At 75.3% G+C, this 230,686-nt stretch carries 221 protein-coding genes, 5 tRNA genes and 1 pseudogene (2 of these 227 running past the window's edge); 164 read left to right on the plus strand and 63 right to left on the minus strand.

Annotated features, from left to right (window positions below; all coding sequences use genetic code 11):
• On the minus strand, window positions 1-282 hold the 5' portion of the coding sequence (locus tag BM158_RS17570) for a DUF6584 family protein (protein WP_109504865.1). The gene continues 237 nt to the left of window position 1, outside the view; the window shows 282 of its 519 coding nt (coding positions 1-282); the start codon lies at window positions 280-282; its stop codon lies beyond the left edge, outside the window.
• Window positions 283-350: 68 nt separating this feature from the next.
• Between BM158_RS17570 and BM158_RS17580 the strand changes: the two genes are divergently transcribed.
• Window positions 351-830 carry a polyadenylate-specific 3'-exoribonuclease AS gene (locus BM158_RS17580; protein WP_091563302.1) on the plus strand — a complete coding sequence of 160 codons (480 nt, stop codon included), beginning with the start codon at window positions 351-353 and terminating at the stop codon, window positions 828-830.
• Window positions 831-833: 3 nt separating this feature from the next.
• Here BM158_RS17580 and BM158_RS17585 read toward each other — a convergent pair whose 3' ends face one another.
• Window positions 834-2,939: a methyl-accepting chemotaxis protein gene (locus BM158_RS17585; protein WP_091562407.1), complete on the minus strand. Its 2,106-nt coding sequence runs from the start codon at window positions 2,937-2,939 to the stop codon at window positions 834-836.
• Between the two features lie 76 nt (window positions 2,940-3,015).
• Window positions 3,016-3,927: an NmrA family NAD(P)-binding protein gene (locus BM158_RS17590; RefSeq protein WP_091562417.1), complete on the minus strand. Its 912-nt coding sequence runs from the start codon at window positions 3,925-3,927 to the stop codon at window positions 3,016-3,018.
• A gap of 56 nt (window positions 3,928-3,983) precedes the next feature.
• Between BM158_RS17590 and BM158_RS17595 the strand changes: the two genes are divergently transcribed.
• Window positions 3,984-5,321 carry a class II 3-deoxy-7-phosphoheptulonate synthase gene (locus BM158_RS17595; RefSeq protein WP_091562422.1) on the plus strand — a complete coding sequence of 446 codons (1,338 nt, stop codon included), beginning with the start codon at window positions 3,984-3,986 and terminating at the stop codon, window positions 5,319-5,321.
• Window positions 5,318-6,313 (plus strand): threonine aldolase family protein, encoded by a 996-nt coding sequence (locus BM158_RS17600; RefSeq protein ID WP_091562426.1) that lies wholly within the window; start codon window positions 5,318-5,320, stop codon window positions 6,311-6,313. The genes BM158_RS17595 and BM158_RS17600 overlap by 4 nt, the downstream gene beginning before the upstream one ends.
• Before the next feature lie 104 nt (window positions 6,314-6,417).
• On the opposite strand, the gene BM158_RS17605 is transcribed toward BM158_RS17600, so the two are convergent.
• The 4 genes from BM158_RS17605 to BM158_RS17620 form a co-directional block, all read right to left on the minus strand.
• A complete protein-coding gene (locus tag BM158_RS17605; protein WP_207506722.1) occupies window positions 6,418-7,593 on the minus strand; it encodes a S8 family peptidase in 1,176 nt (391 codons plus the stop codon).
• A gap of 200 nt (window positions 7,594-7,793) precedes the next feature.
• A complete protein-coding gene (locus tag BM158_RS17610) occupies window positions 7,794-8,678 on the minus strand; it encodes a deoxyribonuclease IV (protein ID WP_229827804.1) in 885 nt (294 codons plus the stop codon).
• Window positions 8,675-10,648, minus strand: a complete 1,974-nt coding sequence (gene pknB, locus BM158_RS17615; RefSeq protein WP_091562431.1) for a Stk1 family PASTA domain-containing Ser/Thr kinase — start codon at window positions 10,646-10,648, stop codon at window positions 8,675-8,677. Before pknB ends, BM158_RS17610 begins: the two co-directional genes overlap by 4 nt.
• Before the next feature lie 64 nt (window positions 10,649-10,712).
• Window positions 10,713-11,855 (minus strand): alpha-hydroxy acid oxidase, encoded by a 1,143-nt coding sequence (locus BM158_RS17620; protein WP_091562435.1) that lies wholly within the window; start codon window positions 11,853-11,855, stop codon window positions 10,713-10,715.
• A gap of 22 nt (window positions 11,856-11,877) precedes the next feature.
• Here BM158_RS17620 and BM158_RS17625 point away from each other — a divergent pair, with 22 nt between their 5' ends.
• The 3 genes and pseudogenes from BM158_RS17625 to BM158_RS22520 all read left to right on the plus strand — a co-directional run.
• Window positions 11,878-12,201, plus strand: coding sequence for an Rv2175c family DNA-binding protein (locus BM158_RS17625; protein WP_091064192.1), 324 nt, complete (start codon window positions 11,878-11,880; stop codon window positions 12,199-12,201).
• On the plus strand, window positions 12,198-12,560 hold the full coding sequence (locus BM158_RS17630; RefSeq protein WP_091562439.1) for a lycopene cyclase domain-containing protein: 363 nt from the start codon (window positions 12,198-12,200) through the stop codon (window positions 12,558-12,560). Before BM158_RS17625 ends, BM158_RS17630 begins: the two co-directional genes overlap by 4 nt.
• Window positions 12,557-12,766, plus strand: a pseudogene (locus tag BM158_RS22520) (lycopene cyclase domain-containing protein); the annotation flags it as partial. The gene BM158_RS17630 and the pseudogene BM158_RS22520, both read left to right, overlap by 4 nt.
• Here BM158_RS22520 and BM158_RS17640 read toward each other — a convergent pair.
• Genes BM158_RS17640 through BM158_RS17650 form a run of 3 tightly spaced genes read right to left on the minus strand, consistent with a single transcriptional unit; the run spans window position 12,763 to window position 16,216 of the window.
• The gene (locus BM158_RS17640) at window positions 12,763-13,692 is read right to left on the minus strand and encodes a phytoene/squalene synthase family protein (protein ID WP_207506723.1); all 930 of its coding nucleotides are present in this window, start codon (window positions 13,690-13,692) and stop codon (window positions 12,763-12,765) included. The pseudogene BM158_RS22520 and the gene BM158_RS17640 overlap by 4 nt on opposite strands.
• On the minus strand, window positions 13,689-15,155 hold the full coding sequence (crtI, locus tag BM158_RS17645; protein WP_091562446.1) for a phytoene desaturase family protein: 1,467 nt from the start codon (window positions 15,153-15,155) through the stop codon (window positions 13,689-13,691). The genes BM158_RS17640 and crtI overlap by 4 nt, the downstream gene beginning before the upstream one ends.
• Entirely contained in the window at window positions 15,152-16,216 is a 1,065-nt protein-coding gene (locus BM158_RS17650; protein ID WP_229827802.1) for a polyprenyl synthetase family protein, read from the minus strand. The genes crtI and BM158_RS17650 overlap by 4 nt, the downstream gene beginning before the upstream one ends.
• Before the next feature lie 172 nt (window positions 16,217-16,388).
• On the opposite strand from BM158_RS17650, the gene metF reads away from it, so the two are divergent.
• The gene (gene metF, locus BM158_RS17655; protein WP_229827801.1) at window positions 16,389-17,288 is read left to right on the plus strand and encodes a methylenetetrahydrofolate reductase [NAD(P)H]; all 900 of its coding nucleotides are present in this window, start codon (window positions 16,389-16,391) and stop codon (window positions 17,286-17,288) included.
• On the opposite strand, the gene BM158_RS17660 is transcribed toward metF, so the two are convergent.
• Entirely contained in the window at window positions 17,246-17,881 is a 636-nt protein-coding gene (locus BM158_RS17660) for a hypothetical protein (protein WP_091562457.1), read from the minus strand. The two genes, metF and BM158_RS17660, sit on opposite strands and share 43 nt — an antisense overlap.
• 52 nt (window positions 17,882-17,933) lie before the next feature.
• Here BM158_RS17660 and BM158_RS17665 point away from each other — a divergent pair, with 52 nt between their 5' ends.
• From BM158_RS17665 to asnB, 6 genes are all read left to right on the plus strand, one after another.
• Window positions 17,934-18,410, plus strand: coding sequence for a heme-degrading domain-containing protein (locus tag BM158_RS17665; protein ID WP_207506724.1), 477 nt, complete (start codon window positions 17,934-17,936; stop codon window positions 18,408-18,410).
• Window positions 18,411-18,460: 50 nt separating this feature from the next.
• Entirely contained in the window at window positions 18,461-19,561 is a 1,101-nt protein-coding gene (locus BM158_RS17670; RefSeq protein ID WP_229827800.1) for a transcriptional regulator, read from the plus strand.
• Entirely contained in the window at window positions 19,558-20,475 is a 918-nt protein-coding gene (locus BM158_RS17675; RefSeq protein WP_091562464.1) for an ABC transporter ATP-binding protein, read from the plus strand. The genes BM158_RS17670 and BM158_RS17675 overlap by 4 nt, the downstream gene beginning before the upstream one ends.
• Window positions 20,472-21,284 (plus strand): ABC transporter permease, encoded by an 813-nt coding sequence (locus tag BM158_RS17680; protein ID WP_091562469.1) that lies wholly within the window; start codon window positions 20,472-20,474, stop codon window positions 21,282-21,284. Before BM158_RS17675 ends, BM158_RS17680 begins: the two co-directional genes overlap by 4 nt.
• 11 nt (window positions 21,285-21,295) lie before the next feature.
• A complete protein-coding gene (locus BM158_RS22525; protein ID WP_091562472.1) occupies window positions 21,296-22,078 on the plus strand; it encodes a hypothetical protein in 783 nt (260 codons plus the stop codon).
• Window positions 22,079-22,188: 110 nt separating this feature from the next.
• Window positions 22,189-24,045, plus strand: a complete 1,857-nt coding sequence (gene asnB / locus BM158_RS17690) for an asparagine synthase (glutamine-hydrolyzing) (protein ID WP_091562475.1) — start codon at window positions 22,189-22,191, stop codon at window positions 24,043-24,045.
• Here the strand turns inward: asnB and BM158_RS17695 are convergent.
• Window positions 24,042-24,848, minus strand: coding sequence for a lipase family alpha/beta hydrolase (locus tag BM158_RS17695; RefSeq protein WP_091562479.1), 807 nt, complete (start codon window positions 24,846-24,848; stop codon window positions 24,042-24,044). The genes asnB and BM158_RS17695 overlap by 4 nt on opposite strands.
• 29 nt (window positions 24,849-24,877) lie before the next feature.
• On the opposite strand from BM158_RS17695, the gene BM158_RS17700 reads away from it, so the two are divergent.
• Entirely contained in the window at window positions 24,878-25,540 is a 663-nt protein-coding gene (locus BM158_RS17700; RefSeq protein ID WP_229827799.1) for a CDP-alcohol phosphatidyltransferase family protein, read from the plus strand.
• Window positions 25,541-25,640: 100 nt separating this feature from the next.
• Window positions 25,641-26,621, plus strand: a complete 981-nt coding sequence (locus BM158_RS17705) for a carbohydrate kinase family protein (RefSeq protein WP_229827798.1) — start codon at window positions 25,641-25,643, stop codon at window positions 26,619-26,621.
• On the opposite strand, the gene BM158_RS17710 is transcribed toward BM158_RS17705, so the two are convergent.
• The 6 genes from BM158_RS17710 to BM158_RS17735 all read right to left on the minus strand — a co-directional run bounded on the left by BM158_RS17710 (window position 26,600) and on the right by BM158_RS17735 (window position 31,884).
• Complete coding sequence (locus BM158_RS17710; RefSeq protein WP_229827797.1) at window positions 26,600-27,247, minus strand: flavin reductase family protein; 648 nt, start codon at window positions 27,245-27,247, stop codon at window positions 26,600-26,602. The genes BM158_RS17705 and BM158_RS17710 overlap by 22 nt on opposite strands.
• Complete coding sequence (locus tag BM158_RS17715; RefSeq protein WP_229827796.1) at window positions 27,244-28,308, minus strand: glycosyltransferase family 2 protein; 1,065 nt, start codon at window positions 28,306-28,308, stop codon at window positions 27,244-27,246. Before BM158_RS17715 ends, BM158_RS17710 begins: the two co-directional genes overlap by 4 nt.
• Window positions 28,309-28,381: 73 nt before the next feature.
• Entirely contained in the window at window positions 28,382-29,185 is an 804-nt protein-coding gene (locus tag BM158_RS17720; RefSeq protein ID WP_091562491.1) for a carotenoid biosynthesis protein, read from the minus strand.
• On the minus strand, window positions 29,182-30,783 hold the full coding sequence (locus BM158_RS17725) for a phytoene desaturase family protein (protein ID WP_091562497.1): 1,602 nt from the start codon (window positions 30,781-30,783) through the stop codon (window positions 29,182-29,184). The genes BM158_RS17720 and BM158_RS17725 overlap by 4 nt, the downstream gene beginning before the upstream one ends.
• Window positions 30,783-31,346: a GNAT family N-acetyltransferase gene (locus BM158_RS17730; protein ID WP_091562501.1), complete on the minus strand. Its 564-nt coding sequence runs from the start codon at window positions 31,344-31,346 to the stop codon at window positions 30,783-30,785. Before BM158_RS17730 ends, BM158_RS17725 begins: the two co-directional genes overlap by 1 nt.
• A 55-nt stretch (window positions 31,347-31,401) precedes the next feature.
• Complete coding sequence (locus tag BM158_RS17735) at window positions 31,402-31,884, minus strand: YbaK/EbsC family protein (RefSeq protein WP_207506725.1); 483 nt, start codon at window positions 31,882-31,884, stop codon at window positions 31,402-31,404.
• 80 nt (window positions 31,885-31,964) lie between these two features.
• Here BM158_RS17735 and BM158_RS22755 point away from each other — a divergent pair, with 80 nt between their 5' ends.
• Window positions 31,965-33,158 (plus strand): Fic family protein, encoded by a 1,194-nt coding sequence (locus BM158_RS22755; RefSeq protein WP_091562505.1) that lies wholly within the window; start codon window positions 31,965-31,967, stop codon window positions 33,156-33,158.
• 132 nt (window positions 33,159-33,290) lie between these two features.
• Here the strand turns inward: BM158_RS22755 and BM158_RS17745 are convergent, their stop codons facing one another.
• Window positions 33,291-34,754, minus strand: a complete 1,464-nt coding sequence (locus BM158_RS17745) for a peptide MFS transporter (RefSeq protein WP_091562508.1) — start codon at window positions 34,752-34,754, stop codon at window positions 33,291-33,293.
• A 163-nt stretch (window positions 34,755-34,917) separates the two neighbouring features.
• Between BM158_RS17745 and BM158_RS17750 the strand changes: the two genes are divergently transcribed.
• From BM158_RS17750 to BM158_RS17775, 6 genes are all read left to right on the plus strand, one after another.
• Window positions 34,918-35,247, plus strand: coding sequence for a hypothetical protein (locus tag BM158_RS17750; protein WP_229827795.1), 330 nt, complete (start codon window positions 34,918-34,920; stop codon window positions 35,245-35,247).
• The gene (locus BM158_RS17755; protein ID WP_165629003.1) at window positions 35,247-35,732 is read left to right on the plus strand and encodes an SAV_6107 family HEPN domain-containing protein; all 486 of its coding nucleotides are present in this window, start codon (window positions 35,247-35,249) and stop codon (window positions 35,730-35,732) included. Before BM158_RS17750 ends, BM158_RS17755 begins: the two co-directional genes overlap by 1 nt.
• 79 nt (window positions 35,733-35,811) lie before the next feature.
• A complete protein-coding gene (locus BM158_RS17760) occupies window positions 35,812-36,594 on the plus strand; it encodes a class I SAM-dependent methyltransferase (protein ID WP_091562514.1) in 783 nt (260 codons plus the stop codon).
• Window positions 36,595-36,604: 10 nt separating this feature from the next.
• Window positions 36,605-37,366, plus strand: coding sequence for a methyltransferase domain-containing protein (locus BM158_RS17765; RefSeq protein ID WP_091562517.1), 762 nt, complete (start codon window positions 36,605-36,607; stop codon window positions 37,364-37,366).
• Window positions 37,363-38,511, plus strand: coding sequence for an alkaline phosphatase family protein (locus tag BM158_RS17770; protein WP_091562524.1), 1,149 nt, complete (start codon window positions 37,363-37,365; stop codon window positions 38,509-38,511). The genes BM158_RS17765 and BM158_RS17770 overlap by 4 nt, the downstream gene beginning before the upstream one ends.
• Complete coding sequence (locus BM158_RS17775; protein ID WP_091562530.1) at window positions 38,508-38,867, plus strand: hypothetical protein; 360 nt, start codon at window positions 38,508-38,510, stop codon at window positions 38,865-38,867. Before BM158_RS17770 ends, BM158_RS17775 begins: the two co-directional genes overlap by 4 nt.
• Here BM158_RS17775 and BM158_RS17780 read toward each other — a convergent pair.
• The 3 genes from BM158_RS17780 to BM158_RS17790 all read right to left on the minus strand — a co-directional run bounded on the left by BM158_RS17780 (window position 38,864) and on the right by BM158_RS17790 (window position 41,494).
• On the minus strand, window positions 38,864-39,847 hold the full coding sequence (locus BM158_RS17780; RefSeq protein ID WP_091562534.1) for a sucrase ferredoxin: 984 nt from the start codon (window positions 39,845-39,847) through the stop codon (window positions 38,864-38,866). The two genes, BM158_RS17775 and BM158_RS17780, sit on opposite strands and share 4 nt — an antisense overlap.
• On the minus strand, window positions 39,844-41,112 hold the full coding sequence (locus tag BM158_RS17785; RefSeq protein WP_229827794.1) for a cupin domain-containing protein: 1,269 nt from the start codon (window positions 41,110-41,112) through the stop codon (window positions 39,844-39,846). Before BM158_RS17785 ends, BM158_RS17780 begins: the two co-directional genes overlap by 4 nt.
• A 151-nt stretch (window positions 41,113-41,263) precedes the next feature.
• Window positions 41,264-41,494 (minus strand): hypothetical protein, encoded by a 231-nt coding sequence (locus BM158_RS17790; RefSeq protein ID WP_091065142.1) that lies wholly within the window; start codon window positions 41,492-41,494, stop codon window positions 41,264-41,266.
• Between the two features lie 176 nt (window positions 41,495-41,670).
• Here BM158_RS17790 and BM158_RS17795 point away from each other — a divergent pair, with 176 nt between their 5' ends.
• From BM158_RS17795 to BM158_RS17820, 6 genes are all read left to right on the plus strand, one after another.
• The gene (locus tag BM158_RS17795) at window positions 41,671-42,636 is read left to right on the plus strand and encodes an acyl-CoA dehydrogenase family protein (protein WP_191328721.1); all 966 of its coding nucleotides are present in this window, start codon (window positions 41,671-41,673) and stop codon (window positions 42,634-42,636) included.
• Complete coding sequence (locus BM158_RS17800) at window positions 42,633-43,367, plus strand: PIG-L deacetylase family protein (RefSeq protein WP_091562542.1); 735 nt, start codon at window positions 42,633-42,635, stop codon at window positions 43,365-43,367. The genes BM158_RS17795 and BM158_RS17800 overlap by 4 nt, the downstream gene beginning before the upstream one ends.
• Window positions 43,364-43,963: an SAM-dependent methyltransferase gene (locus BM158_RS17805; RefSeq protein ID WP_091562547.1), complete on the plus strand. Its 600-nt coding sequence runs from the start codon at window positions 43,364-43,366 to the stop codon at window positions 43,961-43,963. The genes BM158_RS17800 and BM158_RS17805 overlap by 4 nt, the downstream gene beginning before the upstream one ends.
• Window positions 43,960-44,679: a glycosyltransferase family 2 protein gene (locus tag BM158_RS17810; RefSeq protein WP_131802072.1), complete on the plus strand. Its 720-nt coding sequence runs from the start codon at window positions 43,960-43,962 to the stop codon at window positions 44,677-44,679. The genes BM158_RS17805 and BM158_RS17810 overlap by 4 nt, the downstream gene beginning before the upstream one ends.
• A 20-nt stretch (window positions 44,680-44,699) precedes the next feature.
• The gene (dinB, locus tag BM158_RS17815; protein WP_229827793.1) at window positions 44,700-45,974 is read left to right on the plus strand and encodes a DNA polymerase IV; all 1,275 of its coding nucleotides are present in this window, start codon (window positions 44,700-44,702) and stop codon (window positions 45,972-45,974) included.
• Window positions 45,975-46,172: 198 nt separating this feature from the next.
• Complete coding sequence (locus BM158_RS17820; RefSeq protein ID WP_091562552.1) at window positions 46,173-46,565, plus strand: DUF3040 domain-containing protein; 393 nt, start codon at window positions 46,173-46,175, stop codon at window positions 46,563-46,565.
• A gap of 64 nt (window positions 46,566-46,629) precedes the next feature.
• Here BM158_RS17820 and BM158_RS17825 read toward each other — a convergent pair whose 3' ends face one another.
• From BM158_RS17825 to BM158_RS17835, 3 genes are read right to left on the minus strand one after another with little or no spacing between them, the layout of a single operon-like run.
• On the minus strand, window positions 46,630-48,912 hold the full coding sequence (locus BM158_RS17825; RefSeq protein ID WP_229827792.1) for a transglutaminase TgpA family protein: 2,283 nt from the start codon (window positions 48,910-48,912) through the stop codon (window positions 46,630-46,632).
• Window positions 48,909-50,273 carry a DUF58 domain-containing protein gene (locus BM158_RS22760; protein ID WP_091562556.1) on the minus strand — a complete coding sequence of 455 codons (1,365 nt, stop codon included), beginning with the start codon at window positions 50,271-50,273 and terminating at the stop codon, window positions 48,909-48,911. The genes BM158_RS17825 and BM158_RS22760 overlap by 4 nt, the downstream gene beginning before the upstream one ends.
• Before the next feature lie 2 nt (window positions 50,274-50,275).
• Entirely contained in the window at window positions 50,276-51,274 is a 999-nt protein-coding gene (locus BM158_RS17835; protein WP_229827791.1) for an AAA family ATPase, read from the minus strand.
• A 233-nt stretch (window positions 51,275-51,507) separates the two neighbouring features.
• Between BM158_RS17835 and mraZ the strand changes: the two genes are divergently transcribed.
• The 20 genes from mraZ (at window position 51,508) to BM158_RS17935 (ending at window position 72,902) form a co-directional block, all read left to right on the plus strand.
• Entirely contained in the window at window positions 51,508-51,942 is a 435-nt protein-coding gene (gene mraZ, locus BM158_RS17840) for a division/cell wall cluster transcriptional repressor MraZ (RefSeq protein WP_091562560.1), read from the plus strand.
• A 444-nt stretch (window positions 51,943-52,386) separates the two neighbouring features.
• Window positions 52,387-53,358 carry a 16S rRNA (cytosine(1402)-N(4))-methyltransferase RsmH gene (rsmH, locus tag BM158_RS17845; RefSeq protein WP_091562564.1) on the plus strand — a complete coding sequence of 324 codons (972 nt, stop codon included), beginning with the start codon at window positions 52,387-52,389 and terminating at the stop codon, window positions 53,356-53,358.
• Window positions 53,355-53,999 (plus strand): cell division protein FtsL, encoded by a 645-nt coding sequence (gene ftsL / locus BM158_RS17850; RefSeq protein ID WP_091562568.1) that lies wholly within the window; start codon window positions 53,355-53,357, stop codon window positions 53,997-53,999. The genes rsmH and ftsL overlap by 4 nt, the downstream gene beginning before the upstream one ends.
• Before the next feature lie 2 nt (window positions 54,000-54,001).
• Window positions 54,002-55,864, plus strand: coding sequence for a peptidoglycan D,D-transpeptidase FtsI family protein (locus BM158_RS17855; RefSeq protein WP_229827790.1), 1,863 nt, complete (start codon window positions 54,002-54,004; stop codon window positions 55,862-55,864).
• Between the two features lie 56 nt (window positions 55,865-55,920).
• Window positions 55,921-57,411, plus strand: coding sequence for a UDP-N-acetylmuramoyl-L-alanyl-D-glutamate--2,6-diaminopimelate ligase (locus tag BM158_RS17860; protein ID WP_165629005.1), 1,491 nt, complete (start codon window positions 55,921-55,923; stop codon window positions 57,409-57,411).
• Entirely contained in the window at window positions 57,408-58,760 is a 1,353-nt protein-coding gene (locus BM158_RS17865) for a UDP-N-acetylmuramoyl-tripeptide--D-alanyl-D-alanine ligase (protein ID WP_091562572.1), read from the plus strand. Before BM158_RS17860 ends, BM158_RS17865 begins: the two co-directional genes overlap by 4 nt.
• Window positions 58,757-59,833, plus strand: coding sequence for a phospho-N-acetylmuramoyl-pentapeptide-transferase (mraY, locus tag BM158_RS17870; RefSeq protein WP_091562575.1), 1,077 nt, complete (start codon window positions 58,757-58,759; stop codon window positions 59,831-59,833). Before BM158_RS17865 ends, mraY begins: the two co-directional genes overlap by 4 nt.
• Window positions 59,830-61,251, plus strand: coding sequence for a UDP-N-acetylmuramoyl-L-alanine--D-glutamate ligase (gene murD, locus BM158_RS17875; protein ID WP_191328719.1), 1,422 nt, complete (start codon window positions 59,830-59,832; stop codon window positions 61,249-61,251). The genes mraY and murD overlap by 4 nt, the downstream gene beginning before the upstream one ends.
• Window positions 61,252-61,262: 11 nt before the next feature.
• Window positions 61,263-62,846 carry a putative lipid II flippase FtsW gene (gene ftsW, locus BM158_RS17880; RefSeq protein WP_229827789.1) on the plus strand — a complete coding sequence of 528 codons (1,584 nt, stop codon included), beginning with the start codon at window positions 61,263-61,265 and terminating at the stop codon, window positions 62,844-62,846.
• Window positions 62,847-62,871: 25 nt separating this feature from the next.
• Window positions 62,872-64,002: an undecaprenyldiphospho-muramoylpentapeptide beta-N-acetylglucosaminyltransferase gene (gene murG / locus BM158_RS17885; protein WP_091562579.1), complete on the plus strand. Its 1,131-nt coding sequence runs from the start codon at window positions 62,872-62,874 to the stop codon at window positions 64,000-64,002.
• Complete coding sequence (murC, locus tag BM158_RS17890) at window positions 63,999-65,441, plus strand: UDP-N-acetylmuramate--L-alanine ligase (protein ID WP_091562583.1); 1,443 nt, start codon at window positions 63,999-64,001, stop codon at window positions 65,439-65,441. Before murG ends, murC begins: the two co-directional genes overlap by 4 nt.
• Before the next feature lie 3 nt (window positions 65,442-65,444).
• Window positions 65,445-66,248, plus strand: a complete 804-nt coding sequence (locus tag BM158_RS17895) for a cell division protein FtsQ/DivIB (protein ID WP_091562586.1) — start codon at window positions 65,445-65,447, stop codon at window positions 66,246-66,248.
• 19 nt (window positions 66,249-66,267) lie between these two features.
• Complete coding sequence (locus tag BM158_RS17900) at window positions 66,268-66,873, plus strand: peroxidase-related enzyme (protein ID WP_091562589.1); 606 nt, start codon at window positions 66,268-66,270, stop codon at window positions 66,871-66,873.
• Between the two features lie 287 nt (window positions 66,874-67,160).
• Window positions 67,161-68,426: a cell division protein FtsZ gene (ftsZ, locus tag BM158_RS17905; protein WP_091562591.1), complete on the plus strand. Its 1,266-nt coding sequence runs from the start codon at window positions 67,161-67,163 to the stop codon at window positions 68,424-68,426.
• Between the two features lie 60 nt (window positions 68,427-68,486).
• Entirely contained in the window at window positions 68,487-69,176 is a 690-nt protein-coding gene (pgeF, locus tag BM158_RS17910) for a peptidoglycan editing factor PgeF (RefSeq protein WP_229827788.1), read from the plus strand.
• Window positions 69,173-69,880: a YggS family pyridoxal phosphate-dependent enzyme gene (locus BM158_RS17915; protein ID WP_091562595.1), complete on the plus strand. Its 708-nt coding sequence runs from the start codon at window positions 69,173-69,175 to the stop codon at window positions 69,878-69,880. The genes pgeF and BM158_RS17915 overlap by 4 nt, the downstream gene beginning before the upstream one ends.
• 55 nt (window positions 69,881-69,935) lie before the next feature.
• The gene (locus tag BM158_RS22765; protein ID WP_091562597.1) at window positions 69,936-70,691 is read left to right on the plus strand and encodes a cell division protein SepF; all 756 of its coding nucleotides are present in this window, start codon (window positions 69,936-69,938) and stop codon (window positions 70,689-70,691) included.
• A 54-nt stretch (window positions 70,692-70,745) separates the two neighbouring features.
• Window positions 70,746-71,042, plus strand: a complete 297-nt coding sequence (locus BM158_RS17925) for a YggT family protein (protein WP_091562599.1) — start codon at window positions 70,746-70,748, stop codon at window positions 71,040-71,042.
• A 97-nt stretch (window positions 71,043-71,139) separates the two neighbouring features.
• Window positions 71,140-71,850 carry a DivIVA domain-containing protein gene (locus BM158_RS17930; RefSeq protein WP_091562602.1) on the plus strand — a complete coding sequence of 237 codons (711 nt, stop codon included), beginning with the start codon at window positions 71,140-71,142 and terminating at the stop codon, window positions 71,848-71,850.
• 77 nt (window positions 71,851-71,927) lie between these two features.
• Window positions 71,928-72,902, plus strand: coding sequence for a hypothetical protein (locus BM158_RS17935; RefSeq protein WP_091562605.1), 975 nt, complete (start codon window positions 71,928-71,930; stop codon window positions 72,900-72,902).
• 141 nt (window positions 72,903-73,043) lie between these two features.
• Here the strand turns inward: BM158_RS17935 and ileS are convergent, their stop codons facing one another.
• Complete coding sequence (gene ileS / locus BM158_RS17940) at window positions 73,044-76,211, minus strand: isoleucine--tRNA ligase (protein WP_091562608.1); 3,168 nt, start codon at window positions 76,209-76,211, stop codon at window positions 73,044-73,046.
• 75 nt (window positions 76,212-76,286) lie between these two features.
• Between ileS and BM158_RS17945 the strand changes: the two genes are divergently transcribed.
• Window positions 76,287-77,798 carry a potassium/proton antiporter gene (locus BM158_RS17945; RefSeq protein WP_091562614.1) on the plus strand — a complete coding sequence of 504 codons (1,512 nt, stop codon included), beginning with the start codon at window positions 76,287-76,289 and terminating at the stop codon, window positions 77,796-77,798.
• Here the strand turns inward: BM158_RS17945 and BM158_RS17950 are convergent.
• On the minus strand, window positions 77,795-78,361 hold the full coding sequence (locus BM158_RS17950) for a TetR/AcrR family transcriptional regulator (protein ID WP_091562617.1): 567 nt from the start codon (window positions 78,359-78,361) through the stop codon (window positions 77,795-77,797). The two genes, BM158_RS17945 and BM158_RS17950, sit on opposite strands and share 4 nt — an antisense overlap.
• Window positions 78,362-78,384: 23 nt before the next feature.
• Between BM158_RS17950 and BM158_RS17955 the strand changes: the two genes are divergently transcribed.
• Entirely contained in the window at window positions 78,385-79,512 is a 1,128-nt protein-coding gene (locus BM158_RS17955; protein ID WP_091562620.1) for an MFS transporter, read from the plus strand.
• Here BM158_RS17955 and BM158_RS17960 read toward each other — a convergent pair.
• Complete coding sequence (locus BM158_RS17960) at window positions 79,478-81,028, minus strand: malate:quinone oxidoreductase (RefSeq protein WP_091562623.1); 1,551 nt, start codon at window positions 81,026-81,028, stop codon at window positions 79,478-79,480. The two genes, BM158_RS17955 and BM158_RS17960, sit on opposite strands and share 35 nt — an antisense overlap.
• A 199-nt stretch (window positions 81,029-81,227) precedes the next feature.
• Here BM158_RS17960 and lspA point away from each other — a divergent pair, with 199 nt between their 5' ends.
• The 6 genes from lspA to BM158_RS17990 all read left to right on the plus strand — a co-directional run bounded on the left by lspA (window position 81,228) and on the right by BM158_RS17990 (window position 89,639).
• Window positions 81,228-81,830 (plus strand): signal peptidase II, encoded by a 603-nt coding sequence (lspA, locus tag BM158_RS17965; RefSeq protein WP_091562626.1) that lies wholly within the window; start codon window positions 81,228-81,230, stop codon window positions 81,828-81,830.
• Window positions 81,831-81,850: 20 nt separating this feature from the next.
• Window positions 81,851-82,783 carry an RluA family pseudouridine synthase gene (locus BM158_RS17970; RefSeq protein ID WP_191328717.1) on the plus strand — a complete coding sequence of 311 codons (933 nt, stop codon included), beginning with the start codon at window positions 81,851-81,853 and terminating at the stop codon, window positions 82,781-82,783.
• A gap of 15 nt (window positions 82,784-82,798) precedes the next feature.
• Window positions 82,799-83,626, plus strand: a complete 828-nt coding sequence (locus tag BM158_RS17975) for a CPBP family intramembrane glutamic endopeptidase (RefSeq protein WP_091562629.1) — start codon at window positions 82,799-82,801, stop codon at window positions 83,624-83,626.
• A gap of 107 nt (window positions 83,627-83,733) precedes the next feature.
• Window positions 83,734-87,270: a DNA polymerase III subunit alpha gene (dnaE, locus tag BM158_RS17980; protein WP_194624585.1), complete on the plus strand. Its 3,537-nt coding sequence runs from the start codon at window positions 83,734-83,736 to the stop codon at window positions 87,268-87,270.
• 36 nt (window positions 87,271-87,306) lie between these two features.
• Window positions 87,307-88,008: a DUF2567 domain-containing protein gene (locus BM158_RS17985; protein ID WP_165629007.1), complete on the plus strand. Its 702-nt coding sequence runs from the start codon at window positions 87,307-87,309 to the stop codon at window positions 88,006-88,008.
• 122 nt (window positions 88,009-88,130) lie between these two features.
• Window positions 88,131-89,639 carry an LCP family protein gene (locus BM158_RS17990; protein WP_091562636.1) on the plus strand — a complete coding sequence of 503 codons (1,509 nt, stop codon included), beginning with the start codon at window positions 88,131-88,133 and terminating at the stop codon, window positions 89,637-89,639.
• 11 nt (window positions 89,640-89,650) lie between these two features.
• Here the strand turns inward: BM158_RS17990 and BM158_RS17995 are convergent, their stop codons facing one another.
• Window positions 89,651-90,538 (minus strand): LON peptidase substrate-binding domain-containing protein, encoded by an 888-nt coding sequence (locus tag BM158_RS17995; protein ID WP_091562639.1) that lies wholly within the window; start codon window positions 90,536-90,538, stop codon window positions 89,651-89,653.
• Window positions 90,539-90,649: 111 nt separating this feature from the next.
• On the opposite strand from BM158_RS17995, the gene hisD reads away from it, so the two are divergent.
• The 4 genes from hisD to BM158_RS21885 are packed head-to-tail and all read left to right on the plus strand — an operon-like array spanning window position 90,650 to window position 93,821.
• Window positions 90,650-91,951 carry a histidinol dehydrogenase gene (hisD, locus tag BM158_RS18000; protein ID WP_091562643.1) on the plus strand — a complete coding sequence of 434 codons (1,302 nt, stop codon included), beginning with the start codon at window positions 90,650-90,652 and terminating at the stop codon, window positions 91,949-91,951.
• The gene (locus BM158_RS18005) at window positions 91,948-93,051 is read left to right on the plus strand and encodes a histidinol-phosphate transaminase (RefSeq protein ID WP_091562647.1); all 1,104 of its coding nucleotides are present in this window, start codon (window positions 91,948-91,950) and stop codon (window positions 93,049-93,051) included. The genes hisD and BM158_RS18005 overlap by 4 nt, the downstream gene beginning before the upstream one ends.
• Window positions 93,048-93,644: an imidazoleglycerol-phosphate dehydratase HisB gene (gene hisB / locus BM158_RS18010; RefSeq protein ID WP_091563340.1), complete on the plus strand. Its 597-nt coding sequence runs from the start codon at window positions 93,048-93,050 to the stop codon at window positions 93,642-93,644. Before BM158_RS18005 ends, hisB begins: the two co-directional genes overlap by 4 nt.
• Before the next feature lie 3 nt (window positions 93,645-93,647).
• Entirely contained in the window at window positions 93,648-93,821 is a 174-nt protein-coding gene (locus BM158_RS21885) for a hypothetical protein (RefSeq protein ID WP_165629009.1), read from the plus strand.
• Here BM158_RS21885 and BM158_RS18015 read toward each other — a convergent pair.
• Both BM158_RS18015 and BM158_RS18020 read right to left on the minus strand, forming a co-directional pair.
• On the minus strand, window positions 93,811-94,158 hold the full coding sequence (locus tag BM158_RS18015; protein WP_091562648.1) for a MerR family transcriptional regulator: 348 nt from the start codon (window positions 94,156-94,158) through the stop codon (window positions 93,811-93,813). The genes BM158_RS21885 and BM158_RS18015 overlap by 11 nt on opposite strands.
• A gap of 5 nt (window positions 94,159-94,163) precedes the next feature.
• Window positions 94,164-95,639, minus strand: a complete 1,476-nt coding sequence (locus BM158_RS18020; RefSeq protein WP_091562651.1) for a SulP family inorganic anion transporter — start codon at window positions 95,637-95,639, stop codon at window positions 94,164-94,166.
• A gap of 132 nt (window positions 95,640-95,771) precedes the next feature.
• Here BM158_RS18020 and hisH point away from each other — a divergent pair, with 132 nt between their 5' ends.
• Window positions 95,772-96,407 carry an imidazole glycerol phosphate synthase subunit HisH gene (gene hisH / locus BM158_RS18025; RefSeq protein WP_091562653.1) on the plus strand — a complete coding sequence of 212 codons (636 nt, stop codon included), beginning with the start codon at window positions 95,772-95,774 and terminating at the stop codon, window positions 96,405-96,407.
• A gap of 3 nt (window positions 96,408-96,410) precedes the next feature.
• Here the strand turns inward: hisH and BM158_RS18030 are convergent, their stop codons facing one another.
• On the minus strand, window positions 96,411-97,457 hold the full coding sequence (locus BM158_RS18030) for a molybdopterin-dependent oxidoreductase (RefSeq protein WP_091562657.1): 1,047 nt from the start codon (window positions 97,455-97,457) through the stop codon (window positions 96,411-96,413).
• Window positions 97,458-97,461: 4 nt separating this feature from the next.
• The gene (locus BM158_RS18035) at window positions 97,462-98,079 is read right to left on the minus strand and encodes a nitroreductase family protein (RefSeq protein ID WP_091562660.1); all 618 of its coding nucleotides are present in this window, start codon (window positions 98,077-98,079) and stop codon (window positions 97,462-97,464) included.
• 160 nt (window positions 98,080-98,239) lie between these two features.
• On the opposite strand from BM158_RS18035, the gene priA reads away from it, so the two are divergent.
• From priA to hisF, 3 genes are read left to right on the plus strand one after another with little or no spacing between them, the layout of a single operon-like run.
• Entirely contained in the window at window positions 98,240-98,977 is a 738-nt protein-coding gene (gene priA / locus BM158_RS18040; protein WP_091562663.1) for a bifunctional 1-(5-phosphoribosyl)-5-((5-phosphoribosylamino)methylideneamino)imidazole-4-carboxamide isomerase/phosphoribosylanthranilate isomerase PriA, read from the plus strand.
• A complete protein-coding gene (locus BM158_RS18045; protein WP_091562666.1) occupies window positions 98,974-99,363 on the plus strand; it encodes a RidA family protein in 390 nt (129 codons plus the stop codon). Before priA ends, BM158_RS18045 begins: the two co-directional genes overlap by 4 nt.
• Window positions 99,360-100,157, plus strand: coding sequence for an imidazole glycerol phosphate synthase subunit HisF (gene hisF / locus BM158_RS18050; protein WP_091562669.1), 798 nt, complete (start codon window positions 99,360-99,362; stop codon window positions 100,155-100,157). The genes BM158_RS18045 and hisF overlap by 4 nt, the downstream gene beginning before the upstream one ends.
• Before the next feature lie 7 nt (window positions 100,158-100,164).
• Here hisF and BM158_RS18055 read toward each other — a convergent pair whose 3' ends face one another.
• Window positions 100,165-100,761: a TIGR03085 family metal-binding protein gene (locus tag BM158_RS18055; RefSeq protein WP_091562672.1), complete on the minus strand. Its 597-nt coding sequence runs from the start codon at window positions 100,759-100,761 to the stop codon at window positions 100,165-100,167.
• Window positions 100,762-100,859: 98 nt separating this feature from the next.
• Between BM158_RS18055 and BM158_RS18060 the strand changes: the two genes are divergently transcribed.
• From BM158_RS18060 to BM158_RS18070, 3 genes are read left to right on the plus strand one after another with little or no spacing between them, the layout of a single operon-like run.
• Window positions 100,860-102,713, plus strand: coding sequence for an ABC transporter ATP-binding protein (locus BM158_RS18060; protein ID WP_229827787.1), 1,854 nt, complete (start codon window positions 100,860-100,862; stop codon window positions 102,711-102,713).
• Window positions 102,710-104,503, plus strand: coding sequence for an ABC transporter ATP-binding protein (locus BM158_RS18065; RefSeq protein WP_229827786.1), 1,794 nt, complete (start codon window positions 102,710-102,712; stop codon window positions 104,501-104,503). The genes BM158_RS18060 and BM158_RS18065 overlap by 4 nt, the downstream gene beginning before the upstream one ends.
• A 24-nt stretch (window positions 104,504-104,527) precedes the next feature.
• Window positions 104,528-104,941, plus strand: a complete 414-nt coding sequence (locus tag BM158_RS18070) for a hypothetical protein (protein ID WP_091562675.1) — start codon at window positions 104,528-104,530, stop codon at window positions 104,939-104,941.
• A 25-nt stretch (window positions 104,942-104,966) separates the two neighbouring features.
• Here the strand turns inward: BM158_RS18070 and BM158_RS18075 are convergent, their stop codons facing one another.
• Window positions 104,967-105,371: a cupin domain-containing protein gene (locus tag BM158_RS18075; RefSeq protein ID WP_207506727.1), complete on the minus strand. Its 405-nt coding sequence runs from the start codon at window positions 105,369-105,371 to the stop codon at window positions 104,967-104,969.
• Between the two features lie 55 nt (window positions 105,372-105,426).
• Between BM158_RS18075 and BM158_RS18080 the strand changes: the two genes are divergently transcribed.
• The 13 genes from BM158_RS18080 (at window position 105,427) to BM158_RS18140 (ending at window position 123,258) form a co-directional block, all read left to right on the plus strand.
• Window positions 105,427-105,897, plus strand: a complete 471-nt coding sequence (locus BM158_RS18080) for a hypothetical protein (RefSeq protein ID WP_091562678.1) — start codon at window positions 105,427-105,429, stop codon at window positions 105,895-105,897.
• Between the two features lie 10 nt (window positions 105,898-105,907).
• Entirely contained in the window at window positions 105,908-107,566 is a 1,659-nt protein-coding gene (locus tag BM158_RS18085) for an FAD-binding dehydrogenase (RefSeq protein ID WP_091562679.1), read from the plus strand.
• Between the two features lie 343 nt (window positions 107,567-107,909).
• Window positions 107,910-108,263, plus strand: coding sequence for a phosphoribosyl-AMP cyclohydrolase (hisI, locus tag BM158_RS18090; protein WP_229827785.1), 354 nt, complete (start codon window positions 107,910-107,912; stop codon window positions 108,261-108,263).
• Window positions 108,250-109,749: an anthranilate synthase component I gene (locus BM158_RS18095; protein ID WP_091562682.1), complete on the plus strand. Its 1,500-nt coding sequence runs from the start codon at window positions 108,250-108,252 to the stop codon at window positions 109,747-109,749. Before hisI ends, BM158_RS18095 begins: the two co-directional genes overlap by 14 nt.
• Window positions 109,746-110,369 carry a Trp biosynthesis-associated membrane protein gene (locus tag BM158_RS18100; protein WP_091562684.1) on the plus strand — a complete coding sequence of 208 codons (624 nt, stop codon included), beginning with the start codon at window positions 109,746-109,748 and terminating at the stop codon, window positions 110,367-110,369. Before BM158_RS18095 ends, BM158_RS18100 begins: the two co-directional genes overlap by 4 nt.
• A gap of 107 nt (window positions 110,370-110,476) precedes the next feature.
• Entirely contained in the window at window positions 110,477-111,286 is an 810-nt protein-coding gene (gene trpC, locus BM158_RS18105) for an indole-3-glycerol phosphate synthase TrpC (protein WP_207506728.1), read from the plus strand.
• Between the two features lie 24 nt (window positions 111,287-111,310).
• Window positions 111,311-112,669 carry a tryptophan synthase subunit beta gene (trpB, locus tag BM158_RS18110; protein ID WP_242657489.1) on the plus strand — a complete coding sequence of 453 codons (1,359 nt, stop codon included), beginning with the start codon at window positions 111,311-111,313 and terminating at the stop codon, window positions 112,667-112,669.
• On the plus strand, window positions 112,666-113,478 hold the full coding sequence (gene trpA, locus BM158_RS18115; protein ID WP_091562688.1) for a tryptophan synthase subunit alpha: 813 nt from the start codon (window positions 112,666-112,668) through the stop codon (window positions 113,476-113,478). Before trpB ends, trpA begins: the two co-directional genes overlap by 4 nt.
• Complete coding sequence (lgt, locus tag BM158_RS18120; protein WP_091562690.1) at window positions 113,475-114,416, plus strand: prolipoprotein diacylglyceryl transferase; 942 nt, start codon at window positions 113,475-113,477, stop codon at window positions 114,414-114,416. The genes trpA and lgt overlap by 4 nt, the downstream gene beginning before the upstream one ends.
• 322 nt (window positions 114,417-114,738) lie before the next feature.
• Entirely contained in the window at window positions 114,739-119,403 is a 4,665-nt protein-coding gene (gltB, locus tag BM158_RS18125; protein WP_268247940.1) for a glutamate synthase large subunit, read from the plus strand.
• The gene (locus BM158_RS18130) at window positions 119,396-120,880 is read left to right on the plus strand and encodes a glutamate synthase subunit beta (RefSeq protein WP_091562693.1); all 1,485 of its coding nucleotides are present in this window, start codon (window positions 119,396-119,398) and stop codon (window positions 120,878-120,880) included. The genes gltB and BM158_RS18130 overlap by 8 nt, the downstream gene beginning before the upstream one ends.
• A gap of 96 nt (window positions 120,881-120,976) precedes the next feature.
• Window positions 120,977-122,392 carry a pyruvate kinase gene (gene pyk / locus BM158_RS18135; RefSeq protein ID WP_091562697.1) on the plus strand — a complete coding sequence of 472 codons (1,416 nt, stop codon included), beginning with the start codon at window positions 120,977-120,979 and terminating at the stop codon, window positions 122,390-122,392.
• The gene (locus tag BM158_RS18140) at window positions 122,389-123,258 is read left to right on the plus strand and encodes an acyl-CoA thioesterase (RefSeq protein ID WP_091562700.1); all 870 of its coding nucleotides are present in this window, start codon (window positions 122,389-122,391) and stop codon (window positions 123,256-123,258) included. The genes pyk and BM158_RS18140 overlap by 4 nt, the downstream gene beginning before the upstream one ends.
• On the opposite strand, the gene BM158_RS18145 is transcribed toward BM158_RS18140, so the two are convergent.
• Both BM158_RS18145 and BM158_RS18150 read right to left on the minus strand, forming a co-directional pair.
• Window positions 123,244-124,881: a pyridoxal phosphate-dependent decarboxylase family protein gene (locus BM158_RS18145; RefSeq protein WP_229827783.1), complete on the minus strand. Its 1,638-nt coding sequence runs from the start codon at window positions 124,879-124,881 to the stop codon at window positions 123,244-123,246. The genes BM158_RS18140 and BM158_RS18145 overlap by 15 nt on opposite strands.
• Before the next feature lie 39 nt (window positions 124,882-124,920).
• Window positions 124,921-124,994: transfer RNA gene (locus tag BM158_RS18150), tRNA-Leu, on the minus strand.
• A 53-nt stretch (window positions 124,995-125,047) separates the two neighbouring features.
• Here BM158_RS18150 and BM158_RS18155 point away from each other — a divergent pair.
• Entirely contained in the window at window positions 125,048-125,650 is a 603-nt protein-coding gene (locus tag BM158_RS18155) for an ANTAR domain-containing response regulator (RefSeq protein ID WP_091562705.1), read from the plus strand.
• A gap of 223 nt (window positions 125,651-125,873) precedes the next feature.
• On the plus strand, window positions 125,874-127,208 hold the full coding sequence (locus BM158_RS18160) for an ABC transporter substrate-binding protein (RefSeq protein ID WP_091562706.1): 1,335 nt from the start codon (window positions 125,874-125,876) through the stop codon (window positions 127,206-127,208).
• A 107-nt stretch (window positions 127,209-127,315) separates the two neighbouring features.
• On the opposite strand, the gene BM158_RS18165 is transcribed toward BM158_RS18160, so the two are convergent.
• From BM158_RS18165 to BM158_RS18195, 7 genes are all read right to left on the minus strand, one after another.
• Window positions 127,316-127,741, minus strand: a complete 426-nt coding sequence (locus BM158_RS18165) for a DUF1772 domain-containing protein (protein ID WP_091562710.1) — start codon at window positions 127,739-127,741, stop codon at window positions 127,316-127,318.
• The gene (locus tag BM158_RS18170) at window positions 127,738-128,055 is read right to left on the minus strand and encodes a hypothetical protein (protein ID WP_091562713.1); all 318 of its coding nucleotides are present in this window, start codon (window positions 128,053-128,055) and stop codon (window positions 127,738-127,740) included. The genes BM158_RS18165 and BM158_RS18170 overlap by 4 nt, the downstream gene beginning before the upstream one ends.
• 150 nt (window positions 128,056-128,205) lie before the next feature.
• A complete protein-coding gene (locus tag BM158_RS18175; protein ID WP_207506729.1) occupies window positions 128,206-129,057 on the minus strand; it encodes an ABC transporter ATP-binding protein in 852 nt (283 codons plus the stop codon).
• Window positions 129,054-130,055, minus strand: a complete 1,002-nt coding sequence (locus BM158_RS18180) for an ABC transporter ATP-binding protein (protein WP_091562717.1) — start codon at window positions 130,053-130,055, stop codon at window positions 129,054-129,056. The genes BM158_RS18175 and BM158_RS18180 overlap by 4 nt, the downstream gene beginning before the upstream one ends.
• Window positions 130,045-131,043: a branched-chain amino acid ABC transporter permease gene (locus tag BM158_RS18185; RefSeq protein ID WP_091562720.1), complete on the minus strand. Its 999-nt coding sequence runs from the start codon at window positions 131,041-131,043 to the stop codon at window positions 130,045-130,047. Before BM158_RS18185 ends, BM158_RS18180 begins: the two co-directional genes overlap by 11 nt.
• Window positions 131,044-131,047: 4 nt before the next feature.
• Window positions 131,048-132,295 (minus strand): branched-chain amino acid ABC transporter permease, encoded by a 1,248-nt coding sequence (locus tag BM158_RS18190; RefSeq protein ID WP_091562724.1) that lies wholly within the window; start codon window positions 132,293-132,295, stop codon window positions 131,048-131,050.
• Window positions 132,296-132,644: 349 nt separating this feature from the next.
• Entirely contained in the window at window positions 132,645-133,046 is a 402-nt protein-coding gene (locus BM158_RS18195; protein WP_091562727.1) for a PaaI family thioesterase, read from the minus strand.
• Window positions 133,047-133,105: 59 nt separating this feature from the next.
• On the opposite strand from BM158_RS18195, the gene polA reads away from it, so the two are divergent.
• Together polA and BM158_RS18205 are read left to right on the plus strand one after the other, a co-directional pair.
• Window positions 133,106-135,847, plus strand: a complete 2,742-nt coding sequence (gene polA / locus BM158_RS18200; RefSeq protein WP_091562731.1) for a DNA polymerase I — start codon at window positions 133,106-133,108, stop codon at window positions 135,845-135,847.
• Between the two features lie 240 nt (window positions 135,848-136,087).
• Window positions 136,088-137,758 (plus strand): CocE/NonD family hydrolase, encoded by a 1,671-nt coding sequence (locus BM158_RS18205; RefSeq protein WP_091562735.1) that lies wholly within the window; start codon window positions 136,088-136,090, stop codon window positions 137,756-137,758.
• Here the strand turns inward: BM158_RS18205 and BM158_RS18210 are convergent.
• Window positions 137,715-138,560, minus strand: a complete 846-nt coding sequence (locus BM158_RS18210) for a class I SAM-dependent methyltransferase (protein ID WP_091562736.1) — start codon at window positions 138,558-138,560, stop codon at window positions 137,715-137,717. The two genes, BM158_RS18205 and BM158_RS18210, sit on opposite strands and share 44 nt — an antisense overlap.
• A 207-nt stretch (window positions 138,561-138,767) precedes the next feature.
• Here BM158_RS18210 and rpsA point away from each other — a divergent pair, with 207 nt between their 5' ends.
• The gene (gene rpsA / locus BM158_RS18215; protein WP_091562739.1) at window positions 138,768-140,249 is read left to right on the plus strand and encodes a 30S ribosomal protein S1; all 1,482 of its coding nucleotides are present in this window, start codon (window positions 138,768-138,770) and stop codon (window positions 140,247-140,249) included.
• Window positions 140,250-140,402: 153 nt separating this feature from the next.
• On the opposite strand, the gene BM158_RS18220 is transcribed toward rpsA, so the two are convergent.
• The gene (locus tag BM158_RS18220; protein WP_091562741.1) at window positions 140,403-140,672 is read right to left on the minus strand and encodes a hypothetical protein; all 270 of its coding nucleotides are present in this window, start codon (window positions 140,670-140,672) and stop codon (window positions 140,403-140,405) included.
• A gap of 173 nt (window positions 140,673-140,845) precedes the next feature.
• Between BM158_RS18220 and coaE the strand changes: the two genes are divergently transcribed.
• A complete protein-coding gene (gene coaE, locus BM158_RS18225; protein WP_091563358.1) occupies window positions 140,846-141,436 on the plus strand; it encodes a dephospho-CoA kinase in 591 nt (196 codons plus the stop codon).
• A 42-nt stretch (window positions 141,437-141,478) separates the two neighbouring features.
• Here coaE and BM158_RS18230 read toward each other — a convergent pair.
• The 4 genes from BM158_RS18230 to BM158_RS18245 form a co-directional block, all read right to left on the minus strand.
• Window positions 141,479-141,553: transfer RNA gene (locus tag BM158_RS18230), tRNA-Val, on the minus strand.
• Window positions 141,554-141,593: 40 nt separating this feature from the next.
• Window positions 141,594-141,664: transfer RNA gene (locus tag BM158_RS18235), tRNA-Cys, on the minus strand.
• Window positions 141,665-141,703: 39 nt separating this feature from the next.
• Window positions 141,704-141,775: transfer RNA gene (locus BM158_RS18240), tRNA-Gly, on the minus strand.
• Window positions 141,776-141,867: 92 nt separating this feature from the next.
• Complete coding sequence (locus BM158_RS18245) at window positions 141,868-142,386, minus strand: SsgA family sporulation/cell division regulator (RefSeq protein WP_091562744.1); 519 nt, start codon at window positions 142,384-142,386, stop codon at window positions 141,868-141,870.
• A gap of 87 nt (window positions 142,387-142,473) precedes the next feature.
• Here BM158_RS18245 and BM158_RS18250 point away from each other — a divergent pair, with 87 nt between their 5' ends.
• The 4 genes from BM158_RS18250 to BM158_RS18265 all read left to right on the plus strand — a co-directional run bounded on the left by BM158_RS18250 (window position 142,474) and on the right by BM158_RS18265 (window position 144,510).
• Window positions 142,474-143,097: a sigma-70 family RNA polymerase sigma factor gene (locus BM158_RS18250; RefSeq protein WP_229827781.1), complete on the plus strand. Its 624-nt coding sequence runs from the start codon at window positions 142,474-142,476 to the stop codon at window positions 143,095-143,097.
• Window positions 143,094-143,909 carry an anti-sigma factor gene (locus tag BM158_RS18255; protein WP_091562749.1) on the plus strand — a complete coding sequence of 272 codons (816 nt, stop codon included), beginning with the start codon at window positions 143,094-143,096 and terminating at the stop codon, window positions 143,907-143,909. The genes BM158_RS18250 and BM158_RS18255 overlap by 4 nt, the downstream gene beginning before the upstream one ends.
• Window positions 143,910-144,010: 101 nt before the next feature.
• Window positions 144,011-144,406: a TIGR02611 family protein gene (locus tag BM158_RS18260; RefSeq protein ID WP_229827780.1), complete on the plus strand. Its 396-nt coding sequence runs from the start codon at window positions 144,011-144,013 to the stop codon at window positions 144,404-144,406.
• Window positions 144,407-144,438: 32 nt separating this feature from the next.
• Window positions 144,439-144,510, plus strand: a tRNA-Val gene (locus tag BM158_RS18265).
• A 45-nt stretch (window positions 144,511-144,555) separates the two neighbouring features.
• On the opposite strand, the gene BM158_RS18270 is transcribed toward BM158_RS18265, so the two are convergent.
• The gene (locus tag BM158_RS18270) at window positions 144,556-145,092 is read right to left on the minus strand and encodes a dihydrofolate reductase family protein (RefSeq protein ID WP_091562754.1); all 537 of its coding nucleotides are present in this window, start codon (window positions 145,090-145,092) and stop codon (window positions 144,556-144,558) included.
• A gap of 92 nt (window positions 145,093-145,184) precedes the next feature.
• Here BM158_RS18270 and BM158_RS18275 point away from each other — a divergent pair, with 92 nt between their 5' ends.
• From BM158_RS18275 to BM158_RS18355, 18 genes are all read left to right on the plus strand, one after another.
• The gene (locus BM158_RS18275) at window positions 145,185-145,556 is read left to right on the plus strand and encodes an HNH endonuclease (RefSeq protein WP_229827779.1); all 372 of its coding nucleotides are present in this window, start codon (window positions 145,185-145,187) and stop codon (window positions 145,554-145,556) included.
• Window positions 145,557-145,675: 119 nt separating this feature from the next.
• Window positions 145,676-147,697, plus strand: a complete 2,022-nt coding sequence (gene thrS / locus BM158_RS18280) for a threonine--tRNA ligase (RefSeq protein WP_229827778.1) — start codon at window positions 145,676-145,678, stop codon at window positions 147,695-147,697.
• Window positions 147,694-148,233 carry an HIT family protein gene (locus tag BM158_RS18285; RefSeq protein WP_229827777.1) on the plus strand — a complete coding sequence of 180 codons (540 nt, stop codon included), beginning with the start codon at window positions 147,694-147,696 and terminating at the stop codon, window positions 148,231-148,233. The genes thrS and BM158_RS18285 overlap by 4 nt, the downstream gene beginning before the upstream one ends.
• Window positions 148,233-148,847, plus strand: coding sequence for a phosphatidylinositol phosphate synthase (gene pgsA, locus BM158_RS18290; RefSeq protein WP_091562762.1), 615 nt, complete (start codon window positions 148,233-148,235; stop codon window positions 148,845-148,847). The genes BM158_RS18285 and pgsA overlap by 1 nt, the downstream gene beginning before the upstream one ends.
• Complete coding sequence (locus BM158_RS18295) at window positions 148,844-149,773, plus strand: phosphatidylinositol mannoside acyltransferase (RefSeq protein ID WP_207506730.1); 930 nt, start codon at window positions 148,844-148,846, stop codon at window positions 149,771-149,773. Before pgsA ends, BM158_RS18295 begins: the two co-directional genes overlap by 4 nt.
• A complete protein-coding gene (locus BM158_RS18300) occupies window positions 149,770-150,981 on the plus strand; it encodes a glycosyltransferase family 4 protein (protein ID WP_091562766.1) in 1,212 nt (403 codons plus the stop codon). Before BM158_RS18295 ends, BM158_RS18300 begins: the two co-directional genes overlap by 4 nt.
• A gap of 24 nt (window positions 150,982-151,005) precedes the next feature.
• Window positions 151,006-151,530 (plus strand): hypothetical protein, encoded by a 525-nt coding sequence (locus tag BM158_RS18305; protein ID WP_091562770.1) that lies wholly within the window; start codon window positions 151,006-151,008, stop codon window positions 151,528-151,530.
• 41 nt (window positions 151,531-151,571) lie between these two features.
• Window positions 151,572-152,486, plus strand: a complete 915-nt coding sequence (gene pdxS, locus BM158_RS18310; protein ID WP_308430567.1) for a pyridoxal 5'-phosphate synthase lyase subunit PdxS — start codon at window positions 151,572-151,574, stop codon at window positions 152,484-152,486.
• On the plus strand, window positions 152,480-153,121 hold the full coding sequence (gene pdxT / locus BM158_RS18315; protein WP_091562773.1) for a pyridoxal 5'-phosphate synthase glutaminase subunit PdxT: 642 nt from the start codon (window positions 152,480-152,482) through the stop codon (window positions 153,119-153,121). Before pdxS ends, pdxT begins: the two co-directional genes overlap by 7 nt.
• The gene (locus tag BM158_RS18320; RefSeq protein ID WP_091562778.1) at window positions 153,118-153,870 is read left to right on the plus strand and encodes a YebC/PmpR family DNA-binding transcriptional regulator; all 753 of its coding nucleotides are present in this window, start codon (window positions 153,118-153,120) and stop codon (window positions 153,868-153,870) included. The genes pdxT and BM158_RS18320 overlap by 4 nt, the downstream gene beginning before the upstream one ends.
• Before the next feature lie 43 nt (window positions 153,871-153,913).
• Window positions 153,914-154,507: a crossover junction endodeoxyribonuclease RuvC gene (ruvC, locus tag BM158_RS18325; RefSeq protein ID WP_278247588.1), complete on the plus strand. Its 594-nt coding sequence runs from the start codon at window positions 153,914-153,916 to the stop codon at window positions 154,505-154,507.
• Window positions 154,504-155,154 carry a Holliday junction branch migration protein RuvA gene (ruvA, locus tag BM158_RS18330; protein ID WP_091562786.1) on the plus strand — a complete coding sequence of 217 codons (651 nt, stop codon included), beginning with the start codon at window positions 154,504-154,506 and terminating at the stop codon, window positions 155,152-155,154. Before ruvC ends, ruvA begins: the two co-directional genes overlap by 4 nt.
• Window positions 155,155-155,164: 10 nt before the next feature.
• The gene (gene ruvB / locus BM158_RS18335) at window positions 155,165-156,238 is read left to right on the plus strand and encodes a Holliday junction branch migration DNA helicase RuvB (protein ID WP_091562788.1); all 1,074 of its coding nucleotides are present in this window, start codon (window positions 155,165-155,167) and stop codon (window positions 156,236-156,238) included.
• 153 nt (window positions 156,239-156,391) lie between these two features.
• A complete protein-coding gene (gene yajC, locus BM158_RS18340) occupies window positions 156,392-156,754 on the plus strand; it encodes a preprotein translocase subunit YajC (RefSeq protein ID WP_091562791.1) in 363 nt (120 codons plus the stop codon).
• Between the two features lies 1 nt (window position 156,755).
• Window positions 156,756-158,561 carry a protein translocase subunit SecD gene (gene secD, locus BM158_RS18345; RefSeq protein ID WP_091562794.1) on the plus strand — a complete coding sequence of 602 codons (1,806 nt, stop codon included), beginning with the start codon at window positions 156,756-156,758 and terminating at the stop codon, window positions 158,559-158,561.
• Window positions 158,558-159,886, plus strand: a complete 1,329-nt coding sequence (gene secF / locus BM158_RS18350; RefSeq protein WP_207506731.1) for a protein translocase subunit SecF — start codon at window positions 158,558-158,560, stop codon at window positions 159,884-159,886. Before secD ends, secF begins: the two co-directional genes overlap by 4 nt.
• Entirely contained in the window at window positions 159,883-160,455 is a 573-nt protein-coding gene (locus BM158_RS22125; protein ID WP_229827775.1) for an adenine phosphoribosyltransferase, read from the plus strand. Before secF ends, BM158_RS22125 begins: the two co-directional genes overlap by 4 nt.
• An 87-nt stretch (window positions 160,456-160,542) precedes the next feature.
• Window positions 160,543-162,981, plus strand: coding sequence for a RelA/SpoT family protein (locus BM158_RS18355; RefSeq protein ID WP_191328715.1), 2,439 nt, complete (start codon window positions 160,543-160,545; stop codon window positions 162,979-162,981).
• Between the two features lie 83 nt (window positions 162,982-163,064).
• On the opposite strand, the gene BM158_RS18360 is transcribed toward BM158_RS18355, so the two are convergent.
• Window positions 163,065-163,898: a peptidylprolyl isomerase gene (locus BM158_RS18360; protein ID WP_091562797.1), complete on the minus strand. Its 834-nt coding sequence runs from the start codon at window positions 163,896-163,898 to the stop codon at window positions 163,065-163,067.
• Between the two features lie 79 nt (window positions 163,899-163,977).
• Here BM158_RS18360 and BM158_RS18365 point away from each other — a divergent pair, with 79 nt between their 5' ends.
• The 5 genes from BM158_RS18365 to BM158_RS18385 are packed head-to-tail and all read left to right on the plus strand — an operon-like array spanning window position 163,978 to window position 169,802.
• Window positions 163,978-164,673 (plus strand): MBL fold metallo-hydrolase, encoded by a 696-nt coding sequence (locus BM158_RS18365; protein WP_091562800.1) that lies wholly within the window; start codon window positions 163,978-163,980, stop codon window positions 164,671-164,673.
• On the plus strand, window positions 164,670-165,929 hold the full coding sequence (gene hisS, locus BM158_RS18370) for a histidine--tRNA ligase (protein ID WP_091562802.1): 1,260 nt from the start codon (window positions 164,670-164,672) through the stop codon (window positions 165,927-165,929). The genes BM158_RS18365 and hisS overlap by 4 nt, the downstream gene beginning before the upstream one ends.
• A 2-nt stretch (window positions 165,930-165,931) precedes the next feature.
• On the plus strand, window positions 165,932-166,915 hold the full coding sequence (locus BM158_RS18375; RefSeq protein ID WP_091562805.1) for an aldo/keto reductase: 984 nt from the start codon (window positions 165,932-165,934) through the stop codon (window positions 166,913-166,915).
• Window positions 166,916-166,943: 28 nt separating this feature from the next.
• Window positions 166,944-168,674: an aspartate--tRNA ligase gene (aspS, locus tag BM158_RS18380; protein WP_229827774.1), complete on the plus strand. Its 1,731-nt coding sequence runs from the start codon at window positions 166,944-166,946 to the stop codon at window positions 168,672-168,674.
• 42 nt (window positions 168,675-168,716) lie between these two features.
• Window positions 168,717-169,802, plus strand: coding sequence for a pyridoxal-phosphate-dependent aminotransferase family protein (locus BM158_RS18385; RefSeq protein WP_091562812.1), 1,086 nt, complete (start codon window positions 168,717-168,719; stop codon window positions 169,800-169,802).
• An 82-nt stretch (window positions 169,803-169,884) separates the two neighbouring features.
• On the opposite strand, the gene BM158_RS18390 is transcribed toward BM158_RS18385, so the two are convergent.
• Window positions 169,885-170,760 (minus strand): DUF559 domain-containing protein, encoded by an 876-nt coding sequence (locus tag BM158_RS18390; protein WP_229827773.1) that lies wholly within the window; start codon window positions 170,758-170,760, stop codon window positions 169,885-169,887.
• Between the two features lie 231 nt (window positions 170,761-170,991).
• Complete coding sequence (locus BM158_RS18395; protein ID WP_165629011.1) at window positions 170,992-171,864, minus strand: aldo/keto reductase; 873 nt, start codon at window positions 171,862-171,864, stop codon at window positions 170,992-170,994.
• Window positions 171,865-171,931: 67 nt separating this feature from the next.
• On the opposite strand from BM158_RS18395, the gene BM158_RS18400 reads away from it, so the two are divergent.
• The 15 genes from BM158_RS18400 to nusB all read left to right on the plus strand — a co-directional run bounded on the left by BM158_RS18400 (window position 171,932) and on the right by nusB (window position 185,767).
• On the plus strand, window positions 171,932-173,263 hold the full coding sequence (locus BM158_RS18400; RefSeq protein ID WP_229827772.1) for a replication-associated recombination protein A: 1,332 nt from the start codon (window positions 171,932-171,934) through the stop codon (window positions 173,261-173,263).
• A gap of 100 nt (window positions 173,264-173,363) precedes the next feature.
• Window positions 173,364-173,789 (plus strand): DUF948 domain-containing protein, encoded by a 426-nt coding sequence (locus tag BM158_RS18405; protein ID WP_091064577.1) that lies wholly within the window; start codon window positions 173,364-173,366, stop codon window positions 173,787-173,789.
• Window positions 173,789-174,094, plus strand: coding sequence for a hypothetical protein (locus tag BM158_RS18410; RefSeq protein WP_091562820.1), 306 nt, complete (start codon window positions 173,789-173,791; stop codon window positions 174,092-174,094). The genes BM158_RS18405 and BM158_RS18410 overlap by 1 nt, the downstream gene beginning before the upstream one ends.
• Window positions 174,095-174,148: 54 nt before the next feature.
• The gene (gene alaS / locus BM158_RS18415) at window positions 174,149-176,809 is read left to right on the plus strand and encodes an alanine--tRNA ligase (protein WP_091562824.1); all 2,661 of its coding nucleotides are present in this window, start codon (window positions 174,149-174,151) and stop codon (window positions 176,807-176,809) included.
• Window positions 176,806-177,261, plus strand: a complete 456-nt coding sequence (gene ruvX / locus BM158_RS18420) for a Holliday junction resolvase RuvX (RefSeq protein WP_091562829.1) — start codon at window positions 176,806-176,808, stop codon at window positions 177,259-177,261. The genes alaS and ruvX overlap by 4 nt, the downstream gene beginning before the upstream one ends.
• 4 nt (window positions 177,262-177,265) lie before the next feature.
• Window positions 177,266-178,996, plus strand: coding sequence for an endolytic transglycosylase MltG (gene mltG, locus BM158_RS18425; RefSeq protein ID WP_229827771.1), 1,731 nt, complete (start codon window positions 177,266-177,268; stop codon window positions 178,994-178,996).
• Entirely contained in the window at window positions 178,989-179,798 is an 810-nt protein-coding gene (locus tag BM158_RS18430; RefSeq protein ID WP_091562831.1) for a shikimate dehydrogenase, read from the plus strand. Before mltG ends, BM158_RS18430 begins: the two co-directional genes overlap by 8 nt.
• Before the next feature lie 3 nt (window positions 179,799-179,801).
• Complete coding sequence (locus BM158_RS18435; RefSeq protein WP_091562833.1) at window positions 179,802-180,443, plus strand: prepilin peptidase; 642 nt, start codon at window positions 179,802-179,804, stop codon at window positions 180,441-180,443.
• 36 nt (window positions 180,444-180,479) lie between these two features.
• Window positions 180,480-181,661 carry a chorismate synthase gene (gene aroC, locus BM158_RS18440; protein ID WP_091562836.1) on the plus strand — a complete coding sequence of 394 codons (1,182 nt, stop codon included), beginning with the start codon at window positions 180,480-180,482 and terminating at the stop codon, window positions 181,659-181,661.
• Window positions 181,658-182,200 (plus strand): shikimate kinase, encoded by a 543-nt coding sequence (locus BM158_RS18445; protein ID WP_091562840.1) that lies wholly within the window; start codon window positions 181,658-181,660, stop codon window positions 182,198-182,200. The genes aroC and BM158_RS18445 overlap by 4 nt, the downstream gene beginning before the upstream one ends.
• The gene (aroB, locus tag BM158_RS18450; protein ID WP_229827770.1) at window positions 182,197-183,273 is read left to right on the plus strand and encodes a 3-dehydroquinate synthase; all 1,077 of its coding nucleotides are present in this window, start codon (window positions 182,197-182,199) and stop codon (window positions 183,271-183,273) included. The genes BM158_RS18445 and aroB overlap by 4 nt, the downstream gene beginning before the upstream one ends.
• The gene (gene aroQ / locus BM158_RS18455; protein ID WP_091562843.1) at window positions 183,270-183,704 is read left to right on the plus strand and encodes a type II 3-dehydroquinate dehydratase; all 435 of its coding nucleotides are present in this window, start codon (window positions 183,270-183,272) and stop codon (window positions 183,702-183,704) included. Before aroB ends, aroQ begins: the two co-directional genes overlap by 4 nt.
• Window positions 183,701-184,795: a M24 family metallopeptidase gene (locus BM158_RS18460; protein ID WP_091562849.1), complete on the plus strand. Its 1,095-nt coding sequence runs from the start codon at window positions 183,701-183,703 to the stop codon at window positions 184,793-184,795. Before aroQ ends, BM158_RS18460 begins: the two co-directional genes overlap by 4 nt.
• On the plus strand, window positions 184,796-185,356 hold the full coding sequence (gene efp, locus BM158_RS18465; protein ID WP_091064610.1) for an elongation factor P: 561 nt from the start codon (window positions 184,796-184,798) through the stop codon (window positions 185,354-185,356).
• 3 nt (window positions 185,357-185,359) lie between these two features.
• Window positions 185,360-185,767 (plus strand): transcription antitermination factor NusB, encoded by a 408-nt coding sequence (gene nusB / locus BM158_RS18470; protein ID WP_091562852.1) that lies wholly within the window; start codon window positions 185,360-185,362, stop codon window positions 185,765-185,767.
• Between the two features lie 63 nt (window positions 185,768-185,830).
• Here nusB and bldD read toward each other — a convergent pair whose 3' ends face one another.
• Window positions 185,831-186,367: a transcriptional regulator BldD gene (bldD, locus tag BM158_RS18475; protein ID WP_091064617.1), complete on the minus strand. Its 537-nt coding sequence runs from the start codon at window positions 186,365-186,367 to the stop codon at window positions 185,831-185,833.
• A gap of 203 nt (window positions 186,368-186,570) precedes the next feature.
• Here bldD and pyrR point away from each other — a divergent pair, with 203 nt between their 5' ends.
• From pyrR to BM158_RS18545, 14 genes are all read left to right on the plus strand, one after another.
• The gene (gene pyrR, locus BM158_RS18480) at window positions 186,571-187,152 is read left to right on the plus strand and encodes a bifunctional pyr operon transcriptional regulator/uracil phosphoribosyltransferase PyrR (RefSeq protein ID WP_091562856.1); all 582 of its coding nucleotides are present in this window, start codon (window positions 186,571-186,573) and stop codon (window positions 187,150-187,152) included.
• The gene (locus BM158_RS18485) at window positions 187,145-188,077 is read left to right on the plus strand and encodes an aspartate carbamoyltransferase catalytic subunit (RefSeq protein WP_091562860.1); all 933 of its coding nucleotides are present in this window, start codon (window positions 187,145-187,147) and stop codon (window positions 188,075-188,077) included. Before pyrR ends, BM158_RS18485 begins: the two co-directional genes overlap by 8 nt.
• Window positions 188,074-189,357: a dihydroorotase gene (locus BM158_RS18490; RefSeq protein WP_091562863.1), complete on the plus strand. Its 1,284-nt coding sequence runs from the start codon at window positions 188,074-188,076 to the stop codon at window positions 189,355-189,357. Before BM158_RS18485 ends, BM158_RS18490 begins: the two co-directional genes overlap by 4 nt.
• On the plus strand, window positions 189,354-190,466 hold the full coding sequence (carA, locus tag BM158_RS18495; protein WP_091562867.1) for a glutamine-hydrolyzing carbamoyl-phosphate synthase small subunit: 1,113 nt from the start codon (window positions 189,354-189,356) through the stop codon (window positions 190,464-190,466). The genes BM158_RS18490 and carA overlap by 4 nt, the downstream gene beginning before the upstream one ends.
• On the plus strand, window positions 190,453-193,758 hold the full coding sequence (gene carB, locus BM158_RS18500; protein ID WP_091562870.1) for a carbamoyl-phosphate synthase large subunit: 3,306 nt from the start codon (window positions 190,453-190,455) through the stop codon (window positions 193,756-193,758). Before carA ends, carB begins: the two co-directional genes overlap by 14 nt.
• Window positions 193,755-194,741, plus strand: a complete 987-nt coding sequence (locus tag BM158_RS18505; protein ID WP_229827769.1) for a dihydroorotate dehydrogenase electron transfer subunit — start codon at window positions 193,755-193,757, stop codon at window positions 194,739-194,741. The genes carB and BM158_RS18505 overlap by 4 nt, the downstream gene beginning before the upstream one ends.
• The gene (locus tag BM158_RS18510; RefSeq protein ID WP_229827768.1) at window positions 194,738-195,718 is read left to right on the plus strand and encodes a dihydroorotate dehydrogenase; all 981 of its coding nucleotides are present in this window, start codon (window positions 194,738-194,740) and stop codon (window positions 195,716-195,718) included. The genes BM158_RS18505 and BM158_RS18510 overlap by 4 nt, the downstream gene beginning before the upstream one ends.
• A complete protein-coding gene (gene pyrF, locus BM158_RS18515) occupies window positions 195,715-196,569 on the plus strand; it encodes an orotidine-5'-phosphate decarboxylase (protein WP_091562872.1) in 855 nt (284 codons plus the stop codon). Before BM158_RS18510 ends, pyrF begins: the two co-directional genes overlap by 4 nt.
• 236 nt (window positions 196,570-196,805) lie before the next feature.
• Window positions 196,806-197,132 carry an integration host factor, actinobacterial type gene (gene mihF, locus BM158_RS18520; protein WP_165629012.1) on the plus strand — a complete coding sequence of 109 codons (327 nt, stop codon included), beginning with the start codon at window positions 196,806-196,808 and terminating at the stop codon, window positions 197,130-197,132.
• A gap of 35 nt (window positions 197,133-197,167) precedes the next feature.
• A complete protein-coding gene (gene gmk, locus BM158_RS18525) occupies window positions 197,168-197,737 on the plus strand; it encodes a guanylate kinase (RefSeq protein WP_165629013.1) in 570 nt (189 codons plus the stop codon).
• 47 nt (window positions 197,738-197,784) lie between these two features.
• Entirely contained in the window at window positions 197,785-198,048 is a 264-nt protein-coding gene (gene rpoZ / locus BM158_RS18530) for a DNA-directed RNA polymerase subunit omega (protein ID WP_014741310.1), read from the plus strand.
• A gap of 66 nt (window positions 198,049-198,114) precedes the next feature.
• Window positions 198,115-199,329: a bifunctional phosphopantothenoylcysteine decarboxylase/phosphopantothenate--cysteine ligase CoaBC gene (gene coaBC / locus BM158_RS18535; RefSeq protein WP_091562875.1), complete on the plus strand. Its 1,215-nt coding sequence runs from the start codon at window positions 198,115-198,117 to the stop codon at window positions 199,327-199,329.
• A gap of 86 nt (window positions 199,330-199,415) precedes the next feature.
• Window positions 199,416-200,621, plus strand: a complete 1,206-nt coding sequence (gene metK, locus BM158_RS18540) for a methionine adenosyltransferase (protein WP_091562877.1) — start codon at window positions 199,416-199,418, stop codon at window positions 200,619-200,621.
• A gap of 31 nt (window positions 200,622-200,652) precedes the next feature.
• Window positions 200,653-202,605 (plus strand): primosomal protein N', encoded by a 1,953-nt coding sequence (locus BM158_RS18545; RefSeq protein WP_091562881.1) that lies wholly within the window; start codon window positions 200,653-200,655, stop codon window positions 202,603-202,605.
• Here BM158_RS18545 and BM158_RS18550 read toward each other — a convergent pair.
• Complete coding sequence (locus BM158_RS18550; protein ID WP_091562884.1) at window positions 202,602-203,105, minus strand: hypothetical protein; 504 nt, start codon at window positions 203,103-203,105, stop codon at window positions 202,602-202,604. The two genes, BM158_RS18545 and BM158_RS18550, sit on opposite strands and share 4 nt — an antisense overlap.
• Before the next feature lie 33 nt (window positions 203,106-203,138).
• Here BM158_RS18550 and BM158_RS18555 point away from each other — a divergent pair, with 33 nt between their 5' ends.
• Genes BM158_RS18555 through acs form a run of 5 tightly spaced genes read left to right on the plus strand, consistent with a single transcriptional unit; the run spans window position 203,139 to window position 208,698 of the window.
• Window positions 203,139-203,828, plus strand: a complete 690-nt coding sequence (locus BM158_RS18555; RefSeq protein ID WP_091562888.1) for an aspartate/glutamate racemase family protein — start codon at window positions 203,139-203,141, stop codon at window positions 203,826-203,828.
• 25 nt (window positions 203,829-203,853) lie between these two features.
• Entirely contained in the window at window positions 203,854-204,411 is a 558-nt protein-coding gene (gene def / locus BM158_RS18560) for a peptide deformylase (RefSeq protein ID WP_091562892.1), read from the plus strand.
• Entirely contained in the window at window positions 204,354-205,337 is a 984-nt protein-coding gene (gene fmt, locus BM158_RS18565; RefSeq protein ID WP_229827767.1) for a methionyl-tRNA formyltransferase, read from the plus strand. Before def ends, fmt begins: the two co-directional genes overlap by 58 nt.
• On the plus strand, window positions 205,334-206,764 hold the full coding sequence (locus BM158_RS18570) for an RsmB/NOP family class I SAM-dependent RNA methyltransferase (protein ID WP_091562896.1): 1,431 nt from the start codon (window positions 205,334-205,336) through the stop codon (window positions 206,762-206,764). The genes fmt and BM158_RS18570 overlap by 4 nt, the downstream gene beginning before the upstream one ends.
• The gene (gene acs, locus BM158_RS18575; protein ID WP_091562899.1) at window positions 206,761-208,698 is read left to right on the plus strand and encodes an acetate--CoA ligase; all 1,938 of its coding nucleotides are present in this window, start codon (window positions 206,761-206,763) and stop codon (window positions 208,696-208,698) included. Before BM158_RS18570 ends, acs begins: the two co-directional genes overlap by 4 nt.
• Window positions 208,699-208,737: 39 nt before the next feature.
• Here the strand turns inward: acs and BM158_RS18580 are convergent, their stop codons facing one another.
• The gene (locus BM158_RS18580) at window positions 208,738-209,337 is read right to left on the minus strand and encodes a hypothetical protein (protein WP_091562903.1); all 600 of its coding nucleotides are present in this window, start codon (window positions 209,335-209,337) and stop codon (window positions 208,738-208,740) included.
• Between the two features lie 180 nt (window positions 209,338-209,517).
• On the opposite strand from BM158_RS18580, the gene BM158_RS18585 reads away from it, so the two are divergent.
• The 8 genes from BM158_RS18585 to hisG are packed head-to-tail and all read left to right on the plus strand — an operon-like array spanning window position 209,518 to window position 215,330.
• Complete coding sequence (locus tag BM158_RS18585) at window positions 209,518-209,970, plus strand: hypothetical protein (protein WP_091562906.1); 453 nt, start codon at window positions 209,518-209,520, stop codon at window positions 209,968-209,970.
• Between the two features lie 40 nt (window positions 209,971-210,010).
• Window positions 210,011-210,688, plus strand: a complete 678-nt coding sequence (gene rpe, locus BM158_RS18590) for a ribulose-phosphate 3-epimerase (RefSeq protein WP_229827766.1) — start codon at window positions 210,011-210,013, stop codon at window positions 210,686-210,688.
• Window positions 210,685-211,746, plus strand: coding sequence for a bifunctional diaminohydroxyphosphoribosylaminopyrimidine deaminase/5-amino-6-(5-phosphoribosylamino)uracil reductase RibD (ribD, locus tag BM158_RS18595; RefSeq protein WP_229827765.1), 1,062 nt, complete (start codon window positions 210,685-210,687; stop codon window positions 211,744-211,746). Before rpe ends, ribD begins: the two co-directional genes overlap by 4 nt.
• Entirely contained in the window at window positions 211,746-212,354 is a 609-nt protein-coding gene (locus tag BM158_RS18600) for a riboflavin synthase (protein ID WP_091562913.1), read from the plus strand. The genes ribD and BM158_RS18600 overlap by 1 nt, the downstream gene beginning before the upstream one ends.
• The gene (locus BM158_RS18605; protein ID WP_229827764.1) at window positions 212,351-213,640 is read left to right on the plus strand and encodes a bifunctional 3,4-dihydroxy-2-butanone-4-phosphate synthase/GTP cyclohydrolase II; all 1,290 of its coding nucleotides are present in this window, start codon (window positions 212,351-212,353) and stop codon (window positions 213,638-213,640) included. The genes BM158_RS18600 and BM158_RS18605 overlap by 4 nt, the downstream gene beginning before the upstream one ends.
• A 25-nt stretch (window positions 213,641-213,665) precedes the next feature.
• Window positions 213,666-214,175, plus strand: coding sequence for a 6,7-dimethyl-8-ribityllumazine synthase (gene ribH / locus BM158_RS18610; protein WP_091562917.1), 510 nt, complete (start codon window positions 213,666-213,668; stop codon window positions 214,173-214,175).
• Window positions 214,172-214,438, plus strand: coding sequence for a phosphoribosyl-ATP diphosphatase (locus BM158_RS18615; protein WP_091064681.1), 267 nt, complete (start codon window positions 214,172-214,174; stop codon window positions 214,436-214,438). Before ribH ends, BM158_RS18615 begins: the two co-directional genes overlap by 4 nt.
• Before the next feature lie 10 nt (window positions 214,439-214,448).
• The gene (gene hisG, locus BM158_RS18620; RefSeq protein WP_165629014.1) at window positions 214,449-215,330 is read left to right on the plus strand and encodes an ATP phosphoribosyltransferase; all 882 of its coding nucleotides are present in this window, start codon (window positions 214,449-214,451) and stop codon (window positions 215,328-215,330) included.
• A gap of 90 nt (window positions 215,331-215,420) precedes the next feature.
• On the opposite strand, the gene BM158_RS18625 is transcribed toward hisG, so the two are convergent.
• Entirely contained in the window at window positions 215,421-216,641 is a 1,221-nt protein-coding gene (locus BM158_RS18625; protein ID WP_229827763.1) for an MFS transporter, read from the minus strand.
• Between the two features lie 123 nt (window positions 216,642-216,764).
• Window positions 216,765-217,685 (minus strand): LysR family transcriptional regulator, encoded by a 921-nt coding sequence (locus BM158_RS18630; protein ID WP_091562923.1) that lies wholly within the window; start codon window positions 217,683-217,685, stop codon window positions 216,765-216,767.
• A 105-nt stretch (window positions 217,686-217,790) separates the two neighbouring features.
• Between BM158_RS18630 and BM158_RS18635 the strand changes: the two genes are divergently transcribed.
• Genes BM158_RS18635 through BM158_RS18660 form a run of 6 tightly spaced genes read left to right on the plus strand, consistent with a single transcriptional unit; the run spans window position 217,791 to window position 223,742 of the window.
• A complete protein-coding gene (locus BM158_RS18635; RefSeq protein ID WP_229827762.1) occupies window positions 217,791-218,768 on the plus strand; it encodes a cyclase family protein in 978 nt (325 codons plus the stop codon).
• A gap of 10 nt (window positions 218,769-218,778) precedes the next feature.
• Window positions 218,779-219,909 (plus strand): FAD-dependent monooxygenase, encoded by a 1,131-nt coding sequence (locus BM158_RS18640; protein WP_091562930.1) that lies wholly within the window; start codon window positions 218,779-218,781, stop codon window positions 219,907-219,909.
• Window positions 219,910-219,921: 12 nt separating this feature from the next.
• Window positions 219,922-220,860 carry a VOC family protein gene (locus BM158_RS18645; protein WP_091562933.1) on the plus strand — a complete coding sequence of 313 codons (939 nt, stop codon included), beginning with the start codon at window positions 219,922-219,924 and terminating at the stop codon, window positions 220,858-220,860.
• Window positions 220,860-221,813 (plus strand): fumarylacetoacetate hydrolase family protein, encoded by a 954-nt coding sequence (locus BM158_RS18650; protein WP_091562936.1) that lies wholly within the window; start codon window positions 220,860-220,862, stop codon window positions 221,811-221,813. The genes BM158_RS18645 and BM158_RS18650 overlap by 1 nt, the downstream gene beginning before the upstream one ends.
• Window positions 221,810-222,556 carry an SDR family NAD(P)-dependent oxidoreductase gene (locus tag BM158_RS18655; RefSeq protein ID WP_091562939.1) on the plus strand — a complete coding sequence of 249 codons (747 nt, stop codon included), beginning with the start codon at window positions 221,810-221,812 and terminating at the stop codon, window positions 222,554-222,556. The genes BM158_RS18650 and BM158_RS18655 overlap by 4 nt, the downstream gene beginning before the upstream one ends.
• A 16-nt stretch (window positions 222,557-222,572) precedes the next feature.
• Window positions 222,573-223,742: an alpha/beta hydrolase family protein gene (locus BM158_RS18660; RefSeq protein WP_091562943.1), complete on the plus strand. Its 1,170-nt coding sequence runs from the start codon at window positions 222,573-222,575 to the stop codon at window positions 223,740-223,742.
• A 25-nt stretch (window positions 223,743-223,767) separates the two neighbouring features.
• Here BM158_RS18660 and BM158_RS18665 read toward each other — a convergent pair whose 3' ends face one another.
• Window positions 223,768-224,736, minus strand: a complete 969-nt coding sequence (locus BM158_RS18665) for an oxamate carbamoyltransferase subunit AllH family protein (protein ID WP_091562946.1) — start codon at window positions 224,734-224,736, stop codon at window positions 223,768-223,770.
• A gap of 341 nt (window positions 224,737-225,077) precedes the next feature.
• On the opposite strand from BM158_RS18665, the gene BM158_RS22770 reads away from it, so the two are divergent.
• A complete protein-coding gene (locus BM158_RS22770) occupies window positions 225,078-226,925 on the plus strand; it encodes a helix-turn-helix domain-containing protein (RefSeq protein ID WP_268247934.1) in 1,848 nt (615 codons plus the stop codon).
• Window positions 226,926-226,982: 57 nt separating this feature from the next.
• Here BM158_RS22770 and BM158_RS18675 read toward each other — a convergent pair whose 3' ends face one another.
• From BM158_RS18675 to BM158_RS18685, 3 genes are all read right to left on the minus strand, one after another.
• Window positions 226,983-227,732: a CbtA family protein gene (locus tag BM158_RS18675; RefSeq protein ID WP_091562950.1), complete on the minus strand. Its 750-nt coding sequence runs from the start codon at window positions 227,730-227,732 to the stop codon at window positions 226,983-226,985.
• Window positions 227,732-227,932 (minus strand): CbtB-domain containing protein, encoded by a 201-nt coding sequence (locus BM158_RS18680; RefSeq protein WP_091562953.1) that lies wholly within the window; start codon window positions 227,930-227,932, stop codon window positions 227,732-227,734. The genes BM158_RS18675 and BM158_RS18680 overlap by 1 nt, the downstream gene beginning before the upstream one ends.
• Window positions 227,933-228,123: 191 nt before the next feature.
• Window positions 228,124-228,804, minus strand: a complete 681-nt coding sequence (locus BM158_RS18685; protein ID WP_131802073.1) for a hypothetical protein — start codon at window positions 228,802-228,804, stop codon at window positions 228,124-228,126.
• A 50-nt stretch (window positions 228,805-228,854) separates the two neighbouring features.
• On the opposite strand from BM158_RS18685, the gene BM158_RS18690 reads away from it, so the two are divergent.
• Together BM158_RS18690 and BM158_RS18695 are read left to right on the plus strand one after the other, a co-directional pair.
• Complete coding sequence (locus BM158_RS18690; protein WP_229827761.1) at window positions 228,855-230,060, plus strand: amidohydrolase family protein; 1,206 nt, start codon at window positions 228,855-228,857, stop codon at window positions 230,058-230,060.
• A gap of 498 nt (window positions 230,061-230,558) precedes the next feature.
• Window positions 230,559-230,686: the 5' end (the start) of an AAA family ATPase gene (locus BM158_RS18695; protein ID WP_165629015.1), read on the plus strand. 1,960 nt of this gene lie beyond the right edge of the window; the window shows 128 of its 2,088 coding nt (coding positions 1-128); the start codon lies at window positions 230,559-230,561; its stop codon lies off the right edge, out of view.

The following is a 230,686-nucleotide window of genomic DNA, read 5'->3' on the forward strand; positions in this document are numbered from 1 at the left end:
CTCCGGGCCGGACCACCGCAGGGCGCGTACGCGCTCGCCCGCGGTCGGCCACGCCTCGTGGAACGCGGCCCGCTCGACGGGGTCCGGTTCGGCGTCGAGGTAGGACCACCGGCCCGCCTGGGCCAGGTCACCGGCGGTGCGGTACGCCAGCGCCAACGCCGAGCGGACGTCCAGGCGGGCGGGGTAGGTCCCCACCAGGCTGCGCAGCCGCTGGCGGGCGGTCGCGACGTCGCCGGCGGCGAGCTCGGCGCGGGCTCGGGCGAGGGTCTGGTCGGCGGGCACCGGGGGAGCGTGCCGGAGCGGTGGCCCCGCGACCAGCCATTTCCCGGGACCCGCCTACCGTGGCCGGCGTGCGGCGCTACTTCTACGACACCGAGTTCATCGAGGACGGCACCACCATCGACCTGGTGTCGATCGGCGTCGTCGACGAGACCGGCCGGGAGTTCTACGCCGTCTCCACCGAGTTCGACCCCGACCGGGCCATCCCGTGGGTCCGCCGCAACGTGCTGGACAAGCTGCCCCCGCCCTCGGACCGGGCGTGGCGCACCCGCGCGCAGATCCGCGCCTCGCTGCTGGACTTCCTCACCGGACCCGGTGAGGACGTGCAGCTGTGGGCCTGGATCGCCGCCTACGACCACGTCGCGCTGTGCCAGCTGTGGGGCGCGATGCCGGCGCTGCCGCGCCAGGTGCCGCGGTTCACCCGTGAGCTCAAGCAGCTCTGGGAGGACGCCGGGTCCCTGCCGATCCCGCGCAAGCCGGAGGGCGCCCACGACGCCCTGGTCGACGCCCGGCACGGCCTCGCCATCTGGCGCGCGGTCACCGGGGGCTGACCCTCAGACGGTGAAGACGGCGAGCAGCCGGGTCAGCTCGCCGGACAGCTGGGCCAGCTCCGCGGCCGCACCCCGGGCGGTGTCCACGTCCTCGGCGGTGCGCTCGGCGTCGCTGCTCACCTCCTGCATGGTCGTGGAGACCGCGCCGGCACCCGCCGCGACCGCCGAGACGCTGCGGCTGAGCTCGCCCGTGGTGGCCGTCTGCTCCTCGACGGCCGCGGCGATGGTGGCCTGGTGCGCCTCGATCACCCGGATGACCTCGGTGATCCGGGTGATGGACCCGACGGCCGCCTCGGTGTCGGCCTGGATCGCGCTGACCCGGCGGGTGATCTCGTCGCTGGCCCGGGACGCCTCCTGCGCCAGGTCCTTGACCTCGGTGGCCACCACGGCGAACCCGCGGCCGGCCTCGCCCGCGCGGGCGGCCTCGATCGTGGCGTTGAGGGCCAGCAGGTTGGTCTGCGCGGCCACCGCGGAGATCACCGAGACCACCTCGTTCACCTCGGCCGACGAGGTGCCCAGCGCCGACACGGTGGCCTCGGTGGCCGCGGCGAGCGCGACGGCCTCGCTGCCCACCCGCGCGGCCTCGGCCGCCGACCGCGACACCTCGGCGATGGAGGCGCCCATCTGGTCGGTGCCGGCCGCGGCGGCCGAGACGCCCTGGGTGATGCCGGCGCTGGCGCGGCTGGCCTCGCCGGCCTGGTCCCGGCTGCGACCGGCCTGCTCGGCCAGCCCGTCGGCCACCTCGGACACCCCGGCCGCGGACCGGGCCAGCGCCGTGGCGCAGCTGCCGATGTCCCGGACCGTCCCGGCCACCTTGTCCACGAACCGGTTGAAGGCCCGCGCGAGCTCCCCGACCTCGCCGCCGGTGGACACCGTCACCCGCTGGGTGAGGTCGCCCTCGCCGTCGGCGATCTCCTCCATCCGGCGCTGCAGGCGGGCCAGGGGTGTGGTCAGCCGCCGGCCGAGCAGCCAGGCCACCACCCCGCCCAGCACCGTGACCGCCGCGGCGGCGAGCACCAGCGCGAGCAGCATGGTGTCCCGCCCCTGCTCCAGGCGGGTGACCGGGCCGGCGGCGTCGGAGTCCTGCGCGTCCACGACGACCACCCAGTCCCACGGCGCGTAGTAGGCGACCTGCACGGTGTGCGTGCCGGTGGCGGCGTCGCGGTAGCGGACGGTCGCCTGCTCCCCGTCGCCGAGCGCGACCGCGGCGTCGACCGCCCGGGCCACCCACGCGGCGCCGTCGGCGTCGGTGCGCTCGAGCGCGGACTCGCCCTCACCCGTGCCGTCCTGGGTCATGAGCACCGTGCCCCGCCGCGCTCCGGTGCCGCCGAGCACGGTCACCGACCCGTGCTCGCCGACCCTGGTCGCCTGGACGGCCTGGCGGAGGGTGGGCAGCGACTCCTGCTGCTCGCCGACGTAGAGCATGCCGATCACCGCGCCGGAGGCGTCGGTCAGCGGGCTGTACGCGGTGACGTACCAGGAGTCCACGACGAAGGCCGTGCCCCGGTAGGTCTGCCCGGCGGTGACGGCGGCGACCACCGGGTTCGGGGTGCCGTCGGCGGCCACGGCCGGGATGTAGGTGCCGATCGCCCGCGCGCCGCTGGTCCCGACGACGTTCGTGGCCACCCGCAGCATGTCGCCGGTGGGCATCAGCTGGAAGACCGTCGCCGTCCCGCCCACCAGGTCGCGGACCTGGTCGACGACCGGGGTGGCCACCGACGGGTCGGCGTTCTGCCCCAGCCAGCTGCCCCCCACCAGCAGCTGGGGGAGGGTCAGCTCGGTGGCCTCTCCGCTGACCTGGTCCTTCGCCGTCCAGGCGACCTGACGGGTGCCCACCGAGACCCCGCCGGCCGACGCCAGGACGTACTGCGCCACGGCGAGGTCGTCGTCCACCTTCGCCGCCGTCGAGGCGCCCTGGGTGGAGACGACGTCGTAGACACCGGTCGTGGTGCGCACCAGACCGGCGTCGGTGAGCGCCTGCACGTCGGTGCGGGCCTCGCCGGCGAAGCGGTCGCTGCGCCACGCGCTCACCCCGGCCATCGCGGCGCCGGTCACGACGGTGCTGGTCAGCGCGAGCGCGACCACCTTGCTGCGGATGCTGGACAGCACCTGGTCCTCCGGGGTCCCGGCCGGAGCAGTTCCCCGACCGTCCTCCCATCGGCGGTTCCGGGCCCGATGTGGACCGTTAGGTCGGCGAACCGGTGCGGAGAGGCGCCCAGTCCTCGGGGTGGCGCTGCAGGTGCTCGCGCACGGTCAGCGCCGGGTGCCCGGTGAAGGACCGCACCACCTCGCTGACCACCGACATCTCCCCGGCCGCGATGGCGGTGTAGCTGGTCACCCAGCCCTCCACCTCCCAGTCCGGCGCACCGCTGGGCCGGCGCGTCTGCCAGGCCTGCTCGACCGTCTGCGCCTCGTAGCGGACCGGCCGGCCGGTCACCTCGGTGAGCACGGCGGCGGCCTCGGCGAGGGTGAGCGCCTCGGGGCCGGTCACGTCCAGCACCCGGCCGTCGGTGCTGGGGTGGTCGCGCAGCAGCACCGCGGCGGCCACCTCGGCGGCGTCGTCGCGGGAGACGAAGGACGCCGCACCCTCGCCGGCCGGGGCCGCGATCACCGCGCCGCCGTCGTCGGTCGGGGTGGCGAAGAACGGCACGAAGTCGGCGTACATCGAGTTGCGCAGCACCGTCGTCCGCAGGCCGGTGTCCCCGAGCGCCTCCTCGGTGGCCGCGTGCGTCGCGGTGAGGGTGAAGATGGCGCCGGGCTCGGAGCCCAGGAACGAGGTGTAGACGATCCGCTCGACCCCGGCGGCGACGGCGGCCCGGACCGCGGCCAGGTGCTGCTCGGTGCGGTCGACGGCCTCGGCGGCGCTGACCAGGAGGAGGGTGTGCGTGCCGGTGAGCGCCTCGGCCAGGCCCGCCTCGTCGGCGTAGCCCCCGGGCTGGGCCACCACGGCGGCACCGGGCAGGCGCGGCGCGCGCCCGGCGTCGCGGACCACGAGCCGCAGGGTGGCGTCGTGGTCGGCGGCCTCCGCGGCCACCAGTCGGGCGACGCGGCCCCCCAGGGCCCCGGTCGCGCCGGTGACGGTGATCAGGCGGGTCATGGTGTCCTCTCGACGGTGTGCGCGGCCGGTGCGCCGGCCCGCCGTACCCTTCCCACGTGAGTCTGACCGAACCCGCCGAGCTTGCCCCGGGCCTGGACAGGTGGCGTGAGCTCCCCGCCGCGCAGCAGCCCGCGTGGCCCGACCGGGCCGCGCTGGACGCCGTCCTGGCGACCCTGTCCTCCGTCCCGCCGATCGTGGCGCCCTCGGAGGTCGACACCCTCCGGGCCCAGCTGGCCGACGTGGCCCAGGGCAAGGCGTTCCTGCTGCAGGGCGGCGACTGCGCGGAGACCTTCGACCTCAACACCGAGCCGCACCTGCAGGCCACCACCCGCACCCTGCTGCAGATGGCCGTCGTCCTGACCTACGGCGCCAGCGTGCCGGTGGTCAAGGTGGGCCGGGTGGCCGGCCAGTACGCCAAGCCGCGCAGCTCCGACACCGACGCGCTCGGCCTGCCCAGCTACCGGGGCGACATGGTCAACTCCTTCGCCCCCGACCCGGTGCAGCGCATCCCCGACCCCAACCGGCTGGTGCGCGCCTACGCCAACTCCGCCGCGGCGATGAACATGATCCGGGCCTACGCGCGGGGCGGGCTGGCCGACCTGCACGCGGTGCACAACTGGAACCAGGACTTCGTCGCCTCCTCGCCGGCCGGGGTCCGCTACGAGGTCATCGCCCGCGAGATCGACCGGGCGCTGGGCTTCATGCGGGCCTGCGGCGTCGACGACTCGGCGCTGCGCAGCGTGGAGCTCTACAACAGCCACGAGGCGCTGATCCTGGACTACGAGCGGGCGCTGCTGCGGCTGCACGAGGGCCGGCCGTACGCGCTCTCCGCCCACTTCGTGTGGGTGGGGGAGCGCACCCGGCAGATGGACGGCGCGCACATCGAGTTCGCCTCCCGGCTCGCCAACCCGGTCGGGGTCAAGATCGGCCCGACGACGACGCCCGAGCAGGCCGTCGAGCTCGTCGAGCGGCTGGACCCCGACGGCCTGCCCGGCAAGCTCACCCTGATCAGCCGGATGGGCAACGGGAAGATCCGCGACGTCCTGCCGGCGATCGTGGAGAAGGTCACCGCCAGCGGCCACCAGGTGGTCTGGCAGTGCGACCCGATGCACGGCAACACCCACGAGTCGACGTCGGGCTACAAGACCCGGCACTTCGACCGGGTGGTCGACGAGGTGCTCGGGTTCTTCGACGTCCACCGGTCGCTGGGCACCTGGCCCGGCGGCATCCACGTCGAGCTCACCGGCGAGGACGTCACCGAGTGCCTGGGCGGCGCCATGGAGATCAGCGACGAGGACCTCGCCAGCCGGTACGAGACCGCCTGCGACCCGCGGCTGAACACCGGCCAGTCCCTGGAGCTCGCCTTCCTCGTCGCGGAGATGCTGCGCGGATGATCGACCTCCGCTCCGACACGGTCACCAGGCCGACCGCCGCGATGCGGCGGGCGATGGCCGAGGCCGAGGTCGGCGACGACGTCTACGGCGAGGACCCGCTGGTCAACGCGCTCGAGGAGCGGGTGGCGGCGATGTTCGGCCACGAGGCCGCGCTGTTCGTGCCCTCGGGGACGATGGGCAACCAGATCGGCATGCGGTTGGTCTGCCAGCCCGGCCAGGAGGTGCTCGGGGACGCCGAGGCCCACGTGGTCACCTACGAGATGGGTGCCGCGGCCGCGGTGTTCGGCCTCTCCACCCGCACCGTGGTCAGCGAGGGCGGGGTGCTCTCGGCCGACCAGCTGATCAGCCAGGTCCGGCCCTTCGGCAACTGGCACCTGACCCCGACCGCCGCGGTCGCCGTGGAGAACACGCACAACCGGGCCGGCGGGCTGGTGCAGCCGCTCGAGGAGCTGGAGAAGCTCTTCGCCTGGTCCCGCGACGCCGGTGTCTCGGTGCACCTGGACGGCGCCCGCATCTGGAACGCCGCGGTCGCCTCCGGGGTGCCGCTGGACACCTACGGCCGGCTGGCCGACACCGCGTCGGTGTGCCTGTCCAAGGGCCTGGGCGCCCCGGTCGGGTCGGTGCTGGTGGCCTCGGCCGACCGCATCGCCGAGGGCCGGCTGTGGCGCAAGCGGCTGGGCGGCGGGATGCGGCAGGTCGGCGTCCTGGCCGCCGCGGGCCTGCACGCCCTGGACCACCACGTCGAGCGGCTGGCCGACGACCACGCCCGGGCCCGCCGGCTGGCCGAGCGGCTCGGGGTCGACCCGGCCACCGTGCACACCAACATGGTGGTCCTCGACGGCGTCGCCGCCCCGATGCTGGCCGCGGCCGCCAAGGGCGAGGGCGTGCTGGTCAGCGAGGTCTCGGCCACCCGGGTGCGGCTGCTGACCCACCTGGACGTGGACGACGCCGCCGTCGACCGCGCCGTCGAGGTCCTGGCCCCGCTGCTGTAGCGCCGTCCCCCCGGCACAGGAGTCCGTCCCCCTGCACCAGATCTGGTGCAGGGGGACGGAGTTCGATCAACCTCCCTGGTCATCGCTGCGGGAGGGAGGGTGGGTCAGTAGTCGCTGAACAGCAGGTCGCCGCCGGCGGTGCTGCTGGCGACCGCGCCCTGGGTGGCGTTCGAGGTCAGCTCGGCCGCCACGGCCGCGGGGCTGGCACCCGGGTTGGTCTGCAGGTACAGCGCCGCGACACCGGCCACGTGCGGGGTGGCCATCGAGGTGCCGCTGATCGTGTTGGTCGCGGTGGAGGACCCGATCCAGTCGCTGGTGATGTCCACCCCCGGGCCGAAGAGGTCGACGCACGAGCCGGTGTTGCTGAAGGACGCGGGGCGGTCCTGCCGGTCGGAGGCGCCGACGGTGATCGCCGCCGGCACCCGGGCCGGGGACTGGGTGCAGGCGTCGACCGGGATGCCCAGGGCGTTGCCGTTGCCGGCGGCGATCGCGTAGGTCACCCCGTCGGCGATGGAGCGCTGCACGGCCTGGTCCAGCGCGGTGGAGGTGCCGCCGCCCAGGCTCATGTTGGCCACCGCGGCCTCGCCGGCCTGGTGGTCGGCGGTCACCCAGTCCACGCCGGCGATGACGCCGGAGGTGCTGCCCGAGCCGCTGCAGTCCAGCACCCGGACGGCGACCAGGCTGGTCTGCTTGGCGATGCCGTAGGTGGACCCGCCGACGGTGCCGGCGACGTGCGTGCCGTGGCCCTGGCAGTCGTCCGCCGCCCCGCCGTCGACCGCGTCGTAGCCGGTGACGGCGCGGCCGCCGAAGTCGCGGTGCCCCAGGTTGATGCCGGTGTCGATGACGTAGCTGGTCACGCCCGCGCCGGTGGCGCCGTAGCCGTAGGTCCCCGACAGGGGCAGGGCGCGCTGGTCGGTGCGGTCCAGGCCCCAGGTGGCGCCGGACTGGGTGGCCGACAGCTGGACGACCTGGTCGGGCTCCACGGCGACGACACCGGGCAGGGCGGACAGCTGGCCGGCCAGCGCGGTGGGCAGGGTGACCGCGAAGCCGTTGAGCGCGTGCTCGTACACGTGGGTGATGTCACCGCCGAGCGCGTCGGCGAGGCCGACGGCCTGGGTGCTGATGGTGTCCGGGTCGAGCGTGACGATGTAGCTGCCGAGGGCCGACGAGGAGGCGGTGTCGTCGGCGGCGGCGGTGCCGGCCGAGGCGGCGAAGCCGGCGGTGGCCAGCGCGGCGATCGCGGCGATCGCGACCGGGCGGGCCGAGGGGCGTGCGTGCACGGGCGTCACTCCAGTGTGAGGCGGGTGCTCCGGCCAGTCGCACAGCCGGAGCTCGAGGTGCGCACAACTGAACACGGCTAGTGACCCGTGCGAAAGATCCGCGGGCCATGAGATCGATCCCGCAACATCCCGTTCACGCTGGTCAGAAGCGTGCCGGAACCGTCCGGTCGGGACGGGTCGGGCGGGATCGGGTGCCGGCGTCAGCCGGTGACAGCACGGCGGTCGTGCAGGGAGCGCAGCGCGGAGATGTCCCGTGCGTGCCCCTCCCACGGCCCGGCGGCGGTCGCGGAGGGCGTCTCGACGACCACGGGGACGCCGGTCAGGGCCGGGTGGGCGAGCAGCTCGGCGAAGGCGTCCAGCCCGATCGTGCCCTCCCCGATCGAGGTGTGCCGGTCCCGCCGGGAACCACGGGCGTCGAGGGAGTCGTTGGCGTGCACGAGCCCGAGTCGGCCCGGTCCCACCGCCTCCTCCAGCGCCTCCAGGGTGGCCGCCGCGCCGCCGGCCGTGACCAGGTCGTGACCTGCCGCCCAGGCGTGGCAGGTGTCCAGGCAGACCCCGACGCGCGGGTGGTGCTCCAGGGCGGCCAGGTAGGGCGCGAGGTCCTCCACCCGCGCCGCCAGGGCCCGGCCCCCGCCGGCGGTGGGCTCGACCAGCAACCGGGGGCCGTCGTCGGGGAGCGCGTCCAGCAGGGGCAGCAGCCGCTCGTGCAGCTGCCGCAGCGCCGCGTCGTACCGGTCGGGGCCCACGGCGGACCCGGCGTGCACCACCACGCCCGCGCAGCCCAGCTGCACGCCGCGGGCCAGGTCGGCGGCCAGGGTGGCCACCGAGGCGTCGACGGTGGCCGGGTCCGGCGAGCCCAGGTTGACCAGGTAGGGGGCGTGGATGAACGACGGGGCACCGCGCTCGGCGCAGCCGGCGGTGAAGGCGGCGTCCTGCGCCGGGTCGCCGGGCGAGCGGCGCCAACCGCGCGGGTTGCCCACGAAGACCTGGACCGCCTCCGCGCCCACCGCGTCGGCGTACGCGAGCCCACCGGTGGCCAGCCCCCGGCCCACCGGCACGTGCGCCCCGACGGGGCCCGGGATCACCCGAAGGTCACCAGGATGGTCACCGAGGTGCCCGGGTCGACGACCTCGCCGGCGGCGGGGGTCTGGCGCAGCACGGTGTCGCCGAAGAACTGGGTCACCGAGACCTCCAGGCCGGCGGCCTCCAGCGCGGCGACGGCGGCGTCCTTGGTCTGCCCGACCACGTTCGGCACGGTCACCTGCACCGGCCCGACGGACACCGTCAGCGTGATGGTCGAGCCGTAGGCCTGGTTGCCGCCGGGGGAGGCGGAGACGACCTCGCCGGTGGAGACGGCGTCGCTGCGGCCCTCGTCGCGGGTGACCTCGAAGCCCAGGCCCTCCAGCGTCGCCTGGGCGTCGTCGGGGTCGCTGCCGGCCAGGTCGGGGACGTCGGCGGTGGCCGGGCCCTCGGCGACCTGGAGGGTCACGGTGTCGCCGCGGCGCAGCTCGGTGCCCGCGGCGGGGTCGATGGCCATCACCGAGCCCGCGGCGACGTCGTCGCTGCGCCCGGTGGTGCGGGCCACCTGCAGGTCGCCGCCCAGGGCCTCGATCGCGGCCTGCGCGTCGTCGGCGGGCTGGCCCACCAGGGCGCCGTCCACGGTGAACCGCTCGGGGCCCTTGGACACGGTGAGCGTGACGTCGCTGCCGATGATGATCCGGGCCCCGTCGGCGGGGTCGGCGGAGACGACCGTGCCGGCCGGGACGTCCTCGCTGAACACCTCGGTGACCACCGGGTCCAGCCCGGCCTCCTGCAGGAACCCGATGGCCTGCTGCTGGCCCTGCCCGGACACCTCGGGGACGTCGGTCCACCTGCCCGACCCCAGCCACCAGCCGACCGCGCCGATGGTCACCGCCATGAGCAGCACGACGGCGACGGCCAGCCGCACCCGGCGGCGCCGGATGTGGTCGGGCACGCCGACCCGCGGCAGCGGCCGGGGTGCGGTGGGGTGCGGGGGACGGCGACCGCCGACCGCCCCGGTGGGCGGCAGCGGCACCATCGCGGTGCGCCCCCCGGGCCGGTGCGGCGAGATGACCTCGGTGCGCGGGTCGTCGCCGCCGCGCGCGGCCGAGGGTCGGTTGACCGGGCGGATCGTGGTGGTGTGCGTGCTGGCCCGGCCGGTGGGCACCGGGGTGCGGCCCAGCCCGAGGTCGCGGGAGATGTCCTCGATCTCGGCGAGGAAGGCGCCGGCGTCCAGCGGGCGGGCGCCGGGGTCGCGGCGAGTGGTGCGGGCGACCAGCTCGTCGACCTGCCACGGCACCGACGGGGTCTCCTCCGACGGCGGCGGGACGTCGTGGTGCACGTGCTGGTAGGCCACCGCCAGCGGGGTGTCGCCGGCGTAGGGCGGGTGCCCGGTGAGCAGCTCGTAGAGGACCACACCCGCGGCGTAGACGTCGGAGCGGGCGTCGGACTTGCCGCGCTCGAGCTGCTCGGGGGACAGGTAGGCGACCGTGCCGATGAGCACGCCGCCGGTGTGGCTGGTGTGCCCGGTGCCGGCGACGGCGCGGGCCAGCCCGAAGTCGGCGACCTTGACCTGGCCGGTGGAGGAGATGAGCACGTTCTCGGGCTTGATGTCGCGGTGCACGATGCCGGCCCGGTGCGCGGCGGTCAGCCCGGACAGCACCGGCTCCATGACCGCGAACGCCTCGCCGACGGTCAGCCGGCCGCGGGCCTGCAGCAGGTCGCGCAGGGTGCGGCCCCGGACGAGCTCCATGACCAGGTAGACCAGGCCCTGGTCGCTGCCCTGGTCGCTGACGCCGACCACGTTGGGGTGGCTGAGCATGGCCGCGGCGCGGGCCTCGCGGATGAACCGGTCGACGAAGGCCGGGTCGTGGGCGAGGTGCTCGACCATGACCTTGACCGCGACCTGGCGGTGCAGGCGGAGGTCGGTGGCGGCGTAGACGGTGGACATGCCGCCGCGCGCCACGCGCTCCTCGAGGCGGTAGCGCCCCTCCAGGACCAGCCCCAGCACGGGGTCGGTCACGGCGGTGTCCACGGCGGCGAGTCTACGAGCGCGGGCCAGCACCCGAGGTCAGCGACGCGGGGGTCGCTCGTCCCGGTCAGCGGCTGGTCCAGCCGTACCGGGTCACCAGGTCGGGGGTGACCTCGGCCGGGGAGGCGACGCCGCACAGCGTCATGGTGTGCGCCAGCTCCCCGGTGAGCCCGGTGAGGACGCCGGCCACCCCGTCGGCCCCGCCGCAGGTCAGCCCCCAGGCGGTGGGCCGGCCGAGGAAGACCGCGCGGGCACCGAGGGCCAGCGCGACGAGGGCGTCGGAGCCGGTGCGCACCCCGCCGTCGGCGTAGACCTCGACGTCGGAGCCGTCGGGCGCGGTCTCGCCGCGGACGGCGTCGACCACCTCCGGCAGGGCGTGCGCGCTGGGCACCACCAGGTCGACCTGCCGCCCGCCGTGCGCCGACACCCACACCGCCGAGGCGCCCGCCTGCACGCAGGCCACCGCGTCGTCGCCGCGCAGCACGCCCTTGACCACCACCGGCAGCCCGCTGACCTCGGCGAACCGGCCGACGTCGGCGAGCACCCAGCCGGGGCTCTCGTTCGCCGCCAGCGGCGGCCGGTCGTCGGGGGCGGGGTGGTTGGCCATCCGCAGCCCGGCCGGCAGCGCGAAGTCGTTGCGCAGGTCGCGGTGCCGGCGGCCGAGCACCGGCAGGTCGACGGTGAGCACCAGCGCCCGGTACCCGGCGTCCCCGGCCCGGCGGGCGAGGTCGTCGGTGTGCGCGGGGGAGTGCTGGGCGTAGAGCTGGAACCACGCCGGCGACCCGGTGGCGGCGGCGACCTCCTCGACGGTGTGCGTGGCGCTGGTGGACACGCACAGCAGCGCGCCGGCGGCCGCGGCGCCCCGGGCGGTGGCCAGCTCGCCGTCGGGGTGGGCCATCGACTGGTAGGCCCACGGCGCGACGCCGACCGGGGTGGCCACCTCGGTGCCCAGCAGGGTGGTCGCCGTCGTCGCCGTGACCCCGCGCAGCACCCGGGGCCGCAGCCGCCAGGTGCGCCAGGCCACCGGAGCCTCGGCCAGCGAGGTCTCGGTGCCGGCGCCGCCGGCGTAGTAGTCGAAGACCGCGGGGTCCAGCAGGCCCCGCGCGCGCTCCTCGAGGTCGTCGAGGTCCAGGAAGGGCGGCGGCGCGGTGGGGTCGGCCGGGCGGGGCACCTCACCCGGGGCGCGGCGGCGCTGGGTCTGACCGGTCATGCACCAGACCTAAACTGATCGCGTGGAGTTCTACACCCCCCAGGACGTCGCGAAGCTGATCGGCGTGTCGCCCAACCGCGTGCGCCAGCTGGTCAACGACGGCAAGCTCCTCGCCCTCCCGGGCAGCGGCCGCAGCAAGATCCCCGTCGACGTCATCCAGGACGGCGAGGTGCTGCGCCACCTGCCCGGCCTGCTCACCCTGCTGCACGACGGCGGGTTCTCCGAGCAGGAGGCCTTCGACTGGCTCTTCCGCGAGGACGAGTCGCTGCCGGGCACCCCGATCCAGGCGCTGCGCGACGACCGGCACACCGAGGTCACCCGACGCGCCCAGGCGCTGGCGTTCTGAGCCAGTTCACGTACCTCGGCCTGCTGGCCGGGGTGCTGGTCGTGACCGCTCCGCTGGAGCTGGTGCTGCACGTGCGGGTCTACCCGCGGTGGCGCCGGCTGCTGGTGGCGATCGCCCCGGAGTTCGTGGTCTTCGTGACCTGGGTGCTCTACGCCATCCACCAGGGCCACTGGGACTACAGCGCGGTCTACACGACCGGCGTCCGGCTGCCCGGCGGCATCCCGGTCGAGGAGGTCCTGTTCTTCCTCGTCGTCCCGCTGGCGTCGGTGCTGGCGCTGGAGGCGGTGCGGAAGGTGACCGGCTGGGACGCCGGCTACCCCGCCGAGGAAGCCGCGCCGGCGAACGGGGCCGGTCGATGAGCTACAGCGCGCTGGCGGTGACCGCGGTCGTCGTCGTCCTGCTGCTCGACCTCGTCGTCTACCGGACCCGGATGGTGACCCGGAAGGCGTACTGGACCGCCTACGCGATCATCGTGTCCTTCCAGCTGCTGATGAACGGCGTGCTCACCGGCCTGGGCGTGGTCACCTACGACCCGGGCACCATCTGGGGCCCGCGGATCGCCTACGCGCCGGTGGAGGACCTGCTCTTCGGCTGGGCGATGGTGACCCTGACCCTGGCCAGCTGGGCGGCGGTCAACCGGCGGGCGAACACCGCCAGGCGGCGCGGCCTGGACACCGACACCCGGCCGTCGAGCACCCGGTAGTCCACCTTCTCGATCTCGCGCAGGATGCCGCCGTACAGGTCGGTGGCCGCCCGCACGCAGTCCCGCGACTCCGGGGCGAGCATCGCCGTGCCGGGGGCGGCGTCGTCGTAGCGGCGGCGGACGACGTCGACCATCTCCCGCATCAGCGCGGTGAACCCCGGCGTGTGCCGGCGTTGCGCCAGCTGCTCGCGGGTGACGCCGTGCGCGGCCATCATGTCCGCGGGCAGGTAGACCCGGCCGCGGTCGACGTCCTCGGCGACGTCGCGCAGGAAGTTGGTCAGCTGGAAGGCCTCGCCCAGCGCGATGGCGTGCGGGGCGGCCTCCTCGCGGGCGACGCCCGCAGCCGTCCCGAGCACCGGGAGGACCTGCAGCCCGATGACCGAGGCCGAGCCCCACATGTACCGGTCGAGCGCGTCGAGGTCGGCGTAGCCGGTGACGTCGAGGTCGCTGGTCATCGCGGCGAGGAAGTCGACCAGGTGCTCGCGCGGGATGTCGTAGCGGCGCACGGTGTCGGCCAGCGCCAGCCGCACCGGGTCGTCGGAGTGCCCGCTCTCCACGGCGGCCAGCGCGTCCCCGGACCAGGCCAGCAGCTCGGCCTCGGGGTCGCGACCGGGCTCGTCGGCGCCGACGTCGACGATGTCGTCGGCCACCCGGGCGGCGGCGTAGAGGGCGTGGATGGCCTGTCGCCGGTCGGGGGTGAGCAGCCGGGTGGCCAGGAAGTAGGACTTGCCGTGCTCGGCCGCGATCGCCCGGCACCGGGCGTAGGCGGCCTCCAGCTGCGCGCTCACCCGGTGATCCGCTGCGCCGCGAGCCGGCCGCTGACCAGCACCATGGGGACGCCGACGCCGGGCTGCACGCTCGACCCGGCCAGCACCACGTTCTCCGGTCCGCCGCGGGGGTAGGTCGAGGGCCGGAACGGGCCGGTCTGGCCGAAGGTGTGCGCGAGGGCGAACGGGGTGCCCGCGGCCATGCCCTGGGCGGCCCAGTCGGCCGGGGTGATCAGCTCCTCGACCTCGATCGCGCCGGTCAGGCCGGTCCAGCCGCGCCGCTCCATCGTCTGCAGCACCTCGTCGCGGTACCGCGGGGCCAGCGTGGGCCAGTCGATGCCGGGCGCGAGGTCGAGGTTCGGGGTGGGCGCCACGATGCTGAGCACCTGCCCGCCCTCGGGGGCCAGGGTGCGGTCGGTGCGGCTGGGCATGGAGACCAGCAGGCTGGGGTCGCTCATCGGCCGGCCCGTGACGGTCAGCTCCTCGAACACCTGCTCCCAGGCCGCGCCGAAGGTGATGGTGTGGTGCGCCTGGCCGGCCATCTCGTCGCGCACGCCGACGTGGATGGCCACGCAGCTGGGCGAGTAGGTGGGCTTCCGGCGCCGGCGCAGCGGCACCAGCAGGTCGGCCTGGTCGGCGGTCACGACGACGGCGTCGGCGGGCAGCAGCTCGCCGTCGGCCAGCCGGACGCCGTGCGCCCGCCCGCCGCGCAGGTCCAGCGAGGCGACCGCGGTGTCGTAGCGGAACACGACGCCGGCGTCGGCCGCGGCGGCGGCGAGCGCGGCCGGGACGGCGTGGATGCCGCCGACCGGGTGCCAGACGCCCTTGCCGATGTCGAGCTCGGCGATGACGGCGTAGGCGGCGATGGCCCGGAACGGGGAGACCCCGGCGTAGAGGGCCTGGAAGCTGAACAGCCGGCGCAGCCGCTCGTCGGTGAAGAACCGGTCGACGTGCGGGGCGAGCTTGCCGAACCCGCCCTTGCGCACCAGCTCGAGCAGCGGCCGGCCGAGCAGGTCGAGCGGGGTGTCGAGGTTGCGGTCGATGAAGACGTCCCACTGCAGGGCGTCCAGCTCGCGCAGGTGGGCCAGGTAGCGGGTGACCTCCGCGCCGGCGCCGGGGCCGCAGACGGCCTCGGCCTCGGCGGCGAAGGCGGCCGGGTCGGCGTGCACGTCGATGGTGGAGCCGTCGGCGTACTGCGCCCGGTAGGTGGTCTCCAGCGGCAGCAGCTCGAGCCGGTCCTCGAGGGTCTCGCCGACGCAGGCCAGTGCGTCGCGGACCAGGCCGGGGGCGGTGAGCACCGACGGGCCGGTGTCCAGCGCGTAGCCCTGGCGCTCGACCCGGCCGGCGCGACCGCCCGGGTCGGGTCCGCGCTCGACGACGGTGACCTCGCGGCCGGCACCGCGCAGCCGCAGCGCCGCCGAGAGCCCGGCCAGCCCGGCGCCGACCACCACGACCCGGTCGGTGGGTCCTGGGACGGTCCTCACGTGGTGCGGGTGGTGGCGGCGACGGCGAGGGCGTCGAGGGCGGTGCGGGCCTCGTCGGTGACCGGTGCCTCGGCGATGGCCTCGCGGGCGGCGGTGGTCTGGGTGCTGATCCGGTCCTCGACCTGCTGCAGCGCGCCGGTGGCGCGCATGAGGTCGCGGACGGCGTCCAGCTCCTCGGTGGTGGACCCGGGGTGCCCCAGCACGTCGGCCAGCAGTGCGCGGCCGGGGTCGTCGGCGGCCTCCTCGGTGAGCGCCACGAGCAGGGTCTGCTTGCCCTCGCGGAGGTCCTCGTCGGCGGACTTGCCGGTGACGGCCGGGTCGCCGAAGACGCCGAGGACGTCGTCGCGCAGCTGGAAGGCCTCGCCGAGGGGGAGGGCGATGCCGGTGTAGGCCTCGACCACCTCGGGGCCGGCGTCGGCGATGGCCGCGCCCAGGTGCAGCGGGCGCTGCACGGTGTACCCGGCGCTCTTGTACCGCGCGACCTTGAGGGCGCCCTCGGGGCCGGGCAGGCCGCCGGCGGCGCGGAGCAGGTCCAGGTACTGCCCGGCGGTGACCTCGGTGCGCATGGTGTCCCAGACCGGGCGGGCCCGGCCCAGGGCCTCGGCGGAGATGCCCGAGCGGCGCAGGAGCTCGTCGGACCAGACCAGGGCCAGGTCGCCGACCAAGATGGCCGCGCCGGTGCCGAAGAGGGCGGCGTCGCCGGTCAGGCCGCGGTCGCCGTGCCGGCCGGCGAAGCCGACGTGGGTGGCGGGACGGCCGCGGCGGGTGGTGGCGGCGTCCATGACGTCGTCGTGGACCAGGGCGGACCCGTGCACGAACTCCAGGGCGGCCACGGCACGGAGCACGGCGGCCTCGTCCTCGGGGTGCGCGGTGGCGATCGCCCGCCAGCCCCAGTACGCGAAGGCGGGGCGCAGCCGCTTGCCGCCCTCGGCCACCGCGGCCACCTCGTCGACGACCGGGACCAGCTCGTCGTCCATGCCCGAGAGCACGCCGCGCTTCTCGGCGAGGAAGGCGTCCAGGGCCTCGCTGACCGCCTCGCGGAGCCGGCCGAGGTGGGCCACATCGGCGGAAACCGCCTGGTCAGCGCCGTTTGCGCTGGTGGGGTCGGCTGATCGGGTCCCTGCGGTCACGGACCGAGTATGCCCGCCCCCCATGACGCGGGCACGCCATGATCGGGACGGGGTGCCGCAGGTCGCACCCGGAGGGCGGTGCGGTTCCGTACCGTGTGCGGTCGTGACCGGCACCGTGCGCGAGCTGCTCGAGAAGGGGCAGCCCACCTGGTCCTTCGAGTTCTTCCCGCCCAGGAGCCCGGCCGGCGAGGCCCAGTTGTGGACGGCGCTGCGCGAGCTGGAGCGGCTGGCGCCGTCGTTCGTGTCGGTGACCTACGGTGCCGGCGGCTCGACGCGCGAGGGCACCCTGGCGGTCACCGAGCGGATCGCGACCGACACCACGATGCTGCCGCTGGCCCACCTCACCGCGGTCGACCACTCCGTCGACGAGCTGCGCAACGTGGTCGCCCGGCTGGCCGCCGCGGGGGTCACCAACATCATGGCGCTGCGCGGCGACCCGCCCGGCGCCGACCCGCAGGCCGACTGGACGGCGCACCCGCAGGGGCTGTCCTACGCCGCGGAGCTGGTCGAGCTGGTGCGGGGGATGGGCGAGTTCTGCGTGGGCGTGGCCGCCTTCCCCGAGACCCACCCCCGCTCGCCCGACGCCGAGACCGACGCCGACATGTTCGTGGCCAAGTGCCGCGCGGGTGCCGACTTCGCGATCACCCAGATGTTCTTCCGGGTCGAGGACTACCTCCGGCTGCGCGACCGGGTGGCCGCCCGGGGGTGCGACGTCCCCCTGCTGGCCGGGGTGATGCCGGTGACCAGCGCGAAGCAGATCGCCCGCATCGTGCAGCTGTCGGGCCAGGCGTTCCCGGCGGAGCTGGCGGAGCGCTTCGCGGCCGCCGCCGACGCCCCCGCCGACGAGCAGCGGGCGCTGGGCGTCGACGTGGCCACGCAGCTGTGCGAGCAGCTGCTGGCCGAGGGCGTGCCCGGCATCCACTTCATCACCATGAACAGGTCGACGGCGACCCGCGAGGTCTACGAGCGGCTGTCCCCGGTCAGCGCGGCGTCGGCCTCCTGAGCCGCGCGGCGCAGGGCCACCCGCTCGGCCCGGTAGCCGCCCAGCACACCCACCACCGGCAGGTTCGACAGCGCCCGAGCGCCCAGGTTGCCCTTGGGCCGGGCGTCGAGGGCGTCGTCGATGCGCGAGAGCGTGCGGGTCACCCGCCACAGCGTGCGGGCCGCGCCCGCGGCGCCGCGCCGCCGGTCCTGGGCGCCCAGCACCTCCTCGGCGTAGGCACCCTTCTGCCGCTGCAGCAGCGGGGTGACCTGCTCGGCGGTCAGCGGGCGGTCCAGCAGCACCCGGGCCAGCAGCGCCACCCGGCGGGCCGGGTCGTCGACGTCGTGCTCGGCGGCGATGCCCAGCACCACCAGGGACTGGATGCCCGCGCCGATGCCGTTCTGCAGCGGCAGCAGGTCGGCGAGCTTGCCGGCGAACCGCGGCGCGGCCGAGCCCACGGCGACCACCCGGGCGACCGTCTCGGCCCACCACTCCGCCCGCTGCGCCGCCGGCATGGCCGGTGGGCGGTCCAGCCGGGCGACCACGGGGGCCCACAGCCGGTCGACCCGGCGGAGGACGTCGACCACGACGGCGTCGGAGACGGGGGGCGCCATGCCGAGGGACGCTAGCGCCGCCGCTGTGCGCCCGCTCTGCGACGATCCGGGCGTGAGCGACGACGTGCAGGCCCTGATCGCCCGGGTGCAGGAGCAGGAGCGCCGGCTGGTGCTGCCCCGGTTCACCCACGACGACGCCTGGGCGCTGGGCACGCTGCTGGTCGGGACGGCCCGGGAGCGCAGGCTGCCGGTCACCGTGGACATCACCCGCGGCCAGCAGCAGCTCTTCCACGCCGCGCTCGAGGGCACCGCCGCGCACAACGACGTGTGGATCGCGCGCAAGGTCGCCACCGTGCGGGAGCTCGGGTGCTCGTCGTTCCTCGCCGGCCTGCAGGCCCGGGCGCGCGGGGAGGTCTTCGAGGACGCGCCGTGGATCGACGCCGCGCGGATGGCCGGGCACGGCGGCGCGTTCCCGCTCACCGTGGCCGGGGTGGGCGTCGTCGGGACGCTCACCGTCTCGGGTCTGCCGCAGGCCGAGGACCACGCGCTGGCCGTCGAGGCGCTGGAGGCGTTCCTCGCCCAGCTGTGAGGACTCCATGAAAACTGCAGCACCGGTGCGCACGCACGTACGGTGGGCCGGTGCTCCGACGACGCTGGCGCTGGGCCGTGGTGGCCCTCGGCCTCGCCGTCCTGGTCGCCCTCCCCGCGCTGGTCGAGGCGCTGCCGGCCCGCGACGGCGGCGCCTCCGCCGCCGACCTGCGGGACCGGGTGCTGGCCAGTGAGGACGTCGCGTTCTCCGGCTACGCCATCTCCACGGGGGGCCTGACCCTGCCGGTGTCCGACGCGCTCACCGGGGTGGCCGACCTGCTGTCGGACCAGACCTCGCTGCGCGCCTGGTACCGCGGCGCCGACGACTGGCGGGTCGACGTCGTCACCGCGACCGGGGAGACCGGCACGCACCGCGACGCCACCGGCACCTGGACGTGGGACTACGCGGACCAGGCGGCCAGCCGCGGCACGCTGCCCCCGCTGGCCCTCCCCACCGCCCCCGACCTGCTGCCCAGCGCGCTGGGCCGGCGGTTGCTGAGCGAGGCCGCCGACGACGAGCTGTCCCGGACCGCACCGGCCCGGGTGGCCGGCGTCGACGCCCTCGGGCTGCGGTACACCCCGGCCGACGCCGCCGCGTCGGTGTCCGAGGTCGACGTGTGGGTGGACCCGGGCACCGGGCTGCCGCTGCGGGTCGTCGTCCGCGGCGGGGACACCGCGACGCCGGCGCTGGACACCCGCTTCCTCGACCTCTCCCTGACCACCCCGGACGCCTCGACCACCGACTTCGTCCCGCCGCCCGGTGCCGACGTCCGCTCCGACCAGGAGCTCACCGACGTCGACCTGGGCCGGCAGGAGCGCGCCGACCTGCCCGGCACGCTGGCCGACCTGGGCCGGCGCACGTTCGACGGCGTCCCCGAGCAGGTCGGCGTCTACGGCTCGGGCATCACGGTGCTCGCGGTCAGCGCGCTGCCCGGCCGGGCCGCAGCCGGGCTGCGCGACCAGCTCGCGGCCACCCCGGGCGCGGTCGTCGACGACCTCGGCGTCCGGATCGCGGCCGGCCCGCTGGCCCTCATGGTGGCCGGCACCAGCACCCGGGACGGCGGCAGCGGCACCTACCTGCTGGCCGGCACGGTCACCCTCGACGCGCTGGCCACCGCCGCGCGCCAGATCCAGGAGGCACCAGCCCGATGAGCGACACCGTCATCGCCACCCACGGGTTGCGCAAGGCGTACGGGGCGGTGACGGCCGTCGACGGCATCGACCTCGACGTCCGGGCCGGCGACGTCTACGGCTTCCTCGGCGCCAACGGGTCGGGCAAGACCACCACCGTGCGGATGCTGCTGGGCCTGGTGCTCCCGACCGCCGGCACCGTCGAGGTGCTCGGCCGGCCCATCCCCAGGGCCGGCCGCGAGGTGCTGCCCCGGGTGGGCGCGCTGATCGAGGGCCCCGCGGCCTACCCGCACCTGTCCGCCTCGGCCAACCTGTCGCTGATGGACGCCGCCGGGCCGGGCGGTGCCCGCCGCGGTCGGGGGCAGCGGATCGCCGAGGTGCTGGACCAGGTCGGTCTCGGCGGGGTCGGCAAGCGGCAGGTCCGCGGGTTCTCCCTGGGCATGCGGCAGCGGCTGGGCCTGGCCGGGGCGCTGCTGCGCCGGCCCGACCTGCTGGTCCTGGACGAGCCGACCAACGGCCTGGACCCGCAGGGCATCCACGAGATCCGCACCCTGCTGCTGGACCTCAACCGCACCGGGACGACGGTCTTCCTCTCCAGCCACCTGCTCGCCGAGATCGAGCAGCTGGCCACCCGGGTCGGCGTGCTGGACCGCGGCCGGGTGGTGCTGCAGGACGACCTGGCCACCCTCACCGCACCCACCGGTGCCACCGTGGTGCGCACCCCCGACCCGGCCCGCGCCGTCCGCGAGCTCGGCGACCGGGTGCTGTCGGCCGAGGGGGACCGGCTGGTGGTGCGCGGCAGCGAGCCTGCCGAGGTCAACGCCGTCCTGGTGGGGGCGGGGGTGCCCGTCTCCGGGTTGGCGCTGGACCGGCCCACGCTGGAGGACGTCGTGCTGGCCGCGGCCGCCGGTTCCGGGGACCGGGTGGCCGCGTGATCGGCGTCGAGCTCCGCAAGCTGTTCCGCCGTCCCCGTACCTGGATCACCATCGCGCTGCTCAACGCGCTGCCGGTGCTGGTCGCGGTGCTGCTGAAGGTCACCGACCTGGCGCCGCGGCCGGGGGAGGGGCCGGCGTTCCTGTCCGCCGTCCTCACCAACGGCACGCTGTTCCCGCTGGCCGCGCTGGCGATCGTGCTGCCGCTGTTCCTGCCGATCGCGGTCGCCGTCGTCGCCGGGGACGCCGTCGCCGGCGAGGCGCAGGGCGGGACGCTGCGCTACCTGCTGGCCCGCCCGGCCGGCCGCACCCGGCTGCTGGTGGCCAAGCTGGTCGCGGTCATCGCGTTCGTGCTGGTCACCGTGGTGGTCGTGGCCGCGGTCGGCTACGTCGTGGGGACGACGCTGTTCGAGGTGCAGTCCCTGGGGGCGACCACCGGCATCTCGGGGACGTCGCTGACGCCGCAGCAGGTGGCCGGCCGCACGCTGCTGTCGATCGGCTACATCACGGTCTCGATGCTGGGCGTGGCGGCGTTCGCGCTGTTCTTCTCCACGCTCACCGACTCCCCGCAGCTGGCCACCCTCGGCGCGCTGGCGGTGCTCATCGGCTCCTCGCTGCTGTTCACCCTGGACGCGGCCTCGGACATCGCGCCCTACCTGCCCACCCGGTACTGGCTCAGCTTCGTCGACTTCTTCCGCGACCCGATCCTGTGGCGCAACACCGCCCGGGGGCTGGGCCTGCAGGCGGTGTACGTCGTCGTCCTGCTGGGCGCGGCGTGGGCGAACTTCACCACCAAGGACGTCACCTCCTAACCTCACCGCTCGTGAGGATCAGCCCGGCGGAGCTCGACGCGGTGGTCGCCGGCACGGTGGACCTGGCCTTCCGGCGGTGGGACCGGCCCCGGGTGCTGCCCGGCACCCGCATGCGCACCCGGGTCGGCCTGGTGGAGGTGACCTCGGTCGACGTCGTGGACGCCGCCGACCTGACCGAGGACGACGCCCGCCGCGCCGGTGCCCGGGACCTGGCCGCCCTGCAGCGGGGGCTGGCCGCGCACGCCGACCGGCCGGTGCACCGGGTGGGCATCCGGTTCGCCGGCGAGGACCCCCGCGCGGTGCTGCGCCGCACCGTGCCCACCGACGACGAGGTCGCCGCGCTGCAGGCCCGCCTCGACCGGCTGGACCGGGCCTCCTCGATCGGCCCCTGGACGGCGGCCACGCTGGCGGTCGTGGACGCGCACCCCGAGCGGCGGGCGCCGGAGCTGGCCGAGGAGCTGGGCCGGCCGACGCCGGAGTTCAAGCGGGACGTCCGCAAGCTCAAGGAGCTCGGGCTGACCGAGTCCCTCGACATCGGCTACCGGCTGTCCCCGCGCGGCGAGGCGGTGGTCAACGCCGCCCGCCGGGCCGCGGGGGAACCGGTCCCCGAGCGCACCCCGCCGCCGGCCGGGACGCCGCTGCCGAGCCTGGGCGCCCCGGCGACCCGGGCGCTGCGGGCCGCCGGGCTCACCACCCTGGAGGCGGTCGCCGCCGTCGGTGAGGAGGAGCTGCTGGCGCTGCACGGCGTCGGGCCGATCGCCGTCGCGAGGATCCGGACGGCCCTCGGCCGCTGACCCCTCGGGCGTGGGATCGATTGCCTGTGAACCCGGGTTGCAGGCACCTCGCCCCGGGTGTGCAATCGGTTGGTAAGACCAACTGATTGCACACCACTGGAGGTAGCGACATGTGCGGCATCGCGGGCTGGGTCTCCTTCGACGACGACCTCCGCCGGCACCGGTCCACCGCCGCGGCGATGACCGCGACCATGGCCTGCCGGGGCCCGGACGACGAGGGCCTGTACGTGCGCGAGCACGTGGCGCTGGGGCACCGCCGCCTGGCCGTCGTCGACGTCGTGCACGGCCGCCAGCCGATGGCGCTGTCCACCGGCGGCGCGCTGGGCACGGGCCCCGACGCCGACCGGGTCACCGACGACGCGCTGGCGATCGTCTACTCCGGCGAGGTCTACGACTCCCGCGAGCACCGGGCCGCCCTCGGCGGGGAGTTCGCCACCGGCAGCGACACCGAGGTCGTGCTGCGCGCGCACCGCGCCGCGGGCGACCGCGACCCCCGCGAGGTGGTCGCCGGGCTCAACGGCATGTTCGCCTACGCCCTCTGGGACGCCCGCCGCGAGGAGCTGCTCCTGGTCCGCGACCGGCTGGGCGTCAAGCCGCTGTACTACTACCCGACCCGCGACGGCGTGCTGTTCGGCTCCGAGCCCAAGGCCGTGCTGGCCCACCCCGACGTCCCCCGGGTGATCGACGCCGCCGGGCTGCGCCGGGTGCTCGGCATGGTCGCCGACCCCGCCGGCACGCCCTTCGCCGGGCTGCGCGAGGTGCCGCCCGGCCACGTCGTCCGGATCAGCCGCGCCGGGGTCCAGGAGCTGCGCTACTGGCAGCTGGAGTCGACCCCGCACACCGACGACGTCGACGCCACGGTCGCCCGGGTGCGGGAGATCCTCGACGACACCGCCCGCCGGCAGCTGGTCGCCGACGTCCCGCTGTGCACCCTGCTCTCGGGCGGGCTGGACTCCTCGGCGCTCACCGCCCTGGCCGCCCGCCGGCTCGGCGAGGCCGGGCAGGGCCCGGTGCGCTCCTTCGCCGTGGACTTCGCCGGCAACGACACCGACTTCGTGCCCGACGAGGTCCGCGGCACCCCCGACGCCCCCTACGTCGCGGACGTCGCCGCGCACGTGCGCAGCGACCACACCGACGTCGTCCTCGACGACGCCCGGCTGCTGGACGACGCGGCCCGGGACGCCGTCCTGCGGGCCCGGGACACCCCCGGCATGGGCGAGATCGACACCTCGCTGTACCTGCTGTTCGCCGCCGTCCGGCAGAGCTCCACGGTCGCGCTGTCCGGCGAGAGCGCCGACGAGGTCTTCGGCGGCTACGTCGACTTCCACGACCCGGCCGCGGTGGGCGCGGACACCTTCCCCTGGCTGGCCGGACGGATGATCGCCAGCATGGCCGGCGGCGGCCCCGGGGACCTGCTGCACGAGCGGGTGGCCAAGGAGCTCGACCTGGCCGGCCACGTCGAGGACGCCTACCGGCAGACCATGGCGGAGGTGCCCCGGCTGGACGGCGAGACCGGCCACGACGCCCGCATGCGCGAGGTCTCCTACGCCTACCTGACCCGCTTCCTCCCGGTGCTGCTGGACCGCAAGGACCGGATGAGCATGGCCGTGGGCCTGGAGGTGCGGGTGCCCTTCTGCGACCACCGGCTGGTCGAGTACGTCTTCAACACTCCCTGGCACCTGAAGACCTTCGACGGCCGGGAGAAGAGCCTGCTGCGGGCGGCCACCGCCGACCTGCTGCCGCGCTCGGTCGTCGAGCGGGTGAAGAGCCCCTACCCCTCCACCCAGGACCCGCGCTACGGCGCGGGCATCGCCTCCCGCTACGCCACGCTGGCCGACGACCCCGGCTCGCCGCTGGCCGACCTGGTCGACCTCGACGCCGGCCGCCAGGCCTCGCGGACGGTGCAGGACCGGCTGCTGTTCGTCGACCGCTGGCTGCGCGAGTACGAGGTCGACGTGACGGTCTAGCTGGACAGCCGGGCGCAGTCGGCCGGGCCCAGGTCGACCGGCTGCCCCGACGCCAGCTCGGCGACGACCATGCCCTGCACCAGGGGGTCGGTGGGCAGCTGCCCGTGGCCCACGGTGCTGTCGGCGCACACCGACTGCACGGTCAGGTTCAGCGCGCCGTCCAGGCGGGCGGAGTCCGGCGGGGTGACGGTGGTGTCGTCCTGCGTCCAGATCGACACCCAGGTCGGCCCGGTCGGGGTCTCGTCACCGGCGTTGAGCCGGCGCAGCAGCCCGCTGCCGGTCTGCAGCTGCTGGCACGCGACCGGGCACTGGTCGGGGGCCAGCGACCCGGCCAGGTCGGCGACCGTCGTGCCGTGGTGCGGCGAGCCCAGGGTGAGGACCCGCCGGGCCTGGGCGGCCCCGCCGTCGGCGGCCCACAACCGCGCCACGACCCCGCCCGCGGAGTACCCGACCACGTCGACCGTCGCTGCCCCGGTGCGGGCGAGGGCGGCGTCCACGGCCTGGCCGAGGACCTCGGCCGACGCCTCCAGGTCGCCGGTGCCGTCCCCGGGCACCGGGACCACCGTGGCGTCGCGGCCGGCCGTGCCGAGCACGTCGGCGAGGACCTGCAGCCCGGTCGTCGAGCCGCCGTAGCCGGGCACCAGCAGCACCGGGCCGGGGTCGGCCTGGCTGACCGGGGTGGGGGAGTCGGCCGTCAGCCGCGGCACCAGCACGGCCGCGGCCACGGCCACCGCGCCCACGACCAGGGCGGCGAGCAGGCCCAGCACCAGACGGCGGCGGGCGGGGGAGAGGCCGGCGAGCACGCCTCCACTGTCCCTGGTGGACTGGGGTCGTGTCGCGCTACCTGACCCGGGAGGAGTACTTCGACGCCTGGGCCCGCTGGCACGGAGGCACCGACCCCCGCGCCTCGGCCGTCGTCCGCGGCTGGCTGACCATCGCGCACACCCTGGCCCGCCCGCTCGCCGGGCTGTCGCCGACCGTCGTCACCGCCGTCGGCCTGCTGGTGGCCCTCTCCGCCGTCGGCCCGGCCGCGGCCGGCGGCTGGTGGCTGGTCCCGGCCGGGCTGCTGGTGGGCCTGTCCGGCCTGCTGGACTCCCTGGACGGCGCGCTGGCCATCGCCGGCGGGCGCGCCAGCCGGCGCGGCTACGTGCTGGACTCCGCCGTCGACCGGCTCACCGAGGTCGGCTACGCGCTGGCCCTCTGGCTGGCCGGCGCCCCCGTCTGGCTGGCGGTGGCCTTCGGCGCGCTGTGCTGGTTCCCCGACTACCTGCGCGCCCGTGCCGGGCAGGCCGGCGTCGACGAGACCGGCGCCATCTCGGTGTGGGAGCGCCCGACCCGGGTGGCGATGACCGGGATGACCCTCGGCGGGGCCGGCGTGGTGTCCGCCCTCGGCCTCGACGTGGTCGTCGTGGTGGCGGGGACGGCGGTCGGCGCCGTCCTCGGGCTGGTCGGCACCGCGCAGCTGGGCCGCCAGCTCCGCCGGGCACTGGGCTGAGGGCCGCCGTTACGCTCGGGTGAACCCCGGGTGGCGTGCGCGCCGAACACACCGGGTCCAGCCTGTCGAAATCCCCTGGAGCGCCACCGTGTCCGTCGCCGTGACCGGTTCGATCGCCACCGACCACCTGATGACCTTCCCCGGGTCGTTCAGCGAGCAGTTCGTCGAGGGCCAGATGGAGAACGTCTCGCTGTCGTTCCTGGTCGACGACCTGGTGCAGCACCGCGGCGGGGCCGGGGCGAACATGGCCTACGGCATGGGCCTGCTGGGCCTGGCGCCGGTGCTGGTCGGCTCGGTGGGCAGCGACTTCGACGACTACGACGCCTGGCTGCAGCGGCACGGCGTGGACACCGAGAGCGTCCGCTGGTCCGACGTCAAGCACACCGCCCGGTTCACCTGCACCACCGACGTGGCCGGCAACCAGATCGCGTCCTTCTACTCCGGCGCCATGGCCGAGGCCTCGATGATCGAGCTGGCGCCGGTGGCCGCCCGCGTCGGCAGCCTGGACCTGGTGATCATCGGCCCCAACGACCCCACCGCGATGGTGCGGCACACCGAGGAGTGCCGGGAGCGCGGCTACCGGTTCATGGCCGACCCGTCCCAGCAGCTGGCGTGGGCCGACGGCGAGATGATCCGCAGCCTGGTCGACGGCGCGGACCTGCTGTTCACCAACGAGTACGAGGCCGCCCTGCTCAAGCAGAAGACCGGCTGGTCGCACGAGGAGGTCCTCGACCGGGTGGGCACCTGGGTCACCACCCGGGCCGCCAACGGCGTGCGGGTCGAGCAGGCCGGCGCCGACACCATCGAGGTCATCGCCGTCCCCGAGACCAAGCCGGTCGAGCCCACCGGCGGCGGCGACGCGCTGCGCGCCGGGTTCGTCGCCGCCCGCCAGTGGGGCCTGGGCCTGGAGCGGGCCACCCAGGTCGGCTCGGCGGTCGCCACCGCCGCCGTCGAGGTCGTCGGCACCCAGGAGTACGACCTGCCCCGGGAGTCGTTCCTGGAGCGGTTCGCGCAGGCCTTCGGTGCCGACGCCGCCGACGAGGTGGCCCCGCACCTGCCTCAGTCGCCGCGCAGCGCCTGACCGATCGACGGGTCGGCCTGCCAGTCGCTGTAGGGGATCCGGCGGATCTCCTTCAGCTCGCCGATCGTCGACCACTCGTTGCCGCCCAGGCGGGCCAGCGGGCGCAGCCCCTCGATGCGGGGCCGGCCGTCGCGCACCGCGTCGGCGTGCGCGCTGACGTGCACCACCCGGCCGAACACGACCGTGCTGTCGCCGAAGGACGTCGTGGCGTGCAGCCGGCACTCCAGGGTGACCGGGCTGGCCGCGACCCGCTTGACCGAGACCACGTCGCTGTCCTCCAGCACGACGCCGGTGTGCTCGGCCTCGTCCTGGTCCGGCGGGAAGTCGGTGCCGGTGGCGTTGACCTGCTCGAACAGCTCCTCCGGGGTCAGGCTGACGGTGAACTCACCGGTCGCCTCGACGTTGGTCAGGCTGTCCTTGCGGCCGACGCTGGTGAACTGCACGACCGGCGGGTCGACGCAGGCCACGGTGTAGAAGGAGTGCGGGGCCAGGTTGTGCACGCCGTCGGCCGAGCGGGTGCAGACCCAGGCGATCGGCCGCGGGACGACGACGGAGTTCATCACCCGGTAGAAGGCCTTGGGGTCCATCTGCGCGGGGTCGAAGGTGGTGCGCTCGTGTGCGGTCACCCGGTCAGTGTGCGGCCCCGCCAGCGCAGCGTCCCGCGGGAGTGGCCGAGCACGGAGCGGACCAGCAGCAGGTCCAGCACCGCCACCCCGAGGGGGTGGGCGAGGGCGTCGGGCCACACCCGGCCGCCGGTGCGCGCCGCGGTGACCGCCCGCCCGGCCACCCCGGCGGCGTAGCCGACCAGCCCGGCACGTCCGCCGGCCAGCGGCGGCACCACCCACACCGCGGCCAGCGCGGCACCGGCGGCCAGGCTGCCCACCGGTGAGCCGCCGAGGGCCGACCACAGCGACTTCTCGTACCCGGCCGCCAGCTCGGCCCAGCCGGCGTACATCCGGGTCGTGGCCAGCCGCGACCCGTCGGCGACGACACCGCGCCCGCCGGACCGCTTGACCGCCCGCAGCAGCGCGATGTCCTCCAGCACCTCGCCGCGCACCGCGCCGTGCCCGCCGGCCCGCTCGTACCCGGCCCGCCGCAGCGCGAGGAACTGCCCGTTGGCGGCGGCCATGGAGGGCCGGCCGGGCCGCTCGGCCAGCCGCAGCGGCAGGGTGGTGGCCCACAGCCACTGCTGCAGCGGCTGCACCAGGCGCTCGGCGGGGGTGAGGGCCAGCTGGCGCGGCCAGGGCGAGACCAGGTCGAGGTCGTGCCGCTGCAGCAGGGCGACGGCGGCCGCGACCGCGTGCGGGGCGAGCCGGACGTCGGCGTCGACGAAGACGAGCACGTCGACGTCCCCGGCGTCGGCGGCACCCTGCGCGCAGGCGTTCGGCTTGCCCAGCCAGCCCGGGGGCGGCGGGGCGGCGGCGAGCACCCGGGCGCCGTGCGCGGCGGCGACGCCGGCGGTGCCGTCGGTCGACCCGTCGTCGACCACCACGACCTCCAGCCGTGGGACGCCGGTCTGCGCGGCCAGCGCGTCCAGGCACCCGCCGAGCTGGTGCGCCTCGTCCCGGGCGGGGACGACGACCCGCACCCGCGCGGTGGTGGCCGGCGGGTCCGCCGGCGGCGTGCGCAGCAGGACCGCGTTGAGGACGGCGTGCGCGGCGAGGGCGACCGAGGTCCCGGCGAGCACCCGCACCACCCCCCGCCCGCGCCCCCGCCCGCGCCCCCGCCCGCGCCCCCGCCCGCGTCGCGTCATGTGACGGTCAGGACCCGGAACGCGGCCCGGACGGGTCCTGGGCGTCGGATGACGGCGCCGGGACGGCAGGGGTGCGGGCGCGGCGGCGGGCGAGGGCGACGAGCACCGGCAGGCTGAGCACCACGCCCCACACGGCGGAACCGGGCAGGCCGAGCCAGCCGGCGTGGGCCAGCGCGCCGCCCAGCACCATCCAGGCCAGCGCGACCAGCGGGGCGGAGTCGGGCAGCGCGGCCGGCCGGTCGGCGACCAGCAGGTCCAGCAGGGCCATCAGCACCAGCCCGGCCAGCAGCCAGCCACCCAGGTTGGTCAGCGGCACGGTGTCGATCCCGGGCAGCCCCGGGGTGGGGTGCGCCCAGGTCCAGTAGCCGGCCTGCACCAGCTGCGGGTCCAGCACGACGTCCCACGCGGCGAAGACGTACGCGGCCACCACGATCCGTCCGCCCCGGTGCGCGGGCACCAGCCGGCGGGCCAGCAGCCAGCTGGGCCAGACCATCATCAGCCAGGCCAGCGGCACCAGGAACGGCACGCCCAGCAGCGTGGGGCCCAGGGCGTCGGAGTAGGTGTAGCTGCCGTACGGGAACCCGGTGGCCAGCCCGACGGACTCGAACAGCACCGACGCGGCCACGGTCACCGCGGCCACGGCCAGCCCCGTGCGCCACCCGCGGGACAGCCCGGCGTGCACGACGGTCAGCGCGGACCCCAGCAGCACGATGGTCCAGCTGACCGCGTCGCGGACGCCGCCGGCGGTGAGCGGGTAGGCGATCGCGGTGGCCAGCAGCGCCGCGGTGAGCACCCAGGGCGCGCGGGTCACCGGCGCAGCAGGCGGCGCAGGGCGGCGGTCCGGCCACCGCGGTCGGCCAGCACCACGCGGGCCGCCGTCCGGCCGCTGTTGCCGCTGACCCCGCCGCCGGGGTGGGTGGAGGCCCCGGTCAGGTAGAGGCCGGGCAGGCCCGGCACCCGGTGGCCCGACAGCGCGGGGGTGGGCCGGAAGGCGAACATCGAGGCCAGCGACATCTCCACGTGCATGACGTTGCCGCGCGGCAGCCGCAGCTCCTGCTCGAGCTTGAGCGGCGTCTGGATGTACAGCGACTGCACCGAGTCGGCGAAGCCGGGGGCGAACCGGTCGACGGCGTCGACCAGCCGGGCGGCCTCGGCCTCGGCGATGGCGTCCCAGTCGCGGCCGTCGCCGAGCCGGTAGGGGTACCACTGGCCCCAGATGGTGACCACGTGCCGCCCGGGCGGGGCCAGGGTGTCGTCGCTGGCCGAGAAGCTCATCGCCAGCGGCACCGGCTCGCGGGGCAGGTCGCCGGCCTGCCAGTCACCGTGCGCCCGGGCGAGCACCGCGCGGTCGGTGCACAGCAGTTGCAGTCCCTGCAACGAGTCGGCCGGGTCGACGCCCGGGTAGGCCGGCAGCGCGTCGGTCAGGCAGCGGACGACGAGGCCGAACCCGTTGCCCAGCGGCGGGTCGGCGTCGCGCAGCGCGGGCGGGGCGTGCTCGCCGGCGATCGCACGGGTGGCCCCGACGTGGCAGGCGGCGACGACGGTGGAGGCCTCGATCCGCCGGCCGGACTCCAGCACGACGCCGGCCGTGCGGCCGTCCTCGACCAGCAGCGAGGCGGCGCCGTCGCCGAGGGTGACCCGGCCGCCGTGGGCCTCGAGCTTGCGGCGCAGCGCCGCGGTCAGCCCGCCCGAGCCGCCGACCGGGTGGCCGGGCGGGGTGGTGTGCAGCAGCGCCGCCCAGCCGACCATCGCCGCGGTGCCCGGCTCGGACATCGGGGGGCCGGACTGCGCGCCGAACCAGGCCAGGGCCGCCTTGAGCCGCTCGCTGGTGAACCAGCGGTCCAGCAGGGCGTCGCCGGAGCCCAGGAAGTCGGTGGCCAGGTCGCCGCCGGACACCCGGGGGCGGCCCTTGGCCGGGGCGCCCAGCGGCCAGAGGTGGCGGGCCAGTCGGCCGGGGCTCGGCCGGTCGCCGAAGGCCTGCACCACCCGCGCGCTGCGGGGGCCCCACACCTCGACGAAGCGGCGGTAGGCCGCGGCGTCCTCGGCCCCGCAGGCGGCCTCGATCGAGGCGCAGGTGGCGTCGAGGTCGACGGAGAAGACCAGCGGCCGGCCGTCGGGGCCCTCGCTGCCCGGGGCGGGGGCGGGGGCGAAGCCCCAGGGGTCGCAGTCGACGTAGCGCAGGCCGTGCGCGGCGAGGTCGAGCTCCTCGACGACGCCCGAGTGCCGGACGATGACGTGCGCGCTGGACCCGCGGTCGACCCGCACGCCGGGCCAGCGCTCCACGGTGGAGACGGCGCCGCCCAGCACGTCGTCGGCCTCCACGACCTCGACGTCCAGGCCCGCGACCGCCAGGTGGCAGGCGGCGACCAGGCCGTTGTGCCCGGACCCGACGACGACGACGTCGGCCACTAGGCGGGTGTCCCGAGCGGGAGGCGCGCGCCGAGGATGGCGAAGGGCCGGGCGTCGCCGGGGAAGTGGTGGTTGCGGGCCAGGTCGACGAAGCCGTCGGCCCGGTAGAGCCGGAAGGCCTTGGTGTCGGAGTCCGGGGTCGACAGCAGCGCCGCGGGGTAGGGCAGGTCGCGCACCAGCGCGTGCAGCAGCTGGCGGCCCAGGCCCTGGCTCTGGTGGTCGGGGTCGACGTGCAGCTCGCAGACCTCGAAGCCGCCGGGCAGCCAGCGCTTGGCGGTGCGCCGGTCGAGGGCGTGCCGGACCTGGTCGTGCCACCACTGGCCGGGGGCGACCAGGTAGCCGTAGCCGAAGCCGACCAGGTGCTCGCCGTCCGGGCCGGCCGCGAAGGCGCCGACCGCCCGGAAGCCCTGCCGCTCGGTGTGCTGCACCGCGTAGCCGTACCGGCCGGCGACGACGGAGTCGCCGTAGCCCATAGCGCGGCCGTAGATGGCCAGCGCCTCGTGCAGGTGCTCGCGCATCCAAGCGGTGGGCAGCTCGGTCACCCGGGTCGTGGGTGCGGTCATGCTGCGGGCTCCGGCATGCAGCGATCCTCCCACTGGTGGCGCCCCGGCGGGTCGCTCAGCCGGCGTCGACCTCGGCGGCGGTGCCCGCGGTGATGCGCAGCAGCTCGTCGTAGGTGGTGGGGAAGACCGCGTGCGGGTGCCCGGCGGCGGCCCAGACCTGCGGGAAGCGGGCCAGCGTGATGTCCACCAGGGTGCCGATGAGCTCGGGGTGGCCGACCGGGGCGACCCCGCCGATCGCCTGGCCGGTGTGCTCGCGGACGAAGGCGGCGGTGGCCTTGCGCAGCTCGGGGACGCCGAGCAGCCCCGCCACCTTGGCGGTGTCCACCCGGTGCGCGCCGCTGGTCAGCACCAGCACCGGGTTGCCCTCGACCTCGAAGACCAGGCTGCTGGCGATCGCGCCGACCTCGACGCCGAGCACGGCGGCGGCCTCCTGCGCGGTGCGGGCGCTGTCGGCCAGGTGCACCACCTCGCCGGTGGCCCCGGCGTCCCGGAGCACCTGCTGCACGTGGGCCACCATCGGGTGCTCGGTCGAGGTCACGCCGCCGATCGTCGCACCCGGGTGCGAACCCGGCCGGCTGTTGTTCGCACGTACGGCACAAGTGCGAATAAGATCGCCGTGTGTTCGCAGATGGTGAGGGCTGGCCGGCCATCGGCAGCCGCGAGCTGCCGTGGCGTCCGGGGCTGCCCGACGACGTCGTACCCCGCGCGGTCCGGCTGCGGCACGCCGGCCCCTACCGGGCCGCGGTCGTGCCGACCATCGCCGACCGGGTCCCGGTGGTCGGGGCCGGCGTGCTCCGGGCCGCGGAGGACGCGGCCGCGGAGGTCGCCCGCTTCGACACCCGGATGGGGGCGGAGGTCGCCCCGTTCGCCGCGGTCCTGCTCCGCACGGAGTCGGCGTCCTCCTCGCGCATCGAGCAGCTGACCTCCGGGGCGCGGGCGATCGCCGTCGCCGAGATCGGGTCGCCGTCCACGCGCAACGCCGAAGCCGTGGTGGGCAACGTCGCCGCGATGCAGGCGGCCCTCGACCTCTCCGACGAGCCGACGCCCGGCGCGGTGCTCGCGATGCACCAGGCCCTGCTGGGGGACACCGAGCCGGCCATCGCCGGGCGCTGGCGGGACGAGCAGGTGTGGGTGGGGGGCACGTCCTACGGTCCCCACGAGGCCGAGTACGTGGCGCCGGTCGCGGACGACGTGCCGGGGCTGGTGGCCGACCTCGTCCGCTTCGCGGTCCGCACGGACGTGGCGCCCCTGGTGCTGGCGGCGGTCGCGCACGCGCAGTTCGAGACGATCCACCCCTTCCCGGACGGCAACGGCCGCACCGGCCGGGCCCTGGTGCACTCGCTGCTGCGCCACCACGGGGTCACCCGGGCGGTCACCGTGCCCGTGTCGGCCGGGCTGCTGGTGGACGTCGAGGGGTACTTCGACGCGCTGACCGCCTACCGCCACGGTGAGCTCGAGCCCGTCGTCGAGGCGTTCACCGGCGGCACGCTGGCCGCGATCACCAACGCCACGCAGCTGGTGGAGCAGCTCCGGTCGGTGCGGGCCGGGTGGACGGGGACCGTCCGCGCCCGGTCCGACGCCGCGGCCTGGCGGCTGGCGGACCTGCTCGTCCGCCAGCCCGTGGTGGACGCCGGCGTCGTCGCCCGCGAGCTGGGCATCCCGGCGCAGAACGTGCCCCGAGCCCTGGCGCCGCTGGAGACCGCCGGGGTGGTCACCGAGTTCACCGGCCGGCGTCGCAACCGCATGTGGCAGGCCCGGGAGGTCCTCGACGCGCTCGACGCCTTCGCCGCCCGGGCGGGCCGACGCCGGTGACCCCGGTGGACGTGCCGCGCCGCGCCCGGGCAGGGGGCGCCGCGTGCGGTCGCAGGCCTCCGGCGCGGGGCGCGGCCGCACCTCGAGCCCGACCCCGGCCTGCCCGAGGGCAGCTGGTCCCGGGGCCGGGGCTCAGCGCACCCCGGACATGAGCCGCCGGATCGCCGGGGTGGCCAGGGCGAGGACCACCCCGAGGACGACGGCGACGCCGCCGAGGGTGCCGAAGTAGGCGGTCTGCGTGGCCGGGTCGTACGTCCCCGCGAAGACGCCGGCCAGCGAGGTGCCGATGGCCGTGGAGAGGAACCACAGCGCGACCATCTGGGTGCGGTAGGCCGCCGGCGCCAGCTTGGTCGACAGGGACAGCCCCACCGGGGACAGCAGCAGCTCGGCCACGGTGAACACCAGCAGGATGCCGACCAGGCCCAGCAGCGGGGCCCCGCCCGGGCCGTCGCCGGCCATCGGCAGGAACAGCAGGAACGCGACGCCCATGATCGCGGTGCCGGCGGCGAACTTCACCGGCGTCGAGGGCTGGCGGGGGCCCAGCCGGGTCCAGAGCGCGGCGAACGCACCGGACAGCAGGATGATGAAGACCGGGTTGATCGACTGCACCCACGACGCCGGGACGGTCCAGCCGAACAGGTCGCGGTCGAGCTGGGAGTCCGCGTACAGCGCCACCACGGTGGACTGCTGCTGGTACAGCGACCAGAACGCCACGCTGGCCACGAACATGGGGATGAAGGCCAGCACCCGGCGCCGCTCGGTGCCGTCGACCCGCGCGCTGCGCAGCAGCTGGACGAAGTAGCCGACCGAGACCACCACGCAGACCCACACGACGACGGTGGCCAGCCGGTCGGCGCGCAGCACCCCGGTCAGCGCCAGCACGACGAGGACCAGCACGCCGACGACGGCGCCGACCGCCCAGCGGGACCGCTGCTCGGGCGGCAGCGGCGAGGGCACCTCGCGCCCGGTGCCGGCCGGCCCGCGGCGGCCCCAGGCGTACTGGGCCAGGCCCGCGGCCATGCCGACGGCGGCCAGGCCGAAGCCGAGGTGGAACCCGACCGCCGACTGCGCCAGCCCGGTCAGCAGCGGCCCGACCAGCGCCCCGACGTTGATGCCCAGGTAGAACACGGAGAACCCGGCGTCCCGGCGCTCGTCGCCGTCGGCGTAGAGCAGGCCCACCAGGGTGGTGGCGGTGGCCTTGACCCCGCCGCTGCCCAGCGCGATGAGGACCAGGCCGACGCCGACGCCCAGCAGGCCCGGCACCAGCGAGAGCGCCACGTGCCCGGCCATGACGACGACGGCGGACCAGAACAGCACCCGCTCGGGGCCGGCCAGCCGGTCGGAGACCCAGCCGCCCACGATCGTGGACAGGTAGACCGTGCCGCCGTAGGCGCCCACGATGCTGGCCGCGGTCGAGGTGCTGATGGCCAGCCCGCCGTCGGCGACGGAGTAGGAGAGGTAGTACAGCAGGATCGCCTGCATGCCGTAGAAGCTGAACCGCTCCCACATCTCGACGCCGAACAGGTGCGCCAGGCCGCGCGGTTGACCGAGGAAGGTCGTCCCGTCCGCACGGGTGTCGGGGGATGCAGTTGCCACGCCCAACCACTGTGCCCCTCATGGGTCGGTCGCGCACGCCCGGTCCGGTCCGCGCGGGCGACGACGGCGAACTGTCGGTGGTCCGTGCTGTGCTCCGGGCATGCAGACGAACACGTGTTCGACGCCCCGGTTGACGGCCTCGGGCGCGCATGGTGTCCTGGTCGTGTTCGAACGCACGTTCGAACAGCGGGAGGGGTCCCGGGGCGAGGGGGAGGCGGCGATGGTCCAGGTGCTGGCGGGTGCGGGGGAGCGGGTGCAGGTGGAGCGCGGGCCGTCCGGCCCGCTCCGGTTCTGGCGGGGCGAGGGCCTGGGCCGGGGCCGGTACGAGGTCGGGCAGCTCGTCGAGCACCGGGTGGAGGCGGGCCCGGGGCGGCAGGTCTGGCGGGTGGAGGCGGTGCGCTCGGGCCGGTCGCGCACCAGCTTCGCCGGGGTCTTCGACCTGACCTGGGAGCCGGCGGCCGACCGCTGGTCGCTCGTGCGGGTGCACGACTGATGGGCGCGGTCCGGGTGCTGTCACCCGCCCAGCTCGAGCTGACGCCACCGCTGCCGCCGGCGGCCTCCCAGCTGCTCGGCCAGGCCCACCGCGGCCTGGCCGAGGCGGCGGGGTGCCGTGACGCCGGCTGGCGGTACGCCACCGCGCACCTGGCCGCCCTGCGGGGGGCGGCGGCGGTGCTGGCCGCCCGCACCCGGCCCGAGTCGGGCCGTCGCCGGCCGCGCAGCGCGTGGGTGCTCATCGGCCAGGTGGCGCCGGAGCTGGGGGAGTGGGCGGCGTTCTTCGCCGCGGGCGCGGCCAAGCGCGCCGCGGCCGAGGCGGGGCTGAGCTCGGCGGTCACCGAGCGCGAGGCCGACGACCTGGTCCGCGACGCCGGCGCGTTCCTCGCCGTCGTGGAGACGACGCTGGGCCGGCCGGTGTCCGCGGCGGCCGCCGAGCCCGCCCCGCCGGGCCGGCCGGAGGTGCGCCGGCTGCGGCCGGCCTGAGCCCGGGGTCCGGGCGCGCCCGTTTGCCGAACCGGCACGGTTGCTTGCGGCAGCGGTCGCGCAGGTCGAGGGTCGGGCCATGGCCAGCGCGCACCCCCACGACCACGCACCCCGGCACGCCGACCACGGGCACGGCGACCACGGGCAGCACGACCACGGGCAGCACGACCACGGGCAGCACGACCACGGCTCGGCGGAGCAGATGGCGGCGTGGCGGGACACCGACCCGTCCCTGTGGTTCACCGAGTCCTTCTGGGACGACCGCTACCGCGAACGGCCCATCTGGTCGGGCAACGCCAACCAGCGGCTGGTCGAGACCGCCACGGACCTCGCCCCCGGCCGCGCGCTCGACGTGGGCTGCGGCGAGGGCGGCGACGCGATCTGGCTGGCCCGGCAGGGCTGGCAGGTCACCGCCACCGACGTCTCCCCGGTCGCCCTCGAGCGCGCCCGCGGGGCCGCCCGGGCCGCCGGCGTCGCCGACGCGATCACCTTCCAGCACTCCGACGGCCGCAGCGACTGGGCGCCCCCGGCCGGCGCCTACGACCTGGTCACCGTCTCCTTCGTGCAGTTCCCGCGCGCCGAGCTCGCCGCCTTCCACCGCAAGCTCGCCGCGGCCGTTGCCCCGGGCGGCACCCTGCTCATCACCGCGCACCACGCCGACAGCCACAGCGGCGGCGAGACCCCGTTCAGCGCCGAGCTGTTCGCCACCGCCGCCGAGATGGCCGCCGGCCTCGACCTGGGCGCCGGCTGGCAGGTCTCGGCCACCGACCCCACCCGCGAGGCGGTGTTCCCGCCCGGGCCCGAGGGGCGCCCCACGACGGTCCGGGACGCGGTGCTGCGGGCGGTGCGCGCCCCCGGCTAGGGTCGCCAGGGTGCCGCAGCCGCAGACCCCGACCGCAGGCCGTGCCGGCCCCGCCGAGCCCCCGGTCCGCGCCGCCGCGGTGTGGGCCGCGCTCGACCCGCTGGTCGGCGGCGCGCCCCTGGAGGTCCTCGACGTCGGGGGCGGCGCCGGGGTCTTCGCGGTCCCGCTGGCCCAGCGCGGCCACACCGTCACCGTCGTCGACACCTCCGCCGACGCGCTGGCCACCCTCCGCCGCCGTGCCGACCTCGCCGGCGTCGCGGGGCTGGTCCGCGGCGTGCAGGGCGACGCCGACGCACTGGGTGCGGTCACCGGCCCCGACGGCGGCTACGACCTGGCGCTGGTGCACGCCGTCCTCGAGGTGGTCGACGACCCCGCCGCCACCCTCACCGGCATCGCCGCGGCCCTGCGGCCGGGTGGACGGCTCAGCCTGACCGCCGCCAACCGGGCCGGGGCCGTCCTCGCCCGCGCGCTCGGCGGCCACCCCGTCGAGGCGCGGGCCCTGCTCGGGGACCGCGACCCGGCCCCCGACCGGGCCCGCACCCGGCACGCCCGGCGCCGGTTCAGCCCCGAGGAGCTGCTCTCCCTGGTCCACGACGCCGGCCTGCAGGCGGGGGAGTGGCGCGGGGTCTCCGTCGTCGCCGACCTGCTGGAGTCCACGTCCGGCGCCGACCCCGACGCGCTGCGCCGGCTGGAGCTCGAGCTCTCGGGCCTGTCGCCCTACCGCGACGTGGCCACCGGCCTGCACGTCGTCGCCACCCGCGGCGCGCCGTGAGCCTGCCCGACGACCTGCACCGCCCGGCCTACGGGTCGGCCACCCTGGCCGACGTGCTGCCCTCGGTGTCGGCCGCGCTCGGTGTCGGCCGGGCCGACCGGCTCGGCCTGGCCGACCACCTGCACGGCGCCCGCCGGGTGGCCGTCCTGCTCGTCGACGGCCTGGGAGCCGACCTGGTCCGCGCGCACGCCGACCTCGCGCCCACCCTCGCCGGGCTGGCCGCACCCCTGGGTGACCTGCAGGCGCCCTGCCCCAGCACCACCCCGGTCAGCCTCACCACCCTCGGCACCGGCGTGCCCCCGGGCGCGCACGGCGTCCTCGGGTTCACCACCGACGTCCCCGGTGCGGACCGTCCGCTGACGCACACGCACTGGACCGACGACCCCGACCCGGACACCTGGCAGGCCCGGCCCACGGTCTTCGCCGAGCTCGCCGCCGCCGACGTCCCGGCGACCGTGGTCGGGCCCTACGCCTACGCCACCTCCGGGCTGACCCGCGCGGCCTACCGCGGCGCCCGGTACGCCTCCGCGGTCAGCCCCGGTGACCTGGCGGCCGGGCTGGTCCGCTCGCTCGCCGCGACCGACCGTGCGCTGGTCTACGGCTACCACGCCGAGCTCGACCTGACCGGGCACGTGCGCGGCGTGGACTCCCCGTCCTGGCGCCAGCAGCTGGCGCACGTCGACCTGGTGGTGGCCCAGGTGCTCGACGGCCTGCCCGGCGACGCGTGCCTGCTGGTCACCGCCGACCACGGCATGCTCGACGTGCCGGCCGGCACCCGGCTCGACGTGGACAGCACGCCGGCGCTGTCCGCGGGCGTGCGGCTGCTGGCCGGCGAACCGCGGGCCCGCTACGTGCACGCGCTGCCCGGCGCCGCCGACGACGTCCTCGCCGCCTGGCGTGAGGTCCTCGGCGACCGGGCCTGGGTGGTCGGCCGCGACGAGGCGGTCGCCAGCGGGGTGTTCGGCCCGGTCGCGGACGACCTGGTCGCCCGGATCGGCGACGTGGTGGCGCTGGCCCGCGGCACCTGGGCGGTCACCGCCACCCGGCAGGAGCCGGTGCCCTCGGTGCTGGCGGCCTACCACGGCTCGCTGACCGCGACCGAGCTGGCGATCCCGCTGCTGCTCGGGCGGGGGGCGGCGCTGTGAGCGGGCCGGTGCTGACGGTGTGCCGCGGCTGCTGCTGCGGCCGCGCCGAGAAGCACCCGGGCACCGACCACCGGGCCCAGCTCGAGGCCTTCCGCGCCGGCGGCGCGAAGGTGCGGGTGGTCGACTGCCTGGACGCCTGCGAGCGGTCCAACGTCGTGGTGGTCAGCCCCAGCCCGGCCGGGCGCGCCGCCGGGGCCCGGCCGCAGTGGGTGGGCGGTGTCCTGGAGCAGGAGATCACCGACGACGTGCTGCGCTGGGTGGCCGACGGCGGGCCGGGCGTCGCCGACCCGCCGGACTTCCTGGACCTGTCGTTCTTCCAGCCCTCCCGCCGGGTGCGTGGGGAAGCCGGTCTCTAGCCGACCGGGGCAGGGCTGCGGTGCACCGCGACCGGGTGCCAGGTCCGCCAGCGCCCGGGCGCGAGGGCCGCGCAGGTCAGCCGGCGGGAGTCGGCCGACAGCCGGCTGTCCAGCACGACCTGCACGGCGCCGTCCGGGCCGGTCAGGCCGACCTCCCACCGCTCGGTGCCGTCGGCCCCGGCACCCCCGGAGCGCACCGACACCACCGGCAGGTCGGCGACGCCCAGCAGGCCCAGCTCGACCCGGGCGAACTGCTGCGCGGCCTGCGCCGGCGGGGTCAGCCCGGCCCGCCCGCGCAGCCCGGTGAGCACCACCTGGCCGCGGGCGTGCGCCTCGGCCAGCCCGCCGCCGTCCTCGGGCACCTGGCCGTAGAGGTGGCCGGTGGGCAGCACGAGCACGTTCGCGGCGAACCGGTCACCGCCCAGGTGGCTGGTCTCCCAGACGTCGCCGGGCAGCGTGCGGGCCAACGGCCGGCCGCGCACCGCGCAGCACGCGTCGTGGCCGCCGTGGGTGCAGACCAGGAAGGCGGGGGTGTCGACCTGCACGCCCACCGAGCCGTCCAGCGGCACCTCGAGCAGCTCGGCGTCGCTGCCCCGGCGGGACCACCGCACCCAGCCCTCGCGGACGTCGGCGACGGCCCACCGGCCCTGGGAGTCGACCAGCTTCTCGCCCGGCCGGCGCACCATCTGGATCCGCAGGCCCGCCTCGCGGGCCCGCTGCGCCAGCCGGGGGGCGACGTCGGCGTCGAACCGGGACTGCAGCAGCGCGTCGCGCCCCCACGGCCCGGGCTGCTCCACCAGGAGCCAGCGGCGGGCCGGGGGAGCCGTGGCCAGCGGCGAGTCGCCGGCCAGCAGCGCCTGCACCGAGCAGCGGGCGTCGTCGAGGCGACCGACCGGGTGGCGGCGCGGGTCGGGGTGCTGGCAGTACGGGTCCTCCGCTGCCGGGTCAGGCACCGGGTCGGGCACGGGGTCCGCGGTCATCGGCTCCCATGGTGCACCGGTGCGCCGGGTCGTGCGTCGGGGACGACGGCCACCGCCTCCACCACCAGCCGGCGGCCCAGCTCGACCTGCTGCTCGGCGGGCAGACCGGGCAGGTCGCCCACCTTGAGCTCGCCCACGGCCAGCAGCTCGGCCAGGGCCGGGCGCTGCGCGGCGGGGAAGCGGCGGTGCTGCCGGCCGGCGACCAGCACGACCTCCTCGCCGACGGCCTCGCGCAGCTGGGCCCGCAGCCGCGGGCGCACCCGCAGCACGGTGTCGGTGGTCAGCGCCGCCGCCGCGGTGGACTGGGCCAGCGGCGCGACCGGCTCCGGGCGCACCTGCGCCCAGGTCCGCGACCGCAGCCGGTCGGCCACCGCCGCCGGGTCGACCCGGTCCAGCGCCGCGTGCAGACCCGCCAGCACGGCGGCCACGTCGTCGGCCGTGGTGCCCGGCGCCGACAGGTCCACGCCCAGCGGCAGCGAGGCGCGCAGCGCCGGGTCGTCCACGGCCAGGGTGCGCACCAGGTCCAGGGCGGACTCCACCGCGCCCCAGCGGGTCACGTTGTGCACCCCGATGGTCAGGTGGGCGCTGATCTCGCCCAGCGCCCGCGCCGAGTGCAGGTAGCCGCGGGGCAGGTAGAGCGCGTCGCCGGGCCGCAGCACCGCGTCGATGACCGGCTCCTCCGTCGCCCGGGCGGCGACGGCCTCGGCCCGCTCGCCCCAGGGCTGGGTGCGGAGGGGGTCGGTGAGCACCGGCTCGTGGATCGTCCAGTGCTTCTCGCCGGCGACCTGCAGGACGAAGACGTCGTGCACGTCGTAGTGCGGGGAGAAGCCCTGCGAGGACGGCGGGGTGACGTAGGCGTTGACCTGGGTGGGGTGGCCGAGCTCGGCGGCCAGCGCGTCGGCGAAGGCGATGATCGGGGGCCAGAGCCGGTGCAGGCCCTGCAGCACCACGGTGGAGCCCTCGCTGAACAGCCGCAGGACGGCGTCGGAGGAGACCTGGTCGGCGACCTCGGCGCCGGCCCCGCCCGGGCCGGTGAAGCGCTTGGCGTCGACCACCTCGCCGTTGCGGGCGATCCGCAGGAACGGGGTGCGCAGACCGCGGGTGCTCAGCAGCTCGTCGACGTCGGCCAGGGTGAGCAGGTCGGAGAAGTCCTGGCCGAGCCCCGCGGCGCTGGTCAGCAGCGGGCGGCGGGCCCAGTAGTCCACGGCGAACTCCGCCGGGTCGACCCCCACGCACCGGCGCAGGGCCGTTCCTCCGTGCTCCACCTGGTTCCTCCTCGTCCGTGGCGGGTGCCCGCCTGCCGTGCCGTCCATACCGTCGCCGGGGCGGGCGCACACATCGCCGCCCCGTCATGACCGAGGGCCGGGGGACCACCCCTGCTGGGGTGGTCCCCCGGCCCTCGCCGTGCTGCCGGGATCAGGCCGAGCCGTCGGCTCCGCCGTCCTGCTGGCCCGGGGTGCCGCCGCCGGCGCCGCTGTCCGCGGGGCCCTCGGCGCCGCCGTCCGCGCCGCCGTCCTGCTGGCCCGGGGTGCCCTCGCCGGCGCCGCTGTCCGCGGGGCCCTCGGCCGAGCCGTCGGCGCCGCCGTCGTGCTGACCCGGGGTGCCCTCGCCCGCGCCGCTGTCGGCCGGGCCCTCAACGCTGGTCATGTCCTCGTCCTCGAACACCGGGGTTCCTCCAAGAGCTCGTCTCGCGACCGCCGGTCGGCGGTCCCGAGGCCCCTGTACCGCGGTGGACGCCGCACTACACATGCGCCGGCCGACCCCTCGGACGGACCTCCCAGTACCGGATTGGGATCCCCCGCCACGGGGGTAGCGGCCGCTGCGTGCTCAACGAGAACTGGTGCACGCAGGTCGCCCGGGCGGCCGCCGGCTTCACCGAGCTGGTCGCCTCCGGCTGGTCCCTGCCGCTGCCCGGACGCGGCTCCACCTCCCGTCGCTGGACCGGGCTGGCCGCCCTGGGCGCCCGGGACCTTCCGCTGGCCCGCCTCGCCGAGGGCCACGCCGACGCCGTCGCCGTCCTGGCCGAGCTGGGCGGACCCGAGCCGCCGCCGGGTGCGCGGCTGGGGGTGTGGGCCGCCGAGCCGCCCGACGGCCGGGTCACCGCCACCCGCGACGGCGGCCGCTGGTCCCTGACCGGCACCAAGCGGTGGTGCTCCGGTGCGCGGGTCTGCACCGCGGCGCTGGTCACCGCGCACGCCGAGGACGGCCGCCGGCTGTTCCTGGTCGACCTCGCCGACCCGGGCGCGGTCGCCGTCCCCGGCAGCTGGGCCACGCCGGGCATGGCCGGCAGCGACACCGTCGACGTCCGGTTCGACGGCGTCCCGGCGCAGCCGGTCGGCGGGGTGCGCGCCTACCTGGACCGGCCCGGTTTCTGGCACGGCGGGATCGGCGTGGCCGCGGTGTGGGCCGGGGGCGCCCGGGCGGTGGCCGACCGGCTGGCCGCCGCGGTCGCCGCCGGTCCCGACCCGCACCGGGACGCCGCCTGGGGTGCGGTCGACGTCGCGCTGTCCGCGCTGGAGGCCGCGCTGGTGGTCGCGGCCGCCGAGGTGGACGCCGACCCGGCCGACCGGGCGGGCACCGCGGCGGTGCGGGCGCAACGGGTGCGCGGGCTCGCCGCCCGCACCGGGCTGGAGGTGCTGGCCGCCACCGGCCGGGTGCTCGGCGCCGGACCGGCCGCGCACGACGCCGGGCACGCCGCCCGCTGCGCCGACCTGGAGGTGTACCTGCGCCAGCACCACGGCGAGCGGGACCTCGCCGCGCTGGCCGAGCCGCTGCGGGCCGGCCGGTGAGCGCGCCGGCCGCCGGGCACCGCCCCGGCGCGACCCCCGAGGAGGAGTGGGCCGCGGAGTGGCCGGACCTGCCCGCCTGGCAGCCGGGACCGCGGTGCCGGCGGGTGGTGGTCTGCGCCGCGCACCCCGACGACGAGGTGCTCGGCGTCGGCGGCACGACGGCGCTGCTCGCCGCGGCCGGGGTCGACCTGGTGCACGTGACCGTCACCGACGGCGAGGCCAGCCACCCCGGCAACCCGGTGCTGGACCCGGCCGGGCTCGCCGCCGCCCGGGAGCAGGAGTCCGCGGCGGCGCTGGCCGCGCTCGGCGTCGCCCCGGTGGCCGCTGCCCGGCTGCGGGTGCCCGACTCCGGTGTGGCCGCGCACGAGGCGCACCTGGTCACCGCGCTGGTGCCGGTACTGGCCGGGGCCGACCTCGTGCTCGCGCCGTGGGCCGGCGACGGGCACCCCGACCACGAGGCCGTCGGCCGGGCCGTGCTGGCCGCCGCCGGCCCGCTCGGCGTCCCCGTCGCCCAGTACCCGGTGTGGGCCTGGCACTGGGCGCGCCCCGGCGACCCGCGGCTGCCGTGGGACCGGGCCCGCGCCGTGGCGCTCCCGCCGGCGGTCCGCGCCGCCAAGCGGGCCGCGGTCGCCTGCTTCACCACCCAGGTGCAGCCGCTGGGTCCCGACCCCGCCGTGCTGCCCCCGGAGTTCCTGGCCCACCACGACCGCGACCACGAGGTGCTCTGGTGACCCTGCCCCGCGCGTACTTCGACGACCTCTACGCCGCCGCCGAGGACCCGTGGTCGCTGCGCAGCCGCTGGTACGAGCGCCGCAAGTACGCGCTCACCGCCGCCGCGCTGCCGCGCGAGCGCTACGCCGAGGGCCTCGAGGTCGGCTGCTCGGTGGGGGAGCTGACCGCCGTCCTCGCCCCGCGCTGCGACCGGTTCACCGCCTGGGACACCAGTGCCGCCGCGGTCGGGCGGGCCGCCGCCCGCAACCCCGGGGTGGCCGTCGAGCTGCGCAGCGCGCCCGCCGACCCGCTGCCCGAGGTCGACCTGCTGGTGCTGTCGGAGGTCCTCTACTACCTGTCGCCGGCCGACCTGGCCGCCCTGCTGGAGCAGGTGCGGACGGCGGTCCGGCCCGGCGGCACGCTGCTGGCCGTGCACTGGCGGCACCCGGTGACCGACTACCCGCAGACCGGCGACGCGGTGCACGCCGCGCTCGACGCCGCCCTGGACTGGCCGGTGGTCGCCACCCACCGCGAACCGGACTTCCTGCTGGACTGCCGGGTGCGCTCGGCCGACCCCCGTGACGCCTCGGTGGCCGCGGCCGAGGACCTGTGGTGAGCGGCCCCGGTCTGCTGGGCGTCGTCGTCCCGGCGCGGGACGAGGCCGCACTGCTCCCGGGCTGCCTGGCCGCCCTGCGCCGGGCGGCGGCGCACCCCGAGCTGGCCGGTGTGCCGGTGCTCGTGGTGGTCGTCGCCCACCGGTGCACCGACGCCACCGCCGACCTCGCCCGCGCCGGCGGCGCCGTCGTCGTGGAGTCCGGCGGGGACACCGTGGGCGACGCACGGCACGCCGGCGCACTGCGGGTGCTCGCCGAGGCCGCGCACCGGGGGGTGCCGCCGGGTCGGGTCTGGCTGGCCTCCACCGACGCCGACAGCCGGGTGCCCCGCGACTGGCTGGCCCTGCAGCGGGCGGCCGCGGGGTCCGGGGTGGACGCCGTCCTCGGGCTGGTGCGGGTCGAGGACTGGACCGGGCACGCCGCGCACGTGGCGGCCGCCTTCGCCCGGGCCTACGACGCCTGGCGCGCGGGCGGTCCGGGTGCGGTGCACCCGCACGTGCACGGGGCCAACCTCGGCGTCCGCGGCGACGCCTACCTCGCCGTCGGCGGCTTCCCGCCGCTGGCGGTCTCCGAGGACGCCGGGCTCGCCGGTGCGCTGGCGCTCGCCGGGCGGGTGCTGCTGCGCACCCCCTGCTCGCCGGTGACCACCTCGGCGCGCCGCCGGCCGCGGGCGCCCGGCGGGTTCGGCGCGGACCTGGACCGGCTCGCCGACGGCTGACCGGCTAGGGTGTCGAACACGTGTTCGACACGGGAGGGGGGCCGGTGGAGCGGGCCGAGGGCTGCCGTGTGCTGCACGTCGACATGGACGCCTTCTTCGCCAGCGTCGAGGTCCGGCGGAACCCGGCCCTGGCCGGCCGTCCGGTGATCGTCGGGGGCGCCGGCGGCCGCGGCGTGGTCACCTCGGCCACCTACGAGGCGCGGGCCTTCGGCGTGCACAGCGCCATGCCCACCGCCCGCGCGCTGCGGCTGTGCCCCGACGCGGTCGTCGTCCCCGGCGACATGGCGCTGTACTCCGAGGTGTCGCGCGGGGTGATGGCGGTCTTCCGCAGCATCACCCCGCTGGTCGAGCCGCTCTCGGTCGACGAGGCGTTCCTGGACGTCTCCGGCGCCGGCCGACGGCTCGGCGACGCGCAGGCCGTGGCCGAGCTGGTCAAGGCCCGGGTGTTCGACGAGCAGGGCATCACCTGCTCCGTCGGGGTGGCGCCCACCAAGTTCGTGGCCAAGCTGGCCTCCACCCGCAGCAAGCCCGACGGCCTGCTCGTCGTCCGGCCGCACGAGGTGGTCGGGTTCCTGCACCCGCTGCCGGTCGGCGCGCTGTGGGGCGTGGGCCCGCGCACCGAGGAGCTGCTGCACGCCGCCGGGCTGCGCACGGTCGGCCAGCTGGCGCATGCCTCCACCGAGCTGCTGCAGCAGGCGGTGGGGCCCGGGTCCGGGGCGCACCTGCGCGAGCTGTCCTGGGGCCGCGACCCGCGGCACGTCGTCCCCGACGAGCGGGAGAAGTCGACCGGGGCGGAGGAGACCTTCGGCCGCGACGTCGACGACCCGCGGGTCATCCACCGCGAGCTGCTGCACCTGTCCGAGCGGGTTGCCGGCCGGCTGCGCGGCGCCGGGCACCAGGCCCGCACGGTCACCCTCAAGGTCCGGTTCTCCGACTTCACCACCATCACCCGCTCGCGCACCCTGCCCGCGCCCAGCGACGTCGGGCAGGTGCTCTACGACACCGCCCGCGAGCTGTTCGACGCCCTGGCGCTGGACCGGGTGCCGGTGCGGCTGGTGGGGGTGCGGGCCGAACGGCTGGCCGACGCCGGGAGCACCGCGACCCAGCTGCAGCTGGGGGAGCGCGAGCACGGCCGCCGCGACGCCGAGCTCGCCGCCGACCGCGCCGTGGCCCGGTTCGGGGCCGGTGCGGTGCGCCCGGCGACGCTGCTGCGCCGGGACGGCCTGACCGGCCGCTCGCAGGCCATGCCGCGCCCGGACCGCGCGCCGTCCACGACGCGCCCGGACGAGGGTTAGGGCCCCGCCGGTGCGGGGAACGCGAGCCCCTGCCGGGGCGTTCTCCCGGACGTGGTGCACCCGACCGGGTGGGCCACGACGGACATCGCCGGGTCGGGGGGCTCCTCGCCTTTCGCACCCCGGCGCGGACTCGTATCCTCGGGGGACCGCCGGCGACTCGCCACCGGCGGCACCGGAAGTGGACCTCAGGAGGTCGTCGTGCCGCTCTCCGAGCACGAGCAGAAGTTGCTGGAGCAGATCGAGCGCGCCCTCGTGGACGACGACCCGAAGTTCGCCTCCCAGGTGCGCAGCGGGGACCGTCGCAAGGGCGCCCGCCGCAAGCTCCAGCTGGGTGCGCTGCTGGTGGTCGTCGGCCTCGCCGTCCTCGTCGGCGGCGCCGCACTGCCGTCGGTGCCGCTGGGCGTCGTCGGCTTCCTCGTGATGCTGGCCGGCGCGGTGCTCGGCGTCCTCAACTACAAGCACGCGACCGGCGCGGTCGAGGGGGCCGCCCCCGGCGGTTCCCCGGCGGCCGCACGCGGCGCGGCCAAGGCCAGGCGCCAGCCGCTCAAGGACCGCCTCGAGGAGCGCTTCCGCCGCCGCTACGACCAGTAGCCCCGGCTCGACCCGTGAGCAGGGCCCCGGTGCCACCGGCACCGGGGCCCTGCTGCGTCCCGGCTCAGGTGCGGGCGGCGCGGGGGCGGGGCAGGTGGTCGGTCGCCCAGGCCCGCACGTCGGCCAGCAGCGAGGGCGGCAGCGCCCGCGCGCGCACGCGGGCGCGGCGACCCGAGGCCCGGCGCAGCGCCCGGTCGACCTCGTGGGCCGGCCCGGCCAGGTCGCGGCCGGGCGCACCGGCGGGCGCGTAGACGTCGGCCTGCAGCGCGCCGGCCAGCGCCAGCAGCTCCGGGCGCAGCTGCGCCCCGGCGACCTCGCCGAGGTCGTCGGCCAGCTGCCGCGGCGTGCCGGTGGCCCGCACGGGCACGTCCAGGTCGTGGGCCACCGCCAGCAGCTCGTCCCACACCGCGCCCGGGTCGCCGGCGCGCAGCCGTCGGCGCCGCTGGGCCGCGCGGGCCACCGCGGGGGCGGCGAGCAGCGCCAGCACGCCGAGGGTGCCCCCGCCCCACGCACCGACCCGGCCCCACGGGACGCCGCCGGCCCGCTGGTCGTCGGTGGCCAGCGGGGTGAAGGTGTCGTCGCGGTCCAGCTGCGCAGTCGGCCCCGCCGGGGCGGTGGTCGGCGCGCTGGGGGACGCCGAGGCCTCGGCCGCCGCCACGTCGGCGCGGGTGGCCCAGGGCAGGTCGACCGCCCGGGCGCCGGACAGCGGCGTGGGGTCGAAGGGCACCCAGCCGAGGCCGGCGTAGTAGACCTCGACCCAGGCGTGCGCGTCGGCGTTGGTCACCAGCCGGCTGCCGTCGGGCTGGCGCTGGCCGGGGGTGTAGCCCAGCACCACCCGGGCCGGGACGCCGGAGGCGCGGACCAGCACGGCCATGGCGCCGGCGTACTGCTCGCAGTAGCCGCGGCGCAGCTGCAGGAAGTCGGCCAGGTCGTCGCCGGTGGTGCCCGGGGCGGTGGAGAGGCTGTAGACGAACCCGTTGGCCCGGTCGGTGAGGAAGTCGAAGACCGCCCGCACCCGCTGGTCGGGGCTCTGCTCGCCGTCCACGAGCTCGGCGAGCTGGTCGGTCACCCGGGGGTCCAGCGGGGGCAGCTGCGTGTACTCCTGCTGGACCGGGTCGTCGGCGGCCAGCGGGCGGGCGGCCGCGAGCTCCTCGTCGGTGGGCCGCACCTCCTCGCTGACCACGTCCCAGGTGAGCCCGGTCGTGCGGGCGTCGTCCCGGCCGAAGACCGTCCCGCTGTCGGGGTCCAGCCGCCAGTCCCCGTCGCCGCTGACGGCGAGCGACTGCAGACCGGGGAAGACCGGCAGGAACCGGTCGTCGTGGGCCTCGGCGGTGATCTCGGCCCGGACCTCCCGGGTGGGCACCCCGGACGGCGGGGGTGCGAAGGCGCTGCCGTCGGTGGGCTCCGAGCGGCCGAGGTTGCCGATCGACCAGCCGTCCTCGGAGTACCGGTCCAGCGCGACGGCGCGCAGGTACGACGGGTCGTCGACGTCGGCGTCGACCCGGAGCAGGTCGACCGGGTCGGGCTGGGTGAGCTGTCCGCGCAGCGCGGCGTCCGGGTCCAGCGAGGTGCCGGTGCTGGAGACGCCGGGGCCCTGCCCGGTGCCCAGCCCCGACGCGAAGGACCCCTCGGCGAGCGTGGGCACCAGGGCCGGCAGCAGCAGCCCGGCCAGCACCGCGATGGCCCCGGTGCGGACGGCGGGCAGCACCCCGGTGCCGGCGAAGGCGCCCGGCCCGGAGCGCTGGCGCCCGGCCAGCCGCTGCCGCTGGTCGGCCCACAGCAGGGTGGCCAGGCCCAGCGCCGGGCCGAGGAAGACCAGGAGGGACACGTCGCCGGTGGTGGTGGCCACCGGCACGCAGCACAGCACCAGCAGCGCCAGCCCGCCCAGTGCGGGCTGCCGGCCCCCGACCGCGACCAGGTCGACGACCAGCGTCAGGGTCCCCACCAGCAGCACGACCAGCGCGACCAGGCCGTCGAGGGGGATCGCGGGGGTGACCTGCTCCCGGATCTCGGAGAACCCCGACGACAGCACGCCCAGCACGTCCACGGTGCTGGCGGGGGTGGGCAGCAGCCCCACCAGCGCCCGGCCGGGGGCGAACACCGCGCACAGCACGGTCAGCAGCGCCATCACCTGCACCACGGGGACGGCGACCTCGCCGGGCACGGTGTCGGCGCGGCCCGCCCGGGCCAGCCCGGCCCGCACCAGCGCGCCGGACCCGCTGACCGCCAGCACCGCGAGCAGGACCGGGGCCGCCCAGGTGGGGGCGGCGAACACCGGTGCGAGGGCCAGCGAGCCGAGCAGCATGGCCACCGCGACGGCGGTGGCGGTGCCCCAGCGGCCGGTCACGCCGGCACCGCCCGTCCGCCGGCCGCCGCGGCGCCCACCCGGGCCCACACGGTCTCCACCGCGTCCTGCGGCCCGGCGGTGACCACCCGCCACCCGGCCGCCCGCAGCAGCCCGGCGGCCTGCTCCTGCTGCTGGGTCAGCCGCACCCGGGCGCCCGGGGCCAGCGCGTACCGCCGTCCGGCCCCGCCCCGGGCGGTGGCGTCGTGCCAGGCCGGGGTGTCGACCAGCACCGCGACGTCGCTGCCGGGGCCGGACCGGGCGCGCACCAGCGCGGTGACGTCCTCGGGGGTGACCGCGGCCAGCAGGCAGACCAGCGGACCGTCGCCGGTGCGGCGCAGGGCCGCCAGCCCGGTCCCCAGGTCGGTGGCCCGCGAGGCGGTGACCCCGGCGAGGGCCTCGGCCAGCCCGCTGCGGTCCGGGCCGCCGTGCGGGCCGCCGCCGGTCAGCTCCCCCGTGTCGGTGAGCACCCGCAGGTCCGCGCCGGCGGCCAGCAGGTGGTCGCCGATGCTCGCGGCGGCCTCGACCACCCACTCCAGGGTGTCCGGCGGGGGAGCGGGGTCACCGGGCGGGCCGGCGGTGAGCTCGCCGCCCAGCACGTGCGCCCGCTGCCGGGTGTCCACCAGCAGGGTCGCCGAGGACCGCCAGGGCTTCTCCTCCAGCCGCACCATCAGCTCACCGGTGCGCGCGGTGGCCCGCCAGTGCACCTTGCGCAGGTCGTCGCCGCGCCGGTACTCGCGGGTGCTGACGTCGTCCTCGCCGTGCACGGCCAGCGACCGGCGCGCCCCGGCGGCACCGCCCCCGGCCCCGCCGGACAGCGCCACCCGGCCCAGCGGGCGCACCCGCGGCACCACCAGCAGGGTCGCGGTGTCCACGCCGCTGGTGGTGCGCAGCACCAGGCCGAACGGGTCGACCAGCCGCAGCCGCAGCGGGCCCAACGGCAGCCGGCCGCGCCGGGCACCGTGCACCCGGTAGCGCAGCGCGGCGGTCGCGCCGCTGGGCAGCCGCTCCACCAGGAAGCGGGGCCGGGGGCCGAGGTCGGCGGGCAGCTGCTCGGACATCGCCCACAGCCCACCCGGGCGGCGGTCGGTGTTGGTGACCTCGAGCAGCACGTCGGCGTCCTGGCCGCGGGGCAGCCGCGACGGCGTGACGGTGCGGCGGGAGGCGAGCCGGAACCGGGCCCGGACCACGCCGACGGCGGCGAGCGCGGGCAGCGCCAGCACGAACACCGCGACCTGCACCAGCGACCGCTCGCCGAGGACGGCGCCCAGCAGCACGAGGGTGGTGCCGGCGGCGACCAGGCAGCCGCCGCGCAGGGTCAGGCTGGAGGTGAGGTCGGCCAGCCGGCCGCGGCCACGGCCCACGGTCAGCGGCGGCGGGGGACCGGGACGGCGGCCAGCAGCTCGGCGACCACCCGCTCGGGGGTGCGCCGGGCCAGGGCGGCGTCGGGGGTGAGCAGCAGCCGGTGGGCCAGCACCGGGGCGGCCAGCTCCTGCACGTCGTCGGGGAGCACGTGGTCGCGGCCGGCCAGCGCCGCGGCGGCCCGGGCCGCGCGCAGCAGCTGCAGCCCGGCCCGGGGCGAGGCGCCCAGGCGCAGGTCGGGGCTGCGCCGGCTGGCCTCGACCAGCGACACCACGTAGCGGCGCAGCGGGTCGGCGACGTGCAGCTGGGCCACCGCGTCGACCATCGCGCGCACGGTGGCGGCGTCGGCGACCGGGCGCAGCCGGGTCAGCGGGTCGACCACCGCGCGGTCGTCGAGCATCGCCAGCTCGGCGTCGCGGTCGGGGTAGCCCATCGAGATGCGGGCGGTGAACCGGTCGCGCTGGGCCTCGGGGAGGGGGTAGGTGCCCTCCATCTCCAGCGGGTTCTGGGTGGCCAGCACCATGAACGGCCGGGCGAGCTCGTAGGTGGTGCCGTCGACGGTGACCTGGCGCTCCTCCATGCACTCCAGCAGCGCCGACTGCGTCTTGGGCGAGGCCCGGTTGATCTCGTCGGCCACCACCAGGTTGGCGAACACCGCACCCGGCCGGAACTCGAAGGTGCGCGACTCCTGGTCGAAGACGGCCACGCCGGTGACGTCGCTGGGCAGCAGGTCCGGGGTGAACTGGATGCGGCGCACCTCGGAGTCGACCGCCCGGGCCATCGCCTTGGCCAGCGTCGTCTTGCCGACGCCGGGCACGTCCTCGATGAGCAGGTGACCCTCGGCCAGCAGCACCACCAGGGCCAGCCGGACGACGTCGGGCTTGCCGACGACGACGGTGCCCATCGCGCCGGCGATCCGCGCACCCTCGGCCTGCACGTCCACCTGCGCCGCGGGGTGCCCGTGGCGGGGCGACCCGGCGCCCACCTGTGTCGCCTCCGTCACCCCCGCCACGGTACGTGCCGCGCCTGCGGCAGGGGGCCGCTCGCGTCCCGCTGCCCGCTCGTCACTCCTGTCACAGACCCCTACCGGTGGGGGTCGGTGGGGGAAAGGGGGACACGGGGTGCGAAGTGGTGTCCGGTGGGGGCTAGTGGGTTAGGGTGGCGCGCGATGGGGACGCAGGGCCTACAGGGGGACCTGCGGGGCCCCCGGGAAGACGAGGTGGGGGTGGTGGACCGGTGTTCCTCGGCAGCCACTCCCTGCGCCTGGACGAGAAGGGCCGCCTGGCCCTCCCGGTCCGCTTCCGCGAGCTGGTCGCCGGCGGCGTCGTGCTGACCAAGGGCCAGGAGCGCTGCGTCTACGGCCTCACCCACGAGCGCGTCGCCGAGGTGCAGCGCGCTCGTGCCGCCGCGATGCCCGCCGACACCGGCCGCGCCCGCGCCCTCAACCGCCTCGGCTTCGGCTCGATGGTCGAGCTCGAGGCCGACAAGGCCGGCCGCATCACGCTGCCGGCCCTGCTGCGCGAGTACGCCGGCCTGGACCGCGACGTGGTCGTGGTCGGCGTCGACACCCGTTTCGAGATCTGGGACGCCGCCGCCTGGGACGCCTACGTCGCCGAGCAGGAGGCCGCCTACGCGGAGAGCGAGAGCGAGGGGATGCCGACCCTGTCCTGACCGCCCACGACCTGCGGGTGCCCCCGTCCGAGCCCACTTCCCCGGGGCTCGGGCACGCCGGACCGCCAGCCGACTTCCCCGCGGCTGGACCCGGACCGGCACCCCACCCGGCACCACCCCGCACCACCGGCTCCACACCGCTCCACCCCGCACCACCGGCGGGGCCCAGGCCGGCGACCTTCCCCGTCGCCGGACGGGCCCCGCGGTGGTGGGCGCACCAGCACCCTGCCCCGGGCGCGTCGACCCGGACCCCCCTGCACCCCCCCGACCCGGGCACCCCCCGGCGCTGCCGAACCCCACCAGCACCACCAGTCACACCCGCACCGCAGCGGCCCGCTCGGTGGCGCACCACCGAGTGGAGAACGGCCACCGACGGCCGAGAACGAGACCAGCGCGTCCCACGGCCGGGACGCCGAGCGCACCACGGACGGGAGGAGACCCGCGATGAGCGACCAGCAGCCCGCGGTGCACGTCCCCGTCCTGCTCGACCGGGTCACCGAGCTGCTCGGCCCCGCCTGCGCCGCCGACGGCGCCGTCCTCGTCGACTGCACCCTCGGCCTGGCCGGGCACTCGCTGGCCCTGCTCGACACCCACCCCGGCCTGCGGCTGGTCGGCCTGGACCGCGACCCCGACGCCCGGGCCGAGGCCACCCGCCGGATCGCCGCCGCCGGCCACGCCGACCGCGCCACCGTGGTCCCCGCCGTCTTCGACGAGCTGCCCGAGGTCCTCGACGACCTCGGCCTGGACGAGGTGCACGCGGTGCTCGCCGACCTCGGCGTCTCCTCCCTGCAGCTGGACCGGCCCGACCGCGGCTTCAGCTACGCCCACGACGCCCCGCTGGACATGCGGATGGACCCCACCGGCCCGCGCACCGCCGCCGACGTCGTCAACACCTACTCCCGGGGCGAGCTCACCCGGGTGCTCAAGGTCTACGGCGAGGAGCGCTTCGCCGGCCGGATCGCCGCCGCCATCGAGCGCGAGCGCGCCCGCGAGCCCTTCACCACCACCGGACGGCTGGCCGAGCTGGTCCGCGACGCCATCCCCGCCGCCACCCGCCGCACCGGCGGGCACCCCGCCAAGCGCGCCTTCCAGGCGCTGCGCATCGAGGTCAACGACGAGCTCGGCGTCCTCACCCGGCTGCTCCCCGCGGCCCTGGACGCCCTGGCCGTCGGCGGCCGCATCGCCGTCATCACCTTCCACTCCCTGGAGGACCGGATCGTGAAGCAGGCCCTGGCGCTCGGCGCCACCGACACCACCCCGCCGGGCATGCCGCAGCCGCTGCCCGAGCACGCGCCCGTGCTGCGGCTGCTCACCCGTGGCGGCGAGGCGCCCGCCGACGCCGAGACCACCGACAACCCGCGCGCGGCCTCGGCCCGGGTCCGCGCCGCCGAGCGCATCCGGCGGGCCGACCGGTGAGCGCCACCGCCCGCGTGCACACCGGCTCCCTGCGGGCCCGGGGGACGACGTCCGCCCGCAGCTCCGCGACCGCGCGCTCCACCGCCCGCACCGCCTCCCGCCCGACCGCCCGCACCGCCGCCCGCCCGGGCACCACCCGGCGCACCGGGCCGGTGCACGTCCGCCCGCAGCTGCGGCTGGTCACCGAGCCGGTCGGCGCCGCGCCGCGGGTGCGGCGCACCACCCGCACCCGGCCCCGCCGCACGCCCTTCGTCCTCCTCATGGTCGGCCTCATCGCGGTCACCGCCCTGGTGCTGCTGGCGCTGAACACCGCCATCGCGGTGGACTCGCTGCGCGCCAGCGAGCAGCGCGCGGCCAACACCGAGCTCTCCCGGGCCGTGGAGCGGCTCGAGCAGCAGGTGACCACCGCCCGCACCCCGGCCCAGCTCGCCGCCGCGGCGGCCGCGGCCGGGCTGGTGCCCGCCGGCACCGCCGGCCACCTCGTGCTCGGCCCGGACGGCACCTCGGTCCTCCGCGGTGCCCCGGAGCCGGCGCCCGCGCCCGAGCCGCCCCCCGCGCCCGAGCCGGCGCCCGCCCCCGGGGCCGCCGCGCCGTCCACCCCCGAGGCCGCCGCCCCGTCGTCCGAGCAGGCCGGAGGCTGACCGTGCCGAACCGCCCCACCGACCCGCCCCGGCGCCCGGTCCGCACGTCGCCGCGCACCTCCCCGCCGCGCCGCACCTCCACCGACGTGCTGCGGCCCCGCCGCGAGCCCGGCACCCGGCGGACCCGCGGGCTGTCCCCGGCCGGGCGCACCAAGCGCAACAAGCTCGGCCTGACCGTGCTGGTGCTGCTGCTGGTCGCGGTCGCCACCAAGCTGGTCGTGCTGCAGGGCATCGACGGCACCGCCTACGCCCAGGCCGCCGAGTCCGACCGCATGCGGGTCTTCGACATCGCCGCCATCCGCGGCGCCGTCCTCGACCGCGACGGCAACCCGCTGGCCTACACCGTCGAGGCCGCCAAGGTCGTCGCCGACCCGACCGTCGTCGAGGACCCCGACCGCACCGCGCTGGCGCTGACCACCCTGCTGGGCGTCCCCGTCGACCAGCTCAGGGAGGAGCTGACCGCCAGCGGCCGGTACTCCGTGCTCGCCGAGCACGTCGACACCGCCACCAGCGACGAGATCACCGCCCTGCAGCTGCCCGGCATCGTGCTCGAGGACCAGCCCACCCGGCTCTACCCGGCGGGCTCCGTCGGCGGGCAGGTGGTCGGGTTCATCGGCCGCGACGGCGACGGGCTGGCCGGCATCGAGCAGCGCTACGACGACGTGCTCTCGGGCACCGACGGCACCCGGCGGGTCGAGGTCGGCGCCGGCGGCATCCCGATCCCGTCGGGCATCGACGAGTCCACCGCGGCCGTCGACGGCTCCGACGTCACGCTGACCATCGACGAGGACCTGCAGTACACGGTGCAGCAGCGGCTGGCCACCGAGTGCAGCAACGGCCAGACCACCCGCGGTTCGGCCGTGGTCATGGAGGTGCAGACCGGCCGGGTCGTCGCGATGGCCACCTGCCCGGGCTACGACCCCTCGCAGGCCTCCACCACCGACCCGGAGCTGCTCGGCAACCCCGCGATCAGCGACGTCTTCGAGCCCGGCTCGGTGATGAAGGCCGTCACCCTGTCGGCGGCCGTCGAGGAGGGGTACGCCACCCCCGACACCGTGCTCAGCGTCAACGGGCACATCCAGGCCGGCGACGTCGTCGTCACCGACGCCCACGACCACGCCCCGGTCGACTGGACCGTCACCGGCATCCTGGCCAAGTCCAGCAACGTCGGCACGATCATGCTGGCCCGCGAGGTCGGCGACGCCCGGCTCGAGGAGTACATGCGGGCCTTCGGGCTGGGCTCCACCACCGGCATCGAGCTGCCCGGCGAGAGCGCCGGCATCCTGCAGGACTCCGCGGACTGGACGGCGTCGCGGGCGGCCAACGTGCCGATCGGGCAGGGCGTCTCGGTGACCGCGCTGCAGATGGCCTCGGTCTACCAGACCATCGCCAACGGCGGGGTGCGCATCCCGCCGCGGATCGTCGCCTCCACCACCGCGCCCGACGGCACGGTCACCCCCGAGGCGCAGCCCGAGGGCACCCGGGTGATCAGCGAGTCCACCGCGCAGCAGATGGCCTACATGCTCGAGGCCGTCGTCGGCCCGGGCGGCACCGCGCCGCTGGGCGAGGTGCCGGGGTTCCGGGTGGCCGGCAAGACGGGCACCGCGCAGCGCGCCAACCCCGAGTGCGGCTGCTACAGCGGCGGCGGGTACTTCACCACCTTCGTCGGCTTCGCCCCCGCCGACGACCCGCAGTACGTCATCGCCGTCGACCTGGAGCGCCCGGACAGCGACGCCGAGGGCGGCCAGGTCGCCGCGCCGGTGTTCGCCGACCTCATGCAGTACGTGCTGGCCGCCGACGACGTCGTCCCCTCGGGCACCCCGCGGCCGGACTTCCAGCTCACCGGCACCGCCCCGACGAACTGACCACCGCACGGGTCGGTGCCCGGGACGGCGGCGTCCCGCCGGTAGGTTGGGGTCCCGTGAGCACCGCCCTGTCCGAGCTGGCCGACCTGGTCGGCGCGCCCGTGCAGGGGGACCCCGCCACCCGCGTGTCGGGCGTGTCCCTGGCCTCGGACCGGGTGGGGGCCGGCTTCCTGTTCGCCGCCCTGCCCGGGGCCCGCGCGCACGGCATCCGCTTCCTCCCGCAGGCGCTGGCCGGCGGGGCGGTCGCCGTCCTCACCGACGCCGCCGGTGCCGCCGAGGTCACCGACCCCGGCCTGGCCGTCTGCGTGGTCGAGGACCCGCGCGCCGTGCTGGGCGAGGTCGCCGCCCGGGTGCACGGCCGCCCGGCCGACGCCCTCGCCGTCGTCGGCATCACCGGCACCAACGGCAAGACCACCACCGCCTACCTGGTGGAGTCGGGGCTGGCCGCGGCCGGCTGGTCCAGCGGGCTCATCGGCACCGTGCAGACCCGCACCCGCGGCACCGGGCCGGACGGCGAGCCGCAGGTCACCGAGATCTCCAGCACCCGCACCACCCCGGAGGCCCCCGACCTGCACGCGCTGCTGGCCGGCATGCGCGACGCCGGCGTGCGCGCGGTGGTCATGGAGGTCTCCAGCCACGCCCTGGTGCTCGGCCGGGTCGGCGGGGTGCGCTTCGCCGCCGCCGGGTTCACCAACTTCTCCCGCGACCACCTGGACTTCCACGGCGACGAGGAGAGCTACTTCCGGGCCAAGGCCCTGCTCTTCGACGGCCGGGCCGCCGTCGAGGTGGTCGACGTCGACGACGCCCACGGCCGCCGGCTGGTGCACGAGGGCACCGTCACGGTCTCCGGCCGGGGGTCGGACGCCGCCTGGCGGGCCACCGACGTCGTCGCCGTCCCCGCGGGCGGGTCCACCTTCACCCTGCACACCCCCGGCGGCGCGGCCCACGCCGGGCGGGTCCGGCTGCCCGGGGCCTTCAACGTCGCCAACGCCGTGCTGGCCGTCGCGCTGCTGGACGCCGTCGGCGTGCCGGTGGAGGCCGCGCTGGCCGGCATCGCGACCACCGTCGTCCCCGGCCGGATGGAGCCGGTGGACGCGGGCCAGCCCTTCGTCGCCCTGGTCGACTACGCGCACACCCCCGACGCGGTCACCACCGCCCTCGCCGCGCTGCGCACCGGCACCGGCGGCCGGCTGATCACCGTGCTCGGCTGTGGCGGCGACCGCGACCCCGGCAAGCGCGCGGCCATGGGCGCCGCGGCCGCCGAGGGCAGCGACCTGCTGCTGGTCACCGACGACAACCCCCGCTCCGAGGACGCCGCCGCGATCCGCGCGGCGATGCTGGCCGGCATCCCGGCGGGCACCCGGTGCGAGGTCCGCGAGGTGCCCGACCGGCACGCCGCGATCGAGGCGGCGGTGCGCGCCGCCGGCCCGGGTGACACGCTGCTGGTGGCCGGCAAGGGCCACGAGAGCGGTCAGGAGGTCGCCGGCGTGGTCACCCCCTTCGACGACCGGGTGGAACTGCGACGAGCACTGGAGGCGCGGTCGTGATCGAGCTGGGCCTCGCCGAGGTCGGCGACGCCGTCGGCGGCACCCTCACCGGCCCCGACGGGCAGGTCACGGGTGCGGTGACCGTGGACTCCCGCACCGCCGGGCCGGGCGACCTCTACGTGGCGCTGCCGGGGGAGCGGGTCGACGGGCACGACTTCGTCGCCGTCGCGGTCGCCGCCGGCGCCGCGGGCGCGCTGAGCACCCGGCCGGTCGACGGCGTCCCCGTGGTCGTGGTCGAGGACCCGGTCGCCGCGCTGGGCCGGCTCGCGCACGCCGTGCACGAGCGGCTGACCGGGCTGACCACCGTCGGCATCACCGGTTCCTCGGGCAAGACCTCCACCAAGGACCTGCTGGGCCAGGTGCTCGGCACCGCCGGGCCCACCGTCAGCCCGCCCGGGTCGTTCAACAACGACATCGGCCTGCCGCTGACGGTGCTGTCCGCCGACGCCGGCACCCGCTACCTGGTGCTGGAGATGGGTGCCCGCGGCATCGGCCACATCGCCCGGCTGTGCGGCGTCGCCCGCCCCGACGTCGGCGTCGTGCTCAACGTCGGCTCCGCGCACCTGGGCGAGTTCGGCAGCCCTGACGCCATCGCCACCGCCAAGGGCGAGCTCGCCGAGGCGGCCACCGGCACCGCCGTCCTCAACGCCGACGACCCCCGGGTGCGGGCCATGGCTGCCCGCACCACCGCGCGGGTGCTGCTCACCGGCACCGCGGCCGACGCCGACGTCCGGGCCACCGACGTCGTCCTCGACCCCGACGCGCGGGCGTCGTTCACCCTGCACGCGGCCGGGGAGACCCACCCGGTGCGGCTGCAGGTCGTCGGCGCGCACCAGGTCGCCAACGCGCTGTCGGCCGCCGGCGCCGCCCTCGCCGCCGGGCTCACCCCCGCGCAGGCCGCCGCCGGCCTGTCGGCCGCGGTCGTGCAGAGCCGCTGGCGGATGGAGGTCACCCGGCGCCCCGACGGCGTCGTGGTGGTCAACGACGCCTACAACGCCAACCCCGAGTCCATGCGCGCCGCGCTGGCCGCGCTGCAGGGCATGACCGGCACCCGCCGCGTCGCCGTCCTCGGCGCGATGGGGGAACTGGGCCCCGGGGCCGACGAGGAGCACCACCGCCTGGGCGTCGACGCCGCGGCCGCGGTCGACCTCGTCGTCGCCGTGGGGCCGGACGCCGCAGGCATCGCCGCGGCACAGGAGGGATCGGTGCACGTGCCGGACCGGGCCGCCGCCCGCCAGCTGCTCGCGGAGGTGCTGCGCCCGGGCGACGTCGTGCTGGTCAAGGCCTCCCGCGCCCAGGGCCTCGAGCTCCTCGCCGCCGACCTGGTCGAGGACGGGGGGGCCGCGTGAAGAGCGTCCTCATCGCCGCCGCCGTCGGGCTGGTGGTCTCGATCCTGATGACCCCGGTGGCCATCAAGACCTTCCGCCGGCAGGGCTTCGGCCAGGAGATCCGCGACGACGGCCCCGAGAGCCACCTGTCCAAGAAGGGCACGCCCACGATGGGCGGCACGGTCATCGTGCTGGCCACGGTGGTCGGCTACTTCGTCGCGCACCTGTTCCTCGTCGGGCAGGCCGGGCGCGGGGTGACCAGCACCGGCCTGCTGCTGCTGTTCCTGCTGGTCGGGCTGGGCGTGGTCGGGTTCCTCGACGACTACCTCAAGATCCGGCACCGCCGCAGCCTCGGGCTGAACAAGACCGCCAAGCTGGTCGGGCAGACCGTGGTCGGGCTGGGCTTCGCCGTCCTGGCGCTGGTCGAGTTCGGCGGCCAGCCGCCGGTCGCCTCCACCACCATCTCCTTCGTCCGGGAGATCGCCCCGCTGGCGCTGCCCGCGGCGCTGTTCCTGGTCTTCGCGCTGCTGTTCATCTCCGGGTTCTCCAACGCGGTCAACCTCACCGACGGCCTGGACGGCCTGGCCGCCGGCTGCTCGGCGATGGTCTTCGGCGCCTACGTCGTCATCTCGTTCTGGCAGTTCGGCCACGACTGCGCCGCCGGTGTCGTCGAGGGGTGCTACACCGTCCGCGACCCGCTGGACGTCACCCTCGTCGCCGCCGCCGCGATGGGCGCCTGCCTGGGCTTCCTGTGGTGGAACACCTCGCCGGCCCGGATCTTCATGGGCGACACCGGCTCGCTGGCCCTGGGCGGGCTGATGGCCGGCATCGCCGTGGTCACCCGCACCGAGCTGCTGCTGGTCGTGCTGGGCGGCCTGTTCGTCGCCGTCACCCTGTCGGTGGCCATCCAGATCGCGTTCTTCAAGGCCACCCGCCGCCGGGTGTTCCGGATGGCACCGCTGCACCACCACTTCGAGCTCGCCGGCTGGGCCGAGAACACCGTCATCGTGCGGTTCTGGCTGGTCACCGGGATGGCGGTCGCGTTCGGCATCGGCGCGTTCTACGCCGACTGGCTGTCCCTCACCGGCCTGTGACCGGGCCCCTGGGGCGGGTCCTGGTCGCCGGCCTCGGCGTCTCGGGGGTCGCCGCGGCCCGGGTGCTGCTGGCCCGCGGGGACACCGTGCTGCTCGCCGACGCGGGCAGCCCGCCCGCCCGGGCCGAGCTCGAGGCCGCCGGAGCCACCTGGCTCGGCGCGGTCACCGACTGCCCGGACGGCGTCGACCTGGTGGTCACCTCGCCCGGCTGGCGGCCGGACTCCCCGCTGCTGGTCGCAGCCGCCCGCGCCGGCGTCGAGGTCGTGGGGGAGCCCGAGCTCGCCTGGCGGCTGCGCGCACCGCTGCCCGACGGCGAGCCCGCGCCCTGGTACGCCGTCACCGGCACCAACGGCAAGACCACCACCGTCACCATGCTCGAGGCCCTGCTGCTGGCCGGGGGGCGGCGCGCGGTGGCGGCCGGCAACGTCGGCCGGCCGCTGGTCGAGGTGGTCACCGCGCTGGACGCCGACGGCGTCCCGGCGTTCGACGCCGTCGCCGTGGAGCTCAGCTCGTTCCAGCTGCACTGGTCCAGCTCGATCGCCCCCGCGGCCGCCGCCGTGCTCAACGTCGCCGACGACCACGTCGACTGGCACGGCAGCGCGGACGCCTACCGCGACGCCAAGGCCAAGGTGCTGGCCCGCGCCCCCTTCGCGGTCGGCGACTCCGGCGACCCGGTCGCGGCCGAGCTGGTGGCCGCGCACCCGCACCCGGTGACCGTCACGCTGCAGGAGCCCGTCCGCGGCCAGCTCGGCGTCCGCGCCGGCGCGCTGGTCGACCGGGCCTTCTCCGCCGCCCCCGCCGGCGACGTCCTCGTGGAGACGTCGGCGCTGCAGGTGTCCGGCCCGCACAACCTGACCAACGCCCTCGTCGCCGCCGCCCTGGCCCGGGTGGCCGGGGTGTCGCCCACCGACATCGGCACCGGCCTGGCCGGGTTCCGCGGCGGCGCCCACCGCAACGTGCTGGTCGCCACCGTCGACGGCGTGGACTTCGTCGACGACTCCAAGGCCACCAACCCGCACGCCGCCGGCGCCTCCCTGGCCGCCTACCCCCGGGTGGTCTGGATCGCGGGTGGGCTGCTCAAGGGCGCCGACGTCGACCCGCTGGTCGCCGCGGTCGCCCCGCGGCTGGCCGGGGTGGTGCTGCTGGGCCGCGACCGGCAGGTCCTGGCCAGGTCGTTGGCGCGACACGCCCCGTCGGTCCCACGGTCGGAGGTCCCCAGCGGTGACGATGTCGGAGTGACCGGTGTGACGAGCGGGACGGCTGAGGCGGTGATGGGCGAGGTGGTGCGCGCTGCCGCCGCGATGGCCCGTCCCGGCGACACCGTCCTGCTGGCACCGGCCGCCGCGTCCATGGACGTGTTCACCGACTACGCGCACCGGGGCCGCGCCTTCGCCGACGCGGTCCGCGCCCTGCACTGACGGGGGCCGGCATGGCTGCCAGCACGGACACGGACGCACCGACCCGCACCGCCCGCGCGCCCCGCCCCGGCGGTGCGGCGACCTCCGCGCGCGCCGCGCAGCGCGGTGCGCAGGCCTCCCGGGGCCCGCTGTTCCGCGCCCCGGCCTGGCTGGACGGGCCGATGACCAGCGCGCACCTGGTGCTGGGGTCGGCCGGCCTGCTGCTGGCCATCGGGCTGGTGATGGTCTTCTCCGCCTCCAGCGTGGAGGCCGCGCTCGACGACCAGCCGGCCTGGCTCCCCGGGGTGCGCCAGCTCGTCTTCGCCGTCGTCGGGACCGGGCTGCTGCTGGTCGCCGTCCGGCTGCCCGTGGGGTACCTGCGCCGCTACTCCGGCATCGCGCTCGTCGTGGTGACCGTGATGCTGCTGGCGGTGCTGGTGCCCGGCATCGGCAAGGAGCTCAACGGCGCCCGGCAGTGGATCAGCCTCGGCGTGGTCGACGTGCAGCCCTCCGAGCTGGCCAAGCTGGTGCTCGCGCTGTGGGGCGCGCACGTCATCGCGCTGCGCGAGAAGTGGCTGACCACCAAGGCGCTGCTGGTCCCGGTGGTGCCGGCCTTCCTGCTGCTGGCCGCCCTGGTGCTCCTCGAGCCCGACATGGGCGCCACCGTCGGCCTGGCGCTGGTGGTGGCCGGGCTGCTGTGGTCCGGCGGGCTCCCCGGGCGCTGGATCGCCGGGTTCCTCGTCGTCGGCACGGCCGCGCTGGCGGTCACCGCGCTCAGCGCGTCCTACCGCGCCGCCCGCGTCTTCTCCTTCCTGGACCCCTTCGCCGACCCCGAGGACGGCGGCTTCCAGGCCATCAAGGGCCTCTACGCGCTGGCCACCGGCGGCTTCACCGGCGTCGGGCTGGGCAACAGCCGGATGAAGTGGAACATCCTCCCGCACGCCGAGAGCGACTACATCTTCGCGATCATCGGCGAGGAGCTGGGCTTCCTGGGCTGCCTGGTGGTCATCACCCTCTACGGCGTGCTGGCCTACGCCGGCTTCCGGATCGCCCGCCGGGCCACCGACCGGTTCGTCCAGCTGGCCTGCGTCGCGATCACCGTCTGGCTGATCGGGCAGGCCTTCATCAACATGGGCTACGTCGTCGGCCTGCTGCCGGTCACCGGCGTCACGCTGCCGTTGATCTCCGCCGGCGGCACCTCGCTGGTGCTCACCCTGTTCATCGTCGGGCTGCTGGTGCGCTTCGCGCGCACCGAGCCCGAGGCGATCGAGCACCTGCGCGCCCACCGGCAGGCCCACCCCGTCGGCCGGCTGGGCCGGCTGGGCCGCTGGCTGATGCCGGTGCCCGAGCACGCCGTCGCCCCGCTGCCCGTGCTGGGCCGGCGCACCCCGGCTCCCCGCACCCGGCCCGACGCCGGTGGGCGCACCGTCGCCCGCGTCCGCGGCGACCGGCCCCGCGCTGCCGACCGGCCGGCCACCCGGCAGACTGCCCAGGCGCGCCCGGCGGCCGGCGAGCGGGCCCCGCGCCCCCGGTCGGCCGCCCCCGTCGGCGGCGCCGGCGGCCGGACCCGCGAGCCGGCCCGCACCCCGGGGGACCGGCCGCGCCGACCCCGCTGAGCGCCGACCCTGTGAGACTGACCCCGTGACCTCTGCACCACCCCCACCGCCTCCCCGCACCCGGCCGGTCAGCGTCGTGCTGGCCGGCGGCGGCACCGGCGGGCACATCGAGCCCATGCTGGCCCTCGCCGACGCCCTGGTCCGCCGCACCGGCGCCCCCGGCGGCGCCCCGCGGGTCACCTGCCTGGGCACCGCCCGCGGCATGGAGACCCGGCTGGTGCCCGCCCGCGGGCACGAGCTGCGGCTCATCCCGCCGGTGCCGCTGCCCCGCAGGCCCACGCTCGACCTGCTCCGGGTGCCCGGCCGGGTGCGCCGTGCCGTCGCCGACACCCGGGCGCTGCTCACCGAGCTCGACGCCGACGTGGTGGTCGGCTTCGGCGGCTACGTCGCCCTGCCGGCCTACCTCGCCGCCAAGCGGGCCGGCGTCCCCGTCGTGGTGCACGAGCAGAACCCGCTGCCCGGGCTGGCCAACCGGGTCGGCGCGAGGCTCGCCGCCGCGGTCGCCGTCACCACCCCGGGCACCCCGCTGCCCGGCGCGGTGCACACCGGCATGCCGCTGAGGCCCTCGATCACCGGCCTGGACCGGGCCGCGCTGCGCGCGGAGGCCCGCGCGCACTTCGGCCTGGACGCCGACCGGCCCACCCTGCTGGTCTTCGGCGGTTCGCAGGGCGCCCGCTCGCTGAACACCGCCGCGACCGGCGCGGCCGCTGCGCTGCGCGCCGCCGGCGTGCAGGTGCTGCACGCCCGGGGACCCAAGAACACCGAGGTCGCCGTCCCCGCCGGCGACCCGCCCTACGTCGTCGTGGACTACCTGGAGCGGATGGACCTGGCCTACGCCGCGGCCGACCTCGCGCTGTGCCGTTCCGGCGCGGTCAGCGTCGCCGAGCTGTCGGCGGTCGGCCTGCCGGGTGCGTTCGTGCCGCTGCCCATCGGCAACGGCGAGCAGCGCCGCAACGCGCTGCCGGTCGTGCAGGCCGGCGGCGGCCTGCTGGTCGAGGACGCCGAGCTGTCGGCCGAGTGGGTGTCGGCCACCCTGGTGCCTGTGCTCACCGACCCCGCCCGCCTCGCCGAGCTGGCCCGCCACGCCGCGGCCGCCGGCGTCCCCGACGCCGACGAGGTCCTGGCCGACCTGACGCTCTCGGTGGTGCGGGCATGAGCGCCGCCGACGTCGCCGCCTGGCGTGACCCCATCCCGGCGCTGGACGAGCTCGGCGCGGTGCACTTCGTCGGCATCGGCGGGGCCGGCATGAGCGGCATCGCCCGCATCCTGCTGGCCCGTGGGGTCACCGTCTCCGGCAGCGACCGCAAGCAGACCCCGACCACGGCCGCGCTGGCCGCCCTCGGCGCGCGCACCGAGGTCGGGCACACCGCCGAGCACCTCGGGGACGCCGCCACCGTGGTGGTGTCCACCGCCATCCGCCCGGACAACCCCGAGCTGGTGGCCGCCCGCGAGCGCGGCCTGCGGGTGCTGCCCCGTGCCGTCGCGCTGGCCGCGGTCATGGCCGGGCGGCGCAGCGTCGCCGTCGCCGGCACCCACGGCAAGACCTCGACCACCTCGATGCTCACCGTGGCGGTCCAGGCCTGCGGCGCCGACCCGTCCTTCGCCATCGGCGGCGACCTCAACGAGTCCGGCTCCAACGCCCACGCCGGCACCGGCGACGTGTTCGTGGCCGAGGCCGACGAGAGCGACCGGTCCTTCCTGCTGCTGGCCCCCTTCGCCGGCATCGTCACCAACGTCGAGGCCGACCACCTGGACAACTACGGCGACCTGGCCGCCGTCGAGGCCGCCTTCGACCGGTTCCTCACCACGGTCGACCCGGCCGGGTTCGTGGTGCTGTGCGCCGACGACCCCGGCTCGGCCCGGCTGCGCGACGTGCCCACCTCCGGTGCGCGGGTGCTCACCTACGGCCGCAGCGGGGACGTCGACCTGGAGGTCCGCGACCTCGACGTCGGCCCGGCCGGCACCAGCTGGACGGCGGTGCACCGCGGCGCCGTCCTCGGCCGGGTCGCCCTGCGGCTGCCCGGTGAGCACATGGCGCTCAACAGCGCCGCGGCGCTGCTGGCCGGCCTGGAGCTGGGCTTCCCGGCCGCCGGGCTGATGGCCGGGCTGGCCCGCTTCGGCGGCGTGCACCGCCGGTTCGAGCTCAAGGGCACCGCGGCCGGCGTCCGGGTCTACGACGACTACGCCCACCACCCCACCGAGGTGGCCGCCCAGCTGCGGGCTGCCCGGTCGGTGGTGGGGGAGGGCCGGCTGGTCGTGCTGTTCCAGCCGCACCTGTACAGCCGCACGGCCGAGTTCGCGGCCGGGTTCGGCGAGGCCCTGGGCCTGGCCGACGAGGTCGTGGTCATGGACGTCTACGGCGCCCGGGAGGACCCGGTGCCCGGGGTCACCGGCGCGCTGGTGGCCGACGCGGTGCCGCTGCCGGCCGGCGCGGTGGCCTTCGAGCCGTCCTGGTCGGCGGCCGCCGGCGCGATGGCCGACCGGGCGCGCCCCGGCGACCTGCTGCTCACCATGGGCGCCGGCGACGTCGTCCAGGTCGGGCCGGAGATCCTCACCGCCCTGGTCGAGCGCGAGCGCACCGACGGGGCGGGCTGAGCCGTGCCGCGGACGGGGAGCACCACCCGGGACCGCACCCGGGGTGCCCGCCGCGAGCGGCCCGGCCGGTCCGCCGGCGCGGGCGGGGTCACCCGGCTGCGCACCCGCCGCCAGCTGGACCCCCGCCGGCGGCGCCTGCTGGTCGCCGGCACGGTGGTGGTGCTCGCCGCGGTGCTGGCCTGGGTGGTGCTGGCCAGCCCGTTGCTGGCGGTGCGCACCGTCCAGGTCGACGGTGCGGTGACGCTGTCGGCCGACCAGGTCCGCGACGCCGCCGGGGTGGCCGAGGGCACCCCGCTGGTGCGGGTGGACACCGCGGCCGCGGCCGCCCGGGTCGCCGCGCTGCCCCAGGTCGCCGACGCCGAGGTCACCAGGGGGTGGCCGGACCGCGTCGTGGTCACCCTGCGGGAACGCGTCCCGGTCGCCGTGGTCGAGCAGGACGGCACCCGCTCGCTCGTCGACGCCGGCGGCACGCTGTTCGACACCATCACCGGTGACCCGCCGGCCGGGGTGGTGCCGCTGTCGGTGGCCGACCCCGGGCCCGACGACCGCGCCACCGCCGCCGCGCTGGCCGCGATCGTGTCGCTGCCGGGCTCGGTGCGCGACCAGGTCACCCAGGTCGCCGCCACCACCCCGGACGACGTCACGCTCACCCTGTCCGACGGCACCACCGTGCTGTGGGGCGACGCCTCGCGGGCCGACCGCAAGGCCGAGGTGCTGGCCGCCGTCCTGGACCAGGTGGCCGCCGGCAGCCTCGACCCGGCCACCCAGGTCGACGTCAGCTCGCCCGACGAGGTCGTCCTGCGCTGAGGGGTGCAGGGTGGGGGACATGACCCTGCCCACACCGCAGCCCGCACCGCAGCCCGTGTCCCGGTTCCCGCTGGCCGACCGCGCCGACCTCCCCGACGACCTGCGCGAGCGCTACGACGCCGTGGAGGCGAAGTCGGGGTTCCTGCCCAACGTCTTCGCCGCGCTGGCCCACCGGCCGGAGGAGGCGCGGGCGTTCTTCGCCCACCACGACGCGCTGATGGACAAGGACACCCCGGGTCTGTCGCAGGCCGAGCGCGAGGTGGTGGTCGTGGCCACCAGCGCGGCCAACGACTGCCTGTACTGCGTGGTCGCCCACGGCGCCGTCGCCCGCATCCGCGCCCGCGACCCCTACCTGGCCGACCAGGTCGCGGTCGACTGGCGCAAGGCCCCGCTGCAGCCGCGCATGCACGCGGTGCTGGAGGTCGCCGTCCGGCTGGCCACCGACCCGGCCGCCGTCGTCCCGGCCGACCTGGACACCCTCCGCGGGCACGGGCTGACCGAGGACGACCTCTGGGACCTGGGCGCCATCGTGTCCTTCTTCGCGATGAGCAACCGGCTCGCGCACTGGGCGGCGATCCCCCCGAACCCCGAGTTCTTCCTGATGGGCCGGGTGCCGCGCGGCTGACCCACGACACGCCCGGGGGGAAAACCTTCGTCAGGTTCTGCGCACCGGTCCCGGTCGGTGTGCCTCGACCCCGGGATGAGACGCTGACGGGGCGGGTCGTCACCAGCAGTGAGGCCCGTGTGACGTACGGGTCCGAGGGGGCGGACGAGCACCACGGTGCCGACACGCCGCAGCGCCGGAGGGTGCTGGCGTCGGGCAATCCGCGCACCTAGCGTCGCCCCCATCGCCCTAGGTGACATAACTATAAGGCTTAACCTGAGGATGAGGGTCCAGTTGGGGAGCGCAGCATGACACCTCCGCACAACTACCTCGCGGTCATCAAGGTCGTCGGCATCGGCGGCGGCGGCGTGAACGCGGTGAACAGGATGATCGAGGTCGGCCTCAAGGGGGTCGAGTTCATCGCCATCAACACCGACGCGCAGGCGTTGCTGATGAGCGACGCCGACGTCAAGCTCGACGTCGGCCGTGAGCTCACCCGCGGCCTGGGCGCCGGCGCCCAGCCCGACGTGGGCCGGCAGGCCGCCGAGGACCACCGCGAGGAGATCGAAGAGGTGCTCAAGGGCGCCGACATGGTCTTCGTGACGGCCGGCGAGGGAGGTGGCACCGGCACCGGTGGCGCGCCCGTCGTGGCGTCCATCGCCCGCAAGCTCGGCGCGCTGACCATCGGCGTGGTCACCCGCCCGTTCTCCTTCGAGGGCAAGCGGCGGGCCGTGCAGGCCGAGTCGGGGATCGACGAGCTGCGCAACGAGTGCGACACGCTCATCGTCATCCCGAACGACCGGCTGCTCCAGCTCGGCGACCGGAACGTGTCCGTCATGGACGCCTTCCGCACCGCCGACCAGGTGCTGCTGTCCGGTGTCCAGGGCATCACCGACCTGATCACCACGCCCGGCCTGATCAACCTGGACTTCGCCGACGTCAAGTCGGTCATGTCCGGGGCCGGGTCGGCGCTGATGGGCATCGGCAGCGCCCGCGGGGACAACCGCGCGCTGCTGGCGGCCGAGCAGGCGATCGCCTCGCCGCTGCTGGAGGCCTCGATGGAGGGCGCCCACGGCGTCCTGCTGTCGATCTCCGGTGGCTCGGACCTCGGCCTGTTCGAGATCAACGAGGCCGCCTCGCTGGTCTCCGACGCCGCGCACGCCGACGCCAACATCATCTTCGGCGCCGTCATCGACGACGCCCTGGGCGACGAGGTGCGGGTGACGGTGATCGCGGCCGGCTTCGACGGCGGCAAGCCCAGCGGCACCGGCCGCAAGGTGGAGGCCGCGCCGGCCTCGTCGGCGGGGGCGTCCTCGGTGCCCGCGCAGGCCCGCCCGGCGCAGCCGGCGCCCCAGCCGGCCCCGCGCCAGACCGGCGAGCGGCTGGTCGCCGGCCCCGCGACCGGCGCGCAGCACACCCCGCAGGCGGCCCCCCGGTCGGCCCCGCAGGGTGGCGGGATCACCGTCCCGCCGCTGCCCCCGGTCCCGGGCCCGGTGGGCGGCACGCGCCGTCCGCTGTCCTCGGACGACTTCGAGGAGGAGCTCGACATCCCCGAGTTCCTGCGCTCGCAGTAAGAGGTGGCTCCACGCGATCCGGCCGTCCCGCCGGGTCGGTCCCCCCGCCCCCGGCGGGTGGTGACCGACCGGCGGGGCGGCCGTTCGTCGTCCCCGTACGACGCGTTCAACCTCGGCGGGCACGTCGGCGACGACCCGGCCGACGTCGCCGCCAACCGGGAGCGGCTGGCCCGCGAGCTCGGCGTGGACGTCGCCGACCTGGTCTGGATGGACCAGGTGCACGGCACCGGCGTCGCCGTCGTCACCGAGCGTCGGACCGGTGCGCCGCCGCAGGTGGACGCGCTGGTCACCGCCGTCCCCGGGCTGGTGCTGTGCGTGCTGGTGGCCGACTGCGTGCCGGTGCTGCTCGCCGACCCGGTCGCCGGCGTCGTGGCCGCGGTGCACGCCGGCCGCGAGGGCGTGCGCCAGGGCGTCGTCCCGGCCGCGCTGGCCGCGATGGCCGACCTCGGCGCCCGCCCGGCCGACGTGCAGGCGCTGCTCGGCCCGGCGGTGTGCGGGCTGGACTACGAGGTGCCCCGCGCCATGCAGGTCCAGGTCGCACGCGTGGCGTCCGACGCCGCCGTCCGCTCCCGCGCCGGCACCCCGGCGCTGGACCTGCGGGCCGGGCTCACCCAGGTGCTGCGCGGGGCCGGCGTCGGCCAGGTCGTGCAGGACCCGCGGTGCACCGTCGAGGACCGCCGGCTGTTCTCCCACCGCCGCGACGGCGTCACCGGCCGGCAGGCGGGCGTGGTCTGGCTGGACCCGGCGTGAGCGGCCTCGCGGAGTCCTTCGCGGCGGTGCGGCAGCGCATCGCCGACGCCGCCCGGGCGGCCGGGCGCGACCCGTCGTCGGTGCAGCTGCTCGCGGTGAGCAAGACCCGCACGGCCGACGACGTCGCCACCCTGGCCGCGCTCGGCCAGCGGGAGTTCGCCGAGAACAAGGTGCAGGAGCTCGTGGCCAAGGCCGAGGAGCTCGCGCACCTGGACCTGCGCTGGCACCTGGTGGGTCAGCTGCAGCGCAACAAGGCCACCGCGGTGGTCGGCACCGGCGCCGTGGTGCAGTCGGTCGACCGCGTCTCGCTGGTCGAGCGGCTGGCCGGGGTGGCCGAGCGCGCCGGCACGGTGGCCGAGGTGTTCGTCCAGGTCGACCTGGGCGGGCCCGAGGGCGAGGCGGCCGCGCGCGGGGGAGTGGCCGCGGAGCTGGCGCCCGAGCTGGCCGACGCGGTCGCCGAGCAGCCCGCGCTGCGGCTGAGGGGCCTGATGGCGGTCGCCCCGCGCGGCGAGGAGCCCGGCCCGGCCTTCGCCCGGCTGGCGGCGCTGTCCGAGCGGGTGCGGCGCGACCACCCCGGCGCCGTGGAGCTGTCGGCGGGCATGAGCGGCGACCTCGAGGAGGCCGTCGCCGCCGGTGCCACCGTCGTGCGTGTCGGAACCGCGTTGTTCGGCCCGCGGCCCCTAGCCTCCGGGGCAGGACCATGAGTCACACCGGTCCCACCAGTCACGGATGACGACCAGCACAGAGAGGGGCCCTGGGATGGCCGGCGCCATGCGCAAGATGGGCATCTACCTCGGACTCGTCGAGGACGACGAGACCCGCGCCGCCTACGGGCGCTACGACGCGCGGCAGTCCGACCACGACGACCGCCCCGACCGCCGCGACCGCTACGGCAGCGACGCCCGCAGCGACCACCGGGACGACTACTACGACAGCCGCTACGAGTCCTACGACTCGGCGTACCCGTCGGTGGAGTACCCCTCGGAGGAGATCGCCCTCGACGAGCCCGCCCCGGTCGCGGAGGCCCCGCTGCCGCGCCGCACCGGGCCCCGTCGTCTGGACCTCGCCGCCCCCGCCACCGTGGGCCCGCGCACCGGCAGCGGCCGCTCCGCCGCGGTGTCGGGGACCGCCACCTCCGGCCCGGTCGGCGCCACCGCCGCCGCCCTGCGCGACCCCGAGCCGGCCCCGGCGCCGCCGGTGGCCGCCCCGGTCGCCCCGCCGGTCGCCGCCCCCAAGGCCTACCGGATCACCACGCTGGTGCCGCAGACCTACAACGAGGCCCGCACCATCGGCGAGCGCTTCCGCGACGGCGACGCCGTGCTGATGAACCTCTCCGAGATCGACGACGCCGACGCCAAGCGGCTGGTCGACTTCGCGGCGGGGCTGTCGTTCGGGCTGCACGGTAGTATCGAGCGGGTCACGGCCAAGGTGTTCCTGCTCTCCCCGGCCGGCACCGCCGTGACCGCCGAGGACAAGGCCCGCATCCGCGAGGGCGGGTTCCTCAGCCAGTCGTAGACCCGTAGGTCCCGGCGAGCACCCGCTCGCCCAGCCCCTGAACGAGCGAGGATCGTGGCCCTTCTCCTGCAGATCGTGTCATCGGTCCTGCTGATCTTCCTGATCCTGCTGTTCGCCCGCTTCGTGGTGGACTGGGTGATGGTCCTGGCCCGCAGCTGGCGCCCCTCGGGCGCCGTCGCTGCCGGGCTGGAGGTCGTGTACGCCGCGACCGACCCTCCGCTCAAGGCGGTGCGCAAGGTCATCCCGCCGTTGAACCTGGGGAGCATCAGGTTGGACCTCGGGTTTATGGTGCTCCTGATCGCTGTGCTCATCCTGCGCAGCATCGTGGATTCACTGGCTGCCACCGCGTGACCAGTTCTGCCGTCCGGAGGAGCGGTCCCGCGGTCGCGGCCACGCGCCGCCCGTGGAGACTGCTCCCTGTTCCTCCCGTCCGACCCGAGGTGACCCGATGCCACTGACGCCCGCCGATGTGCACAACGTCGTCTTCAAGAAGCCGCCGATCGGCAAGCGTGGCTACGACGAGGACGAGGTCGACGCCTTCCTCGACGTGGTCGAGGCCGAGCTGGCCCGGCTGATCGAGGAGAACAACGAGCTCCGCAACAACGGCGGGGGCCCCCGCACCGGGGAGCGCCCGGCCGAGCCGGTCGCCGCCGCGGCCCCGCCGGTGCCGGTCCAGTCCCGCGAGGACGACGGCGTACGCGCCTCCCGGATGCTGACCCTGGCGACCGAGACCGCCGACCGGTACGTCAACGAGGCCAAGCAGCAGGCCGACCAGCTGGTCGGCAGCGCGAAGACCAACAGCGACCGGATGCTGGCCGACGCCCGCGCCAAGAGCGAGCAGCAGCTCGCCGAGGCCAAGCAGCGCGCCGACGCGATGGTCGGCGACGCCCGCACCCGGGCCGACACGATGGAGCGCGAGGCGCGCGCCAAGGCCACCGCGCTGGACCAGGAGGCCGAGCGCAAGCACGTCGAGGTCATGGGCTCCCTGGAGGAGAAGCGCTCCAGCCTCGAGCGCAAGATCGAGGAGCTGCGCACCTTCGAGCGCGAGTACCGCACCCGGCTGCGCTCCTACCTCGAGTCGCACCTGCGCGACCTGGACAGCCGCGGCTCGGCCGAGCCGGCGTCCAACGCCCGGCAGAACACCCACGCCGGCGCCTGATCGCCCGCACCACCACGGAGCCCCCGCAGACACCGTCTGCGGGGGCTCCGTCGCGTGGCGCCGGTTACGCTCCGGCGGTGATCGTGCTGGCCGGGCTGCTCATCCTCGTCGCGGGCGCGCTGCTGGTCGGCGGCCTGGGCAACGGGCAGACCAGCATGCTGTGGGGCTCGGTCGGCGTGAGCGCCCTGGCGGCGGTGGCCCTGGTCGCCCAGTCGGTCCGGCGCCGCCGCGCCCTCGCCGCCGGGACCCGTGCCGCCGAGCCCGAGGCCGAGCCCGCCGCGGAGGCCGAACCGGCCGCCGGGAGCCGGACGGGGGCCGGGGCGTCCGCGGGCGGGGCTGCGCCCGCCGCTGCGGCGACGTCGGCCACGTCGGCCACCCGGGCCGCGGCCGCTGCCGAGCCGGCCCCCGGGGCGCAGCCGGCCACGATGCCGGCCTCGATGCCGGCCTCGACACCGGCCTCGGTGCCGGCCACCGGTGGCCCCGTTGCCGCCGAGCCCGTCGCCGCGGAGATCGCCGCGCTGCGGGCCGAGCTGGCCGAGCTCCGCTCCGAGCGGTCCGCGCACGCCGCGCCCCCCGCCGCTGCCGAGCCGACGGCCCCCGCCGAGCCCGCTGCTGCCGTCCCCGCTGCGTCGACGTCCGCCGTCGCCCCGGACGCGGACGACGAGCCGGCACCCGCCACGTCCGACGGGCCCGCCCACCGGGCCGCGGACACCCCCGCCGGTCCGGCGGCCCGCACGGCGTCGGACGGGCCCGGCACCGGGACGCACGCCGTCGTCCGGCCCGTCGTGCTGGGCGAGGACGGCGAGCCGGTCGAGGAGGACGTCGTCGTCACCGACCTGCTGCTGGTGATCGACCTGACCGACGAGGTCTTCGTCGTCGACGAGCACCCGCGCTACCACCTCGACGGCTGCGCGGTCACCGAGGGCCAGGAGACGTTCGGCCTCCCGCTGGACGAGGCGAAGAGCGACGGGTTCACCGCGTGCGGGATCTGCCGCCCGGACCGCACCCTGGCCGACGCCGAGCGTCAGCGCCGCGCCGCCGCCCGCTCCTGACGACCCGCACGCTCCGCGGCCGGGTGCGGCAGCCAGCGGGCGCCCGTCGTCCTCCTGCACCGGACTCCGTCCTCCTGCACGAGATCTGGTGCAGGAGGACGGAGGTGGACCAGGGCCCCTGATCCACGCTGGGCCCGGGGGTCAGGCGCGGGCGACCCAGATGCGGCCGCCGGCGGGGGTCTCCACGCCCTCGCCGTCACCCGCGGCGCCGGCGTGCACCGACGTCGCCAGCACCTCCGCGGCCAGCTGCTCGGTGGCCTCCGTGAGCGCCTGGGCCAGCTGGCCGTCCGCGGTCCACCACAGCTCGATGCGGTCGCTGACCTCGAACCCGGCGGACTTGCGGGCGTCCTGCACCAGCCGGACCACCTCGCGCACCAGCCCGGCCCGCTCCAGCTCCGGGGTGAGCGTCAGGTCCAGCGCCACGGTCAGCCCGCCGGCCGAGGCCACGGTCCAGCCCTCGCGCGGGGTCTCGGTGACCACCAGGTCGCCGTCCTCCAGCGCGACGTCGGCGCCGTCCACGACCACCGACGCCGAGCCCGCCCGGTAGGCCGCGACCAGCGCGGTGGCGTCCTCGGCGGCGACGGCCCGGGCGACCGCCTGCACCTGCTTGCCCATCCGCCGGCCGACCGCGCGGAAGTCGATCTTCACGCTGACGTCGACCAGGTCCCCGCCGGCCTCGGCCACCGGGGCGAGCTCGGCGACGTTGAGCTCCTCGGCCACCTCGGCGACCAGGTCGCGCGGCAGCTCGCCCCACCCGGGGGCGGCCACCAGGGCGCGGGCGAGCGGCTGGCGGGTGCGCACCTTGGCCGACGTCCGGGCCGACCGGCCCAGCTCGACCAGCCGCCGGACGACGTCCATCTGCTCCACCAGCCGGTCGTCGCGGGCCGCCTCGTCGACCTGCGGCCACGAGGACAGGTGCACCGAGTCGGGGGCGTCCACCAGCCCCGGCGCCACGACCTCGCGCCACACCCGCTCGGTGACGAAGGGGGTGAAAGGGGCCATCAGCCGGGTCAGGCCGTCCAGCACCTCGTGCAGCGTACCCAGCGCGGCCGGGTCGCCGTCCCAGAAGCGGCGGCGGGAGCGGCGGACGTACCAGTTGGACAGGTCGTCGACGAAGGCCGCCAGCAGCTTGCCCGCGGTCTGGGTGTCGAAGTCCTCCAGCGCCCTGGTCACCCCGTCGGTGACGGTGGCCAGCGACGCGAGCGCCCACCGGTCCAGCAGCGGCCGCCCGGCGGCGGCCGGTGCGGGGGAGGAGGCCGGGTCCCAGCCGTTGGTGGAGGCGTACAGGGTGAAGAACGAGGCGGTGTTCCAGTAGGTCAGCAGCACCTTGCGGACGACCTCGGACAGCGTCTCGTGGCCGACCCGGCGGGCCTGCCACGGCGAGCCGCCGGCCAGCATGAACCAGCGGACGGCGTCGGCGCCGTGCCGGTCCATCAGCGGGATCGGCTCCAGGATGTTGCCCAGGTGCTTGCTCATCTTGCGGCCGTCCTCGGCGAGGATGTGGCCCAGGCACAGCACGTCCTCGTAGGAGGACTTCCCGAACACCAGGGTGCCGACGGCCATCAGCGTGTAGAACCAGCCGCGGGTCTGGTCGATGGCCTCGCAGATGAACTGCGCCGGGTAGGCCGCCTCGAAGGCCTCCTTGTTCCGGTGCGGGGCGCCCCACTGGGCGAAGGGCATCGAGCCGGAGTCGTACCAGGCGTCGATGACCTGCCGCACCCGGCGGAACTCGCCCTCGACCCCGGGCAGGGTGAAGGTGACGTCGTCGATGTAGGGCCGGTGCGGGTCGAGGTCGGCCAGGTCGCGGCCGGTCAGCTCCGACAGCTCGGCCAGCGAGCCGACGGCGACCAGGTGCGCGGGGTCGAGCTCGTTGCGCCAGATCGGCAGCGGGGTGCCCCAGTACCGGTCGCGGGACAGCGCCCAGTCGACGTTGTTGTGCAGCCAGTCGCCGTAGCGGCCCCACTGCACGTTCTCCGGGTGCCACCGGGTGGCCTCGTTCTCGGCCAGCAGCTGGTCCTTGACCGCGCTGGTGCGGATGTACCAGGACGGCTGGGCGTAGTACATCAGCGGCGTGTGGCAGCGCCAGCAGTGCGGGTAGGGGTGCTCGTAGCGCTGCTCGCGCCACAGCACGCCCCGGTCGGCGAGGTCCTGCACCAGGGTGGGGTCGGCGGCCTTGAAGAAGTGCCCGCCGACCAGGGGGACGTCGGCGGCGAAGTGGCCGGTGGCGTCCACCGGGTTCACCACCGGCAGGCCGTAGGCGCGGCAGACCGCGAGGTCCTCGGCGCCGAACGCGGGGGACTGGTGCACCAACCCGGTGCCCGAGTCGGTGGTGACGTAGTCGGCGAGCAGCACGAAGTGCGCGTCGCCCTCGGGGAAGTCGACCAGCTCGAAGGGCCGCTGGTAGTGCACCCGCTCCCAGTCGCGGCCGGTGGTGGTGGCCAGCACCTCGTAGGGCACGTCGGCCCCGAGGACGGCGGCCACCAGCGGCTCGGCGACGACGACGGTGCGCTCCGTGCCCTCGTGCTCGGCGCGGACCACCAGGTAGGTGACCTCGGGGTTGACCGCGACCGCGGTGTTGGACGGGAGCGTCCAGGGCGTCGTGGTCCAGACCAGCAGGTCGGCCTTGCCGGCCCACTCGCCGCTGGTGACCGGCAGCGAGACGTAGACCGAGGGGTCGGTGACGGTCTCGTACCCCTGGGCGACCTCGTGGTCGCTCAGGCCGGTGCCGCAGCGCGGGCAGTAGGGGGCGACGCGGTGGTCCTCGGTGAGCAGGCCCTTGTCGAAGATGGTCTTCAGCGACCACCAGACGCTCTCCACGTACTCGGGGTTCATCGTCCAGTAGGCGGTCGACATGTCGACCCAGTAGCCCATCCGGTCGGTGAGCTCGGAGAAGTCGGCCACGTGCCGCTCCACGGACTCCCGGCAGCGGGCGTTGAACTCGGCGATGCCGTAGGCCTCGATGTCGGGCTTGCCGTTGAAGCCCAGCTCCTTCTCCACCGCGATCTCCACCGGCAGGCCGTGGCAGTCCCAGCCGGCGCGGCGGGGCACGGAGAAGCCCTGCATGGTCTTGAACCGGGGGAAGACGTCCTTGAACGCGCGGGCCTCGATGTGGTGGGTGCCCGGGCGGCCGTTCGCCGTCGGGGGGCCCTCGTAGAAGGTCCACTGCGGCCGGCCGGCGGAGGCCTCCAACGAGCGGGCGAACACCTTCTCGTCGGCCCACTGGTCGAGGACCTCGTGCTCCAGGGCCGGGAGGTCGACCCCTGCTGGGAGGGGGCGGAACGGGGAGGTCGGGCTGCTCACGCCGTCCATCATCCCAGCCGCGGAACACCGGTTTGACCGGAACGTCACCGGGGTGCGGGAGACTGGCCCCGTGGTGGTGCGCTGATGTCGACGACGGTGACCGTCGCGCTCGCCGTCGGCGCCCTCGTCGTGCTCACCGCCGCCGTCGCGCTGCGGCTCTCCGACCGGCTGGGCCTGCCGGCCCTGCTGCTCTACCTGGCCCTGGGGGTCGGGCTCGGCGAGAGCGGGCTGGGCATCCAGTTCGAGGACGTCGACCTCACCCAGACCCTCGGCGTGGCCGCGCTGCTGGTGATCCTGGCCGAGGGCGGACTGACCACCCGCTGGTCCGACGTCCGGCGGGCGGTCGGGCCCGGCCTGACGCTGGCCACGGTCGGTGTCCTGGTCTCGGTGAGCGCCACCGCGGCCGTGGCGGTCTGGTTGCTCGGGTTCACCTGGGCCAACGCCCTGCTGCTGGGTGCGGTGGTCAGCTCCACCGACGCCGCGGCCGTCTTCGCCACCCTGCGCCGGCTGCCCCTGCCCCGGCGGATGGCCGCGTCGCTGGAGATGGAGAGCGGGCTGAACGACGCCCCGGTCATCCTGCTGGTGCTGGTGCTGTCCGAGCGGCTGGCCGGCGGGGAGACCGCGCCGTGGTGGATCACCGCCGTAGAGGTCGTCGGCGAGCTCGCCGGCGGGTCGGTCATCGGCGTCGCGGTCGGGTTCGGCGGCGCGTGGCTGCTGCGCCGGGTCGCGCTGCCGCTGGCCGGCTTCTACCCGCTGGCCACGCTGGCGCTCTGCGTGCTGGCCTTCGCCTCGGCCGACCTGGTGCACACGTCGGGCTTCGTCGCGGTGTACCTGGCCGGGCTGGTGCTCGGCAACGCGCCGCTGCCGCACCGCGCCGCCACCATCGGGTTCGCCGAGGGCATGGCCACCCTGGCCCAGATCGGGCTCTTCGTGCTGCTCGGCCTGCTGGCCAGCCCCAGCCGGCTGCTCGACGTCGTCCCCGAGGCGCTGGTCATCGGCCTGGCGCTGCTGCTGGTGGCACGGCCGCTGTCGGTGGTGGCCAGCCTCGTGTGGTTCCGGGTGCCCTGGCCGCAACAGGCGTTCATCTCCTGGGCCGGCCTGCGCGGCGCGGTGCCCATCGTGCTGGCGACCTTCCCGATCGCGGCCGCCGTCCCCGGCGCCACCCGGGTGTTCGACATCGTCTTCGTGCTGGTGGTCGTCTTCACCGTCGTGCAGGGCGGCTCCCTGCCGGCGGTGGCCCGCTCCCTGCGCATCGCCACGCCGATCACCCCGCGCGACATCGACGTGGAGTCCGCGCCGCTGGACGAGCTGGGTGCCGAGCTGATGCAGCTGACCGTGCCGCCGGGATCACGCCTGCACGGGGTCTACCTGCCGGAGCTGCGGCTGCCCGAGGACGCCGCCGTCGTCCTCGTGGTGCGCGACGGCAAGCCGTTCGTGCCCGACCGCGACACCCGGCTGATGCGCGGGGACCAGGCGCTGCTGGTGTCGGCCCGCGGGTCGCGGGCCGAGGCCGAGCGACGACTGCGGGCGGTCAGCCGGGCCGGCCGGCTGGCCACCTGGCGGGGCGAGACCGGCCGGCCGACCGAGGTCGACTAGCGCCAGCCGTCCAGCAGCGCGGCGGCGGTGGCGCGGCCCTGCGCGGTGGCGGTGGCGCGGTCGGTGCGCAGCGCCATCGCCAGCGCGCCGCTGACGACCACCAGCAGGTGCTCGGCCAGCTCGGCGGCCCGGTCACCGGCCACCGGCGCGGCCAGCTCGCGCAGCCGGCCGCGCAGCAGGGCGGTGTCCTGGTCCAGTGCTGCCGCGGCGGTGCCGTCGTCGGCCGGAGACCCCGCGGCGGCGTCCAGGAAGGCACACCAGCGCGACGGCGTCCCCGAGGTCCGGAAGGCCTCGAGCGCGTCGAACACGGCCAGCAGGCGGCCCCGGTCGTCGGGGGCCGCGGCCACCGCGGCGGCCCACGCGTCGTCCCACCGGCGCAGCCGGGCGGCGAGGGCGGCGGCCTGCAGGCCGGTCTTGCTGCCGAAGTGCGCGTAGAGGGTGGCGGGCGCGACGCCGGCCCGGGCCAGCACCGCGTCGACGGGGGTGCCGGCGAAGCCGCCGGCGGCGAAGAGCTCCTCGGCGGCGTCCAGCAGCCGCTGCCGGGCACCGGGTTGCGCGGTCACGCGATCACTGTAACGGTCGTTATGTGAAACGGTCGTTTCGTTCGGTCGCGCTGGTCGTCGCCGGCACCGCCCTGGTCGCCTGCACCTACGGCCTGGTCCGCTACGCCGTCGGCCTGAGCGCGCCGGACGCCCAGCGCGACCTGGGGCTGTCCACGACCGCGGTCGGCCTGGTCTCCGGCGGCACCTCGGTGGCCTACTGCGTCGCTGCAGCGCTGGCCTTCCTGCACGGGGAGCGGCGCCCGCGGACGGTCGTCGCCGGGGCGGGCGCGGTCGCCGTCCTGGGTGCGGCGGGGGTGGGGACGGCGGGCTCCGCCGCGGTGTTCGCCGTCGCGGCGGTGCTGGGCAGCGCCGGGGCCGGAGCCGCCTCGCCGGGCCTGGTGGTCCTGGTCCGCCGGGCGGTGCCGGGCCCCGCGGAGCCGCGGGCGCAGGCGGTGGTCAACGCGGGCACCGGGCCCGGGCTCGTCGCGGCCGGCCTGCTCGCCCTCCTCGTCGACCGCTGGCAGGTGGCCTGGACGGCCGCCGCGGCCGGCACCGCCGTCGTCACCCTGGTCGTGCTGGCCGCCGCCCGGGGAGGCGACCCGGACCGGCCGGCACCCCGGGTGGACGCCGGGCGCCGGTGGGTCGTCCCGGTGCTGGCGGCCGGCCTGCTCGGCACCGGCAGCGCGGCGGTGTGGACCCACGGCCGCACCGTGCTGCAGGACGGCGGGCTCGGCGACCGCGCCGCGCTGTGGGTGTGGGTCTGCCTCGGGGTCGGGGCGGCCGGTGCCGCGGTGGTCGGTCCGCTGCTGCTGCGGGCCGGGCCCGTCCCTGCCTGGTCGGCGTCGGCTGCGGTGACCGCAGGGGCGGTCGCGGCCTGGGCCCTTCCGGCGCGGGGGCCGGTCCCGGTGCTCGCCGCACTGGCCTTCGGGCTGGGGTTCACCACGGCGACGACGGCGCTCATCGCGTGGGCGGGGCAGGTGTCGGACACCCCCGCCCCGGCGGTGTCGGTCTTCTTCGTGGCGTTGCTGCTGGGCCAGGCCGCGGGCGCCCCGCTGTCCTCGGCGCTGCTGGGCGCGGGGGTGCCGGTGGCCCTCGGCGCCGCCGCGGCCGTCGTGGCGGCCGGGGCGGCGCTGCCGGTCAGCGGGCGCCGGCGAGCTCCACGGGCCCGGTGAGCTCCAGCGTGCGGGTGGTCTCCTCGCGGACCTCGGCGAACAGCGCCGGGTCCTCGGAGAGCTTCCGGCCGTAGGAGGGGATGGCCTCGCGCAGCAGGGGCTCCCACTCGGCGTGCCGGTCGGGGAAGCAGCGGCGCAGCAGGTCCAGCATCGCCGCGACCGCGGTGGAGGCACCGGGGGAGGCGCCCAGCAGGCCGGCGATGGATCCCTCGCCGCCCACGACGAGCTCGGTGCCGAACTGCAGGACGCCGCGGCCCTTGTCGTCCTGCTTGATGACCTGCACGCGCTGGCCGGCGTGGATCATCTCCCAGTCGTCGCCGTCGGCGGTGGGCACGAACTCCTCGAGGGCCTCGATCCGGTCCGAGGGGCGCTGCAGCACCTGGCCGATGAGGTAGCGGGTGAGCGCGGTCTGGGTGCGGGCGACACCGAGCATCGAGCCGATGTTGCCCAGGCGTACCGACTTGGGCAGGTCCAGCCAGGACCCGGCCTTGAGGAACTTGGGGGAGAAGCCGGCGTAGGGGCCGAACAGCAGCGACTGCTTGCCCTCGATCAGCCGCAGGTCCAGGTGCGGCACCGACATCGGCGGGGCGCCGACGGCGGCCTGGCCGTAGACCTTGGCCTGGTGGCGGGCGGCGAGCGCCTCGTTGGTCGAGCGCAGGAACAGGCCCGAGACCGGGAACCCGCCGAAGCCCTTGATCTCGGGGATCTCGGCCCGCTGCAGCAACGGCAGCGCGCCGCCGCCGGCGCCGACGAACACGAAGCCCGCGTTGACGGTGAACTCCTCGCCGCTGGCGTGGTGCCTCGCCGAGACCTTCCAGCGGCCGTCGGTGGTGCGCTCCAGGCCCTGCACGCTGGTGCCGGTGTGCACGGCGACGCCGCGGGCGGTGGCCTGGTCCAGCAGCAAGCGGGTCAGCGAGCCGAAGTCGACGTCGGTGCCGGCGGTGGAGCGGGTGGCGGCGACGGGCTGCTGCGGGTCGCGGCCCTCCATCATCAGCGGCACCCACTGCGCCAGCTCGTCCTGGGAGGTGGTCAGCTCCAGCTCGGCGAACAGCGGCGAGGCGGTGAGCGCGGCGTGCCGGGCGCGCATGTAGGCCTGGCCCTCGGTGCCGTGCACGAAGCTGATGTGCGGCACCGGGGTGATGAAGTGCTTGGGGGTGTCGGTGAGACCGGTGCGCACCAGGTGCGACCAGAACTGCCGGGACAGCTGGAACTGCTCGTTGATCGAGATGGCCTTGGTCGGGTCGACCGTGCCGTCCGCGCCCGCGGGGGTGTAGTTCAGCTCGCACAGCGCCGAGTGCCCGGTGCCGGCGTTGTTCCAGCCGTCGGAGCTCTCCGCGGCGACCCGGTCGCCGGCCTCGAACAGCGTGATGGACCAGTGCGGCGCCACGATGCCCAGCAGGGCGGCCAGCGTCGCGCTCATCACCCCGCCCCCGACCAGGACGACGTCGGGGCGCGACGTGTCGGGGACGACGGGGTGGGCGTACTCGCCCGGCGCGGTGTTCTCGGCGCTGGTCACGGGGCTGGTCGGGCCTTCCTGGTGGTCGCGCGCGGCGGTCGTTGCCGCGCGCTGCGTTCAGGGGAGCGGGGTCACCGCTGCTGGTGCCATGGTCGTCCCCCCGCGGGCGGTGCACCCTCCCCGGGCGGTGTGACCCTCGCCATGCTGCCGCACCGCACGGGGGACGGCAGGCGCAGCCGACCTCGGTACCGTCGTCGTCGTGCCCGAGGATGCCGACCGCCCGTCCGAGCCCGCCGGCCCGACCAGCCAGGTCGCCCGCCGCCCGCGCACCGCGCTGCTCGTGGGCCTGGCCGCCGGGGTCCTGGCCCTGGACCTGGTGACCAAGCTGGTCGTGGTGGCCACCCTGTCCGACCGGGAGCCGCTGCGGCTGCTGGGCGGGGCCCTCTACCTGACCGAGGCCCGCAACACCGGGGCCGCGTTCTCCTTCGCCGAGGGCGCCACCGTCGTCTTCAGCCTCATCGCGGCGGTCGTCGTGGTGGTCATCGTCCGGGCCGCGCGCCGGCTGTTCTCCACCGGCTGGGCGGTCGCGCTCGGCCTGGTGCTCGGCGGCGCGCTGGGCAACCTGGTCGACCGGGTGTTCCGCGACCCCGGGTTCCTGCGCGGCGGCGTGGTGGACTTCCTGTCGCTGTTCGACCCCTACGGCCGGGTGTGGCCGATCTTCAACGTCGCCGACTCCGCGATCGTCTGCGGCGGCATCCTCGGCGCGGTGCTGGCCGTGCGGGGCGTCGAGTTCGACGGCAGCCGGAGCACGAAGGACGGCGGGGACGACGGCGCCGACCGCGAGCGCGCGGCCACCGACTGACCGTCGGTCACAATGGCGGGGTGACCGCCAGCCTGCGCCGTGAGCTCCCGGTGCCCGACGGCCTGGAGGGCCAGCGGGTCGACCAGGCGCTGGCCCGGCTGTTCGGGCTCTCCCGCGGCGCCGCCGCCGACCTCGCCGACGAGGGCCGGGTGCTGGTCGACGGCCGGGCCCGCAGCAAGGGCGACCGGCTGACCGCCGGCAGCTGGCTGGAGGTCGAGCTGCCCCCGCCGCCGGGCGAGCCCGCCCCGCCGCAGCCGGTCGAGGGCATGACCGTGGTGCACGACGACGACGACGTCCTGGTCGTCGACAAGCCGGTCGGCGTCGCCGCGCACGGCAGCCCCGGCTGGGACGGCCCCACCGTGGTCGGCGGGCTGGCCGCGGCCGGCTACCGCATCTCCACCAGTGGCGCCGAGGAGCGCCGCGGCATCGTGCACCGGCTGGACGCCGCCACCACCGGGCTGATGGTGGTGGCCAAGAGCGAGCGCGCCTACACCCTGCTCAAGCAGGCGTTCAAGGAGCGCACGGTCGACAAGGGCTACCACGCGCTGGTGCAGGGCCACCCCGACCCGTCGCGCGGCACGATCGACGCCCCCATCGACCGGCACCCCAAGCACGACTGGCGCTTCGCCGTGGTCAGCACCGGCCGGCCCTCGGTCACCCACTACGACACCCTCGAGGCCTTCCCGGCCGCGTCGCTGGTCGACGTCAAGCTCGAGACCGGCCGCACGCACCAGATCCGGGTGCACTTCTCCGCCATGCGCCACCCGCTCGTCGGGGACATGGCCTACGGCGCCGACCCCACCCTGGCCGCCCGGCTCGGGGTGTCCAGGCAGTGGCTGCACGCGGTGCGGCTGGGCTTCGCGCACCCCGCCGACGGCCGGTGGGTCGAGTTCACCAGCAGCTACCCGGAGGACCTCGCCGGGGCCCTGGGCCGGCTGCGCGCCGAGGCCTGAGCGCGCACCGCTGAAGTGACCGGCCTGCCCGACTCCCTCGCCGACTTCGGTCCGGCCGCGTTCGCCGCGGTCGTCGTCGCCGGCTACCTGGTCGTCGGCGAGCCCGTCGTCGGGCACGTGCTGCACCGCCGGTTCGAGGACCGGATGCGCACCGACGCCCGTGCCCGGCGGTCGTTCTACCTGCGCCTGCTGGTCCTGGAGTGGGGCCTGTCGCTGCTCGTGCTCGTGGTCTTCCTGGCCGCCCCCGACGTCGACGCCGGCCAGGTCGGGCTGCGCTGGCCGCAGGCCTGGCCCGGCTGGATCACCTCGGCGGCCTGCCTGCTGCTGCTGGCCTTCGTCGTGGTGTCCACCCGGGCGCTGCGGTCGGGGGCGCTGGCCGCGGCCGCCCCGGCGCCCACCGGCCGGCACGGGGAGCCGCCGGTGCAGTCCACGGTCGCGCTGCTGCCCCGCTCGGGCGCCGAGCGGCGGCTGTTCGCCGTCGTCGGGGTGACCGCCGGGGTGTGCGAGGAGTGGTTGTACCGCGGCTTCTTCCTGGCCGTCGTCGCCGCCGTCGCCCCCGGGCTGCCGTCGGGGGTGCTGGTCGTGGTCGCCGCCGTCGCCTTCGGGGCCGCGCACGCCTACCAGGGCGCCGGCGGGGTGCTGCTCACCGGCGTCCTCGGCGGGGTGTTCGCCGCGCTCTACCTGCAGACCGGGTCGCTGCTGCTGCCGGTCCTGCTGCACGCTGCCGTGGACCTGCGCTTCCTGCTCGTGCCCACCGCGGCGCTGCCCCCGCTGGGCCCCCGCGTGCGCCCGGGCGGGGACACGCGGGGGGACCAGCACGACTCTGTCGGACCCCCGGAGTAGACAGCGGGGAGTGCGAGGATCGGGTGCCAGCACCCGGTCTGCGTGCACGGCCTTCCCCGCCGGTCAGCACCACCAGCACCTGCACCACCGACCAGTGAGGAGCCCCCGTGCCCGACGCCGAGAACTTCGTGCACCTGCACGTGCACACCGAGTACTCGATGCTCGACGGCGCGGCCAAGCTGCCCGAGGTCACCAAGGCCGCCGCCGAGCAGGGCATGCCGGCGCTGGCCATGACCGACCACGGCAACGTCTTCGGCGCGTACGACTTCTACAAGCAGGCCAAGGCCAACGGCGTGAAGCCGATCATCGGCATGGAGGGCTACTACACGCCCGGCTCGCGCTTCGACCGCGCGCCCTTCGACTTCGGCGCCATCGCCGACGAGGACGGCGAGGGCGCCTCGTCCAAGGGCAAGGCCGCCTACACCCACATGACCCTGCTGGCCCGCACCACCGAGGGCATGCACAACCTGTTCCGGCTCTCCTCGCTGGCCAGCCTCGAGGGGCAGTACCGCAAGCCGCGCTTCGACCGCGACCTGCTCGAGCAGTACGGGAAGGGCCTCATCGCCACCACCGGCTGCCCCTCGGGCGAGGTGAACATGTGGCTGCGCGCGGGCAAGGTCGACCGCGCCCGCCAGGCGGCCGCGGACTTCCAGGACATCTTCGGGCGGGAGAACTTCTACGCCGAGGTCATGGACCACGGCCTGGCCATCGAGAAGCAGACCAAGCCCGCGCTGCTGGAGATCGCCCGCGAGCTGGGCATCCCGCTGCTGGCCACCAACGACCTGCACTACACCCACCGCGAGGACGCCGAGGCCCACGACGCCCTGCTCTGCATCCAGACCGGCGCGCGGCTCAACGAGACCAACCGCTTCAAGTTCAACGGCGACGGCTACTACCTGAAGTCCGCCGCCGAGATGCGCGGGCTGTTCACCGAGATGCCCGAGGCCTGCGACAACACGCTGCTGGTCGCCGAGCAGTGCGAGGTCACCTTCACCGAGGGCGCCGACCTCATGCCCCGCTTCCCGCTGCCCGAGGGCGAGGACGAGACCTCCTGGTTCATCAAGGAGGTCGAGCGCGGGCTGCACAAGCGCTGGCCCGGCGGCATCCCCGACCACGTGCGCAAGCAGGCCGACTACGAGGTCGGGATCATCACCCAGATGGGCTTCCCGGGGTACTTCCTCGTGGTCGCCGACTTCATCAACTGGGCCAAGGACAACGGCATCCGGGTCGGCCCGGGCCGTGGCTCGGCCGCCGGGTCGCTGGCCGCCTACGCCATGGGCATCACCGACCTCGACCCGCTGGCCCACGGCCTGATCTTCGAGCGCTTCCTCAACCCCGAGCGCGTCTCCATGCCCGACGTCGACATCGACTTCGACGAGCGCCGGCGCGGCGAGGTCATCCGCTACGTGTCGGAGAAGTACGGCGAGGAGCGGGTCAGCCAGATCGTCACCTACGGCACGATCAAGGCCAAGGCCGCGATCAAGGACGCCGGCCGGGTGCTCGACCGGCCCTTCTCCGTCGGCGACGAGCTCACCAAGCTGCTGCCGCCCGACGTGATGGGCAAGGGCATCCCGCTGACGGGGGTCTTCGACCCGGCCCACCCGCGCTACAAGGAGGCCGCGGAGTTCCGCGCCCGCTACGAGTCCGACCCGGGCGCGGCCGAGGTCGTCGACCAGGCCCGCAAGCTCGAGGGCCTCAAGCGCCAGTGGGGCGTGCACGCCGCCGGGGTCATCATCGGCCGCTACCCGCTCATCGACAGCGTGCCGATCATGCGCCGCGAGGCCGACGGCGCGATCATCACGCAGTTCGACTACCCGACGTGCGAGACGCTCGGGCTGCTCAAGATGGACTTCCTGGGCCTGCGCAACCTCACCGTCATCGACGACGCGCTGCGCAACATCGAGATCAACGGCAAGCCCGCGATCGACCTCGACGAGCTCAGCAAGGACCTCACCGACCCCAAGACCTACGAGCTGCTGTCCAAGGGCGAGACGCTCGGGGTCTTCCAGTTCGACGGCGGCCCGATGCGGTCGCTGCTGCGGCTCATGCGGCCGGACAACTTCGAGGACATCTCCGCCGTCGGCGCGCTCTACCGGCCCGGCCCGATGGGTGCCAACTCGCACACCAACTACGCGCTGCGCAAGAACGGCCAGCAGGAGATCACCCCGATCCACCCGGAGCTCGCCGAGCCGCTGGAGGAGATCCTGGGCCAGACCTACGGCCTGATCGTCTACCAGGAGCAGGTCATGGCGATCGCGCAGAAGGTCGCCGGGTACTCCCTCGGCAAGGCCGACCTGCTGCGCCGGGCCATGGGCAAGAAGAAGAAGTCGGTGCTGGACGCCGAGTTCGTCGGCTTCGAGGCCGGCATGAAGGCCAACGGCTTCTCCGGCGCGGCCATCAAGACGCTGTGGGACATCCTGGTCCCCTTCGCCGACTACGCCTTCAACAAGGCGCACTCGGCGGCCTACGGCCTGGTCTCGTACTGGACGGCCTACCTCAAGGCCAACTACCCGGCCGAGTACATGGCCGGCCTGCTCACCAGCGTCGGCGACGACAAGGACCGCCGGCCGGTCTACCTGGCCGAGTGCCGCCGCATGGGCATCAAGGTGCTCCCGCCCGACGTCAACGAGTCCTCCTGGGACTTCACCGCCGTCGGCGCCGACATCCGCTTCGGCCTGGCCTCGGTGCGCAACGTCGGGCACAACGTGGTGGCCTCGATCGTCAAGGCGCGCGAGGAGAAGGGCGCCTTCCGCGACTTCAACGACTTCATGCGCAAGATCGACACCGTGGCCTGCAACAAGAAGGTCATCGACTCCCTGGCCAAGGCCGGCGCCTTCGACTCCCTCGGCCACTCCCGCCAGGCGATCGCGGTCAAGCACGTCGAGGCCGTCGACGCCGCGATGGCGGTCAAGCGCCGCGAGGCCGAGGGCCAGTTCGACCTCTTCGGCGACATGGGCGGCGACTCCGGGGTGGGCGCCTTCGACGTCGTCCTCGGCACCGCCGACTGGTCCAAGGCCGAGCGGCTGGTCTTCGAGCGCGACATGCTCGGCCTCTACGTCTCCGACCACCCGCTGCACGGCGTGGAGCACGTGCTCACCAGCCACGCCGACACCGCGCTCGCCGAGATCCTCGCCGGCGGCGTCGAGGACGGCGCCAACGTCACCGTGGCCGGCATCCTCACCGCGGTGTCCCCGCGCACCAACAAGCAGGGCGCGCCCTGGGCCATCGCCACCATCGAGGACCTCGAGGCCGGCATCGAGGTGCTGTTCTTCCCCAAGACCTGGCTCGAGGTGCAGGACAAGGTGGCCCGCGACCAGATCGTCGTGGTGAAGGGCCGCATCTCCCGCCGGGACGACACCCCGTCGATCTTCGGCTCCGAGGTGATGATCCCCGAGCTGACCGAGGGCCCGCGCGGCCCGGTGCTGGTCTCGATGCCCGCGGCCCGGTGCACCCCGCCAGTGGTCGAGCGGCTGCGCGAGGTGCTGGGCAGCCACCCGGGCACCACCGAGGTGCAGCTCAAGCTGATCAACGGCCAGCGGGAGACGGTGCTGCGGCTGGACCAGCGGCTGTCGGTGCGCCCGAGCACCGCGCTCATGGGCGACATCAAGGCGCTGCTGGGGCCCACCAGCGTCGCCATCCTCTGAGCGCCGCCACCGCGCTCCTGTGGTCGAATCGCTGACGTGACCGCCCTCCCGCCCCCCGTCCCGTCCCCGGCGGCCGGCCCGCAGCCGGTCGCCGGTGACCTGCGGCCCGCCGCCGTGCGCGCCGGGGTGCCGGGGCTGCGCGGCAGCCGGGGCGACGTCCGCGGCGCGGTGGTGACCGCGGTCGTGCTGGCCGTGCTCGGTCTCCTCGCCGGCCTGCTGTGGGTCTGGCTCGCCCCGCGGGCCCAGTTCACCGTCACCTCCGACGCCGGCGACGTGCAGGTCGCCGGGGGCGGCCTGGTCGACCCCGAGCTGTTCGCCTCCGACGACGGCGTCTACGTGCTGCTGCTGGGCGGGCTGGGCCTGCTGGCCGGCGTGGCCGGCTGGCTGCGCCGGCGCCGCCGCGGCGTGGTCACCCTGGTCGGGCTGGCCGTGGGCATGCTCGCCGCCTCGGTGGCCGCCTGGCAGCTCGGTGCGCTGCTGGGCCGCGGCCCGTCCCGCGAGCAGCTGACCACCGTCGGCACCGAGGTGACCACCGCGCTGGACCTCAACATGCTGGCCGCGCTCGCGGTGGGCCCGTTCTGCGCGGTGCTGGTCTACGTGGTGTGCACCGTGCTGGTCAGCAGCGACGACCTCGGCCGCGACGAGCCGGAGCCGGCGGTCCACCCGGAGCAGGGCCACCCGCAGGGGGCGTACCGGCCCGAGCCGGCGGGACAGGCGGGACCTGCGATCCGGGAGTGACGAACCGTTACCGGACGGGCCCGTCGCTCCACTACTCCCCGCTGTCCGGCTGTCACGCTCGGTTCCGTGCTCCGGAGTTCCGCTGACCTCGCCCCGATGACCGCCCCCGACGGGGCCCGGTCGTGAGCGACGACCGCGCGGCGCAGCTCCCCGCCCGCCTCGACCCCCGGCTCGGCCGCCCCGCCGGCTCCGCGGCCCGCACCGGCACCCGCCGGGCCGCCGTCGTCGTCCGCGGGCTGGCCGCGGTGCTCAGCATGCTGCTCGTGGCCGGCAGCGGGTGGGGCTGGTACCTGGTCCGCGTGGCCGAGGCCAGCGTCAACCGCACCGACGCGATCCCGACCACCGGCAACACCGACATCAACGGGGACACCCACGCCGGCCAGGCGATGAACATGCTGCTGGTGGGCGTGGACTCCCGCGCCGGGCTCACCCAGGAGCAGATCGACGAGTACGCCACCGGCGACCCCGACGACCTGCACAACACCGACACGATGATGCTGGTGCACGTCCCGGCCGACGGGTCCGCGGCGTCGTTCGTCTCCTTCCCGCGCGACATGTACGTGCAGATCCCGGGCCACGGCCGCGGCAAGCTGAACTCCGCCTACTCGGCCGGGTTCGACGACGTCGACGGCAGCGAGGACGAGAAGCGGGCCGGCGGCGCCCGGTTGCTCATCCAGACGATCAGCAACCTGTCCGGTCTGCAGATCGACCACTACGCCGAGATCAACCTGCTCGGGTTCATCAACCTGACCTCGATCGTCGGCGGGGTCGACGTCGACCTGTGCCAGGCCAGCGACGACTCGGTCACCGGTGCGCACTTCGACGCCGGCCCGCAGACCCTCTCCGGCAGCCAGGCGCTGCTGTTCGTCCGGCAGCGGCACGGCGTGGGGGAGCGGTCCTCGGACTTCGACCGCGTCGCCCGCCAGCAGGTCTTCATCGCCGGCATGCTGCGCAATCTGCTGTCCTCGGACCTGATGCTCAACCCGAACAAGCAGCGCCAGGTCGTCGAGCAGGTCGGCAGCTCGGTCACCCTGGACCGCGGGCTGGACATCTTCACCCTCGCCGCCCAGATGCAGGGCGTGCAGCCGGGCAGCATCACCTTCCAGACCATCCCCGGCCTGACCGACGCCGACGTCGACGGCGTCTCGGTGCTGAAGCTGCCGCCCGCGCAGGTGCTCACCGACTTCTTCTCCGACCTGACCGCCGACCCCGAGCCGCAGCAGGCGCCCGCCCCGGCGCAGGCCCCGGCCACGGTCGCCCCGGCCGACGTCACGGTGTCGGTGCTCAACGGCTCCGGGGTCTCCGGCGCGGCGGCCGGCGCCGCCGGCGAGCTGACCGCCGCCGGGTTCGCGGCCAGCAGCGGCGGGAACGCCCCGGCCACCGCGACCACCACGATCAGCCACCGCACGGGGGACGACGCCGCCGCGGCCACCCTGGCCGCCCAGGTGCCCGGCGCCGCGCTGGCCGTCGACGACTCGCTCGCCGCCGGCACCGTCTCGCTGGTGCTGGGCACCGACTTCACCGGGGTCGGCCAGCAGGTGGCGACCGCGACCCCGACCGAGGACCCCGTCGTCCCGGGTTCCTACGTCAACCCCGAGCGCACCGCCGCCGACACCAGCTGCATCAACTAGGGCGGCAGGCCCTAGTTGGGGGTCATGGGCCCGGCGAACTGCTGGATGGGCACCGGCACCGCGCCGAGCTCGCGCAGCAGGGTGAGCTCCCGGCGCAGCAGCCGGGACTCCGCGGCCAGCCGGCGCCGGGTGGCCGACTCGGCCAGCAGCGCCTGCCGGTCGTCGGTGGTCAGCAGCGCCGCCGAGGCCACCAGGTAGGACAGCCCGCGGGCATCGTCCCCGACCTGGCGCAGCAGGGCCGCCGCCGCGCCGTCGGAGGTGTCGGCACCGGGCCCGTCGGCGTCGGAGCCGTCGAGGCCGAGGTCGGCCAGCAGCTCGGCCTCCTCCTCGTCGTCGACCTCCAGCGGCCCGCCGCCGCTGCGCAGCGCGGCCACCTCGGTCACGTACCGGGCGAACAGCCCGGAGACGCTGCTCACCAGCACGTCCAGCGACCCCCGGGCCACCGACGCGGCGACGTCGTCGTCGGCGGGGGTGAGCGTGCCGGGCTCGGTGACCAGGCCCTCGGCGTCCCCGGCCGCCTCCTCGGCGGCCTCCTCCTCGCCCAGCCACTCCACCTCGGCCTGCAGGTAGGGCGGGTCGTCGGCGACGACGACGTCCAGCAGCCGGAACCGGTCGGCGCCCACGGTGACCAGGCGGTAGCCGCCGTCGGCCTGCGGGGTCACCGCGCGCAGCACGGCGGTGCAGCCGACGTCGAACAGCGCCTCGGCCGGCGCGACCCGCTCGACCTCCCAGCCCTGCCGGATGGCGACCACGCCGAAGGACCGCGGCCCGCTGCCCTCGGGCCGGGCGACCAGGTCGGCGACCAGCCGCCGGTACCGGGGCTCGAAGATCTGCAGGGGCAGCACGACGCCCGGGAACAGGGGGCTCCCCAGGGGGAACAACGGGATCAGCTCGCCCACGGCCCGAACCCTACGGGGGACGGCGGACACCGGCCCACCGCCGCGCAACTACCCTGGACGGGTCGCACCGTCTGCTCCGCACCGTCCCGCCCACCGCCCCAGGAGGCACCCGTGCTCGCCCGCATCGACCTGCGTGGATCCCGGCTGCCGGGGGTGCGTGAGCTCACCGGGCTGCTGCCGCGGGCCGGCACCGACATCGACAGCGTGCTGGCCACCGTCCGGCCGATCTGCGAGGACGTGCGCGAGCGCGGCGCCGAGGCCGTCCGCGAGATCACCGCCCGGTTCGACGGGGTGGACGCCGAGGACTTCGCCGTCCCGCAGGCCGCCCTCGACGACGCGCTGGCCTCGATCGACCCCGCGCTGCGCGAGGCGCTGGAGGAGGCGGTGTCCCGGGTGCGGAAGGTGCACGCCGACCAGCGGCGCACCGACGTCACCACCGAGGTCGTCCCCGGCGGCACGGTCACCGAGCGCTGGGTCCCGGTGCGCCGCGTGGGCCTCTACGTGCCCGGCGGCCTGGCCCCGCTGCTGTCCAGCGTGGTCATGAACGTCGTCCCCGCCCAGCTGGCCGGTGTGGAGTCCATCGCCGTGGCCACCCCGCCGCAGCGGGACAACGGCGGCCTGCCCGACCGCGGCGTGCTGGCCGCCTGCGCGCTGCTCGGCGTCACCGAGGTCTACGCCGTCGGCGGCGCCCAGGCGATCGCGGTGTTCGGCTACGGCGCCGGGTCCTGCGAGCCGGTCGACATGGTCACCGGCCCGGGCAACGTCTACGTCACCGCGGCCAAGCGGCTGCTGCGCGGCCTCATCGGCATCGACAGCGAGGCCGGCCCCACCGAGGTCGCGATCCTCGCCGACGACACCGCCGACCCGGTGCACGTCGCCGCCGACCTGATCAGCCAGGCCGAGCACGACCCGCTGGCCGGCGCGGTGCTGGTGACCACCAGCGAGCAGTTGGCCGACGCGGTCACCGCCCTGCTGCCCGAGCAGGTCGCGGCCACCAAGCACAGCGACCGGATCACCACCGCGCTGGGCGGGTCGCAGTCCGGCGTCGTGCTGGTCGACGACCTCGACGCCGGCCTCGCCGTGGTCGACGCCTACGCCGCCGAGCACCTGGAGATCCAGACCCGGGACGCCCGCGAGGTCGCCCTGCGGGTGCGCAACGCCGGCGCGGTGTTCGTCGGCGCGTGGTCCCCGGTCAGCCTCGGCGACTACGCCGCGGGCTCCAACCACGTGCTGCCCACCGGCGGCTGCGCCCGGCACTCCAGCGGCCTGTCGGTGCAGACCTTCCTGCGCGGCATCCACCTCGTCGACTACGACGAGCAGGCCCTGGCCGGGGTCGCCCGGCACGTCGACGTGCTCGCCCACGCGGAGGACCTGCCCGCGCACGCGGCCGCCGTCGCCGTCCGCCAGCGGTGACCGCCCTCCCGCTGCGGCCGGAGCTGCAGGGCCGCTCGCCCTACGGCGCGCCCCAGGTGCCGGCCCGGTACCGGCTGAACACGAACGAGAACCCGCACCCGCTGCCCGACGAGCTGCTCGCCGACCTCGGCGCCGCGCTCGGCGCGGCCGCGGTGGAGCTCAACCGGTACCCCGACCGGGACGCCGTGGCCCTGCGCACCGACCTCGCCGCCTACCTCTCCCGCTCCGGGACGGCGGTGACGGCGGCGCAGGTGTGGGCGGCCAACGGCTCCAACGAGATCCTGCAGCAGCTCTCGCAGGCCTTCGTCGGCGCCGGGCGCACCGCGCTGGGCTTCACGCCGTCCTACTCGATGCACCCGCTGATCACCGCGGCCACCGGCGGCACCTTCGTCGACGGCCACCGGCGGGCGGACTTCACCATCGACGTCGAGGCCGCCGTCGCCCAGGTCCGGGACGTGCGCCCCGACCTGGTGTTCGTCACCAGCCCGAACAACCCCACCGGGACGGCGGTGGCGCTGGAGACGGTCACCGCGCTGCACGACGCCGTCGACGGCGTGGTCGTGGTCGACGAGGCCTACGCCGAGTTCGCCCGCCCCGGGACGCCGTCGGCCCTCACCCTGCTCGAGGGGCGGCCCCGGCTGGTGGTCAGCCGCACGATGAGCAAGGCGTTCGGCATGGCCGGGCTGCGGCTGGGCTACCTGGCCGCCGACCCCGCCGTCGTCGACGCCCTGCAGCTGGTCCGGCTGCCCTACCACCTGTCCAGCCTCACCCAGGCCGCCGCGCGCACCGCGCTGGCGCACACCGACGCGCTGCTGGCCACCGTCGACGCGGTCAAGCACGAGCGGGACCGGATCGTGGCCGCGCTGCCCGGCCTCGGGCTGACCAGCGTGCCCAGCGACGCGAACTTCGTGCTGTTCGGCGGGTTCGCCGACGCCCCCGCCGTCTGGCAGGCCCTGCTCGACCGCGGCGTGCTGGTCCGGGACGTCGGCCTGCCCGGCTGGTTGCGGGTCACCGCCGGTACGCCTGAGGAGACCGACGCCTTCCTCACCGCCCTGGGTGAGGTCGTCGCACCGGCCCACCTGGGAGGATGGGCGCCATGAGCCGCACCGCCCGCGTCGAGCGCACCACCAACGAGACGGAGCTGGTCGTCGAGGTCGACCTCGACGGCACCGGCACCAGCTCGATCTCCACCGGGGTCGGCTTCTACGACCACATGCTCACCGCGCTGAGCAAGCACAGCGGCATCGACCTGCGGGTGCAGGCCGACGGCGACCTGCACATCGACGCCCACCACACCGTCGAGGACGTCGCCATCGCGCTGGGGCAGGCCTTCGCCGAGGCGCTCGGGGACAAGAAGGGCATCACCCGCTACGGCGACGCGACCATCCCGATGGACGAGGTGCTGGTGCAGGCCGCCGTCGACCTGTCCGGCCGGCCGTACTTCGTGCACGCCGAGCCCGAGACCATGACGCCGATCATCGGCCCGGACTACCCGACGTCGCTGACCAAGCACGTGCTGGAGAGCTTCGCGTTCAACGCCCGCATCTCGCTGCACGTGCGGGTGCTCTACGCCGGCCGGGACGCCCACCACATCGTCGAGGGCCAGTTCAAGGCGCTGGCCCGGGCGCTGCGCACCGCCGTCGCGCTCGACCCCCGCGTCACCGACGTGCCCTCCACCAAGGGCGCGCTGTAACCGGTGGGCCTCGCCTCCGGGCTCGTCGCCATCGGGCTGTTCCTGCTGGGCGGTGCGTTCTCCATCTTCCGGGCCGACCACCCCGAGAAGGGCCGGACGACCGGCCAGGTCGTGTTCGCCGGCCTCCTGGTGCTGGCCGCCGCGCTGGCGATCGCCTCGGGGGTCCTCAGGTTCTGAGCCGGCCGGCGAACGCCTCGGCGGTGGCCAGCTGCGCCCGCAGCGCGACGACCCGCTCGGCGGCGGCCTCCCGGTAGTGCGCCAGCCGCTCCGCCGGGCCGCCGTCGGCCAGCGCGGTCAGCAGCTCGCGCATCTCCTCCAGGGAGAACCCGAGCGGCTTCATCTGCATGATCACCCGCAGCCGCTCGACGTCGTCCTCGGTGTAGAGCCGGAAGCCGCCGTCGCTGCGGGCCGAGGGGACGGCCAGGCCGACCTCCTCGTAGTACCGGATGGTGCGCAGGCTCAGCCCGATCCGGTCGGCGACCTCGCCGATCTGCAGCATCCCGTGCGCGCCCATGCGGCTCAGTGTCCGCCGCCCAGGGTGCCGGCCATCCGGCGGTGCCAGTGCCCGGCGTCCCCGGTGAGGCCGACCAGCTCGACCGCGGTGCCGCGGGCGGCGTACCGGTGCTCGACGGCGTCCAGCGCGGCCACCGACGAGGCGTCCCACACCTGGGCCGCGGACAGGTCGACGACGACGCGCGGCGGGTCGCCCGCGTAGTCGAAGCGGTGCACCAGGTCGTCGCTGGAGGCGAAGAACAGCGCGCCGCTGACCCGGTAGGTGCGCACGCCGTCCGCCACCGGACCGGGGACGACGGAGACCAGGTGGGCGACCCGGCGGGCGAAGAGCACGCAGGCGGTGAGCACCCCGACGCCGACCCCGATGGCCAGGTTGTCGGTGGCCACGACGACCGCGACGGTCACCAGCATCACCGCGCTCTCGCTGCGCGGCATCCGGCGCAGGGTGCGCAGCGAGTGCCAGTCGAAGGTGGCGATCGAGACGAACACCATGACCGCGACCAGCGCCGCCATCGGGATGACCGCGACGACGTCGCCGAGCGCGACCACCAGCACGAGCAGGAACACCCCGGCCAGGAACGTGGACACCCGCGTCCGCGCCCCGGACCGGACGTTGATCATGGTCTGGCCGATCATCGCGCAGCCGCCCATCCCGCCGAAGGCGCCGGTGACGACGTTGGCCACGCCCTGGCCCACCGACTCGCGGCGCTTGGAGGACCGGGTGCCGGTCAGGTCGTCGACCAGGGTGGCGGTCATCAGCGACTCCAGCAGGCCCACCGCGGCCAGCCCGAGGGCGTAGGGCAGCACGATCCGCAGCGTCTCGAGGGTCAGCGGGACGTCGGGCCACAGCAGGGTGGGCAGGCTGTCGGGCAGGGCGCCCTGGTCGCCCACGGTGGGCACGTCGACCCCGGCCACGACGGCGACGGCGGTCAGCACGACGATGGCGACCAGCGGCGCCGGGACGGCGGTGGTCAGCCGGGGGAGGCCGACGATGATCGCCAGGCCGGCGGCGGCCATCGGGTAGACCAGCCAGGGGACGTCGACCAGCTGCGGCACCTGGGCGACGAAGATCAGGATGGCCAGCGCGTTGACGAACCCGACCATCACGCTGCGCGGGACGAACCGCATCAGCCGGGCGACGCCGAGCAGGCCCAGCGCGATCTGCAGCACCCCGCCCAGCAGCACCGCGGCGACCAGGTAGGGCAGCCCGTGCTCGGCGACGAGCGGGGCGACCACGAGGGCGATCGCGCCGGTGGCGGCGGAGACCATCGCGGGCCGGCCGCCGACGACGGCGATGGTCACCGCCATGGTGAAGCTGGCGAACAACCCGACGCGCGGGTCGACCCCGGCGATGATCGAGAAGCTGATCGCCTCGGGGATGAGGGCGAGGGCGACGACCAGGCCGGCGAGGACCTCGGTGCGCAGGGTGCGGGGGTCGCGCAGGGCCGTGGTCCAGCCGGGCGCACGCAGGGCAGACGTCATCGTTCCGTTCCGCAGGTGGGGGAGGGGGCCGCTCCGCCGCGCTGCGGGGCCGGGACGAACCCTACCCTCACGTGAGGGAAGGGTTCACCGAGGGCCGGTGGTCGGTGGCGGGCGCTGGGTAGCGTTGGCCGGGTGAAGAAGGTCGTCGTCCTGGACTACGGATCGGGCAACCTCCGCTCGGTCGAGCGCGCCGTCGCCCGGGTGGGTGCCGACGTCGAGGTGACCGCCGACCCGCACGCCGCGCTCGAGGCCGACGGCCTCGTCGTCCCCGGGGTCGGCGCGTTCGCGGCCTGCATGACCGGCCTGCGCGCGGTCGACGGGCCGCGGATCATCGGCAAGCGGCTGGCCGGTGGCCGGCCGGTGCTGGGCATCTGCGTGGGCATGCAGGTGCTCTTCGACCGCGGCATCGAGCACGGCTACGACGCCGAGGGCTGCGCCGAGTGGCCGGGGACCGTCGAGGAGCTGCACGCCCCGGTGCTGCCGCACATGGGCTGGAACACCGTCGAGGCCGCGGCGGGCAGCGAGCTGTTCGCCGGCATCGAGGACCAGCGCTTCTACTTCGTGCACTCCTACGGGGTGCGCGACTTCCCGCTCGGCCGCGACGGCACCGGCCCGCTGAAGCCGCCGGCGGTGACCTGGGCCGAGCACGGCGACCGGTTCGTCGCCGCGGTGGAGAACGGGGCGCTCAAGGCCACCCAGTTCCACCCGGAGAAGTCCGGGGACGCCGGGGCGGCGCTGCTCACCAACTGGCTGCGCACCCTCGACTGAGGCTCACTGCAGCGGGAAGGGCGGCTGCAGCCACCAGGGGGAGTCGAGCACCTCGACCCGGTCCACCCACTTGACCCACCACACGCCGCGCCGTCCCGGGGCGACCAGCCGCACCGGGGCGCCGTGGCCGGGGGACAGCGGCCGGCCGGCGGCGTGCGTGGCCAGCAGGGTGCCGCCGGCGTCGCGCAGCGGGACCCGCCGGGAGAAGCCGGTCACCGAGGTGACGAGCAGGCACTGCGCCCCGTCGACCGCGCCGAGGTGGTCGGTGACCAGCCGGGCCAGCGTGGTGCCGCGCCAGTCCTGGTCGGCGTACCAGCCGCCGGTGCAGTCCAGCCGGGCCCGCACCGCGTCGCCGCGGTCGAGGTCGGCCACGGGGACGACGACCTCCCGCCCGCCGCCGGTGAGCGTGACCGAGGTGCCGACGGCGTCGGGGACGGTGTCCGAGGCCCACTGGGTGACCGGCATGGCGGTCGGGTCGTCGGTGCCGCGCTCGTGGGAGCCGGTGCCGCTGCGCCGGGCCCCGGGTGCGCCGGTGACCCGCCAGACGCCCTCGGTCAGGGCCCACAGGGCCAGCGAGCCGCCGGCCAGCGCGCCGGTGCCCAGCAGCGTGCGGCGGGACAGGTCGACCCGGCGCGGCCGCTGGTGCCGGCCCCAGGTGTGCGCGACGAGGGCGAGGACCAGCACGACCGCCGCGCCCACGTGCACCTGCAGGGCGGCGACCGGCGTCCCCGAGGTGGCCCAGATGCCGGCCGCGCCGGCGGCGTGCAGCACGCCGCTGAGCACGCAGACCGCGACGAGACCGGTCAGCCAGTAGGCGGCGGACGGGGCGCGCAGCTGCGGCGGCTTGGCCCGCGCCCGGCGGACGACGACGGTCTTCCACGGCACCAGCAGCAGCAGACCCAGCCCGGCTGCGCCGTGCGCGACCGCGACCACCCGGCCGGCCAGCGGGGTGCCGACGGCGAACCCGAGCACCCCGGTGCCGCCGGCGAGCAGCAGGAGCCCGAGCAGGGCCAGGTTGGACCGGCGTCCCGCCCGCTGCAGCCCCCGCACGGGTTCAGTGTGCGCCGGTGGCGCCCCAGTGCCCGCGGTGCACGACCTCGTCGACCCCGCGCCGTCCCCGGCGCAGCGACGGGGAGCGCCTGTCCTCGGTGCCGGGGTAGCCGACGGACACGCAGCCGACCGGCCGGTACCCGTCGGGGACGCCGAAGGCCTGCCGCAGCGCGGGCACCCGCTCGGGCGGGACGCCGAAGAAGCAGGCGCCCAGGCCCTCGTCGACGGCGGTCAGCAGCACCAGGAGCGAGGCCATGCCGGTGTCGACGTCCCAGTAGGGCACCGGCCAGCGGGCCTCGTCGCGGTCGGTCCAGCCCTTGTCGGGCTCGGCGTAGCGGTCCAGGTAGGCCGCCTTGTGGCTGAACGGCACGACCAGCAGCGGGGCGCGCCGCATCCGGGTCAGCCAGCCGTCGGGCGCGCCGCCGTCGGTGGTGGCCGCCCAGAAGCGGTCCCGCTCCTCGGCGGTCTCCAGCACGAGGAACGCCCAGCCCTGGCTGAACCCGGCGCTGGGGGCGCGCAGCGCGTGGGCCAGCAGCCGCTCCCGGACCTCGGGCGGCACCGGCCGGTCGGGGTCGTAGTCGCGCACCATCCGCCGCCGTCGCAGCACCTCGGAGAACTCCACCCTGCCGAGCCTGCCCGCCCACTCTTGATCTTGCAGAACCGCAACGCCGCCCCACCGGCCGCCCGCGCGCCACCGTTGCGCTCCTGCATGGTCAACAGCGGGGAGCGGGCGGGGAGCGGGCGCGGCGGGGGTGACCCGGGCCGCTGCCTAGGCTGTCATCGTGCCGAAGCTGCAGCTGCTCCCCGCCGTCGACGTCGCCGACGGCCAGGCCGTCCGCCTGGTCCAGGGGGAGGCCGGCAGCGAGACCTCCTACGGCGAGCCCCTCGAGGCCGCGCTGACCTGGCAGCGGGACGGCGCCGAGTGGGTGCACCTGGTCGACCTCGACGCCGCCTTCGGCCGCGGCTCCAACCGCGAGCTGCTGGCCCGGGTGGTCGGAGAGCTCGACGTCGACGTGGAGCTCTCCGGCGGCATCCGCGACGACGCCTCGCTGGAGGCCGCGCTGGCCACCGGCTGCCGGCGGGTCAACCTGGGCACCGCGGCGCTGGAGTCCCCCGAGTGGTGCGCCCGGGCGATCGCCGAGCACGGCGACCGGATCGCCGTCGGCCTCGACGTCCGCGGCACCCGGCTGGCCGCCCGCGGCTGGACCCGCGAGGGCGGCGAGCTCTACGAGACCCTCGCCCGCCTGGACGCCGAGGGCTGCGCCCGCTACGTGGTCACCGACATCACCAAGGACGGCACGCTGCGCGGCCCCAACCTGGACCTGCTGCGCGAGGTCTGCGCCGCCACCGACCGGCCGGTCATCGCCTCCGGCGGGGTCAGCAGCCTCGACGACATCCGGGCCCTGGCCGGCCTGACCGGCGTCGGCGTCGAGGGCGCCATCGTCGGCAAGGCGCTCTACGCCGGGCAGTTCACCCTGCCGCAGGCGCTGGCGCTGACCGAGGAGGAGGCGGCCCGGTGATCGCCTGGCGGGTGGGTTCCGGCGGGCGCTACGAGGACGTGGTCGGCTACTGCCGCGTGGTCCGGGCCGGCGAGCTGGTGTGGGTCAGCGGCACCACCGGCACCCGCGACGGCGTGCTGGTCGAGGGCGGCGCCGTCGAGCAGATGCGGCAGGCCCTGACCAACGTGGTCGCCGCGCTGGACAGCGCCGGGTCCAGCGTCGCCGACGTCGTCCGCACCCGCGTCTACGTCACCGACATCTCCACCTGGGAGGAGGTCGGGCGGGTGCACGCGGAGTTCTTCGGCCGGCACCGGCCCGCCACGACCATGGTCGAGGTCAGCCGGCTCGTCGACCCGGCCATGCTGGTCGAGGTCGAGGCCGACGCGTTCGTGGGGTTCGGCCGGTGAGCCTCGCCGTCCGTGTCATCCCCTGCCTGGACGTCGACGCCGGCCGGGTGGTCAAGGGCGTCAACTTCGTCGACCTGCGCGACGCCGGCGACCCGGTCGAGATGGCCCGGGTCTACGACGCCGAGGGCGCCGACGAGCTGACCTTCCTCGACATCACCGCCTCCTCCGGTGACCGCGCCACCACCTACGACGTCGTCTCCCGCACCGCCGAGAGCGTGTTCATCCCGCTCACCGTCGGCGGTGGTGTGCGCACCGTCGACGACGTGGACAAGCTGCTGCGCGCCGGGGCGGACAAGGTCGCGGTCAACACCGCCGCCGTCGCCCGGCCCGAGCTCATCGCGGAGATCGCCGACCGGTACGGCAACCAGGTGCTCGTGCTGTCGCTGGACGCCCGGCGCTGCGCCGGCGACGCCGCCACCGACTCCGGCTACGAGATCACCACCCACGGCGGGCGCCGCGGCACCGGCCGGGACGCCGTCGAGTGGGTCGTCGAGGCCGCCCGGCTGGGTGTGGGCGAGGTGCTGCTGAACTCCATGGACGCCGACGGCACCAAGGCCGGCTTCGACCTGGCCATGATCGAGGCGGTGCGCCGCGAGGTGGCCGTGCCGGTCATCGCCAGCGGGGGAGCCGGCGCAGCCGACCACTTCGCCCCCGCGGTCGCCGCCGGTGCCGACGCGGTGCTGGCGGCCAGCGTCTTCCACTTCGGCGACCTGCGGATCGGCGACGTCAAGCACGCGCTGGACGCCGCCGGGGTCCCGGTCCGCCACGAGGCGGACCGGCCGCTGGGCGACTAGGGCCCGGTCAGGAGACCTCCACCCGGGCGACGGCGTCCCGGCCGGACGCCCACAGCAGGACCTCCAGCGGCTCGCCGGTCACCGTGGTGGCCGGCGTCCCCGACCGCAGGGTGCGGGTGGCCCCGGTGTCCGACCGGCGGACCACCAGCCCACCGCCGCGCGGCCGGGTGCGGGCGAGCACCGGCACCTGGCCCCACAGGAAGTCCTGCGCGGCGCGCGGCAGCTCCCGCGGCGTCCACCCCGGCTGCGCCCGCCGGACGTCCTCGTGGTGGATGGTCATCTCCGCGCCGTTGACCAGCCGGTCCACCGGGTCCCACGCGGTCGGCAGGAACGCCGGCGGGCCGCTGCGCACCTGGTCCAGCAGCTCCGGCCACGGGGTGCCGCGCCGCCACCGGTCGGACACGTGCGCCGTCCAGCGGGCGAACGGGCCACCGAGGACCGCGCCCGGGGCGGCGTCGGGGCGCCGGTCGCGCACCACGAGGTGCACGGCGAGGTCGGCCGTCGTCCAGCCCTCGCAGCAGGTCGGCTGGTCCGGACCCAGGTCGGCGAGCAGGTCGGCGAGCGCCGCGCGCTCGGTGCGGGACAGCGCGGGGGAGTCGGTCACGCGGACCGTTGTACCGCGCCGACCAAATCCCGTAGCTCGGGTAACGACCACGGGTAGTCTCAGGGAACACCCAGCAGCACCACCCCGTAGGGAGACGCGTGTCCGCGCGCAGCACAGGCAACACCGTCGTCCGCAGCGAACGGGACCAGAAGAAGGTCATGCGCCGGGGGTTCCGGCACGTCGGCCGGGCCATCTCCGAGCAGCGCGGCATGTTCACCCTCGCCGTCCTCGGCAGCAGCCTCTACGCGGCCATGACCGTGGCCAGCGCCTACGTCATCGGCGGCATCACCGAGCGGGTCGTGCTGCCCTCCTTCGAGCGCGGCTCGACCACCGCCGGCGCGCTCACGCTGGCCGCCGTCGCGATCCTCGTCGTCGCCGTCCTCAAGATCATCGGGATCATCGGCCGGCGGCTGTTCGCCGGCATCATGAGCTTCCGGCTGCAGGCCGAGTACCGCCGCCGGGTCACCGGGCAGTACCTGCGGCTGCCGCTGTCCTGGCACCAGCGCCACCCCACCGGCCAGCTGCTGAGCAACGCCAACTCCGACGTCGAGGCCAGCTGGTTCTTCGTCTCCCCGCTGCCCTTCGCCTGCGGCGCGCTGGTCATGGTGGCCATCACCGTCGTCGCGCTGTTCCTCACCGACCCGCTGCTGGCCCTCGTCGGCCTGGTCGTCTTCCCGCTGGTCTTCGTGGCCAACGCCCTCTACTCGCAGGTGATGAGCCCGCGGATGGCGAAGGCGCAGCAGCTGCGCGCCGAGGTCTCGGAGATCGCGCACGAGTCCTTCGACGCCGCCCTGGTGGTCAAGACCCTGGGCCGCGAGGCCGAGGAGACCCGCCGGTTCGCCGGCAGCGCCGACGAGCTGCGCGACGGCCTGGTCGCCGTCGGCCGGGTCCGCGGGCTGTTCGACCCGATCATGGAGGCGCTGCCCAACCTCGGCACCCTCGCCGTCCTGCTGGTCGGGGCGAACCAGGTGGCCAACGGCGCAACCAACGCCGGCGACCTGGTCTCCATCGCCTACCTGTTCACCCTGCTCGCGCTGCCCATCCGGGCGATCGGCTGGGTGCTGGCCGACCTGCCCCGCGCGATGGCCGGGTTCGACCGGGTCACGCCGGTGCTGCAGGCCGAGGGGGAGACCCCGCACGGCCCCGACGCCGCCCCCGCCGGCACCGGCGGCGCCGGCGTCGGCGTGCAGGCCGTCGACTTCGGCCACGTCGACGCCGACGGCCGGGCGAACCAGGTGCTGCACGGCGTCACCTTCGAGGTGGAGGCCGGCCGGACCATCGCCGTCGTCGGCCCCACCGGCTCGGGCAAGTCCACCCTCGCCGGGCTGCTGGTGCGCCTGGTCGACCCGCACAGCGGTGCGGTCCTGCTCGACGGCGTGGACCTCCGCAGCCTCCGCGAGGGCGAGGTCGCCGGGCAGGCCGCCTTCGTCGCGCAGGGCACCTTCCTCTTCGACGACACCGTGCGCGGCAACATCACCCTCGGCGCGGACTTCACCGACGCGCAGGTGCACGAGGCGCTGCGGGTCGCCGCCGCCGAGGACTTCGTCGACCGGCTCCCCGAGGGCCTGGACACCAAGGTCGGCGAGCGCGGCGCCAGCCTCTCCGGCGGCCAGCGGCAGCGGCTCGCGCTGGCCCGCGCCGTCGTCCGCCGGCCCCGCCTGCTGGTGATGGACGACGCCACCAGCGCCGTGGACCCCAGCGTCGAGGCCCGCATCCTCGACGCGCTGCGCACCACCGACGCGCCGGCCACGGTCGTCGTCGTGGCCTACCGGCAGGCCACGATCTCGCTCGCCGACGAGGTGCTGTGGATCGACCGCGGCCGCCTGGTCGCCCGCGGCAGCCACGCCGAGCTGCTCGCCCGGGTGCCCGGCTACGCCAAGCTGGTGCAGGCCTACCAGCCACCGGACGAGGTCACCCCCGCCGAGCCCGAGCCGGCCGGGGCGCAGGCGTGACCGCCGTGACCGAGCGGGCCACGGAGTCCGCCACCGGCACCCTGCGCCGCGGCCTGCGGATGATGCCGGAGTTCCGCCGCGGCCTGCCGGTGACCTTCGCCCTCGCCCTGGTCGCCACCGCCGGCCGCGTCGTCGTCCCCATCGCCGTGCAGCAGACCCTCGACCGCGGCCTGGGCGCCGACGGCGGCCCCGACATCCCGCTGGTCCGCGAGCTGGTCGCGGTGTGCGCCGTCGTCGTGCTGATCACCGCGTTCGCGGTCTACCGGATGAACGTGCGGCTGTTCCGCACCACCGAGACGGCGCTGGCGGGCCTGCGGGTGCGCGCCTTCCGGCACGTGCACGACCTGTCGGTGCTGCACCAGCAGGGCGAGCGCCGCGGCAACCTGGTCTCCCGGGTCACCAGCGACGTCGACCAGCTGTCGGTCTTCATGCAGTGGGGCGGCGTGCTCGGCCTGGTCAGCCTCGGCCAGCTCGTCGTCGCCACCGTGGTGATGTTCTTCTACAGCTGGCAGCTGACCCTGCTGGTGCTGGTCTGCTTCGTGCCCCTGGGCTACGCGGTGAAGTGGTTCGCCAAGCGCCTGGCCGAGGTCTACGGCGTGGTCCGCGAGCGGGTCGGCGACGTCCTGGCCGCGGTGGGGGAGTCCGTCGTCGGCGCCCCGACCGTGCGCGCCTACGGCGTCCGCGCCCGCACCGCCGCCCGCATCGACACCGCCATCGACCGGCACTACCGGGCCTCCGTGCAGGCCCAGCGCACCACCGCCGGGGTCTACGTGAGCGGGGAGTTCGTCGCCGCGGTCGCCAACGCCGCCGTCGTCGTGGTCGGCGTGCTGCTCGGCGTCGGCGGGCAGATCTCGGCCGGCACGCTGGTCGCCTTCCTGTTCCTGGTCACCCTGTTCGTGGCCCCGGTGCAGACCGCCAGCGAGGTGCTCAACGAGGCGCAGAACGCCGTCGCCGGGTTCCGCCGGGTGCTCGACGTGCTGGACACCGAGCCCGACGTGCAGGACCCCGCCGACGGCCGGCAGCTGCCCCCGGGCCCGCTGGGCGTCCGGTTCGACCACGTCACCTTCCGGTACGCCCCCGGCGCCCGCGCCGCGCTGGACGACGTGGACCTGGAGATCGCCCCGCGCACCCGCGTCGCCGTGGTGGGCGAGACCGGGTCCGGCAAGACCACCTTCGCCAAGCTGCTCACCCGGCTGATGGACCCCGCCGAGGGCCGGGTGCTGGTCGGCGGCGTGCCGCTGGACCGGGTGGCCTTCTCCTCGCTGCGCGAGCGGGTGGTCATGGTGCCCCAGGACGGGTTCCTCTTCGACGCCTCCGTGGCCGACAACGTCCGCTACGGCAAGCCGGGCATGACCGACGCGCACATCGCCGCCGCCTTCGACGAGCTGGGCCTGGGCGGGTGGGTCGAGGGCCTGCCCGACGGCGTGGCCACCCAGGTCGGCCAGCGCGGGGAGTCGTTGTCGGCGGGGGAGCGGCAGCTGGTCGCCGTCGCCCGCGCCTACGTCGCCGACCCCGACCTGCTGGTGCTCGACGAGGCCACCAGCGCCGTCGACCCGGCCACCGAGGCCCGGCTCACCCGGGCGCTGGACCTGCTCACCGACGGCCGGACGACGATCACCATCGCGCACCGGCTGTCCACCGCCGAGCGCGCCGACGAGGTGCTGGTGGTCGACGCCGGCCGGGTGGTGCAGCGCGGCCGGCACGCCGACCTGGTCGACGTCCCCGGGGTCTACGCGGGGCTGCACGCCTCCTGGCGCCGGTCCTCCGGCGGGGCGGTCACGCCGGTCTGACCTGCGAGGACCTACCGTCTGCCCATGACCGCACCGCAGCCACCCGTCCGCAGGGTCCCGCCGATCCCGGCCGGGCTGGCGGTGGTGTGCGCGCTGCTGGGGGCGCTGCCGGTCGCGGTGTTCTCGTTCGTCGTCGGGGCCTTCTCGGCGGCGTCCGGCGTCTGGCAGGGCGTGCTGCTCGGCCTGGTGCCGGGCGCCGTGGCCGTGCTGGTCGTGGCCGGCACCGTGCTGCTGCTCACCGGGCGGTCGTGGCGGGTGCTGGTGGTGGGCTCGGTGCTCACCCTGGCGCTGGTGGTCTGGGCGCTGGCCCAGGGTGCGGCCTCGGGCGACACCGGGTCGGTCGTCGTGCTGGTGGCCGGCCCGCTGGCCGCGGCCCTGCTGGCCTCGCTGCCCTCGGTGCGCGCCTGGGTGGACGCGCGGCGGGCCGCCCGGGTGTGAGGCCCGGGCGGCCCGGCGGCGTGGCTCAGGCCGGCGGCTCGTCCTTGCCCGACTCCTCCAGCTCGTCGGCCTCCTCCTTGGTGTGGTGCACCGCGCCGTCGGCGTGGTCGGCCGGGCCGTAGACGGTGTAGAGCACCCAGGGGTTGGGGCCGTCGTTGACGAAGTTGTGCTTGGTCCCGGCCGGCACGACGACGATCTCGCCCGGCTTCACCGTCTTGGTCGAGCCCTCGATGACGGCCTTGCCGACGCCGCTGACGAAGCTGAGGATCTGGTCGTTCTCGTCGTGGACCTCCTCGCCGATCTCCCCGCCCGGCGGGATCGTCATGATCACCAGCTGGGTGTGCTCGCCGGTCCAGAGCACCCGACGGAAGTCGGCGCTCTTCTCGGCCACGGTCGCGATGTCGAAGTGCACGATGTCCTTGGCTGCCATGCGCACCCCCTTGCCCCGCACCGATGTGGATCATGCGGGCCTACGCTGTCGGCCCATGGCGAAGTCGTCCCGCTCCGCGCCCGTCCGGCGCTCGCCCCGGGCGGCCCGGCCCACCGCCGCCCGGGCGGCCCGGACGCCGCTGGTCCCCGAGCGGCCGGTCGCCGCCGTCTGCGCCGCCGTGTTCGGCGTCCTGGTGACCGCCGAGGTGCTCTACCTGACCTGGCTGCTGGTGGCCCCCGACGCCGACCTGGTCGCCGTGCCGCGCTGGCTGGCCCTGGTCCTGGTCGCCGTCGCGCTGGTGCCGCTGGCCGGCGCGGTGCTGACCGTCCTCGGCCGCGGGCGGGGCTGGGTGGTGCTGCTCGTCGGGTGCGTCGTGCCGCTGCTCGGGCTGCTGGGCGTGGCCGTGCTGTTCGGCTCGCTGGGGGCGGGCTCGGCGACCTGGTGGGCGCTGCTGCTGGCCCTCGGCCCGCTGGGCGGGCTGGTGCTCGCCGCACAGCGCCCCGTGCGCGGGTGGACGGCTCGCTAACCTCCTCCCCGTGACCACCGACACAGCCGACGTCGTCGTCGTGGGGGCGGGCCTGGCCGGCCTCGTCGCCACCGCCGAGCTCGCCGACGCCGGCAAGCGGGTGCTGCTGCTGGACGCCGAGCCCGAGCAGAACCTGGGCGGCCAGGCGTTCTGGAGCTTCGGCGGGCTGTTCCTCGTCGACTCCCCCGAGCAGCGCCGCCTGCGGGTCCACGACTCCCTGGAGCTCGCCCGGCAGGACTGGCTGGGCACCGCCGGCTTCGACCGCCCCGAGGACCACTGGCCGCGGCAGTGGGCCGAGGCCTACCTGCAGTTCGCCGCGGGGGAGAAGCGGTCCTGGCTGCACCAGCAGGGCATCCGGTTCTTCCCCGTCGTCGGCTGGGCCGAGCGCGGCGGCTACACCGCCACCGGGCACGGCAACTCCGTGCCCCGCTTCCACATCGTCTGGGGCACCGGCCCCGGGGTCGTGGCGCCCTTCGAGCGCCGGGTGCGCGAGGCCGCCGGCCGCGGCCTGGTCGAGTTCCGGTTCCGGCACCGGGTCACCGGCCTGGTCACCAGCGGCGGTGCGGTCACCGGCGTGCGCGGCGAGGTGCTCGAGCCCGACGGCGCCCCGCGCGGGGAGGCCACCTCCCGCACCGCGACCGGGGAGTTCGAGGTCGCCGCGCAGGCCGTCGTCCTCACCACCGGCGGCATCGGCGCCAACCACGAGCTGGTCCGCCGCAACTGGCCGGCCCGCCTGGGACCCGCGCCGCAGCGGCTGCTCTCGGGGGTGCCCGCGCACGTCGACGGGTCCGGGCTGCTGGCCGCCGAGGCCGCCGGCGCCAGCGTGGTCAACCCCGACCGGATGTGGCACTACACCGAGGGCATCGAGAACCACTCGCCGATCTGGGCCCGGCACGGCATCCGGATCCTCCCCGGCCCCAGCTCGCTGTGGCTGGACGCCACCGGCAAGCGGCTGCCCGTCCCGCTCTACCCCGGCTTCGACACCCTCGGCACGCTGGCCCACATCGGCACCACCGGCCACGAGCACACCTGGTTCGTGCTGGACCAGAAGATCGTGGAGAAGGAGTTCACCCTGTCGGGGTCCGAGCAGAACCCCGACCTCACCGGCAAGGACCTCAAGCTGCTGCTCACCCGGGTCCGCAAGGGTGCGGCCGCCCCGGTGCAGGCGTTCCTGGACAAGGGCGTGGACTTCGTGACCGCGTCGACCGTCGCCGAGCTGGTCGAGGGCATGAACCGGGTCACCGGCGGCACCCCGCGGCTGGACCCCGCCGTGGTGGAGGCCGAGATCGTCGCCCGCGACCGGGAGATGGCCAACACCTTCTCCAAGGACGGCCAGGTCACCGCCATCCGGGCCGCCCGCCGCTTCCTCGGGGACAAGCTCATCCGGGTGGTGCCGCCGCACCGGATGCTGGACCCGAAGAACGGCCCGCTCGTCGCCGTCCGGCTCAACCTGCTCACCCGCAAGACCCTCGGCGGGCTGGAGACCGACCTGTCCGGCCGGGTGCTGCAGCCCGGCGGCGAGGTGTTCGGCGGCCTGTACGCCGCCGGCGAGGTCTCCGGGTTCGGCGGCGGCGGGGTGCACGGCTACCGGTCCCTGGAGGGCACCTTCCTCGGCGGCTGCCTCTTCTCCGGCCGCGTCGCCGGCCGGGCGGTGGCCGCGGCCCTGTGACACGGCGGACCTCCGGGTCGCACCGCGGCCAGGTGCCGTGCCTCCGGGGCGACGAGCGTGTCGGTCCTCGGGTGTCGTCCCGGCTCCCCGCGCGGGGCATCCCCCCAGTGCACGACTGCGGTGGTCATGCGGGTCCGATGACCACCGCAGTCGTGCTCTCGGCGTCGAGCGTGCAGGCACGGCCCGCCGGGCCCGTTGCCGGGGGCTGCAGCTGCACACTCGCGCCCGACGAGCCGGCCGCGCTGCGCGACCGGTGTCCGTCGGCCGGGGGCAGGTCCGCACGACCACCGCTCCCGGGCGGGCGGTGGCCGCCGCGTTGTAGCCGCGCGGGACACTGGAGCACGTGCCCGACCTCGACCCCGCCGTCGCCGACCTGCTCGCCCGCACCCCCGACGGCCTGGTCGCCGCCGTGGCCCAGCAGCACGACACCGGCGAGGTGCTGATGCTGGCCTGGATGGACGACGAGGCGCTGCGCCGCACGCTGGCCACCGGCGAGGCCACCTACTGGTCGCGCAGCCGCGGCGAGTACTGGGTCAAGGGCGCCACCAGCGGCCACCGGCAGGCCGTGCGCGCGGTCCGGCTGGACTGCGACGGCGACGCGCTGCTGCTGCTGGTCGACCAGACCGGCCCGGCCTGCCACACCGGCGAGCGCACCTGCTTCCACCGCCCGCTGGAGGTGTCCCGTGCGGCTGGGTGAGACCACCCCCTTCGACGCGCTGGGCGCCGGCCCCGTCGTCCCGGTCACCCGGCGGCTGCTCGCGGACTCCGAGACCGCGGTCGGGGTGTACCGCAAGCTGGCCGGCAACCGGCCCGGCACCGTCCTGCTGGAGTCGGCCGAGCAGGGCAAGCAGTGGTCGCGGTACAGCTTCGTCGGCGTGCGCAGCGCCGGGGTGCTCACCGAGACCGGCGGGCGCACCCAGTGGCTGGGGGAGACCCTGCCCGGGTTCACCGACGACCTCCCCGACGACCCGCTGGCCGCCGTCCGCACCCTGGCCCGGCGGCTGCGCACCCCGCGCGCGGCCGGGCTGCCGCCGCTGACCGGCGGCCTGGTCGGCTACCTGGGGTACGACGTCGTCCGGCGGCTGGAGCGGCTGCCCGACACCGCCGAGGACGACCTCGGCATGCCCGAGCTGGCGATGAGCCTGGTCACCGACCTGGCGGTCCTGGACCACCACGACGCCACCGTGCTGCTCATCGCCAACGCGTTCAGCCGCACCCGCGAGGCCTACGACGACGCCGTCGCCCGGCTGGACGCGATGGCCGCCGACCTCACCCAGGCCGCCCCGCCCGGGGTGGCCGCGCTGGTCACCGCCGACCCGGCCACGGTCTACGACGCCGTCACCAGCAACATGGCGCCCGGGGCGTTCCAGGCCGGCGTGGAGGCGGTGCGCGAGCACGTCCGCGCGGGCGACGTGTTCCAGACGGTGCTCGCGCAGCGGTTCAGCCGGCCCACCGGCGTCGACGCGCTGGACCTCTACCGGGTGCTGCGGGCGTCGAACCCCTCGCCGTACATGTACCTGCTGCGCTTCGCCGGCCGCGAGTCGCCCTTCGACGTCGTCGGCTCCTCCCCGGAGGCGCTGGTCACCGTCACCGGCGACGCCGCGGTGGTGCACCCGCCGGCCGGCACGCGCCCCCGCGGCGGCACCCCCGAGGAGGACGCCCGGCTCACCGAGGAGCTGCTCGCCGACCCCAAGGAGCGCTCCGAGCACGTGATGCTGGTCGACCTGGCCCGCAACGACCTGGGCCGGGTCTGCGAGCCCGGCACCGTCGAGGTCGCGGACTTCATGCGGGTCGAGCGGTACAGCCACGTCATGCACCTGGTCTCCACCGTCGCCGGCCGGCTGGCCGAGGGCCGCGACGCCCTGGACGTCTTCGACGCGACCTTCCCCGCCGGCACCGTCTCCGGGGCGCCCAAGCCGCGGGCGATGGAGGTCATCGAGTCCCTCGAGCCCACCCGCCGGGCGCTGTACGCCGGCACGGTCGGCTACGTCGACGCCAGCGGCGACATGGACATGGCCATCGCCATCCGCACCGCCGTGCTGCACGACGGCACCGCCTACGTGCAGGCCGGCGCCGGCGTGGTGGCCGACAGCGACGCCGACGCCGAGGAGGCCGAGACCCGGCACAAGGCCCGCGCGGTGCTGTCGGCGATCGCGACCGCCGAGGGGCTGCGCGAGCTGTGAACCCCCGCCGTGAGCTCACCGCCGCGGTGCTGCTGTGCGCGGTGGCCGGCGGGCTGGCCCTGTCGGCCGGCGGGCAGTCCTGGGCCGCGGTCACCGTCACCCGCCCGGCGCCCCTGCCGCCGGTGGACACCGCGCTCACCGGCAGCGCGCTGGCGCCGCTGGTGCCCGCCGCGGGCCTGCTGCTGCTGGCCGCGGCGGTCGCGCTGTTCGCCGTCCGCAGCTGGGGCCGGGTGGTGGTCGGGGTGCTGGTCGTGGCCGCCGGCGTCGCCCTGGGGACGGCGGCGGTGCGCACCCTCACCGGCACGCTCACCGTCGACCCGGCGGACCTGGGCAGCCAGATCGGGCTGGACCGGGCGGAGGTCGTCGTGGACCCGTCGGTGGGCTGGCCGGTGCTGGCGCTGCTGGCCGGGGTGCTCGGCGTGCTCGGCGGGCTGCTCGTGGTGCTGCGCGGGCGCGGCTGGCCGGGCCTGGGCCAGCGCTACCAGCGCACCGGCGCGGAGACCGGGCGGGCCGCCCCGAGGGCCCCGCGCCGTCCCGAGACCGCCGAGGACCGGCACCAGGCCGCGTGGAAGGCGCTCGACGGCGGCACCGACCCGACCGTGGACGATGCGGAACGGTGACCCGCAGGAATGGTCACCCGCACCACGTCTCTAGAGTGTCGTCACCGATCCGACCGGTGAGGGAGCAGCCCGATGAACGAGTCCACCGTCGACCTGGAGCACCGGTCGTGAACGTCCTGATGGACATCGTCGCCGGCGTCCGCGAGGACGTCGCCGCCCGCCAGGCGGCCACCCCGCTGGCCGAGGTGCAGGCCGCCGCCCGTGACGCCCGCCCCGCGCTGGACGCACTGGCCGCGCTGCGCGCCCCCGGCGTCGGCGTCATCGCCGAGGTCAAGCGCACCAGCCCCTCCAAGGGCGCGCTGGCCCCCATCGACGACCCCGCCTCGCTCGCCGCCCGCTACGCCGACGGCGGCGCCCGGGTGATCAGCGTGCTCACCGAGCGGCGCCGCTTCCACGGCAGCCAGGCCGACCTCGCCGCCGTCCGCGCCGCGGTCGACGTCCCGGTGCTGTGCAAGGACTTCATCGTCTCCAGCTACCAGGTGCACGAGGCCCGGGCGATCGGCGCCGACGTCGTGCTGCTCATCGTCGGCGCGCTGGAGCAGAACGCCCTGGTCGGCCTGCGCGAGCGCATCGAGTCCCTGGGCATGACCGCGCTGGTCGAGGTGCACACCGAGGCCGAGGCCTCGCGCGCCCTGGAGGCCGGGGCGTCGGTGATCGGGGTCAACGCCCGCGACCTGACGACGCTCGAGATGCACCACGAGACCTTCGAGCGGATCGCCCCCGGGCTGCCGACCGAGGTCGTCAAGGTGGCCGCCTCCGGGGTCCGCGGCCCGCGCGACCTGATCAAGTACGCCGGTGCCGGGGCCGACGCGGTGCTGGTCGGCGAAGGGCTGGTCACCGCTCCCGACGCCCGCCAGGCGGTCGCCGACCTGGTCACGGCGGGGTCGCACCCGGCCACCCCCCGCGCCACCCGCTGACGCAGCCGGGCCACACTGGAGGGCGTGACCACCACCGCCCCCGTGCCCCCGCCCGACGCGAGCCTGCTGCGCCCGCGCCCGGAGTGGCCGGACGCGACCGGCCACTTCGGCCGGTTCGGCGGCCGCTTCGTCCCCGAGGCGCTGATCGCCGCGCTGGACGACCTGACCGAGGCCTACGAGGCCATGCGCGTGGACCCGGTGTTCCTGGCCGAGTTCGAGCGGCTGCACCGTGACTACACCGGCCGGCCCTCCCCGATCACCGAGGTGCCCCGCTTCGCCGAGCACTGCGGCGGCGCCCGGGTGCTGCTCAAGCGCGAGGACCTCAACCACACCGGCTCGCACAAGATCAACAATGTGCTGGGCCAGGCGCTGCTGACCCAGCGGATCGGCAAGAAGCGGGTCATCGCCGAGACCGGCGCCGGCCAGCACGGCGTCGCCACGGCCACCGCCGCGGCCCTGCTGGGCCTGGAGTGCGTGGTCTACATGGGCGAGGAGGACACCCGCCGGCAGGCGCTCAACGTCGCCCGGATGCGGCTGCTGGGCGCCGAGGTCGTGCCGGTCACCACCGGCTCGCGCACCCTCAAGGACGCCATCAACGAGGCCTTCCGCGACTGGGTGACCAACGTGGGGACCACCAACTACGTCTTCGGCACCGTCGCCGGCCCGCACCCGTTCCCGGCCATGGTGCGCGACTTCCAGCGGGTCATCGGCGACGAGGCCCGCGCCCAGGTGCTGCAGCGCGAGGGCCGGCTGCCCGACGCGGTGCTGGCCTGCGTGGGCGGCGGCTCCAACGCCATCGGCATCTTCACCGCCTTCGTGCCCGACGCCGACGTCCGGCTGGTCGGCCTGGAGGCCGGCGGCGACGGCGTGGAGACCGGCCGGCACGCCTCCTCCATCACCGGCGGGGAGCCCGGCGTGCTGCACGGCGCCCGGTCCTACCTGCTGCAGGACGCCAACGGCCAGACCGTGGAGTCGCACTCGATCTCCGCGGGCCTGGACTACCCCGGCGTCGGCCCCGAGCACAGCTACCTCAACGACATCGGCCGGGCGGAGTACCGGCCGGTGACCGACAGCCAGGCCATGGAGGCCTTCGCGCTGCTGTGCCGCACCGAGGGCATCATCCCGGCCATCGAGAGCGCGCACGCCCTGGCCGGGGCCGTCGAGCTCGGCCGCGAGCTGGGCCCGGACGCCCTGCTGCTGGTCAACCTCTCCGGCCGCGGGGACAAGGACGTCGAGACCGCCAGCGCCTGGTTCGGCCTGGGGAGGGACACCGCCCCGACCGACGGCGACGAGCGGGCGGTCGAGGCCGGCCGCGGCGGCGACCCGGGCGCCCCGCTCGGCGACGCCGGCACCACCACCGTGCAGGACGGCGACGCGCTGTGACCGTCCCGCCCAACCGCCCCAGGACCGGCCTCGCGGAACGCATCGGCGCCGCGCGCGCCGAGGGCCGGTCGGCGCTCATCGCCTACCTGCCCGTCGGCTACCCCGACGTCCCCACCTCGATCGAGGCCATGGTCGCCGCGGTCGAGGGCGGCGCGGACGTCGTGGAGATCGGCGTCCCGTACTCCGACCCCGGCATGGACGGCCCCACCATCCAGGAGGCCGTCGACGTCGCCGTGCGCGCCGGCACCGGCATGGCCGACGTGCTCGCCGCGGTCGCCGCGGTCGCCGACGCCGGCGCCGTCCCGGTGGTGATGAGCTACTGGAACCCCATCGAGCGCTACGGCGTCGAGCGGTTCGCCACCGACCTGGCCGCCGCCGGGGGAGCGGGGGCCATCACCCCCGACCTCATCCCCGACGAGGCCGGCGAGTGGATCAGCGCCAGCGACGCCGCCGGCCTGGACCGGGTCTTCCTGGTCGCGCCGTCCTCGACCGACACCCGGCTGGCCGCCACCGTGCAGGCGTGCCGCGGCTTCGTCTACGCCGCCTCCACCATGGGCGTCACCGGCACCCGGGCCACGGTCGGGGACACCGCGCAGGTGCTGGTCGACCGCACCCGCGGGGTGGGCTCCGACGTCCCGGTCTGCGTGGGCCTGGGCGTGAGCGACGGCGACCAGGCCGCCGAGGTCGCCGCCTTCGCCGACGGCGTCATCGTGGGCTCGGCCTACGTCCGCCAGCTGCTCGACGGCCACGGCGCCGAGGGCGTGCGCCGGCTGTCCGAGGACCTCGCGGCCGGGGTCCGGCGCCGGTGACCGCCGACCTGCTCGCCTCGATCCCCAGCCCCGCGCAGGGGGTGTGGCACCTCGGCCCGTTCCCGCTGCGGGCCTACGCGCTGTGCATCATCGCCGGCATCGTGCTGGCCGCCTGGATCGCCGAGAAGCGGTTCGTCGCCCGCGGCGGCGCCCCCGGCGACGTGCTCGACATCGCCGTGTGGGCGGTGCCCTTCGGCATCGTCGGCGGCCGGCTCTACCACGTCGTCACCACGCCCGAGCCCTACTGGGGCGCGGACGGCGACCCGGTGCGGGCGCTCTACATCTGGGAGGGCGGCCTGGGCATCTGGGGCGCCGTCGCCCTGGGCGGGGTGGGCGCCTGGATCGCCTGCCGGCGCCGCGGCATCCCGCTGCCGGTGTTCGCCGACGCCCTCGCGCCCGGGCTGCTCGTCGCCCAGGCGGTCGGCCGGCTGGGCAACTGGTTCAACCAGGAGCTCTTCGGCCGGCCCACCGACCTGCCGTGGGGCCTGGAGATCGCCCCCCGGTTCCGCCCGGCCGGCTTCGAGCAGTTCGCCACCTTCCAGCCCACGTTCCTCTACGAGCTGCTGTGGAACCTCGCCGCCGCGGCCGTGGTGGTCTGGGCCGACCGCCGGTTCCAGCTCTCCCACGGACGGGCCTTCGCCCTCTACGTGGCGCTGTACTGCCTGGGCCGCGGCTGGATCGAGATGCTGCGCATCGACACCGCCGAGCAGTTCCTCGGGCTGCGGCTCAACGTGTTCACCGCCGTCGTCGTCGGGCTGGCCGCCGTGGCCTACCTGGTGCTGCAGCGGGGCCGCCCCCGCGAGCACCTCACCCGGGGCGCCGGCGCAGCGGCCTCGACCGACCGCGACGCCGCCGCCAACACGGGCCGGACCAGCGACAACGTCGTTTCCGACGAGGCGGACGGGTCGCCGGCCCGGGAGACCCGCACCGACCCCTGAGGGAGACGTTCGCCTCACCGGACGAGCATGTCGCCGGGGTGTCGGTTCTGTGTACTCTCGGCGCGCAGCCACCCGGCGATCCCGGGTGGCCGACGAACGTCGGAACCGGGCCAGTGACGCCCCGCGCCACGACAGCCCCCGAGCGGCCCCCGGGCCGCGCGGCACCCCGGCGGTCCGGCCACCCCAGCCCAGTCGTCGACCCACCGAACCACGCGGTGAGCCAGTCCCCTGCCCGCCCCTGACCACCCGGCCGGGCCCACCCGGGCCCCCGACGACGATCCGGCCACCGGACGTCGGAGGACCCGCCGTCGACGGGAGTGACATGTCCACCTCCTCAGTGCCCACCCCGGCAGCCGCGCCCGCCACCCGCGTGCCGTTCTCCGCCGTGCCCGCCGCCAGCGGCCTGTACGACCCGGCCAACGAGCACGACGCCTGCGGTGTCGCCTTCGTCGCCGACGCCCAGGGCCGCCGCAGCCGCTCGATCGTGTCGATGGGCCTCACGGCGCTGCACAACCTCGACCACCGCGGCGCCGCGGGCTCCGAGCCCAACTCCGGCGACGGCGCGGGCATCCTGACCCAGGTTCCCGACGTGCTGCTGCGCGCGGTCACCGACTTCGACCTGCCGCCGCTGGGGGAGTACGCCGTCGGCGTCGCCTTCCTGCCCCGCGACGAGGCCCAGCGCGCCGACCGGGTCGCCGACGTCGCCCGCATCGCCGCCGAGGAGGGCCTGGTCGTCCTGGGCTGGCGCGAGCTGCCCGTGGACCCCGAGGGCGCCGACATCGGCCCCACCGCGCTGGCGGTCATGCCGCACTTCGCCCAGGTCTTCGTCGCCGAGGCCACGGCCGCCCGCGCCGACGAGACCGCCTTCGGCGGCCGGCAGGCCCCCCACGGCGTCACCCGGCTGGAGCGGCGCTCCTTCGTGCTGCGCAAGCGCGCCGAGCGCGCCGCCGAGGAGGCGGGCAGCTCGCTGTACTTCGCCTCGCTGTCCTCCCGCACCATCACCTACAAGGGCATGCTGACCACCGACCAGCTGCCCGCGTTCTTCCCCGACCTGACCGACGAGCGCTACAGCTCGGCGATCGCGCTGGTGCACAGCCGGTTCTCCACCAACACCTTCCCGAGCTGGCCGCTGGCCCACCCGTTCCGGGCCATCGCGCACAACGGCGAGATCAACACCATCAAGGGCAACCGCAACCGCATGCGGGCCCGCGAGGCCAAGCTCGCCACCGACCTGTTCGACGGCCCGGCCGGCCCGGCCACCGAGCTCGGCCTGGAGCGGATCTTCCCCGTCACCGCCGCCGACTTCAGCGACTCGGCGACCTTCGACGAGGTGCTCGAGCTGCTGCACCTGTCGGGCCGCTCGCTGCCGCACGCGGTGCTGATGATGATCCCCGAGGCGTGGGAGAACCACGCCGAGATGGACGCCGCCCGCCGCGCGTTCTACCGCTTCCACTCCGCGGTCATGGAGCCCTGGGACGGGCCGGCCTGCGTCTGCTTCACCGACGGCACCCTGATCGGCGCCGTCCTGGACCGCAACGGCCTGCGCCCCGGGCGCTGGTGGCGGACCAAGGACGACGTGGTCGTGCTCGCCTCCGAGGTCGGCGTGCTGGACATCCCCGCCGCCGACGTCGTGGCCAAGGGCCGCCTCAAGCCCGGCCGGATGTTCCTGCTGGACACCTCGCAGGGCCGGCTGGTCCCCGACGACGAGGTCAAGGGCGCCCTGGCCGCCGAGCACCCCTACGACGACTGGCTGCACGCCGGGCTGATCCACCTGCCCTCGCTGCCCGAGCGCCGCCGCTCCCGGCCCAGCCACGAGTCCGTGGTCCGCCGCCAGCTGCTGTTCGGCTACACCGAGGAGCAGCTGCGGGTGCTGCTGCAGCCGATGGCCGCCAGCGGCGCCGAGCCGATCGGCTCCATGGGCACCGACACCCCGGTCGCGGCGCTGTCGGACCGCTCCCGGCTGCTCTACGACTACTTCGGCCAGCTGTTCGCCCAGGTCACCAACCCGCCGCTGGACGCCATCCGCGAGGAGCTGGTCACCAGCCTGGGCCGCACCTTCGGCCCGGAGCAGAACCTGCTGCAGCCCACCCCGGCGTCCTGCCGGCAGGTCGTGCTGCCCTTCCCGGTCATCGACAACGACGAGCTGGCCAAGATCCTGCACATCGACGACGACGGCGACCTGCCCGGCTTCGCCGCCGTCCGGATCACCGGCCACTTCGACGTCGACGGCGGCGGCGCGGCCCTGGAGCAGGCGATCGCGGACCTGCAGACCAAGGTCAGCAAGGCCATCGCGGCCGGCGCCCGGGTCATCGTGCTCTCCGACCGCGACTGCGACGAGAAGCGCGCCCCCATCCCGTCGCTGCTGATGACCGCGGCGGTCCACCACCACCTGGTGCGCGAGCGCACCCGGATGGAGGTCGGCCTGGTCGTGGAGTCCGGCGACTGCCGCGAGGTGCACCACGTCGCGCTGCTGCTGGGCTACGGCGCGGCCGCGGTCAACCCCTACCTGGCCTTCGAGAGCGTCGAGGACCTCATCCGCGACGGCCTGCTCACCGGCGTGCAGCCGGCCCAGGCCGTGCGCAACGTGGTCAAGGCCATGGGCAAGGGCGTCCTGAAGGTCATGAGCAAGATGGGCATCAGCACCGTCGGCTCGTACACGATGGCGCAGATCTTCGAGGCCGTCGGCCTCTCGCACGACGTCGTGGAGAAGTACTTCACCGGGACGTCGTCGACCCTGGGCGGCGTCGGTCTGGACGTGCTGGCCGAGGAGGTGGCCATGCGCCACCGCCGCGCCTACCCGACCAACCCGACCGAGGTCGCGCACCGCAAGCTCACCGTGGGCGGTGAGTACCAGTGGCGCCGCGAGGGCGAGATCCACCTGTTCAACCCCGAGACGGTGTTCCTGCTGCAGCACGCCACCCGCTCGCGGCAGTACGACGTCTTCCAGAAGTACACCGACGCGGTCGACCAGCTCTCCCGCGACGCCTCCACGCTGCGCGGCCTGTTCACCTTCAAGGACGGCGTCCGCCCGCCGGTGCCGCTCGAGGAGGTCGAGCCGGCCAGCGAGATCGTCAAGCGGTTCTCCACCGGGGCGATGAGCTACGGCTCCATCTCCCAGGAGGCGCACCAGACCCTCGCCATCGCGATGAACCGCCTCGGCGGCAAGTCCAACACCGGCGAGGGCGGCGAGGACCCCGACCGCTTCACCCCCGACGAGAACGGCGACCTGCGCCGCTCGGCGATCAAGCAGGTGGCCAGCGGCCGGTTCGGCGTGACCAGCGAGTACCTGGTCAACGCCGACGACATCCAGATCAAGATGGCCCAGGGCGCCAAGCCCGGCGAGGGCGGCCAGCTGCCCGGGTCCAAGGTCTACCCGTGGGTGGCCCGGACCCGGCACTCCACCCCCGGCGTCGGCCTGATCTCCCCGCCGCCGCACCACGACATCTACTCGATCGAGGACCTCAAGCAGCTCATCCACGACCTCAAGAACGCCAACGACGAGGCGCGCGTCCACGTCAAGCTGGTGTCCGAGGTCGGCGTGGGCACGGTCGCGGCGGGTGTCTCCAAGGCGCACGCCGACGTCGTCCTGATCTCCGGGCACGACGGCGGCACCGGTGCCGCGCCGCTGACCTCGCTCAAGCACGCCGGCTCCCCGTGGGAGCTGGGGCTGGCCGAGACCCAGCAGACCCTGCTGGTCAACGGGCTGCGCGACCGCATCACCGTGCAGGTCGACGGCCAGATGAAGACCGGCCGGGACGTCGTCATCGCCGCGCTGCTGGGCGGTGAGGAGTTCGGCTTCGCCACCGCGCCCCTGGTGGTCAGCGGCTGCGTGATGATGCGCGTCTGCCACCTGGACACCTGCCCCGTCGGCGTCGCGACCCAGAACCCGGAGCTGCGCAAGCGGTTCACCGGGCAGCCGGAGTTCGTCGTCACCTTCTTCGAGTTCCTGGCCGAGCAGGTGCGCGAGCTGCTCGCGCAGCTGGGCTTCCGCTCGATCGAGGAGGCCGTCGGCCAGGTCGAGGTCCTCGAGACCCGCGCCGCGGTCGACCACTGGAAGGCCGCCGGGCTGGACCTCGCGCCGGTGCTGGCCCTGCCCGAGCTGCCCGAGGGCGCCCCGCGCCGCCGGGTGCGCGGCCAGGACCACGGCCTGGACGTCGCGCTGGACCAGACGCTCATCCAGCTGTGCGAGGGCGCGCTGCTCGACGCGCGGCCGGTGAGCCTGCAGCTGCCGGTGCGCAACGTCAACCGCACCGTCGGCACGATGCTGGGCGCGATGGTCACCCGCCGCTACGGCGGCCAGGGTCTGCCCGAGGGCACCATCGACCTCACCTTCGAGGGGTCGGCCGGGCAGTCCTTCGGCGCCTTCGTGCCGCGCGGGATCACCCTGCGCCTGCTCGGCGACGCCAACGACTACGTCGGCAAGGGCCTGTCCGGCGGGCGGATCGTCGTCCGTCCCGACCCCGCGGCCAGCTTCGCCGCCGAGGACGCCGTCATCGCCGGCAACGTCATCGGCTACGGGGCCACGGGCGGGGAGATCTTCCTGCGCGGCCGGGTCGGCGAGCGGTTCTGCGTGCGCAACTCCGGCGCGCTGGCCGTCGTGGAGGGTGTGGGCGACCACGCCTGCGAGTACATGACCGGCGGCCGGGCAGTCATCCTCGGCGAGACCGGGCGCAACGTCGCCGCGGGCATGAGCGGCGGCATCGCCTACGTGCTGGACCTGGCCACCCACCGGGTCAACGGCGAGATGGTCGACGTCGAGGCGCTCTCGGGTGAGGACTCGCAGTGGCTGCGCGAGGTGCTCACCCGCTACCGCGAGGAGACCGGCTCGACCGTGGCCGCCTCGCTGCTGGCCGACTGGGGCCGCTGGTCCGAGCGGTTCAGCGTGATCATGCCGCGGGACTACCGCCGCGCCCTGGAGGCCCGCCGGGCCGCCGAGGCCGCCGGGTACGACGTGGATCGAGCTGTGATGGAGGCGGCACGTGGCTGACAGCACCGGGTTCCTGAAGTACGAGCGGGCCACCCCGCCGCGGCGTCCGGTCGACGTCCGCATCCGCGACTGGAAGGAGGTCTACCTCGAGCGCCAGAACGGCGGCGAGGAGGCCTTCTCCACCGCGGCCCTGCGCACGCAGGCCGCGCGCTGCATGGACTGCGGCATCCCGTTCTGCCACCACGGCTGCCCGCTGGGGAACCTCATCCCCGAGTGGAACGACCTGGTGCGCCGGGACGACTGGCGCGAGGCCATCGAGCGGCTGCACGCCACGAACAACTTCCCGGAGTTCACCGGGCGGTTGTGCCCGGCGCCCTGCGAGGGGTCCTGCGTCCTGAACCTCACCGAGGCGCCGGTGACCATCAAGCAGGTCGAGGTCGAGATCATCGACCGCGCCTTCGCCGAGGGCTGGGTCACCCCGCAGCCGCCGGCGGAGCTGTCGGGCAAGAAGGTCGCCGTGGTCGGCTCCGGCCCCGCCGGGCTGGCCGCCGCCCAGCAGCTGACCCGCGCCGGGCACGAGGTCACCGTCTACGAGCGGGCCGACGCCATCGGCGGGCTGATGCGCTACGGCATCCCCGAGTTCAAGATGGAGAAGCGCCACCTGGACCGGCGGCTGGACCAGATGCGCGCCGAGGGCACCCGGTTCGTCACCGGTGTCGAGGTCGGGGCGCCCGGGTCGGACCTGTCGGTCGAGCAGCTGCGCGAGGACTTCGACGCCGTCGTCCTCGCCGGCGGCGCGACCATCGGCCGCGACCTGCCCGCCCCGGGCCGGGAACTGGCCGGCATCCACCTGGCGATGGAGTTCCTGCCCTACGGCAACCGGCAGGGCCTGGGCCAGCTCGACGACCCGCCGATCAACGCCGCCGGCAAGCACGTGGTGATCATCGGCGGCGGCGACACCGGCGCGGACTGCCTGGGCACCTCGCACCGGCAGGGCGCGGCCTCGGTCGCGCAGCTGGAGATCATGCCCGAGCCGCCGACCTCGCGGGGGGCGAAGAACCCCTGGCCGACCTACCCGATGATCATGCGGGTGTCCTCGGCGCACGAGGAGGGCGGTGACCGGGTCTACGCGGTCAACACCGAGCGGTTCGTCGACGACGGCCAGGGCCACGTCAAGGCCGTGCTCGTGCACGACGTCGAGATGGTCGACGGGAAGTTCACCAAGGTCGAGGGCACCGAGCGCGAGCTCCCCGCCGACCTGGTCTTCCTGGCCATGGGCTTCACCGGCGCGCAGAAGGAGGGCCTCGTCGAGGGCCTCGGCGTCGAGGTCGACGGCCGCGGCAACGTGGTCCGCGACGCGGAGTTCATGTCCACCGTCCCGGGCGTGTTCGTCGCCGGTGACATGGGTCGCGGTCAGTCGCTCATCGTCTGGGCGATCGCCGAGGGCCGCGCCGCCGCCGGCGCCGTCGACACCTGGCTGACCGGCTCGTCGTTGCTGCCCCGGCCGATCACCCCGACGGCCGTCGCACTGCGCTGACCTGCACGTAGACGTCCGAGACGTCTCCCGCGACACCCCCTGGACCCGGTCGCCCGGCGTCCCGGGGGTGTCGCCGTCTGCACTAGCGTGGTGGGCATGAGCCGTCGCGCCAAGATCGTCTGCACGCTGGGACCCGCGGTCGGGTCCGCCGAGCAGATCACCGCCCTCGTCGAGTCCGGGATGGACGTCGCCCGGCTGAACTTCAGCCACGGCGAGCACGCCGACCACGAGCGCAACTACCACCTGGTCCGGCAGGCCTCCGACAAGGTCGGGCACGCCGTCGCCGTCCTCGCCGACCTGCAGGGCCCCAAGATCCGCCTCGGCCGCTTCAAGGACGGCCCGGTGACCTGGGAGACCGGCTCGCGGGTCTGCATCACCGTCGAGGACGTCGAGGGCACCGCCGAGCGGGTCGGCACCACCTACAAGAACCTGGCCAACGACGTCCGCGTCGGCGACCGGCTGCTCGTCGACGACGGCAACCTGGCGCTGACCTGCGTCGAGGTCGACGGCCCCGACGTGTGGTGCCTGGTCCTCGAGGGCGGCACGGTCAGCAACAACAAGGGCCTGTCGCTGCCCGGCGTCGCCGTCAGCGTCCCGGCGCTGAGCGAGAAGGACGCCGCCGACCTGCGGTTCGCGCTGAGCCTGTCGGTGGACTTCGTCGCGCTGTCCTTCGTGCGCCGCGCCGAGGACGTCGAGCTGGTGCGCGAGATCATGCGCCAGGAGGACGTCGAGGTCCCGGTCATCGCCAAGCTGGAGAAGCCCGAGGCGGTGGAGAACCTCGAGGCCATCGTCGAGGCCTTCGACGGCATCATGGTCGCCCGCGGCGACCTGGGCGTGGAGCTCCCGCTCGAGCAGGTGCCGCTGGTGCAGAAGCGCGCCGTGCAGGCCGCCCGCGAGCGCAACAAGCCGGTCATCGTCGCCACCCAGATGCTGGAGTCGATGATCACCTCCTCGCGGCCCACCCGCGCCGAGGCCTCCGACGTCGCCAACGCCGTCCTCGACGGCGCCGACGCGGTCATGCTGTCGGGGGAGACCTCGGTCGGGAAGTTCCCCATCGCCGCGGTGCGCACCATGGAGCGGATCATCGACGCCGTCGAGACCGACGCCGTGCGGGTGCCCGAGCTCACGCGGCCCTCCCGGTCCCGCTCGGGCGCGATCGTGCGGGCCGCCCGCGAGGTGGGCGAGGCCCTGGACGTGAACGCGCTGGCCGCGTTCACCATGACCGGGGACACGGTGCGCCGGCTGGCCGCGCTGCACACCCGGCTGCCCATCCTGGCCTTCACCACCGACCCCCGGGTGCGCAGCCGGATGGCGCTGTCCTGGGGCGTGGAGACGTTCCTCGTGCCCCAGGTCGGGCACACCGACGACATGGTCGGCCAGGTCGACTTCTCGCTGCTGTCCATCGGCCGGCTCAAGGAGGGCGACCGGGTGGTCGTCGTCGCCGGCTCGCCGCCCAACGTGCAGGGCTCGACCAACCTGATCCGGGTGCACGAGATCGGCACGCACGCTTGACCGACTCGCACGCGGCGGCGCTGCTCGAGGTCCTGTCCCTCGAGCAGCGCGAGCCCGACCTGTTCGTCGGCTGGACGCCGGAGACGCCGCTGCAGCGCATCTTCGGCGGCCAGGTGGCCGCGCAGTCGCTGACCGCCGCCACCCGCACCGTGCCGGCGGGCCGCGGGGTGCACTCCCTGCACTCCTACTTCCTGCGCCCGGGCGACCCGCACACCGAGATCCGCTTCGAGGTCGACCGGATCCGCGAGGGCCGCACCTTCAGCACCCGCCGCGTGCTGGCCAAGCAGACCCGCAAGGGCGAGGACGTCGCCATCTTCGCCCTGACCGCCGACTTCACCGCCGGCGAGCGGGCGGTGGTCGAGCACTCGCTGGCGATGCCGGAGGTGCCCGGCCCCGAGGGGCTGCCCGGCATCGACGAGGTCGCCGCGGCCCACCCCGGCCGGGCCACCGGTGCGCGGGCGCTGGCCGTCGCGGTGGAGCAGCGCTACCTCGAGGACCCCTTCGACCCCACCCCGAAGGTGGCGCCGCACACCCAGAGCCGCGGCTGGTTCCGGGTGACCGGCCGGCTGCCCGACGACGAGGGCGTGCACGCCGCGGCGCTGACCTTCGTCTCCGACCTCACGCTGCTGTCGGCCGGGCTCGCGCGGGTCGGCGGCGGCTGGGGCGGGGAGACCGTGGGTGCCAGCCTGGACCACGCGGTGTGGTTCCACCGCCCGGTGCGCGCCGACGACTGGTTCCTCTACGAGACCGACAGCCCGGCCGCGGTGGCCGGGCGTGCCATGTGCCTGGGCCAGATCTGGGCCCAGGACGGCACCCACGTCGCGACCGTGGCCCAGGAGGGCCTCATCCGGTCACTGAAGGGCTGAGCCCTCCTCGGTGGGCTCCCCGGTCGGCTGCTCGGCGGCGGGGTCCACCTCGGGCACGGTCTGCAGCTCCACCGGCTGGGGCTCCTGCGCCGCCGCGCGCTCGGCCTCCGCGGCCCGGGTGCGCTCCTCGCGCTCGGCGGTGGCGGTGCGCTCGGCCTCGGCCGCGGCCTCGGCGAAGTCCGCGGCCAGCCAGTCGTGGTTCTCCCGCAGCAGGGCCCACAGCCGCTCCACGTGCCGGCGCTGGGTGGCCGGTGCGCCGATCGCGACCCGCAGCACCACCTCGCCGGACACGGTGGTGTGGGTCAGGAAGACCTCGCCGCCGTCGACGAGGCGCTCCAGCAGGGTCATGGTGGCGACGTCGGCGTCCACCCCGCGGGCCCAGCGGGGCTTGAGGCAGACCAGCGACAGCGGGTGCGGCGCGACGACGTCGAACCGGTCGTCGGCGCCGACCCAGCCGGCCAGCTCCTGGGCCAGCGCGACGTGGGCGCGCACGTGCTCGCGCAGGCCCTCGGCCCCGTACCAGCGCAGCACGGTCCACAGCTTCAGCGCCCGGAAGCGGCGGCCGAGCTCGATCTGCCAGTCGCGGTAGTCCACCACCGCGCCGCTGTCGGTGGCCGGGTTGCGCAGGTACTCGGGCAGGATCGCCAGCGCGCCGGTCAGCGCGGCCCGGTCGGCGGTGAAGAAGAGGGTGGCGTCGAACCCGGTGAGCAGCCACTTGTGCGCGTCGGTGGTGTAGCTGTCGGCCCACTCCACGCCGTCCTGCAGGTGCCGCAGCTCCGGGGCCACCGCGGCGACCCCGGCCCAGGCGGCGTCCACGTGCAGCCACACGCCGCGGTCGCGGCAGATCGGGCCCAGGGCGGCCAGCGGGTCGAACGCGCCGGTGGACGTCGTCCCCACCGTGGCGCAGACCAGCACGGGGGTGAACCCGCGGGCGACGTCGGAGTCCAGCCGGCGGGCGAGCTCCTCGGGGCGCATGGCCAGGTCGCCGTCCACCGGCACGACCCGGACGGCGTCAGTGCCCAGGCCGGCGATGCGGGCGGCCTTCTCCATGCTGGAGTGCGTCTGCGCCGAGACGTAGACGGTCATCGCGCCGGGCTCGACCCCGCTGCGCACGGTGCGCCCGCCGGTGGCCCGGTGCAGCGCGGCGAGCAGGGCGACCAGGTTGGCCCCGGAGCTGGAGTCCTGCACGACGCCGCCGCCGGTGCTGCCGTGGGTAAAGGCCTCCGGCAGGCCGAGCAGCTCGACGAACCAGTCCATGACGTGCTGCTCGAGCTCGGTGCAGGCCGGGCTGGTGATCCAGGACATGCCCTGCACGCCGAGCACCGAGCTGACCAGGTCGCCGAGCACCGAGGGCCCGGAGGTGTTGGCCGGGAAGTACCCGTAGAAGCCGGGGTGCTGCCAGTGCGTCAGCCCGGGGACCACGACCCGCTCCAGGTCGGCCAGGACGGCGTCGATGCCCTCGCCCTGCTCGGGGGGCGACGCGGGGAGGGCGGCACGGACGTCGCCGGGCGACACCTGCGACCGCACGGGCAGCGACTCCACCCGGGCCATGTGGTCGGCCGCCCAGTCGACGACCTGGTGGCCGAACCGCCGGAACTCCTCAGGGGTCATGTGTCCCGTCACGGGACTGAACCTAGGCGGTGCGCGCCCGGTGCCGTCCTGTGCCCCCGGTCCGATTCGAACGGACACTGTGCGGGTTTTGAATCCGCTCCCTCTGCCAGTTGGGGTACGGGGGCCCGTGGCGGAGAGTACGGCGCGGTGGACGGCCGGCATCGATAGGGTGAGCCACGTGAGCACGCAGCCGACCCGGGTCCTCATCGCCGAGGACGAGGCCCTCATCCGCCTCGACCTCAAGGAGATGCTCGAGGAGGAGGGGTACGTCGTCGTCGGCGAGGTCGGCGACGGCCAGGCCGCGGTCGACTCCGCCCGCGAGCTCCGCCCCGACCTGGTCGTCCTGGACGTGCAGATGCCCGTCCTCGACGGGCTGAGCGCCGCCGAGCAGATCGCCGCCGCGCGCATCGCGCCGGTGATCGTGCTGACCGCCTTCTCCCAGCGCGAGCTGGTCGAGCGGGCCCGCGACGCCGGCGCCATGGCCTACCTGGTCAAGCCGTTCTCCAAGGCCGACCTGGTGCCCGCCATCGAGGTGGCCGTCGGCCGCTTCCAGGAGATGGCCGCGCTGGACGCCGAGGTCGGCGACCTCAAGGAGCGGCTGGAGGCGCGCAAGGTCGTCGAGCAGGCCAAGGGCAAGCTGATGGCCGACCGCGGCATCACCGAGGCCGAGGCCTTCCGCTGGATCCAGCGCACCGCGATGAACGAGCGGACGTCGATGAAGGCCGTGGCGCAGCTGGTGCTCGCCGGCGAGGCCGGCCCGGCGGAGGCCGCGACCTCCTGACCCGGTCCGGCCCGGTCCCGCCCGGGTCGTCCCGGCTGGGGTGGGTGTGTCGCCTGTGCGTCGGGGACGTTGCTGAGGTCACAAGCGGATCACGGTGCGGACCGAAGGGCCGATCCGGTCCCGGTTGACGGTTAGGTTCCTGCCACTGACCGGACAGGTCGGGGTGCTACGGCGCCCGGATCGGCCCGGCGGAGCGATGAACCACCACACTGGGAGTCACTTGATGCGCACTGGCACCTTCGCCCGCGCCGTCGCCGTGTCCGGTGCCGTCCTGCTCGCTGCGACCGCCTGTGGCGGCGGCAGCGACAGCGACGACGCCGCGGCCACCGGCGGCGGGGACGGCGGCAGCAAGCAGGTCAACGTCTACGGCACCGACGGCAACATGGGCAACGCCCTGGGTGAGGACTTCACCGAGGAGGGCGCCCTGGCCGGCATGAAGGGCACCACGCCCCTCACCGAGCTGGGGTCGGACTTCACCGACCGGCTGCTCGAGGTCGACCCGGAGCTGCAGGACTACAACTACGCCGGTGAGTCCTACGACGCGGTCATCATCACCGCGCTGGCGGCGCAGGCCGCGGGCAGCAACCAGGCCACCGTGTTCGGGCCCTACGTCAACGGCATGACCGTCGGCGGCGACAAGTGCTCGGACTTCCAGGCCTGCCTGGACATCATCAACGCCGGCGGGAACGTCGACTACGACGGCATCACCGGTCCGCTGAGCTTCACCGACGCCGGTGAGCCGGCCGAGGCGTCCTTCGGCCTGCTGCAGTTCGGCGAGGACAACCAGCTCGACGACAGCCTGACCGAGTTCGTGCTCGCCGGTGACGAGGCCAACGCCACCACCGACGAAGGCCCGGCCTACGCCGCTCCCGGCACCACCGGCCAGACGCTGACCATCGGCACCCTGCTGCCGCTGACCGGCAACCTGGCCTTCCTCGGCCCGCCGGAGGTCGCCGGCGTCCAGCTGGCGATCAACGACATCAACGCCGCCGGTGGCGTCTTCGGCACCGACGTGGCCCTCGTCGAGGGTGACTCCGGTGACGCCTCGACCGACACCGCCACCCAGACCGTGGACCGCCTGCTGCAGTCGGGCGTCAACGCGATCATCGGTGCGGCGTCCTCGGGCGTGAGCCTCACCGTCATCGACGCCATCACCGGCGCCGGTGTCCTGGAGTTCTCCCCGGCGAACACCTCCGACCAGTTCACCACCTACAACGACCAGGGGCTGTACTTCCGCACCGCGCCCCCGGACACGCTGCAGGCCCGTGCGCTGGCCGACCTGATCGGCGCCGACGGCAACAACACGGTCGGGATCCTCGCGATCAACGACCCGTACGGCACCGGCCTGGCCGAGAACACCCTGAACAACCTGGTGAGCGACGGTCTGTCCGAGGACAGCATCCAGTCGATCACCTACGACCCGCAGGCCGCCAACTTCGACTCCGAGGTGCAGCGGATGGTGGACTTCAACCCCGACGCCATCGTGGTGATCGGCTTCGAGGAGTCCTCGCGGATCATCCAGGCGCTCAACGCCCAGGGCATCGGCCCCCAGCGCTGAGCGCTGAGACCGATCCAGCGCTGAGCGCTGAGACCGATGCAGCGCTGATCTAGCCGACAGCACACGGAACGGCCCGGCCCCCGCGAGGGAGCCGGGCCGTTCTGCGTTCAGCCCAGGACCAGCCACACCCCGGCGGCCAGCCCGGCCGTGGCGGCGGCGACCCGCACGGAGTCCACCCGCAGCAGCCGCCGGTGCGCCCCGGCGTCCCAGCCGCGGTCCAGCACCCGGTGCTGGGGCACCGCGCCCAGCCAGGTCGCCCCCAGCACGACGGCCAGGCACACCGCGCCGGCCAGCACGGGGACGGCGGGGGCGGACCCGCGGAGAGCCAGCACGAGCAGCCAGCAGGTGGTGACGCCCTGCCCGGCGAACAGTGGCCCCACCACCCGGCTGATCCGCTGTTGGTGGGCCCGCTCGTACTCGGCGAACCCGTCCCCGACGCGGGCCATCTGCGGGTACACCACGACCCGGACGGTCCACTGGAACCCCGCGTAGGCGGCGACCAGGACCAGGTGGGCGACGGCGAGCGCGGTCACCGGCCGTCCTTGGCCGGCTTGCCGCGCCAGGTGAGGCTCTGCGCGTCCAGCGCGCGCAGCAGCGGGTCGCCCTCGGCGTCGATGCGCTCGGCGAGGGCGACGGCGGCGGCCAGCCGGTCGTCGTCCAGCTGGGCGAAGGCGGGGGAGCGGCGGCGGTCCAGCACGTCGTACCAACGGCCACCGACGGCGTGGTCGAGCACGACGCGGCCGAAGCAGTGGTCGGCGGTGACCACCCAGCCCTCGGCGCGGGCGCGGGCGGGCAGCCGGTGCAGCACCAGCTCCCGGTAGCGGGCCAGCAGCTGCTCCCGGGTCACCGGGTGGGGTCGGGGGGTGGGGCCGGGGGGCACGGCCCATGACAGCACGGTGCCGGCCGTCCCGCGTGGGGACGACCGGCACCGGGTGGAACGGCTACGTCGCGGGGTCCCGGCGCGCGCGGAGCGTGCGTCGGGGGGCGACGTGGTCCCTCACTGGGCCTTGGCGAGGGTGCCCAGGTAGAGCTCGACGACCTTGGGGTCGTTCATCAGCGCCTTGCCCTTGTCGGTGTAGGCGTTGCGGCCCTGGTCGAGGACGTAGCCGCGGTCGCAGATCTGCAGGCACCGCCGGGCGTTCTGCTCGACCATGATGATCGAGACCCCGGTGGCGTTGATCCGCCGGCAGCGGATGAACACCTCGTCCTGGTAGGCCGGCGACAGACCGGCCGAGGGCTCGTCGAGCAGCAGCACCGACGGGTCCATCATCAGCGCCCGGCCCATGGCCACCATCTGGCGCTCACCGCCCGACAGCGCCCCGGCCTTGCCGTTGCGCCGCTCGCCGAGCAGCGGGAACAGGTCGATGACGTAGTCGAAGCGCTCCTTGAACGTCTTGGGCCGCAGGTAGACGCCCATCTGCATGTTCTCCGCGATGGTGAGCGAGGGGAACACGTTGTTGTTCTGCGGCACGTAGCCCACGCCCAGCTGCACCAGCTTGTGCGCCGGGGCCGAGGTGATGTCCTCCCCGCGCAGGGTCACCGCGCCCGACCGCACGGGGATGAGCCCGAACAGGGTCTTGAGCAGCGTGGACTTCCCGGCGCCGTTGGGGCCGATGATGCCCACCAGCTCGCCGTCCTGCAGGTAGAAGTCACAGCCCCGCAGGATGTTGACCCCGGGTACGTAGCCGGCGACCAGGTCGTCGGCGCGCACCAGCGCACCCTCGGCGAGCTTGAGGTGCTCCTCGCGGGTGGCGGCCTTCTCGGCCGGCGACAGCTCGCCGGTCGTCGCGGTGTCGGCGCGGGTCAGGTCCTCGCCGGACTCGTCGACCTCGAACAACGGGTCGCTCATGGCTTGTCCTTCTCGCTGGAGATGGTCTCGGGCGTGGTGCCGCCGGGGGCGACACCCTCCTCGCGGGCGATCGCGGCCTCGGCCTCGGCCAGGACGCGGTCCTCCTCCTCGTTGGTCAGCGGCGCGTCGTGGTGGGCGCCCAGGTAGGCGTCGACCACGGCCTTGTTCTGGGAGATGGACTCCGGCGGGCCCTCGGCGATGACCTTGCCGGCGGCCATGACGACCACCCAGTCGCTGATGTCGCGGACGACGTCCATGTCGTGCTCGACGAAGACGACCGTCATGCCCTCCTCGCGGAGGTCCTTGACGTGCCCGAGCAGCGACTGGGTCAGCGCGGGGTTCACCCCGGCCATCGGCTCGTCGAGCATGACGACCTTGGGGTCGCTCATGAGCGCGCGGGCCATCTCCAGCAGCTTGCGCTGGCCGCCGGAGAGGATGCCGGCGAAGTCGTCCTTCTTGGCGTCGAGCTTGAACCGCCGCAGCAGGTCCATGGCCTTCTCGGTGTTGGCCTTCTCCTGCGCCCGCCAGGTGCCGGGCACCAGGGCCTTGAGGAAGGACTCCCCGGACTGGCCCTGCGCGCCGAGCAGCATGTTCTGCAGCACGGTGAGCCGGGACAGCGCCTTGGTCAGCTGGAAGGTGCGCACCACGCCGAGCCGGGCGACCTGGTGCGGGGACATCCGGCCCAGCGACTTGCCGTCGAAGGTCCAGGTGCCGGTGTTGGGCTGGTCGAACCCGGTGAGCAGGTTGAACAGCGTGGTCTTGCCGGCGCCGTTGGGGCCGATCAGGCCGGTGATGCCGCCGCGCTGGATCTCCAGGTGGTCCACCGAGACCGCGGTGAGGCCACCGAAGGTGCGGGTGACCTTGTCCACGACCATCGCCGGGTCGGGCTTGGCGACGCCGACCTCCCACGGCAGGTCGGCCAGCGCCTTCTGCGCCAGCCGGGCCGGGGGAGCGGCCGAGGACGCGGCGGTCGAGCCGGTGTTCGGGTCAGCGGGCATCGAGCATCACCTCTCGTCGGTCACCGAAGATGCCCTGCGGCCGGAAGACCAGCAGGAGCATCAACCCGATGCCGACCAGCACGAAACGGATCTGGGCCACGTCGGTGGAGGACAGCAGGGCGTCGGGGATGACGCCGTTGCTGATCAGTGCCCGCAGGAAGGTGTCGGCGAACTGCAGGATGAACAGCAGGATGATCGACCCGACGACCGGGCCGAGCACCCGCGCCGCGCCACCCAGGATGAGGGCGGCGTAGGCGAGGAACGTGTTCGCGTTCTGGTACTGGTCGGGGATGGCCGACCCGGTGCCGACGGCGTAGACCATGCCGCCCAGCGCACCGAAGACCGCGCCGAGGACCAGGGCCTGCATCTTGTAGTTGTAGACGTTCTTGCCCAGCGCGCGGACGGCGTCCTCGTCCTCGCGGATGGCCTTGAGCACGCGGCCCCAGGGGCTGCGCATGAGCGCCCAGACCAGCAGGCAGGACAGCGCCACCAGGACCCAGCCGACCACGGCCACCCACAGCTCGCCGCCGCTCCACGAGGTGCCCAGGATCCGGTAGCGGGTCTGGGTGTCCCAGGGGGCCAGGGCGATGAAGCTCTGGTTGAACGCCGACAGGCCGCGGGTGCCGTTGGTGACCGGTGTGGCCGAGACCGACCGGAACAGCAGCCGCAGGCCCTCGGCCGTGGCGATCGTGACGATCGCCAGGTAGTCCGCCCGCAGCCGCAGCGTGGGCAGGCCCAGCAGCAGGGCCAGGACGACCGCCGCGGCGATGCCGACGAGCACGCCGACCCAGAAGGGCAGGCCCCACTGGCTGACGGAGATGGCGATGCCGAACCCGCCCAGCATGGCGAAGGCGATCTGGCCGAAGTTGAGCAGGCCGGTGTAGCCGAAGTGGACGTTGATCCCGATGGCCAGCAGCGCGAAGAAGATGGCCTGGAACCCCAGGCCGGACTTCACGCCGATGAGCAGGGCGTCGATCAGGTCGCTCATCGGCTCAACCGATCCGGGCCCGGCTGCCCAGGATGCCCTGGGGCCGGATGACGAGGATGACGATCAAGAGGAGCAGACCTCCGACGTACTTGGTGTCGTCCGGGATGACCAGGGTGGACATCTGGACGAACACACCGATGATGACGCTCCCGACCAGGGCGCCGTAGGCGGTGCCCAGGCCACCGAGGGTGACGCCGGCGAACATGAGCAGCAGCAGGCGGAAACCCATGTCCCACTGCACCTGGTCGGACAGGCCGAGCAGCACGCCGCCGAGGGCCGCGAGCGCGCCGCCCATCATCCAGACGACCAGGATGACCCGGTTGACGTCGATGCCGGAGGACGCGGCCAGGTCGCGGTTGTCCGAGACGGCCCGCATGGCCTTGCCGATCTTGGTGCGCTGCAGCATGAGGGCGACCAGCACCAGGACCACGACGGCGATGACGATGGTCGCCAGCGCCCGGTTGGTGAGGGTGAAGACGCCGTAGTCCACCGCTCGCTGCGACTGGTACTCGGCGTAGGGGTTGGAGAACCCGCCGTAGACGATCTGGATGGCGTAGCGCAGCAGCAGCGACAGGCCGATCGAGACCACGAGGGCGGCGACGAGCCCGGTGCCGCGCCGGCGCAGCGGCCGCCACAGCGCCAGCTCGTTGAGCGCACCCACCCCGGCGCCGACCACCATGGCGATGAGCGTGGCCGCGATCAGCGGCACCCCGCCCTGCACGTTGACGTACCAGGCGACGATCGCGCCGATGGTGACCAGCTCGCCGTGCGCGAAGTTGGTGAGCCCGGTGGTCCCGAAGATCAGCGACAGGCCGACCGCGCAGACGGCGATGATGAGGCCGAACCGCAGGCCGTCGACCAGCAGCTGCACGGCGCGGATGGTGCTGCCGCCGCCGCCGCTGGAGCCGTCCTGCAGGCCGAAGTTGACCGGTTGCTGCCGGCCGGTGTCGACGGTGACCGTGCGCTCGGCGCCCTGGGGGCCCAGCGTCACGCCGTCGGGCAGCGACTCGGCGTCGATGCTGACCGTGTACTGGCCCGCGCCGTCGGGCAGCGGGATGTCGAACCGCCCGTCGTCGTCGGTCTCCACCGAGTCGACCTCGTCACCGGAGGAGTCGGTGACGGTGACCTCGATGCCGGCGATGGGGCCCGAGCGGCTGGTCTGCAGGGTGCCGCGGACGGACTCGCCCTCGGCGCTGGCGATGCCCGCGGGCAGCAGCGCGGCGAAGACGGCGGCCAGGATGCCGACGAGCATCGTCAGGGCGAACGCCCGGCGACCTCGCCCACCCGACCGGGCCCGCACGCGCCGGCCCCCTGCTCGTGGGTCCGGGGACCCCGGGGGGCCCGTCCGGGCACCGTGCACATGGGCACGGTGGGGTGCGTGCGTCACTCGACCTCCTGGGCCGTCGGGGGGAGTGCGGACGCCGGTGCCCGGCCGGGGGTGGCCCGGTGGACAGCCGGTGACCGCAGGACGATCGGGTGCGGACCCTAACCCACCTGTGTGTCGGTCCTGGGTCCTCGTACGTGTCCCGTGACACAACTGCGACCTGCCGGACCGGGCGCAGCCGGTCCGACCCGGGCCCGCTCGGGTCCGGGCGACCTGCTCAGCGGCTGCGCACCATGGTGGTCAGCCGGGCGCTGGCCGTCGGGCGGCCCTGGTCGTCGGTGACCTGGATGAGGAAGGTGGCCAGCGTCCGCCCCCGCCGCACGGGTGTGCAGACCGCGGTCACCGTGCCGCCGGTGGCCCCGCGCAGGTAGCTGACGTTGAGCTCCACGCCGACCACCTGGCCGTCGGGGCCGGCGTGCAGCGCCCCCGCCCAGGAGCCCACCGTCTCGGCCAGCGCGCAGGTCGCCCCGCCGTGGAGCAGGCCGAAGGGCTGCTCGTTGCCGGCCACCGGCATGGTGGCCACCAACCGGTCCGGGTCGAAGTCGACGATCTCGATGCCGAGCTTGGCGTCGAGCGGGCTCAGGTCGGCGGGTGCCCAGTCGGGGCGGGGGGTGCTCACGGGGCGCACGCTAACCAGCGGCCCCGGTGTTGTCGTACCCCCGCCATACGATGACCACGATGTCTGCACCGGTGTCCGAGACGGCCTCCCCATCCACCGCTGCCGCGGCGGGCCAGCGCCCGCGGCTGCTGCTGCTCGACGGCCACTCGCTGGCCTACCGCGCGTTCTTCGCGCTGCCCGTCGAGAACTTCTCCACCACCACCGGGCAGCCCACCAACGCCGTCTACGGCTTCACCTCGATGCTCATCAACGTGCTGCGCGACGAGGCGCCCACGCACCTGGCGGTGGCCTTCGACGTCGGCCGCAAGACCTTCCGCAGCGAGATCTACGCCGAGTACAAGGCCAACCGCTCCGAGAGCCCCACCGACTTCCGCGGCCAGGTCTCCCTCATCCAGGAGGTGCTGGCGGCGCTGCACGTCCCGGTGCTCACCGCCGAGGGCTACGAGGCCGACGACGTCATCGCCACCCTCACCGTGCAGGCCGTCGAGTCCGGCATGGACGTGCTGATCTGCACCGGCGACCGCGACGCCCTGCAGCTGGTGAACGAGCACGTCACCGTGCTCTACCCGCGCAAGGGCGTCTCCGACCTGACCCGCTTCACCCCCGAGGCGGTCGAGGAGAAGTACGGCCTGAGCCCGGTGCAGTACCCCGACTTCGCGGCGCTGCGCGGCGACCCGTCGGACAACCTGCCCGGCATCCCGAGCGTGGGGGAGAAGACCGCCGCCAAGTGGGTCCGCGAGTACGGCTCGCTCGACGCCCTCGTCGACCAGGTCGACACCGTCAAGGGCAAGGTCGGGGAGAAGCTGCGCGAGCACCTGTCCTCGGTGCTGCAGAACCGGCGGCTCACCGAGCTCGACCGCACCGTGGCCCTCGAGCTGCACCCCACCGACCTCGCCGTCCAGGCCTGGGACCGCAACGAGGTGCACACCCTCTTCGACAACCTGCAGTTCCGGGTGCTGCGCGACCGGCTGTTCGCCACCCTGTCCAGCGCCGAGCCCGAGGTCGACGGCGGCTTCGACGTCACCGTCGACGACGTCGCCCCCGGCGAGCTCGGCGGGTGGCTGTCCACCCACGGCCGCGCCGGGCACACCGGCGTCGTCTTCCGCGGCCGCTGGGGCCGCGGCACCGGTGAGCTGTCCGGCATCGCGCTGGCCGCCGCCGACGACCACACCGTCTTCGTCGACCTCGGCCCCTCGCTGGACACCGCCGACGAGCAGGCACTGGCCGCCTGGCTCGCCGACCCCACCGCCCGCAAGGTCGTGCACGAGGAGAAGGGCCCGCTGCTGGCCGTCTGGGCCCGCGGCTGGGAGCTCGAGGGCGAGGTCAGCGACACCGCGCTGGCCGCCTACCTGGCCCTGCCCGGCCAGCGGTCCTTCGACCTCGCCGACCTCTCCGTCCGGTACCTGCGCCGCGAGCTCACCGACGCCGCCCCCGCCGAGCAGCAGCTCACGCTCGACGGCCTGGGCCCCACCGAGGACGACGTCGCCCGCGACGCAGCCCTCGCCGACGCCCGGAAGGCCGTCGCCGTCAACGACCTCTCCGACGCCCTCGAGCAGCTGCTCGGCCAGAAGGGCGGCGACGCGCTGCTCACCGACCTCGAGCTGCCGCTGACCAAGGTGCTGGCCCGCATGGAGGCCCGCGGCATCGCCGCCGACCTCGACCTGCTGCACGACCTGCAGTCCGAGTTCGCCGGCAAGGTCGCCGAGGCCGCCGCCGACGCCTACGAGGCCATCGGCACCGAGATCAACCTCGGCTCGCCCAAGCAGCTGCAGGCCGTCCTGTTCGACCAGCTCGGCCTGCCGAAGACCAAGAAGAACAAGACCGGCTACACCACCGACGCCGACGCGCTCGCCTGGCTGCAGGAGACCAGCCCGCACCCCTTCCTCGAGGCGCTGCTCCGGCACCGCGACGTCACCCGGCTGCGCACCGTCATCGACGGCCTCATCCCGATGGTCGACGACGCCGGCCGCATCCACACCACGTTCCAGCAGACCATCGCCGCCACCGGCCGGCTGTCGTCGGTCGACCCCAACCTGCAGAACATCCCCATCCGGTCGGCCGAGGGCCGGCGCATCCGGCAGGCCTTCGTCGTGGGCGCGGGCTACGAGTCGCTGATGACCGCCGACTACAGCCAGATCGAGATGCGGATCATGGCCCACCTCTCCGAGGACGCCGGCCTCATCGAGGCCTTCACCTCGGGGGAGGACCTGCACACCTTCGTCGCCGCCCGCGCCTTCGACATCCCCATCGAGCAGGTCGACCCCGAGATGCGCCGCCGGATCAAGGCGATGAGCTACGGCCTGGCCTACGGCCTCTCCGCCTACGGCCTGTCCCAGCAGCTGAAGATCACCCCCGAGGAGGCCCGCGTGCAGATGCAGGCCTACTTCGAGCGCTTCGGCGGCATCCGCGACTACCTCGACACCGTCGTCGACGACGCCCGGCAGACCGGCTACACCCAGACCACCATGGGCCGCCGCCGGTACCTGCCCGACCTCACCAGCGACAACAAGCAGCGCCGCGACATGGCCGAGCGGATGGCCCTCAACGCCCCCATCCAGGGCTCGGCCGCCGACGTCATCAAGGTCGCCATGCTCAACGTCGAGCGCCGCATCGCCGAGCGCGGCCTGACCAGCCGGATGCTGCTGCAGGTGCACGACGAACTCGTGCTCGAGGTCGCCCCCGGCGAGCGCGAGCAGCTCGAGGAGCTCGTCCGCACCGAGATGGCCGGCGCGGCCCAGCTGTCCGTGGCGCTGGACGTCTCCGTCGGCGTCGGCCAGAGCTGGGACCAGGCCGCGCACTGAGCTGAGCTCATCGCGATCCTCCGGATCGCACCGCGGCCAACGGCCGTTCCCCTCCTGCGACGAGCGATGCTGCTCCCGCCTCGGGGTGGGGGCGCTCGTGCCTCGATCCCCACCCGTCGGCGGGTGGGGGTCGAGCCGCGTCTCGGGGACCCTGCAGGCCCCGCTCGGCGCGGTTCCGGGCCCGCGTCCGTGCGGTCCTCGGCCCTGCCGCATGAGCTGCGGGCGAGGCAGGATGCGGACATGAGGCTTGTGGACCGGGTGGCGTCGCGGGTGCTGGGGCTGCCTCGGGCGAGCTCCACCTACACCGTCGAGCGCGGGTTGAGGGTTCCGATGCGGGACGGCGTCGAGCTGGTGGCCGACCGGTACGTCCCCGACGGGCCCGTGCTGGGCACCCTGCTGGTGCGCGGCCCCTACGGGCGGGCGATGCCGTTCTCGCTGCTGTTCGCCACCGTCTACGCCGCCCGCGGCTACCAGGTCGTGCTGCAGAGCGTCCGCGGCACGTTCGGGTCCGGCGACGAGTTCCAGCCCATGTTCCGCGAGGTCGACGACGGCGCCGACACCGTCGCCTGGTTGCTGGCCCAGCCCTGGTCCACCGGCACCTTCGGCACTGTCGGGCTGTCCTACCTCGGCTTCACCCAGTGGGCCCTGCTCGCCGACCCGCCCGAGGAGCTGGTCGCCTCCGTCGTCCTGGTCGGCCCGCACGACTTCTCCCGCGCCACCTGGGGCACCGGCGCCTTCACCGTCAACGACTTCCTCGGCTGGAGCGACATGGTCGCCCACCAGGAGGACCCCGGCCGGCTGCGCGGCCTCCTGCGTCAGGCCACCGCCGCCCGCCGCCTGGGCCCTGCGCTGGACGCCCTGCCCCTCGGCGACGCCGGGGAACGGCTGCTCGCCGGCCGCGGCCGCTGGTACCGGGACTGGGTCGCCCACCCCGACCGGGACGACCCCTGGTGGGCCCCCGTCCAGCTCGACCGCGCCCTGGACCGCGCCCGGGTCCCCGTCCTGCTCGTCGGCGGCTGGCAGGACCTCTTCCTCGACCAGACCCTCGACCAGTACCGGAGGTTGAGGGGTGCCGGTGCCGACGTCGCGCTCACGGTGGGTCCCTGGACCCACGTGGAGACCCTGTCCCGGGGCGGCGGCCTCGTCACCCGCGAGTCCCTGGACTGGCTCGGCGAGCACCTCGCCGGCACCGGCCCCCGGCGGCGACCCGCCCCGGTGCACGTGCACGTCACCGGCGCCGGCGAGTGGCGCTGGCTGCCCGACTGGCCCCCGGCCACCACCGACCGCACCCTCTTCCTCGCCGGCCGCGGCCGGCTCGCCGACACCGCCCCCGGCCCGGACGCCGCCCCCGCCACCTTCACCGCCGACCCGGCGCAGCCCACGCCCAGCATCGGCGGCCGGCTGCTGGACAACCGCAGCGGCGGCTACGCCGACGACACCGCCCTGGCCGGACGGGCCGACGTCGTCGCCTGGCTGTCCGACCCGCTGCCGGCCGACCTCGAGGTGCTGGGCGCGCCCGTCGTCGAGCTGCACCACGGCACCGACGTCGGCCACGTCGACGTCGCCGTCCGGCTGTCCCAGGTCGACCGGCGCGGCCGGTCCCGCAACGTCAGCGACGGCTACACCCGGCTGGTGCCCGGCGACCCCGGCACCGACGCCGACGGCGGGGTCGTGCGGCTGGAGCTGGACGCCGTCGCGCACCGCTTCCCGGCCGGCTCGCGGCTGCGGCTGGTCGTCGCCGGGTCCTCGCACCCGCACTGGACGCGCAACCCCGGCACCGGCGAGCCGCCGGTGACCGCCGTGCGCACCGTGCGCTCCACCCGCACGGTCACCGTCGCCGGCGGGGCGTCCCGCCTGGTGCTCCCGGTCAGCCCGGCAGGTCGCACACCAGGACCATCGTCCCGGGGATGAGCGCGGCGCGGGCCGCCGACCACTGGCCCCAGGTCTCGGTCCGCCCCGGCACCCACTCGGGCTCGAGCAGGTCGGTGAGCACGAAGCCCGCGGCGACCACGTCGCGGACCCAGTCGCCGACCGTGCGGTGGTGCTCGACGTAGGTGACGCGGTCGGCGCCGTCGGTCTCCACGTAGGGCGTGCGGTCGAAGTAGGAGCCCACCACGGTCAGGTCGGCCGGGTCGGGGGAGTCGGGGAACGGCCAGCGCAGCGGGTGGTTCACCGACGCCACGAACCGGCCGCCGGGCCGCAGCACCCGCGCGACCTCGGCCAGCGCCCCGCGCACGTCGGCGACGAAGGGCAGCCCGCCGAACGCGGAGCAGGCCAGGTCCACCGCGTCGTCGGCGAGCGGCAGCGCCCCGGCGTCGGCCTGCAGCAGGGTGGGGGACAGGCCGGTGGCGCCGTTGAGCTCCCGGGCGCGGGCGAGCATCCCGGCCGAGAGGTCCAGGGCCACCACCTGCGCACCGGCCGCGGTCAGCCAGCGCGCGCACGGCGCGGACCCGCACCCCACCTCCAGCACCCGCCGCCCGGCGACGTCCCCCAGCAGGTGCGCGTCGGACTCCCGCAACCCCTCCGGGCCCCACAGGAAGTCCGCGTCCCCGAGGTCGGCGCCGTGCTCGGCCAGGTAGGCCGGCGCCGCGGCGTCCCACCAGGCCCGGTTCGCCCGCACGGACTCGGGGCCGTCGACCGCCCGGCGCTCCACCCCGCCGGCCAGGGGGTAGCCGTCGGAGGCCAGCGGCAGCGGGGGCGGGTCGGCGGGCATCCGGGCATGGTGGCACGGCCGGTGCCGGGCGACGGGACCGTGGTGGACCCGCTCCGGACCGGGTGCGTACCATGGAGGGGCGCCAGAGGTCTGTGCGCTGGGCCCCCTTCGTGCGGGTTCTCTCCCGAGCCTCTCCCGTGGTCCACGGCCGGTCGGTCGTGGGTCGTCCCTGTCCCTCCACACCCCCCGTCCGGAGCACTCGACCACATGACCTCCACCCAGGTCCGTCCCGACAGCACCACCCCGCAGGTCGCCGTGAACGACATCGGCACCGAAGAGGACTTCCTCGCGGCCATCGACCAGACGATCAAGTACTTCAACGACGGCGACATCGTCGAGGGCGTCATCGTCAAGGTCGACCGCGACGAGGTGCTGCTGGACATCGGCTACAAGACCGAGGGCGTCATCCCCTCGCGCGAGCTGTCCATCAAGCACGACGTCGACCCCAACGAGGTCGTCACCGTCGGCGACGAGGTGGAAGCCCTCGTCCTCCAGAAGGAGGACAAGGAAGGCCGGCTGATCCTGTCCAAGAAGCGCGCGCAGTACGAGCGCGCCTGGGGCACGATCGAGGCGAAGAAGGAAGCCGACGAGGTCGTCACCGGCACCGTCATCGAGGTCGTCAAGGGCGGCCTGATCCTCGACATCGGCCTGCGCGGGTTCCTCCCCGCCTCGCTGGTCGAGATGCGCCGCGTCCGCGACCTGCAGCCCTACGTGGGCCGTGAGCTCGAGGCCAAGATCATCGAGCTGGACAAGAACCGCAACAACGTGGTCCTGTCCCGTCGCCAGTGGCTGGAGCAGACCCAGTCCGAGGTGCGCAGCGAGTTCCTCAACAAGCTCGCCAAGGGCCAGGTCCGCAGCGGTCAGGTCTCCTCGATCGTCAACTTCGGTGCCTTCGTGGACCTGGGCGGCGTCGACGGCCTGGTGCACGTCTCCGAGCTGTCCTGGAAGCACATCGACCACCCGTCCGAGGTCGTCGAGGTCGGCCAGGAGGTCACCGTCGAGGTCCTCGACGTCGACCTGGACCGCGAGCGCGTCTCCCTGTCGCTGAAGGCGACGCAGGAGGACCCGTGGCGCCAGTTCGCCCGCACGCACCAGATCGGGCAGGTCGTGCCCGGCAAGGTCACCAAGCTGGTGCCCTTCGGTGCGTTCGTGCGCGTCGACGAGGGCATCGAGGGCCTGGTGCACATCTCGGAGCTGGCCGAGCGCCACGTCGAGATCCCCGAGCAGGTCGCCCAGGTCGGCGACGAGATCCTGGTCAAGGTCATCGACATCGACCTGGACCGCCGCCGGATCTCGCTGTCGCTGAAGCAGGCCAACGAGGGCGTCATCGCCGAGGACGACCAGTTCGACCCGGCCGCCTACGGCATGGCCGCGTCCTACGACGAGCAGGGCAACTACGTCTACCCCGAGGGCTTCGACGCCGAGACCGGCGAGTGGCTCGAGGGCTACGAGGAGGCCCGCGAGACCTGGGAGCGGCAGTACGCCGAGGCCCAGGCCCGCTTCGAGGCGCACCAGAAGCAGATCGTCGCGGCCCGCGAGGCCGACGCCGAGGCTGCGGCCGGTGGCAGCTACTCCAGCGACGCCCCGGCCGAGGGTGGCTCGTCCACGAGCTCGTCCTCCGGCGGCGGCACCCTGGCCTCCGACGAGGCCCTGGCCGCCCTGCGCGCCAAGCTCGCCGGCGGCGAGTGACCGCACCGCACCAGCACGACGGAGCGCCGTCCACCCCCCGGGGTGGGCGGCGCTCCGCCGTTCCCGGGGACGACCGTGCCGCGGGGACGGCGACGTCCCCGTCCGGCGCGGGCCGGACGGGGACGGCTGACCGGCCGGCGGCCGGTCAGGGTGTCAGAGGCTGAGGATGATGGCGAACGCCGAGCGCGGGCGACCGCCGGCGTTGTTCAGGAAGTCCCAGGTGTGCCGGCCCGCGGGGACCGTGGGCAGCAGCGCGCGCAGCAGCGTCAGCAGGCCGGTGCGGGGCGTGCCGGCGCGCTCCAGGCGGGCGGCGACGGCGGGGAGGTCGGCGCAGCGGACCCCGCCGGGGACGTCGTGCCGGTGCCGACCCGGAGCGCGACGGCCGGCCGTGGCCTGGGACTCCAGCGTCGTGGAACGGGACATGGTGGTGCCTGCCTCTCTGCGTGGCGCCCCGGTCCGTGGGGCGTCGAGGCAGAACGTAGGTCGTGGGGCGCGTGTGACTGGTGCGACGCGCCGGACGGCTGGGACGCACGGGCCGGTCGTGACCCGATCGTGATGCCCGGGGCGTCCGCGGCCCGGTGTGGCAGGGTCCGACCATGCTGAGGATCGGGTTGACCGGGGGCATCGGGTCGGGCAAGAGCACCGTCTCCGCCCTGCTCGTCGAGCGCGGCGCGGTGCTGGTGGACGCCGACGTCCTGGCCCGGGAGGTGGTGGCGCCCGGCACCCCGGGGCTGGCCGCCGTCGTCGAGGCGTTCGGTGAGGGCGTCCTCACCCCCGGCGGCGAGCTGGACCGCCCGGCGCTCGCCGCGGTGGTCTTCGCCGACCCCGCGCAGCGCGCCCGCCTGGACGGCGTCGTGCACCCGCTGGTGCGGGCCCGCGCCGCCGAGCTGGTCGCGCAGGCGCCCCAGGACGCCGTGGTGGTCCAGGACGTGCCCCTGCTGGTGGAGACCGGCCAGGCGGGCTCCTACGACCTCGTGGTGGTCGTCCAGGCGTCGCTGCCCGTCCGGCTGGAGCGCCTGGTGCAGCGGGGCATGACCGAGGAGGACGCCCGGGCCCGGATCGCCGGCCAGGCGACCGACGAGCAGCGGGCCGCGGTGGCCGACGTGCTGCTGCACAACGACGGCACCCGCGAGGAGCTCGCGGCCCAGGTCGAGGCCTTCTGGGCCGAGCGGGTCGCGGGCCGCTGAGACGACGAAGGCCCCGGAGCTGCTGCTCCGGGGCCTTCGTGCTGGTGGGCGATACTGGGATCGAACCAGTGACCTCTTCCGTGTCAGGGAAGCGCGCTACCGCTGCGCCAATCGCCCGTGCTGCCCGACCCCCCTCGATCGAACCCGGGGGCCGTCGAGGTGGAGACGGGATTTGAACCCGTGTAGACGGCTTTGCAGGCCGTTGCCTCGCCTCTCGGCCACTCCACCGCACACGAGCGCCGATCCGAAGATCGACGCCCGGTTCCGAGCGGATGACGGGATTCGAACCCGCGACCCTCACCTTGGCAAGGTGATGCTCTACCACTGAGCCACATCCGCAGTGCGTGGACAACTCTAACCGACCCTCCACGGGGGGTTGCACGGGGGGTCCCCGGGGGGTGGGCCACGAGGCGTCCGCGCTGGTCAGGGGGCTAGCGACCCCCTGTCTCGGGCCCCTCTCCCTGCAGCAGCGCCTGGAGCTCGTGGTCGACGTCGAGGGCGTCGGCCTCGCGGCCGATCGGCACCAGCCGCTCGGAGTCGGCCACGAACCCGGCCAGCACCGCGCGGGACAGCTCGAACAGCGCGTGCCCGGACGGCGCCCGCAGCTCCAGGAACAGCACGTCGCCGGCGGTGCGCGCCGGCCACAGGCGGACGTCGCCGTCCCCGGCCGGGTGGGAGAGACCGGCGTGCAGCAGGTCGCGGGCGACCATCCACTCCACGCCGTCGTCCTCGCCGCCGGTGTCACCGCTCCCCAGGCCGGCGGCCGCCGGGTGCCGGGTACGGCGCTCGTCGACACCGGGCCGGGACGCGCGGCCGCCGAAGCGGATGCGCACCGCGTACGGGTCGGCGGCGTCGTAGGCGAGCACCGCCCGGACCTCGGTCCACGACGTCGGGCCCACCAGCTGCAGCACGGCCCGGGTCGAGCACCCGGGCACCACAGGACTCCCCATGCCGACCCAACGAGCACCACCCGGAGAGGTGACGCGCGCCCCCGGTCGAACCGAGGAGCGGGCCCGGTACGAACGTGGCGTGTGACCATGGGACTCGTGACCAGACCTGCCCGGCGGGCCGACGACGCCGCCGCGGACGTCGAGCTGGTCCGTCGGCTGCGCGCGGGCGACCGCGGTGCCGTCGACGACTTCTACGAGCGCTTCCGGCGCCCCGCGTTCGCCCTCGCCCGCCGGGTGGTGGCCGACGACGTGCTGGCCGAGGACGTGCTGCAGGACGTGTTCCTCGCCGTCTGGAAGGACCCCGGCGCCTTCGACACCGCCCGGGGCAGCGTGGCGTCCTGGCTGCTGGCGATGGTGCACCACAAGGCGGTCGACGCGGTCCGGCGCGAGGAGTCCCACCGGCGGCGGCAGACCCGGGCCGAGGACGACCTGCGCATGTCCGAGCCGATCGCCAGCCGCGACGTCGAGGACGAGGCCGCCGACCGCGTCGTGTCCGAGCGGGTGCGCAGCGCGCTGCAGTCGCTGCCGGCGCCCCAGCGGGAGGCGCTGACGCTGGCCTACTACGGCGGCTACACCCAGCGGGAGGTGGCCGCGCTGACCGGCACCCCGCTGGGCACCGTCAAGACCCGCATGCTGGCAGGGATGCGCCGGCTCAAGGACACCCTCGGCGGGGCCGTGGGCTCCCTCGCGGTCGAGGGGGGCGCGCGATGAGCGGGCGCGACCGGCGCGACGCCGGGCACGAGGCCTGGGACGAGCTGGCCGTGGGCTGGGCGCTGCACGCCCTGGAGCCCGAGGACGAGGCCGGGTTCGGCGCGCACCTGGCCGGCTGCGACCGCTGCCGCACCACCGTGGCCGACACCACCGAGGTCATGGGCGCGATGGCCTCCGACCTGCCGCAGGCCGAGCCCTCGGAGGAGCTGCGGGAGCGGCTGCGCGCCGCCGTCGCCGCCACCGAGCAGGTGCACCGGCCCGCGCCGGCCAGCACCGGGCGGCCCACCGTCATCGCCGTCCCCACGCCGATCGGCGCGGCCACCCGGCGCACGGGCTGGCGCCGGGCGCCGCAGCTGCTGGTCGCGGCGGGCGTGGCCGCCGTCCTGGGCCTGGGGGCCTGGAACGTCGCCCTCACCCAGGACCGGGACGCCGCGCGGGCCACGGCGGCCAGCCAGGCGTCGATGATGTCGGCCCTGCTCGCCCCGGGCCAGATGTCGGTGGCGCGGATGGAGTCCGACGGGCACACCGTGGCCACCGTGGTGGCCCACGACGGCCAGGCCCAGGTCGTCACCGACGGCATGTCCGCCAACGACACCACCGACAGCACCTACGTGCTGTGGGGGCTGACCGACGACGGCGCGGTCCCGCTGGGGACCTTCGACGTGGTGTCCGACGCGACCGACCTGCGGACCGTAGGCTCCGACGCGACCGGGCTGGACGACTACTCGGCGTACGCCATCAGCCTCGAGCCCGGTCGGTCGGCTCCGATCCAGCCGACCGACGTCGTGGCCCGAGGACAGGTGACCAGCTGAGCGAGACCGAGAACCGGACGACGGCCGCCCCCGCGCCGGGCGGGCGGCGCCCCCGGGAGACCGAGCAGCAGCGGCGGACCCGCTACGACAGCGACGACGTCGTGAGCCTGCGCGAGCGCATCGGCAGGCGGAAGTGGCGCCGCCGGCTGGCCGCCAGCAAGACCACCGACACCGCCTACCGGGCGGGGGTCGGCGTGGTCGGCTCGCTGCTGCTGGTCTTCGGGCTGGTCACCATCCCGCTGCCCGGGCCCGGCTGGCTCACCGTCATCGCCGCGCTGTTCGTGCTCGCCACGGAGTTCACCTGGGCCGAGCGGCTGCTGGAGTTCACCAAGCGCAACGTCAAGCGCTGGACCGACTGGCTGGGCCGCCAGCCGGTCTGGGTGCGGGTGCTGGTCGCGCTGGCCACCGCGGCGTTCGTCTACGGGGTCATCGTGGTCGTGCTGCACTTCCTCGGCGTCCCGTCCTGGGTGCCGGGGTGGGTGCCGATGTGGCGGTAGGCGTCTGGCACACTGGTCGCCGCACCGCAGCCGGGCGATTGGCTCAGCGGTAGAGCGCTTCGTTCACACCGAAGAGGTCACTGGTTCGATCCCAGTATCGCCCACCCCGAACGGCCCCCGTCCTGCCCAGGACGGGGGCCGTCGGCGTCTCAGGCCGGCCCGTAGACCAGGTGCGCCACGCCGTTGCTCAGCTTCGTGGCGTCGACGAGGGTCAGCCGGGCCGGGTCCCCGCCCTCGGGGAACAGCCGGATCCCGCTGCGCACCGCCACCGGGTAGACGTAGAGGTGCAGCTCGTCGACCAGGCCGTCGGCCACCAGCGCCCGCACCAGCGTCGCGCTGCCGCTGACGTAGAGGTCGTGCTCGGCCCTGAGCGCCTGCAGCCGGTCGACGTCGTAGGGCAGCACCTGCGCCGGGCCCCACCCCGGGTCGGTGAGCGACCCGGACACCACGTACTTGGTGGTGTCGTTGAAGAACGGCGCGCCCGGGTCGTCCTCGACGGTGCGGGTGGACCAGGCCGGGCCGAACATCTCGTAGGTCGTGCGGCCGAGCAGGATGCCGTCGGCGCCCGCGGTCAGCGCGCCGATGCTGGCGGCCAGGTCGTCGGGGAAGCCGAAGTCCATCGTCCACATCGGGGCGTCCACGACGCCGTCGACGGTGGTGAACTCGTGCACCTTGATGCTGCCCATGGGGAGTCGCTCCTCGGTTCGGGGGGCTGTCGCGGGGGAGGACACCCGCGCTCGACGAGAATCATCGGTGCACCCGGCGGACGATGGTCGGCGTGACCGCCCAGCCCGACCGCGCCGGCCGGCTGGCCGCGGCGCTGGAGCGCGACGGGCCGACCTGCGTGTGGTGCGGGCGGACCTTCGACCGGCACGTGCGGCCCACCACCGAGCACGTGGTGCCGCGGGTGCGCGGCGGGCCGTCCTGGGCGGAGAACGAGGTCGCCGCGTGCAGTCGCTGCAACGCCGCACGCGGGCACCGCGGAGCGGTCGAGTGGCTGGGGGAGTGCCGGGCCCGGGGCTGGACGCCGGACGCCGAGCGGGTGGCCCGGGCGCTGGAGTCGCTGGCCGCGGCGGTCGCGGTCCGCGGCGGCCAGCGGCGGGCCCGGCCGCACCTCGATGCCCAGCTGCGGCGGCTGCGGGCCGGCTGACCCCACCCGCGGGGGCCGAAGGCGGGGGAGACGGTCACCCGCGGGCCGTACTCTCGGCGGTGCCGAGCGCCCGTCCGTGGCGCACCCCGCACCTCCCGAGGAGTCCCGCCGTGCCAGCCGTGCCCGAAGCGCCCGCCGTCGCCGCCGTCCTGGTGCCCGCCGGCACCACGGCGACCCAGGCGCTCAAGGACGCCGGCGTGCCGCTCAAGGGCGCCGACGCCGCGGTCGTGGTCCGGGTGGACGGCGAGCTCAAGGACCTGGCCTGGGTGCCCGACGCCGACACCGAGGTGGAGCCGGTCGCGGCGTCCAGCGCCGACGGCCGCGCGGTCATCCGGCACTCCGCCGCGCACGTGCTCGCCCAGGCCGTGCAGGACCTGTTCCCCGGCACCCGGCTGGGCATCGGCCCGCCGGTGGTGGACGGCTTCTACTACGACGTCGACCCGGAGAAGCCCTTCACCCCCGAGGACCTGCAGGCCATCGAGAAGCGGATGCAGGCCATCGTCCGCGAGGGCCAGTTCTTCGCCCGCCGGGAGATCTCCGACGACGACGCCCGCGCCGAGCTCGCCCACGAGCCCTACAAGCTGGAGCTGATCGGGCTCAAGGGCGGGGCCGGGGAGGCCGCCGAGGGTGCCGACGTCGAGGTGGGCGGCGCCCAGCTGACCATGTACGACAACCTCGACCCGAGGTCGAGGGAGCGGGTCTGGACGGACCTGTGCCGCGGCCCGCACCTGCCCCGCACCAGCGCCATCCCGGCCTTCGCGCTGACCCGGGTGGCCGCCGCCTACTGGCGCGGCAACGAGAAGAACCCGCAGCTGCAGCGCGTGTACGGCACGGCGTGGGAGTCCAAGGACGCGCTCAAGGCCTACCAGGACCACCTGGCCGAGGCCGAGCGCCGCGACCACCGCCGGCTGGGCGTGGAGCTGGACCTGTTCAGCTTCCCCGACGAGATCGGCTCCGGCCTGGCCGTGTTCCACCCCAAGGGCGGGGTGGTCAAGCGCGAGATGGAGGACTACGTCCGCCGCCGGCACATCGAGGAGGGCTTCTCCTACGTCGGCAGCCCGCACATCTCCAAGGGCGGGCTGTTCGAGACCTCGGGCCACCTGCCGTACTACGAGGACACCATGTTCCCGGCCATGGACCTGGAGAACTCGAAGTACTACCTCAAGGCCATGAACTGCCCGATGCACAACCTGATCTTCCGGTCGCGCGGGCGGTCCTACCGCGAGCTGCCGCTGCGGTTCTTCGAGTTCGGGTCGGTGTACCGGTACGAGAAGTCCGGCGTCGTGCACGGCCTGACCCGGGTGCGCGGGCTGACCCAGGACGACTCCCACTCCTACGTCACCCCCGAGGGCGCCCCGGGGGAGATCGCGCACCTGCTGGCCTTCGTGCTCGGCCTGCTCAAGGACTTCGGCCTGGACGACTACTACCTGGAGCTGTCCACCCGCGGGGACTCCGACAAGTTCATCGGCTCCGACGAGGAGTGGGACGTCGCCACCCGGGTGCTGGAGGACGCGGCGAAGGAGACCGGCCTGGAGCTCGTGCCCGACCCGGGCGGCGCGGCCTTCTACGGCCCGAAGATCTCCGTGCAGGCCCGGGACGCCATCGGCCGCACCTGGCAGATGTCGACCATCCAGTACGACTTCAACCAGCCCGCCCGCTTCGGTCTGGAGTTCAGCGCCGCCGACGGCACCCGCCAGCAGCCGGTGATGATCCACTCGGCGAAGTTCGGCTCCATCGAGCGGTTCTTCGGCGTCCTCACCGAGCACTACGCCGGCGCGTTCCCGGCGTGGCTGGCCCCGGTGCAGGTGCTCGGCATCCCGATCACCGACGACCAGGTGCCCTACCTCGCCGACGTCGCCCGGCAGCTGCGCGCCCGCGGCATCCGGGTGGAGATCGACGACTCCGACGACCGGATGCAGAAGAAGATCCGCACCGCCTCCAAGCAGAAGGTGCCCTTCGTGCTCATCGCCGGGGCCACCGACGCCGAGGCCGGGGCGGTGTCCTTCCGCTACCGCGACGGCAGCCAGCGCAACGGCGTCCCGGTCGAGGACGCCGTCGAGGCGGTCGTGCAGTGGGTGGCCGACCGGCGCAACGACGACCCGGTCGCCCCCGCGGAGAGCCCGGCGGAGAGCACCGCGTGAACCCCGACGCGGGCGGGCCGACGACGGTCTTCGAGCAGCTGTGGACGCCCTACCGGATGGCCTACATCCAGGGCGAGGGCAAGCCCACCGGTGACCACGACTGCCCGTTCTGCCTCATCCCGCAGATGGGCGACGAGGACGGGCTGGTCGTGGCCCGTGGCGAGCTGGTCTTCGCGGTGCTCAACAAGTTCCCCTACAACGCCGGCCACCTGATGGTCGTGCCCTACCGGCACGTCGCCGACTACACCGGCCTCACCGACGCCGAGGTCGCCGAGCTGGGTGCCTTCACCCAGACCGCCATGCGCGTGGTGCGTCAGGTCAGCGGCGCGCACGGGTTCAACGTGGGGATGAACCAGGGCGCGGTCGCCGGGGCCGGCATCGCCGACCACCTGCACCAGCACGCCGTCCCGCGGTGGGGCGGGGACACCAACTTCATGCCGGTGCTCGGCCTGACCCGGGTGCTGCCCCAGGTGCTCACCGACACCCGTGGCCTGCTGGCCGACGCCTGGCCCGCGACGGCGGGGGACGCCGGCTGATGCTCGGGGTCAACCTGCGGCCGGCGGTCGCCCGCGTCTGGGCCCCCGTCGTCCGCACCCTCCTGCGGGCCGGCGTCACCGCCGACACCGTCACCCTGCTCGGCACCGTCGGCGCGGTGGCCTCGGCGGTGTTCCTCATCGGCAACGGCGTGCTGTTCTGGGGCGCCTTCGCGGTCACCGTCTTCGTGCTGCTGGACATGCTCGACGGCGCGCTGGCCCGCGCCCGCGGCGGCGGGTCGGTGTTCGGCGCGGTGCTGGACTCCACCGGCGACCGCGCGGCCGACGCCGCCATCTTCGCCGCGCTGGCCTGGTGGTTCTCCGGGGGCGGGGACAACCGCATGGTCGTCTGGCTGGCGCTGACCTGCCTGGTGCTGGGCGTGCTGACCTCCTACGTCAAGGCCCGCGCCGAGGGCATGGGCCTGACCTGCGACGTCGGCCTGGTCGAGCGCACCGAGCGGCTGATCCTGGTGCTGGTGGGCACCGGCTTCCTGGGCCTGGGCATCCCCTACGCGCTGCAGGTGTGCCTGTGGGTGCTGCTGGTCGGCAGCACGATCACCGTCGGCCAGCGGTTCGTCGAGGTCCACCGGCAGTCGCAGGGCCGCACGCTGCCGTGAGCGGGCTGGGCAACCGGCTCGGCGACCGGCTGGTCGACGCCGGCTACGCCGCGGGCTGGGGCGCGGTCAAGGCGCTGCCCGAGCCGGTGGCCCGCACCGCCTTCGACCGCGCCGGGGCCTGGGCCGCCGACCGCGACGGGCGCGGCACCCGGCAGCTGCGGGCCAACCTGCGGGTGGTCACCGGCCTGACCGGGGACGCCCTCGACGAGCTCACCCGCGACGCCGTCCGGTCCTACGCCCGGTACTGGCTGGAGGCCTTCCGGCTGCCCACCCTCGGCGTCCCCCGGCTGCTGGCCGGCACCACCGTCGTCGGCACCGAGCACCTGGACGCCGCCCGCGCCGCCGGCCGGCCGGTCGTGCTCGCCCTCCCGCACAGCGGCAACTGGGACGCCGCCGGGGTCTGGTTCGTCGACTGGCTGGACGGGCCGTTCATGACCGTGGCCGAGCGGCTGCGGCCGGAGGCGCTGTACGAGCGGTTCCTGGCCTACCGGGAGTCCCTCGGGTTCCGGGTCGTGCCGCTGACCGGCGGCGACCGGCCCAGCTCCACCGTGCTCGGCGAGTGGCTGGCCGCCGGCCGCTCGGCGTGCCTGCTCGTGGACCGCGACCTGTCCGCCTCGGGCATCCCGGTCACCTTCTTCGGCCGGCCCACCACGATGCCCGGCGGCCCCGCGCTGCTGGCCGCCCGCCACGGTGCCGCGCTGCACCCGGTGGTCTCCCACTTCGACGGCGCCGGCTGGCGGCACACCGTGCACGCCGAGGTCGACGTGCACGGCGCCGGCCGGCTGCGCGACCGGGTGCACGCCGGCATGCAGGGCGTCGCGGACGCCTTCGCCGTCAGCATCGCCGAGCGCCCCGTCGACTGGCACCAGCTCGGCCGGATCTGGGCCGACGTCCTGCCCGACCCCGAGCGGGGGAGCCGGCCGTGAGGGTCGGCCTGGTCTGCCCGTACAACTGGGACGTCCCCGGTGGCGTGCAGTACCACGTGCGCGACCTCGCCGAGACCCTGCGCGGCATGGGCCACGAGGTCGACGTCCTCACCCCGGCCGAGCAGGAGGAGTCGCTGCCGCCCGGCGCCACCTGGGCCGGGCGGGCCATCCCCATCCCCTACAACGGCTCGATGGCCAGCTGGCAGTTCGGGGTGCTGTCGGCCGCCCGCACCCGGCGGTGGCTGCGCGAGGGCCACTTCGACGTGGTGCACGTGCACGAGCCGGCGCCGCCGTCGGTCGCGCTGCTGGTCTGCATGATCGCCGACGGCCCCATCGTGGCCACCTTCCACGCAGCCTCCGTGCGCTCCAAGGTGCTGGCCGCCTGGGGCCCGGTGGTGCGGCCCTGGTTGGAGCGCATCGCCGGCCGGATCGCGGTGTCGGACTTCGCCCGCCGGCTGCAGGTCGAGCACGTGGGCGGCGACGCCGTGGTCATCCCCAACGGGGTGCAGGTCGCCGCCTTCGCCGAGGGCCCACGGCTGCCCGCCGCCGAGCACGACGGGCCCACCGTCGGGTTCCTGGGCCGGTACGACGAGCCCCGCAAGGGCCTGCCGGTGCTGCTGGAGGCCATGCGCAGCGTGGTCCGCGAGCTGCCGGGGGCCCGGCTGCTGGTCGCCGGCCGGGGCGACCCCGACGAGCTGCGGGCCCTGGTCGGCCCCGACCTGGAGCCCGCCGTCGTCCTGCTCGGCGAGCTGGACGAGGCCGACAAGGCCGCGTTCCTGCGCACCGTCGACGTGTACTGCGCGCCCAACCTGATGGGGGAGAGCTTCGGGGTGGTGCTGGTCGAGGCCATGGCCGCCGGCGCGCCGGTGGTCGCCGCCGATCTCGACGCCTTCGCCCGGGTGCTCGCCGACGGCGACGCCGGGGTGCTGGTGCGCCGCGGCGACGCCACCGCGCTGGCCCGGGTGCTGGTCGACCTGCTCGGCGACCCCGACCGGCGGGCGCAGCTGACCGCAGCCGGCCACGACCGCGCCCAGGACTTCGACTGGGGCACCCTGGCCGCCCGGATCGTGGACGTCTACGAGACCGTCGCGCCCCCCGGCGGCGGCGAGGTGACCGCCCACGGCGCCGACGAGGACCCGCTGCCGGCCGAGCCGACCGCCCCCACCCGGATGGATGGCTTCCTGCCGCGCTGGTTGCGCCGGTCCTGACACCGCGCCGGTAGCGTCCCGGCCGTGACCTCGACGAGCTGGGTGCTGCTGGCCCTCGCCGTCCTGGTGGTCCTGCTGCTGGCGTGGGCGGCGTTCACGCTGACCCGGCTGCGCCGGCTGGCCGGCCGCGTCGACCGGGCCTGGGTCACCCTCGAGGGCACGCTGGCCCGCCGGGCCGAGCTGGCCGACGCCGTGGCCCGCGAGCACGCCGACGAGCTGGGCCCGCTGCGGGCGGACGCGCTGCGCAGCGCGGCGGCCGCCGCCCGCCGGCCCTCCGGCGGCGACCGCGAGGTGGCCGAGAACGCCCTGGGCCGGCTGGTCCGCGAGCTGCCCGAGCCGCTGCGCGCCCCCGAGCTGGACGACGCCGGCTGGCGGGTGGGCCTGGCCCGGCGGTTCTACAACGACGCCGTCCGGGACACCCGGGCGCTGCGGCGCCGACCTGGCCCGCGCACGCTGCGGCTGCACGCCCGCCGCCCGATGCCGCGGTTCTTCGACATCGACGACGGCCTGGACGCCGTCGTCGGCACCGGGCCCGCCGGCCGCGGCTGACCCGCTCCTACGATGGGTCGACCACAACCGACGTCGACCCCGTGAGGCGCACCGTGTCCGAGACCCCCGTCCCTCCCAGCACCGGCACCGACCGCGTGAAGCGCGGCATGGCCGAGCAGCTCAAGGGCGGCGTCATCATGGACGTCGTCGACGCCGCGCAGGCCCGCATCGCCGAGGACGCCGGCGCCGTCGCCGTCATGGCCCTGGAGCGGGTGCCCGCCGACATCCGCGCGCAGGGCGGCATCGCGCGGATGAGCGACCCCGACATGATCCAGGGGATCATCGACGCGGTCTCCATCCCGGTGATGGCCAAGGCCCGCATCGGCCACTTCGTCGAGGCGCAGGTGCTGCAGTCCCTCGGCGTGGACTACATCGACGAGTCCGAGGTGCTCACCCCGGCCGACGAGGCGCACCACATCGTCAAGACCGACTTCACCGTGCCCTTCGTCTGCGGCGCCACCAACCTGGGCGAGGCGCTGCGCCGGATCTCCGAGGGCGCGGCGATGATCCGCTCCAAGGGCGAGGCCGGCACCGGCAACGTCGTCGAGGCCACCCGGCACATGCGCTCGCTGCGCTCGGGCATCCGCAAGCTCACCACGCTGGACGAGACCGAGCTGTTCGTCGCGGCCAAGGAGCTGCAGGCGCCCTACGAGCTCGTGGCCGAGGTGGCCCGCACCGGCAAGCTCCCCGTCGTGCTGTTCACCGCCGGCGGCATCGCCACCCCGGCCGACGCGGCGATGATGATGCAGCTGGGCGCCGAGGGCGTGTTCGTCGGCTCGGGCATCTTCAAGTCCGGCGACCCGGCCCAGCGCGCGGCCGCGATCGTGCAGGCCACCACCTTCCACGACGACCCGGCGGTGATCGCCAAGGTCAGCCGCGGGCTGGGCGAGGCCATGGTCGGCCTCAACGTCGACACCCTGCCGGCGGACCAGAAGTACAGCTCCCGCGGGTGGTGAGCGCCCCGGTCGTCGGGGTGCTGGCGCTGCAGGGCGACGTCCGGGAGCACCGCGCCGTCCTGGAGCAGCAGGGTGCGCGCACCGTCGCCGTCCGGCGGCCCGAGGAGCTCGCCGGCGTCGACGGACTCGTGCTGCCCGGCGGTGAGTCCACGACGATCGCCAAGCTCGCCGACCGGTGGGGCCTGCTGGAGCCGCTGCGCACCGCGGTGCGCAGCGGGCTGCCGGCCTACGGCTCGTGCGCGGGGATGATCCTGCTGGCCGACCGGCTGCTCGATGCCCCCGCCGACCAGCAGACCATCGGCGGCCTGGACGCCACCGTGCGCCGCAACGCCTTCGGCCGGCAGGTCGACAGCTTCGAGTCCGAGGTCGACGTGGCGGGGCTCCCCGGCGGCCCGGTGCACGCGGTGTTCATCCGCGCGCCCTGGGTCGAGGAGGCCGGGCCGGGGGTGCAGGTCCTCGGCCGGGTCTCGGGCGGGCCGGCCGACGGTAGGATCGTCGCGGTCCGCCAGGGCGACGTGGTCGCCACCAGCTTCCACCCGGAGCTCACCGGCGACACCCGCATGCACCGGTTCTTCGTGGATCTGGTGCGCGAACGCCGTGGCGGACGACGACCTGCGAGCGAGGAGACACGATGAGCGGCCACTCCAAATGGGCGACGACGAAGCACAAGAAGGCCGGCCTCGACGCCAAGCGGGGCAAGCTCTTCGCCAAGCTGATCAAGAACATCGAGGTCGCGGCCCGCACCGGCGGCGGTGACGTCAACGGCAACCCGACGCTGTACGACGCCGTCCAGCGGGCCAAGAAGTCCTCGGTGCCCAACGACAACATCGACCGCGCGGTCAAGCGCGGCGCGGGCCTGGAGGCCGGCGGCGTCGACTACTCGACGATCACCTACGAGGGCTACGCCGCGGCCGGCGTCGCGGTGCTCATCGAGTGCCTCACCGACAACAAGAACCGCTCGGCCATGGAGGTCCGCACCGCCATGACCCGCAACGGCGGGTCGATGGCCGACCCCGGGTCGGTGTCCTACCTGTTCAGCCGCAAGGGCGTCATCGTCGTCCCGGCCGCCGGCACCACCGAGGACGACGTCATGCTCGCCGTCCTCGACGCCGGCGCCGAGGAGGTGCGCGACCTCGGCGACACCTTCGAGGTGGTCTGCGAGCCCACCGACCTGGTCGCCGTCCGCACCGCCCTGCAGGACGCCGGCATCGACTACGACTCCGCCGAGGCCGGTTTCGTGCCCAGCGTGCAGGTCGAGCTCGACGCCGACGCCGCGGCCAAGGTGTTCAAGCTGATCGACGCGCTCGAGGACTGCGACGACGTGCAGAACGTCTACGCCAACTACGACGTGTCGGACGAGGTCATGGAGACCATCGACGCCTAGGCTGTCGAACGTCTGTTCGCACAGTGAGGGGTTGTCGGTGCGCGTGCTCGGGATCGACCCGGGGTTGACCCGGTGCGGGTGGGGCGTGGTCGACGGACGCCCCGGTGCCCGGCCCACCGCGGTCGGCGTCGGCGTCGTCCGCAGCGACCACACCCTGGCCCTGGAGCTGCGGCTGCTCGAGCTGCACACCGCGGTCACCGCGCTGGTGCGCGAGCACCGGCCCGACGTGGTGGCCATCGAGCGGGTCTTCCAGCAGAACAACAAGGGGACGGCGACGGGTACCGCGCAGGCCGCCGGCGTGGCCGCCCTCGCCGCCGCGCAGGCCAGCCGGCCGGTGCACTGGCACACCCCGAGCGAGGTCAAGGCCGCCATCTCCGGCAGCGGCCGGGCCGACAAGGAGCAGGTCACGCTGATGGTCACCCGGGTCCTGGGCCTGGACACCCCGCCCAAGCCCGCCGACGCCGCCGACGCGCTGGCGCTGGCGGTCTGCCACGTGTGGCGCGGGCCCACCCAGGACCGGCTGCGGGTCGCCGCGCTGGCCGCCGGCGCCGGGGTCGGCGCCGCCGCGCCGCTGTCGGTGGCCACCCGCTCGGCCGTGCGCCCGGGCCGCTGGCAGGGCATCGGGAGCGGGCGGTGATCGCCAGCGTCGCCGGCCGGGTCGCCGCGGTCAGCCCCGACGGCGCCGTCGTCGAGGTCGGCGGGATCGGCCTGGCCGTGCAGTGCATCCCGGGCACCATCGCCCGGCTGCAGGTGGGGGAGTCCGCCCGGCTGGCCACCAGCCTGGTGGTGCGCGAGGACTCGCTGACCCTCTACGGGTTCGCCGACGACGACGAGCGCCAGCTGTTCGAGCTGCTGCAGACCGCCAACGGCGTGGGCCCCCGCCTGGCGCAGGCCGTGCTGGCCATCCACCCGCCCCGCGACGTGCGCCGCGCGGTGGCCACCGGCGACCTCAAGGCGCTCATGCAGGTGCCCGGCATCGGCAAGAAGGGCGCCGAGCGGCTGGTCCTGGAGCTGCGCGACCGGCTCGGCGCGCCCACCGGCGACGTCAGCCTGGACGCCGTCGCGGCCGCCGCGGGCGCCACCGGCTCGGCCGCGGTCGCCCCCGTCGCGCCCTGGCGGGACCAGCTGACCACCGCGCTGGTGGGCCTGGGCTGGACGGTCCGCGAGGCCGAGGGGGCGCTGGGCCAGCTCGCGCCGGTCGTGGAGGAGCAGATCGCCGCCACCGGCTCGGTGGACATCGCCGTCCTGCTGCGCCAGGCGCTGCGCCTGCTGGGTCGGTCGTGAGGGGCCGGTCGTGACCGAGTCCGACGCCAGCCCCTGGGCCGGTGACGAGGAGCGCGTCGTCGAGTCGGCGCTGCGCCCGCACTCGCTGGCCGAGTTCGTCGGCCAGCCCAAGGTGGCTCGCCAGCTCGACCTGGTGCTCGAGGGCGCCAAGCGGCGCGGCCGGCCGCCGGACCACGTGCTGCTGTCGGGCCCGCCCGGGCTGGGCAAGACGTCGCTGGCGCTGATCATCGGCGCCGAGCTGGGCACCGCCGTCAAGATCACCTCCGGGCCGGCCATCGAGCGGTCCGGCGACCTCGCGGCGATGCTGTCCAACCTCGGCGAGGGCGACGTCCTGTTCATCGACGAGATCCACCGCATCGCCCGGCCCGCCGAGGAACTGCTCTACATGGCGATGGAGGACTTCCGGGTCGACGTCGTCGTCGGCAAGGGCCCCGGCGCCACCGCCATCCCGCTGGAGATCTCGCCGTTCACCCTGGTCGGTGCCACCACCCGCGCCGGGCTGCTCACCGGCCCGCTGCGCGACCGGTTCGGGTTCGTCGGGCAGATGGAGTTCTACTCGACCGCCGACCTGCAGTCGGTGCTGCGGCGCAGCGCCGACCTGCTCGGCGTGGCCATCGACGAGGACGGGTCGGCCGAGATCGCCGGCCGGTCCCGCGGCACCCCCCGCATCGCCAACCGGCTGCTGCGCCGGGTCCGCGACTACGCCGAGGTGCGCGCCGACGGCCGGATCACCCAGCCCGTCGCCCGCGCCGCGCTGGCGCTCTACGACGTCGACGAGCTCGGCCTGGACCGGCTGGACCGCGAGGTGCTGCACGCCCTGGTGGTCAAGTTCAACGGCGGCCCGGTCGGCGTCGCCACGCTCGCGGTCGCCGTGGGGGAGGAGCCGCACACGGTCGAGGAGGTCTGCGAACCGTTCCTGGTGCGCGCCGGCCTGCTGGCCCGCACCCCGCGCGGCCGGGTGGCCACCGAGGCCGCCTGGGCCCACCTGGGGCTCCCGGTCCCTGACGGCGTGTGGCTGCGCGGTGGGATCCCGCAGGGCGCGCCCGGCGACCAGCCTGCACCGCCCACCCTGTTCGACGCCTAGACTGCTCGGCGCTGGCGCGCCCGCCCCTGGGTGACGCGCGCCCTGCGCCGGTCGCGCCCGTGGGCGCACCGCAGCCCTGAGTCCCCCGAGCGGCCGCCACCCGGTGGCCGCACAACCGCGCCGAACGGGGCGCGGTGGAGAGGCACGACAACCGTGGAGCAGTTCTTCCCGCTCATCCTGCTGGTGCTGGCCTTCGCGCTGCTCATCGTGCTGCCCGCCCGGCAGCGCAAGAAGATGGCCGCGAACGCCCAGAAGCTGCAGGAGTCGCTGAGCGTCGGCACCCCGGTCATGCTGACCAGCGGTCTGCACGGCACCGTCGCCGGCTTCGGCGAGGGCACCGTCGACATCGAGATCGCCCCCGGCGTCGTCGCCACCTTCGCCCGCCCGGCCGTCATGGAGGTCCGCACGCCCGACGGCGCGGTGCTCGATGCACAGGCCGGCGAGGTCGTCCCGCCGCGCGACGAGCGCAGCGGCCTGGTCGACGGCGACGGCGACCCGACCGACCGCAAGGCCTGACGTGGCTGCCCGCCCGCTCCGGGCGTCGCGGTACTTCGCGGCGTTCGTCCTGGTCGTGGCCGTCCTGTACGGCCTCATCTTCTTCACCGGCTCGCAGCGCACCCCGCAGCTGGGCCTGGACCTGCAGGGCGGCACCACGGTGACGCTCACCGCGCAGGTGCCCGGAGGCGGCACGCCCAGCCGCGAGGACCTGGAGCTGGCGCGGCAGATCATCGAGCAGCGGGTCAACGGCCTCGGCGTCGCCGAGGCCGAGGTGGTGACCGAGGGCAACTCGAACATCATCATCTCCGTCCCCGGCGACGACGGCGACCAGGCCCGCGAGCTGGGCCAGACCGCGCAGCTGCGGTTCCGCCCGGTGGTGCAGGGCCCCGAGCCCGCCACCCCGGCCGACCCGTCCGCGACGCCGTCGGCCACCCCCACCGACGGCAGCGCACCCACCGACGGCAGCGCACCCACCACCGAACCCGGGGACACCGCGGCCCCGGCGTCCCCGACCGACGGCGCCGCGCCCACCAGCGACCCGGCCGCCACCTCGGCCCCGGCGCCGGACTCCCTGGCCGCCGACGACTCGACGTCGCCCTCCAGCGAGGCCGCGCCGACGACGGACGCCGCGCCGACCTCCGGTGCCCCCTCCTCCGGCGGTGCGCCCGCCTCCGACGGCGCGGCGCCCACCCCCGTCACCCAGGAGCAGGCCACCGCGGAGTACGCGACGCTGACCTGTTCCACCGACCAGACCGGTGCCGCCGACGTCGACCTGCCCGAGTCCTACCTGGCCGCCTGCTCCGAGGACGGGACCGCCAAGTACCTGCTCGGCCCGGCCGTCATCGAGGGCACCGACATCACCTCGGCCAGCGCGGGCACCGTCGCGCAGACCGGCGAGTGGATCGTCACCGTCGACTTCAACTCCCAGGCCTCCTCGACCTGGGCCACCTACACCGCCCAGGCCGCGCAGGCCGGTGCCGCCGTGGCCATCGTGCTGGACGGCCGCGTGGTCTCCGCCCCGACCGTGCAGAGCGCGATCACCGGCGGCAGCACCCAGATCACCGGCAACTTCTCCCAGACCGACGCGCAGACGCTGGCCAACCAGCTGGAGTACGGCGCCCTGCCGCTCACCTTCACCCAGGCCACCGCGCAGACCATCACCACCGAGCTCGGCGCCGAGCAGCTCGAGGCAGGGCTCATCGCCGGTGCCATCGGCATCGCGCTGGTCTTCCTCTACGCGCTGCTCTACTACCGCCTGCTCGGCCTGGTGATGATCGCCAGCCTGGTGCTGTCGGCGGTCGTGGTCTACGCCAGCCTGGTGCTGCTGGGCCGGGAGATCGGCTTCACCCTGAGCCTGGCGGGCATCGCCGGGTTCATCGTCAGCATCGGCATCACGGCCGACTCCTTCGTCGTGTACTTCGAACGGCTCAAGGACGAGATCCGCGAGGGCCGCACGCTGCGCAGCGCCGTCCCGCGGGCGTGGGTGCGGGCCCGCCGCACGATCCTGTCGGCCGACGCGGTCAGCTTCCTGGCCGCGGCCATCCTCTACGTGCTGGCGATCGGCGACGTGAAGGGCTTCGCGTTCACCCTGGGCCTGTCCACGGTGCTGGACCTGATCGTCGTCTTCCTCTTCACCCACCCGCTGATGGCGGTGCTCAGCCGGTTCAAGGGCTTCGGCTCCAGCCGGTTCTCCGGGCTCGGCGCCGTCGACGTCACCCGCCGGCCCGCCGCGGCGCCGCGGCCCGGGCAGCGCCCGACCGCGACGGCGGGCGCGACCAGCGCGTCGTCCAGCGGCGCGACCAGCAGCGACAGGAGCGACCGATGACCGGCACCCCCCGCGAGGGCCGCACCGACGACGAGCTGCTCGACGAGACCGACGCCGAGGTCCGTGCCGACGCCGCGGCCGACGCCGACGACGACGCCCTCGCCGAGGCCGGCCTGCCCACCGAGGACGGCGACCAGCCCGCCCCGCGGAGGAAGGCCTCGCTGGCGCACCGGCTCTACAACGGCGAGGCCGGTCTGGACGTCGTCGGCCGCAGCCGCTTCTGGTACAAGGTCACCGCCGTGGTGATGCTGATCTGCATCGCCTCGATGGTGTTCCGCGGGTTCAACTTCGGCATCGACTTCGAGGGCGGCAACAGCTTCCGGCTGCCCGGTGGCACCGAGCAGCTGGCCGGCATCCGCGAGGCGGCCGAGTCCGCCGGCGCCGACGTCTCCACCGTGCAGGTGGTCGGCGGCGACACCGTGCTGCTGCGCACCGGCGCGCTGGACAACGCCGGCGAGACCGCCGTCGTCTCCGCCATCGCCGACGCCGCCGGGGTGGACGCCACCCAGGTGAGCCCGGAGGCGGTCAGCGCCGACTGGGGCCGGGACATCACCGACCAGGCGCTCATCGCCCTGGTGGTCTTCCTGGCCGCGGTCGTGGTGTTCCTGGCCATCCGGTTCCAGCCCAAGATGGCGGTGGGCGCGATCGCCGCGCTGGTGCACGACATCGTGCTCACCGCCGGCATCTACTCCCTGGTCGGCTTCGAGGTCACCCCCTCGACCGTCATCGGCTTCCTCACCATCCTCGGCTTCAGCCTCTACGACACCGTCGTCGTCTTCGACAAGGTCGACGAGAACGTCAAGGACCTGGAGAAGGGCGCCCGGATGACCTGGGGCGAGGCGGCCAACCTCGCGGTCAACCAGACCCTCATGCGCTCGATCAACACCTCGGTCATCGCGCTGCTGCCGGTCCTCGGCCTGCTCGTCGTCGGCGTCGGCCTGCTCGGCGTCGGCACGCTGCAGGACCTCGCGCTGGTGCTCACCGTCGGCCTGGCCGCGGGCACCTACAGCTCGATCTTCCTGGCCACCCCGATCCTCGCCGACCTCAAGGCCCGCGAGCCCGGCGTCCAGGCCCTGGCCAAGCGCGTGCAGGCCCGCCGGGCCGCCGAGGCCCGGGCGGCCCGCGCCGGCGTCCCCGCCGGCCCGGTGGCCAGCGCCCGCCGGGCCCGCCGCGCGCCTTCCCCGGTCGCGGTCGCCGAGCACGACGAGCTGCCCGAGCGCCCCGAGGCGGTCGAGCAGGTCGAGTCCCCGGCGTCGGTCACCCGCACGGTGGCCGCCCCCAAGCCGGGCGCGCGTCCCCAGCGGCCGCGCGGCAGGCGACGGTGACCGAGCCGCCGCTGGACGAGCTGATCGCCTCCATCGCGGTCGACGTCCCCGACTTCCCCGAGCCGGGGGTGGTCTTCCGCGACCTCACCCCGGTGTTCGCCGACGCCGGTGCCTTCCGCCGGGTGGTCGACGGCCTGGCCGCGCCGGTGCTGACCGACCCCCGCGTGGCCGCGCTGCGCACCGGGGACGGCGACCCGGGCTTCGACGTCGTCGTCGGCGTCGAGGCCCGGGGGTTCCTGCTGGCCGCCGCGGTCGCGCTGGCCGCGGGCACCGGCGTCGTCCCGGTGCGCAAGGCCGGCAAGCTGCCCCGGGAGCGGATCAGCGCCGAGTACGCCCTGGAGTACGGGACGGCCACCCTCGAGCTGCACACCGACTCCCTCACCGCCGGCCAGCGCGTCCTCGTGGTCGACGACGTGCTGGCCACCGGCGGCACGCTGGAGGCGGCGGTCGGCCTGGTGGAGCGGCTGGGCGCCGTGGTGAGCGCGGTGGCCGTGGTCGTCGAGCTCCCCGCCCTGGGCGGCCGGCAGAAGCTCGCCCCGCACAGCGTGCACGCGCTGTGGACCACCTGACGCAGCTCACCCTCCCGAGCGGTCCACCCGCCCCGGTCCGTGGCTAGCATGGTCGGGGTCCCGACCGGTCGGACGACAGGAGTGGCCATGGCATCCGAGGTGGTGGCCCGACGCGCTGCCGAGCAGCCGCCTGCCGCCCCGGACGCCGACACCCCCCGGGCAGCGCTCCCCGAGCGGCCCGCCCTGCAGACGCCCGACGCCCGACCGGGCACCTCCCCGGCCGGCGCAGACCCCGGTGAGGACGCCGGCGGCCCGGCGCTGGAGTCGGTGCGCCGCCGCCGCGTCGTCGACCGGCTGGCCCGCCGGATCGTCGCCGGGCAGCGCTCCACCGTCGTCCGGCCGGTGCTCGAGCCGCTGGCGGCGCTGCACCGGCAGAGCCACGCCAAGGCCGACCTCACCCTGCTGCAGCGGGCCTACGACGTCGCCGAGGCCGCGCACTCGGCGCAGAAGCGCAAGTCCGGCGACCCCTACATCACCCACCCGCTCGCCGTCGCCACCGTGCTCGCCGGGCTGGGGATGGACACCACCACGCTGGTCGCGGCGCTGCTGCACGACACCGTGGAGGACACCGGCGTCACGCTGGAGTCCATCGTCGCCGACTTCGGCCCCGAGGTCGCGCACCTCGTCGACGGCGTCACCAAGATCGACAAGGTCTCGTTCGGGGACGGCGCCCAGGCCGAGACCATCCGCAAGATGATCGTCGCGATGGCCCGCGACCCCCGGGTGCTGGTCATCAAGCTCGCCGACCGGCTGCACAACATGCGCACCCTGCGTTTCCTCCCGCCGGAGAAGCAGGAGAAGAAGGCCCGCGAGACCCTCGAGATCCTCGCCCCGCTGGCCCACCGGCTGGGCATGAACACCATCAAGTGGGAGCTCGAGGACCTCGCCTTCGCCACGCTGTACCCCAAGCGGTACGACGAGATCGTCCGGCTGGTGGCCGAGCGCGCGCCCTCCCGCGACTCCTACCTGGCCGAGGTCACCACCGCCGTCAGCGAGCAGCTCAAGGGCGCCAAGGTCGAGGCCACCGTCACCGGCCGGCCCAAGCACTACTACTCGATCTACCAGAAGATGATCGTCCGCGGCCGCGACTTCACCGACATCTGGGACCTCGTCGGCATCCGGATCCTGGTCGACACGGTGCGCGACTGCTACGCCGCGCTGGGCATCATGCACGCGCACTGGCAGCCGGTGCCCGGCCGCTTCAAGGACTTCGTGGCGATGCCGAAGTTCAACATGTACCAGTCGCTGCACACCACGGTCATCGGCCCGCAGGGCAAGCCCGTCGAGCTGCAGATCCGCACCCACGACATGCACCGCACCGCCGAGTACGGCATCGCGGCGCACTGGAAGTACAAGGAGAAGGCACGCGGCGGCGGCGCCGTCACGCCGATGGGGCCCGGCTCCAGCGGCGACGAGATGCTCTGGCTGCGCCAGCTGCTGGACTGGCAGCGCGAGGCGCAGGAGCCCGGGGAGTTCCTGGAGACGCTGCGCTACGACCTCGGTCCGCAGGAGGTCTTCGTCTTCACGCCCAAGGGCGACGTGATGAGCCTGCCGGACAACTCCACCCCGGTCGACTTCGCCTTCGCCGTGCACACCGAGGTCGGCTACCGCTGCATCGGCGCCCGGGTCAACGGCTCGCTGGTCTCCCTGGACTCCAAGCTCTCCAACGGCGACACCGTCGAGGTGTTCACCTCCAAGTCCCCGACCGCCGGGCCCAGCCGCGACTGGCTGGAGTTCGTCGGCTCCTCCCGCGCCCGCACCAAGATCCGCCAGTGGTTCACCAAGGAGCGCCGCGAGGACGCCGTCGAGGCCGGCAAGGACGCCCTCACCAAGGCGATGCGCAAGGCCGGGCTGCCCCTGCAGCGGCTGATGGGCGGCGAGGCACTGGCCACCCTCGCGGCCGACCTGCACCACCCCGACGTCAGCGCGCTCTACGCCGCGGTGGGGGAGAACCGGGTGTCGGCCTCCTCGGTCGTGGAGAAGCTGCTGGTCGCCCTCGGCGGCTCCGAGGGCGCCACCGAGGACATCGCCGAGACCGCCATCCCGGCCCGCCGCTCCGTCGCCCGCACCGCCAGCGGCGACCCCGGCATCGTCGTCACCGACATGACCGACGTCTGGGCCAAGCTCGCCAAGTGCTGCACCCCGGTGCCCGGCGACGACATCCTCGGCTTCGTCACCCGCGGCGGCGGGGTCAGCGTGCACCGCACCGACTGCACCAACGCCGCGGACCTGCAGCGCAAGCCCGAGCGGTTGGTCGAGGTGGCCTGGGCCGCCCAGCCCGGCGCGGTCTTCCTCGTCGCCATCCAGGTCGAGGCGCTGGACCGGCACCGGCTGCTCTCCGACGTCACCAAGGCCCTCGCCGACGAGCGGGTCAACATCCTCTCCGCCTCGGTGCAGACCAGCCGCGACCGCGTCGCGGTCAGCCGGTTCACCTTCGAGCTGGCCGACCCGGCCCACCTGGGTGCGGTGCTGCAGACCGTCCGCAACGTCGACGGCGTCTTCGACGTGGAACGGGTGACGGCGTAGCGGCACCTCCCCGCTGGATGTGAGTCGTTGCGGGGTCGGGGGCCCGGCATGCCGCTGGATGTGGCATCCAGCGGCATCAACGGCTAGGCGGCCGGGGTGACCGCGGTGATGGTGACCGGGGTGGCCGGGGCGCCGTCCTGGCTGCCGTCGACGACGCCGGCGGCGGCGATGGTGTCCAGCACGCCCAGGCCCGCGTCGCCCACCGTGCCGAAGACGGTGTAGCTCGGGGGCAACTGGCTGTCGCCGTAGACCAGGAAGAACTGGCTGCCGTCGGTGCCCTGGCCGCTGTTGGCCATCGCCAGCACGCCGCGGCCGTAGGTCTCGCTGCCCGACGTCGCGGTCGGGAAGGTGTAGCCCGGCCCGCCCGAGCCGGTGCCCGACGGGTCACCGCACTGCAGCACCTTCAGGCCGTCCGAGGTGGTCAGCCGGTGGCAGGGGGTGCCGTCGAAGTAGCCCTGCGAGGCCAGCGACACGAAGCTCTCGGCCGCGCAGGCGCCCGGGCCGGAGAAGTCCAGGGTGACCGGGACGTCGCCGGCGCTGGTGGCGATGGTCTCGGCCTGCTGCCCGGTGGGCAGGTCGCCCGAGGGCGCGTCGACGGCCGAGGGTCCGGCGCTGCCCTGCGCGTCGTAGGTGTAGGTGCACGACCCGGCGGTGGTGGTCTGCCCGGCCCGCTCGGCGCCCGGGCCCGCGGTGGGGGCGGCGGCCGAGCTGGTCGAGGTCGCGTCGGCGGCGGTGGCGTCGTCGTCCCCGCCGATTCCCGTGATCAGCAGCGCGGCGCCCACGACGACCACGACGGCGGCCACGGTGACGCCGATGAGCAGGTTGCGGCGGCGCTTGCGCTGCTGCGCGGCCCGCCGCTCGAGCTGCCGCTGCAGGTGACGCTGGGCGGACTGACGACGCTGCTTGTTGCTGACCACGGGTGCGGAGTCTAGGCAAGCGACCCCGGCCACCTGCTGGGACGCCGGTCGTGTCGGCGGTGCCACGTACCCTGCTCGGGTGCTCATCCGCTCGTTCCCCGCCGGCGCGTTCGGCACCAACTGCTACGCGGTGGCCACCGGTCCGCGCGCCGAGTGCGTCGTCGTCGACCCCGGCATGGACGCCGTCGAGCCCCTCGCGCGGATGCTCGCCGACGACGGCCTCAAGCCCGTCGCCGTCGTCCTCACCCACGGGCACCTGGACCACACCTTCTCCGTGCTGCCGGTCTGCGACGGCTACGACATCCCCGCCTACCTGCACCCGGCCGACTCCGGGATGCTCTCGGACCCGGTCCGCTGGCACGGCCCGCAGCTCGCCCCGCTGATCACCGGCGTCGCGCTGCCCGACCCGGCCGACGTGCTGACCCTGGACGACGGCGCCACCCTCTCGCTGGCCGGCGTCGACCTCACCGTGCGGCACGCCCCCGGCCACACCCAGGGGTCGGTCATGTTCTCCCTCGACCTCGGCCCCGAGCACGACATGGCCCCGGGCCTGCTGGCCGGCGACGTGCTGTTCGCCGGGTCGGTCGGCCGGGTCGACCTGCCCGGCGGGTCCTGGGAGGCGATGCTCGGCTCGCTGCGCGACGTCGTCCTGCCGCTGGACGACGCCACCGTCGTCCTGCCCGGCCACGGCCCGGCCACCACCGTCGGGCGGGAGCGCGCCAGCAACCCCTACCTGGCCGAGGCCGCCGCCGCACCGAAGGGACGCGGGCTGTGAGCGACATCCAGCGCGCCCCCAAGGGCACCTTCGACCGGCTGCCCCCGGACTCCGCGGCCTACCTCGCCGCCCGCGACGCCCTGGTCGCCCCGCTGCTGACCGCCGGCTACGGCTACGTCGAGACCCCCGTGTTCGAGGAGACCGCGGTCTTCTCCCGGGGCGTGGGCGAGTCCACCGACGTCGTGTCGAAGGAGATGTACACCTTCGCCGACCGCGGCGGCCGGTCGCTGACCCTGCGGCCGGAGTTCACCGCCGGCGTCATGCGGGCCTTCATCGAGCACCGGCTCTACGCCGGTGCACTGCCCGCGAAGCTCTGGACCGTCGGGTCGGCGTTCCGCTACGAGCGGCCCCAGGCCGGCCGCTACCGGCACTTCACCCAGGTCAGCGTCGAGGCCCTCGGCGTCGACGACCCCGCCCTGGACGCCGAGCTGGTCGCCCTGGCCGACGCTGGCTTCCGCGGGCTCGGGCTCACCGACTACGACCTGCAGCTGACCTCGCTGGGCGACGCCACCTGCCGGCCGCAGTACCGCGACCTGCTGGTGGCGTTCCTCGCCGGCCTCGACCTCGACGAGGACACCCGGCAGCGGGCCGCGATCAACCCGCTGCGGGTGCTCGACGACAAGCGGCCCGAGGTGCAGGCCCAGCTCGCCGACGCCCCGCTGATGGTCGACCACCTCTCCGACACCACGAAGGCGCACTACGACGCCGTCCGGCAGCACCTGTCCGACCTCGGGGTCACCTGGGTGGAGGCGCCCCGGCTGGTCCGCGGGCTGGACTACTACACGAAGACCACCTTCGAGTTCGTGCACCGCGGCCTCGGCGCGCAGGCCAGCATCGGCGGCGGCGGGCGCTACGACGGTCTGTCGGCCGCGCTCGGCGGCCCCGACCTGTCCGGCATCGGCTACGCCGTCGGGGTCGACCGCACGATCCTCGCCGCGCAGGCCGAGGGCCTGGACATCCCGGTCACCGGCGGCACCGAGGTGTTCGTCGTCCACCTGGGCGAGGAGGCCAAGCGGTTCGCCGTCCGGCTGGTGGGGCAGCTGCGCGCCGCCGGCGTCGCCGCGGACACCGTCTACGGCGGCCGGGGGCTCAAGGGCGCCATGAAGGCCGCCGACCGCTCCGGCGCCGCGCGCGTGGTCGTGGTGGGGGACCGCGACCTGGCCGAGGGCGTCGCCCAGGTGAAGACGATGGCCACCGGCGAGCAGGTCGCCGTCCCCCTCGGTGAGCTGGCCGAGTCGCTGCGTGCGAGCGTGTGAGCATGGAATCCCGCTCCCTCGGCCGCACCGGCGCCTCCGTCTCCGTCGTCGGCCTCGGCACCTGGCAGCTCGGCGCCGACTGGGGTGACGTCGACGACGCCACCGCCCGGCAGGTCCTCGACACCGCCCTGGACGCCGGGGTCACCCTGCTCGACACCGCCGACGTCTACGGCGACGGCCGCTCCGAGCAGCGCATCGCCGCCGCCCTGGCCGACCGCGGCGGGCAGCGGCCGTTCGTGGCCACCAAGGCCGGACGGCGGGCCGACCCCTTCGTCGCCGAGACCTACACGCCGGAGAACCTGCGGGCCTGGGTCGACCGGTCCCGCCGCAACCTGGCCGTCGACACCCTGGACCTGGTGCAGCTGCACTGCCCGCCGCCGGCCGTCTACTCCGACCAGCGGGTCTACGACACCCTCGACGGGTTCGTCGCCGACGGCTCGATCGCGGCCTACGGCGTCTCGGTGGAGACCGTGGCCGAGGGCCTGACCGCGCTGGAGCACGAGGGCGTGCAGTCCATCCAGGTCATCCTCAACGTGTTCCGCCGCAAGCCGCTGGAGGAGCTGCTGCCCGCCGCCGCGGCCGCGCAGGTCGGCATCCTGGCCCGGGTGCCGCTGGCCTCGGGCCTGCTCACCGGCCGGTTCACCGAGGACACCACCTTCGGCGCCGACGACCACCGGCAGTTCAACCGCAACGGCGAGGCCTTCGACGTCGGCGAGACCTTCGCCGGCGTGCCCTACGAGGTCGGCGTGGCCGCGGCCCGCGAGTTCGTCGAGCTCTGCGGCGACCGCACCCCCGCCCAGGTCGCGCTGCGCTGGATCATCCAGCAGCCGGGCGTCACCTCGGTCATCCCCGGCGCCAGCAGCGTCCGGCAGGCGGAGTCCAACGCGGCGGCCGCCGAGCTGCCGCCGCTCACCGACGCCGAGCTGGCCGACCTCGAGCGCCTCTACGACGAGCGCATCCGCACCCACGTGCACTCCCGCTGGTAAACCGAACCCCCCGAAAGGCACTCCCTTGTTGCGCACCCACGACGCCGGCACCCTGCGGGCGTCCGACGCCGGCACCACCGTCACCCTCGCCGGCTGGATCGCCCGCCGGCGCGACCACGGCGGCGTGGTCTTCCTCGACGTCCGCGACGGCTCGGGCTACGCCCAGGTCGTCGTCCGCGAGGAGGAGGCGCACGCGCTGCGCAACGAGTTCTGCGTGCTGGTGACCGGGGAGGTGCAGCGCCGGCCCGAGGGCAACGAGAACCCGGAGCTGCCCTCGGGCGAGATCGAGGTGGTCGCCTCGACGCTGCAGGTGCTCTCGGCCTCGGCCCCGCTGCCCTTCCCGATCGAGACCGCGCAGGCCGCCGGGGACGACGTCCGCTACGCCCACCGCTACCTCGACCTGCGCCGGCAGGGCCCGGCGAAGGTCATGAAGCTGCGCAGCGAGGTCAACCGGGTGGCCCGCGGCGTCATGGCCGACCTGGGCTTCACCGAGGTCGAGACGCCCTCGCTGACCCGCTCCACCCCCGAGGGCGCGCGCGACTTCGTCGTCCCCGTCCGGCTGCAGCCCGGCTCCTGGTACGCCCTGCCGCAGTCGCCGCAGCTGTTCAAGCAGCTGCTGATGATCGGCGGGCTCGAGCGGTACTACCAGATCGCCCGCTGCTTCCGGGACGAGGACTTCCGCGCCGACCGGCAGCCGGAGTTCACCCAGCTGGACTTCGAGATGAGCTTCGTCGACCGGGACGACGTCCTCGACGTCGCCTCCGCCGTGGTCACCGCGCTGTGGCGCGAGCTGGCCGACCACGAGGTCGGCGAGATCCCGCGGATGACCTACCGCGAGGCGATGGACCGGTTCGGCTCCGACAAGCCCGACACCCGCTTCGGCGTCGAGCTCGTCGAGCTGACCGAGTACTTCGCCGACACCCCGTTCCGGGTGTTCCAGTCGCCCTACGTCGGTGCGGTGGTCATGCCCGGCGGCGGGTCGCAGCCCCGGCGCACCTTCGACGCCTGGCAGGACTGGGCCCGCTCGCGCGGCGCCAAGGGCCTGGCCTACGTCACCGTCGCCGAGGACGGCACGCTCGGCGGCCCGGTCACCAAGAACATCTCCGACGCCGAGCGCGAGGGCCTGGTCGCCGCGGTCGGGGCGCAGCCCGGTGACTGCATCTTCTTCGCCGCCGGCCCGCGCCGGTCGGCCCAGGAGCTGCTGGGCGCGGCCCGCAACGAGATCGCCAAGCGCCTCGAGCTGGTCCCCGAGGGCTCGTGGGCGTTCCTGTTCGTCGTGGACTTCCCGATGTTCGAGGAGACCGAGGACGGCGGCTGGACCTTCATGCACCACCCCTTCACCTCGCCCACCCCCGAGTGGCGGGAGCGCTTCGCCGAGGACAAGGGGGCGGCGCTCTCCGACGCCTACGACCTGGTCATCAACGGCAACGAGTGCATGTCCGGGTCGGTCCGCATCCACGACGCCGGCCTGCAGGAGCGGGTCTTCGAGACCCTCGGCATGTCCACCGAGGAGGCCCGCGACCGGTTCGGGTTCTTCCTGGAGGCCTTCGCCTACGGCCCGCCGCCGCACGCCGGCGCCGCGCTGGGCTGGGACCGCCTGGTCGCGCTGCTGGCCGGGGTCGACTCCATCCGCGAGGTCATCGCCTTCCCGAAGACCGGCGCCGGCTACGACCCGCTGACCGGCGCCCCCACGCCGATCAGCGCAGCCCAGCGCAAGGAGGCCGGCATCGACGCGGAGCCGGTGCAGCCCGAGGCCTGACGGGGGTCGGGGCGCGCAGCGGCCGTGGGTAACCTGCGGCACATGCTGCGCGCCCGCACCCTGCTCGGACCCGGCCCCTGCAACCCCTACCCGGAGGCGACGGTCGCCCTCGGGCAGCCGCTGCTGGGGCACCTCGACCCGCTGTTCCTGCAGGTCCTCGACGAGACCTCCGACCGGCTGCGCACCGTCTTCGGGACCGGCAACCGGCGCACCCTGCCGCTGTCGGCGACCGGGTCGGCCGGCATGGAGGCCGCCTTCGTCAACACGCTGGGGCCCGGCGACGTCGCCGTGGTCGCGGTCAACGGCCTGTTCGGCCAGCGGATGGTCGACGTCGCCTCGCGCACCGGCGCGGAGGTCGTCGCCGTCGAGCACGAGTGGGGCCAGCCGGTCGACGCCGACCGCGTGCTGTCCGCGCACCCCTCGCCCAAGGTCATCGCCGCCGTGCACGCCGAGACCTCCACCGGCGTGGAGTCCGACATGGCCGCGCTCGGTGCCGGCAAGGGTGACGCGCTGCTGATCGCCGACTGCGTGACCTCCCTGGGCGGCATCCCGGTCGAGTTGGACGCCTGGGGCGTGGACATCGCCTACTCCGGGTCGCAGAAGTGCCTCGGCGTCGCCCCCGGCCTGGCCCCGTTCACCATCTCCGACCGGGCGTGGGAGCGCCGGATCGAGAAGCCGCAGTCGTGGTACCTCGACCTCGGCATGCTGGGCGGCTACGCCGGCGAGGCCGCGGGCTCCGGAGGCCGCACCTACCACCACACCGCGCCCACCGGCATGGTCGTCTCGCTGCACGCTGGCCTGGGGCGGGTCCTGGAGGAGGGCCTGCCCGCCGTGCACGCCCGGCACGCCGCCGCCGGCGGTGCCCTGCAGGCCGGTCTGGCAGAGCGCGGCATGCGGCTGTTCGCCGCCGAGGGCCACCGGCTGCCCGAGCTCACCACCGTGTGGGTGCCCGAGGGCGTGGACTCCGCCGCGGTGCGCAAGCGGCTGCTGGAGGAGTACTCCATCGAGATCGGCGGCGGCGTGGGCGAGTTCGCCGCGACCGTCTGGCGGATCGGGATGATGGGCCACAACGCGAGGCCCGACACCGTCGCCACGGTGCTGGCCGCCCTGGACGCCGTCCTCGCCTGACGTGACCTCCTCCAGTTGATCATCGTCGTCCGCAGCTCGGACACGCCGGCAGCCGGCGTGTCCGACGTGCGGATGACGATGATCAACGCGGGCGGGGCGGCGGCTGCCAGCCGCGGCTGGTGAGTGCGCGGCGGCAGCGGTCGACCACCGTCCACCGGTTGCGGTGGCGGTTGGCGAACCGGAGCACCAGCCAGCCGCCCGCGGCCATCAGCGAGTAGCGGTCGATGTCGGAGTCGAAGCGGTCGGCCTCGGCGTGCTGGCGGCCTTCGTACTCGCCCAGCAGCTTCCACGTCTCCCAGCCCAGGTCCCCGTGCGCGACGACGTCGCCCCGCGCGTCGCGGACTGGTACCTGCAGCTCCACCGGCGGCAGGTCGCTGTCGATCAACCACCACCGCATCTGGCTCTCGGGGCGGGACATCGCCCGGCCGTCCAGGTGCGGAGCGACCGCGCGGGCCCGGACGACGCCCCGGGTGCGGTCCGCGCGGGCCAGTCGTGCGGTCAGCTCGGCCGGGTCCAGGGTGCCCGCCCGGAGCAGGGCGTCGCCGACCGCGCAGAGCTCGTCGGCGGACAGGGCGGCGGCGCAGTCCAGGAACGTCTGCGGACCGCTGGTCACCCGGAGACCGTCGCGGACAACGACGTCGTCCTCGGCCAGCGCGCGGATGCGGGTGACCACCTCGGCGCGCTGCGGCAGCACCCGGCGCGGGGTGAGCGCGATGGCCGGTCGGGCCGGCAGGTCGACGTGCGCCCCGAGCAGGTGGGCGGCGGCGAGGTGGCTGAACGCCGCGTCCGGCGGCAGGCCCTGCGCGAGCAGGGCGAGGCGGCCGCGCCCGTCGACCGCGTCGGGCAGCTGCACCCAGCGGTCGTGCGCCAGGTGCAGCCAGTCGGCGCCCTGGCGACGGCCGCGTCCGGCGCCCAGCCCAGTGGCCTGCGCGGCGGTGACGACGTGGGGTGTCTGCACACGTCGACCGTGGCGCCGGGAGCGGGTGCCCGGCCGCCGTCCGCCCCATCTGTGGACGGGGCCGGCCGATGTGGACGTCGGCCGGCCGGTCGCGCGCCCCTCTGCTACGGGCTCCCACCGCTGTTGATCATCGTGCGGTGCAGGTGGGACACGCCGGTGATCGGCGTGTCCCACCTGCCGATGACGATGATCAACCGCGCGGGGGGTGGGGCAGGGGTGGGGGAGGAGGGGTCAGGCGGTGGTGTTCAGGCGGGCGAGCTGCTCGTCCGTCAGCTGGACGTGGGTGGCGGCCGCTGAGTCCTGGATGGACCTCGGCTTGCTGGCGCCCGGGATCGGGATCACCACGTCGGCCTGGGCCAGGTGCCAGGCCAGCGTCACCTGGTAGACCGAGACGCCGAGTTCCTCGGCCACCGCGGCGAACTCGGCCGCGGTCGAGGCCAGCGAGCCCGCACCGGACATGCCGCCGAACGGGCTCCACGGCAGCCAGGCCAGCCCGGTGGCTGCGCAGTGCGCCAGCTCCCCGGCCGAGGAGCGGTAGCCGGGGGAGAACTGGTTCTGCACGCTGACCAGCGCGTCCCCGAGGATGGCCCGGGCGGCGTCGATCTGCTCGACGTCGGCGTTGGAGATGCCGACCATCCGCACCTTGCCGGCGTCGTACAGCTCCTTCATGCCGCCCATCGACTCCTCCCACGGCGTCCCCGGGTCCGGGCGGTGGAACTGGTAGAGCCCGATCGCGTCGGTGCCCAGCGCCCGCAGCGACGCCTCGCAGGCCCGGCGGAGGTACGCGGGCGACCCGTCCAGGCCCCACTCGGTGCCCTCCCGCGTGTGCCCGCCCTTGGTGGCGACCAGGACGTCGGCCGACCCGCCCCACGACCGGATCGCCGCGGCGACGGTGCGCTCGTTGTGGCCCACCTCGGACTCGTCGAGGCAGTAGGCGTCGGCGGTGTCCACCAGCGTCACGCCGGCGTCCAGCGCGGCGTGCACGGTCCTCTCGGCGTCCTCGGGGCAAGGCCGGTCGCCCACGGACAGGGGCATCGCGCCCAGGCCGATGGCCGACACGGTCACCCGGCCGACGGTGTCGTTGCCGATGGTGCGGTGCTGCACGGGAGGGGTCCTCTCGTCGATGCGGGACGGGCCGGGGTTGTCTGCCCCCGGCGGTAGCGTCGTACGCGTGAGCACCCTGTTCGACCCGGAGCCGTCGGCGGACCCCGGTGCCGACCCCGGTGCCCCCCTCGCCGTGCGCATGCGCCCGCGCGCCCTCGACGAGGTGGTCGGCCAGCAGCACCTGCTCGGCCCGCGGGCCCCGCTGCGGCGCCTGGTCGAGGCCGACGAACCGATGTCCCTGGTGCTCTACGGCCCGCCCGGCACCGGCAAGACCACCCTCGCGCACGTCATCTCGCTGGCCACCAAGCGCCGGTTCGTGCAGCTCTCGGCGCTGGACGCAGGCGTCAAGGAGGTGCGCGCGGTCATCGCGGGGGCGAAGAACGAGCTGGTGCACGGCAACCGGCGCACCGTGCTGTTCATCGACGAGGTGCACCGGTTCTCCAAGACCCAGCAGGACTCCCTGCTGTCCGCGGTCGAGGACCGGGTGGTCAGCCTGATCGCGGCCACCACCGAGAACCCGTTCTTCTCCGTGGTCTCACCGCTGCTGTCCCGCTCGCTGGTGCTCGCCCTGCAGTCGCTCTCGGACCACGACGTGCGCGCCGTGCTGCACCGGGCGATCGCCTCCGAGCGCGGGCTGGCCGGTGCGGTCACCCTGACCGAGGAGGCCGAGGAGCACCTGGTGCGGGTGGCCGGCGGCGACGCCCGCAAGGCGCTCACCGCCCTGGAGTCCGGCGCCGGGGCGGCCGCCGCCGCGGGCACCTCGACCCTCGACCTCGCCACCCTGGAGACCGCCGTCGCGCAGGCCGCGGTGCGCTACGACCGGGCCGGCGACCAGCACTACGACATCGCCAGTGCGCTGATCAAGAGCATCCGCGGCTCCGACGTCGACGCCGCCATGCACTACCTGGCCCGGATGGTCGAGGCCGGCGAGGACCCGCGCTTCATCGCCCGCCGGCTGGTCATCAGCGCCAGCGAGGACATCGGCCTGGCCGACCCCACCGCGCTGCCGGTGGCCGTCGCCGCGGCCGAGGCGGTGGCCTTCATCGGCATGCCCGAGGGCCACTTCGCCCTCGCCCAGGCCACCGCGCACCTGGCCACCGCGCCGAAGTCCAACGCGCTGACCGTGGCCATCTCCGAGTCCGTCGCCGACGTCCGGGCGGGGCTGGGCGGGCCGGTGCCGCCGGGGCTGCGCGACGCGCACTACGCCGGGGCGAAGAAGCTCGGCCACGGGGCCACCTACGCCTACCCGCACGACCACCCCGACGGCGTGCTGGCCCAGCAGTACCCACCCGACGCCCTCGTCGGCCGCGACTACTACCGGCCCACCAGCCGGGGCGCCGAGGCGGCGATCGGGGCGCGGCTGGCCAAGCTCCGGGCGATCGTGCGCCGCCGGCGCTGAACTCCGGCGAGGACCGTCCGACCCCGCGGCTAGGGTGGCCCCCGACCTGGAGACAGCCGGGGCCGCCGTTGAAGGATCCACGAGCAAGGGGAGACACCACGTGTCCGCAGGAGAGATCGCCGGGCTCATCGCCGCCGGTGCACTGGTGCTGCTGGTGGTGCTGCTCGCCGTGCCGCTGCTCAAGCTCGGCCGCACCCTCGACGAGACCACGCTGACCATCCGCCAGGTCCGCGAGCAGAGCCAGCCGATCCTGAGCCAGGCCTCCACCACGGTCACCCACGTGAACGCCAACCTCGAGCGGGTCGACGACATCACCGGCAACGCCGCCAACGTCTCCAGCAACGTGGCCGCCCTGACCAGCGTCTTCGCCGCCACCCTCGGCAGCCCGCTGATCAAGGCCGCCGCCTTCAGCTACGGCGTGCGCAGCGCGGTCGGCAAGAAGCGCGAGGGGCAGGCCCTGGCCGCCGCCCAGCGCGACCAGAAGGCCGAGCGCCGCGCGCGCCGGGCCGCGCGGCGGGCCGCCTGATGCGCCGGGTGTTCTGGCTGGCCATGGGCGTCACCATCGGTGTGCTCGTCGTCCGCAAGATGTCCGCCGCCGCCGAGCGGCTCACCCCGCAGTCGGTCGCCGGTCAGCTCGCCGAGGGCCTGCGCGACCTCGGCGACGCCATCGCCGACTTCGGCGCCGACGTCCGGGCCGCCGCGGCCTCCCGCGAGGAGGAGCTGCGCGAGGGCACCGGCCTGGACGCCCCGCTGCCCACCCGCGACCAGGCCACCGCCGGCGGCCAGGCCGCCCTGCAGGCCCGCCGCGGCGCGCACGCCGCCGATTCCTGACCCGCACCGCACCACCCACCGGGCGCCCGCCGCCCACCCGAGGACGAAGTCGAGATGCAGACCGCCGAGATCCGCCGCCGTTTCCTGGAGCACTTCGAGAAGCGGGGGCACACCGTCGTCCCCAGTGCCTCGCTGGTCTCGCCCGACCCGTCGCTGCTGTTCACGGTGGCCGGCATGGTGCCGTTCATCCCCTACCTGACCGGCCGCGAGCCCGCGCCCTACCCGCGGGCCACCAGCGTGCAGAAGTGCGTGCGCACCCTCGACATCGAGGAGGTGGGCAAGACCACCCGGCACGGCACGTTCTTCCAGATGAACGGCAACTTCTCCTTCGGCGACTACTTCAAGGAGGGGGCGATCGAGGCCGCCTGGGCGCTGCTCACCGGCCCGGTCGACGGCGGCGGGCTCGGCTTCGACCGCGATCGCCTGTGGGTCACCGTCTACCTCGACGACGACGAGGCCGCCGAGGCGTGGGGCCGGATCGCGGGCCTGCCCGCCGAGCGGATCCAGCGGCTGGGCAAGAAGGACAACTACTGGCACACCGGGGCGGCCGGTCCCGGCGGCCCCTGCTCGGAGATCTACTTCGACCGGGGCCCCGCGTACGGCCCGGACGGCGGACCGCTGGTCGACGAGGCCGGCGACCGGTTCATCGAGGTCTGGAACCTCGTCTTCATGCAGTACGAGCTCGACGACGTCCGGAGCAAGGAGGACTTCCGGGTCGTCGGCGAGCTGCCGAAGAAGAACATCGACACCGGCATGGGCATGGAGCGGGTCGCGTTCCTGCTCCAGGGCGTCGACAACATGTACGAGACCGACGAGGTCGCCCCCGTACTGCACCGGGCGGCCGAGCTCGCCGGGATCACCTACGGCGCCGACCACGACGCCGACGTCCGGCTCCGCGTGGTCGCCGACCACGTCCGCTCCGGGCTGATGATCATCGGGGACGGCGTCACCCCGGGCAACGAGGGCCGCGGGTACATCCTGCGCCGCCTGCTGCGCCGCGCCGTCCGCTCGATGCGGCTCCTGGGCGTCGAGGACCCGGTGCTGCCCGCGTTGCTGCCGGTCAGCCGGGACGCGATGAGCCCCAGCTACCCCGAGCTGGCCACCGACTTCGACCGCATCTCCTCGGTCGCCTACGCCGAGGAGGAGGCCTTCCGCCGCACCCTCGTCGCCGGCACCGCGCTGCTGGACACCGCGGTCGGCCAGCTGAAGGCCTCGGGCGCCCCGCAGCTGTCCGGAGCGCAGGCGTTCCAGCTGCACGACACCTACGGCTTCCCGATCGACCTCACCCTGGAGATGGCCGCCGAGCAGGGCGTGTCCGTCGACGAGGCCGGGTTCCGGGCGCTGATGACCGAGCAGCGCGACCGCGCCCGGGCCGACGCCCGCGCCAAGCGCAGCGGCGGCGTCGACGTCAGCCGGTTCTCCGAGCTGCTCGCCCAGCACGGCCCCACCGACTGGCGGGCCTACGACACCCTGCGCACCGAGTCCCGGGTGCTCGGCGTCGTCGGCGACGCCGAGGTCGCCGGCCCCGGCGAGCTGACCCGCGTCGTGCTGGACGCCACCCCCTTCTACGCCGAGTCCGGTGGCCAGGTCGCCGACGCCGGCCACCTGGTCTGGGACGGCGGCCGCGCCGAGGTCGTCGACGTGCAGCGCCCGGTCAAGGGGCTGGTCGCCCACCAGGTGCGGGTCCTCGAGGGCGAGCTGCGCGAGGGCGCCGAGCTCGCCGCCGAGGTCGACCTGGAGTGGCGCCGCTCGGCGTGCCAGGCGCACTCGGGCACGCACGTGGTGCACGCCGCGCTGCGCCGGGTGCTCGGTCCGCAGGCCCTGCAGGCCGGCTCGTACAACCGCCCCGGGTACCTGCGGCTGGACTTCGCCTGGCAGGGCGCGCTCACCGCGCAGCAGCGCAGCGACATCGAGGACGTCGCCAACGCCGCCGTCCGCGAGGACCAGGCCGTGCGCGCGCTGTGGATGACGCTGCCCGAGGCCCGTGAGTTCGGTGCGCTGGCCCTGTTCGGCGAGACCTACGGCGAGCAGGTCCGCGTCGTGGAGATCGGCGGCGAGTGGTCCCGCGAGCTCTGCGGTGGCACCCACGTCCGCGGCAGCGCCCAGATCGGCCCGCTCGCGCTCACCGGCGAGAGCTCGGTCGGCTCCGGGTCCCGCCGCGTCGAGGCCGTCGTCGGCCTGGAGGGGTTCCGGTACCTGGCGCGCGAGCGCGACCTGGTGCGCCAGCTCTCCGACCTGCTCAAGACCCCGCAGGACGGCCTGGTCGAGCGGGTGGGCGCGATGCTCGCCCGCCAGCGCGACGCCGAGCGCGAGCTCGCCGAGCTGCGCGGTGCGCAGACCCTGGCCGCGGCCGGCGACCTGGCCGCCGCGGCGCGCGAGGTCAACGGGGTGCAGCTGGTCACCGGCTCGCCGTCGGGGTTGTCCGGCGGCGACCTGCGCGGGCTGGCCCTCGACGTCCGCGGCCGGCTCGGTGCCGCGCCCGCGGCCGTCGTCCTCGCCTCCGAGGCCGACGGCAAGGTCGCGCTGGTCGCGGCGCTGACCCCGGCCGCGCAGGAGCGCGGGCTGTCCGCCAACGACCTGCTCAAGGCGGCCGCCGGCCCGGTGGGCGGGCGCGGCGGCGGCAAGGCCGACGTCGCGCAGGGCGGCGGCACCGACCCCGCCGGCATCCCGGCGGCGCTGGCCGCCGTGGAGCAGGCCGTGGCCGGGGGCGCGTGAGCAGCCCCGGGGACTGGGTCCCCGGCCGCCGGCTGGGGGTGGACGTCGGCACCGTGCGGGTGGGCGTCGCGCTCTCCGACGCCACCGGCTTCCTGGCCTCGCCGCTGGAGACGCTGCGGCGGGCCAAGGACGGGTCCGACCTCGACCGGTTGGCCGCGCTCGTGGTGGAACACGAGGTGGTGGAGGTGGTGGTGGGGGAGCCGAGGCACCTGTCGGGTGCGTCCGGGGCTTCCGCCGCCGATGCGGGCGCATACGCTGGTTCACTGGCCACGCGGATCGGGGACGTCCCGGTGCGTCTCGTCGACGAAAGGCTCTCCACCGTGACCGCTGCCAGCTCCCTCCGGGCCCGCGGCGTCGACGCCCGCCGGCAGCGCGCGGTCATCGACCAGGAGGCCGCCCGGGTGATCCTGCAGAGCTGGCTGGACCGCCGCCGGCCCACGGGTGGAGCGTGAGCGCGTGAGCGACGACCGCAGCGGCCGACGCGCCCGCCACGACGGCGAGGGCCGCCCCGCCTCCGAGTTCCTCGCCGAGTGGCACACCGGTGAGTTCGCCGCCATCAGCGACGAGCCCACCGGCCCGGTGACCAGCGGCCGCCGCGCCCGCCGCCGGGCACTCGAGGAGCAGGAGGCCCGCCGCGCCGCGGCCGCCGACCCGTTCGTCCCCGAGGACGACGCCACCGTGCGCACCCCGCTGGTGCCCAGCGCCCCCGGCGCCCCGCCCGCGCGCGGCCCCGTGCCCCGCCCGCCGGTCTCGGCGCTGAACGGTCTGGTCCTGGGCTCGACCGGCGAGCGGCCCGCCGTCCGCGCCGACGACGACACCGACCGGCACCCCCGGCAGCCCGCCGCCCACGATCACCCCGCCACCCGGGCGCAGTACGCCGTCGCCGCCGACCAGGCCGCCGAGGACCGGTACGGCCACGACGACCACGGCCACCACGGCCACCACGGCCACCACGGCGACGACCACCACCACGACGAGCACCACGACCACGACGAGCACCACGACGACCTGCACGACGAGCACCCGCCGGCCACCGGCGAGCACCCCGTCTGGGACCAGACCGGCGGCCTCGAGGTCATCGGCGCCGACGACGACGACCACCACGGCCGCCGTGGCCGCCGGGACAGGAGCCGCGCCCGTGGCCCGCGCCGCAAGCGGCGCCCCGTCACCATCCTGCTCTCGCTGCTGGTGCTCGCCGGCCTCGTCGTCGGCATCGTCTTCGGCGGCCAGTGGCTGTACCAGAAGATCAACCCGGTCGCGGCCGACTACAGCGGCTCCGGCAGCGGCGAGGTCGACATCCGGGTGCAGAGCGGCGACTCGCTGACCGCCATCGCCCGCACCCTGCAGGGCGCCGACGTCATCGCCTCCACCGGCCCGTTCGTCGACGCCGCCTCGGCCAACCCGGCCGCGGCCAACATCCAGCCCGGCGTCTACTCGATGGCCCTGCAGATGAGCGGCCAGGCCGCGCTGGACCGGCTGCTGGACCCGGCGGCCCGGCTGTTCTCCCGCGTCACCCTCCCCGAGGGCCTGCGGGTCGACGCCGCGCTGCAGCGGATCGCCGACAGCTCCGAGATCCCGCTCGCCGACCTGCAGGCCGCCGCGGCCGACCCCGCCGCGCTGGGCCTGCCGGCCTGGGCGAACGGGATGCTCGAGGGCCACCTGTTCCCGGCGACCTACGACATCGAGCCCGGCCAGACCGCCGTCGACGTGCTGTCGGCGATCGTCGCCCGCGGCGAGCAGACCTACGACTCGCTGGGCATCCCCGAGGCCGACCGGCTGCGGGTGCTCACCGAGGCCAGCCTGGTGCAGGCCGAGGCCGCCACCACCGAGGACATGGCCAAGGTGGCCACCGTGATCGACAACCGCATCGCCATCGGGATGCCGCTGCAGTTCGACACCACGGTCAACTACGCCACCGGCAAGACCGGCATCACCACCACCGCCGAGGACCGGGCCACCGACTCCCCGTACAACACCTACCGCTACCCGGGCCTGCCGCCGGGGGCCATCGACAGCCCCGGCGAGGAGGCGCTGCAGGCGGTGCTCAACCCCACCCCGGGCGACTGGCTGTACTTCGTCGTGGTCAACCCCGACACCGGCGACACCCGGTTCGCCGCCACCGCCGAGGAGCACGCGGCCAACGTCGCGCTCTTCCAGCAGTGGCTGCGCGAGAACCCGGGTGACTGAGCGGGCCGCCGTCCTCGGCCGCCCGATCACGCACTCGCTGTCCCCGGTCCTGCACCGGGCCGCCTACGCAGCGCTCGGGCTCACCGACTGGACCTACGAGGCCCTCGACCTCGGCGCCGACGAGCTGCCGGTGCTGCTCGACGGCCTGTCGGAGGAGTGGCGCGGCTTCTCGGTGACCATGCCGTGCAAGCAGGCCGCGGCCGCCTACGCCACCGAGTCCGACCCGCTGCCCCGGCTGCTGGGCGCGGCCAACACCCTGGTCCGGGTGCCCGGCGGCTGGCGGGCGGAGAACACCGACGTCACCGGCGTGGGCATGGCCCTGCAGCTCGCCGGGGTCGAGCAGGTCGGGCACGCCGCGATCCTCGGCGCCGGGGGGACGGCGAGCGCCGCAGCCGTCGCGCTGGCCAGCCTCGGCGCGCACACCGTCGACGTCGTGGTCCGCGACCCGGCGCGCGCGGCCGGCGTGGTCGAGGTGCTGGACGCCCTCGAGGTCACCGCCACGGTCGCCAGCTTCGCCGAGACGCCCGAGGTGGCCGCGCCCGTCGTGGTCAGCACCGTGCCCGCCGACGGCCAGACCACCGTGGCCGGCCTGCACTGGCAGCGCGGCCAGACGGTGCTCGACGTGCTCTACGCCGGCTGGCCCACCCCGCTGGCCGCGGCGGTCGAGGCCGCGGGCGGGCAGCCGGTGCACGGCCTGGACGTGCTGTTCTGGCAGGCCACCGTGCAGGTCGAGCTGATCACCGGCCGGCCGGCGCCGATCGAGGCCATGCGCACGGCGCTGGACGCCGCCGTCCCGCGCTGAGGCGTGCTGCCCCTGGCGGCCGCGCTGCTCGGCCTGGCGCTCGGCCCCTGGCTGGCCCGCGCCACCGTGCGGCTGGCGCAGCGGGACGCCGCGGCGGTCCCCGCCCGCACCCGGGTGGCGCTGACCACGCTGCTCACCGGGGCGTCGCTGGCCGGCGCCGCCGCGCTGACCGGGGCCCGGCCGCTGCTCGCCGGGGTGCTGTGGCTCGCCGCCGCGGCGGTGGTCCTGGCCGGGGTGGACCTGGCGGTGCACCGGCTGCCCGACGTCGTCACCCTGCCCGCCCTCGCCGTGCTGACCGCCGCGGTCGCGGTGGACGCCCTCGTGGAGGGCACCGGCCGGCGCGCGCTGGCCGGCCTGCTCCTGGCCGCCGCGGCGTTCGCGGTGGGTGTGGTGCTGCGGCTGCTGGCACCGGCCGGGCTCGGCTTCGGCGACGTCAAGCTGCTCGCCCCGCTCGGCCTGCTGCTGGGCTGGTGGGGCGGCGGGCTGCTGCTGCTGACCGGCGTGCTCCTCGGCCTGCTCGCCGGCGCCGCCGGCAGCCTGGTGCTGCTGGCCACCCGGCGGGCCGGCTGGCGCACCGCCGTCCCCTTCGGCCCCCCGCTGCTGGTGGGCGCCGCGGTGGCGCTGGCGCTCGCCGGACCGCTCTGAGCAGGGCCGTCGGACCCGACTGGCAGACTGCAGCCCATGTTGCGCTGGCTGACCGCCGGTGAGTCGCACGGTCCGCAGCTCACCGCCATCCTCGAAGGGCTCCCCGCCGGGGTGGAGGTGCAGACCTCCGACATCGACGCCCAGCTCGCCCGCCGCCGGCTGGGCCACGGCCGCGGCGCCCGGATGGCCTTCGAGCAGGACGTCGTCACCCTCACCGGCGGCGTCCGGCACGGGGTGACCCAGGGCGGGCCGATCGCGGTCCAGGTCGGCAACACCGAGTGGCCCAAGTGGGAGACGGTCATGGCCGCCGACCCGGTCGACCCCGAGCTCATCGCGAACCGGGCCCGCAACGCACCGCTGACCCGGCCCCGGCCCGGCCACGCCGACCTCGCCGGCATGCAGAAGTACGGGTTCGACGACGCCCGCCCGGTGCTGGAGCGGGCCAGCGCCCGCGAGACCGCCGCCCGGGTCGCCCTCGGCGCCGTCGCCGAGCAGTTCCTGCACCAGGTCCTGGGCGTGCGCGTGGTCAGCCACGTGGTCGGCATCGGCGCGGTCACCGCCCCCGACGGCGTGCTGCCCGGCCCCGACGACAACGACGCCCTGGACGCCGACCCGGTGCGCTGCGCCGACCCGGCCACCAGCACCCGCATGCAGGCCGAGATCGACGACGCCCACGACAGCGGCGACACCCTCGGCGGGGTGATCGAGGTCGTCGTGCACGGCCTGCCGCCGGGCCTGGGCAGCCACGTGCACTGGGACCGCCGCCTGGACAGCCGGCTGGCCGGCGCGCTCATGGGCGTGCAGTCGGTCAAGGCGGTCGAGGTCGGCGACGGCCTGGAGACCGCCCGCCGCCGCGGCTCGGTCGCCCACGACGAGATCGACGTGACCGGCGCGGGCACCGTCGCCCGGCGCACCGACCGGGCCGGCGGCATCGAGGGCGGCATGACCAACGGTGAGGTGCTGCGCGTGCGCGCGGCCATGAAGCCGATCAGCACCGTGCCGCGTGCCCTGGCCACCGTCGACACCGCCACCGGCGAGGCCGCGGTGGCCATCCACCAGCGCAGCGACGCCTGCGCGGTACCCCGCGGGTCGGTCGTGATGGAGGCGATGGTCGCCCTCGTGCTCGCCGACGCGGTGCTGGAGAAGTTCGGCGGCGACTCGGTGGCCGAGACCCGCCGCAACGTCACCGGCTACCTCGACGGGCTGGTCTGGCGGTGACCGGGCCGTCCGGCCCGCCGGTGGTGCTGGTCGGGCCGCCGGCCTCGGGCAAGACCACCGTCGGCACCCGGCTGGCGCGCGAACTGGGTGCCGCCTTCCGCGACACCGACCACGACGTCGAGGCCGAGGCCGGCACCTCGGTCGCCGACCTGTTCGTCACCCACGGCGAGCCGCACTTCCGCGCCATGGAGGAGCGCGCCGTCGCCCGCGCGCTCGCCGAGCACGACGGCGTCCTGGCCCTCGGCGGCGGCGCGGTCACCAGCGCGCACACCCGCGCCCTGCTGGTCGAGCACGGCCGCGCCGGCGGCACCGTCGTCTGGCTGGACGTCGACCTGCCGACCGCGGCCAAGCGCGTCGGGCTCTCCCGCGACCGGCCGATCCTCGGGGTGAACCCCCGGCAGATGCTGCGCCGCATGCTCGAGACCCGCGCGCCCCTGTACGGCGAGGTCGCCACCCTGCACCTGCAGACCGGCGACCGCAGCGTGGCCGCCGTGGTGGCCGACGTGCTCGCCGCCCTGACCGCCGGCAGCGCCCGGTGAGCGACCTGCACCGGGTCACCGTCGCGGGCAGCGCGCCCTACGACGTCGTCGTGGGCCCCGGCGCCCGGCACGAGCTGGCGCTGCTGCCCGGCACCGTGCTCGCCGGCGCCACCCGCGCCGCCGTGGTGCACACCGAGGCCCTCGCCGGCCTGGCCGGCGAGGTGGTCGCCACGCTGCAGAGCGCGGGCCTGGCCGCCGAGGCACTCGTCGTCCCCGACGGCGAGGCCGCCAAGACCGTCGAGGTCGCCGCCGGCCTGTGGACCGAGCTCGGCCGGCTGGGCCACACCCGCACCGACGTCGTCGTCGGCGTCGGCGGGGGAGCGGTCACCGACCTGGCCGGCTTCGTCGCCGCCACCTGGCTGCGCGGGGTCCGCGTGGTGCAGGTGCCCACCAGCCTGCTCGGCATGGTCGACGCCGCAGTGGGCGGCAAGACCGGCATCAACACCGACGCCGGCAAGAACCTGGTCGGCGCCTTCCACCCGCCGGTCGCCGTCCTCGCCGACACCGACGTCCTCGACGGCCTGCCCGAGGCCGAGTTCCGCGCGGGGCTGGCCGAGGTCGTCAAGTGCGGGTTCATCGCCGACGCCGCGATCCTGGACCTGCTCGGGGCCGACCCCACCGGCCGCGCCGCCACCACCGAGCTGATCACCCGCGCGGTGCAGGTCAAGGCCGACGCGGTCGGCGAGGACCTCTACGACACCGGCCGGCGGGAGTTCCTCAACTACGGCCACACCCTCGGCCACGCCATCGAGAAGGCCGAGTCCTACCGGTGGCGGCACGGCGAGGCCGTCGCCGTCGGCCTGGTCTTCGCCGCCGAGCTCGGCGCCGCCGCCGGGCGGCTGTCCCGCGCCGACGCCGACCGGCACCGGGAGCTGGTCGCCGCGATGGGCCTGCCCACCACCTACGCCGGCGACCTCGACCAGCTGCGCCCGGCCATGGCGGTGGACAAGAAGGCCCGCGGCCGGTCGCTGCGGTTCGTCGTCCTCGACGGCCTCGGCGCCCCCGGCATCCTCACCGACCCCGACGACGCCTGGGTGCGCCAGGCCTGGTCCGCAGTGGAGGCGACCCCATGAGCATCGTCGTGCTGAACGGCGCGAACCTCGGCCGGCTGGGCACCCGTGAGCCCGAGAAGTACGGGACGACGACCTACCCCGACCTGGTCGCCCGCATCGAGGCCGTCGCCGCCGAGCTCGGCCAGGACGTGACGGTGCGGCAGACCGACAGCGAGGCCGAGCTGCTCGGCTGGGTGCACGCCGCCGCCGACGCCGGCTCCGCCGTGGTGATCAACCCCGCGGGCTGGACGCACACCTCCGTCGTGCTGCGCGACGCCCTGGCCCAGGTGCCGGCCCCCGTCGTCGAGGTGCACATCACCAACGTGCACGCCCGCGAGGACTTCCGGCACCACTCCTACGTCTCGCCCGTCGCCACCGGCGTCGTCGCGGGGCTGGGGGTCTTCGGCTACGAGGCCGCGCTGCGCTTCCTGTCCGACGGGGGAGTGCGGTGACGCGGCACGACCACGCCGGACGGCGGGAGCGGCTCCGCGCCCTGGCGGCCGAGCGCGGGCTGGACGCCGTGCTGGTCACCGACCTGGTCAACGTCCGCTACCTGACCGGGTTCACCGGCTCCAACGGCGCCCTCCTGCTGCGCACCGTGCCGACCCCGGGCGCCCCCGACCTGTTCGGCACCGACGGCCGGTACACCACCCAGGCCGGCACCCAGGTGCCCGACGTCGAGCTGGTCGTCGACCGGGCCACCGTCGCCGCCCTCGCCCGGGCGGCCGCGGGCACCGGCCGGCTGGGCTACGAGTCGCACGTGGTCACCGTCGACGGCCTGCGGGGCCTCGAGCGGGCCGTCGGCCCGACCGAGCTGGTCAGCGTGCGGCAGGCCGTGGAGCAGCTGCGCGCGGTCAAGGACGCCGACGAGGTCGAGGCGCTGCGCCGGGCGTGCACCGTCGCCGACCAGGCCCTCGCCGAGCTCGCCGCCGAGGGTGCGCTGCGGCCGGGCCGCACCGAGCTGGCCGTGGGCCGCGAGCTCGACGCGCGGATGCTGGCGCTGGGTGCCGAGGCGCCGTCGTTCGAGACCATCGTGGCCGCCGGCGCCAACTCCGCGATCCCGCACCACCGCCCCGACTCCACCGAGCTGCGCGGCGGCGACTTCCTCAAGCTCGACTTCGGCGCCACGGTCGACGGCTACCACTCCGACATGACCCGCACGCTGGTGCTGGGCCACCCGGCCGACTGGCAGACCGAGGTCTACGCCCTGGTGCAGGAGTCCCAGGCGGCCGGCCGGGCGGCGCTCGCGGTGGGCGCCGACGTCACCGCGGTCGACGCCGCCTCCCGCGACGTCATCGCCGCGGCGGGGCACGCCGAGCACTTCACCCACGGCCTCGGGCACGGCGTGGGCCTGCAGATCCACGAGGCTCCGGGCATCTCGGCGCTGGGCGCGGGTACCCTGGCCGCCGGCATGGCCGTCACCGTGGAACCCGGGGTGTACCTCCCGGGGCACGGCGGTGTCCGGATCGAGGACACGCTGATCGTGACCGATGGCGAGCCCGAGTTGTTGACCCTCACGAGCAAGGAACTGCTGGTCCTCTAGATGGCTACCACCAACGACCTCAAGAACGGCATCGTCCTCAACCTGGACGGTCAGCTGTGGACCGTCACCGACTTCCAGCACGTGAAGCCGGGCAAGGGCGGCGCCTTCGTGCGCACCACCCTGAAGAACGTCATGAGCGGCAAGGTCGTGGACAAGACCTTCAACGCCGGCATCAAGGTCGAGACGGCCACCGTCGACAAGCGCTCGATGACCTACCTGTACCAGGACGGCGCCGACTACGTCTTCATGGACGGCGACACCTACGACCAGATCCCGGTCTCCGCGCAGACCCTCGGTGGCGGTGCCGACTACCTGCTGGAGAACACCGAGGTCGTCGTCGCCGTGCACGAGGGCACCCCGCTCTACGTCGAGCTGCCGGTGACCATGGAGCTGGTCGTGCAGCACACCGACCCGGGCCTGCAGGGCGACCGCTCCACCGGCGGCACCAAGCCCGCCACCCTGGAGACCGGCGCCGAGATCCAGGTCCCGCTGTTCATCACCACCGGCGAGAAGCTGAAGGTCGACACCCGCGACGGCCGCTACCTCGGCCGGGTCAGCTGACCGGTGGCCGCCCGCTCCAAGGCGCGCAAGCGCGCGGTCGACGTCCTCTACGAGGCCGACCTGCGCAGCCGTGACGTGCGCGAACTGCTCGCCGAGCGGATCGCCGACGGCCACCCCCCGATCAACGAGCACACCGTGCGGCTGGTCGAGGGCGCGGTCGACCACCGCGCCGACGTCGACCGGCTGATCTCCGAGCACGCCCAGGGCTGGTCGCTGGACCGGCTGCCCGACGTCGACCGCGCGATCCTGCGGATGGCCGTCGTCGAGCTCCTCTGGGTCGACGACGTCCCCGACGCCGTGGTCATCGACGAGGCGGTCGAGCTGGCCAAGAGCCTGTCCACCGACGACTCGGCCGCCTACGTCAACGGCGTGCTCGCCGGGATCCTCAAGTCCCAGATCCCCACGGCCTGACCCCCCGCACGACGAAGGCCCGCACCGGCGAACCGGTGCGGGCCTTCCTCGTACGTGCTGCGGTCAGCGGGGGGAGCGGCGGCGGTCGCTCCAGCCGTCCTCGTCCTCGTCGGCGTAGATGCTGCCGTCGGCGCCGGGCGAGAGCACGCCCCACTCGATGAGCCGGGTGGTCAGCTCGTCGGGGCTCATGTCGTAGATGATCGCCAGCGACTTGAGGTCCTCGGTGCGGATCGACAGCACCTTGCCGTTGTAGTCGTGCCGCTGCGCCTGGATGGTCGAGGCGTAGCGGGCCAGCGGGCCGGCCTCGTCGGCGGGCAGGGAGCCCAGCGACTCCAGGTTCAGCACGATCTTGGTCGACTTGGTGATCGCCGAGCTCGGCCGCGGGTCGGGCAGCAGCTCGGCCACCGGGACGCCGTAGAACACCGCGAGCTCGGAGAGCCGCTGCACGGTCACCGCGCGGTCGCCGCGCTCGTAGGACCCCACCACGACGGCCTTCCAGCGGCCGTGCGACTTGTCCTCGACACCCTGCAGCGAGAGACCCTGCTGGTTCCGGATCGCCCGGAGGCGAGCGCCCAGCGCTCGCGAGTAGTCGGTGCTCATCGTTCCTGCTCACTCAGTGTCGTCGGGCAAGGCGCTTGCTGGTGACGGAGAGTACTCGATTTCGGTGGTGCACGGCGCGTCGAGCACCCCCGATCGGGTGAGGTCCGTGCCGACGCAGGTCACACCGCACCGTGCGCTAGCGTCGCACCCGGTCCTACCCGCTCCTTTAACGACCCGTCCCGTGAGGCGGGGAAGGAGGCCTGATGGCCCAGCCATCGACCCCTGCGCCGGGCACGCCCGGCCTGTTGCTCACCGCCGACGACGTCACCCGCGTGGTCGACCGCATGGCCCACCAGCTCATCGAGCGCGCGGCCAGCTCCGGGGGTGAGGGCGACGGTCTCGCCGACCTCGTCCTGGTCGGCATCCCCACCCGCGGCGCCCCGCTGGCCCGCCGGCTCGCCGCCCGCATCGAGGCCTTCACCGGCACCCGCGTCGACGTCGGCACCGTCGACATCACCCTCTACCGCGACGACCTGCGCACCCGCGGCGTCCGCGCGCTGGAGGACACCCGGCTGCCCGACGCCGGCATCGACGGCCGCCTCGTCGTCCTCGTCGACGACGTGCTGTTCTCCGGCCGCTCGGTGCGGGCCGCGCTGGACGGCCTGCGCGACGTCGGCCGGCCCCGCGCCGTCCAGCTCGCCGTGCTGGTCGACCGCGGCCACCGCGAGCTGCCGATCAAGGCCGACTTCGTGGGCAAGAACGTGCCCACCTCCCGCAGCCAGCAGGTCCGGGTGCGGCTGGCCGAGGTCGACGGCGAGGACGGGGTGGGCGTCACCGATGCGTGAGTCCCTGACCCACCGGCACCTGCTCGAGGCGTCCGACCTCGACCGCGACGACGCCACCCTGGTCCTCGACACGGCCGCGCAGATCGAGTCCGCGCTGGCCGGCCGCGAGGTCAAGAAGCTGCCCACCCTGCGCGGGCGGACCGTGGTCAACCTGTTCTTCGAGGACTCCACCCGCACCCGGATCAGCTTCGAGCTGGCCGCCAAGCGGCTGTCCGCCGACGTCATCAACTTCTCCGCCAAGGGATCCAGCGTCTCCAAGGGCGAGGGCCTCAAGGACACGGCCCTGACCCTGGAGGCCATGGGCGCCGACGGCATCGTCGTCCGGCACTCCGCCTCCGGGGCCCCGCACCGGCTGGCCACCTGGGTGGCCGGCAGCGTGGTGAACGCCGGCGACGGCACCCACGAGCACCCCACCCAGGCGCTGCTGGACGCCTTCACCATCCGCAAGCGGCTGGGCCGGCTCGAGGGCGTCCGGGTGGTCATCACCGGCGACGTGCTGCACAGCCGGGTGGCCCGCTCCAACGTGCGGCTGCTGCACACCCTGGGCGCCGAGGTCACCCTGGTCGCCCCGCCGACGCTGCTGCCGGTGGGCGTGGAGAGCTGGCCGGTCACGGTGTCCTACGACCTGGACGCCGTCCTGCCCGGTGCCGACGTGCTGATGATGCTGCGGGTCCAGGCCGAGCGGATGAACGCCTCGTTCTTCCCCTCGGCGCGGGAGTACAGCCGCCGGTACGGCCTGGACGCCGACCGGGTGGCCCGGCTGGGCGACGACGCGATCGTCATGCACCCCGGGCCGATGGTCCGCGGGATGGAGATCGCCGCCGACGTCGCGGACTCGCCCCGCTCCACCATCGTCGAGCAGGTCGGCAACGGCGTCAGCGTGCGCATGGCCGTCCTCTACCTGTTGCTCGGAGGGAACGCGTGACCATCCTCATCAAGGGCGCCAGGCCCTACGGCGAGGACGCCGTCGACGTCCTGGTCTCCGACGGGGTCATCGCCGCGATCGGCGAGGACCTGTCCACCACCGCCGAGACGGTCGACGCGGGCGGGCTGGTGCTGCTGCCCGGCCTGGTCGACCTGCACACCCACCTGCGCGAGCCCGGCCGCGAGGACACCGAGACGGTGCTCACCGGGTCCCGGGCCGCGGCGCTGGGCGGCTACACCGCGGTGCACGCCATGGCCAACACCGACCCGGTCGCCGACACCGCCGGCGTCGTCGAGCAGGTCTGGCGGCTGGGCTCCGACGCCGGCCTGGTCGACGTCGTCCCGGTCGGCGCGGTCACCGTCGGGCTGGGCGGCGAGCGGCTGGCCGAGCTCGGCGCCATGGCCGACTCCGCCGCCCGGGTCCGGGTGTTCTCCGACGACGGCAAGTGCGTCGCCGACCCGGCGCTGATGCGCCGGGCGCTGGAGTACACCAAGGCCCTGGACGGCGTCGTCGCGCAGCACGCGGAGGAGCCCCGGCTGACCGTGGGCGCGCAGATGCACGAGGGCGAGCGGTCGGCCCGGCTGGGCCTGACCGGCTGGCCCGCGGTCGCCGAGGAGGCGATCATCGCCCGCGACGTGCTGCTGGCCGAGCACGTCGGCGCCCGGCTGCACGTCTGCCACGTCTCCACCGCGGGCTCGGTCGAGCTCATCCGGTGGGCCAAGTCGCGCGGGGTGCAGGTGACCGCCGAGGTGACCCCGCACCACCTGCTGCTCACCGACGCGCAGGCCGAGGGCTACGACGCCACCTTCAAGGTCAACCCGCCGCTGCGGACGGCCGAGGACGTCGCCGCGCTCCGCGGTGGGCTGGCCGACGGGACCATCGACGCGGTCGCCACCGACCACGCCCCGCACGCCGCGGAGGACAAGGAGTGCGAGTGGTCCGCGGCCCGGCCGGGGATGCTCGGGCTGGAGCAGGCCCTGTCGGTCGTCGTCGACACGATGGTCGACACCGGCCTCATGACCTGGCGGGAGGTCGCCGACCGGATGTCGGTGCGCCCCGCCGCGATCGGCCGGCTCGCCGGTCACGGCCGCCCGCTGGAGGTGGGGGAGCCGGCCAACCTGGTGCTGGTCGACCCCGGCGCCCGCGCGGTCGTCGACCCGGTCGCGCTGGCCAGCAAGAGCCGCAACAGCCCCTACGCCGGGCGGGAGCTGCCCGCCCGCGTGGTGCACGTGCTGCTGCGCGGAGAACTGTCGGTACGGGACGGGAAGGTGCAGAAGTGAGCGAAGCGGTGCTCGTGCTCGAGGACGGCCGGACCTTCCGCGGTGAGTCCTACGGGGCCACGGGGACGACGGTCGGCGAGGCGGTCTTCTCCACCGGCATGACCGGCTACCAGGAGACCCTCACCGACCCCAGCTACCACCGCCAGGTGGTGGTGATGACGGCCCCGCACATCGGCAACACCGGGGTCAACGAGGACGACGACGAGTCCCGCCGCATCTGGGTGGCCGGCTTCGTCGTCCGCGACCCGGCCCGCCGGCCGGCCAACTGGCGCGCCACCGGCACCCTCGACGACGAGCTCGTCGAGAACGGCGTCGTCGGCATCAGCGGGGTCGACACCCGGGCGCTGACCCGGCACCTGCGCGACCGCGGCGCCATGCGGGTGGGCATCTCCACCGAGCTGGACGCCGACGAGCTGCTCGCCCGGGTGCAGGCCGCGCCGTCGATGTCCGGCGCCGACCTGGCGCCGGAGGTCACCACCCCGGAGGCCTACACGGTGCCGGCGGTGGGGGAGAAGAGGTACACGATCTCCGCCCTCGACCTCGGCATCAAGGCCGCCACCCCCCGGCACCTGGCCGAGCTGGGCGTGGAGACCCGGGTGCTGCCGGCCACCGCCACCGCGCAGGAGCTGCTGGACGCCGGCCCCGACGGCGTCTTCCTGTCCAACGGCCCCGGTGACCCCGCGGCCAGCGACTACGCCGTCGAGGCGGTGCGCGGCGTGCTCGACGCCGGCCGGCCGCTGTTCGGCATCTGCTTCGGCAACCAGATCCTCGGCCGGGCGCTGGGCCTGGGCACCTACAAGCTGCCCTTCGGCCACCGCGGGCTCAACCAGCCGGTGCTCGACCGGGTCACCGACTCGGTCCGGGTGACCAGCCAGAACCACGGGTTCGCCGTCGACGCCCCGCTCGACCGGGCCACCGACACCCCCTACGGGCGTGTCGAGGTCAGCCACGTCGGGCTCAACGACCAGGTCGTCGAGGGTCTGCGCTGCCTCGACGTCCCCGCCTTCAGCGTGCAGTTCCACCCCGAGGCCGCCGCCGGTCCGCACGACGCGGCCCCGCTCTTCCAGCGCTTCGTCGACCTGATGGAGGACACCCGTGCCCAGGCGTGAGGACATCGCGCACGTCATGGTGATCGGCTCCGGGCCGATCGTCATCGGGCAGGCCTGCGAGTTCGACTACTCCGGCACCCAGGCCTGCCGCGTGCTCAAGGCCGAGGGGCTCCGCGTGAGCCTGGTCAACAGCAACCCGGCCACGATCATGACCGACCCCGAGGTCGCCGACGCCACCTACGTGGAGCCACTGACCCCGGAGTTCGTGGAGAAGGTCATCGCCGCCGAGCGGCCCGACGCCCTGCTGGCCACCCTCGGCGGGCAGACCGCGCTCAACCTCGGCCTGGCGCTGCAGGCCAACGGGGTGCTCCAGAAGTACGGCGTGCAGCTGATCGGCGCCGACGCCGACGCGATCAACCGCGGCGAGGACCGGCAGCTGTTCAAGGACATCGTCCGCTCGGTGGGCGCCGACGCCCCGCGGTCGAAGGTCTGCGGCACCGTCGAGGAGGCCCTGGCCACCGCCGACGAGGTCGGCTACCCGGTGGTCATCCGGCCCAGCTTCACCATGGGCGGGCTGGGCTCGGGGTTCGCCACCGACGAGCCGATGCTGCGCCGGATGGCCGCGCACGGCTTGGCCGACTCCCCGGTGCACACCGTGCTCATCGAGGAGTCGGTGCTGGGCTGGAAGGAGTACGAGCTCGAGCTCATGCGCGACCGCACCGACAACGTGGTCGTCGTCTGCTCCATCGAGAACGTCGACGCCATGGGCGTGCACACCGGCGACTCGGTGACCGTCGCCCCGGCGATGACCCTCACCGACCGCGAGTACCAGAAGATGCGCGACGTCGGCATCGCCGTGCTGCGCGCGGTCGGCGTCGACACCGGGGGCTGCAACATCCAGTTCGCGGTCAACCCGGCCGACGGCCGGCTGGTCGTGATCGAGATGAACCCCCGCGTCAGCCGCTCGTCGGCGCTGGCCTCCAAGGCCACCGGGTTCCCGATCGCCAAGATCGCCGCGAAGCTCGCCATCGGCTACACCCTCGACGAGATCCGCAACGACATCACCGGCGTCACCCCGGCCGCCTTCGAGCCCACGCTGGACTACGTCGTCGTCAAGATCCCGCGGTTCGCCTTCGAGAAGTTCCCGGGTGCCGACCCCCGGCTGACCACGACGATGAAGAGCGTCGGCGAGGTCATGAGCATGGGCCGCAACTTCACCGAGGCCCTGGGCAAGGCGATGCGGTCCACCGAGACGTCGCAGGTCGGGTTCTGGACCGGGCCGGCCCAGCCGGAGGAGACGGCCGAGGAGCTGCTGGAGCGGCTGCGCACCCCGGTCGACGGCCGGCTCTACACCGCCGAGCGGGCGCTGGCCGCCGGCGCCACCGTCGAGCAGGTCGCCGAGGCCTCGGGCTTCGACCCCTGGTTCGTCGACCAGGTGCTGCAGGTGCACGAGATCGGCACCGAGGTCCGCGGCGCGCCGTCGCTGACCCCCGACCTGCTGCGCCGGGCCAAGCGGCACGGCCTGTCCGACCGGCAGATCGCGGCGCTGCGGCCCGAGCTCGCCGGTGAGGACGGCGTCCGGACGCTGCGTTGGCGGCTGGGCATCCGGCCGGTCTACAAGACGGTGGACACCTGCGCCGCGGAGTTCGCCGCCACCACGCCCTACCACTACTCCTCCTACGACGAGGAGACCGAGGTGCAGCCGCGGGAGAAGCCGGCGGTGCTGATCCTGGGCTCCGGGCCGAACCGGATCGGGCAGGGCATCGAGTTCGACTACTCCTGCGTGCACGCCGTGCTGGCCCTGCAGGACGCCGGCTACGAGGCGGTGATGGTCAACTGCAACCCCGAGACCGTCTCCACCGACTACGACACCGCCGACCGGCTGTACTTCGAGCCGCTGACCTTCGAGGACGTGCTCGAGGTCGTCGAGGCCGAGCGCGCCGCCGGCCCGGTCGCCGGGGTCATCTGCACCCTGGGCGGGCAGACGCCGCTGGCCCTGGCGCAGCGGCTCAAGGACGCCGGCGTGCCGGTCCTGGGCACCGCCCCGGAGGCCATCGACGCCGCCGAGGACCGCGGGGAGTTCTCCCGGGTGCTGGCCGACACCGGCCTGCCCGCGCCCAAGCACGGCACCGCCGTCCGGTTCACCGAGGCCCGCGACATCGCCGCGGAGATCGGCTACCCGGTGCTGGTGCGGCCCTCCTACGTGCTGGGCGGGCGCGGCATGGAGATCGTCTACGAGGACGCGACGCTGGAGGCCTACCTGGCCAAGGCGACCGACGTCAGCCCCGACCACCCGGTGCTCATCGACCGCTTCCTCGAGGACGCCGTCGAGATCGACGTCGACGCCCTCTACGACGGCACCGAGCTGTACCTCGGCGGGGTCATGGAGCACATCGAGGAGGCCGGCATCCACTCCGGCGACTCGGCGTGCGCGCTGCCCCCGATCACCCTGGGCGGCACCGACCTCGCCGCCATCCGCACGGCCACCGAGAAGCTGGCCGCCCGGATCGGGGTGCGCGGGCTGATGAACGTGCAGTACGCCCTCAAGGACGACGTCCTGTACGTGCTGGAGGCCAACCCGCGCGCCAGCCGCACCGTGCCGTTCGTGTCCAAGGCGACGGCGGTGCCGCTGGCCAAGGCCGCGGCCCGGATCGCGGTGGGGGAGACCGTCGCGCAGCTGCGCGCGGCCGGGGTGCTGCCGCCCACCGGCGACGGCACCCACGCCCCCGAGGACGCACCGATCGCGGTCAAGGAGGCGGTGCTGCCGTTCAACCGGTTCCGCTCCGCCGACGGGTCGGGCGTGGACACCGTGCTGTCCCCGGAGATGAAGTCCACCGGCGAGGTGATGGGCCTGGACGCCGGGTTCGGCACCGCGTTCGCCAAGTCCCAGGCCGCCGCCTACGGGTCGCTGCCCACCGAGGGCACGGTCTTCGTGTCGCTGGCCAACCGGGACAAGCGCTCGGCGGTCTTCCCGGTCAAGCGGCTGGCCGACCTCGGGTTCACCGTGCTGGCCACCGCCGGCACCGCCTCGGTGCTGCGCCGCAACGGCGTGGCGGCCACCGTGGTCGGCAAGTTCTCCGACGGGCCGGGCAACGTGGTGGAGAAGATCCTGGCCGGGGAGGTCGACATGGTCGTCAACACCCCGTTCGGCGCCCCGGGCAACTCCGGGCCGCGGCTGGACGGCTACGAGATCCGCTCGGCCGCCGTGACCGCGGGCATCCCGTGCATCACCACGGTGCCGGGCCTGGCCGCGGCGGTGCAGGGCGTCGAGTCGCTGCGCCGCGGCGACCTCGGGGTGCGCAGCCTGCAGGACCTGCACGCGGCGCTCTCGGCCAGCCGAGCCGGGTCGTGAGCGAGGACGAAGAGGGCGGCACCCGGGTGGTGCAGCTGCCGTCGGGGGAGCGGCTGCTGCCCCCGGTGCCCGGCACCGCCCGCGCCCCCCTCGGGCAGCCCGCCCCGCCCGCGGCGCACCCGCCGGTGCAGGGCGTGGCGGTGGTCGTCGGGTCCCGGCCGGTCAGCGCCTACACGGAGCTGACCATCGAGGCGCCCGACATCGCCGAGACGGCCGCACCCGGCCAGTTCGTGGCCTTCGCGGTGGGCGGGCCGACCTCGTCGATGCTGCTGCGCCGCTCGATCGCCATCGCCGGGGTGGGGGAGGGCCGGTTCTCCGTCGTGGTCAGCGCCCGCGCCGAGGGCTCGACCTGGCTGGCCACGCGCCGTCCGGGGGACGAGGTGGACGTGGTCGGCCCGCTGGGCCGGCCCTTCCCGCTGCCGCCCGAGGGCACGCCCGCGCTGCTGGTCGGCGGGGGCTACGGCGCCGCGGCGCTGGTCGGCCTGGGCGGGCTGCTGCGCGCCCGCGGGCACGAGGTGGCCGCGGTCGTGGGCGCCGGCGACCAGGCCCGGCTGTGCTCGGTGGACGACCTGGCCGCGGTCGCCGCCCCCTTCGTGGTCACCACCGACGACGGCAGCACGGGCCGGGCCGGGCGGGTCACCGAGCCGGTGGCCGAGCTGGTGAGCGGCGCCGGGGTGGTCTACGCCTGCGGGCCGATGCCGATGCTCGCCGCCGTCGCCGGGCTCGCCACCGACCGCGGCGTGCCGTCGTGGGTGGCCGTCGAGGAGTCGATGGCCTGCGGCGTCGGGGTCTGCATGACCTGCGTGCTGCCGGTGGTGGGCGCCGACGGCCGGAGCCGGTTCGCTCGCTCCTGCACCGAGGGCCCGGTGTTCGCCGGCGACCGGGTGCGCTTCGCCGACGTCGGCACGCTGCCCCCGGACCTGGTGGGCGCCGACGCGATGCAGCTGGCCCACGCCGTGCCCGAGGAGGGTGAGACCCCGTGACGACGCTCCCCGAGGTCCTCCCCAGCGTCGACATGCAGGCCTCCATCGGCGGGGTGCCGGTGGTCAGCCCGGTGCTCACCGCGTCGGGCTGCTCGTCCTTCGGCCGCGAGCTCGACCCGTTCTTCGACCTCACCGCCATCGGCGCGGTGGTCACCAAGTCGGTGCAGCTGCGGCCGCGGTCGGGCCGGGCCACGCCGCGGATGGCCGAGACGCCCAGCGGCATGATCAACTCGATCGGGCTGCAGGGCCCGGGCATCGACGGCCTGCTGGCCGACGAGCTGCCCTGGCTGGCCGAGCGCGGTGTGCGGTCCTTCGTGTCCATCGCCGGCGCCCGCACCGAGGACTTCGCCGAGCTCGCCGCCCGGCTGCGCGGTGCGCCCGGTGTGCTGGGCATCGAGGTCAACATCTCCTGCCCGAACGTGGAGAGCCGCGGCGAGGTGTTCGCCTGCAACCCCGACGCCTCCGCCGCGGTCGTCGCCGCCGTCCGGGAGGCCGCCGACCCGGCGCACCCGGTCTACGCCAAGCTCACCCCCGACGTCACCGACATCGTGTCCGTCGCCCGGGCGTGCGCCGACGCCGGCGCCAACGGCCTGTCCATGATCAACACGCTGCTGGGCCTGGTCATCGACCCCGACACCATGCGCCCGGTGCTCGGCGGGGTCACCGGCGGGCTGTCCGGCCCGGCGATCCGCCCCGTGGCGCTGCGGTGCGTGTGGCAGGTGCACGCGGCGCTGCCCAACGTGCCGATCCTGGGCATGGGCGGCATCCGCACCGGCCTGGACGCCCTGCAGTTCGTCCTGGCCGGCGCCGGGGCGGTGTCGGTGGGCACCGCGGTGTTCAACGACCCGTCGGCCCCGGCCCGGATCCACGACGAGCTCGCCGAGGCGCTGGGGGAGCGCGGCTTCGGTCGGCTGGCCGACGCGGTCGGCTACGCCCACCGCGCGCCCGACGAGGGCCCGCCCGGGCGGCACGCGTGAGCGGCGCAGGCGCCCCGTTCGGCGCCCGGCTGGCCGCCGCCGTCGCCGACCGCGGCCCGCTGTGCGTGGGCATCGACCCGCACCGCGAGCTGCTGGGGGCCTGGGGGCTGCCCGACGACGTCGAGGGCCTGCGCCGGTTCACCGACGCCGTCGTCGGGGCGCTGGCCGGCACGGTCGCCGTCCTCAAGCCCCAGTCGGCGTTCTACGAGCGGCACGGGTCGGGCGGGCTGGCCGTCCTGGAGACCGCCGTGGCCGCCGCCCGAGCCGCGGGCGCGCTGGTGCTGCTGGACGCCAAGCGCGGCGACATCGGCTCGACCATGGCCGGCTACGCCGACGTGCTCGCCCCCGGGCACCCCGCGCAGGTCGACGCGGTCACCGTGAGCCCCTACCTGGGCCCGGGGTCGCTGGAGCCGGCGGTGCGCACCGCCCGCGAGCACGGCGGCGGCCTGTTCGTGCTGGCGCGCACCTCCAACCCCGACGCCGCCACCTTCCAGCACGCCCGGCTGGCCGACGGCCGCACGGTGGCCCAGGCCGTCGTGGACACGGTGGGCGGCTGGAACGCCGGCGGCGACCTCGGGTCCGAGGGCGTCTGGGGGCCGCGCACCGGGTCCTTCGGCGTCGTCGTGGGCGCCACGCTGGCCGACCTCGACGTCGACCTGGCCGGCCTGCGCGGGCCGGTGCTGGCACCGGGGCTGGGCGCCCAGGGCGGCACCCCGGCGGACCTGCGGCGGCTGTTCGGCACCGGCGCGGCCGTCGTCCCCACGGTGTCCCGGGACGTGCTCGGGGCCGGGCCGGACCCGGCCGCGCTGCGCGCCGCGGCGGAGCGGTGGGCGGCGGAACTGGCGGGCTGACCTGGCGGACCACCGGTCGGGGGAGACGTCGGACGGTTGTACTGTGACGCCTGTTCGTGAGCCGGTCACACGATCCGGCCGATCCGGTGCCGGGGGTGCTGCCGCCCCGCCCGGGGGTGACTAGGTTGCTCCCCAAGGCTCCAGCCCGTGGGCCGCTGCCCACCTCGCACACCACCCCGCAGTCCGAACCGATCCGGCGGCGTTCCGTCCGCCACGACGATGATTGGGTAGTCCCCGTGCCTCTCCCCCAGCTGACCCCCGAACAGCGCGCTGCCGCCCTCGAGAAGGCCGCCGCGGCCCGCAAGGTCCGCGCCGAGCTCCGCGAGCGGCTCAAGAGCAAGGGCACCTCGGTCGGCGACGTCCTCAAGCAGGGCGAGACCGACGAGGTCATCGGCAAGATGCGCGTCTCCGCCGTCCTGGAGTCCCTGCCGGGTGTCGGCAAGGCCCGGGCCGCCAAGATCATGGAGCGCCTGGAGATCTCCCCGACCCGCCGCGTGCGCGGGCTGGGCGCCAACCAGCGGAAGGCGCTGGAGGCCGAGTTCGCCGGCGAGCAGTCCGCCTGAGCCCCGCCCCCGCCCCCGCCCGAGGTCCGTCCGCCGTGGTCGCGACGCGTGCCCGCCTGACGGTGCTGTCCGGTCCCTCGGGCGTGGGGAAGGGGACCGTGGTCGCCGAGGTGCGCCGCCGGCACCCCGAGGTCTGGGTGTCGGTCTCGGTGACCACCCGCCGTCCCCGCCCCGGCGAGGTCGACGGCGAGCACTACCACTTCCTGGACGCCGAGGCCTTCGACCACCTCGTCGCCACCGACGGCCTGCTGGAGTGGGCCGAGTACGCCGGCAACCGGTACGGGACACCGCGGGCCCCGGTCGACGAGCAGCTCGCCCTCGGCCTGCCGGCGCTGCTGGAGATCGAGATGCAGGGCGCCCGGCAGGTGCGGGCCACCGCCCCCGACGCCCAGCTGGTCTTCCTCGCCCCGCCCTCCTTCGAGGAGCTGGCCTCCCGGCTGACCGGCCGCGGGTCGGAGCCGGCCGAGGTGATCGAGCGCCGGCTGGCCATCGCCCGCGCCGAGATGGCGGCCGTCGGGGACTACGACGTGGTGGTGGTGAACGACGACCTCGCCCGCGCCGCGGACGAGTTGGTACTCTTGCTGACTGCGCCACCCGCAGGCTGACGTCCCGCCTGCAGCGCCTGCCGTCCTACCGAGGAGCTCACCCGCCCGTGTCCGGAGTCGCACCTGCCCCCGAGGGCATCACCAACCCCCCGATCGACGAGCTGCTCGAGCGCACCAGCAGCAAGTACGGGCTGGTCATCTACGCCGCCAAGCGGGCCCGCCAGATCAACGCCTACTACAGCCAGCTCTCCGAGGGCCTGCTGGAGTACGTCGGCCCGCTGGTCGACACCGCCCCCCAGGAGAAGCCGCTCTCGATCGCGCTGCGCGAGATCAACGAGGGCCTGCTGACCCACACGGCCGGCGAGAACTAGACCCCATCGGATGAAGCCCCCGGCCCCGCGGCCGGGGGCTTCGTCGTGCCCGGGCAGGATGGGCGCATGAGCCGGATCGTGCTGGGCGTCGGCGGCGGTGTGGCCGCCTACAAGTCCGCGCTGCTGCTGCGGGCGCTCACCGAGCGCGGCCACGACGTCCGGGTGGTCCCGACCGCCTCCGCGCTGCGGTTCGTCGGCGCCGCCACCTTCGAGGCGCTGAGCGGCAACCCGGTCAGCACCGAGGTGTGGGACGACGTCCCCGAGGTCGCCCACGTGCGCATCGGCCAGACCGCCGACCTGGTCGTGGTCAACCCCGCCACCGCCGACCTGCTGGCCCGCGCCGCGGCCGGTCGCGCCGACGACCTGCTCACCGCCACCCTGCTCGCCACCGGGGCCCCCGTGGTCTTCGTGCCGGCGATGCACACCGAGATGTGGTTGCACCCGGCCACCCAGGACAACGTGGCCACCCTCCGCCGCCGCGGCGCCGTCGTGCTGCCGCCCGCGGTGGGCCGGCTCACCGGCCCCGACTCCGGCCCCGGCCGGCTGCCCGAGCCCGCCGACGTCGCCGCGCTGCTCGACGTCGTCCTCGCCGGCGGCTCGCTGCACCAGGACCTCGCCGGGGCCCGCGTGGTGGTCAGCGCCGGCGGCACCCGCGAGCCGCTGGACCCGGTCCGGTTCCTCGGCAACCGGTCCTCGGGCCGGCAGGGGTGGGCCCTGGCCCGGGTCGCCGCCGCCCGCGGCGCGGAGGTCACCCTCGTCGCGGCCAACGTCGAGGACCCCGCACCGTTCGGCTGCGCGGTCGTCCCGGTGGGCACCGCGGCCGAGCTCGAGGCGGCCATGGGCGAGCACGCACCGGACGCCGACGTGGTCGTGATGGCCGCCGCGGTCGCCGACTTCCGGCCCACCGAGGTCGCGGCCGCCAAGATGAAGAAGGGCGGGTCCAGCGAGCCGTCCGCGGTCGCGCTCACCCGCAACCCCGACGTGCTGGCCGGCCTGGTGGCCGCCCGGCCCGAGGGCCAGCTGGTGGTCGGCTTCGCCGCCGAGACCGGGGACGCCGACGACGACGTGCTGGGCCACGCCCGCGCCAAGCTGGCCCGCAAGGGCTGCGACCTGCTGGTGGTCAACGACGTCTCGGCCGGCCAGGTCTTCGGCCGGCCCGACAACGCCGTCACCGTGCTGGCCGCCGACGGCAGCGCCACCGTCGTCCCGGCCGGTCCCAAGGACCTCGTGGCGGCCGGCATCTGGGACTCCGTCGCGCCGCGGGTGACCACCCGCCGGTAACCTCGTCCGCCGGGCGTCCCCACGACGAACGCCGAGAGAGGGCCCGCCGTCGCGGGCCGGACCAGCAACCCCCAGGGAGCACCGAAGTGGCACGTCGCCTGTTCACGTCCGAGTCGGTCACCGAGGGCCACCCGGACAAGATCGCCGACCAGATCAGCGACGCGATCCTGGACGAGATGCTCACCCAGGACCCGCGCAGCCGGGTCGCCGTCGAGACCATGATCACCACTGGTCAGGTGCACATCGCCGGCGAGGTCACCACCGCGGGCTACGTGGACATCGCCAAGGTCGTCCGCGACACCATCCTCGGCATCGGCTACGACAGCTCCCGCAAGGGCTTCGACGGCGCCTCGTGCGGTGTCAGCGTCTCCCTCGGCGCGCAGTCGCCCGACATCGCGCAGGGCGTGGACCTCGGCTACGAGTCCCGCACCGGCGCCGCCGACCGCGCCGCGGCGGCCGAGGACCTCATCGCCAGCCAGGGCGCCGGCGACCAGGGCCTGATGTTCGGCTACGCCAGCGACGAGACCCCCGAGCTCATGCCGCTGCCGATCGCGCTGGCCCACCGGCTGTCCAAGCGGCTCTCGGCGGTGCGCAAGGACGGCTCGGTGCCCTACCTGCGACCCGACGGCAAGACCCAGGTCACCGTGGTCTACGAGGACGACCGGCCGGTCGGCGTGGACACCGTCGTGGTGTCCTCGCAGCACGCCGAGGACATCTCCATCGACACCCTGCTCACCCCCGACGTCGAGGAGCTCGTGGTGCAGCCCGAGCTCGCCGCGCTCGGCCTGCCCACCACCGGGCACCGGCTGCTGGTCAACCCGACCGGGAAGTTCGTCATCGGCGGCCCCATGGGTGACGCCGGCCTGACCGGCCGCAAGATCATCGTGGACACCTACGGGGGCATGGCCCGGCACGGCGGCGGCGCCTTCTCCGGCAAGGACCCCTCGAAGGTCGACCGCTCGGCGGCCTACGCCATGCGCTGGGTGGCCAAGAACGTCGTCGCCGCGGGCCTGGCCCGCCGCTGCGAGGTGCAGGTCGCCTACGCCATCGGCGCGGCCAGCCCGGTCGGCCTTTTCGTGGAGACCTTCGGCACCGGCACCGTCCCGGACGACGTCCTGGAGAAGGCGATCACCGGCGTGTTCGACCTGCGCCCGGGCGCCATCGTCCGCGACCTGGACCTGCTGCGGCCCATCTACGGCCCGACCGCCGCCTACGGCCACTTCGGCCGCACCGACCTGGACCTGCCGTGGGAGCGCACCGACCGCGTCGACGCGCTGAAGGCCGCCGTCTGATCTTGTCGGTGGCGCCCGGCACCATGGGGCCGTGCGCGTAGCCCGGGTCGTCGTCGACGTCCCGCTGGCGCACCTGGACCGGCCCTTCGACTACGCCGTCCCCGACGACCTCGGGGACGGCGTCGTCGCGGGCTGCCGGGTGCGCGTCCGGTTCGCCGGCCGGCTCGTCGACGGCGTCGTCGTCGAGGTCGGGACGACGACCGACCACACCGGGAAGCTCGCCCCGCTGGCCAAGCTCGTCTCCTCCGAGCCGGTGCTCACCCCCGAGGTGGCCGAGCTCGCCCGGGTGGTGGCCGACCGGTACGCCGGCACGCTGACCGACGTGCTGCGGCTGGCCCTGCCGCCGCGGCGGGGTGCGCCGGAGAAGCGCCCGGTCGCCGACCCGCCCCCGCCGCCGGAGCCGCCGGACCCGGCCGGCTTCGCCCGCTACCCGACCGGCGACGCCTTCCTGGAGGCGCTGGCCGCCGGCCGCCCGGTCCGCGCGGTGTGGACGGCGCTGCCCGGCGAGGACTGGCCGGCCCGGCTGGCCGAGCTGTGCCGCGCCACGCTGTCCGGCGGGCGGGGTGCCCTGGTGGTCGTCCCCGACGGCAAGGACCTCGACCGGCTGGCCGCCGCCGCGGCCGCGGTGCTGCCGAAGGAGGCGGTCGCGGTGCTGCGTGCCGACGCCGCCCCCGACACCCGCTACGGCCGCTTCCTGTCCGTCTCCCGGGGCACCGCGCAGGTCGTGCTCGGCACCCGCGCCGCCATGTTCGCCCCGGTCCGCGACCTGGGCCTGGTGGTCGTGTGGGACGACGGCGACGACCTGCACGCCGAGCCGCGCGCGCCCTACCCGCACACCCGCGACGTGCTGGTGCAGCGCGCCCACCTGGCCGGCTGCTCGGCGGTGGTGGCCGCGACCGCGCGCACCGCGGAGGCCGCGCTGCTGGTGGAGTCGGGCTGGGCGCACGAGCTGGTCGCCGACCGCGCGGTGCTGCGCGCCGCTGCCCCCCGCGTGCAGGCCCTCGGCGCGGACTCCGAGCTGGCCCGCGACCCCGCCGCCCGCACCGCCCGGCTGCCGTCCCTGGCGTTCCGGGTCGCCCGCGAGGCGCTCGCCGCCGGGGCCCCGGTGCTGGTGCAGGTGCCGCGCGCCGGCTACGCGCCCGGGCTGGTCTGCGACCGCTGCCGGGCGCCCGCCCGGTGCGCGCACTGCGCCGGGCCGCTCGGCGTCGCCGCCGCGCCCGGCCCCGGTGGCCAGCGGGTCGCGGCCTGCCGGTGGTGCGCCCGCCCCGCCGCGGTCTTCGACTGCCCGCACTGCCACGGCACGAAGCTGCGCGCCTCGGTGGTGGGGTCCGCCCGCACCGCGGAGGAGCTCGGCCGTGCCTTCCCGGGTGCCGCGGTGCGGGTCAGCGGCCGGGGGTCGGTGCTGGCCGACGTCGAGGCCGGCCCGGCGATCGTGGTCGCCACCCCGGGTGCCGAGCCCGTGGTGCCCGGTGGCTACGGCGCCGCGCTGCTGCTCGACGGCTGGGCGCTGCTCGGCCGGCCCGACCTGCGCGCGGGCGAGGAGACGCTGCGCCGCTGGATGGGCGCCGCGGCCCTGGTCCGCCCGGCCGGCGAGGGCGGGCAGGTCGTGGTGGCCACCGACGCCGCGCACCCGGTCGCCCAGGCGCTGGTGCGCTGGGACCCGGCGGGGCTGGCCGCGCGCGAGCTCGCCGACCGGCGCGAGCTGGGCTTCCCGCCGGCCACCCGGATGGCGGCGCTGTCGGCGTCGCCGGCCGCGCTGGCGGAGTTCCTGGAGCTCCTGCGCCCGCCCGCGGGCGCCGACGTCCTCGGCCCGGTGCCCGAACCGGCCCGGCCGGGCCACGAGGCGGGGGAGCGGTACCTGGTCCGGGTGGCGCGCCCCGACGGGCTCGCGCTGGCCCGGGCGCTGAGCGAGGTGCAGGGCGTGCGGTCGGCGCGCAAGGCCGCCGAGCACGTCCGGGTGCAGCTGGACCCCGAGGCCCTCTAGCGCTCGACCTCGGCGAGCTCGGCCTCCCAGGCGGCGACGTCGGCGTCCTCACGGGCCTGCCGCTCGTCGGCTGCGATGCGCAGCGTGGCCCGCCGCCACCACAGCGGCAGCGTGGACACCGCGGTCACCACGCCCGCGGCCACGCCCAGCGCGCGGTGCGGCCGGGCCACCCCGCGGCGGGCCAGCACCCGGGCCAGCGGGCCGTCGGCCACGGTGGTCAGCAGGCCCCAGCCCACCGAGACCAACCCGGCGGCCATGCCCAGCTGCTGCTCGGGCGGGGAGACCGGGCGCGGCGGGCGGCCGGCCGCGATCGCGCGCACGGTGGGCACCTCCGAGAGGGCCGCGTCGGCGAGGACGGCGCCGGCCACCGCGGCGTAGGTGCGCCGCCGGGCGGGGGAGCGCTTGGGGTGGTCCAGGGCCGCTTCGCCTGTGCCGACCACGACGCCGTCCAGGACGCTGCTGACGAGGGCACGGGCACGGTGCCGGGTACCGGGAGCCATACCGCACCGTACCGGGGATGGCACGGTGGGCGGGTGCGGACGATCGGGTTGCTGGGCGGGATGAGCTGGGAGAGCAGCGCGCTGTACTACCGGCTGCTCAACGAGGGCGTGCGCGACCGGCTCGGCGGGCTGCACAGCGCCCGGTGCGTGCTGCTGTCGGTCGACTTCGCCGGCGTCGAGGCGCTGCAGGTCGCCGGGGACTGGGCCGGCGCGGGGGAGCTGCTGGCCGCCGACGCCGCCGCGGTGCAGGCGGCCGGGGCCGACCTCGTGCTGCTGTGCACCAACACGATGCACCGGGTGGCGCCGGCGCTGGAGGCGGTGCTCGACGTCCCGCTGCTGCACATCGCCGACGTCACCGCCCGGGCGGTCACCGCCGCCGGGCTCACCCGGGTGGGCCTGCTGGGCACGGCGTTCACCATGGAGCAGCCGTTCCTGCGCGACCGGCTGGCCGCCGGGGGCCTCGACGTCCTGGTGCCGGGGGCCGACGACCGGGCCGAGGTGCACCGGGTGGTCTACGAGGAGCTGTGCCGCGGCGTGGTCAGCGACGCCTCCCGCGCCCGGTTCGTCGAGGTGGTCGGGCGGCTGGCCGCCGACGGTGCGCAGGGCGTCGTGCTCGGCTGCACGGAGATCGAGCTGCTGCTCGGACCGGGGGACGTCGACGTCCCCGTCTTCGCCACCACGGCGCTGCACGTGCAGGCCGCCCTGGACGCCGCGCTCGCCTGACCCCCGCCCCGCCTAGACTCGCCTGGTGAGCGTCACCCCGATCCGGATCATGGGCGACCCGGTGCTGCGCACCCCGGCCGCCCCCGTCGTCGACTTCGACGCCGAGCTGCGCCGGCTGGTCACCGACCTGACCGAGACCATGCACGCCGCCGGCGGGGCCGGGCTGGCCGCGCCGCAGATCGGCGTCGGCCTGCGCGTGTTCACCTGGTACGTCGACGGCGAGGTCGGCCACCTGGTCAACCCCGACGTCGTCCCGGTCGGCGAGGAGACCGAGGAGGACGCCGAGGGCTGCCTGTCCATCCCCGGCTTCCGCTTCGACTGCCGCCGGCACCTCTACGTCGCGGCCAGCGGGTGGGACATGCACGGCGAGCCGATCCGGGTGGAGGGCTCGCACAAGCTGGCCCGCGCCATCCAGCACGAGACCGACCACCTGGACGGCGTGCTGTTCGTGGACCGGCTCGACGCGCAGGCCCGCGAGGCCGCGCTCTCGGTGCTGGCCGACGCCGAGTGGCAGGGCCACCAGGCGTGGCTGCCGCAGGGCGAGCCGGCCCCGGCGCCCGTGGTGAAGGTGAGCCCGCACTGAAGCTCCTGTTCGCCGGCACGCCGGCCCCCGCCGTCCCGGCGCTGCAGGCCCTGCTGGCCAGCGACCACGACGTCGTCGCCGTCCTCACCCGGCCCGACGCCCGGGCCGGGCGCGGCCGCCGCGAGGTGCGCTCGCCGGTCGCCCAGGCCGCCGACGCCGCCGGCATCCCGGTGCTGCAGCCGCCCACGCCCCGCGAGCCCGCCTTCCTCGAGCAGTTCGCCGCCCTGGGCGTCGACTGCGCGCCGGTGGTCGCCTACGGCGCGCTGGTGCCGCCGGCCGCGCTGGAGGTCCCGGCGCACGGCTGGGTCAACCTGCACTTCTCGCTGCTGCCCGCCTGGCGCGGCGCCGCCCCGGTGCAGCACGCCCTGATGGCCGGTGACGAGGTCACCGGGGCGTGCACCTTCCGGCTCGAGCAGGGCCTGGACACCGGCCCGGTCTACGGCGTCGTCACCGAGGAGGTCCGGCCCCGCGACACCGCCGGTGACCTGCTGGAGCGGCTCGCGGTCAGCGGTGCCGGCCTGCTGGTGGCCACCCTGGACGGCATCGCCGACGGCTCGCTCGCCCCGGTGCCCCAGCCCGCCGAGGGCGTCTCGCTGGCGCCCAAGGTGGAGACCGCCGACGCCCGGGTCGACTGGTCACTGCCCGCGCACGTGGTCGACCGCCGGGTCCGCGGGGTCACCCCGGCACCCGGCGCCTGGACGACGTGGCGCGGCGAGCGGTTGCGGCTGGGCCCGGTCGAGCCGTTGCCCACCTCGCTGGGCCTGGCGCCGGGCGAGGTGTCGGTCGGGGCCTCGGGCGTGCTGGTCGGCACCGGCCGCGGCAGCGTGCGGCTGGGCCAGGTGCAGCCGGCCGGCAAGAGGATGCTGCCGGCCCCCGACTGGGCGCGCGGCGCCCGGCCGGCCGCCGGGGAGGTGGTGGGCGCGTGACCCCCGCACCGCGGCGCCGCGGCCCCACCGGCCGCCCCGCCGGGCCGCGCAGCCGGCAGAACCGCCCCGAGAGCCGGTGGTCCCGCCCGGTGCTGGACGGCGCCCGGCTGACCGCCTACGACGTGCTGCACGGGGTGTCCTCCCGCGACGCCTACGCCAACCTGCTGCTGCCCCAGCTGCTGCGCGAGCGCGCCGCCGACCTCGGCCCGCGGGACGCCGCCTTCACCACCCAGCTCGCCTACGGCACGCTGCGCGCCACCGGCACGCTGGACGCCGTCCTCACCGGGCTCGTCTCCCGGCCGCTGGCCGAGCTGCAGCCCGAGCTGCTGGACCTGCTCCGGCTGGGCACCTACCAGCTGCTGGACCTGCGGGTGCCGGCGCACGCCGCGGTGGACACCACCGTCGCGCTCGCCCGGGCCATCGTCGGCACCGGCGGGTCCGGGGTGGTCAACGCCGTGCTGCGCAAGGTGGCCGCCGGCGGCACCCGCGAGCAGTGGGTGGAGGCCCTCGGGGCCACCGGGGACGAGCGGCTCTCGCTGCTCACCGACCACCCGCAGTGGGTCATCGACGCCTGGCGCGACGCGCTCGGTCCCGAGGTCGCCGACGCGGAGCTCGAGGCCGCGCTGCTGGCCGACGACGAGGCCCCCGAGGTGCACCTGGTGGCCCGCGCGGTCGACCGGGCCACGCTCATCGCCGAGTCCGACGGCCTGCCCGGGCCGTGGTCGCCGTACGCGGTGCGCCTGGAGGGCGGGGACCCCGGCAAGCTGCCCTCGGTCCGGGCCGGCGCGGCCGGGGTGCAGGACGAGGGCTCGCAGGTGGCCGCGCTCGCCCTGGTGCGCGCGCCGCTGGAGGGCACCGACGCCCGCTGGCTGGACATGTGCGCCGGCCCCGGCGGGAAGGCCGCGCTGCTGGCCGCCGTCCGTCCCGAGGGGGTCGCGCTGACCGCGGCCGACCGCTCCGAGCACCGGGTCGGCCTGGTCGCCTCCGCGCTGCGCGACGCGGCCGACGTCGACCTGCACGTCACCGACGGCCGCACCGGCCCGTGGGAGCCGGGCAGCTTCGACCGGGTGCTGCTCGACGCCCCGTGCACCGGCCTGGGCGCGCTGCGCCGCCGTCCCGAGGTCCGCTGGCGTCGCACCCCCGAGGACGTCGAGCCCCTGGCCGACCTGCAGCGGGAGCTGCTGGCCGCCGCGCTGGACGCCGTCCGGCCCGGGGGCGTGGTGGCCTACGTGACCTGCTCCCCGCACACCGCCGAGACCGTGGACGTCGTCGCGTCGGTGACCGGCCGGGACGACGTCGAGGTGCTGCCGGTGGCGCCGCTGTTCCCCGGGGTGCCCGACGCGGCCCGGGGCGGGGCGCTGCAGCTGTGGCCGCACCGGCACGGCACCGACGCGATGTTCGTCGCCCTGCTGCGGCGCACCCGGTGACGGACGCCCTGCCGCCGCCCCCGGCCTTCGCCGCGGTGGCCAACGTCCGGGCGGGGGTGCGGGAGCGCGCTGACGCCGACCCGCCGGCCTTCTGGGCCGAGCAGGCGGGCCGGCTGACCTGGGACCGGCCCTGGGACACCGCGCACGACGACCGGGACTGGCCCACCGCCCGCTGGTTCGACGGCGGGCGGCTCAACGTGGCCGTCAACTGCGTCGACCGGCACGTCGACGCCGGGCGCGGGGAGAAGGTCGCGCTGCACTGGGAGGGCGAGCCCGGCGACCGGCGCACCGTCACCTACGCCCAGCTGCACGAGCAGGTGCAGCGGCTGGCGAACGGGCTGACCGAGCTCGGCGTCGGGCCCGGCGACCGGGTGGTGCTGTACCTGCCGGTGCTGGTCGAGACCGTCGTCGCCACGATGGCCTGCGCCCGCATCGGGGCGGTGGTCAGCCTGGTCTTCGGCGGCTTCTCCGCCGACGCGCTGCGCTTCCGGGTCGCCGACACCGGCGCCACCGTGGTGGTGGCCAGCGACGGGCAGTTCCGCCGCGGCGCGGCCGTGCCGGTGAAGTCCGTCGTCGACGAGGCGGTCGCCGGGCTCGACCACGTCGCGCACGTGCTGGTGGTCCGCCGCACCGGCTCCGACGACGTCCCCTGGACCCCGGGCCGGGACGTGTGGTGGCACGACCTGCTCGACCGCCAGCCCGCGGCGCACACCGCGCAGTCCTTCCCCGCCGAGCACCCGCTGTTCATCGTCTACACGTCGGGCACCACCGGCCGGCCCAAGGGCCTGGTGCACACCAGCGGCGGCTACCTGACCCAGGCCAGCTGGACGCACTGGGCGCTGTTCGACCTGCGGGACGACGACGTCTACTGGTGCCAGGCCGACCTGGCCTGGGTCACCGCGCACACCTACGTGCTCTACGGGCCGCTGTCCAACGGCGCCACCCAGGTCGTCTACGAGGGCAGCCCGCTCACCCCGCACCCGGGCCGGCACTTCGAGGTCATCGAGCGGTACGGCGTCACCACCTACTACACGGCGCCGACGCTGGTCCGGACCTTCATGAAGCACGGGCCGCAGCTCCCGGCCGGCCACGACCTGAGCTCGCTGCGGCTGCTCGGCTCGGTGGGGGAGGCGATCAACCCCGAGGCGTGGCGGTGGCTGCACGAGCACGTCGGCGGCGGCCGGTGCCCGGTGGTGGACACCTGGTGGCAGTCCGAGACCGGGGCGGCGGTGATCGCGCCGCTGCCGGGCGTGACCCCGCTCAAGCCCGGGTCGGCGACCCTGGCGCTGCCCGGGATGGCCGTCGCCGTGGTCGACGACGACGGCCGTGAGACCCCGCCCGGGGTGGAGGGCAACCTGGTCATCACCCGGCCGGGGCCCGGCATGGCGCGCACCGTGTGGGGCGACCACGACCGGTTCGTCCGCTCGTACTGGGCGCCCTACGCCGACCGCCGCTGGTACCTGGCCGGGGACTCCGCCTCCCGCGACGAGGACGGCTACGTCTGGATCGGCGGCCGCATCGACGACGTGCTCAACGTGTCCGGGCACCGCCTGAGCAGCATCGAGCTGGAGTCCGCCCTGGTCTCCCACCCGCGGGTCGCGGAGGCCGCGGTGGTCGGGGCACCCGACGACGTCACCGGCCAGCGCATCGTGGCCTTCGTGATCACCCGCGCCGGGGACGCCGACGACAGCGGGCTGGCCGAGGAGCTGCGCGCGCACGTGGCCACCCGGGTGGGCGCGGTGGCCAAGCCGCGCGAGGTCGTCGTCGTCACCGACCTGCCCAAGACCCGATCCGGGAAGATCATGCGCCGGTTGATGGCCGACATGACCGCCGGCCGCGGGGGCGGGGACACCACGTCGCTGACCGACCCCGCCGCGATGACCGCCGTCGAGTCCGCCTGGACCGACCACCGCCGCACGTCGCCGGGGGCCTGACCGCCCGGGTGGGAGGTGATCCCCCGCGGCGGGAGGCCGTCACGACGACCTCCGCCCGTCGGCGACCACCTCCGACCCGTGGGCAGCGAGCCACCGCCGCGCGGTCCGCCGGTCCCGCACGGCCTTGCCGGCCAGGACGACCGCCAGCACCACCCAGGTGACCCCGAGGACGGCACGCCAGCCGTCGTCGGCGGCCCGCAGGACCCAGAGGACGCCGAGGGCCAGGTAGAAGGGGGACAGCCACAGGCCGGCCCGGGCGTCCGACGCCTCCTTCTCCGCCTTCGCCAGCACGCGTGCCCGGGCACCGGGCGGCGCGGGCAGGCCGTGTCGCAGGGCGTGGTCGGCCCGGGCCTCGCCGGCGTCGTCGGCCAGGTCGGCAGCGGCGGCGGAGCCGTCCCGGCGGCCGGCGAGCAGGCGCCGCGGGCTCTCGCCGGCCTGCCGCTCCAGCCACCACCAGCCGGCCCCCACCGTGGCCAGGAGCAGCACCAGCAGACCGAGAGGGAGGACGTCGGGCGGGCCGTCGGCGACCTGGGGGGCCAGCAGGAGGGCGGCGCCGGTGAGCGCACCGGCCACCCAGCCGGCGCGGCGGCGGAACCGTCGGCGCCGGCCCAGCCGCAGCCAGAGCTCGTCGTCGTCCACGCCACCTCCCGGGTCGGGTGATGATCATGGAGGGTTGCCGGACGTCGTGCACGGCGGCCGGCTGCCGATCGCTGCGCAGACCGTCGCGGATGTGGGGCGACCCGGTTTCGGAGGGCGCTGCGCTGGCCATTCCCTCCGCACGCCCGAGCACCGCGGTGAGCGGCCGGGCGGAGGCGTGGTGTGGACGGCGTCGAGGTGGAGCTGCGGGACGGCGGCGCAGCCGCGGTGGTGACCGCCCGCGGCGAGGTGCGCCGGGAGGTGGACCTGCTGGCCGACCTGCTGGCCGGCGCCCTGGTGCGCACGGCGGACCGGCCGGCGGTGCTCGACGTCCGCGAGCTGTGGCTGTGCCGGCCCGCCGCGGTGGTCGTGCTGCGCGGCGCCGTGCTGGCCCGGCCCCCGGGTGCGGTGACCGTGGTGCTGGCCCGGACGGCGACCCGGCGCCGGCTGCGCGGGCTGTTCTGCGCCGAGGTGGCCTGGTACCCGGCGGAGCTGCGCACGCCCTGGCTGGGGGTCACCGCGGCGTTGGCGCACCGGCGGCACCAGCTGACCGCCGAGGACCGGTCGCACCCGGTGGCCGACCCGCTGGCCGAGCTGCTGTGGGCGGCGGCACAGGAGTGCGCCGGCCACGGGTGACCCCGCCGCCCCGGCCCGGGGCGGCACCTAGGATCACCGGGTGCCACGCCGCCCGATGATCGCGCCCAGCCTGCTCTCGGCGGACTTCGCCCGCCTGGCCGACGAGCTCGCCCGCATCGCCGACGCCGACTGGGCGCACGTGGACGTCATGGACGCCCACTTCGTGCCCAACCTGACCCTCGGCGAGCCGGTGGTGAAGGCCATCCAGGCGGTCAGCCCGGTGCCGCTGGACTGCCACCTGATGATCGAGGACCCCGAGCGGTGGGCCCCCGCCTACGCCGAGCTCGGCGCCCGCAACGTCACCGTGCACGCCGAGGCGTGCACTGGTGACCCCCGCGCCCTGGCCAAGGACCTCCGGGCCGCGGGCGCGCTGGCCGGCCTGGCGATCAAGCCGGGCACCCCGCTCGAGGGGTACACCGAGGTGCTGCGCGACTTCGACACCCTGCTGGTGATGAGCGTGGAGCCCGGCTTCGGCGGCCAGTCGTTCATGCCCGAGGTGCTGGACAAGGTCCGCGAGGCCCGCCGGCTGGTCGACACCGGCCACCTGACCCTGCTGGTCGAGATCGACGGCGGCATCAACGCCGACACGGTGGAGGCTGCCGCCGAGGCCGGGGTGGACATGTTCGTCGCCGGGTCGGCCGTCTACGGGGCCGACGACCCGTCCGCGGCGATCGCGTCGCTGCGCGCGCAGGCCGCCCGTTCCTTCCCCGGCCAGTGACCGACCCGGTCACCGCCGCCGCGATGGCCCGGGCCCGGGAGCTCGGGTGGACGGCGCTGGGCCGCACGAGCCCGAACCCGGCCGTGGGCGCGGTCGTCCTGGACGCGGCCGGCCGGGTGGTCGGCGAGGGCGCCACCGCGCCCCCCGGCGGCCCGCACGCCGAGGTCGCCGCGCTGGCGCAGGCGGGGGAGCGGGCCCGGGGCGGCACCGCCGTCGTCACCCTGGAGCCCTGCGACCACACCGGCCGCACCGGCCCGTGCAGCGAGGCGCTGCTGGCCGCCGGCGTCGCCCGGGTGGTCGTCGCCGTCCCCGAGCCGACCGGGCTGGCCGCCGGCGGGGCGCAGCGGCTCCGTGCGGCGGGGGTGGACGTCGTCACCGGCGTCGAGCAGGACGCCGCCGAGGACGGCGCGCTGGCGCCCTGGCTGCTCGGCGTCCGGGAGCAGCGGCCCCAGGTGGTCTGGAAGGTCGCCACCACCCTCGACGGCCGCGTCGCCGCGGCCGACGGCACCAGCCGCTGGATCACCGGCCCGGTCGCCCGCGCGCAGGTGCACCGGCTGCGCGCCACCTGCGACGCCGTCCTCGTCGGGTCGGGCACCGTGCTCACCGACGACCCGCAGCTCACCGTCCGCGACGCCGACGGGGCCGACGCCGACCGCCAGCCGCTGCGGGTGGTGCTCGACCGCCGCGGCCGGGTGCCCGCCGGCGCCCGGGTGCACGACGGCGCCGCCCGCACCCACGTCTCCACCGCCCCCGACCCGGGCGCGCTGCTGGGCGAGCTGTGGGACCTCGACGTCCGGCGGGTGCTGCTGGAGGGCGGGCCGACGCTGGCCGCGGCGTTCCTGTCCGCGGGCCTGGTCGACGAGGTGGTGGCGCACCTGGCGCCCCAGTTGCTGGGCGCGGGTCCCGCGCTCGTGGGGGACCTGGGAATCAGCACGATGGCCGCCGCGCTGCAGCTCACACCCGTGGACGTCACCCCGCTGGGGAGGGACGTGCAGCTGCGCTTCCGTCCCACCCGGCACACTGGTGGCGTCATGACACCCGAGGAGACGACCGACTGATGTTCACCGGCATCGTGGAGGAGGTCGGCACCCTCGTCGTCCGCGACGACCAGGGCGACTCCGCCCGCCTGCAGCTGCGCGGCGCCAAGACCCTCGAGGGCGTGGCCCTCGGCGACTCCATCGCGGTCAACGGCGTCTGCCTGACCGTGACGGCGGTCGAGGACGGCGTGTGGTCCACCGACGTCATGGCCGAGACGCTGCGCCGCAGCAGCCTCGGCGCGCTGACCACCGGCGACCCGGTCAACCTGGAGCGCGCGGTCACCGCCGGCACCCGGCTGGGCGGGCACATCGTGCAGGGCCACGTCGACGGCGTGGGCACCGTCGTCTCCCTCAGCCCCAGCGAGCACTGGACCGTGGTGCGCGTCGGCCTGCCCGACGGCATCGCCCGCTACGTGGTGGAGAAGGGCTCGATCACCGTCGACGGCGTGTCCCTCACCGTCAGCGCCTGCTCCGCCGCCGACGACCCGCAGCCCTGGCTCGAGGTCTCCCTCATCCCCACCACGCTGCGCGAGACCACCCTGGGCACCCGCGCCGCCGGTGACCCGGTCAACCTGGAGGTGGACGTCATCGCCAAGTACGTCGAGCGACTGCTGGGGGCACGCGCGTGAGCGGCCACCGGCTGGACTCCATCGAGGACGCGATCGCCGCGATCAAGGCCGGCAAGCCGGTCGTGGTCATCGACGACGAGGACCGCGAGAACGAGGGCGACCTGATCTTCGCCTCCGAGCTCGCCACCCCCGAGCTGGTGGCCTTCATGGTCCGCTACACCTCGGGCTACATCTGCGTCGCGGTCACCGAGGAGGACGCCGACCGGCTGGACCTGCCGCCCATGTTCCGGGTGAACCAGGACCGCCGCGGCACCGCCTACACCGTCACCGTCGACGCCCGCGAGGGCATCGGCACCGGCATCTCGGCCACCGACCGGGCGCACACCATCCGGCTGCTCGCCGACTCCGGCACCAGCAGCGCCGACCTCTCGCGCCCGGGCCACGTCGTCCCGCTGCGGGCCCGCGACGGCGGCGTGCTGCGCCGCCCCGGCCACACCGAGGCCGCCGTCGACCTGGCGGTGCTCGCCGGGTTGCGCCCCTCGGGCGTGCTGTGCGAGCTGGTCAGCGAGAAGGACCCGATCGGCATGGCCCGCACCGACGAGCTGCGCGTCTTCGCCGACGAGCACGACCTGGTCATGTGCTCCATCGCGGACCTCATCGCGTACCGCAAGCGCTTCGACAAGCTGGTCGAGCGGGTCGCCGAGGCCCAGGTGCCGCTGGCGCCGGGGCTGTTCACCGCGGTCGGCTACTCCAGCTCCTACGACGACCGCGAGCACGTCGCCTTCGTCTACGGCGACCTCGGCGACGGCGAGGACGTGCTGGTCCGGGTGCACTCCGAGTGCCTCACCGGCGACGTGTTCGGCTCGCTGCGCTGCGACTGCGGCCCCCAGCTGGACGCCGCGCTGCAGGCCGTCGCGCAGGAGGGCCGGGGCGTCGTGCTCTACATCCGCGGCCACGAGGGCCGGGGCATCGGCCTGCTGCACAAGCTGCAGGCCTACCAGCTGCAGGACGCCGGCGTGGACACCGTCGACGCCAACCTCGACCTCGGCCTGCCCGCCGACGCCCGCGACTACGGCACCGGCGCGCAGATCCTCGTCGACCTCGGTGTGCACTCCATGCGGCTGCTGACCAACAACCCGGCCAAGCGGGCCGGGCTGGAGGGCTACGGCCTGCGGATCACCGGCCGGGTCGGCCTGCCCACCCACGTGACGCCGGAGAACATCGGCTACCTGCGGACCAAGCGCGACCGCATGGGCCACATCCTCGACATCGTCGACCCGGGCGAGGACATCCCGGTCCCGGTCGGCACCCGCACGCCCATCCGGGCACCCGAGCAGGACCAGTGACCACCACGACGCAGGGGAGACGACGATGAGCGGTAGCGGGGCACCGGGCGCGCAGAAGGTCGACGCGTCCGGCATCAAGCTGGGCATCGTCGCGGCCCGCTGGCACCACGTCATCTGCGACTCCCTGCTGGAGCGGGCGCTGGCCTGCGCCGCCGAGATGGGCGTGGTCGACCCCACCGTCGTGCGGGTCAGCGGCGCCCTCGAGCTGCCCGTGGTGGCGCAGGCGCTGGCCGCCGACCACGACGCCGTGGTGGCCCTCGGCGTCGTCATCCGCGGCGGCACCCCGCACTTCGAGTACGTCTGCGACGCCTTCACCGCCGGGCTGACCCGGGTGTCCCTGGACACCGGCGTGCCGATCGGCAACGGCGTGCTGACCACCGAGGGCGAGGGCCAGGCCCGCGACCGCGCCGGCCTCGAGGACTCCGCGGAGGACAAGGGCTGGGAGGCCACCGTCGCCGCCCTGGACACCGCCCTCACGCTGCGCGGGCTGCGCACCCCCAAGCGCGACACCGGGTTCGGGATCGGCACCTCGTGAGCACCACGTTCGACGACCTGTTCGCCCAGCTGCAGGCCAAGGCGGCCGCCGGCGACCCCGCCTCGGGCACCGTCGCCGCCCTGGCCGGCGGGGTGCACGGCGTGGGCAAGAAGGTCGTCGAGGAGGCCGCGGAGAGCTGGATGGCCGCCGAGCACGAGGACGGCGACCGGGCCGCCGAGGAGATCAGCCAGCTCCTCTACTGGACCCAGGTCCTCATGCTGGCCAAGGGCCTCACCCTCGAGGACGTGTACTCACACCTGTGACCGAGAACCGATGACCAGGAGCCACCCCGTGCTGCGCGTCGCCGTCCCCAACAAGGGCGTCCTGTCCGAACCCGCGGCCGAGATGCTGACCGAGAGCGGCTACCGGCAGCGCCGCAGCACCAAGGACCTCGCGGTCTACGACCCCGACTCCGACACCGAGTTCTTCTACCTCCGGCCCCGCGACATCGCCGTCTACGTGGCCGCCGGGACCCTCGACGTCGGCATCACCGGCCGGGACATGCTGCAGGAGACCACCCCGCCGGACACCGAGTCGCCGGCCGAGGAGGTCATGGCGTTGGGCTTCGGCCGGTCCTCCTTCCGGTTCGCCAGCCCCACCGGCTCGGGCATCGAGTCCGTCGCCGACCTGGCCGGCCGCCGGATCGCGACCGCCTACCCGGTGCTGCTGGAGAAGTTCCTCGCCGAGTCCGGCATCGACGCCGCCGTGGTCAAGCTGGACGGCGCGGTCGAGACCGCCTGCCGCCTGGGCGTGGCCGACGCCGTCTGCGACGTGGTGGAGACCGGGACGACGCTGCGCCAGGCCGGCCTGCACGTCATCGGCGACCCGGTGCTGACCAGCGAGGCCATCCTGGTCCGCCGGGCAGGCGCCGCGGAGAACCCGGCGGTGGCTCAGCTGCAGCGCCGGCTGCGCGGCGTCCTCGTCGCCCGGCAGTACGTGATGCTCGACTACGACTGCCCCGACGACCTGCTGGAGGAGGCCACCGCGATCACCCCGGGCCTCGAGGGCCCGACGGTGAGCCGGCTGCAGACCCCGGGCTGGTCGGCGGTGCGGGCGATGGTGCCGCAGAGCGACACCAACCGGCTGATGGACGAGCTCTGGGAGCTCGGTGCCCGCGCCATCCTGGTCACCTCCATCCACGCCTGCCGCATCTGAGCGACGCGGACCCCGGTGTCGGGGACACCGGGGTCCACTGGCTGGTGCAGGGCCCGGGTTCCCCGACACCGGGGCCGGCGGTGGTGCGGGTCAGGCCAGGCGGAGCTGCTTGACCACCACCGCGACGAGCACCGAGACGCCGCCGACCACGGCGACCGCAGCGGCGATGCCCGACAGTGCACCGGAGAGGGCGATGACCAGCAGCGGGCAGAGGAACTCGCCCAGGAACAGCGCGGCGGTCCACCGGCCGGTGCCGCGGCCGCGCTCCTCCAGCGCCAGGCCGGAGACCACCCAGGTCAGCAGGCTGGGCAGCATGATCCCGGTGCCGGCGCTGGCCAGCACCGCACCGGCGACGGCGACCGGCACGGCCGGCGCCAGCCCCATCACGACCAGGCCGAGGCCGGCCAGGCCGAAGGCCAGCGGCAGCAGGAAGGCCGGGCCGCGCCGGACGATCCGCGGGAAGGACGCCGCCCCCGCGGCGGTGGCCAGCGAGGCCAGCGCCGCGATGCCGCCGATGGCCGCGGTCTCCGTGACGCCCAGCCCGTCGAGCACGTAGGCCAGCTCCACGATCGGGGTGTAGAAGACGACACCGCCCACCAGGCTGACCGCCAGCGGCACCAGCATCCGGCGCCACGGCAGCGGCGGGAGGGCGGCGGTGCTGCGGGGCGGGACGGCGGGCGACCACACCAGGACGGCGGCCAGCGCGGCCAGCGGCAGGCCGACCAGGTACAGCCAGAACGGGGTGCGCCAGTCGCTGCTGCCCAGCGCGCCGCCGAGCCCGAAGAAGACGGTGGCCGCCAGCGTGGTGACGATGGTCTGCAGGCCGAACAGCTTGGCCCGGCGGGCGCCGGCGGAGTAGTCGGCGATCAGGGTGGTGCAGCAGGTCATGATCGCGGCCTCGGTGATGCCGACGCCGACCCGGGTGGCCAGCACCGCGGGCAGCGAGTCCAGCAGCACCGGCGCGGTTCCGAGCACGGCGTAGACGGCCAGCGAGCCCACCAGCAGCCGCTTGCGGCCCACCGCGTCGACGATCCGGCCGGCCACCGGGGCCAGCAGCGCGATCATCAGCGCGGGGGCGGTGAGCACCAGCGGGGCCAGCGCGTCCACCCCGGGGGTGCCGGCGAAGGCCCGCTGCAGGGTGGGCAGCACGGGGGACAGCAGCACCGCGCCGAGGATCGGCATGCAGCTGGCCGCCATGAGGACGGCGATCTCCCGGCGGCCGGCGGGCCGGCCGGTGACCGGGTGCAGCGCCCCGGTGTCGAGCGCGGCCGCGGCCGCGCCGGGGACGGGACCGTCGAGGGTCTGGGACACGGGTGCTCCTGGGCTCGGGTGCCGGACCTCGGTGACCGGCATCACTGAGCGCGGAGTGTGGGGACCGGCGCGACCCGCCGTCCAATAGATCCCTCGGCCGCACCCATCAGCGCGGTGGATGCCTCAGCCGACCGGCGTCGTCGCCTGCCGGGCCGCGCGCAGCACCAGGTCGCGCAGGAACACGTGGTCGGGGTCGCGCTCGTACACCGGGTGCCACCACATCGCCTCGACCAGGCCGCCGACGTCGATCGGGCTGGGCAGCGTGCGCACGCCGCTGCCCAGCGGCAGCAGGTCGACCAGCCGGCGCTGCAGCAGCGAGATCCGCCGGGAGCCCGCCACCAGGCCCGGCACGGTCAGGAAGTTCTCGGTCACCACCTGCACCCGGGGCTCGATGCCGCGCTGGCGGAGCACCCGCGCGGCCGGCGTCGAGGCGCTCGGGCCGTGGTAGACCGCCACCCACGGCAGGGTGCGCAGCTGGTCGACGGTGACCGCGTCGTCGATCTCGGGGTGGTCGGCCGAGCACACCACCACCCACTCGTCGGCGTAGAGCTCCGCGTGCGGCAGGTCGGCGAGGAACCCCATCGGCAGCAGCATCAGGTCCACCGCCAGCAGTGCCTGGTCGGCGCGGTCGACCAGCTCGGGGGTGTGCGGGGCCAGCCGCAGCCGGGCGTGCGGGGCGACCTCGTCCAGCAGCGCGGCCAGGGTGTCGCCGAGGACGGTCACCCCGTAGTCGCTCAGCAGCAGGCTGAACTCCCGGGTGGAGACCGCCGGGTCGAAGGTGGGCTGGGCGGTGAAGACCCGGTGGACCGACTCCAGCGCCAGCCGGGCCTGCAGCTGCAGCTGGCCGGCCAGCGGGGTGAGCCGGTACTCGTTGCCGACCCGGGTGAGCAGCTCGTCGCCGAAGTGCCGGCGCAGCCGGGCCAGCGAGGCCGACAGCGCCGGCTGGGACAGGCCCAGCTGCCGGGCCGCCTTCGTCACGCTGCGCTGGCCGAGGAGCGCGTCCAACGAGACCAGCAGGTTGAGGTCCAAGTTGGCCACGTTCACGCCCGGCATCATCCACCGCGGTGATGCCCGGCATCAAGGATCGGGGCTTCCCTGATGCCCCGTGCGAGCGGAGAGTGGGCCGCGTCACCGACGACAGGAGCCCCCGTGTTCGACCCGCAGGACCCCGAAGCCACCATCGCCGCCGCGGCGGAGCGGGTCTCCAACTGGGGCCGCTGGGGCGACGACGACGTGCTCGGCACGCTCAACCTGCTCACCCCCGAGAAGCGGGTGCAGGGCGCGGCCCTGGTGCGCACCGGGGCCAGCTTCGACCTGACCCAGCACTTCAACACCGACGGCCCGCAGAAGGGCTGGCTGCGCCGGGTCAACCCGGTGCACGCCATGCTCGGCACCGGCCTGGACGCCGAGGCCGGCATCCCCGCCTTCCCGCACGGCATCGGCGGCGCGGACGACATGGTCACCATGCCGCTGCAGGCCTCCACCCAGTGGGACGGCCTGGGCCACATCTTCGACCACGGCCGGGCCTACAACGGCCGCCGTGCGGGCGCGGTCGTGACCAGCGAGGGCGACAACACCACCGGCATCGAGACCACCGCCGGCCGCTTCGTCGGCCGGGGCGTCCTGCTGGACGTCGGCCGCTCCCACGGCACCGACGGCGAGCTGCCCGACGGGTTCGCCATCACCCCCGAGCACCTGGACGCCTGCGCCGCGGCCGCCGGTGTCGAGGTCACCAGCGGCGACCTGCTGCTGGTGCGCACCGGCCGGCTCGCCCGCGCCCGCCGCTCGATCGCCGCCGGCACCGGCTGGGGCGACTACGCCGGCGGGGAGTCGCCGGGCCTGTCGTTCACCAGCCTGGACTGGCTGCGCAGCCACGACGTCGCCGCCGTCGCCACCGACACGTGGGGCGTGGAGGTGCGGCCCAGCGAGTTCGCCGTCCCCACCTTCCAGCCCTTCCACCAGGTCGCCATCCCGCACCTGGGCCTGTTCCTCGGCGAGATGTGGGACCTCGAGGCGCTCGCCGACGACTGCGCGGCCGACGGCGTCCACGAGTTCCTGCTCGCCGCCCCGCCCCTGCCCGTCACCGGTGCCGTCGGCGCGCCGGTCGCCCCGATCGCCGTGAAGTAGGAGACCTCCGATGAGCGCTGTGCAGAACGTCCTCGTGGTCGGCGGCGGCCTGGCCGGCGCCGGCGTCGCGGTCCGGCTGGCCCGGGCCGGCGTCGCCGTCGACCTGGTCGAGGTCAAGCCGGACGTCCACGCCCTCGGGTCGGGCATCACGCTGCAGGGCAACGCCCTGCGCGAGCTCGACGGCCTCGGCGTCTGGGAGGCCGCCCGCGAGCGCGGGTACGCCTTCGACGTCACCGGCTTCCGCGCCCCCGACCCGGTCGGCACCGAGCTGTTCGCCGTCCCCGACGCCAGGACCGGCGGCCCGGACTACCCGGCCGTCATGGGCATGTCCCGCCCCGAGCTCGCCCAGCTGCTGCACGACCGCGCCGCCGAGGTGGGGGTCAAGCTGCGGTACGCGACGACGACCACCGACCTGGCCCAGGACGCCGACGGCGTCGACGTCACCTTCTCCGACGGGTCGTCGGGCCGCTACGACCTGGTCGTCGGCGCGGACGGCGTGCGGTCCTGGACCCGCCGGATGCTCGGCATCGAGCTGGAGACGAGGTCCACCGGCATGGGCATCTGGCGCTCCTTCGGCCCGCGGCCGGCCAGCGTCACCCGCACCGACCTCTACTACGGCGGCCCCTGCTACATCGCCGGCTACTGCCCGACCGGCGAGGACTCGCTCTACGCCTACCTCGTCGAGGACGCCCAGGACCGCTCCACGCTGGGCCCCGAGGAGCAGCTGGCCACCATGCGAGAGCTGTCCCAGGCCTACCACGGGCCGTGGGACGAGATCCGCGAGACGCTCACCGACCCCTCGAAGGTCAACTACACCTGGTTCGAGACCCACGTGCTGCCCGCGCCGTGGAACCGCGGCCGGGTCGTGCTCATCGGCGACGCCGCGCACACCTGCCCGCCCACCATCGCCCAGGGCGGCGCCCAGGCTCTCGAGGACGCCGCCGTCCTCGGCCAGCTGCTCGTCGAGCGCGACGCGCTCGACGCCGACCTCTGGGACGCCTTCCACGACCGCCGCGTCGAGCGGGCCCGCACCGTCGTGGAGGCCTCCAACCAGCTCGCCCAGTGGCAGCTGGACCACGTGCAGGGCGACATCCCCTCGCTCATGCGCACCGTCGCCCAGCTCGTCAGCCAGCCCGCCTGACAGGAGAAGACAGTGACCGAACGCCTCATCACCCACCTGCGGCACATCGACCTGGCCGTGCCCGACCTCGCCAAGCAGCGGGAGTTCTTCACCGGCACCTGGGGCCTGAAGGAGGAGACGACCGACAGCGGCCTGTCCTTCCTCGCGGCCGAGGGGAGCCCCGAGCAGTACGTCGTCCGGCTCCGCGAGGCCACCGACAAGCGGATCGACCTGGTCTCCTTCGGCGCCGCGGACCGCGCCGACGTCGACACCCTGGCCGGCCGGATGGCGTCGGCCGGCGTCCAGCTCGTGCACGAGCCCACCGACCTGCAGACCCCCGGCGGCGGCTACGGCTTCCGGTTCTTCGACAACGAGGGCCGCACGGTCGAGGTGTCCGCCGACGTCGCCGTGCGCGAGCACCGCCGCATCGAGGAGGGCGAGTCGATCCCGGTGCGGCTGTCCCACGTCGTGCTGAACTCGGCCGAGCCCGAGAAGACCGTGGCCTTCTACGAGCAGCACTTCGGCTTCGCGCTGTCGGACACCCTCATGCACCCGCGGATGGGCAACATGATGTGGTTCCTGCGCACCAACGCCTGGCACCACAGCATGGCCGTCGCCCGCGGCCCGCACGCCTCGCTGCACCACGCCTCGTTCGAGCTGCGCGGCATCGACGAGTACATGCGCGGCACCGGCCGGGCGCTGCGCGCGGGCGTGGAGAAGATCTGGGGCCCGGGGCGCCACATGGCCGGCAACAACACCTTCTCCTACTTCCTGGACCCGCACGGCAACACCGTGGAGTACACGACCGAGCTCGACCTGGTCGACGAGGACACCTGGCACCCCTCGCTCTACGACTTCACCCAGCCCGAGGTCAGCGACCAGTGGGGCACCGCGAACGCGATGAACGAGTTCGTCGCGCAGAAGTCGTTCAACGACCCCGACAAGGGTCTCTTCGTGGCACCCCCGGTCTGATGCGGTTCGCGACCTGGGAGCACCAGGGCGAGGTGTCCGCCGGTGTCGTCTCCGACGCCGGCGTGCACGGCATCCCCGGGACGACGGTGCTCGAGCTGGTGCGCTCGGGCCTGGCCACCGCGGTCGCCGCGGGGGAGCAGGCGCTGGAGGCACCGGCGGTGCCGCTGGCCGACGTCCGGCTGCTGCCGCCGCTGCAGCCGCCGACCGTGCGCGACTTCGTCACCTTCGAGGAGCACGTCGAGGGCGTGCGCAAGAGCATCGACGGCGCCGCCGGGGTGCCGGAGCGGTGGTACGCAGCACCGACCTTCTACTTCACCCACCCCTACGCCCTGGTCGGCGCGCACGACGACGTCGCCGTCCCGCCGGGCTGCCGGCGGTTCGACTTCGAGCTCGAGGTGGCGGCGGTCGTCGCCGAGGACCTGACCTCGCCCAGCCCCGACCAGGCCGCGGTCTTCGGCTACACGGTGCTCAACGACTGGTCGGCGCGGGACCTGCAGGCCGCCGAGATGCAGGTCAGCCTCGGCCCGGCCAAGGGCAAGGACTCGGCCACGACGCTGGGCCCGTGGCTGGTCACCGCCGACGAGCTCGAGCCCTACCGCGACGCCGAGGGGTTCCTCGCGCTGGAGATGACGGTGTCGGTCAACGGCACCCGCATCGGCCACGACCTGCTGTCCAACATGGGCTGGCCGTTCGAGGAGCTGGTGGCCTACGCCGGCCGCGGCACCCGGCTGCTGGCCGGCGACGTGCTGGGGTCGGGCACCTGCGGCAACGGTGGCTGCCTGGCCGAGCTGTGGGGCCGGGACGGGGCGTCCGCCCCGCCGCCGCTGCAGCCCGGCGACGTCGTGGAGATGACCGTCGAGGGCATCGGCACCATCCGCAACCGCGTCGTGGCCGGCGCCGAGCTGCCGCCGGTGGCCCCCGCGCGCACCCGCACCCGCGCCCGCACCCGATGAGCCCGGACCTGGCCGGCCGGGTCGTCGTCGTCACCGGCGGCGGCCGCGGCCAGGGCGCGGCGGAGGCCCGCCTGCTGTGCGCGCTCGGCGCGGAGGTCACCGCGGTCGACCTCGGGGACGGCCCCGACGAGGACCTCGGCGGGGCCGGCTACCGGCGGCTGGACGTCACCGACGCCGCGGGCTGGGCGGCCCTCGCGGCCGACCTCGGCGAGGTGCACGGCCTGGTCTGCAACGCCGGGGTCACCTGGCGGGCGCGGTTCACCGAGCTGGACCCGGCCGACCTGGCGCGGGTCATGGCGGTGAACGTGACCGGCACGCTGCTGGGCCTGCAGGCGCTCACCCCGCGGATGGGGCCCGGCGGGTCGGTGGTCGTCGTGGGCTCGGTGGCCGGGCTGACCGGGCACTTCCCGGCCGCCTACACGGCCAGCAAGTGGGCGCTGCGCGGGCTGGCCAAGACGGCCTGCCTGGAGCTGGGCCCGCGCGGCATCCGGGTCAACACCGTCCACCCCGGCTACGTCGAGACGCCGATGACCGCCTCGGCCGCACCGGCCTTCCGGGCGGCCAACGTCGCCGAGACCCCGCTGGGGCGCACCGGCACCGTCGACGAGGTGGCCCCGCTGGTGGCCTTCCTGCTCGGCGACGGCGCCTCCTTCATCACCGGCGCGGAGATCCCCGTCGACGGGGGCCTCACCGCCCACGGCGGCGTGAAGTCCATCAGCGACGCCGTCGCCGCACCCACCTGAGCAGAGAGGAACGCACGTGTTCGAGTACTTCCCGGGCAACTACGTCTGGAACCTGGGCGTCGTCGCGACGCTGAACTCCGGCGGGCTGATCGACGAGGTCGACCGCGCCTGCCGGCCGATCAAGGACGCCGCGCAGCAGGGCGAGGACGCCGGCACCCAGGACTTCCTGCGGGCCTGGACGGCGCTGACCGACCAGCTGGTCGAGCAGGCCGAGGCGGCCGAGAAGGCCGGGCACACCCGCACCGCCGGGCAGCTGTGGTTCCGCGCCACCAACTACCTGTGCCAGGCCGAGCGGATGCTGTCCCACACCAGCCCCGACCGGGTGCCCACCTACCGGCGGGTCACCGACATCGCCGAGCGCGCCTTCGCCACCCACAGCCCGCGGGTCTCGCGGGTGGAGATCCCCTACGAGGGCACGACGCTGCCGGCCTACTTCAGCGCCGCGCCGGCCACCGACCAGGGGCCCGCACCGGTCGTCGTGCTGGTCAACGGGCTGGACTCCACCAAGGAGCACATGTACACGTCCAACCACTGGGAGGAGCTGGCCGCCCGCGGCATCTCCTGCCTGATGCTGGACCAGCCCGGCACCGGCGAGGCGCTGCGCCTGCAGGGCCTCACCGCGCGCATCGACACCGAGGTGTGGGCCGGCGCGGCGGTGGACTGGCTGGAGACCCGCGCGGACGTCGACACCGCGAGGATCGGCATCGTCGGCTGGTCACTGGGTGGCTACTTCTCGCCGCGCGCCGCGGCCTTCGAGAAGCGGTTCGCGCTCTGCGTGGCGTGGGGGGCCAACCACGACTGGGGCGCGGTGCAGCGCCGCCGGGCCCAGCGCGAGGGCGAGCGCCCCGTGCCGCACTACTGGTCGCACGTGCTGTGGGTGTGGGGCATCGAGGGCGACGAGCACCACCTCGACGCGTTCCTGGAGTTCGCCGACGGCGTCCACCTGGACGGCGTCGTGGAGAAGATCACCGTGCCGTTCCTCGTCGCGCACGGGGAGCACGACCGGCAGATCCCGCTGGAGTACGCGCACCGCTCCTACGAGCAGGCCGTCCACTCCCCGAAGCGGGAGCTGCGGGTGTTCACCCCCGAGGAGGGCGCCACCGAGCACATCGGCCTGGACCACCTGCCGCACGTCAGCGTGTTCGTCGCCGACTGGGTCGCCGACACCTTCGCCGAGCTGGGCTGACCCGCACCGGGCCGCCCGCCCCGCCTCAGCGGGTGCGGGTGGTCCGGTCGGCGAGGTCGATGGCGGTGGACAGGCCCAGCGCCATGGCCCGGCCGCTGGTCGACCCCGTGGCCAGCAGCGTGGCCAGCGCGGCGTCGAGGTCGCCCTGCCCGATCAGCGCCCGGACGACGGCGGCGAACTCGCCGCTGACCCGGCCGGCCGCGGCGTGCTTGAGCAGCGCACGGGACAGCTCGGTGGTGCGCCCGGCGGCCAGCGCGTGCACGCCGGCGCCGAAGCGCTCGGCGGCCGGGTGCCCCATGAGCACCAGTCCGGCGACCGTGCCGGCGAGCACGTCGTCCCCGGCGGGGGTCAGGCCCGGGCCGAGCCCGACCAGCCGGGTGGCGGTGCGCAGCGCGGCGTCGAGGTCGGCACGCCGGACGGCGCCGCGCAGCGCCGCCAGCGGGCCGCTGGGCCCACCGGGCAGGCCGGGCAGGGTGAAGGCCGAGTGCGGTCCGTCGCCGTAGAGCGCGGTGCGCAGCGTGCGGACGCCCTCGGGCAGCAGCACCGGGCGCAGGCCGGGCAGCCTGGGCCGGGGGTCCCACCAGGCGGCGGCGGACACGGTGAGGTCGCCGACGACGACGCGGCCGCCGCCGACGGAGGCCCGGGCGCCGGCCGGGGCACCCACCAGCGGGCGGCCGTTGGACGGGCGGGAGAGCACCAGGCCCAGCGGCAGCCGGGCGGCGTCGGCGGTGAGCACGCCGACCACGTCGGTGCCCTGCGGGGTGGCCACGGCCAGGTAGACCGCGGCGGGCACCGACAGCAGCACGGTGGCCGGGCGGACCGGTCCGCGCAGCAGTTCGGCGACGCCGGTGCTGGCCGCCGCGGGGACGGCGGGCCCGGCGGTCAGCGGGCGGGCGGGGTCCCGGGGGAGCGGGATGGTCGGCACACCGGCGCGGGCGGCCCGGCCGCGCTCGGCCGTGGCGGTGGTGGTGTGCTGCGGTCCTGCGGTGCGCATGGGTCCTCCCGTGGGTACCGGCGGTCGCCCCCGCGCCGCCGTCCGCACCGTGACCGGGCGGAGGAGCCGCGGTGGGGCGGCTTACCATCCACACGAGCCGATCGGGCGTATGTCGAACCTATGCGGCGCGTCCACACCCGTCGTATGGCGTAACTAGCCAAGAATGCGTGGCCGAGTCCAGGCAGCTCTGACAGGATGAGCGGGCAGGACCGGGGGAGCACGGGACGTGGGGGGACAACACGGTGACCGATCGTGAGTACGCGGTGACATCGCCTTCGGAGGGTGGCCGAACGGCTCCGCTGCGTCAGGTCTCGGGCCGGTCCGAGCCGGCGCTGTCCCGGGTGGCGCCGACCGAGCGCACCGCCCTCGAGGACAGCATGGGCCTGTCGGTCACCCAGCTGCTGGCGCTCACCGACGGCACCCTGGTCGCGGGTTCCGCGGGGGCCGGCCGGGTGGTCCGCCAGGTGGTCGTCGACGACCCCGCCGACCCGCTCGCCGGTGCCGGCCCCGACGTCCTGGTGGTGCTCGGCGCCCGGCTGCCCCCGGCCGACCCGGCGCAGTGCCGGGCCCTCATCGAGCGGCTCACCGCGCTCGGCACCGCGGCGCTGGCCTACCGCGACGCCGAGGGCCCGCCCGCCGTCCCCGCCGAGGTGCGCTACGAGGCCGACCGCCGCGGGTTCCCGGTGGTGGCGCTGCCGCGCACCTCCCGGCTGGACCTGGTCGTCGCCGAGGTGTTCGGCGCCATCGTGGCCAAGCAGTCGCAGGCGCTGAGCCTGGCCGACCGGATGCACAACCAGTTCATCGACGTCGCGCTGACCGGCGGCGGGCTGGCCGAGGTCACCGCGCAGGCGGCCACGTTCCTCGACGGCGCCGCGGTGCTGGGCCTGGGCCCCGACCGCGAGATCGCCACCAGCGCCGGGCCGTCGGACGACGTCGCCGAGGTGCGCGACTGGCTGTGGCTGCTCGACGCCGCCGCCGACGACGCCTACTCCGACCTGCCCAGCGCCCGCCGGCTCTCGGAGAACCGCGCCGACCAGGCCATCGTCACCCCGGCCGACGTGCTCGCCGACGCCGACCTCTCCCCGGCCGACGGCATCCTGCTGGTCCCCGGCCACCACGAGCTGCCCGGCGGGGTCGGCGAGTACGCCGTCGCGCCGATCATGGCCGGCGACCAGCGGCACGGCTGGCTGGTCGCGGTGAACCGGCACGGGCCGATGCTGGTCGGCGCCGGGGCGGTGCTCGAGCGCGGCGCGGTCATCGCGGCGCTGTCGGAGATCCGCCACCAGGCCGTGCACTCGGTGGAGCTGCGCTTCCAGGGCGACATGGTGCGCCGGCTGGTCAGCGGCACCGTCGGGCACACCGAGCGGGCGCTGGCCTACACCCGCTCCTTCGGCTGGCGGCTCGACGGGCCGGTCGCGGTGCTGGTCACCGCCACCGAGACCGTCGCCGACGCCAGCGCCGACCCCACGCGGGCGCTGGACGTGCTGGACCGGCTGGCCGACGGCTGGCGGGCCGCGATCGACGGCGAGGTCGCCGGCGCCGCGGTGGCGGGCCTGGCCACCGAGATCGTCACGGTGCTGCCGCTGGACGGCCGCACGCCCGAGGAGCTGACCTCCCTGGTCGCGGCGGTCACCGGCCGGGTCAACGCCCGGCTGCGCCGGGTGGGCCGGGTGCTGGCCACCGGCATCGGCCGGCCGGCGCGGGAGCTCTCCGGCCTGGGCGAGGCGCACCAGCAGGCGCAGCGGGCGCTGCAGGTGGGCCAGGAGATCCACGGCGAGGCCACGGTCACCCACTTCGACCAGCTCGGGGTGTTCCGGCTGCTGTCGCTGATCCCGGACTCGACGGAGCTGCGGTCCTACGTCGACGAGGTGCTCGGCCCGCTGGCCGATGCCGCCGACCCCGACTCCGCCGACCTGCGCGACACCCTGCGGGTGCTGCTGGAGACCAACCTCAACGTCGCGGAGTCCGCCCGCCGGCTGCACTTCCACTACAACACGATGCGCTACCGGATCGGCAAGCTGGAGCGGATGCTGGGGCCCTTCACCTCCGACCCCACGCTGCGGCTGAACCTCCTGCTGGCCCTGCACGCGGCACGCATGCGCGGCCTGGACCAGGTGCACCGGCCGCCGGTGGAGGCCACCGGCCTGCCCTACCTCGACGACGGCCTGGAGGCCCTCGCCCAGGCCTGACCCCGAGGACGACGCAGGCCCGCCACCCGGGTGGGTGGCGGGCCCCGTCGAGGCGGCTCAGCTGCGGCGGGCGAGGCGGTCGACCAGGTAGCCGGCGGTGAGGCCGAGCGTGGTCCACATGACCGCGAGCTGGCCGAGGGACGCCAGCCGGAAGTCCCACACGACCGCGGCGGGCACGTCGGCGGCGATGGTGTCGGGGTTGTCCGGCACCAGCAGCACCGTGGCCGCGACCAGCGCGACGGCGAGCAGGACCGCCGCCGTCGCCACGGCCGACGGGTGCAGACCGCGGGCGCGCAGCGTGCCGACCAGCGCCGACACCAGCAGCGCGGTGACCACGCCGGCGCCCAGTACCGCGACGTAGATCGCCGTCCGGGTGCCGACGGTGTCGGGGTCGCCGACGGCCGGCGGGTTGGCCGGCATCTTCAGCGCGGGCAGCAGCGCGAACACGCCGAACCCGACCGCGGTGAGGACGGCGACCCGGCCGACGTCGGTGCGCCCGGGCAGCCGGTGCCGCACCCCGGCGTACACCGCGGCGACGACGACGGAGAACACCACCGCGGCGACCACGGTGCCGAGGAACCCGCCGACCAGCTGCGTGCCGCGGCCGACCAGCTCCTCGCCGTGCTCGTGGCCGCCGGCGCGGGACTCCTCCAGCGCCAGCGCCGGCGCGATGGCCCGCTCGGTCACCAGCAGCGCCCACGCACCCGACGCCGCCCCGGCCGCGACGCCGGCGAGGGCGAAGCGGCCCAGCAGCGGCGCGAAGCGGGGGGCGGTCCCCTGGCGGGGGCTGTCGAGGGCGGCCGCCATCAGTGGCAGGGCATGCCCAGCGAGTGCCGGGCGTCGTGGAAGAACTCGTGCGCGAAGTCGCCGGCCGAGGCGAGCACGGCGCCGTTGTCCTGGGCGACCAGGTACAGGGCGAACAGCGCGAGCAGCGCCAGCGCCCAGGCGTAGGCCGGCACGGCCATGCGCGGGACGGCGGTGCGGGTGGTCTGCTGTGCAGAGGTCATCGGGGAACCTTCCTGTCCATCACTCGTGGGTGCGCCGCGGCCGGTGTCCGGCTGCCGGGCGCGTGCGCCCGGGTGACGGTGGCGAGGACCGCGCCGGACTCCCACCGGCTTCCCTGCACCGCAGCGGTGCGGACGCTACGGCCGGGTTCCCCGGTCCACCAACGTCGAAGGTGCGCAGCTGCGCAGGTGGATCAGGCGGGCAGGCCGACCAGCACGCAGTCCGCGCAGGGCAGCGCCCCGGGCAGCCGCTGCAGCAGGCAGCAGGACCGCCGGGCGAACCCGCCGTCGGGCCGCCACCCGCCGGTGCCGGCCAGCGGCCCGGCGGCCAGCAGCGCGTCGAGCACCGCCCGGGTCCGCGCGGCCAGCCCCGGCCGGGCACCGGCCACCACGACGGCGGTGCCGTGCAGCGCGGAGACGACGTTGCCGGTGAGCACCCGCGGCGACACCGACCGGGCCGCGACGGCGGCGGTCCACGGGTCGACCAGCGGGGTCAGCCAGTGCGCGGCCAGCCCGGCCGCGACGTCGTCGGGCGTGCGGACGGCGACCGCGCGCACCCCGGCCCACGCCATCGGCACCGGGTTCGACCCCACCGGCTGCAGCACCACCGAGGCGGGCACCGGCAGCACGCCGGTGGCCAGCGCGGCGCCGAGGGCGGGGGAGAGGACCCGGGCCACCACGCCCAGGTGCACCAGCGAGTGCACCTCCCGGGCCGCGGCCGCCGATCCGAGCACCGCCGACACCGCGGCCGCCCGGGCGCGCAGCAGGGTGTCGCCGTCGGCGAGGTCCACCGCCCCGGGACCGGCGTCGTCGTCCACCGCGCAGAACGGGCCGAGCTCCGCGGCGGCGCGGAGGGCGGCGTCGGCGGGGGGCACGACGCGAGCCTGCCACCCGACCGTCACACGGCTGCGGTAGAAGGTCCGGCATGAGCGACCTGCTGGTGACCGGTGCCCGCCTGCGCGACGGCCGGGTGGTCGACGTCCACGTCGCCGGCGGCCGCGTCGTGGCGATGCCCGAGGCGGGCACCGGGCCTCGGCCGGACGGCGTCCCCGTGGTGGACGCCGACGGCGGGCTGGTCACCGAGCCGTTCGTCGACGGCCACCTGCACCTGGACAAGGTGCGCACCCTGCCGCTGGCCGGCGAGGCCGCGCTGGCCGCCTACACCGCCGACGGCATGGCCGAGTCCGCGGCGAGCATCGACCTGGCCAGCGCGGTCAAGGCGCACTGGTCGGTGGACCTGCTGCTGCCCAACGTGCGCGAGGTGCTGGCGCTGGGGGTCGAGCACGGCGTGCTGCACGTGCAGGCCTTCGTCGACGTCGACTCCGCGGCCGGGCTGGTGGGCATGGAGGCGGTGCTGGCCGCTCGCGAGGAGTTCGCCGGCACCGTCGACGTCTCCGTGGTCGCCTTCCCGCAGGACGGCGTGCTGCGCGACCCCGGCACCGCCGAGCTGGTGGAGGCGGCACTCGACCTGGGGGCCGACGTGGTCGGCGGCATCCCGTGGATCGAGGACGGCGAGGCCGACCAGCGGGCGCACGTGCAGTGGGCGTGCGCGCTGGCCGCCCGCCGCGGGCTGCGGGTGGCGATGCTGACCGACGACGCCCCCGACCCCGCCTACCGCACCACCGGGATGCTGGCCGAGGCGATGGTCGAGCACGGCCTGGTCGGCCGGGGCGTCGCCTGCCACGCCCGCGCGCTCGGCGCCTACGGCGAGGACGACCTGGCCACCGTGGTCGGGCAGGCCCGGGCCGCCGGGCTGCGGTTCGTCAGCGACCCGCACACCGGAGGGCGGGCGCTGCCGGTGCGCCGGCTGGTCGCCGAGGGCCTGCCGGTGGGGCTGGGCCAGGACGACGTGGAGGACGCCTACTACCCCTTCGGCCGGCACTCCCTGCTCGAGGTGGCGTTCCTCGCCGCGCACCTGCTGGAGATGCGCTCGGCGGCGGACCTCGAGACCCTCGTCGACCTCATCAGCACCTCGGCCGCCCGGGTGCTGGGCCTGGCCGACCACGGGCTGCGCGTGGGCGGGCCGGGTGACCTGCTGGTGCACGACGCCGTCCGCACCGTGGACCTGCTGGCCCGGCACGCGGCCCCGCGCGCCGTGGTGCGGTCCGGCCGGGTGGTCGCTCAGCGCTGACGCGGGGTCCTCCAGGCGGCTTCCTCGTCGAAGGGCTCGTCGTCGTCCTCGTCCACCCGCTGCTTCTTGGTGTCCGCCTTCAAGGTGGGCGTTGTCAACGGCCCTGCGCAGTGCGGGCAGCACATTGACCTTGCTCTGCAGCCGGCCGAGTCGGGTGCGCAGATGGCTGATGGCCATTTGCTCAAAGGTGTGGTGACGCAGGGGGGAAAGGCGCAGGGAAAACCGCCGTGCTTCGAGAGCTGGTCCTTGATGATGCCGTCGGCGGTAAACCGGGCGGTCGCCCGACTAGGAAGGGCGGTTTGGGCCGCCTCGTCGTGTGTCTCGACACAAGTCACCCCGGCATCGGTCGACGACGCACCATGAGGGACACGGCCAGCACGAGGTCTAATCGAACCGCCCGCCAAGCCGGCAGCTGAGCGGTATGAGTCTGCAGCTTGTGACATGCTGAACCGACTCGCACAGAATCTAGCTATCTTGACAACAGGAACAGGTAACGGCATGCGATTCAACAGCATCTCTATCTCGAACCTCCGCGCCATTGAGCGGTTTGAAGTTGACGACCTGAAAGATTTTATTGTCATTGCAGGCCAAAACGGTTCAGGTAAATCTTCCGTATTTGACGGACT

This window comes from Klenkia taihuensis, assembly GCF_900112525.1.
Classification (GTDB): domain Bacteria; phylum Actinomycetota; class Actinomycetes; order Mycobacteriales; family Geodermatophilaceae; genus Klenkia; species Klenkia taihuensis.

What these genes read in the sequence shown, in the direction of transcription:
- BM158_RS18080 (WP_091562678.1), top strand. Translation starts at nt 105,427, where the DNA reads ATGGCGAAGTCGTCCCGCTCCGCGCCCGTCCGGCGCTCGCCCCGGGCG.
- BM158_RS18220 (WP_091562741.1), bottom strand. Translation starts at nt 140,672, where the DNA reads ATGTCCCGTTCCACGACGCTGGAGTCCCAGGCCACGGCCGGCCGTCGC.
- BM158_RS17755 (WP_165629003.1), top strand. Translation starts at nt 35,247, where the DNA reads ATGGGCGCGGTCCGGGTGCTGTCACCCGCCCAGCTCGAGCTGACGCCA.
- aroQ (WP_091562843.1), top strand. Translation starts at nt 183,270, where the DNA reads ATGAGCATCGTCGTGCTGAACGGCGCGAACCTCGGCCGGCTGGGCACC.
- BM158_RS17930 (WP_091562602.1), top strand. Translation starts at nt 71,140, where the DNA reads ATGCCACTGACGCCCGCCGATGTGCACAACGTCGTCTTCAAGAAGCCG.
- BM158_RS17660 (WP_091562457.1), bottom strand. Translation starts at nt 17,881, where the DNA reads ATGGCGCCCCCCGTCTCCGACGCCGTCGTGGTCGACGTCCTCCGCCGG.
- BM158_RS18640 (WP_091562930.1), top strand. Translation starts at nt 218,779, where the DNA reads ATGAGCGCTGTGCAGAACGTCCTCGTGGTCGGCGGCGGCCTGGCCGGC.
- BM158_RS17945 (WP_091562614.1), top strand. Translation starts at nt 76,287, where the DNA reads ATGTCGACGACGGTGACCGTCGCGCTCGCCGTCGGCGCCCTCGTCGTG.
- BM158_RS18175 (WP_207506729.1), bottom strand. Translation starts at nt 129,057, where the DNA reads ATGAGCGACCCGTTGTTCGAGGTCGACGAGTCCGGCGAGGACCTGACC.
- BM158_RS18205 (WP_091562735.1), top strand. Translation starts at nt 136,088, where the DNA reads ATGAGGCTTGTGGACCGGGTGGCGTCGCGGGTGCTGGGGCTGCCTCGG.
- BM158_RS18180 (WP_091562717.1), bottom strand. Translation starts at nt 130,055, where the DNA reads ATGCCCGCTGACCCGAACACCGGCTCGACCGCCGCGTCCTCGGCCGCT.
- BM158_RS18160 (WP_091562706.1), top strand. Translation starts at nt 125,874, where the DNA reads ATGCGCACTGGCACCTTCGCCCGCGCCGTCGCCGTGTCCGGTGCCGTC.
- BM158_RS18250 (WP_229827781.1), top strand. Translation starts at nt 142,474, where the DNA reads ATGGGACTCGTGACCAGACCTGCCCGGCGGGCCGACGACGCCGCCGCG.
- BM158_RS17760 (WP_091562514.1), top strand. Translation starts at nt 35,812, where the DNA reads ATGGCCAGCGCGCACCCCCACGACCACGCACCCCGGCACGCCGACCAC.
- BM158_RS18550 (WP_091562884.1), bottom strand. Translation starts at nt 203,105, where the DNA reads ATGGCTCCCGGTACCCGGCACCGTGCCCGTGCCCTCGTCAGCAGCGTC.
- BM158_RS17600 (WP_091562426.1), top strand. Translation starts at nt 5,318, where the DNA reads ATGATCGACCTCCGCTCCGACACGGTCACCAGGCCGACCGCCGCGATG.
- BM158_RS18015 (WP_091562648.1), bottom strand. Translation starts at nt 94,158, where the DNA reads ATGGGCGCGCACGGGATGCTGCAGATCGGCGAGGTCGCCGACCGGATC.
- BM158_RS18355 (WP_191328715.1), top strand. Translation starts at nt 160,543, where the DNA reads ATGGCATCCGAGGTGGTGGCCCGACGCGCTGCCGAGCAGCCGCCTGCC.
- BM158_RS18245 (WP_091562744.1), bottom strand. Translation starts at nt 142,386, where the DNA reads ATGGGGAGTCCTGTGGTGCCCGGGTGCTCGACCCGGGCCGTGCTGCAG.
- ftsW (WP_229827789.1), top strand. Translation starts at nt 61,263, where the DNA reads ATGGCTGCCAGCACGGACACGGACGCACCGACCCGCACCGCCCGCGCG.
- BM158_RS18655 (WP_091562939.1), top strand. Translation starts at nt 221,810, where the DNA reads ATGAGCCCGGACCTGGCCGGCCGGGTCGTCGTCGTCACCGGCGGCGGC.
- bldD (WP_091064617.1), bottom strand. Translation starts at nt 186,367, where the DNA reads ATGAGCACCGACTACTCGCGAGCGCTGGGCGCTCGCCTCCGGGCGATC.
- BM158_RS18680 (WP_091562953.1), bottom strand. Translation starts at nt 227,932, where the DNA reads ATGACCTCTGCACAGCAGACCACCCGCACCGCCGTCCCGCGCATGGCC.
- BM158_RS18385 (WP_091562812.1), top strand. Translation starts at nt 168,717, where the DNA reads ATGCTGCGCGCCCGCACCCTGCTCGGACCCGGCCCCTGCAACCCCTAC.
- BM158_RS18600 (WP_091562913.1), top strand. Translation starts at nt 211,746, where the DNA reads ATGTTCACCGGCATCGTGGAGGAGGTCGGCACCCTCGTCGTCCGCGAC.
- BM158_RS18255 (WP_091562749.1), top strand. Translation starts at nt 143,094, where the DNA reads ATGAGCGGGCGCGACCGGCGCGACGCCGGGCACGAGGCCTGGGACGAG.
- BM158_RS17900 (WP_091562589.1), top strand. Translation starts at nt 66,268, where the DNA reads ATGACCCTGCCCACACCGCAGCCCGCACCGCAGCCCGTGTCCCGGTTC.
- BM158_RS18485 (WP_091562860.1), top strand. Translation starts at nt 187,145, where the DNA reads ATGCGTGAGTCCCTGACCCACCGGCACCTGCTCGAGGCGTCCGACCTC.
- aroC (WP_091562836.1), top strand. Translation starts at nt 180,480, where the DNA reads ATGTTGCGCTGGCTGACCGCCGGTGAGTCGCACGGTCCGCAGCTCACC.
- BM158_RS17620 (WP_091562435.1), bottom strand. Translation starts at nt 11,855, where the DNA reads ATGACCGGTCAGACCCAGCGCCGCCGCGCCCCGGGTGAGGTGCCCCGC.
- BM158_RS18210 (WP_091562736.1), bottom strand. Translation starts at nt 138,560, where the DNA reads ATGCCCGCCGACCCGCCCCCGCTGCCGCTGGCCTCCGACGGCTACCCC.
- pgsA (WP_091562762.1), top strand. Translation starts at nt 148,233, where the DNA reads ATGCTCGGGGTCAACCTGCGGCCGGCGGTCGCCCGCGTCTGGGCCCCC.
- BM158_RS18690 (WP_229827761.1), top strand. Translation starts at nt 228,855, where the DNA reads ATGAGCGACCTGCTGGTGACCGGTGCCCGCCTGCGCGACGGCCGGGTG.
- asnB (WP_091562475.1), top strand. Translation starts at nt 22,189, where the DNA reads ATGTGCGGCATCGCGGGCTGGGTCTCCTTCGACGACGACCTCCGCCGG.
- rsmH (WP_091562564.1), top strand. Translation starts at nt 52,387, where the DNA reads ATGAGCGACCAGCAGCCCGCGGTGCACGTCCCCGTCCTGCTCGACCGG.
- gltB (WP_268247940.1), top strand. Translation starts at nt 114,739, where the DNA reads ATGTCCACCTCCTCAGTGCCCACCCCGGCAGCCGCGCCCGCCACCCGC.
- efp (WP_091064610.1), top strand. Translation starts at nt 184,796, where the DNA reads ATGGCTACCACCAACGACCTCAAGAACGGCATCGTCCTCAACCTGGAC.
- pyk (WP_091562697.1), top strand. Translation starts at nt 120,977, where the DNA reads ATGAGCCGTCGCGCCAAGATCGTCTGCACGCTGGGACCCGCGGTCGGG.
- rpsA (WP_091562739.1), top strand. Translation starts at nt 138,768, where the DNA reads ATGACCTCCACCCAGGTCCGTCCCGACAGCACCACCCCGCAGGTCGCC.
- BM158_RS18675 (WP_091562950.1), bottom strand. Translation starts at nt 227,732, where the DNA reads ATGGCGGCCGCCCTCGACAGCCCCCGCCAGGGGACCGCCCCCCGCTTC.
- BM158_RS18375 (WP_091562805.1), top strand. Translation starts at nt 165,932, where the DNA reads ATGGAATCCCGCTCCCTCGGCCGCACCGGCGCCTCCGTCTCCGTCGTC.
- ftsZ (WP_091562591.1), top strand. Translation starts at nt 67,161, where the DNA reads ATGACACCTCCGCACAACTACCTCGCGGTCATCAAGGTCGTCGGCATC.
- alaS (WP_091562824.1), top strand. Translation starts at nt 174,149, where the DNA reads ATGCAGACCGCCGAGATCCGCCGCCGTTTCCTGGAGCACTTCGAGAAG.
- hisB (WP_091563340.1), top strand. Translation starts at nt 93,048, where the DNA reads ATGAGCCGCACCGCCCGCGTCGAGCGCACCACCAACGAGACGGAGCTG.
- BM158_RS18075 (WP_207506727.1), bottom strand. Translation starts at nt 105,371, where the DNA reads ATGGCAGCCAAGGACATCGTGCACTTCGACATCGCGACCGTGGCCGAG.
- BM158_RS18270 (WP_091562754.1), bottom strand. Translation starts at nt 145,092, where the DNA reads ATGGGCAGCATCAAGGTGCACGAGTTCACCACCGTCGACGGCGTCGTG.
- secF (WP_207506731.1), top strand. Translation starts at nt 158,558, where the DNA reads ATGACCGGCACCCCCCGCGAGGGCCGCACCGACGACGAGCTGCTCGAC.
- ribH (WP_091562917.1), top strand. Translation starts at nt 213,666, where the DNA reads ATGAGCGGTAGCGGGGCACCGGGCGCGCAGAAGGTCGACGCGTCCGGC.
- hisG (WP_165629014.1), top strand. Translation starts at nt 214,449, where the DNA reads ATGACCAGGAGCCACCCCGTGCTGCGCGTCGCCGTCCCCAACAAGGGC.
- pyrR (WP_091562856.1), top strand. Translation starts at nt 186,571, where the DNA reads ATGGCCCAGCCATCGACCCCTGCGCCGGGCACGCCCGGCCTGTTGCTC.
- BM158_RS18070 (WP_091562675.1), top strand. Translation starts at nt 104,528, where the DNA reads ATGACCGCACCGCAGCCACCCGTCCGCAGGGTCCCGCCGATCCCGGCC.
- BM158_RS17780 (WP_091562534.1), bottom strand. Translation starts at nt 39,847, where the DNA reads ATGACCGCGGACCCCGTGCCCGACCCGGTGCCTGACCCGGCAGCGGAG.
- BM158_RS18410 (WP_091562820.1), top strand. Translation starts at nt 173,789, where the DNA reads ATGCGCCGGGTGTTCTGGCTGGCCATGGGCGTCACCATCGGTGTGCTC.
- BM158_RS17790 (WP_091065142.1), bottom strand. Translation starts at nt 41,494, where the DNA reads ATGACCAGCGTTGAGGGCCCGGCCGACAGCGGCGCGGGCGAGGGCACC.
- BM158_RS18185 (WP_091562720.1), bottom strand. Translation starts at nt 131,043, where the DNA reads ATGAGCGACCTGATCGACGCCCTGCTCATCGGCGTGAAGTCCGGCCTG.
- BM158_RS17675 (WP_091562464.1), top strand. Translation starts at nt 19,558, where the DNA reads ATGAGCGACACCGTCATCGCCACCCACGGGTTGCGCAAGGCGTACGGG.
- BM158_RS18320 (WP_091562778.1), top strand. Translation starts at nt 153,118, where the DNA reads ATGAGCGGCCACTCCAAATGGGCGACGACGAAGCACAAGAAGGCCGGC.
- BM158_RS18665 (WP_091562946.1), bottom strand. Translation starts at nt 224,736, where the DNA reads ATGCGCACCGCAGGACCGCAGCACACCACCACCGCCACGGCCGAGCGC.
- BM158_RS22765 (WP_091562597.1), top strand. Translation starts at nt 69,936, where the DNA reads ATGGCCGGCGCCATGCGCAAGATGGGCATCTACCTCGGACTCGTCGAG.
- BM158_RS17730 (WP_091562501.1), bottom strand. Translation starts at nt 31,346, where the DNA reads ATGACCGCACCCACGACCCGGGTGACCGAGCTGCCCACCGCTTGGATG.
- ileS (WP_091562608.1), bottom strand. Translation starts at nt 76,211, where the DNA reads ATGGACGGCGTGAGCAGCCCGACCTCCCCGTTCCGCCCCCTCCCAGCA.
- BM158_RS18650 (WP_091562936.1), top strand. Translation starts at nt 220,860, where the DNA reads ATGCGGTTCGCGACCTGGGAGCACCAGGGCGAGGTGTCCGCCGGTGTC.
- coaE (WP_091563358.1), top strand. Translation starts at nt 140,846, where the DNA reads ATGCTGAGGATCGGGTTGACCGGGGGCATCGGGTCGGGCAAGAGCACC.
- coaBC (WP_091562875.1), top strand. Translation starts at nt 198,115, where the DNA reads ATGAGCCGGATCGTGCTGGGCGTCGGCGGCGGTGTGGCCGCCTACAAG.
- BM158_RS18020 (WP_091562651.1), bottom strand. Translation starts at nt 95,639, where the DNA reads ATGACGTCTGCCCTGCGTGCGCCCGGCTGGACCACGGCCCTGCGCGAC.
- murC (WP_091562583.1), top strand. Translation starts at nt 63,999, where the DNA reads ATGAGCGCCGCCGACGTCGCCGCCTGGCGTGACCCCATCCCGGCGCTG.
- BM158_RS17590 (WP_091562417.1), bottom strand. Translation starts at nt 3,927, where the DNA reads ATGACCCGCCTGATCACCGTCACCGGCGCGACCGGGGCCCTGGGGGGC.
- BM158_RS18190 (WP_091562724.1), bottom strand. Translation starts at nt 132,295, where the DNA reads ATGCTCGTCGGCATCCTGGCCGCCGTCTTCGCCGCGCTGCTGCCCGCG.
- polA (WP_091562731.1), top strand. Translation starts at nt 133,106, where the DNA reads ATGTCTGCACCGGTGTCCGAGACGGCCTCCCCATCCACCGCTGCCGCG.